Genomic DNA, 229,759 nt, shown 5'->3' with positions numbered 1-229,759 from the left:
CTTCCACATAATTGGAAACCGCTGCAAGATTAATCATCTCACTGCAACCAACAATATGCAGTTGCTTGTAGGTTTACGCATGTTCTACAACCAAAACAGTAAAGCTTTCGCCTGCTAAAGGTATATCCAAAGAACTTGGACCTGCAGGTTATACTCCTTTTAAGACAGTTGTGATCCCTGCTGATAGTGCCCAGTTGGATTATGCAAAAAAGTTGAACCTGGATAGTTTTATAGTGGTCAAGTTTGACTATAATCTAAAGAAGTATTTGGATAACTGGTTAAAAGCTGGAAGAATGACTCCAACAAACTATGCAATTGATATAAAAGCATATAAAGGGGATACCTCTCTTATATCAGCAAGTGATACTTTTAACACAGAACTCTTATTTTTATTTGGCAAGAGAGCAGATGGTCGTTATGTTATTGTAGCGGACCAGAACAATAATAAATCTTTCACAGACGATTCGCTATTTGTTATGGCAGGCCTTATTCCAAACTACGTTTCCAGTCGCAGTATGCTTGATACACTACCTCATGTAAAAATAAACAACATAAAAGCACATTATAATGGTGCCATTCAAACCCTTTCTCTAAACTTAATACTGAAGCCAGGCATTATAAATCCGGATGAACCATCAATTGATGTATCAGAGGTTAATGGCATGAGACTCATCCTTTATTCTTTTGAACATGTCACAGGGCTATTCAAATACAAAGGCAAAAAATATAAAGTGAGCGTAGGAAATCAAATGCAGCCATATAGAGATTATAATCAAAGATATATCGTAGTAAAGTTTAACCCTATGAGAAAAGGTGCTGTTCTTAAGGATCAGAACCCTAGACTACTTTATGATAAGGGCGATACGCTGTTTAGTTTAGGTAAGCAACAGTTTATTATAAAAAATATTTCTCCCACTTTAGATGAAATCACTATTCAACAGTTGAAAAAGAAAAAATCATAAGTCGGAATAGAAAATATGTCCATAATCACTAGTGTTGCGTTTTTAATCAAACATTTTCAATTGGTTATGATTTTGTTCTTTGAATATTGTATTTACGTTTGCTGAAAGAGTTGAACCATGGGCATTCTTACAAAAATGCATATGCTTAAAAACTGTAGAATTTCGTATAGGGAGTGTTTAAGCATAAACTTCTTCTTTGCAATGGCCACTAAGATGTAAACAGATACGGCAATCCATACCTTGTAAATTTATTTTAGGACGAGACAATTCAGGGAAGCCCCCGGGCGGACAGCAAATGGGCTTCCAGTTCCTCCAGGCTCAGGTTCTTTTCCTTCACCATAAAGGATACCGCATCACTGAACGACCCGTCGAAATAGCCCTCCACCAGGCTTTTCATTGAAGCTTTGGAATAGGCGTCTTTACTGATCAGGGGGTAATACTGGTGTTGGCGGCCATAGGTTTTAAAGGCGGCAAATTCCTTTTCGACCAGTATTTTCAGCATAGTGGCTACGGTATTCTGGTGTGGCTTAGGCTTCGGCAGGACATCCATCACATCCCGTATAAAGCCTTCACCTATCTTCCAGAGCACTTGCATGATCTGCTCTTCTGCTTTGGTCAATGTTTTCATTTGTATTGATTTCAGAATAAAGCTAAAACTAAATCATTAGTCATGCAACTGAGTCATTAGTTTTATAAGAAGAAATTTTAAAAGGCTGTATATCATTTGACAATTGCATCCAGGATTTTATGTATAAAAACCAGACAAAAGAGTTCTTACAGAAAAAAGGAATCAAATCGCTTTATGTTTCTATCGATAATAAAGCAAATAAGGACAGGTGGAAGGGCTTTGTTACAAATAAACAGTTATATGGTAATCACTATTTAGCGTCAGAAAAACTTTTAGAGCAAATTCAAAAAGCTCTATATAAAAGTAAAGTTGTAACAATTCCTCGATATCTGCTTTTTGACAAAAATGGCAATATTCTTAGCGATAATCTACCTAGGCCAAGTGGCACTGAAGCTTTAAAGAAAGAAATTAGTAATCTACTCCTAAAAGGCAATATCGATATGTAAGGAGCTCTTGTGATTTACTTGTGAGTATATTATAAAATATTTAAAAGACGTTTAATTCATTTAAGTATTGATTTAATAATTTATGTATTTTAATTTCATTCACTATAATATGGCTGAAAGGGTTTGACACGACCACTTGCCGATCGTTAAATTTAAACAAGTTGATTAAATATATGTGTGCTAAAAGCAAGTGGATAATTCTTTTTATTGGTTTCATCTTTTATACAGTATCCACGTATGGTCAAGAAAATCTTGAAAAGAGCAAAATACGGCTGCATTTTACAATTGATAAGAAGGCAGAGAAATTTCTACTACTCAAATACTCTGTTTTAGAATTTGAAACAAGTGAAGACACTCTATGGGAGCACAGTGAGGGAAATTATAGTCTCCTAACGAGCAGAATTAAATCTCCTTGCATAGCTACAATTATCTCGCGCACTGTACATATAAATAATTTGTGTATTGCACCGGGATATGATTTGAATATTTCAGTAGAGTCTGCTACAGGTAAAGCTAGTGTGGATGGATATGGTAGTAAGGCCTCTAAGTATCAATTAGAAGTCGACTCGCTATATAGAGCGCATAGCTTACAGAATAAGATCTTATACAATCTTGAAGAGAATATCAGTTTCATAAATGAATATATTCATGCCAGAGAAGCATACTTAAAATCAATGAAAGAAAATTGTTCTCTTGAGCCTTTCTTAGAGTATTTTATAAATAGAAGTCATTTCGATAATGTTTTTTTAAAACTTAGAATGCTATTGGATCTTATACGTTTATGGAAAGTTGACAATAAAAATGCAGATGTATTGATGAAGAATTTTGATGAGTTGGTGCTAAATAATATTAGTAATGATAGCTTTTTGGTATCATCTCAATTTAGGGATTTATTAAATAGAGAACTGCTTAGCTATTTGGTTAAGAAAAATGGCGGCAATTTTAATGATGGAAGAGTTTCGCAGATTAATAATGTATATAAAGGTAAAGTGCGGGATTTTGCTTTGACTAAAGAAGCAAGTGACATCCTAAACTATAGAACCTACAGCTTAAAAGAACTAGATTCTAATTGGAATGCACTAATGCCTTGTATCGAAACTATAAAGGATGATCAATATAGGCAAGTGCTACAACTAAAATATGAAACAAGAGTAAAGCAACTGTTGAATGCAGAAAAGGGAAAAGTGGCTCCAGATTTTAATTTAGTTTCCAGTAACGGGATGCATTATAAATTATCGGATTTCTTAGGAAAAGTAGTGTACTTAGATCTCTGGGCAAGTTGGTGTACGCCTTGTAGGGTCGAGAATCGTATTTTAAATCAATTATACAAAAAATTTAAAGACGACTCTCGTTTAGTGTTTATTAGTATTGCATTAAGGGATAAAGCTCAAGAATGGAAGAATGTTATAGAAAAAGATAAACCTGAATGGCTTCAGCTCTTTGATGATGGAACTGTAAATGAAAAATATATAGCATTTAGTTTACCACGTTTTATTATTATTGATAAGGAAGGTAGAATAGTGGATTTTAATGCTCCAAGTCCAAGTGAAGAAAAGGAACTCTTTAGAATTATTTCTGAAGAAATGAATAAAAATTGAACTTATATTAACGGGCCTTACGAAGCAGAATAGCGTCAAAAGGATATGGAAAGAGTAGCAATTTGCAGTGTGTATGTGGGTTAAAGATGGAAAAGCCAATTTCAATATACTCGAAAACACATTTTTATTGTGCAGCTTTTGAACTTCTGTGCTGGAATAAACAAAGTCTAAGTAGGATAAAACTAATTAGCACTCAAGAAAGAATTGAACGTACTAATGTAAAGTTCCCGCCGACTGGTTCATATCACAATCCTATAATAAGGCAGGTGCTAATTTTATTAGCAAAGCTAAAGCATTCTTAGAAGACAAATATAGATGTGCAAATTATGTTACCAGCAATATTAACTCCGGTTAATCTCATATTGCGTCGCACTATTCAACATTCAGTAATCCTAATCAACATCCACCCAACGCACAAAAAACTTTATCGCTGCAGCTTCAACTCAAAACCTAATCGGTAGCCATAAAGTTTTTCGCCAACCCTTCCCTGAACCACAAAACCCAAGCTTCTTTCCCAATCCACTCGCAGCCTTGCTCATTCGCTCGCTTCACTGCGCTCCGCAAGGGCTCCAGGCGTCGCCGACCGCTCCGCTCCGTTTCCTCTCTCATTCACAAAGCTGCTCTTCGCCAACCCCAATTTACCCTCCACACAAAAAACTCTTTCCCTGCAAGCTTCCCTCAAGATCATTTCATGCAGCCAAAGAGTTTTCCCCATCACACCCATTCGCACAAATCATGGCTTCTTTCCCTATCACAGCAGCCTTGTTCATTCCCTCATTCGCTCCGCTCTTTCATTCATTCACAAAGCTGCTTTCTGCCAACCCTTCTTTCCTTTACAAATTCCAACAAACTTTCCATGCAATCAATCGTACCCCCGCACAGCCCCGCCAAGCCAGGCAGCAGGTGCAGCAACGCTCAACAACCACAATGCGCAGCACCACTAGCCCGGCTGGCGGGGCTAGCCTACACACAATCTTGAACTTGCTTGAATCATACATTAAATTAGATCTGCGTGCCCTCAGCCTCCTGACGTCGGCTGTTCCAGGTAATAAGGTCTCTCTCAGGCAGGGTCGGCAAGCAGTCGTGCCAAACCCTTGCAGCAGCGCCAATAAAGTCTATATGTCTCTTGTATGGTATTGGCGCAGCTGCAAGGCCCTTCGGGTGCTCCGCTATCGCTACGCAGTTTGTCACGCTGCTTGCAGCTCCCCAGCCTTCGTTCGGGCAGCTCCTGTGTCCTTCACCCATCTTCGTTCATTCCCTCCTGCGTTCCGCTCCATTCCACCCGTTCGCCCCAAAACATTTGCTCCAAGGCATGGCAGGCCTTTCCCAACTCAATACCAATGCTCCAAACCTTAACGCACTAGCAATACCCAAGGCCTGCACATACCATTCCGCAAGCATGCCCCACAAAGGCTCACTGGGTTCCATTCCGCTCCACTCCGTCGGTCCTTCACTCAGTAGGGTTCAGTCCACCCGCTGCCCATATTTGTGCTCGCCTGCGCTGCTGCCGGCTGCGTTCCGGGGCTCCACTGGCACAATACCCTCGCATATGCACTTCACCCACGCTCACCCAACATCTTCCATACCTCTTGCTCAAACCCACCCCAATTTAAACCCATCCCATCCGCACACTGCAAGGCTCATGTGCATAGTCTTACGCACACCTCCTTGACGCAGTGCATGCCACGTTCCGCCCCGTTCACTGTGCGCCCATCGTTCCCTTACGGTCACTTTCCTGTGCGCCCCAGCCGGCAGCGCTCGCAGCCGCTTCCGTTCAGCCCTGCCATGCTACAAAACCCACCGCTCAACGGGCTTCACTCCAGCGGCTTTGACGGCTCGCCCCCTCAGTGCCGCAAGTATGCGGCACGCCCTACGCTACCCTGAAAAACAAAAGCACCACCTTCAAGTGATGCTTAAGAAAAGTATTTCGAATGTCTTATTGTAATAATCCTTATTGGGTAGATAACGATTGGGTATCGCCGTCAGGCAGGGGAATGGCATTCCCGAAGTTGAATAAAGATAATCAGTTTACAACCTATTCATTAGCCCAATAGCGTTCCGTCAATCCTGCTTGTTGCAATACCATGCTAGCCATCGCCCTACTTAACAAGTCTAAGCTGTGCTGATATCTTTTCAGTTATCAATTCTGAATATTCTGTTTCAAACTTTTCGTTTACAGACTTGTCCTTTATTGCAAGCTGGTTTGATAGATATCCAAGTTTTCTTTTGTTTTGTTCAATCAGCTCAGACCATTCCATCACATAAACTTCTATATTCTTTTCAGCTTTTTTGTCGTAAAGAAAAGGGTGGTCTGGGAAACTAGCCCTTCTAGATTTCACTTTTGATTTTGCAAACTTTGTTAGTTTGGAGGAAATAAGCAAAAGCTTGTATTTTACCTTAATACTTGGTAAGCCTGAATGCTCTTCTATGGTAAAAGCATATCTATCAATTTGATTTAATTCCTTTTCACTAATTGCACACTTAGGAGCTTTTAGTTCAACTACCATTATCTCACGTTCATCCGAGTCATTTACTTTTTCATTCATAAAAAATAAGTCAGTGATATCATCAGGAGTGCCTTCTATCTCAATTAGGTTCCCATCTTCTTCGGTCGGTGCGTAGTTGAAATGCTTATCCCTTAATTCCTTTAAAATATTTCCAATCTTCTTATCAGACCAAAGATGTGGCGTGCTGTTGTATTGTTCTCCAAATAGCCACAGTTCATTTTCAACAATCTTGTGTAGTTGGCTTCGCTCTTTTAAACAGTTTGATATTTCTCCATAGGTAAGCTCATGCAAGAATTGCAAGAACTCCAATTTATCGGCAACTAAATTAGCAAAGTGAACAACGTCCTCTATATCAGTTTTATCAAGTAGGTTCCTGAATTGCTGCACCCCGTCGTCCGACATCTTAATAATTTGACGAAAAATATATTCAATATCACCATTGGATATTGATCTATCCAAAAGAGAGTACAAGAAGTTCCTAATTTTTTCGTTTTTCTTAATCAACCCATGTTCCTCTTCAATCAGATAAGCGACTTTCTTAAATACTACTTCTTGAGCTTTAGAAGGCGGGAGATCATCCCTGTACGGATAATATTTATCGCTTTCTAATTCTTGTAAGAACTTTTCAAATTTCTGATTGCGCGATTTGAAAAAATCATTGATAGCAGCTTTAATGGTTTCTCGAAATCCCTTAACATCTTCCTCCCCAAGTGATTCTATGTCAAGGTTTCTAAATAAATCACTGTTAAAAGAATCAGATTCAAGATAGATAAACCAAGTGCCTAGGTCTGGAGTATACCAATCAGATGAATATGTGTACTCGTGAGCTACACTTTTTATCCCTGCATTTTCTATCTGAAAAAATACTTTTACCTTATTGATCTTTGATCTTATATTGTAGAAGAAAAGTTTAATCTCATGGCTAATACCCTTTTTGTCAATGTGAACTATTGTTTGTTTGATTGGTAAATCGATCAAAAAGTCATCCTTTTTTATCTCATCTCCATTAATAGAGAATTTAACTTTCTCGTGGAAAACTTCGTACGGGTAGTTTTCGAAAATGGATTGTTTAATATTATGTGGCAGGAAATTCTGAGTAATAAGATTTCTTCGAGCTGGCTTTGGATTGACGTTGTGATGTAGATTTTGAATTGTGACTTTATAATATGGTTGCGCTGGTTCATCCAAATACTCATAATCAACCTTAAATTCAGTCTGTTCTAATTGAGCATCTCTAAAATCGGTAGTATCTATACTGAATGTGGTTTTTGAAAAGGCCTTTTCTGTTTTTTCATATGCTACGGTTTCTATGTGCATCAATTCTCCCAACTGAAACGTGCTAAATCTCCCAATTCCCTGTCCGCTTTTTTTAGCAGTCGTTCCAATTTCTAAAATCTTTTTATCAAATTCCTTATAAGGAACACCGTGGCCATTATCAGTTACAGAAATTTCTTTAATTCCTGCTTTGTATAGCATATCATCTGTATACTCAATATTGATGTCAACTTTTTTGGCATCTGCTTGCAACGAATTATTGATTAGTTCTTTAAGTGCTACAAATGTGTCGGTATATTGTGTCAGCAGCTCTTTAATGACTCTTGAGTTTGTTGTAATTTTCTTTGTTACAGTGATCATTGTAAGTTAGTTTTAGATATGTCGCCTAACAGTAGATAAATATACGAACCAAGCTGATTCAGACAAATGATTTATGAAAAACTCTATATGCTATTATCTTTCATAGTTTCTAAAATTTTTCTGGTTCGCAATCTTTGCTGCTCCACGTGCATGAGCTCATCCAATGTGCACATCTGAAAACACAGAAAACGAACTGAAATTTTTACATTCTTCCCAAAAGCAAGGAAAAAAAGCAAAACAAGGTTGCAAGGGCAAGCCTTGCTACATCCGGCCTTCAGCTGCTACCAAATTTTTTAAGGCCATAAACACAGCCTCCCTCATTAAGCCTTCCCTGCATCCACGCTACGGTTGCCCCATTTATAGCCAAAAAATTTGGTCTGCAGCATTGCCCTTGCTCACTCAAAGGCTTTCTTTTTTTCCCTTTTTTCTTTTGGGAAAATGACTTTTTAATCACTTAAAAGCACAATCATCATGACGAATGCAAATCACTTCTTCGGCTCCAGCAATGGCTCAGAACGCTTCTTCTATCACAAACCTTCCAGGATCCTCATCACAAGCGGAGTAAAACAACTGGCAGATACCTGCTCTGCCTACTGGTTTATTGACATTATCACAAGTCACCAATGTAAAAGACAGTTACAAAAAGAACGCTTTCAGGTATGGGATCTCAAACGAATCAATGAAAACAGGTTTACGGTCGTTGCCACAGATGGTAATCACAAGCGCATTGCCTATCAGTACATTCTCTACAGCGATTTTATTTATGATCAAGCTACCCTCTGGCTGGTAGATGGCACCCTCATGCTCCCCAAAGAGTACTGAAATGAAGAAAGGGCCAAACGGCCCTTCTTCTTTTCTCTAATGCTCACCACAACATCTAGAGAACATTCATTTATGGAAATATCGCACCAGCGCTTTCAGTAATAAAGTTACCACGAAACTCACCGCAGCACCCACAGCCGCCAGGACTGCAGTTTTGAGCAGATCCTCGCTACTTATATTTACCAGGATGGTAAGCATTGTACCAGCCGCTGTGCCAGCCTTGGTGGTATTGTCAAATATATGCTCCATGACTTTATTCTCCTTCAACTGCAGCCTGGCTCACTGCCGAAGCCACGGATCCGGCAATGGCCAGGTAACCGGCTATTTTCACCACCACTAACGGAAGGGCCAATGGTGAAGTGGTAAGGGCAATACTTACTGCTGTAAGTGCCAGGCCAATGTTTCGAAGCTTTACAAAGAAGGGTGGAGTAGGAGCCTGGATCCTGCTCATGATTTGTTTCATAACTCTGAATTAAGAAGTAAGGAAAACGGATTTAGAAAAAGGAAACCAGAGCGCTTGCCATGCCATGCTTCTCTCCGGTTTCCATGGTGTTTCACAGGATAAAAGCTTATACACCCTCAACCTTGATCAATGCCAGGGCATTGAAGGCGCCATTCTTCAGTGGATAAAACTCTCCATTCACCGATTGCAGGAATTCAATACCCAGCACCTGGAACAGTGGGTGCGTACTTGCCGGAGTAAGCGTAGACTCCAGGCTAATTGCCGCTGTTGGCATGTTGTCCAATGGCAACATCGCTGTTTGTTGGGTTTGTACAACATACTTGCCTGCTTCAAAATCTACTTCAGCTGCTCCGGATGTAATCTTGAAGTGGGTGGCACCTACAGGCGCTGCAATCATATTAGCAGGTATGAAAGGTGGCACCGCTACGGTACACTGGCCTGTAGCCCTGGTGATGGTGGCATCATAAGGAGCATACAAGGCGGTGGTCAACTTCCCATTGATGTTGAATTCAAAGCCTTGCAACAGCTCCAGTTCACCATCCAACACGTTTCTCTGGCCACGATCACTGGTGGCATCAGCCTTCACCACTTTTACCATTTCAGTGGTTAAGCGACTGGCCAGCCTGCTGTCAGATACGTTTTGCAATAAGCCCTGGATAGCAACTCTCAGCAGCTTGGCTGCCTTACCGGCCCTGCCGAATTCCGCACCATTTTCCCGGGTTCTTTCAAAGGCAGCATCAGTTGCAATGCGGTCCCCATCCACGCCGCCTTTTTCGCGTGCCAGGTAACCATCCTGGGATTTGTAAAAGGTTATATCACCAATCGTCCCTTTGAGTTTGATGATACCCATTTGTTTAGCCATAGGATAAAGTTTTTAAAATTCTTGTGGGGCAGGGAGGAAGCAATTGCGAGCCCAACAAGAAATATTAAATAATGATTAATTTTAAGTTCCTCACCACAAGATTATTACACCATACCCAAAACCTAAAGTAGCGGTACCGCTATTGCAGCATTATGCAGGAAATTGTACCAACGCGCATAGTCATCTATGCCAAAGACATCAGCAATATAACAGGCAAGAAAGAGCGCACTGCTCGCAAGATCATCGCCCAGATCCGCCGCCGTTACAACAAAAAGCCCGGCGACCTTATCACCATCTACGAATTCTGCGAGCACACCGGCATCAGCGAAGAAAGAGTTCGTCAATTCCTAACCAGGTGAAAGCCTGTATCGAGTAGGGAAGAAGCATAGATGCAGTCAAGATAAAGTATAGATAAAGTATTTGATACTTCAAATCAATTCAAAACAAGTCAAAATATACGTGATATCCAAGGGCTGATAATTTGAGCCGTATTCAGACTTGCACCTACTGACTATCTGATCAACACTGTATTTCCCTTTAACACCTGTTCCGTTAGACTTCCGGATGAACGATATCGGATCACCCAGATATAAACTCCGGCAGGCTGCAGCTTACCGGAAATTGTGCCATCCCATCCTCTGCGAATTTCATTAGACTCAAATACTTTTGTACCCCACCTGTTGTAAACCTGGATGTTATAACTGGTAATATCTTCACCAAAGCCTGCTCGGAAAACGTCATTGTGGCCATCACCATTAGGGGTAAATGCATTGGGAATATAAAGCTGGCAAACGCCCTTGGAAATGATAACAGAATCTTTCTGACTGCCGCAATAGTTACTTACTTCAAGGTTATAGATGCCTGGCCCCGCAGCCTTAAACTCTTTACCTTCTGAACCATCCTGCCACCTGTATTGCATACCTATACTATCCTGTATTATAGCCCTAAGTAAGGCTGTCTGTCCGCTACAAAGCATAAGGTCAGAACCCAGGGTGAAAGTTGGCTTATGATCATAACTTACAAGGATTGTATCTGAGCTGGAACAACCATCCTTTGTAATCGTTACATTGTAGGCTCCTTTAGCTTTCACCAGGAAGGTTTGACCACTAGAACCATCCTGCCATTGGTAATTAGCTCCGGTATTTCCGCCATCCAGCAACAACGTTTTCTCGTCACACAAGATGGTATCTTTTCCTAAGCTAATTTGTGGATATGGTGCATACACTGCTTTTATACTATCTCTTTGGGTGCAGCCATTCACTGTTACACCCAGCCAATAATCACCGCCACTGGAGATGGTTTGTGATTGTGCAGTTGTTCCTGTGTTCCATAAATAGGTGGCTGCAGGCACATTCACAGTTAAGGTTTTAGTTTGCCCCTCACACAGGTGAAGATCACTGCCCAGCTCAAATTTTGGATAGGCGTTCATGACCAGGCGGATACTGTCTCTTTTTACACAACCATTGTCCTTGTTTTTTACTTCCACCCAATAAAGACCAGATTTTTTAGCCAGGAAAGTAGTACCGGTGGAACTATTCTGCCATAAATAAGTATTATCTCCTGATGTTTGAGGTGTCAGCAGGTAACCATCAGTACCGCAAAGTGTCGTGTCCTTTCCCAGTTGAACAGAAATGGTCCCTGCCTGGATCTGCTTGGTGATAGTATCACTGCCACAGGCATGAAAAAGGATGAGTCGGACATCATAGACCCCCTGTTTTGTAAAAAGGTGGCTTGTCCTGAATTGCGTTGATGTATTATTCCCTCCGGAAAGAGGATCACCAAAATCCCACTTTACAGAATTGATCTGAGTAGATGCCTTGTACTCAAACTGCAACTGTTGACCTGTACAGGTGCCTGTAAAATCAAAACTGTTTACGTTTAAGGAAATATCCGGGGTGATAGGAGGAAGTCCAAACCTGCACTGGCCGTAGCCAAGCGCCACAGCATCATATACAAAGCCACAGGCAGCACCAATGCGATTGGGATAGTTGATGGCTGCCAGTTGGTTCTGGGTTCTTTTAGCCATATAAATTTTTCCATCCGGAGCTAATTGCAATGCGCCATTAGAGAAATGATCCAGGTAATTGATACTAGAAATGATTTGTTTGGACTGGATGATTTGATCTGCTGTAGCCAGGCTCACATTGTATTGCAGTAGGTTATTGATATATCTACTATAATTCAAAGCTTGTGCGTCTGTGACATATAAAAGAGCAGAATTGGGTGAAAATTCAACTCCATAAGGTTCCAGGGAACTACATTTACAAATGCGACTCATAATATTTGGAATTTAAAAGCTAATGCAGAAGCAGATAAAAATATTTATGGTTCTTGGCAATCAAAATATCAAACAACCAATGCAATTGGAAATACAACTTTTAGTAGGTTAACTGACCAATACCGAAATACACGTTATCGCCCAGGAATCAAAGTCAAATGGAACGGAGAAAGAAAATAATACAATATGATTAAAATATGGATTTTATTATTGAGCATGTTAGGGATTTCAGGTTGCAAACAAGGAACAATACTAACAGTTCCTGCACAAGTAGACTCTTTAAGCTCAATGCAATTTCTTAGTGATAAAAATATATGTAGTCTCGCTTTAGCTAGGGATTTTAGAGAAATTAGCCCACCAATGGTTCCATGGGCAACAGATCCAAATGATCCGTACTCAGAGTCATACATGATTGATGGAAAAAAGTTAACAATTATTCAGCCCCTAAAGCGATTCGATTTGCCGGATTCAAACAGAAGATACTTTTATGAAGGAAAGGCCATCAAAATAACTAGGGTACTCTTTGATAGCTTGAAGTTTAATTTTAACGATATATCTTTTGATTATGGCTATTCGCCTCAAAATATTTTTCAGAAAGATAACTATATTCTTCTAAGAAACGAGCCTGTTAATTGGACCGGCTCTGCCAATACGTATCGTTTTATTCAATTGTTTGATTTAAAAAAATTTGTCTGCAATGAATTTTTTGTAAATTATTATGCCTGCTTAAATGAAAATCCTTCTCTTGAAAGGCTAAAATAATAAGATAATATTAAGAAAGAAGTCTTTTTTTTGTAAAAATAGCAGATAGCTGTCCAGCTGTGGTAGTTTTTTCCGAAAAGCACGGAGTTGTTGATATGCGGCCGGAAAGAGTATGGATAGAGTATTAATAATTATAAATCAGGTCAAAATAAACTAAATCTTAAGGTGCCCTATTCGGTGCCCTCTAATTCTCAGTTTTCTACAAGGCTTTACTAGTCTACATTCTGGAAAAAGGTTGCGGTCCCGTCCGGTCCGCAACTCAGATAGCAAATTTTACTAAAACCCTGCAAATCAAACGTTTGCAGGGTTTTTAATTTTCATCCCATCCTCAAAATATTCAAAAAATCGCATTCCACAGGTGCCGAGCAGCAAAAAGCAGGTGATGTCAAACAAGCCTACTTATGGGGCTACAACAAGAGCTATCCTATTGCCCAGGCGGTAAATGCGAAAGCCAACGATCTTTTCTTTGACTCCTATGAAGAAAGTGATACTTGGAATGGTGTAGTACTTGATAATACCAAGGCCCACGCAGGAAGATACTCAGCCAGGCTTGATAATAGTAGTGGCGGGGAAATCGTTCGCCATAGTACACAATGGCTGAACGTCACTCTATCAGCTCCCACCAAGTTCAAATATTCCGGCTGGGTGTACAGTAATGGACCCAGTGCAGATATTTACTTTTTCATGAAAAGAGCAAATGAAACGGGCTACTACAGCTATGTGGATGGGGTGCGCACTACTACCACCGGCAAGTGGGTGTTGGTAGAGGGGGAGTTTACTGTACCTGCAGATGTTACGCAGCTCAATATAAGAATCGACAATAATGAATATGGTACAGTATGGTTTGATGACATCCGTCTGCATCCATCCGCCTCCCAGATGACCACCTTTACTTATGATCCTTTGGTGGGCATGACCTCGCAAAGTGACATCAACAACCGCATTACCTACTTTGAGTATGATGGCTTTGGCAGACTTTCACTGGTCCGTGATGATAATAAGAACATACTTAAAAGATACTGCTATAACTATCTGGGACAACCTGGGGATTGCGGTGAGCAGCCAACCCAGTGGGGCAATGAACCAATAAACGATTACTATTATTCAAATTACTGTGGCAGTCAAACGCCTGAGCCTTACATGGTGAGTGTATCGTCAGGTATGTTTACCTCACTTATTTCACAGCAAGATGCCAATAACCAGGCGGTACAATACGCCCAGCAACAGGCCGATCTATTGGGCGGCTGCCAGTCTCTCCTTACCCTGACCTATTCTAATTATTATAATGCCTATGGTTATACCGTTGAACTCTATAATAACAGCACCGGAAACAGTTACTTCTTTGAAGTGGGTTATGGCAGTGGCACACTTGGTGATATCCCAGCCGGTAATTATAACATCTATTTCAATAGTCCTTATGATAGTAACTACCGTACTTTTTCTGCAGGCTGCTATTATTCAACTTCAGGCTACGGAGGTGCTAACCTCTATAGCGTTGATTTAAATGCCTCCTGCAACAATTTGGAAATTTATTAAATAAACTACTCTTTAACACTGTTAAATACTAATAACTGATTATGAAATACATACTTTCCCTACTGCTGCTTGCTTCCCTGTGTTCCTTTTCTTTCCTTGACGACCTTTACAGCCTATCTCTGAATACACTGGAAGGGAAGAAAGTAGAACTAGGTTCTTTCAGGGGTAAAAAGCTGCTCTTTGTTGTGTTGCCACTCTCTGCACAGGATACTTCCTTCAGGATGGGTGAATTGGAGGCCCTGCAACACAAATACGATACTTCGCTGATTGTGATTGGTGTACCAGCTGAAGAAACAGGCTTTGAAAAAACGAAGGAAACAGAGCTCAAGGCTCTCTATAAAAACATGCCTGCTACTTTTATTTTGGCTGAAGGTATGAAGGTGAAAAAAAGTGCAGGTGCAGAACAGTCTCCATTGTTCCAGTGGCTCACCAATAAGAGCAAGAACCACCATTTTGACCAGGACGTACTGGGGACCGGCCATAAGTTTTTTGTAGATGAGAGGGGAGAGCTTTATGCTGTGATGGGGCCTAAGATTGCCCTTGCCCATCCGGTGATGGAAAGGATACTCTCCAAGCCTTTGGGAAACGTGTATCCTGTAAAGCCTTATAGCAAGAAAACTGAAGAGAAAGCTTCAGCAAATTAATCCAATAGCACTTTACCCACCATCCAACTCTAAAGGAATGAAACGTATATGTTTCGCAGGCACAGTCGTCCTGCTTTTGGCTATGCTTTGTCCATTGCTGAGCCCTGCACAGGGTGCCAACATGAGTAATCCCATTGTGATGGGTAATTATTCTGGCGGCAGTCATCCTTACACAGATAACAGAAACAACAGCGGCTATGGCAATGATTATGGACAGGCCAGTGAAGATATTTTTTATCAGTTTACTGTTCAAAGGGCCACCCAAATTGACATTTCCACTTGCTCTTCGGGTTTTGACACCTATTTACACCTGTTAAACAGTACAGGGGGCTCTATTGCTACCAATGATGATAATGGGCCATTGTGTACAGGTTCAAGGGCCTCTATCAGAACTACGCTGGCTGCAGGTACCTACTATATAGTTACAGAGGGCTATGGTACAGGCAGTGGCACTATCAGCCTTTCTGTCAACCTAGTGGTACAGGCAACTGTAATGATAGATCCCCGCAATTTTGTAAAGACCTGGGAGGCCACCGCCCCAGTAACGGACGCCAGTGCATTAGTGGGTAAGGGACTTAGGGAAGTAAAGCATAGCGTTACTTACTTTGATGGACTGGGCAGGCCGGAGCAAACGGTGATCAAAAAAGGTTCCCTTTCCGATTCAGGCAATACGGATATCGTAACCCCTTTTGAGTATGATAACTTTGGAAGAGAAGTTAAAAAATATATGCCTTATGTGGCCAGTTCTTCAGATGGATTGTATAAGGCAACAGCATTAGCAGACCAGTTATCCTTTAATCAGGGCTGGTACAGCAGCCAAAATGAAACTAGTTTTTTTGGTCAGACAGTTTATGAATCCTCCCCGCTCAACCGGGTAGACAAGCAAATGGCGCCAGGCATTAACTGGGTTGGTAATAATAAGGGGATAGAAACGAAGTACTGGCTCAATACCTCTGCGGATGCCGTACGGGTGTGGAGCGTCTCTGATGTGTCCAATGATTTTGGCACCTACAGTACCACCGCTATTTATGGAGAGGGACAGCTGTATAAAAATGTCACCGTGGATGAAAAAGGTAGCCAGGTGGAAGAGTTCAAGGACAAGGAAGGACGGGTGATTCTAAAGAAAGTGCAGCTCACGGCTGCAGCTGATGGGAGCGGAGGCAGTGGACACGGGGGCTGGCTGTGTACTTACTATATCTATGATGATCTGGGGCTGCTCAGGGCCGTGTTGCAGCCCCGGGCGGTGGAGCTGCTGGAAGGCAATGGCTGGGGGCTGACCACCGACATGTTAAATGAGCTGTGTTTCCGTTATGAATACGACACCAGGGGGCGGATGATCCAAAAGAAGGTGCCCGGGGCAGGAGCGGTGCAGCTGGTCTATGACACCCGGGACCGGCTGGTGATGAGCCAGGATGCCAATATGAGGAGCAAACAACAGTGGCTGGTAACCGTGTATGACAATAACTTCAACCGGCCTGTAGCCACCTACCTGATTACGGATCCTACTTACTACAGCGATGCGGCATACCACAGGGGACAGGCATTGAGCAGCACGGCTTATCCTACGGTGAGTAATTACAGCAATGAACTGCTTACTGAAACCCACTATGATGGTGATTATTCGGGACTGCCTGCAGGCCTCAGTGGCTCTTTGCAAAACGTCTATGGCAGTTACCTGGATTACAACCTCACCGCCACAGACTATGCCGAGCCCCTGATGCAGGCCTCCAGGAGTGTGGGCCTGGTGAGCTGGACGAAAGTCAAAGTGCTGGGCGACACCAAATACCTTTACTCGGTCAACATCTATGATGAGAAGGGGCGTGTCATCCAGGTGCAGTCCACCAATGTCTCCGATGGTATAGACATTGTGACCACGCGCTATGACTTTGCCGGCAAGGTGCTCCGCAACCATGTGCGGCACCAAAAAGGAGGCACTACTTCTCAAAGCTATGAGGTGGCCACCCTGAACATTTATGATGATCTGGGAAGAGTGACCAGGATTGAAAAGAATGTGGGGGGTAGTGGCTGGAAAAAGATCTCCTCCATGGAGTATGATGCCCTGGGGCAGCTCAAAAGCAAAAAGCTGGCACCGGATTACAATGGAACAGGACTGGAGAGCTTGACTTATGAATACAACATCCGGGGCTGGCTGCTGGGTACCAATAGAGACTATGCAAAAAGTACTTCCAGCACGGCTAATTACTTTGGCTTTGACCTGGGCTATGACAAACAAAGCATTGCCTCTTTGGGTTCTTATTCAGCACCTCAATACAACGGCAACATCACCGGCACGGTATGGAAGAGCACCGGGGATGATGAGGTGCGCAAGTATGACTTTAGTTATGATGCAGCTAACAGGCTAACGGATGCAGACTTTAACCAGTACACCGGAGGTTTTAACCGCAGTGCGGGCCTGGATTTTTCTGTCTCCAACCTTAGCTATGATGCCAATGGCAATATCAAGACCATGAACCAGAAAGGCTGGAAGGTGACCGGCAGTACGGATATTGACATTCTGAGTTACTCTTATTTTAAAAATGGAGCAAGTAATAAACTTCAGGCCGTATCGGATGGCGTTACTACTGACAACAAAATGGGTGACTTTACCAATAAAAACACTTCAGATGATTACGGATATGACCCCAATGGGAATTTAATCACAGATCTGAACAAAAGGATCGGCACGACTACTGGGGTTGATCTGAGCAGTGGGGGCGCCATCAGTTACAACCACCTGAACCTGCCTACCCAGATCATTGTAAAGGATGATAATGGCAATCAAAAAGGCACCATTACTTATGTGTATGATGCTGCGGGCAACAAGCTCAAAAAAGTAGTGGCAGAAACAGGACAGCCTACCAAGACAACCCTGTACCTTTTTGGCACCTATGAAGATGACGTGCTGCAGTTTCTGCCCCAGGAGGAAGGAAGAATCCGCTATAAGGCAGCCGATGGTTCTTTTGTCTATGATTATTTCCTCAAAGATCATTTGGGCAATGTACGCATGGTGCTCACAGAAGAAGTAAAGACAGACCCTTATGAGACTCTTACTTTTGAAGACGCCAACAAGAGCCAACAAAACGCTCAGTGGGAGAATAGTAATGGGCAGTCCATCAATGTAGATGGGGCCAGGGGGGGCAGCCAGGTGAATTTTGGTGGTACCATGACCTATGCCATGCTGGTGCGCAAAAGTTCAGCCAATGGCTCCATAGGAGCGACCAAGTTCTTAAAGGTGATGGCTGGTGACCGTATCCACACCAAAGTGGATTATTTCTTTAATGGGCCCAGCAGTACCAATGGAGTGGCCAATCCAGTGGGTAGTTTTGTAAATAGTTTGATCAGTAGTTTTACCAATACAGCTACACCGGTTGGCTTGCTGAAGGGTGAGGCCACCACCATTACCAACCAATTGCAAAGCAATACGGCCTTTACTTCCTTTATCAACCCTACTCCAAGTAGTAGTGGGGGCGACGAAGCGCCCAAGGCTTATCTTTGTGTTTTGTTCTTTGATGAGCAATTCCATTTTGATCAGACAAGCAGTAGGGTGTATCCGGTGGACTATACACCAGGGGTAAGGAATACGATCGACAGGACCTTCTCCAATGCCATAACAGTAGGCAAGAACGGCTATGCGTATGTGTACTTTACCAATGAGAGCGATGAGCTGGTGTATTTTGATAACTTTAACCTGAGCCATGAAAGAGGCCCTATCCTGGAAGAAACTCACTACTATCCCTTCGGACTCACCATGCAGGGGATCAGTAGTAAGGCAATGGGGGGAATAGATAATAAGTTTGAGTACAATGGTATAGAGCATAATGAAAGTTTTGATTTAAACACCTATGACGCTTTTTATAGAACTTATGATCCGCAAATAGGTAGGTGGTGGCAAATTGATCCATTAGCAGAAAGATCTGAAAGCTGGAGTCCTTACGCGGCTAACTTCGACAATCCAATAAGTTTTAGTGATCCTTTAGGAGATTATCCTCCACAAGATGGAAATTCTAATGAGGTAAACAGAATAAAGAAAAATAAGGATGGCAGTTATACAATTACAGAAACTACAACAAGTAGAAAAACAACAGGTAATTCAAAAACACTTTTAAAGTCTGGAAGCTATCAACATCCTGGAGGAATAAAGGTAAATCAATATTCTAATTCGGTTACACAACAAGTTTCTGAAACTGTTTCTACTACAACAATTGACGCAAAAGGGAATGTTGTAAATAGTAGTTCTGCAACCACCTCGCATAATGAGTCCTATAATTATGAAACTATAGAAACTCAAGGAGGTGGACGAATTCTTGAGACGAGAGATTTGGGAGGTGTTTTACATGATGGTAAAGAAACTGTGACCAATGGATCAATCGTAGGGCCATTTGCAAACACCGCGAAGGTAGCCTTATCGGGTCCGCATAATGTCTTTCCTGTTTATGATGATGCTCAGGTTTATCTCAATATGGAATTTGGTGATAATGCTATATCGCCGCTTGTGAAAGCTGTCGAAGGTTTTAGGAAAGGTTCAGAACAGGAAGAACGAGTATATAAAGCTGGACGAGTGATTTATAATACAGCAAGGTATACCGGAAAGTATAATGAATCTTCGGGAAGTCACTTACAAGAGAATAGATTTAAATCAAACTACTATTCTACTTATCAGAGCTACATAGAAAAAGCTTCAGCCGAAAATAAGGGAGGTAAACCTAAAGTAAAATAGTATGAAAAAATTATTGTTTCTTTTTATAGTAACAAGCATAATACAGTCGTGCAAAGAATCTAAGAAGGATTTTACAAGTGTGAAATGGGTGCAATTCGATTTAGACAATAGAGGAGAGATCATAAGCAAGGGCGATACAATTGCTATTGAGTATTATAGCGAAGGAATCCTACTAAGAAAGGTTACTTATGATAGCGCAGACCATAAAAGAAGAATTAAAAAGGAAGCAGAATACAATAGTCATGGAAAGGAGACAGCTTATTCTTTCCAAATTGATAATACACTTGCAGATAGAACTGAAATATTACGAGATACAAATGGCAATATAGTGAAGCTAAAGATGTACGACTTGAGGCCTGGTAGTGATACTTCTACTTTAATCTATAAAAACAGTTATAAAGCTGATACGATTGTTTTAAAGTCAGAGGTATGGGATAAAGAATTTAATTCTTTAAAAATGATCTTGGAGTATGATTATGATTCCAATAATCGTTTAACAGCGATGCGAACTTTTATGATCGTTGATACTACTAAGACATTACAGTCACGTGAAAAGTATGAGTATGATTTGCATGGAAATAAAACACAAGAAATCGTCGAAAACCCAATTGCTTCAACAGTTGTCAAAAAAGTGTATAAATATGACTTAGGTAACAATCTCCTGAGTGAAAGTCTTTTTGATGGTGAGCGATTGGTTTACAATATAAAATATAGTTATGAAAACGGATTAAAGAAAGAAGCGATCCAAGTACGTGGTTTAGAAAAGAATAAAATAAAGTTTATATACGAATAGAAGTAACTTCTTCTACCAACAGAGTAGATAAATGTATAAGATTTAAAATCTGTTCTTCATTGTTCAATACATAATTTACATTAACTTCTAATACATCTTCATTATTAGGAGGTGCAAAGGAAGAGGCAAACTTATTGTTGTGAATTACTTCTAAGTATATATCATCAAAGTCAACTATGGGTTGTAATATCTCTTGATTAGAAAAGATGCTTGCAACTTTAAACCGAGGTTGACCGGACAGATTAAAACGCTTATTGAAAGTTGAATTAGGAGTTTTAATTTGGGGAGAAATAAGATTACAAATGCTACTTAGAAAGCTGTTCTTTGCTATTTTGAAATAAACTTTTTGTTGGTTATAAAAGCACACATATACTTTTGTAAAGTGAGTAAGAAAAGGGCCTCTTCCTCGTTCAGGAATTAGCTGTAGATAAGCTGTAACTATAACTTTATGTTTATCATAGTGACAAGTAAGTTCATAAGCTTCATGGTTATGGAAGTAGTCGGTATCCTTTTTCTGCTCAAAGGTTCCATGTAGCCGTTTAGCTACATTTTTCCATACCATAATCAGTCTGTCTTGCATAATGCTTTTCTCCTGAGGCTGGTCCAAGTCTGTAGTAAATAGTTAAATTATTGTTTGTTAGCCGCAGTTCCTTATCTGCGGCTTTTTCTTTTACAGTGCTGCTATATTTTTCTAGAAGAAGTCTTTTAACTTCTTTTTGGTGAGCATGGTGTCGATGATCTTGAACACGGTTTGTTTGTCCTCTTCATCCAGCTGGTTGAGCAGTTTGAGATGTTCAAATCCCGGTTTGTTTTCTATAGCCACTTCCCCCGGCACCTCTCCCTCATAGTTTAGGATCTGGTGCACGGTCATGTTAAAGAGTGTGGCCAGCTTTTGGAGTTCTTTTACGGAAGGCTCGCCGCCTTCGTTTTTCAGCTTGTTATTGGTGGTTTGGCTGATGCCCAGTTGGGCGGCCACCTGCTTTTGTAGCAGGCCTTTTGGCTCTCTGATCTTTTTGATGGTTTTGCCCAGATGCATACTTTGTAGAGGTTTATAGAGTTCTACAGAATTGAGTTCTACAAATGTAGCGATAGAGTAGATTTTGGGCAATAAGTTATCTGATAGGGTAAATTATAATTGCGATAAAGTGGATTATTGTTTAGGTTTGTTCTTTCATTTATCGCAATAAATAGTTAATGGAGCTCAAAGACATCAAAAGTGGGTTCTCTATTTGAGAGGTGCTCCGTCTTGCCTCTTAAAGACCGATAAAAACCACCGGCTGCTTTTTCCCTTCCATGCGGACAAAACCCCTTCGCTTCAGATCTGACGGCCAATTTCTGCACCTTTGCTGCCCCACACTAATCAGGACCATAGTTCTATTTTATTTGCTTTTTTAATTTATTTGATATTTTGGGAGGCGTATTTTCCAGTTTTGCTGAGTAAATCGATGAAATTGCAGGAATAAAGTATGAAGGACAACAGATCCGCCTAAATGAAATCAAACTAAAAGTGCCCTATTCGGTGCTCTCAAAAATCCTATCCTTTACAACCTATTACCAGCTCGTATTCCAGAGAAAGCGTGCGGTCCCGTCCAGTTCGCAACTCAAACATCAAATCTCATTAAAGCCCTGCAAATACTAGCTTTGTGGGGTTTTACTTTCTATCCCACCACCTAAATATTTAGAAAATCGCATCCTTTAGGTAGCTTGCTGCATTATACATGAAAATGTAACTATTCGCATAGTCATTTATGCCAATGACATTACTAATATAACAGGTAAGAAGGAATGAACCGTCTGTAAGATCATTGTTTATATTGGCTTCAAATACAATAAACTGCCAGGTGACCTAATCATTATTTATGAATTCTGTGAACTCATCGGATTAAAAGAAGAAAGTTCCCTGCAATTCCTAACTAATAAAGCTATCGCTGATTAAACGCGCACTTAACATTTTATTTCACAATATATTTCTGGTATTTTTTACTTTAGAATCATTAAAACTAATTTGATCACTTATGAGAGTACTTCTTGATACTAACATCGTTATACATAGGGAAACAGCCAAAATTGCTAATCTTTCAATAGGACAGTTATTCAAATGGCTCGACTACCTAAAATACTCCAAATGTGTACACCCTATTACAGAAGTAGAGATTAAAAAGCATGGTAATGAAGAAGTAGTCCGAACTATGAGTGTAAAATTAGAAGCATATCATGTACTAAAAACAATAGCCCCATTGAATTCAGCAGTTAAAACAATCAGTGATGAGATGGATAAAGACGAAAATGACCGCAATGATTCCTTGCTGCTTAATGAACTGGTTGAAGATCGTGTCGATATATTCATAACTGAAGACAGAAAGATTCACCGAAAAGCAGCCCGGTTGGGTATATCAGATAAAATATACACCATTTCCCGTTTTGTTGAAGTTTGTATAGCTGAACATCCGGAACTCGTAAATTATAAAGTACTTTCCATTCAGAAAAGCTATTTCGGTAGTATTGATGTTAATAATTCTTTTTTTGACTCCTTTCGTGAAGATTACCAAGGATTTGATAAATGGTTTAAAAGTAAGTCTGACGAAATAGCCTATGTATGTTATCGGAAAGAGCTAATTATTGGTTTTTTGTATGTGAAAATAGAAGGAGTTGGGGAAAACTATAGAGATATATATCCGTCGTTTCCTCCTAAAAAGAGACTAAAGATTGGTACTTTCAAAGTAATCCTGAATGGATATAGAATAGGGGAACGCTTTTTAAAAATAGTATTTGATAATGCACTAATAAATAAAGTTGACGAAATCTATGTAACCATCTTCGACAAATCACCCGATCAACTTCGACTCATTGAGTTATTGGAAGAGTGGGGATTTGTTGTGTTTGGCGAAAAAGAAACACCTACGGGTAGAGAAAAAGTATTTGTGCGCGATTTTTCAAATAAGGCAGACAGAGCCGTACCTAGAGTTACCTTTCCATATATTTCACAGCAAACTACTCCTTTCTTCGTACCTATTTGGCCTGATTACCATACAGAACTTTTACCCGATTCTATTTTAAATACAGAATCGCCGGCTAACTACCGCGAAATGGAACCGCATCGCAATGCACTAAGTAAAGTCTATATTTCACATTCTTACGAACGGAGGCTTAGTAGTGGAGATCCAATTTTATTTTATAGAACAGGAGGAAAGTATATCGGTGTAGCAACAACTATTGGAATTGTAGAAAGAGTGCATGATAATATTGATAGTCCAGAAGAACTCTTTTCAATTTGCAGAAAGAAAACTTTTTTCACCGAAAAGCAGCTGCTTGAATTTTGGAACAGATATAAACATATTAAACCATTCGTTGTGGAATTCTTATACACCTTTTCTTTGCGGAAAAGACCTAATTTGGCACGGCTGATTGAGTTGGGGATTATTAGTGATGTGAAGTCTGTACCCAGGGGATTTTCACCTATCAGTATTGAACAATTAAGGACCTTATTAAAGGAGTCTCAAAGCGATGAAAGTATTATTGTCGATTAAACCGGAATTTGCAAATAAGATATTCAGCGGAGAAAAAAAATATGAATTCAGACGGACTATTTTCAAAAACAAGGAAGTAAAAAAGGTGATCGTTTATGCATCCGCTCCCATTAAAAAGGTTATTGGTGAGTTTGAAATTGATCATATATTGAATGATGATATCGCAGTACTCTGGCAACAAACAAAAGTACATGCAGGCATCACTGAGGATTTCTTCTTTAAGTACTTCAGTAAAAAAAGTACAGGTTATGCTATTAAGGTAAAATATGCAAAAAGGTATAAAAAGCCACTTTGTATCAGAAAAGATTTCAACTCTTTTCCCCCACAATCATTTATCTACATTTAAATGGCTCTATAAGATAAGAGTATTGTACCAGCAAGGCACAGAACTTGATTGATACTTTGTTTCTACGCTTATTGAGCAGAGTAATCTTCCAATTGAGCATAGTTCACTGAGAATAAGATTCTGATTTCACTAGGCTTAAATCATAAGATTTGAATCAAATTGCTATCATTTGTGACTGTTATTTTGTAAATTTTAAGAGCAGATTAGCTCTTCGAAATCTCATCAAAATCCAACAATTTATTCGGTTACCTTTTCGGTTACCTTGATGAATAGATTTGCTGAAACTCAATACTGTCTCGGCTTTTGTGATCCTGTTCTGTTCCCTACAGGGTCACCATTGAATAGCCTTAAAGTATTGTTTATTAATGTTTTATGGCTTTTTTATTTTATTGAGTTGGCTCTTTAGTTGGCCGTTGGTTCAGAGATTATGCTTTTTACATAAAATAGTAACAGTAATAACAACGTAACAGATGTTACTACTGTTACCAATTGTTACTACCTGTTACTACTGTCCCGCAGAAAGTGTAGGATAAATCACCTCCACCTGAAAAGTTTTTTATATTCTGGTGCATCTGGAAACGAAATATTCTTTATCGAATAGAGCAAGTTTATATTTGCCCCCATCACCACTGTTTACAACCTTAGTGTATTGCTGGGTAATAATCATTTTCCAGAGCTGGAAACGTGGAATATTGTAAAAGTTATTATCACCAGGAAAACAATACACATAGTCATTTGCTACAGAGGCAGTTATACCAGATTCTACTTTTTCTCCGTTAACCATTTTACATACCTCAACCGCAACATTACCTGTTACACTACTCATTTCATCATATTTTACTTCATACGTAGTTGTACCTGTGGAGTGTATAGCCTTAACATCATAACCATTAAACCTACCCATATCCTGCGTAGTTGATACTGTAAAACCCTGGTTCTGAAGCTTTTGAGCAAAAGCGGTTTCCTTTGCCTGTGATAGTTCTAAATCGTAATAAAATGTTGACATATTTATCCATTTAGAATAAATAGTCTGTAAAAATTGAAAAGGCCTAAAAACACTATTTTTTTTATTTTTTTTTATTTTGGCAGTATGGACAACAAATTACTTGATGATATTCTAATAAAATTATCATCTATCAACGGTCAAATTGCCTTCAGCATATTTGTTGAAGAAAATCCTGAACTTTATAAACATCCTCGATTCAAAAAAGCATTTAGATACTTAGCTGAGGAAGGTTACATTACACATGACAACACCTTTCTTGGTTTATGCAGACTTACAGCTAAAGGGTACAGGTTTGTTGAAGAAGGTGGTTACAGTGCAGATGAAAATTATAAACTCCAAACATTAGAATTTGCGCGTAAATCAAAAAATTATGCTTTTTGGGCTTTATTAATTAGCCTATTAGGAGTTATTATATCAATTATATTGTTTCTAATAGAAAAGAAATAATAACATTTATAATATAAAAGGTTTAACAACATAGGGTTTTACATGGCCATTTTTAAATGGACTATATGAAATTATGTCTGGACGAAAAGGTGCAGGAATTTCAATTAATGGTATGTAATGCTTCTTTACATCAGAATCCACCAAACGAAACTTAAAATGTTGATTTATCAAACTATTGAATGTACCAGATTCTTCCTGCATGGGGAATGGACTATACCTTACTATATACATGATGATACTTGCAATTACAGCTTGAATCACATTGTACATATTAGCCTCTGAAAAATTTAATACCCGATTATGTTTAGTCTTATTATAGGCATCATACCACGATAAAGATTTAGTTGGTGAAGTATCATCCCAACCTTTAAATGGTTGAATTGCAGGAATACTTGTGTGGCCTTTAAATGTGCATTCATATTCTTCAAGAAAAAGAACATCCTTTAACCTAATGTAATCTTTTGTTGTAAAGGAGCTTCTATTAACTGGTGATACTCCCGCTTTATCAAGGAAATAAACCCATGAACTTTCTACCTCTGTACATGCTAATATTAGCAACTCACGTAACTTATGGCTATAGGTCTTGAATGATGTTGCATCTGGTTCAATGTAAAGAAATATATCATCTAATTTTTCGAGCAAAACCCTTAAAGCTTGCTCATTCAATCTTCTTTCTGATTCACAAGTGTTCAATGCTTGATAAATGTGTTCATAATAATACAAACCAGGTCTCCATACACCTTCTATTGTTTCCCCCACTTCATAATCTACAGTGTGAATGTTTGTCGCTTCAAAATGTTTCTTTACCCAATCTTCTAAAGTTCCGTTCTTAGGTTCTGTAACACAAAGGTTTATTTGTAAACTATTCCAACCATAATCATATGCATAGTAATGAACAAAGTGTGTTGTTGTTTCATATGCATATCCTCTTTTATATTTTTCATGAAACACAGGAGCAAGTCCAAGTACATCTGTACCAGTAACTTCATAAACAATTCCTTTCATAATTAAGAACGTAACTTTATATTTAATACATCAATATCCTCTTTCTTCACATATACCGTTGTAACATCATAACCTCCCAAATCTACGCGTTTATTTACCTGATTGATATTATTATCAACCAATAGTTGTTTAAACAGTTTAGCAGCTATTTTAAATCGTTTAACCACTTCTGTTTGTCTGTAGTAATCAGAACGTTTGAATGCACCCTCATTCATATTCTAAAGTTACATTATCATCAGCATTTACATCATCACCTTCAGCAATCACCCTCGTAAAGTGTGGGGAACGTGTGAATCTTAGGCATCGGCTTTTACTTGCAATAATTTTTAATCATGTCATAAGCAACAACGTAACCCAATTCCCCGCCTCTGAATCTGGTTGTTGCTACATAAATAATCGTTGAGCAGGGCAGGTTAATGTTTGTCCTTTTATGGCTTTTGCTTCCGGATGATACTCTTTATGGTGGTTCAGGTATTTTTTTATATCCGGTAATTATATAATATCACAATCCTGAAATGCGTCATCATGTTAATTATGATACCGTTGCAAACTTTATTATTTTTCTGTAACCTTTTGCGTGCTGACTTACTTTATACAGATATTTTGCATTCTACGTATTATCTGTCCGTCTTGTTTAAACTATTAAGCCTGGTACAATTCCACGTGTTATTTACCAGTTTTAACAATTTGTCCTGCATAGCGCGCGATCCTGTATTTTATTTCTGGTCATTGTTTAATTTATATTATTGTTGTACCTTACGAAATAGTATAATTAGGTACTATAAACTATCGCCCTTCTTTAAGCAATTCGTTGTTTTTAATTTAAAAATGCTACACCTGGAACATAAAACACCTAACTTCAGCTCTGTACAGTATATTATACTGAATACAAGGGATTGTTATACCTGTTCCTTTACTGAATTTCTACCTTTCTGCAACAAGTTGTATTATTTTTCCAGCTTTAAAGTCTTCAAGTCATTTGCCCTTATTACTGGGTTGCCGCATAACAACTAGGTATACCTACATGTTAACGAGATGTAACTATTGCCATTATGTTACATTGACCTTCCCTGTAGAAGGCAATAGGCTTTAGTGGCATTAATCAATTGGTTATCAAATAATTGGCAAATGAATAATATTAAGAATAATACCGCTGAATTAAGCGATCAGGAAGCGATTGCTAAGATTTTAGAGGGTAATAACGCTTTATTTGAAGTACTTGTCAGGCGTTATAATCCCCTGCTTTATAGAATTGCTCGAAGCTATGGCTTCAACCATCAGGATGCTGAAGACCTGATGCAGGACACACACGTAACAGCATATATGCATTTACAACAATTAGATTGTTCCCCACTTTACAAGTCATGGCTCACAAAAATCCTAACTCGTAAATGTCTATACAAGAAAAATCATGGATATTCTAAGATGGAAGAGCCTAACAGTCATTTAGTGCACAAAAGCCAAAAACCTCTGCACGCATCTTTGATTGCTGGTGATGCAGAGCATAAAATTATGAATAGGGAACTTTCCACTATAATAGAAAGTAACTTGAATAGTCTTCCTTCCAATTACAGGACTGTTCTGATTCTAAGGGAGGTAGAAGGCTTTTCTATCAATGAAACCGCGGAATTGATGAATATTACCGCTGCAAACGTAAAGGTTCGCTTAAACCGGGCTAAGGCTTTATTGCAGCAAAAACTAAAAGATTGCTATACATCTGAACTATTCCATTTTAATCCCGTTTATTGTAGTGCGATAGTGGAACGTGTATTTGTAAAAATAGAGGATGAAACGCCCATTATCGCAAAAGATATTTAATTGTTCAACAAATTAGGTGTACAGTTAGCAATTGTCTACGGAGCAGCTTTTTGCCGGGATTCATGTCCCCACCCATTGCTGAGCAATACCCCGCCAATGTCTAAAAAAATTACTTTGACCTTGGATGTTTCCATACGATTAGTTTAATATGCCACTTGTTTTTGCTTTTCAATAGCTGCTAAAAGTTTATCGTAAGCCATTTTGAATTTTTCGATGCCCTCGTGTTCCAGCGTTTGAGTAATGGTGTTGATATCAATTCCCTTTTCTTTCAACTGCGTTAGCAGACGCGTCGCTTTATCCAGATTATCCTCCAAATGACTTTCGGCCCTTCCATGATCATTGAAAGCTTTCAGTGTTTCAATTGGAATGGTATTGATCGTTTCAGCACCTATCAATGCCTCTACATACTTCACATCACTAAACGATGGGTCTTTACTACTTGTGCTGGCCCACAGCACACGTTGCCGTTTTGCACCCTTTGTCTCAAGAGTTTTAAAACGTTCACTATTGAACACCACTTTATACATTTCATAGGCTTTTTTAGCTGAAGCAATGGCCACTTCGCCTTTCAGGTTAGCCAGTCCCTTTTGTTCCAATAAAGGATCAATCAATACATCAATCCGACTAAGGAAAAAGCTAGCCACAGAAGCGATTTGATCAATTGGTTGATTGGCCTTAACGCGATCTTCCAGACCAGAAATATATGCATCGATAACTTGCTTGTAGCGTGGCAAACCAAATAGCAGCGTAATATTAATATTTATCCCTTCGCTAATGCACTTACGTATGGCAGGCAAGCCTTCTGCCGTACCTGGTATTTTGATCATTACATTTTTTCGGTTAATAGCATTCCATAATTCTCTTGCCTGTTTAATAGTTCCTTCCGTATTATGAGCAAGATGAGGCGAAACCTCAATGCTTACAAAGCCGTCATACCCATTGGTTTCCTCGAAGACCGATTTAAAAAAATCGGCAGCACGTTTAATATCTTTAACAGCAAGGCTAAGGAAGGTATCGTCGTTGCTGCCTTTTTGCTTTGCAAATGCTGCAAGGGAGCTTGCCGATACCATATCCCAGCTTTTCAAGCTCCGCAAGACTATAATAGGTGAATGTGCCATTTTTAGTGCTTAATAATTTTTTTATTTGATAAACATCTTTAGGCATGATTTAAATATTTCAGTAATTTTTATTATTGGTTTCCTTTAAGAGTTTTAGTTGGAATAATAAATAACGGTATCAAACTATGATGCAAAACATTTTCCGCTACGCTTCCTACTAATATTTTCTCTAATCCGCGTCTGCTGTGCGTACCCATCACAATTAAATCAGCATTTAATTTTGTTGCAGTTTCCAAAATCGTGTCCCCAAAATCACCTTTGCTTACAACGGTTTCAATCCTTTCATCACCAAGATATTCTTTTGATTTATCAAGAAAATTTTGAGCTGCTTTTTTTAATTTCTCAGCAGTATCTGATTGGATGGTATCTACACTATTGAAACTATCAAACCCCATTATGGGAGAATAGTTGAGAGAAGAATAGTAAGTTGGATCAGAAATTACGTGTAGCAAAACCGTCCGGGCATTCATTGCTTTTGCTAAACCATAGCCTGTTTCTGCAATTTTTTGTGCACTTGGATTATAGTCCAATGCAATTAATACTTTTTTCATTTTTGACGATTTACATTTTATCAAATTCCCGATTTCAATCATTCACGGTTAACAAATTCTTTAAGAATGAGCGCCTCATTGTGTTCCTTATCTTTGGCACCATAAACCAATGTAACCGTTCCTTTCTTCACCTCTTTTTCCAAAACTTCAATTTGGTTTGTGTTCTTTTTGAGTTCCTCATTATATCGTTTCCTGAATTCTTTCCACTTTTCGGGATCGTGATTAAACCATTTTCGAAGTTCTGTGCTGGGAGCAATATCCTTCAACCATAAATCAATATTGGCCTTTTGTTTTGTCAGGCCCCTTGGCCAAAGTCTATCCACCAGGATACGCATGCCATCATCTTGAGCAGGTTCTTCATAGACTCTTTTGATCTTGATTTTCATTTTATCCTCACTGTTTTAAACCGTTTTGAATTCTTTTCTTTCGGATAAATAAATACTGAGAACTTATAAATCATGGATTCGCTGCCGTTTTATCTTCCGCTAATACCGCATCATCAGATTTAGTTTGCAAATCTCTATCAAGCACGTATATGGCTTCTGCGCCAGCATTTGTTCCTCCTGCAATTTTAATTTTATCCAACAGATTTAAAGCCAATGTTTCTTCTTCAGTTTGTTCCTTTACAAACCATTTCATAAAATGCCAGGTGGCCCAATCTTCTTCAACAAAACTCATTTTTACCAGTTTATAAATCCCTTTGGTATTATCAACCTCATGCTCAAATATTTTCTCAAAGCAATTTTGAATACTTATTGGATCTTCAGGAGGAGAAGGTATAACTTCAACTTTTACTTTAGCACCTCTTTCCAATATGTATTCTAAAATATTCATCATATGAATACGTTCTCCGTTTGAATGTCTGAAAAGAAAATTTGCAATACCTCCATAGCCTTTGTTTGATGCCCATGCTGCGTATGAAAGATAAATTTGAGAAGCAGAGGCTTACTTTGTCATTTGAGTATTAAGTGCCTCCTGCAATGTTTTAAGGCCAAACGGTTTGGAAAGCATAGTAATGTACATCACCAGTCTTAGGAGCAGATTAAAGAGAGATTGGAAACTGATTAGAAGACTTGTTGGTGTCTTATTTACTCAGACAGTTTGCCTCAATTTAGGATGCAAAATAATTTTATAAGAATATCAAGAATTGTTGTGTTCAATTATTGTCAAGGAGTTGCACAACTACGTTTTTCAGACCTTCATTTACGTGAATTTGGCAGGATAATCTTATTTCTGGATCCACAATACCTATTTTCCTAAGTGTTTCGTGTTCATTTCTATAAAACATTTCAGAATCACTTGACCCTCTAGAAATTTTTACCAAACAGGTGCCACATCTTCCCATACCTCCGCACTGACCAAAATCTTCCGGGCATATCTTATCTTTTAGTAAACTCATCAAATTTCTATACTCGCTATTATTACTTTCTAAAAAGTAGATTCGTCCTTCATAATGTACTATAAATTTAATTGCACATTTCATTAAACACTTTTAAAAGTAATTGAATTAATGATCCTCTAATTTTATAATGTCGGAAGACCTTTCTTTAAATCTTCTGAATCTGCCGAATCATTTGATTGGTAAATCCCCATTCATTATCATACCATGCCATTATTTTTACTAAATCACCATCGACAACCCGGGTCATTTCCAAATCTACAATAGAAGCATAAGAGCTTTGAACAATATCAGAAGAAACCAACGGCTCATTTGAAACAGATAATACGAGTTTGTATCTTTCTGTTTTTGATTCTTTTAACAGGATATTATTGATTTCTTCAGCCGAAGTATTCCTGGCAGCCACTAAAGTAATATCTGAAATAGAACCTACAGGTACTGGCGTTCGTATAGAGATCCCATCAAATTTACCCTCTAATTGCGGCAGTGCCTTAGTGGCTGCAATGGCTGCTCCGGTAGAGGAAGGAACTAAATTTACCGCCGCGCCACGCCCCATTCTTGGTTCTCTTTTTGAAGGAGCATCTACAAGCGTTTGGGAAGCAGTATAGGCATGTACTGTATTTAGAATTGCCTTCTTTATTCCTATTCTTCTATCAATAATTTCCATGATAGGACCAATACTATTTGTAGTACAACTTGCACATGAAAATATGGTTGTTTTGCCATCTGCATTATTAACGCCATGTACCACTGTGGGCGTGTCCTTGCTTTTAGTTGGGCCTGATAGGACCACGGTTTTCGCTCCAGCGTGAATATGTTTTTCAGCATCCTCTTTTTTAGTGAACAATCCGGTGCTTTCTATCACGACATCTATGTTCAAGTTCTTCCATGGAAGCTTTGAGGGATCCTTTTCTGAAACAAATAAGATTTTCTTATCCATTATACGTAAATGGCCATCCTGAACGGTTACCTCTTTTCCATATTTACCATAAACACTGTCATACTTCAATAAATATGCAGCATTATCAATGCTCATTAAGTCATTGACAGCTATGAGCTCCAACTCGGGAGTTTCCATAATTATTTTCAGGGCTGCTCTTCCGATCCTGCCAAAGCCATTGATTGCTATTCTTTTCATCTTCTTTTTCATTTTATATAAAAAATATGAATTCTATTCACCTCTAAACAATCTTTAAGCTTATAATAGTTTCTAACTATTGTACTACCAACTTCCCCTTCATGACCACATGAATGCTACAGTAATAATTGGAGCTTTGTGTTGCCACCATGCTCCAGCTTTTGCCTAAAGGCAATATTGAGGAAGTCCATGCTTTATTAGATTCTTCGGTCACATCATGGGCAACAATATCCTTGTTGATCCAAACAACTGTATCTCCTTTTTGTACTGTCAGCTCAGCAGGTTGAAATTTCATTTGCTTAATTTCAACTGTATGTACTTTAGGAATAGTTTTTTCCTGAACCGGCGAACAACTACTCAAAAGAAAGACAAAGCAGAGGAAATAAATGCTATTTCTCAATATTTCCAATGTATAGTGCATTACTTATATTTTTTGTTTTGTAACATAGTGGCATGCTCAAGATGCGTCTTCAATGCCGGCACTACATTCTGCAGCAAGTCTTTTAATTCTTTGTTCTCAGCTTCAGGAATCAGTAGGCCTTCAACGGCTGCGATCACTGCCTTATGATAGGCAACTTCATTATCAATATATGCTTTATCAAATGCCTTTCCTGATTTTGAACGTAACATATTCTTTGTTTTTTCTGCATCTGACAACAATTTTTGACTGGTAGCATTGTCCTTGGGCGTAACCTTTAATTTGGTTACCAAAGCAACAGCCTGACCAATCACAGCTTTATGATCATTGATCATTGTTTGTGCGAAGTTCAAAACCTCTGCATCTTTTGATTTTTCCTTGGCAAGTTCAGCATAACTGATATCTATCTGATTAGCCACCACTGCAACCGAGGCTACTTCCGCATCTGAAAGTTTTGCACTTTCCTGGGCAAAGGACGAAACAGAAAGTAGAGTTGAACATACCATCGTGCAGGTTACCCGAGCGATAATAGTACTAGTTAATTTCATAGCTTTAATATTAGGTTATATAACTAAAGAGTAAGTAGGTAGGGGAAAGGTTACAGAAAACCTGAATATTCTGTCTTTTAATTTGAATTCTGCTAATAATACCCAATTTTAAAAATTTAACCCATAGTTTTCTGATACCAGTATATCTTTCCATTGCTGTATAAGTCTTTTATAGGCTTTACCAACAGGCATTATATTACGATTAAGGTCGAAAAGGCCTAGCTGATTGATATGTCCTGAGTCCTCGCGAAGGGCACTATCCCAATCTACCTGGTGCTGAAGGCTGTACCAGGTAAACCCGTCAACTGGCACACCATCCCGCTTTAATTGGTGCACATTGGCCCATTATTTATACAGCCAGTTAACACAATTAGGTGTGGTAATATTTGTCTCCGTATGCATAATAGGCAAGCGATAACAGCTGTAATACTGGTGGGTGATTACATAGTACCCGAAGATTTCTACCGAAGCCTCGGTGCTTCCATCTGGATGCACTAAATGTTCGTTGGTAATGTAATGGCCTTACAACAATGCTTTAAGGCCGTTACAAAGCTTTTCTCACCGGACAGTCTTTCGTTCCACCACCCATATAAGGCTGAGAATGTTGCTGTTATAAAAATTTCATTAATGGGCGTGAAATACAGAAGGTAAGGGAAACGCTCCGCAAAAGCCTTGGCATATGATGCAAAAAGCTCTGGGAAGTCTGGATTTTGAAAATTGCCTACCCAGTCAGGTACCCCAAAATGACATAAATCAACAATAGGGATAATGCCATGCTCACAAATTCTTTTAAAAGTAATGTCGGTAAATTCCCAATCATATTTATCTGGACCCAAATGAGTTTTGTAATAAGGTGGTCCGTAACGAAGGTGAGTGATGCCTAATAATTCCAATAGCTGATAATCGGTTTTCCAATGCTTGTAATGCTCCGTCTTCTCCATTTCATCTATCCTTTTCTACGTGCCATCAGGCAACTGAATAGTTGGATAACTATTTTCAATGCCGGTGGCAAACATAAAGTACTCTGATAATGTTTTGTTCATAGTATAGGAATTGAATAATCAGCTTTATCCATTTTGCCGTTAGTTCCTGTTTCTTAATTTTTTCATTTATTTTTCAAACACCACTGCTTCCGGTGAAGCACCCAGTTTTACTAAACAGTCCTTTACTGCCTCCACCATTTTGGGCGGTCCACATAAATAAAAGTGTTTACCGAAGTCATCAATATAGTCTCTCAAAAATTGCTCGTTTATAAAGCCATTCTGATGCTTTTTGCTATGTTCACGAGTTATGATATAAATGGCATTCTTACCAAGCATTGAAGACAATTCATTTTCAAGAATGATATCACGATCTGTTTTATTGGAGAAAAATAACTTGCTGTCATCCAGGTTATTTTCTTTCTTCAACTGCCTGAGTATAGCAATGAAGGGAGTAATACCAGCACCACCGGCAATAAAATATCCGGGACCTTTATATTCAATTGCCCCCCAAACATCCCTGACAATCAATTCATCACCCGGCACAAGCGTATTGAGTTCGTTAGTGACCCCAGCATGATCTTTATACATCTTGATCGTGAATTCCAGATAGGGTGATGTATTCAATGAAGTGAAAGTAAAAGGCCTTCTTTCCTCTTCCCATCCTTTTTTATTGATGGAAACCTCTGTAGCCTGACCAGGAACAAAATCATACCCTTCTGGCTTTTCACATTGAAATCGTTTTACATTGTGCGTAACCTGCTCAATAGCTTTTATCTTGATCTTGTGTTCCATTAATTTTTATTTGCTGCTAGACATAAAACTCATGAAGCATTATTTGATAAATGAAATGAATTCTCTTTTTGGTTCTTCTTTTCTAAACTTACCTGAATAGTGGCTTGTTATGGTTGTACTGTTTACATCGCTTACACCTCTTGATGCTACACACAAATGAGCCGCGTCAATTACAACAGCTACATCTTCAGTTTGCAAGGCTTCTTTTAAAGCCCCTGCTATTTGTTCTGTAAGCCTTTCCTGCACCTGTGGTCTTTTGCAATAGTATTGCACGATACGGTTGATTTTAGATAAACCTATCACTTTGCCACTAGAAAAGTAAGCTACATGAGCCTTACCGATGATGGGCACAAAATGGTGCTCACAACAGGAATAAACAGTAATATTTTTTTCAATCAACATCTCATTGTAGCGGTATTTGTTCTCAAAAAGAGTAACATCTGGTTTATTATCAGCATTTAACCCGCTGAATAGTTCTTTCACATACATTTTAGCTACCCTATCAGGTGTCGCTTTCAGACTATCATCATTCAGGTCAAGACCTAGTATCAGCATGATCTGTTTAAAATGGTTACTGATAAGTAACATTTTTGCCTCGTCGTCAAGCGTTGAATCATTTGTGCCCAAAAGTTCATTAAATAAAGGCGGAACGAATTTCCCGTTTGTTTCTTCCACATAATTGCCATTACTATTAATTGTGAACATTCTTTTAAATTTTACTCATTTGTACATTCAACAAGTAGTTTCCATGGTTTTCATTGAAGATCCAGAAAACTCTTACTTGTTGGAGTAAGTGAAGTATTAAAAGGTTACATTTATTGTGAAGGAAAATTTTTATAATAATTCAAATACCCGGAGTTAAATTACTGGTGATTTTTAATGAATACTAGAGCCTAATGTAACCTTTCCCAATTCACGGTTCTGCAACACTTCTTCTGTCTGGTTTTCGTTTCCTTTTAAATACATAGGTAAGGAATTTGATTCCGGGATTTGTTCTCGTGGAACTTAATTTTTATAATATCCATATTTAAAGATATTTATTGATCATTATTCTGGAGGCCCATGTTTTAAAAGAAGCCCGATGCTCAAATTTTGAAAGTTTTGTATAGGCCGCCACATGAGTATCCTGCATTAGGTCTTCTGAATCCTGATGGCTGAACCCATAACTTCTCGCAATCTTATATAAGACAGGATTGTATTTCCGGATCATAACTTCAAACAATGCTAAATTTCCATTCTGGATCTTTTCTATAACAGTATCATCATTCTCAATTTCTATATGATCAAGGAGGCTTTGCTCCACTACTGTTTTATAGGTTATAACATAAGCTATTGTCAATTGGTTGCTTATTGTATAGAGTAACTGGCAGATCGAAAGGTTACAGAAATTTAGAAATACTTACTTTTTAGCAGATGAAAAAAAATTTTAAAACTCTTGTAACCTTTAGCACATTCACTTACTCTATTTAAGTAAGGGGAGGAGTATGCTCTTCCTAGATCAATACATAAAGCCTATAATACTTCTCTATTGTGCCTGAACTAACGGCGACAAACTCTTTTATTTGGTAGGGTTTTTAGTAGTTTTAAATACACAATTGCTTTATCGATCATGATTATAGTTTTTTAAGGCAACAATATTGCATATCCGTCTGTATGGAAATCATTGCATAGGGAGGCTTCTTTTCCTTAATTGACAAAGGATATTTCTATGGATGTTGCTATCATAGGAGGTGGCATCACTGGCATACCAGCGGCTTGTATTTAATCCAAATTGATGATTTTATGGAAAGACATAAAAACAAAAAAACTCCTTACTTTAATATATTCAACTAAGTACGTCCATCTGAGGCAAGCCATAATATTGAAACAATTTTTAGAACATACTTGTTATGCATAATAGAAATAATATAATCGTAATTAGCCTGGATTATGAAGGAAATACATATCAGGTACAAACAAGGGAAGGGAAATACGAATCATTAATGTGCCTTATATCTGAGCATCTTCCTTTACGCAGTTTTGGTATTTGCTATGGAGGCGGATGCTGTGGCACTTGTGGTGTGATGATTAGTAATAATGACACAGGTTTGAAAAAGTTTATTTTATCCTGTGAAGTTCAGATTGATGACGAAATTGCAAACAGCGTCGTCACTATTTATAGGGTCTAGCAGGAGGTCATGATTTCTTAGAAGAAAATTATCCAACAGTAAGTAAAAGAGAAAGGGTGCAAGGCTTGGAAATGCAGTAGAATTAAAGGACCGTAACAGTAAAAGCAACACTGGCTCCAATGCTGGTATTACTTTTACTTATTGAATCGTATACTAATATTTTGCATTTAATTATCAATTATTCATTTTTGAGTATGCAATAGGAAAAATAATATCCTGGAATACAGTATGCACTGAATGTTTTACGTGTTTTGCATATCTTTCAAGGCTTTTCAATAATGCTTCACCATAAAAGGTTTCAAGTTTTGAGATAATACCATTGACACGAGCAATTTCTTTTTTAAGTTCATTCCTTTTTTCATCGTCAAAAGGAAAATACATTTTTTCAGCTTCCTCAAATTGCTCTTTAAAACTCTTTTCTAATTCTCTGTAATAAGGCTGCAATAAAGGAGCTGCCGTAAATTTCCTTAAATGAGCAAGCTTCATGGCATCCTTTTTCTGTGTGCTATTGACCTGGCCATATGAGCAGGAAGCCAACACAGAGATTAATACCGGAGTTTTATAAAGTAGCTTCCGTTCTTCATCTGATAAATTTTCAAATTGTGGAATCATAGTGTTACAATTTAGAATTTTACTAATACTTATTTATTTGGTAGGGTACTCTCTGGTTGACTGACCACAATAATTAGCTTGCTTCAATCCATGATTGTAAGCTCTAGGTTTTTGTTTGCGAATTGACTTTATAGGCAACTTCTTATTTCAACGAATTTTATACTTGAGCAGTTTAGTTCTGAGTACCTCTTTCTGGAGCGTAAGAAGTATAAAATTCCTGCGCAATAGCTCTGAACAACCTCCATGAATTTCTTACCTTTATTTCATTACCATCCACAAAAATATTTAATTTTTTGCAAACAACATCGAGCAACTTCCATAATTCATAGTCTCCGCAAATGGCGTCCTTTTCACAGGTTGTTTTTACCCGATTCACCAGCTTTTCAAGCTTGAAAATTTCATCCTCTGCACGCAAGGTCATTAGATCTATCTCCAGAAACTCCTGTAAATAAAGTTTAAGCTTTGTTACATTAGATTGTCCTTCTTGGGAAGTGAAGCTTGCTATAAATGTAGAGATGAAAAGCGCACCCACAACAATGAGTAATACAATATGTAAGGGGGTAGCAAAAATGTTTTGTCGTTGCCATTTGCTTAGTTTTTCATTTATATTTTGAATACGTTTTTTCATTTGTTTTTCATCTTTTACAATACTTATATTACATCACTAACAACAGAAGTAACTTGGATATCTTTTGTATTTTTTTATTGTTGAGGCCCTCCGAGTATATTTTATTGCCATTGCTTTTCTTTTTTTAAGTTGACGGATTAACTTCCTCTCAACCTTTTTAAGCAAAGATTTCCAACGATAACCTACATTTGAAGCAATGTGATCTTGGCCAGGTATAGCCAACCTAACGCTAATTTTACGCAGGTAAACAAAACCTTTATTCGTATTTTTTATAAAAATGTCTATCCAAATTACTTCTGGCCCTATTTGCTTAAGCTTCATAATTAAGCTTTGAAGACGTAGCTGAAGATATTCATTCATGTCAATGTCAATAGTTTGTATATCAGTTTTAATACCTTCGTAATTCTCTATGTATTTCATGACTTTAATTGTTTATCAATTAAGTACTCATCATAAGCTAATAATCAAAGTACATATTCTTGTTCAATGCTAACTGTTCCTGGAAGTCTATGAATATTTACACGATTTCTCCAATGCAAGGCTCTTCTTGATAAGGAGGGCAGCTCAGTTACGGAATCTTTACTATCATCATAAAAGCAAAACTTATGATGCATATGGTGTCTTCTTAACTTTATTTCTAAAAAGATTTTTTTGATGCATTTATCCTGTTCGTCTCTTTCTTCAATTATGCTGCTTGAGGCAACTTGCAATAATGATATGCACAGTTCTTGTTTGTTCTCCTCTGTATGGTCGATAAGCACAAGCTTTTTATTTTTTCTGTCTATTGCAATTACCTTATTTTCTAAAATATCGATATACTCTATCGAAAGCTTATTTTCTAATACAAGCATATCATAACTCATAGCAAGGCTTAACTGACTTCTTTTTTTACGTTTTTCTTTGATTATTTCCCTGATTCCATATAAAGCAGGTAATCCGATGATCAGTATGATTATTAGGTATAACGGCATAACTTGGGTTTATAAAGTTTAATACTATTTATGTATACTTATGTGCAACTTCTAAAATGGTAAAGGTCTTTTCACCAGAAGGCACTTTCCACCTAACTTTTTGTCCCTTTCTGTACCCAATGAGGGCAGTTCCTACCGGTGACATAATGGAAACCTTTCTCGTTTTGATGTCAGCCCTTTCTGGTGTGACCAGTGTAACCTCAAAGGTTTTTCAGTCTTTTTCATCCAATATTTTCACCTTGGAATTTAGCCTCACCACATCTGCAGGAAAATTATTCTTGTTTACCAGTTTGGCTTTTTTTAATTCAGCCTCCAGTTCTTCAGCATTGTGGCGGTCAAATGAGTTTCTGTTCAGGCCTCCCTTTAAATAGGCTACAATTAATTCATAATCGTCCTTTCTTATAATAAGTTGTTCTTTTACTGTTTCCATAAAGAATTAATTTAATAGTGAATGAAGATTATTGATAAAGGAGCTTTCCTTATGCTTGAAATAGATCTGCTCAAAACTTTTGGTCTCATGTTCATTGATTCTTCTAAATAGTTTTGATGGATGTATGCTTTCCAGGTTCTTAAATCCACATGCTTCCATGATCTCTTTTGTCGCTGCAATTGTATGGGCATGAAAGTTGGCCACACGAATCCTTTTATTAGAAGGATGCAGTCCTTTGTATAATGAGGGGTTTTGTGTAGTAACGCCTACAGGGCATTTGTCACTATCACATATTAATGCTTGTATACATCCAAGCGCCATCATCATTCCCCTGGCACTATAACAGGCTGATGCACCAAGAGACAACACTTTAATGATATCAAATCCAGTAATGATCTTACCAGCCACTATAATTTTTATGTGTTCAGACAAGCCGAATGCATCAAGTGTTTGTTTTACAAATGCCAGCGCATCATATAAAGGCATACCCAAATGATCCGTAAACTCCAGAGGCGCTGCACCGGTGCCGCCTTCTGCACCGTCTATGGAAATAAAGTCGGGGATAATACCAGTGGAGCTTATGGCTTGGCAGATATCAATAAACTCCTGTTTATCCCCGATACATATTTTAAAACCTACAGGTTTGCCTTCAGAAAGTTCCCTTAAAAGGTGAATAAAACGCATCATTCCTTCTGGAGTATCAAATTCCGCATGACGGCTTGGTGAAAGAATTGTGGTACCTGGCACTACTAACCTGATTGCTGCTATCTCAGGAGTGTTTTTCGCAGCGGGCAGTATACCCCCATGGCCAGGCTTAGCTCCTTGAGATAATTTCAATTCTATCATTTTCACTTGTGGGTGTAAAGCATTTTTTCGAAACGCTAAAGCATTGAACTTTCCATCTTCGCTTCTACACCCAAAATAACCTGTTCCAATCTGCCAGATCAGATCGCCCCCTTGTAAGTGGTAAGCACTGATGCCTCCTTCACCAGTATTATGAGCAAAACCTCCAATTTTGGCTCCTTCGTTTAAAGAGACAATGGCCGTTTTACTCAATGCTCCATAGCTCATAGCTCCAATGTTTAAAATGCTGGCTTGGTAGGGCTGTAGACACTGTTTATTACCAATCTTCACCCGTAAATCTTCATCCAGCATAGAAACCGGAAATACAGAGTGTGCAATCCACTCGTAGCCTAGGGCCATTGGATCTGATTGCATGCCGAAAGCAACGCTTTGTCTTTCATTTTTAGCCCGTTGATAAACAATTGACCTCTGCCTTCTATTGAAGGGCTTTCCATCCAGGTCTGACTCAAAAAAATATTGCCTCAGCTCTGGTCTTATGGCCTCAAGGAAATAGCGCAGGTGACCAATAAGAGGGTAGTTGCGTATAATTGCATGCTTCTTCTGTCGAATATCCCTAATAGCTATCAGCAACAAGGGCACAGATACCAAAAGCGCCCAATACCATTTTTCATCCACTTTATTCGCAGTTTTTAATATGATGGCATTCATGAAAATGAGCATAGATAATATAATGCCACTGATCGAAACCGCCTTTAGACTTCGTGTCATAAAAAAATTGTCGTTAATTAAAAAATGATGATCACCTTTCTGGCCATGTATTCTTCAGGGCATCAAATCAAGCTATCATCTGTAATTGATTCCTTATCATTTTAGAAAGCATAATTTGCCAGTTCTTTGCTTTCCTGTCCAACTCCAATACTTTACGACCTTTATGGACTGCATGCTCATAAAAGGATATTTCTATGGGTGTTCTATGATCCAGGAATTCCAACCGAAGGATAATAGATTCCAGGTAATTATCAATCCCCCTTTTCTTCAGTTCACCAGCTTTGATACCCCTGTAAGTTTTCTTGATAAAACAGCTCAGAACTTCATCAAGATTAATGATATGCCAGTCATATTCAAACTGGCCACATTGCTTTAAAACCACAAGTTTCCTGTGTTTTCCATCAAGACCAATAGCACAGTCATTTAATATTTCCTGACTTGAAAATGAAATATTATTCTCAATTCCAAGCTTGCTAAATCGCGCAAGAAAATCAGTTGTTCTATTACTCATATACTTATCATTTTTGAAGACCAACAATAGAAATATCAATAGAGACACTGCCATAAAAGCTGCAGTAACAATCATTATTGACATGTTTAATTAGTTTGTACAGTAAGTGCTTACAATTTTGTTTTACACATACATCCTTTTCTTCGATACGTAATCAAAGAGGCTAAGAACATAGGGATCGTTATCACTAATAGCCAATATCATTTCTCGTGGATGACAAATGCATTTTTTAATACGATCACATTTGTTAGCAGGAGTAAAAAGATGATGTTATCACTTACTGAAATCGCTTGATTTCGAGTCATAGCAAAATACTTTACTGATGAATGAATAAAAGGAATAATTACAACCAGGAAGAATCCAAAGCCCTGAAATTTCAGGCCTGGGCAGATGTATTAAAGTCCTTAAAATTGGAGAAGTAGTAAAGCTTGGAACAGAAAGGGAAAAACTCTGTGAAGGAGCAGGTAAAACAATCCCTTGTATCAAGTACTAAATACCTGTTACAAGTAGTATGTGTATTATGAATAATGATACCTGCCATGTATACAAATCTAACAAATATTGTTGTATAAAAGTCTTTAGGTATTAAAGGTTACGTTAAAGATATAAGTGTTCTAACTACAAACTTCGAGTGACAAATTGTTTTGGTTGATCGCTTGATGCTTGAATTATACTTCATAAGAATTACTAGTGAATCTTTCTGATGGATTTGAACGTAAAGGAGGGATTAATTTGAATCCTCCCTATTGTTAAGGTTTATTATCCTGATAGCTAACAATCCAACTTTTAATAAATATATGTACTGAAAAATGAGGGTGTCTCCTATGTTTGTAAAACGGGGGATACCCTTTTCTTTTTGAAGGAATATTAAGATACCAATAGATTTGATTTTAAAGGTGAAAAGCAGTGAGAGCGAAGGGTGTCTATACAGCTTTAAAGTATGTAGTTTTTGAGCTATAGCCTCACTGCTTTTATCTCTCCAAGAGTTTGAACAGAATGTAAGGAATAGCGCAGGGCGTTATATCCTGAATATCCCACCAGGAGACAAAACGAAGGGAGAGGGTTCGCTTTTACTTATTTAAATCAAATGGTATGGACAAAATTGTAAAACAGGTAGTTGGCATAGATGTAGCGCAAAAAGAGTTAGTAGTTTGTTTCGGTCGTCTGTCTGAGGACTTTACCGTTGAAATGCATGCTTACAAGGCATTCCGCAATACAAGCAAAGGGTTCGGGGAGTTGACCCGATGGGTTCATAAGCTTACCAATCCAGAGGTGAGCCTTCGTTTTGTCATGGAAGCTACAGGGGTCTATCATGAACCGCTTGCCTATTTTCTGGAGGCGGCAGGTTATGCCATCAGTATTGTGTTGCCCAATAAAATCAGTAATTATTTCAAAACCCTAGAAGTAAAGACGGTTACGGACAAAACAATGGCAGAAACCATTACTCACTTTGGATTAGAGAGAAAACTGGAGAGTTGGCAGCGCCCTAAAGCCATCTTCAAAAAACTGCGTCAATTAACCCGTGAGCGGGATCAACTGGTTCAGGAAAGGACCATGGTGAAAAACCAACTGCATGCCGAAGGGGCTGAAGCAGAGCCCAATGCTTCCTCTGTAGCCAGGATCAAAAAGAGGATCGCATTACTGGACAAGCAGGAAAAAGAAATCCTTGAGGAGATCAGCAAACTGGTTAAACAGGATGAGCAAATAAAGCAGACCGCTGAAATCATCTGCTCCTTACCTGGGGTAGGATTGTTAACAGCAGCCACGGTCTTAGCCGAAACCAATGGCTTTGAACTGATCCGTAATAAACGACAACTAAGCAGTTATGCCGGCCTGGATGTCAAGGAGAAACAATCGGGTACTTCCATCAAAGGCAAACCCCGGATCTCCAAAAAGGGAAATACTTATTTGCGAAAAGCCATGCATCTGCCCGCGCTCACGGCTATACGGCATGATGAAGGTTTTAAAGCCATATTTATTAGATTAGTGTCTAAGCATGGTATAAAAATGAAGGCCGTGGTAGCCATACAGAGAAGGTTACTGGAAATGATCTATATACTGTATAAAAACAAGGCTGTATACGATAAAGAATATTATAAAAAAGCAAACCTCTTACAGGAGATGATCGCATAAAATTAGAGAGCAGCCAAAGCTGCTCCCTAAACAGGCTGGCTTTCAGCCGCCTAAAAAACAAAATTAAATAAATCAAATTAACTTGGATCTTAACACAGAATCTCAAAAGTAAAATGAAGGCGCTAAGCATCGCGTAAATGGAAATCAATTCCATCCCCCCTACCGAATAAAAAGAGGGTGTCTCTTACTTTTGAGACACCCTCATTTGATTCTTGTATAGAAGTATTCGTTTTAAAATAATAAAATAAGTAGCTTTAAAACCCTTGCCAATATTGACTTTTATAGTTTAAATAGACGCTTCTATATTTTGGTTGATGCATGAGTATTTTAGTAACAACAATTTGCCAGTCTCTAGCTATTTGGACTAATTCTGGTAATTCAAATATGTTATGATCAATGTGGTCATAAAAAACTACTTCAACTGGTTGTTTACAATTTACAAACTCAAAGTATAACATAACTTTTTCTAAGTGTTCTTCAAGCATGCCTCTTTTTAAATCATTTGTATTGATATTTCTGTAGGTTTTCTTTATAAAGTGAGTTTGTATATTATCAATACTTATGATAAGCCAATCATATTTATCTTCAGAATTCTTTTGCACAATCAAAAGCTTTCTTTGCTCCTCATCCAACGCAAGTGCAAGTTTCTTCATAACATCCCGCCTGGAAAGTGATAAATTATTTTCTCCCCCTATCTTGTTAATAAAATAGTTTGACTCAACGTTTTTATTATACATATACTTGCTATTTATATAATTAAATAATAGAAAATGCAAATGGAATTGCAATGCTAATAAGCATCAATAAACCTAATAGGCTACTTAGCTAATAAAATACATTTATCTAAATGCGATAAGCATACTTTTATTATCCTAAGCCAAGTACAATGAATAGATACAGCAATAGTGAATTAACAAAAATCATTAACCTGGTACTAACATCCAACAATACTTATATTGTCATAATAAAACTAATAGCTATAAGTATTTAATCTATGAAAATACTGTCTAAATTCAGACTCTTATTTTGGAACAAAGCAAGGCTCATTCCATTACAGATTTAGAATAGGAATAATAAAAAGCAGGATTACCCAAGTAATGTAATTATTAGGCTTAGGATAGCGTATTGAAGTCTTTGAAGCTAGAAAAATAGTAAAGATCCTGGCAGAAGGGAAAAAATTCAGTAAAAGAACAGGTATAACAATTCCTTGTATCAAGTACTATGTACTTAATAGAAGTTTTTTGCTCAATATTGTTAACTGTACCTGTCATGAATACAAATCTACTAAAATTTCTTGTTTAAAGTTCTTTGATAATTAATGGTTCGTTAAAGATTAAAATATTTCCATTATGTATATATAGTAATTGACCTATGCCGGTGATTTCTATATCTGGATAGTCGATGTATATATTAAAGTTTACAACGCTTAATTCTCTGATCATATTATTAGCAACGGGACGAACTTGGAGCAAGGAACCGCACACAGGGGAATTCGTTTTTTATAACACTGGCACCCTATACAAAATTCTTTGCACCAAAAAAATCTGAATAATAAACAAGTATGGTATCTGATAATTCAGATACTTTTGAAGATGCCAACAAGAGCAAACAAAACGCCCAGTGGGAAAACAAAGATGGCCAATCCATCAATGTGGATGTAGCAAGAGGGGCTGGCCAAGTGAAATTTGGCGGTACCATGACCTATGCCATGCTGGTAAGGAAAAGTTCAACTAATGGCTCTATTGGGGCTACCAAGTTCATAAAGGTGATGTCCTTTTGCGCCATTGTCTGAACCCAAATCAATCTAAATCAACTCAAAATAGAAGTGCCCTATTAGGTGCCCTCTAATTCACAGTTTTCTTCAATACCTTACCAGACTGCATTACGCAAAAAGTATGCAGTCCCGTCCGGTCCGCAACGCGCAACTTGATAATGAAAAGCATTAAATATTCGCAATTCGCGAATCGCGAATCGAGAATTAAGGAGTATATTGCATAAAAAGACAAATGAAAGCACACCGGGGTATGCGCCCGCAAGATGTATTGATCCTGCTCAAAATCATGGCCAAAGGTTCTCAGCCTTGGTACTCTAAGGAACTGGCTATGGAGCTTTTCATGAGTGCTTCGGAAGTCACTGAATCCCTTAACCGGTCTATGATAGTAGGCCTCTTGGATCCCTCACGGAAAAAAGTAATGGTAAACGCCTTTGTGGACTTCCTGATTTTTGGGCTTCGCTATGTTTATCCCGCCCAGCCAGGTCCTGTGGTAAAGGGCGTTCCTACCTCTCATTCGGCACCAGTGTTGTCTGGATTTTTCAAAGCTGAGGATAAGTATGTGTGGCCTGATGCTGAAGGGATCGAGCGGGGACAAGCCATTGAACCATTATATCCCACGGTTACTAAGGCTGTTAAGGTAGATGCCATTTTATACGACCTGTTGGCTCTCACCGATGTGTTTCGGGTAGGTAAAACAAGAGAAATCAAAGTAGCCAGAGAGCTGTTACAAAAACTGGTATACGGTTACCAAAAAGAAATAAAAAGCCATGAAGGATAACATCAATATTGCACGCATTCGGGCGGTCGCCACTCCCTCAGCATGCCTTAGCAATACTTCTTAGCATCCTCCTTTGTTCCTTAATAATATAAAACAAAAGGCAGTGGAATTCACTGCCCTTCTGTTTCAACTTTTACTTTTGCCAGCTTACTTCTTTTTAATATCAAACCGGTCTAAATTCATCACTTTATCCCAAGCAGTTACAAAGTCTATTACAAATTTTTCCTTTGCATCGTCACTGGCATACACTTCGGCAACGGCTCTGAGTTCGGAGTTGGAACCAAATACCAAGTCGGCACGGGTGGCGGTCCATTTCGGCTGGCCTGATTTCCGGTCGGTACCGAGATACAATTCCTTGTCTTCGCCCATTGCTTTCCAGGCGGTGCTCATGTCCAGCAGGTTTATCAAATAGTCATTAGTCAATACACCTGGCCTATCGGTAAATATGCCATGCTTTGAGCCATCATAATTGGTATCCAGGGCACGCATACCCGCAATTAAGACCGTTAACTCTGGAACCGTAAGCATTAACAGTTGCGCCTTGTCAATCAACATGGCTTCGGTGGATGCAAAGGCATGAAATTTACGGTAGTTTCTAAAACCATCAGCCATTGGCTCCAGGGGCAAATAGTTGAAATCAGTTAAATTTATGATTCAATAGATTAAATCTATAACTCTTGTATTACTAAGGCTTCAGTATTATTTCCTTATTGCATAAATCAGTTCATCTATATATTCACCATTTTTGAATAAGGTTTTTTCAAAACGAGCTTCCAATAAGAATCCGGCTTTTTCAAGTGCTTTTTGGGATGCTATATTATGACCGAAAGGCCTAGCAAAAATCCGGTTAATATCCCAGTTTTTAAATCCATAATCTATCATTTGAATAATTGCCTTTGTAATAATTCCTTTTCCCCAGTAAGGCTCGGCGAGCCAGTAGCCTAATTCGGCATTCTTGCGTTGTATGTCGCTCTGAGGATGAATGCCTATTCCCCCAACAGCCTTTCCATCGATTTCAATTGCCAGGATATTAGGCGGATTTCCCTTTGAAGCGTATTGGATGAATTCCCTACCTTTTTCCTGGGTATAAGGGTGCGGGAACAAATCTGTCATAAACCTAGCAATATTTTGATTGTTTGCATATTGAACCAAACTGTCCAGGTCTTTCATATTCCAACGTCTTAATATAAACTCCATACCTATATTTAATTCTAATAATAGATAGCATTGCCTTTACAAATATTAAAGCGGGATTGTTTCTTCTGTGAACTCTATTCCGAGGTCTTTCAGCTCTTTTAACACAGGTTCATAAATCTCCTTTTTTACCGGTATCTGTAGTCCTTTTAAATTTATTTCACCTTTCAAAATCAGTTTTGCGGCTATTCCTAAGGGTAAGCCGACGGTTTTAGCCATGGCTGTATGATCTTTATTTTGACCATTAATGCTTAAAGAACTTCTTATTTTAAAAGGTGTATCTGCTATCAAATATTCTATTTCGTGCAGCATCACCACCCGATCTTTGTCCTGATCTTTTAACGCCAATTTATTTTCAAGAAGAAATTGCAAAAAGTTAGCTGCACTGCAATGGCCTTTATTTACCATGGTTTTGTTATCGTCCATACCTAAGTAAAACAATTGGCTCAGCGTCAATTTGGATTCGTGCAATTTAAATGCGATTGTTGCAGCGGCATCGTTTTTCAGATCTTCTAAATCAACATTTTGCAGGCTACCTTTTTCGGTTACCATCATAAAATTCTCTGCCGGCTCAATTCCTTGCTTAGATGATTGCTGTTCCATTTGGGTTAAATTGACCAGGTTTGAGAGTAGAGACTTTGTAATGTCAAACTGATCGTGGAGCTTTTGCTCCAGCCAGTTTTTGAAATTATTTTTATCTAGATGCTCTTGAAATACCTGATGGACGGTTTTATGGCCTGTTTCGAGATAGACAGTTTCATCTGTCAGTTTCAGATCGATCAAGTTTTGCCATCCATATATAAAATCAGGGTGGCGGAGCGTTGTCCGGATAAAAGTATGGCAGTTCTCCAAGCCATAAACCTGTGCATAGTTTAATGAATCCCGGTTGGGATACCAGCAAAAAAGCTCTTCTCCCAAGGCCAAATACCGCTTTTCACCGAATACTTCATGATAATTGAGCTTTACAATTTTACCATCCTGTTTAAATATGGCACCATCCTTCCCTGCGTTGACAACATTTTTAGGGTTCCAACTAATTTTGTAATGCCATGGATTATCGTCGCTCTCAGGCGCCACCAATCCTCCACAGTGAGACATAAACGAAGTGATCATTCCATCATTTGATCTAATGGTATCAATGATTTTTTTAGCACTCATGTGGTCGATACCAGGATCCAATCCCATTTCGCACAGAAACAAGATTCCTGCTGCTTTGATTTCCTGACTAAGACTTCTTAATTCATTATTTATATAGGAAGCGGTAAGTAAATTCTTCCTGAGTTGAAGGCAATCTTTAGCTATTTGAATATGCAGGTGAGGAGGTAAGAGAGAAATTACCAAGTCTGCTGTCCGGATGAGGGAACTTCTTTGGTGGCTATCATTTACATCAAAAGTAGCAGCCATTCCGAACGGCGAGTCCCCAATCTTGTTTTTGGCCAACTGGAAATCTGCATCAATAACGGTCAATTTCCATAATTCTTCCTCTGCATTTTTCAATATATAATCAATCAATGCTGACGAAGACTTTCCTGCACCAAACAACAATATTTGCTTCATCCTTTTTTAGGTGAAGTTAAAGTAGTTTGAAATGTGACGGGTCAATGTCAAGCCATGAATTCATGGGGGGCGCATTCAGAAGACTTGATGTTTGTAATGCGATAGATTATTTTAGATCCTTTTGTATTTGACGGGATATGAATGGTCTTGTAGCTTTTGGGTTTCACAAAAGCAGTTGTATAAGCTTTTGTTTGAACCAGTTTTCCATCTTCCTGGAAGTAGTCAATCTGAACGGTTAACGATTCAATAAAGTGATCTGAAGGATTATAAACAGTTATATCCAAATCATCAATGCCGCCAGTTGAATTTATATGATATTTATTATTCTTAACCTGCAGCAACTTTTTTAGTACTTCCAGGCTTAATATTTTTGTTTCACTTGTGCTGGTATTATGTGATTTAATTCCTGTGTCTGATGCTGCTATTATTTCTTTGACCAATGCATTCTGATAATTTTTGTCATCATTTCCGTCAGGGGGATCGTTTTGCAATGCATTTTTAATGGCTATAAAATCGCTTGGATAAGATTCAAATCCTTGCACAATAGCTTTTATAATAAAAAAATCGAACATTAAAACTGCAGTCACAACCAAAAACCAGCACGTTTGTGACATTGGGGCAAAAAACCATCCCTTATCCTCTTTGTTTCTCCTCAAAAAATACCTTTTCATAACTCCACATTTTACATCCTTAAAAATGTGCAGAAAATACTGTGCCCATTTCTGAGATGATTTTAAGGAATATCAATATAGAAGAGTTACTGGGTAAGCAATGGAATCAACTAATTTGAGAAGGCTATCCTAATCGTCCCTAATTTTTAAATTATCAGAAAAATGAGATTAAGGCTTCATATCTCAAATAAAACATATTTTATATATTTTAACTCTTATACTGTTGCTTTCCAATTTAGAAATAAACATTAACAACGTATTATATAAATCAATTGTTTATTCATATTAAAACATCTATATTTTTTAAGGTTTTTAGCTATAGAAGAGGTAAATTTGCTCGCTTCAAAAAAGCTATAAATTAAGCTGAAACGAATGGAAGATAATCTGCAACCGCAAGAGACAAATGATTTAAACCGTATAATTCCTGTTAACATTGAGGAGCAAATGAAAACCGCCTATATAGATTATTCTATGTCGGTGATTGTTGGACGCGCACTTCCTGATGTTAGAGATGGATTTAAGCCAGTTCACCGCCGTATTTTGTATGCGATGAATGAGCTGGGCATGAGTTATAACCGGCCTTACAAGAAATCTGCCCGTGTAGTTGGTGAAGTTTTGGGTAAATATCACCCCCATGGGGATTCTTCAGTATATGATGCCATGGTGCGTATGGCCCAAGGGTGGAGTATGCGCTACATGATGGTGGATGGTCAAGGTAACTTTGGTAGCCAGGATGGCGATGGCCCTGCGGCTATGCGTTACACGGAAGCCCGTCTTCATCGTATTTCTGAGAGCATGCTCCTGGACATTGACAAGGAAACCGTTGATTTTCAGTTAAATTTTGACGATTCCCTTGAAGAGCCCACAGTACTACCCAGTCGAATTCCCAACCTCCTGGTTAATGGATCGAGTGGTATTGCCGTAGGTATGGCTACGAACATGATGCCACACAATCTTGGTGAAGTTATCGATGGCTGTATTGCCTTTATTGATAACAGAGAAATTACCATTGATGAACTGATGCATTACGTAAAGGCTCCTGATTTTCCTACAGGTGGTATCATCTATGGTATGGAAGGGGTAAAGGCTGGCTTTAATTTTGGCCGTGGCCGTGTTGTATTGAGAGGCAAGCTTCATATCGATACGAAACCTAGCGGGCGAGAGCAAATCATTATTACGGAAGTACCTTACCAGGTGAACAGGGATGCGCTTTGCGATCGTATTGGTCAACTGGTTAAGGATGGTACCATTGATACCATCGCTCACGTCAACAATGAATCCAATAAAAAGGAAGGTACCCGGATTGTCGTTGATCTGAAGCGCGATGCGGTTGCCAACGTTGTTGTGAACCAATTATACAAATTCACGGAACTTCAAACCAGCTATGGCATTAATAATGTAGCACTGGTAAAAGGCCGTCCCCGCATATTAAATCTGAAAGATCTTATCGGGGAATTTGTTGACTTCCGCCATGAAGTTGTTGTGCGCCGGACGCAATTTGAATTGAAAGAAGCTGAGAAGAAAGCTCATATCCTTCAAGGTTATTTAATTGCGCTGGATCACCTGGATGAAGTGATTGCTTTAATTCGAGCTTCATCAACGCCGGAAATTGCCAAAGAAGCGTTAGTAAGTGCGGGTTGGGGGCTTGACGAAATACAAGCAAAAGCGATCCTTGAATTGCGTCTGCAACGTTTGACCGGCATGGAAAGGGAAAAAATCAAACAGGAATATGATGAATTGATGAAATTGATTTCCCATTTAAGAGAGTTACTGGCTAATGAAAGCATGCGTTTTGATCTAATCAAAAACGAATTGCTGGAAATCAAAGAGCGTTTTGGTGATGCCCGTAAATCGGAGATCACATACCTGGATAATGAAGTAAGTATCAAGGATTTAATCAAGGAAGAAGATGTTGTCATTACTATTTCTCATTTAGGATACATTAAACGCACTTCGGCCACAGAATTCAGGGCTCAGAAACGTGGAGGAAGAGGAGCGATGGGGGGCAGGACCAGGGAGGAAGACTTTATCGAGCACCTGTTTGTTGCCTCAACACACCACACGCTTTTGTTTTTCACAGAGAAGGGAAGGTGTTACTGGCTGAACGTTTATGAGATTCCAGAAGGGGAGAAGAACAGTAAAGGCCGCGCCATTCAAAACGTCCTGCAAATTGCACCGGATGATAAGATCCGCGCGATCATCGATATTGCAGATTTACAGGATGCAGACTTTGTGAATTCGCACCATATTGTATTATGTACCAAGAAAGGTATCATTAAGAAAACGGATCTTGCTGACTTTAGCCGCCCCCGTCAGACGGGTGTCAATGCAATAACCATTGTTGAAGGGGATCAATTATTAGAAGCCCGGTTGACAGATGGAAATTGCGAAATTATGTTGGCTGTTAAAAGTGGTAGAGCGATCCGATTCCCAGAGAGTAAAGTACGTTCAACCGGTAGAGGAGCGATCGGAGTAACTGGTATTGAAGTTGATAATGAAGAAGATGAGGTTGTTGGTATGATTTGTGTTAATCCATCCACACCTGACAGAACAGTACTGGTTGTAAGCGAAAAAGGGTATGGAAAACGTACAGCTGTTGATGAGTACCGCACGACCAACAGAGGTGGGAAAGGTGTGAAAACTATATCTGTTACTGCTAAAACAGGTAGCCTAGTTGGTATTCTTGATGTTGCAGAAAAAGAAGATCTTATTATTACGTGCAGGAGTGGAGTGACGATCAGGATGAATGTTGCCAATATTAGTGAATTGGGAAGAGCAACCCAGGGTGTTAAACTTATCAGAATTGATGAAGGTGATGAAATTGCCGCCATTACGCAGATACATGTAGATGAGGAGGAGAGTGCTGAATTAATAGAAAATGAAAAAACGACCAACGATGAAGCAACGAATCTAAGCGAAGACTCATCTCCACAAGAGGACGGTGTTCCATCATAACAAAAATTCAAAATTAAAAAAACAGCAATGCGGAAATTAATTCTCTCTGCAATACTGGTTGCCAGCAGTGCTACCATGTTTGCCCAAAAACTTGATGCCGTAAAAGAAAAGATCGACAGTAAGAAGTATGATGAAGCTAAAAAAGAAATCGACAAGATTTTGGCAGATCCTAAAGGCCAGAAAAATGCCAATGCCTGGTTTTATAAAGGAATAGTATATACTAATCTTGGCATGGATTCGACCAAAACGGACATGGACTACAAGGGTGAAGCTTTCAATGCTTTTAAGAAGTATTATGAATTGGATCCCAAGAATGTAATGGGGACATTAGATCAAAACGTCCGGATGTTCCAATTATATGAAGGATATTACACTCAAGCTGTTAAAGACTATAATGCTAACAATTTTGCGGGTTCATTTAACAACTTCAAGAATGTTTTGGCAGTAGAAGAGTATATTTCTCAAAAAGGATTTACTTATACCGGAATCAATATTCCTGCATTTGATACCGCCTTGCATTTAAATATTGCAGCAACTGCTTCTAAAGCAAAGATGGAAGATTCTGCTATGGTTTATTATCAACGTTTGGCTGATAAAAAGATAAAGGGAGAGAACTACATTGAAATCTACCAGCTTTTGGTTGATTATTATATAAAGAAAGGCGATGAAGCTAACAAGGCGAAATATCTAGCTCTTGGCCGTGAGCTTTACCCAGAAAGCGATTACTGGTTTGAAGCCGAATTATCACCAGTGCGTGAAGACAAAGCAAAGCTGTTTGCGAAATACCAGGAGCTGACAAAAGCTAATCCAACAAATTATTACCTAAACTATAACTATGCTGTTGAACTTTTCAACTACGTTTATGCGGGTGATAAAAAACCAGCTGATGCGGCAACGTATGATCCAATGGTAGAAGTAGCGATAGCAAATGCGGTTAAGGCAAATAGTACACCTGATGCCAATCTTTTAATGGTTCGTTATCTCTCTGAGCAGGTTTACAAACTTGAAGACCAGTCCAGAGCCATTAAAGGAGCAACACCAGATGCAGTTAAGAAAAGGAAAGACCTGGCAGCTTCAGTAAATAAAACCTGGGATAAATTAGTTCCTTACGCTGAAACATCCTTTACTGGTTACACAGGAAAAAAGGATCTAAAGGCTTACGAAAAAGGTAACCTTAAATTTGTGTCCAACGTTCTCATTGATTACTATAACATGAAGAAGCAGTTTGATAAGGCTAAATCTTACGAAGACAAAGTGAAAGAGTTTGGAATTTAATAATAGAAGAGCCGGATAAATTCCGGCTTTTTCTTTTAAACACTATTTAACATAATATAAATTATGCGACATTAATGTATTTTATTCCTGAGATGGATTATTCACATAATTATTCAGCTTATTGGTCTTGACTATAATTGGCTATTTAAAATGCACAAGGCCATATACTGATTAAAAAATAAGAGCCCCGCAATTAACGGAGCTCTTATTCTATTTTTCAAAAACTTTATTTTCAATAAAGCACTCTCACTTTAATCGTATTCGGAACTTGTTTTAAAAGTTCAGCAGCCTGGCTAGAAAGTTCCTTATCGACATCCAGAACTACATAACCAATACGGTCATTTGTTTTCAGGTATTGTCCCAAGATATTAATATTATTATTTGACAATTGGCCATTTATCTGAGACAAAACGCCAGGAACATTTTTATGAACGTGCAGAATTCGATGTGCACCTTCTTGTGGAGGCAAAGACAAGGCTGGAACGGTATGAGAGCCCCAGCTAATACCTTTTTCTAAAAAGTTCAACAGCTTATTGCTCACATCATCGCCTATATTATGTTGTGCTTCTTCCGTAGAGCCCCCGATGTGAGGTGTTAACAACACATTGGGCAAACCTTGTAATGGTGTAATAAAAGGATCCCCATTTTTTTCAGGTTCAACCGGGAACACGTCAACAGCAGCGCCACTTATTTGTCCGGCTTCAATAGCTTTTTTCAATGCATCGAGGTCCATCACCTCTCCCCTTGCATAGTTGATAATAATTGCGCCTTTTTTGAAATATTTTAGATTATTCTTATTGATAAGATTTTTTGTTTGCGCAGTTTCCGGAACGTGTAAGGTCACAACATCGGCCTGGCTTAATAAATCTTTCATGCTTTTGGTATCTCTAGCATTACCTAAAGGCAATTTAGTTTCAACATCGTAGAAAATGACCTTCATACCCATAGCTTCGGCCAGGATACTCACTTGAGCGCCAATATTGCCATAGCCAATTATACCAAGGGTCTTTCCACGTAATTCATGACTGCCTGAAGCATCTTTTGACCATCCACCTTTATGAGCGGCTAAATTTTTATCTAAAATTCTTCTAATCAAAAGAATGGAAGATGCAATAACAAGTTCTGCAACTGAACGTGTATTAGAATAAGGTGCATTAAAAACAGCAACACCATGATCGGTAGCAGACTGCAAGTCTACCTGATTAGTACCGATACAAAAGCAACCAATTGCCTGTAATTTTGAAGCTGCCTCCAAAACTGGTTTAGTGATATTTGTTTTAGAGCGGATACCTATAATATGAACGTCTTTAATTTTTTGAATCAGTTCATCTTCGGGCAATGCTTTTGTCAGCTTTTCAACGGAAGCATATCCACTATCAACAAACTTTTTAACTGCTGCATCACTAATGTTTTCCAGTAATAATATTTTGATTTTTTCTTTGGGGTAGCTTGTTTTGGGAGTTTCCATGGTGCAAATATCTATAAATCAGCCGAAAAATGACTAAAGTTAATTATTGACAATTGTCAGTTTATTGAAATAATATTTTGTGTTATTCGTTTTTGTTTAAAAATCTTTAAATAACACATGTATTTATGATGAATTATTTAACGGATAAATTATTTTGGGATTCTTTTTGTATTAGATAAGTAAGTCTTTTAATTTTCCGCCTCTACATTTGCAAAAAAATATTGTTTTGAGAGTCATTTTTTTTATTGTTGGATTATTTGTGTGCCTGTTGGGTTGTAAATCTCAAAAAGATAAACTTCATATAGCCCCTAAAGATTCCATGCACGTGGCTGCTATGGCTAGTTTGAGTAATTTAGAAAAGCAGAAATATCAACATGCTATAGAAAATTTTCTTAATCATTCTTTATTAAGATCTGACTTCAACGGGAGTATACTTGTGGCGAAAAACGGAACTATTGTTTATGAGAAATATGTTGGTTATAAAGATATTAAAACAAAAGAAGGTTTAACTGCAGAGACCCCTCTTCAAATTGCATCAACAAGTAAGACATTTACTGCTATAGCTATTTTAAAACTCATTCAGGAGGGGAAATTGCAGCTTAATGATTCGTTGGGAGTTTTTTTTCCAGGATTTCCTTACCCGGGTGTAACTGTAAAAATGTTGCTCAGCCACAGAAGTGGGTTGCCCAACTATATGTATTACCTTGAACCCAATCATTGGGACAGAAAGGCATTCTTAACGAATGGGGACGTTCTAAATACTTTAATGACCCTAAGGCCACCAAAGGCTTTTAATCCTAACACAAGGTTTCAATATTGCAATACAAATTATGTTCTATTGGCTTTAATTATTGAAAAACTAAGCGGGGTACCTTTCCCTGTTTATATGAAGACAAACATTTTTGAGCCGCTTGAAATGAATAATACGTTTGTGTGTACAATGAATGATTCCCTACGTATTACGCCTTCTTATAATGCAGGTAGCGGATTATGGCAACTTGATTATACTGATGGCCCCTACGGTGATAAAAATGTTTACTCTACTCCAAGGGATCTGCTCAAATGGGACCAGGCATTATATACCAATTTTCTTGTGAATAAAGCACTGTTGGATTCTGCATTTACACCTTATAGTAATGAAAGTCCATCTCAGCACAATTATGGTTTAGGTTGGCGCCTATTGATTCTTCCCAGTGGTAAAAAATTAGTATACCATCATGGGCGCTGGCATGGTTTTAATTCTGCCTTTGCCCGGCTCATAGATGAAAAAGCCACTATTATCATATTGGGGAATAAATATAAAAGCAGTATTTATACAACTGCTCGAAAAATGTATAACTTGTTTGGTGATTATGGAGAAAGTGGTGTACAGGTTTTAGAAGATAATGGAGGCAGTGAAGGGAAGGAATAAGCTTTTCAATCGCGATGAAACGTGAAAATCTATAATGCTTACCAGATTAAAGAATGGGATCAATATACAATAGCCCATGAGCCTATTTTATCTGTTGACCTGATGGAACGGGCTGCTCAGAAATGCGTTCTATGGATTCTTGCACAAAACTGGTCAAATAAGCAGTTTATTATTTTCTGTGGTAAAGGTAATAATGGCGGGGATGGTCTCGCCATTGCCCGTTTGTTGAAGGAAAAAGGGAAAAGGGTAGTTGTTTACATCCTAGAGTTTGGGCGATTAGGTTCTGATGATTTTCAAACTAATTTACGGCGCTTACACGAATTGCCTATTGATATTCATTTTATCCAGAGCCCTGACATGTTTCCTCATATCGGGACTGGTGATATTGTTATTGACGCATTATTTGGCTCAGGCCTGAATAAGCCATTAGAGGGTTTAAGTGCAGCGCTTGTATTCCATGTTAATCATTCCCCTGCGACAGTAATTTCCATTGATGTCCCTTCCGGATTGTATATTGATCAATCTTCGGTTGGAAATACAATCGTTAAAGCGGACATCACACTAACATTTCAAATTCATAAATTATCCTTCTTACTACCAGAAAGTCAAGATTATGTTGGGAACGTCCAGGTTTTAGATATTGGTTTACATCCTGGTTTTGAAGAACCGACTGATTTTCAGCTCCTCGATTTACTGCATATCAAAGGAATTTATAAACCACGCCAGGAGTTTGCGCACAAGGGAACTTTTGGTCATACGCTTTTAATTGGGGGAAGTTATGGTAAAATTGGTGCTGTAGTTTTGGCAGCCAAATCATCTTTAAGATCCGGGGCCGGGTTGGTCACCGTTTTCATTCCCCAGTGCGGATACCAGATTCTTCAAACTTCGGTACCAGAAGCTATGGCAATGACTGGCGAAGACATAGGGCTAATAGACAATTTACCTCCTGATCTTGAAAGGTTTTCAGCTATTGGTATTGGACCAGGTTTGGGTACAGATCCCAAGACTCAAAAAGCCGTAGTTAACCTGGTGAAGAGCATGAAAAAACCAATTATTGTTGATGCGGATGCGCTTAACTGTTTGTCTTTGCACAAAGAAATTCTATTTAAACTTCCTCCCTATTCCATACTGACTCCTCACCCTAAAGAATTTGAGCGTCTTTTTGGCGTTTCATCCAATGATTTTGATAGAATTCAACTTGCAAAAGAAAAGGCCAAGGAACTGAATATTATTATTATTTTGAAGGGGCATCACACTTTTATGGCTATGCCCACTGGCATCTCCTATTTTAATAATACGGGAAATGCCGGTATGGCAACAGGTGGTACCGGAGATGTACTTACAGGGATACTGACATCATTAGTCGGTCAAGGCTATGAACCTGTTGATGCAGCGTTATTAGGAGTTTATCTTCATGGTCTTGCGGGTGATATTGCTGCGGAAAACAATTCAATGGAAGCATTAATTGCCGGAGATTTGGCTGGATATTTAGGAAGTGCTTTCAAAAGGATACAATAGTTTCAAGTATTTGCTTATTTTCGATTAGTAGTTGAAATACATAAAAGTGTAATATTATATGCGTATTGGTGTACCTACAGAAATCAAAAAAGATGAAACTCGCGTGGCGATGACGCCAGCGGGAGCTTATTCCCTTGTACGTGCGGGGCATGAAGTTTTTATACAAAAAGGCGCGGGATTAGGATCAAGCTTTAGGGATGAAGAATACGTGCAGGCAGGAGCTAGTATAGTAGAGACTGCAGATGAAGCGTGGTCGATGGATATGGTCATGAAGGTAAAGGAACCTTTAAAAAGAGAACTTCCCTTTTTCCGTGAAGACCTTATTTTATTTACCTATCTACACTTAGCAGCTGAGCCTGAAATCACTCAAGAGCTGATCAATAAACGGGTGACTGCAATAGCTTATGAAACTGTTCAATTACCAAACGGCAGTTTACCGCTTCTGACTCCAATGAGTGAAGTAGCGGGTAGAATGTCCACCCAGGTAGGTGCACAATATCTACAAAAACCAGATGGAGGGAAAGGTATCCTCTTAGGTGGAGTCCCTGGTGTAAAACGTGGCAGAGTAACCATTATTGGTGGAGGTGTTGCCGGTACCAATGCAGCTAAAATTGCTGTTGGTTTAGGAGCTGATGTAACTATCATAGACTTAAATCCAGATCGCCTGCGTGAGTTGGATGATATTTTTGGCAACCAGGTATCTACACTAATATCAAATCCTTACAATATCGCTAGGGCAGTAAAGGAATCGGATCTTCTGATCAGTTCCGTATTAATTCCTGGCGCCAAAGCTCCAAAGCTCGTAACTGAAGAGATGATCAAATCGATGGAGCCAGGTTCTGTTGTAGTAGATATTGCCATTGACCAAGGAGGAAGTATCGAAACTGCAGATCACTTCACATTTCATAGTGATCCTATTTATGTCAAACATGATGTTGTGCATTATGCTGTGGCCAACATGCCAGGCGCTGTACCGCGCACCTCAACAATAGCTTTAACGAATGTCACGGTTCCTTATGCTTTACAAATTGCTAATAAGGGATTCAAGCAAGCAGTTACAGAAAATGAGGCCTTATTAAAAGGTGTTAATACACACGATGGTCATATTACATACAAAGCTGTTGCTGATGCTCAGAATTTAGAGCATGCAGATATTTCATCCTTGTTAGGTATATACAATTACATTATCTAAGCCTGTAACCAGGAGAATTTAAGACTTGTTTTGATAAAGAGCTGGCAAATGCCAGCTTTTTTATTAGCATTCGCTAAGTCCAAGAGGTATGTTAATAGCCAGGCCACCTTCAGAAGTTTCTTTATACTTGCTATTCATGTCCAAGGCTGTTTCCCACATGGTTTCAACCACTGCGTCCAAAGAAACCTTTGCATAATCCGGAGCACTTTGCAGCGCCAATTGCGAAGCTGTAATCGCTTTTATTGCTCCCATGGTATTTCTTTCAATGCAAGGTATTTGTACCAAACCGGCAATGGGATCACAAGTCATTCCCAAATGATGTTCCATGGCAATTTCTGCAGCCATTAAAGCCTGCCGCTGCGTTCCTCCTAAAACCTCTGTTAATGCCGCTGCGGCCATTGAAGACGAAACACCAATTTCTGCCTGGCATCCCCCCATAGCAGCGGAAATAGTAGCGCCTTTTTTAAAAATACTTCCGATTTCAGAGGCTGTGAGTAGAAACTGGATCACTTTATCATCAGTAACGTTTTCATGAAAGATCAAATAATAGAGCAAGACTGCCGGGATCACACCCGCGGCACCATTTGTTGGAGCCGTCACAACTCTTCCAAATGAAGCATTTTCTTCGTTTACAGCCAGTGCAAAACAGCTTACCCAATCCAAAATATATTGGAAAGAATTGCCTCCCTGCCCTATTGCAGTCAACCATTCTTCAATGTTGTTGTACTTTTTATTTTTCAGCAATTTTTTATTAAGTCCAGCTGCTCTCCTTTTAACGTTTAACCCGCCAGGTAAAACGCCTTCTGTATGACAGCCTCGGTAAGTACATTCCTTCAGTATCCTGGCGATATTCAGCAATCCATCTTTTGTTTCTTTTTCATTTCTCCAGGCTGTCTCATTTTCCATGACTACCTCACTAATTGAGAGACCTGTTTTAATACACCAATGCAATAAATCTGAAGCCGTGTTGATAGGAAAAGGAAGTGAAACTGAAGACTTCGTCCGCTCCTCTCCTTCTTTGATGACAAATCCACCACCTATAGAATAATAGGTTTCAGCAAGGGTTTCTTCATTCTTGAACTTTGCTAAAAAAGTCAATGCATTAGGATGGAAAGGAAGCGACTCTGTATATAAAAATTGAATATCGATAGCGGGATCAAAATCTATTTCCTGTCCATCCAGCAAGAGTTTTCTTTGGGATCTTATCTGGCTGATCTTTGGTGTAATCTGGTCTACATTGAATGTAACAGGATCATCTCCACTCAGACCTAATTGCACAGCAATATCCGTTCCGTGTCCTATACCAGTTTTGGCTAATGATCCATATAATAAAACCTGAACTTCTAAAATATTAGATAATGGCCCCCTTTTTTTCAGGGTGTCTAAAAAACGTAATGCTGCCCTCCAGGGACCCAGTGTATGAGAACTTGAAGGCCCTACACCAATTTTAAATATATCAAATACAGATATTGCTTCGTGTGCCAAAAGATTAAGTTTTTACAAAATTAAACTACTGTTTAAAAAGAAAGGCACAAGCGGATTATACTGCTTGTGCCCAACCATCGTAATGTAATATGAATTATTGAACAGCAACCAGTTCCACATCAAAAAATAGAATTGAATTAGCTGGAATAGTTCCTGCTTGCTGGTTACCATATCCTAATGATGGCGGAATATAGAGATGAATTTTTCCGCCTGTTTTAATTAAAGGAATTCCATTTATCCAACCTCTAATTAGACTGGACAAATAGTTCGTATAAGTTTTATCTGTTGCTGTCTGATCAAAAACAGTTCCATTTGGAAGAGTTCCTTTGTATTTTACAGTAACAATAGAACAAGCAGTCGGAGCAACACCTGTTCCTTGTTCTTCGATAGCGTAAAACAATCCACTGCAATGTTCAGTCGCGGTAATTCCATGATTGGCTAATGTATCTTTCAACGCCTGAATTTCACTAGAAGGCGCTTTAGCACCACACGGATCATAAGTACATTTTTGTTCTGAACCAGTGTTCTTCAAGCAACCAGTAAAGAGACTAATCAATCCAAAACAAAACAAAAGTTTTTTCATCATTTACACGTTTTTAGTCTATATATATTTAAATTTTAAGATAAATAAAAAGTTCGCATTCAAAAATCAGCATTATGCACGCTGTCATCCGTTGCGTGGTATATCATATTAGCCTTATACTGGTTAGCAAAATATAAAGCAGAATGAATTACCTAAATTGTTCCAGTAAGCAATAATATTAAAGCAATAATTGCCAAAACAAGAGCAGCAAGTGGATATGTAAATAAAAGTACCAGTGTAATGATACCAATAAGAATGTAGATGATTAATTGTCTGTCAGAAACATTTGAAAACAAAGAACTTAGTTTTTGCTTTATTAACAACCAAGTCATTTTACGTTTTAGTTTCCTTAACTGCTTGCGGCTTTTTTGCCCGGCATATAATGATAAAAGAACAGCACTCAAAACAGAAGCTACAGCTACATTATCGGTTAATCCAATTGCGGGTTTAGATACATTATTTGTTGGTTGCACAGTTGATGAAGCAAATGCCATGATCCAAGAAATTTATTTTTAATATTTAAGGAGGCTCAAAGGTAATTATATAAGTGTCTTGTTTTAAACCGTTTGTTTACTTTTTATTGTTAAAGAACTTCCGCTCATTGCAGCGAAACCTCCAACCAAAGCCCCGATAAAGGCAGTAGCAATTATTAATAAAAAAGGAGAACTCAGAGAAAAAAGTTGTGCGATTTTTTGAGATAAGATGCTATTATTTTTCACATCAATCCATAAAGCCAAAACCGTCCATAATATAAATATTCCAAGAAATCCTGATAAAAAACTATGCACAATGGGTTGCCTGATAAGGATTGCAACAAGAAATGCAACAACGGCTATACTCCACCAAGGGAAATAAATGCCGGCAATAAAACTTAGTAATGCAGTTAAAAGAATAGAAACTAATATTTTCATTTACATTTAATAGTTTGGTGTGTGTATTATTTAAATGAACGCCCTGATATTGTATTAAATGTTTGAAAATTTAATAATAAACTTAATGCGCTCATCAGATTTTTCACTTTCTTTCATTATCCAAAGCGGATAATATTTTCCTGCCGCCCAATTACTAACAAAATTATCATAATACTTACTTCCTGGGTTGCCACTTTGTCCGCCAGGATAAATGCCATAAGCTTCTGTAGGTGAAGTCAAGTGAACAATCATTCGCCAACTGGGGCCATGTGTACTGGTTACTGCATTCAGCGTATTGTTCCAGCCACCAACTTTGATACCTGTACGTGCAAAAGGCATCAATGAACTTTTCAGTAAGTGATAAATTGTTGGATTTTTATGTTTCCACCAAACGAGGTCTGTTGTGTTTTTCTCCATATTTAGTTCCTTCATCGCTAATTTAAAGGCTTTGGTAACTTGTAATTCCAAGGTTTCTTTGTATGGAGTACTCACATCGTCAATATACTTTGACGCAGAATCGCGCAATAATATTTCAATCATTGTATTTTCATCAGGAGTAACTACCGGCTCTTTAAATTGCTTCCATTCATCGTTCCAGATCACAGCTTTTAAACTGTCCATCCAAGTCTGATAAATTGTTGCAGCTTTTGAATCCGGCGCAGCAATGTAATTCCATTTAGCAATTTCATTCAAGTTAATCTTTTCGAATTGACTCAAGTTGGTACGATCCACGTTCTTCAGTAACATAGGTACTGCTTCTGAGGCCAGGCTGCTGTAACAGTCATTTTGGAGGATCATCATCATTCGAGGAGTCACCTGCTGCATTTGACTTAATTTATTAAATAAGGTTATTCCACGAGGGGTAAGATAATTTCCAGGAATAAAGTATGGGTAAAGGGAATCCACAGGCCGCTGATTGGCACTTTGGACAAAGCCTTCAACCGGATTCAGGACATGTGGGTTTTCTGATTGAGGGATATAGCCCTGCCACATATAGGAAGAATCCTCTCCAGGCATTATGTATAAACCCTGGCGTCCCCATCGTGCGGGGAATTTTCCTTGCTGCCATATGGAAATGTCGCCACTTTTGGAAGCAAAAGTTATATTCTGTCCTGGGCAATTAAAAGATTTTATGGCTGTTAAAAAGTCGGAATAGTTTTGTGCTCTATTTAGTTTAAACCACATGGCACCTTCATTGGAAGGGTCATGAGCACTCCAGCGTAGCGCTATGGAATTTTTTGCTGAAATATCTGTTCCAAAACTTTCATCAAACATAACGGGACCAAATACTGTATAAGCCACCGTGTCAAAATAGGAGGCCTCTCCCTTAATCTTTATCTCTTCAACCCTTAAATCAGCAGCCTTCCAACTGCTGTCGAACCAATATTCTTTTTTAGAATCATCTTTAAAGCGGACACGGTAATAGTCTTTTACATCCCGCTGGGCGTTTGTAAAGCCGAATGCAATGCTGTCGTTAAAGCCAATTATCACGCTTGGTGAACCTGGAAATGTAGCTCCATAAACATTCATGGTAGGGGTTGTCAACTGCATCTCATACCATATAGAAGGTAAAGTCAGATCAAGATGTGGGTCGTTACAAAAGATAGGCGCACCACTTTTTGTTTTTTGGCCACTCACTGCCCAACTGTTGCTTCCATTCTTTCTGTCAGGTTTGAAGATTTCTTTAGCCTTCACGGTAGTATCGTTATTCAGGTATAAAGAGTCTACAGAAGATGGTTTTACAGGAACAATGGAAGGTGGAGCAAAGGCAGTTCCTTTTGGGATTATTGGTTTTAAGGAATCATCAATTGAAGGAAAAAGAATACGCATTTCCTGCTCTGTAAATACAGTATGCAGGTTTGTAAATTCGAAATCCCGGTCAAAACCCGCTAATGTTTTGCTCATTTGTTTTAAGAAAAGTGCAATCTTTTTATTACTCCATAGTTCAGGCCTATAATCCAATAATTTATATTCAATTGGCAATTCTTTTTCTGAAAGTGAAGAGATATAGGCATTAACCCCAGAGGAATAGGCATCAAAAAATTGTTTGGAAGCTTTATCTTTTCCCATTTCTTTTAATGCATTTTCTGCGGCATAAGTCATTCCAAGCCTTCTTTGTTCCCGGTCGAAATGGATAAAGCGTTCGTCCTTACCTAAAATTTCGCTGATCCTGCCTGCTGCGGCCATCGTTTGAAACTCCATTTGCCATAAGCGAAACTTAGCATGTAAGTATCCCTGTATAAAATAGGCATCAACGTCTTGTTCTGCAAAAACATGCGGAACCAAGCGTTGGTCAAAATAAACGTTCGCTTTGCCTTTTAAGCCCCTTAAGGCAAGATTTTCGCTAAAATCGTAATCACAGGCTTCAGCGTTTTGCCAAAATCCATGTTGAGGGCTTAAAAACTTTCCTAATGGCGGAACTGAACCCCATTTATTATTCAAGAAAAAAATTAAAGCAATGGTAATGATGGTAGAAGTTACAAATGGTAGGATGCGCATAAGCAAAAAACTCTCATCTTCAAAACTGCATAGTCAATATTCCGTTTTGAAGATGAGATTTTAGTTTAGGATTGAAATAAAAGAACTTTTCTAAGATAAGAATAATGTTTGTTTGTACCCTCTTTTAAAATTAAAGAAGCTCATTAATCGTTCTTTCCTCCCAGCATGGGTACAAAGCTAAAGAGATCAAAATTTTCCTCTACAAAGCTGCCATCAGGTTGCTTTTTAATCCTTTTCATCACCTGGTAATCACCTGTTCCAACAGGAATGACCATCATACCGCCAGGTTTTAGTTGCTCCAACAATTTTTGAGGAATAAATGGAGCGGCAGCTGTAATTAATACTTTGTCAAATGGCGCGTATGTTGGCAAGCCTTCGTAACCGTCTCCATAAAAGAGTTTAATATTCGGATACTTTCTTAAGTAAGAGAATCTTTTATTCTGGTCAAAAAGTTTTTTCTGCCTTTCAATTGTAAATACCTGAACACCCATTTCGCCTAAAACGCACGCCTGGTAAGCACTGCCTGTACCAATTTCAAGTACTTTGTCAAAAGGTTTCAATTCCAGAAGCTGAGTTTGGTAAGCAACAGTATATGGTTGTGAAATTGTTTGGCCTACGCCAATTGGAAAGGCCCGATCTTCGTAAGCAACCTCATCAAAAGCAGAATCTAAAAAAAAGTGTCTTGGAACATTTTCGATTGCGGCTAATACTTTTTCGCTAGAAATACCTTTTTCCCTTATTATTTCTACCAGCTTCCTGCGCAGTCCTTTATGCCGGTATGTGTCATCATAATTTCTCATGGCGCAAATATAGTGTCACAACAAACTTGCCAATCAATGTTAGTTTTGGTAGCATATTTGAAATTAATAAATTAGCAATTCCAGAACATCAAACAATAAAACTGATTGTGGTAAAAGAGCACGCAATTCTGGCAATTTTATGGATGGGCTATTGTGCTATTCATAGCATACTTGCCAGTTCCAGGGCAAAAAAGATGGCTGGTTCCATATTAAAAGAGCATTTTAAATATTATAGACTCTATTATTCGCTTTTTGCTTTCATAGGCCTGGTATCCCTCTTATATTATTTAACCCGGATGCACTCTTATCTGCTTTTAACCAGGACCACTATTTATTATATAATAGGTAGCATAATGGGATTAGGTGGATTAACTGTTATGTTTATCTGCATAAAGAAGTATTTTGTTCAATTAAGTGGACTGAAAAGTCTTTACATAGAAGAAAAAGCTTCGAGTGAGTTGATGATCACCGGCATTCATACCTATCTAAGACATCCGCTTTACGCTGGAACATTTTTATTTATATGGGGGCTTTGGATATTATTCCCATACTTATCTCTTTTAATCTCCAATATTATTATTACTATTTATACTATTATTGGTATTGGTTGGGAAGAGCGGAAACTTGTCAAGGAATTTGGAGAAAGCTATGTACGGTATAAAATGAAGGTTCCCAAATTGATACCATCTTTAAGGAAGGGAGGTGGTGGAAAATTAAATAAATGAGGCTGACTCCTACTTTAGAGCCAGCCTCTTGAATAACAACTAGATTTCAATTGTTTACCAAAGTTTATTTTAATTCCATCTCCTTGATAATGACATCAATTTTATTCTTTAACTGAGCTTCTACATTTTCAAAATTCTCAGGAGCATTAAGCGGCGCATTTACACTGAAGTAGAATTTAATCTTTGGCTCAGTACCAGATGGACGAGCGCTGATTTTGCTTCCGTCTTCAGTAAGGAACTGCAGCACATTTGATTTTGGCAGCTCAATAGGCGATTGGGTATGCGTTAAAAGGTTTGTTTTTACTCTTTTTTCATAATCCAACAGCTCAACAACCTTGCTGCCTGCTAAAGTGGTTGGAGGATTATTTCTAAAGCGTTCCATCATATCAGCTATTTGCTGCTGACCATCACGTCCTTTTTTTGTAATTGAAATCAGGTTCTCTTTATAAAAGCCATAGTCAACATAAAGTTGAATCAGTTTTTCAAAGAGGCTTCTGCCCTTTGATTTTTCATAAGCAGCCATTTCGCATAAGATGGCAACTGCGGAAATGGCATCTTTGTCGCGCAGATGAGAGCCAATCAGCAAGCCATAACTTTCTTCGCCGCCAATTATATAGTTTTCTTTACCTTCCTTTTCCTTGATCAATTCGGCTATCCATTTGAAGCCGGTTAAAACATTGTAACAAGCCACTCCATTTTTAGCTGCAAATACATCAATCATATCGGTAGTTACAATGGTCTTTACTACCATATCATTGGGCTGTGCGATGCCCTTTTCTTTACGACTTTCAATTAAATAGTTGAATGCAAGTAAAGCTGTCTGGTTACCATTCAAAAGCACCCATTTGCCACGGTTATCCTTAACGCCTATACCTACACGGTCACTATCGGGATCAGTGCCCAAAAGAATATCGGCGTCTATTTCCTGTGCTTTTTTCAGGGCATAGCTCATGGCTTCACTTTCTTCCGGGTTTGGATAAACTACTGTTGGGAAGTTACCATCAGGCGTACTTTGCTCTTCTACAATTTGCAAATTCGTAAACCCAAATTCCTTCATTAACTGAGGGACCAGTTTGATTCCAGTTCCATGTATTGGGGTATAAACAATTTTTAGATCTTTTTCTTTTGCCACAACTTCAGGATAAACGCTCAGGCTTTTCACCATTTTAATATAAGCATCATCCATTTCCTTGCCGATCAAAGTAATGTTTTCGTCGTTGCCATTCCATTTCACTTCATCAACGCTTTCAATTTTTTCAACCTCAGCAATAACATTTTTATCATGCGGAGGCACTAATTGCCCTCCATCATTCCAGTAAGCTTTATAGCCATTGTATTCCTTAGGATTGTGTGAAGCAGTACATACCACGCCTCCCTGACAGCCTAATTGACGAATAGCAAAAGAAAGCTCAGGAGTTGGGCGCATATCTTCAAATAAAAAGACTTTTATACCATTTGCTGCGAAAACTTTTGCTGTGGTTTCTGCAAAAAAGCGGCTGTTATTGCGGCTATCATGGGCAATTGCCACTTTAATTTCTCCTCCAGGGAAGCTATTTTTCATATAATTAGCAAATCCCTGTGTAGCCATACCCACAGTATATTTATTCATCCGGTTGGTTCCAACACCCATTAATCCCCGAAGTCCACCAGTTCCGAATTCAAGGTTTCTATAAAAGGCATCTGCCAATTCTTCTGAATTGCTTTTTTGAAGCTCTAAAATTTGTTTCTTTACGTCCTCATCAAAATTACCGTTGAGCCAGGTGGTTACCTTTTGTTGAATAGCTGCATCCATATATGTTTACGGTTTTAGGTTTTAGTTTGATTTGAAGATAGGGAATTTGAAAAATCTGTTGCGAATATAAGTCTGTATATAATTTTGGCGCCATGAACCAATTTTTTTTAGTCATTTTATCTTTTTTAAGCATCCAGGCAGCTTCTCAAAATATAATAATAAAAAGTGATTCTTCTGACGAAAATTCAAGTTATCATCAAACTTTACCTGAAAATACTCTAAAAGCCAGGCAATGGTTCATTGGTGGAATTTCAATTGCTGGTTATGGTGGTTCCTTAATTTATTTAAATGAAGCCTGGTATAAGGGTTATGAGAAGACTGGATTTCACACCTTTAATGATTCGAAGGAATGGCTGCAAATGGATAAGGTTGGGCATGCATGGACCGCTTATAACACCAGCCGAGCAACCACGGCATTATGGAGATGGGCCGGACTTTCTCCAAAGAAATCTGTTTTATTGGGAAGCCTTAGCGGCTTTAGTTATTTAACTGTAATTGAATTATTAGATGGCTACTCAGCCAAATGGGGCTGGAGCTGGCCTGATATTGCAGCAAATTTCACAGGAAGCAGTCTATTTGCGGCACAAGAGCTTTTATGGGGAGAGCAAAGAATACAGTTTAAGTATTTGGCTCATCAGAAAGCTTATCCTTTAGATCTTAAAACCAGAGCTAATGAACTATTTGGGGAGCGTTTGCCTGAGCGCTTGCTCAAAGATTACAATGCCCAGACTTTATGGCTGAGTTTCAATTTAAAATCTTTTATAAAAACAAATGCCCTTCCCTCCTGGTTGAATTTAAGTATTGGTTACGGAGCTGAAGGCTTATATGGTGGCGTTGAAAACAGGGCTTTTGATAAGCAAGGGAATATGACTTTTAACCGGATGGATATACAGAGATACCGACAGTGGTATCTTTCTCCGGATGTTGATTTTACAAAAATAAAAACTAATCGGAAGGGGGTGAGAACAGTTTTAGCTGTTTTAAACATTATTAAAGTACCTGCGCCTGCACTAGTACTTTCCAATGGAAAAGTAAGAGGAAAGTTATTAAGCTATTAGATGCCCGCAATTCAGTACCTGGGTACTGAATTGCGGAGTTCACCAACATAAAGAATTAAGGATGTGCTTTAGTTAGTGGAGCCAGGCTCCAATTATTGTACTTCCTTCGGTTTCAACCGTTATATGATCCTGCAATGTAGTAGACAAAGACAGCCCTACAAAATCTGAGAATACAGGAAACATCTTATGACTTCGTTCTACGAGTACCAGTGTTTGAATTTTTTTCGGATTAAAGTTCAGGAAAGGCTTTAATGCATATAAGAGGGTACGACCACTATTAGCTACATCGTCAACAATGATCACTATTTTATCATTAAAATCATCGACACCTTCTACCCTAACATCCATTGGCTGCCTTTTATTTAAATGAATGGTGGCAAACTCAATGTCTACATTTATAATCTTTTTAAGTTCATCGACCAGGTTGCTAGCAACAATAACGCCATTGCTGGCAATTCCTACTATCACTATTGAAGTCTCACCTGTATTGCTTTCTGCTACTTCTATAGCCATTCTGCGCAACCTTCGTTTTATGGCTTCGGCATTTAAAATGCAATTTTTTGTTCCCAATTCTGTTTTCATCTACAAGTTTTACTATCTTAAATTAGCAAATCTAAGCACAGAAAATGCAGATCATCCAACAAATATTATTCATCTTCCTAGCGACCTTCGCAATTTTTTTATTTTCCAGGCAAGTTAAGTTGATCAGGCGCAACATCAAATTGGGCAGGGATGAGACAATCGAGCCTCATCCCAAGCGTTGGAAAAATGTGTTATTAATGGCCTTGGGACAAAAAAGAATGTTTGACAAACCATTGGTTGCCTTATTACATTTTGCTGTATATGCAGGATTCATCATTATAAACATTGAGATACTTGAAATTATTCTAGATGGCATTTTCGGTACTCATCGCCTTTTTGCACCTACACTTGGCCGTTTTTATTCTTTTGTAATTAACTTTTTTGAGGTACTGGCATTTTTAGTTTTACTATCATGTGTCATTTTCCTAATTCGCAGAAATATTCTGAAAGTTCGCCGGCTTAATTTGAGAGAACTCAATGGCTGGCCTCGCAGCGATGCCAATTACATATTGATATTTGAGATCGTGCTAATGGCATTGTTCCTTACGATGAATGCTTCAGACAAAGCGTTGCAACTGATGAATTATAGTCACTATGCTGATTTATCAACCAATTTTTTTGTATCAGGCTTTATCACACCAATTTTTACCAACTTCTCTCCTTCTGTTCTAGTTGGTATTGAAAGGACAGCATGGTGGCTGCATATTGCCGGTGTATTTTTTTTCCTTAATTATATTCCATTTTCAAAACATTTACATATTCTCTTAGCATTCCCAAATACTTATTATGCACGGCTAATACCTCAAGGAAAGATGCAAAATATGCCAGAAATTCAAAGGGAGGTATTATATGCCATGCAGCCAGAAACAGCACCAACCGAAGCCCCGGCAGAAGATCCCAAGAAGTTTGGTGCTAAAGACGTATTTGATTTAAGCTGGCGAAACCTCCTCGATGCTTATACATGTACAGAATGCGGGCGCTGCACGGCTTCTTGTCCAGCCAACCAAACGGGTAAATTGCTTTCACCAAGGAAAATCATGATGGACACCCGTGACCGGATGGAAGAAATCGGCCGCAATATTGATAAAAATGGTAGCTTCCAGGATGACGGTAAAACGCTATTACACCATTACATTTCTGCAGAGGAATTAAGAGCATGCACATCCTGCCAGGCTTGTGTACAAGTTTGCCCCGTTCTTATACATCCTTTGCACATTATTAACCAACTGAAGCGGTACCTGGTAATGGAAGAAAGCAATGCTCCCCAGGAGTGGAATTCAATGTTCAGCAACGTCGAGAACAATTTTGCGCCATGGAAATTTTCGCCAGATGAAAGAGACAAATGGGCCGCAGAGATGGATTAGAAAATACCGGATCTATCCATTAACTACCGGTATTTTCTCTCCCATAATTTATACCAACTTTTATTTGCAGGATAACTTCTATTCGAGCTAGCATTATTGAACACAACCGCAACTAATAATAAAATAAGTACTCCAGACAAAACCGGCATTAATACAAAAAAATATCCAAGTTGTTGAATCTTAATAGAACCAATGTTAGCAATTAAAGCGGTTGCTCCTCCTGGTGGATGTAGTGTTTTGGTAATCTGCATTAGAACAATGGAAAAAGATACAGAAAGTGCACAAGACAACCATACCTCCTGAGGGATAAAGCGATGTAAGGTAACCCCTACTAAAGCAGAAATCACATGTCCGCCTATGAGATTTCTTGGTTGGGCAAGAGGGCTGTTTATAATCCCGAATACCAAAACCGAAGAAGCTCCAAAAGAACCAATCAAGAATAAATTGTCGGATACTGTAAAGTGTTTACTATTTAATAATCCAATCAGGCCAATTCCAATAAAAGAGCTAATAAATGTCCAAAAATGCTCTTCATGATCAACCAAGGTTTCTCTATAAATTACATAACGGGCAATACGATAATTACGTTTTAGCTTTCGCTTCATGTCTCACTTAACTCGATGTTGTATTGAAAAAGCTGCAAAATTAATGAGTTGTTTGAGTTTTCCGTTAAAACATTTTACCATGTAATTGCGTTTAAAAATCTTGCATACGAGTCGAGAATATTAATTGTCTAACAAGGTTTATATCATGCTGTTTAATGCGTATTATATTGATTATTAATAATTAAGAATGCTTTTTTACATAATAAGATGTAAAGATTTCATTTTTTGCAAGAGACATGCAAACTAGTGCAAAATATTTTCTGAAAGCAAGCATAGATTAATATATTATATTTATTTTGTCTAATTCGGAAGCATAAGCAGATAGAACGGCAGCAATTAATAAATAAAATTTCAACAAGGAAGATCATGAATTACCGTCAGCTTGGGAAGTCAGCGCTTCAGATAAGTGAAATAGGCTTTGGATGTATGTCATTAAAGGGCAATGAGGAAGAAAGCAAAAACATTATTCATAAGGCGATAGAACTGGGTGTGAACTTTTTTGATACTGCCGATTTGTATGACAAAGGAGACAATGAGGAAAAGATTGGTAAAGCCCTTATTGGTAAACGTGATAAAGTGATCCTTGCTACAAAAGTCGGTAATCAATGGAAAGCAGATGGGAGTGATTGGGAATGGAATCCAAGAAAAGAATATATTTTAAAGTCTATTGATAACAGTCTGCGACGTTTAAAAACTGATTATATAGATCTGTATCAATTACATGGAGGAACCATAGAAGATCCGATAGATGAAACCATAGAAGCATTTGAGTTGCTTAAAAAGCAAGGCAAGATTCGCTTTTATGGAATTTCATCTATCAGGCCAAATGTTATCCGGGCGTATGTAAAGCGTTCGAATATCGTGAGTGTAATGATGCAATATAGCTTGTTGGATCGACGTCCTGAGGATGGTTGTTTATCACTGCTTCAACAAAACAATATAGGTGTGTTGGCTAGGGGCAGTGTTGCCCAGGGTTTGTTGGTAGATAAACCGGCAAAAGAATATCTTAGTTTTTCAATTGAAGAAGTAAAAAAAGCTGCAAGTACTATTCAACTTATTTCTGGCAATAACAGAAACAGTGCTCAAACAGCTATTCGATTTGTTTTGCATCACCCAGCTGTAACTTCTGCTGTTATTGGGATCAGGACAATGGAACAGATGATAGAGGCCGTGCAGACGATACATACCCCTTCCCTATCAAATCCTGAATTTAGGCTTTTACAGCAATCAGTTAAAGCCATAGCCTATGAACAGCATAAATAAAACATTTCCAATTCTGTAACCCTACCGTTCTTCAAAGGATACGCAGAAATGATAATTCAAGGCAAGTAAGGGCGATTATACAATTTCAATTAATTGTTGATCAATTTCATCTGCACAATTGTTTCTGATAAGCATTTTTTACAGGCATGATCTTTTTAACATTATTATTAAAATCCACTTCAACCCCTATCTTTGATGTCTTTGGAGAATAACTTATATGGATTCATACGTTTATCTTGTCCCTGCAATGGGAATTATTGGCTTGTTGTATACAGTATGGAAGTTTTTTTGGGTTAGCAAGCAAGATGCTGGCACCAGCAGAATGAAGGAAATCAGTAACTATATTGCTGATGGAGCAATGGCATTTTTACGTGCAGAATGGAAGATTTTAACCTATTTCGGAATTGTAGTTGCACTTCTTCTGGCTTTCATGGCTAGTCGTAACCCTCACTCCCACTGGTTTATTGCCATTTCATTTCTTATTGGCGCATTTTTCAGCGCTTTAGCAGGTTATATCGGCATGCGTATTGCCACCAAAGCCAATGTTCGAACAGCACATGCTGCACGAACTTCTCTTTCCAAGGCTCTCCAAGTATCATTTACGGGCGGTTCTGTAATGGGAATGGGTGTAGCGGGACTTGCCGTATTTGGACTCGGAGGATTGTTTATTATCTTATATCATATTTTTGCAGCTGGCTTACCGGTAAACTCTCCAGAAATGTTTAAGGCCATTGAAGTACTCACTGGCTTTTCATTGGGGGCAGAAAGCATTGCCCTTTTCGCCCGCGTTGGCGGCGGTATTTATACCAAAGCTGCTGATGTAGGCGCTGATCTTGTTGGGAAAGTGGAAGCCGGTATTCCTGAAGATGATCCTCGTAATCCGGCAACAATAGCTGATAATGTTGGGGATAATGTTGGGGACGTAGCAGGTATGGGAGCTGACCTCTTTGGCTCTTATGTAGCTACTGTTTTGGCTACTATCGTATTGGGGCAAGAAACCGTTGCGAATGATGCTTTTGGCGGCTTCTCTCCCATTTTATTACCGATGATGATTGCAGGTGCAGGAATCATTTTTTCTATTATAGGAACTTTTTTTGTCCGGATATCTGACGCATCAGGAGTGCATACCAATGTTGTACAAAGAGCATTGAATATGGGCAATTGGGGTTCTATTATTATGACGGCCATTGCTTCTTTTTTATTAGTGGAATGGTTGTTGCCTAGCACTCCAATGAATTTACGCGGTTTTGAATTTTCAAAATATGATGTATTCGGGTCTATCATTGTCGGATTGATTGTAGGCACCTTAATGAGTATTATCACAGAGTTTTATACTGCCATGGGAAGGCGACCAGTTTTGACCATTGTGCGTCAATCAGGTACAGGTCACGCTACCAATGTGATTGGAGGTTTGGCAGTAGGTATGGAATCTACCTTATTACCGATTTTGGTATTGGCCGGTGGTATTATTGGATCCTATTATTTTGCCGGTTTATATGGAGTAGCTATAGCTGCTGCAGGCATGATGGCTACAACCGCTATGCAACTGGCCATTGATGCATTTGGACCCATCGCAGATAATGCTGGTGGCATTGCAGAAATGAGTGAATTGCCCAAAGAAGTTCGCGAAAAAACCGATACCCTGGATGCTGTTGGAAATACCACTGCCGCTACTGGTAAAGGGTTTGCAATTGCCTCAGCAGCCTTAACTGCGCTTGCACTTTTTGCAGCATTTGTAGGTGTTGCCATGCCAGGTTATCAACATATCGATATATATAAGGCCGAAGTATTGGCATCTTTATTTGTTGGAGCGATGATTCCATTCATTTTTTCTTCATTAGCTATACGCGCTGTAGGTGAAGCCGCAATGAGTATGGTAGAGGAAGTACGCAGGCAATTCCGGGAAATTCCAGGTATTATGGAAGGTAAAGGAAAGCCTGAATATGATAAATGCGTGGCTATATCAACCGAAGCTTCCATCAAAAAAATGATGATTCCTGGAGCCATAGCAATCATTTCGCCCTTAATTGTTGGCTTTTTGCTGGGTCCTGAAGCATTGGGAGGGTTCTTAGCAGGAGCTACTGTTAGTGGTGTTTTAATGGGTATGTTTCAAAATAATGCAGGAGGTGCCTGGGACAATGCCAAAAAAAGCTTTGAAAAAGGAGCAGACATTAGTGGCGAGAAATTTTACAAAGGCTCTGATCCACACAAAGCTTCTGTTACAGGAGATACTGTCGGTGATCCTTTTAAAGATACTTCAGGTCCATCTATGAATATTCTCATAAAATTGATGTCCATCGTGTCACTTGTTATTGCACCAACTTTGGCAGATATATTTCATACAGGTATTCAAGCACCCGAAACAGGTTTACATCATTCCATTCATAAAAATGTAGTCAACGGGAGTGATATGCTTAGTTTACAATCTGAGAAGAGGAATTAATTAAGCAGGTAGTTTCAAAAAAACAAATTTTAAGAAAAAACATAAAACAAAGCAGCGAATCATAGGTATACATGGTCTATCAACCAATAGCCATAGAAAAATCAGTCAAATTCTTATAAATAATTCTGCTTTGTGAGATGAACAAAAGAAGTCCCTCCGTAAAATTCCGGAGGGCTTTTTATTTTAAACAACAGATTACCTAGTCTTGTAACTCAAGAAACCAGAAAGAAGAAATTGATAATATTATCATTACTACCGGGCCACCCGAATTAATTTATACAACCGATCTGCATCTTTTAGACGACATAATTCAGTGCCATGGTTCATTGTTGCGGCTGTTCCACAAGCTACTCCATACCGCAGAGCTTGTCCCACGTCCCAGCCTTTAGATAAGCTTAAAACAATTCCTGCAACCATACTATCCCCCGCACCAACAGTACTCCTTTTTTTTACCACAGGCGGAGTAGCGTGAATTTCTTTATCTTTTGTTATTAAAACAGCGCCTAAAGGTCCAAGTGAAGCGATAATGATTTCGCACAGGCCTTTATTAATTATTTCTCTCGCTACATCGTCCACTAATTCTGCATTAATTTCTTTTTTTCCAACCAATGAACTTAACTCAGCTAAATTAGGTTTTAAAAGGAATACACCCTCATTTGCAGCTTGCAACAAGGCTTCACCTGAAGTATCTACAATTAGTTTAGCGCCTTTTTTTTTGCAGGTTGCGGCTATTTGTGCGTAAATGTCAGTTGGGACACCAGGAGGTAAACTACCGCTTGCCACGACAAACTCTGCATCCTCCTCTTTTTCAATCAAATCCAAACATTGCTTCCACTCTTCCTCTAATATTACAGAACCAGGCATACCAAACCTGTACTGTTGATTATTGGAAGTATCTAAAACAATTAAGTTTTCCCGAGTAAAACTCTGTACTTTAATAGACTGAACCGGAACTCCTTCCTTTACTAATAATTCAGTTAAAAATATACCGGTATGGCCACCTGCAGGAAAAATAGCCTTTGCATCACCACCCAATTTTTTTATAGCCCTAGCCACATTGATTCCTCCACCGCCGGGCTCAAAATTTGGTGCGGAGCATCGCAATTTTTTTTCTGGAGCTAAAGATTCAATAGTTGTGCTTTTATCGATAGCCGGATTAAAAGTAACTGTTAGAATTTTGGACATATATCTCGATTTAAACTATTCAATAAAAAACACTATTGTTATCGCCCAGCATTCTTTTCCGTTTTACGATTTTCTCAATTTCGACTGCAAAAAAGATAACCAAAGAAAGAGCAATACTGATAATCAACTCAGTTGCTGTCAGTGGCGTTGTTTTGAAAACTGAATTAAAAAATGGAATATAAATAATACAAAGCTGTAAAACGAATGTAAGTAATACTGCTCCCATCAAAGGTTTATTGGAAAGAAAGCCCTGGCTAAAAAAAGATTCTGTTTCTGACCGGATGGCTATAACATGAGACATTTGACTAAAACATAAAACCGTAAATACAATAGTTTGCCAATTATTTGTATGAATAAACAGTGCTTGCGTTACTAAAGTTACAATTCCCATCAGCAGACCAACCCATAAGACATGTATCCCTAAGCCGTGAGCAAAAACACTTTCGTTGGGATGACGTGGTGGACGGAGCATTATTCTTTTGTCCGCAGGTTCTGCAGCCAATGCTAACCCAGGCAAACCGTCTGTCACCAGGTTTATCCATAAAATATGTATCGGTAAAAGAGGAACTGGTAAACCCAAAAATGGAGCGAGGAAAATGGTCCATATTTCACCTGAATTACTGGTCATGATATATTTAATAAACTTGCGTATGTTGTCATATATCCTTCGACCGCTTTTCACAGCTTTTACGATGGTGGCAAAGTTATCGTCCAGTAAAATCAGATCTGCCGCTTCTTTTGAAACATCGGTACCGGTAATTCCCATGGCGACACCTATATCGGCTCGCTTCAGCGAAGGCGCATCATTTACTCCATCGCCAGTCATCGCTACAAATTGCTGGTTATCCTGAAGTGCTTTTACAATGGTTAATTTTTGTTCTGGTGATACCCTGGCATAAACACGAACCTGTTGTACAATATCTTTATACCGGTTAAAATCGATATTTGCCAGATCTGCGCCTGTTGCAATGGCGTCATTATCATCATCAATAATTCCCAATCTTTTAGCAATGTTCTTTGCCGTTAAAGGATGATCCCCTGTAATCATTAATGGAATTATTCCTGCTGTTTTGCATTCACCTACAGCTTTTTTCGCTTCTTCACGTGGCGGGTCTATCATTCCAACAAATCCTATAAAACTCAAATCCGTTTCCACTTCTTCAGCTATCAAGTCAGAAGGAATATCATTTATTTCTTTATGTGCAAACCCTAAAACACGCAAGCCATCTGCGGCCATTTTTTCAGAAATATGCAAAAACTGCTGTTTCTCGATTTCTGAAGTATTCCCAAGCTTCTTAAGAAGGATATCTACTGCTCCTTTTGTTATTACCCATACTCGATTATCTTTTTTATGAAGCGTGGTCATACACTTCCGATCTGAATCGAAAGGAATTTCAGCGATCCTAGGCGTTTCATTTTCTGTACGATCAGCATCAAACCCGTTCAGTCTTGCTATTTCATATAAAGCCATTTCAGTTGGATCACCAATTAACTGGCCGCTTTTCGAAACCTTTACATCATTATTCAATGCAACTGATTTGAATAGTAAATTTTCCTGTTCAGTAAATTCCTGAGGATGCAATTCTTCTTTTTTCACTACAATTTTACCTGCATAAATCTCCTCCACAGTCATTTTGTTTTCAGTAAGGGTACCGGTTTTATCAGAACAGATATAAGTAACAGAGCCTAGTGTTTCAACTGCAGGAAGTTTTCTAACCAGCGCATTTTGCTGAACCATACGTTTTGCCCCAATGGCCAGGGCTATTGAAATCAGGGAAGGAAGGGCCTCAGGAATTGCAGCTACTGCAAGAGAAATAGAGGTCAACAACATCAATACAGGCTCTTCCCCTCTCAGCCAACCAAACAGAAAGACAACCAGGCAAATACATAAAACGATAGCTGCCAAACGTTTACCTAATTGAGTCAAACGTTTTTGCAAAGGAGTTTTAAGTCGATCTTCACCCAACATTTCAGCTATACGACCCAATTCTGTATTCATGCCAGTCGCCACAACAATACCTTTTGCCTTTCCATAAGTAACATTTGTTCCTTTGAAAGCAAGATTAATTCTATCTCCTAAGGGAATATTTTCTTGCTGTAATGCTGCTATGTTTTTTTCAGATGGCACAGATTCTCCAGTAAGAGATGCTTCTTCAATTTTTAATTGATTTGCTTCTATTAACCTCAAGTCGGCCGGGACTATATCACCCGTATCCAACAGTACAATATCGCCTGGAACCAATTCTACAGAAGCAATATTTTGTAGTTTACCATCGCGTAACACTTTTGCATTTGCAACAGCCATTTGCTTTAAAGCTTGCATTGCTTTTTCGGCCCGGTATTCCTGAACGAAGCCAATGATGGCATTTACGATTACAATTGTAATTATGGCAATAGCATCAATTATTTCACCCAGAAAACCAGAGATTATTGCTGCAATAAGCAGGATTATGATCATGAAATCTGAAAACTGCCTTAAAAGAATCTGAAAGGGAGTATCCTTTTTGCCTTCCCTGATTTCATTTGTACCGTATTGTTCCAATCGCGCTTGCGCCTGGTTAGCTGAGAGTCCTTTTTTGCTTGTATCCAGCCTAGTAATAATTTCTTCCACATCTGCCTGATACCATAACATTGTGCATAAAGTTTATATAAATAATAAAACTCCGTTTCATAAAGTTAAATTACCGTTCGTGCAATAAAACAGAACTTAAAAAATTATATACTTTAATTTTATTTCTGTGATATACCGTTAGTCTATAAGCATTTGTCCAGGTAAGTATGATTTTTCTGTATTTCCATTATAAAGTATAGCATACAGGATGTATTGTTAAAAAATATTAACAGAGCGTGCTGTTGGATGAAATACGAAATTGGTCGTATATTCGTGATGAAAACTTTTTTTATGGCCAATCCAAAATATATCAAACCTACAGAAAGTGAGCTTGAAATACTTCAAATCTTGTGGCATAAAGGTTTGGCTACGGTAAGAGAAGTACATGAAGAACTGTGCCATACAAAAGATATAGGCTATACTACAACACTAAAGCTCATGCAAATCATGCATGAAAAGGGATTAGTGAAACGTGATGAGTCTATGAGAACTCATATTTACCAGGCCTCAGTTAATAAAGAGCATACACAGAAGCATCTGTTAAGTAAAATGATTGAATCCCTATTTGGAGGCTCATCGACCCAATTAGTATTACAAGCGTTGGGGAATGATAACCACAAAGCAACTCCTGAGGAATTAGAACAAATACAGAAACTTTTAGATGACCTGAAAAAAAATTAATATGCCAGTAATCAGCTATTCTGCTTTTTTACAAGCTTTAGGTTGGGCTGCGCTTAATTCCATATGGCAAGCCGGGCTAATATGGTGCCTTTTATGGATCATTAATTATTTTATTGATCCAAGTCCACAGAAGAAATATATTCTTTCTATAACTTGTATCTTAGTCAGCTTTTTACTGTTTTTTGGCAATATTTTCTATTTCCTGAATTATAATCATCATTTATTTGTTAGCGCCATCGGCAGTTCCAATATTAAATTATCCTCTGAATGGTTGACTATAATATTAAATTCAGCCTCCATAGCATACTTGCTTCTTTTATTATTTCCAATTTACCGGTTGTATGAAAACTGGTATTCTTTAAAAGAGTTAAAGCTTGGAGGACTTCAGAAAGTAGATTTCGAAAAAAGGTTGTTTGTACAGAAGACGGCAAAGCTCTTAGGTATAAAGAAAGAAGTTACTTTATTTATATCTGAAATTATTCACTCTCCGGTAACCATTGGTTTTATAAAGCCTATCATTCTTTTACCAATAGCATCCTTTAACCACCTTTCATTACCACAGGCAGAAGCCGTCCTGCTTCATGAACTAGCTCATATCCGGCGATATGATTACCTAATGAACATTCTTATTTGTATTGCCTATACTATTTTGTATTTCAATCCTTTTGTAAAACTTTTTGTTCGAATGGCAGAAACAAGTCGCGAGGAAAGTTGTGATCAAATGGTTTTGCAGTTTGGGTATGATAAAGTGAGTTATGCATCCGCCCTATTACAATTGGAAAAAGCAAGTATTCAACACCGTGTTTTTACACTTGCAGCGACAGGAAAGAGCCCCTTATTTCAAAGAATTGAAAAAATAGCAGGCTTGCCATCCAAGAACTCATCAATAAGATTTTCTCATTTTGCAGGTCTTCTAGCAATCATTCTCATTGCTTTTTTCTTTCAAGCTCTTTTTACTGTTTCACATTTTAGTAACGAAGGAAAACCGTTTGTATTCAGCAACTTTGCCAATCCATATTATTTTATTTCCAACGAAGAAAAAGCAAATGAACTCAAAAATTGTAATATTCCGACTAAAAACATAGTCAATGCTACAAGGGGAATGTATAAAAATCATAATTATACTACACCTCATACCGTTGATCAAAATATTACTGAAGAAACTCCTTCCCTACCAAATAACATTATCCCTATTGCTTTAAATGAGGTAGATGCTCAATTGACAAATACTGAAAAGAAGCAGGTGAAGTCTGCCATTGGACTTGTTAAAGAAGTGCTGATCACTTACGAATGGAAGAATTTAAAGAATAATATTCCAGATGGTCTTACTGAAAAAGAGAAAAAAACAGCATACAGAGAATACCTGGCTGAAGTGAAAAAGATCAACTGGAAAAATCTTGAACAAAATTTAAAAGTCGACTACAACAATATTAACTGGAGAAAACTTGAAGCGACCCTTCAGAACAAATTGGAAATCAATCTACAGGATACTTCAGGTTGTGAAAACCCAGGAGAGGTTTCTGAAGATTATCAAGTAGATTCAGAAAATGATGTCAACAGTGAACTTACAACAACGGATGTTGAGCCAAAAACTTCTATAACAGCGCCCATAATGCCTGTGAATGTACCATGTAAACATGATACACTTCAAGTATCGAAGAAAAAAATAATAAAATTATAAGCATATAATCTCAACAAAACTCGTTTGGCTTTTTACAAAATTGGGATAGACAATTAGTGGGATAGCGGTTTACAAATTATGATTACCAAACATTTCTTGGACAAGTATCTCCATATTTATTGTTAATTAGAAAGCCAAGTATAATTTCATGGGTTCCATTACTGGCAGTATTCACAGGAGTTTTAGTAAAATCATAAGCGTATCCTAAATTGAAAGTATTACCTAAATTGAAGCCAAGCAATGCTGCATAACCGTCATTTAGCCGATAACTTCCCCCCGCCCAGAGAACATCTCTATACTGCCATTTTACATTTATATCAAACTGAGGATTTGTGGGTGTATATGAAACATACTTCAACATAAAAGAAGGAATCATGTTGATATCCTCATTCAATAAAAAACGGTAACCTGCTGATAAGAAATAGTGCGGAATCAGCTTTCCTCCATAAACTGCATTATCAACAAAAGAAATCTTTTGAGGGATCGCTTGCTGAACTGAAGCTCCAATGAAATAGTCACTATTGTACAACCATAATCCAGCATTTAAGTCAGGTTTCAGGCGGCGTATTCCGGACTCTTTTGCCTGTGCAGGATCATAAGGTTCACCACCACCGAAATCGGATTTGGACATATCGCGATAGATTTGAGAGAGTCCAGTAGAGAAACCAGCTGAAATATTTGTTTTTGGATTAAGGCCAATATGGTATGCGTAGGAAATATTTGCAGTAAAGCGACTAAAGTTGCCTGTTTTATCATTTATTATGCTCATTCCTAGTCCATGGTGGGGTTCTGAAGCGGTGTAAGTTTCCCAATAAGCACTTCCTCTTGGATTTTCACCAGGAATATTAAATGAAGTAGCTGAAGTTTTATAGTCTTTTTTGCCAATTGGACCATGTATTGTCAGGTAAGTAGTTCGAGGGGCACCATTCAATCCTACCCATTGATCCCGAGCACTTATTTTTACATCTGTATAATTCTCTATTCCACTTAGTGCGGGATTTAAAATATAATTATTCAGAATATACTGGGTATAATGCGGCCGCTGTTGAGCGCAAATAATATTTGCCAGCATTAAAGCAGTAATTATAAGTAAAACTCTTCTCATAAATTGGCTGTTCACATAAATAGCGGATTAGTAATTCTGTTACCTGATCACATCAACAAACCCGCTCATTTGCTGGCGTCCTCTTTTAGGATTTACAAGATAATAATATGTACCTACCGGAACCGGGTTTCCTTTAAATGTACCATCCCAAGGTTTGCTGGATCCAATTGATTTATAAACTAATTCTCCATACCTATTGTAAACTTCAACAGTAGCTTCAGGATAAGAATCCAGGTATTTAATTTCCCAACGATCATGCATACCATCTCCATTAGGTGAAAATGCATTTGGAATCAACGGTTTTTTTAGCACTTTTACAAATACGACATCGTCATCTTTACAACCGTCTCGTGATTTGACTGTGAGCGTATAATATTGATCATTGCCTGGGGTAGCAAATGGTTGGGCTGTATCAGATTTATTCAGATAGAAATCAGGAGTCCAAGCATAAGACAGCTCTCTCCCCATTCCTCTACCCTGCAAAAAAATGCCCTTTCCTTCAAGAAGGTCAAGATCCGGACCGGCATTTGCCATAGGTGCAGGGAAGACCTCAATCGTATTTTTAATAACATTTGAGCACCCATTATCTGCTGTGAATGTATAAGCGATCGAGTCGATGCCGCTCTTCACCTTATCAGGATAAAATTTCCCTGAAGTTGTAATTCCCAATCCGGAGTAGGCGCCATTTCCTGACAAAGAATTTGTATTTCTGGCCTGGGTAATCATCAATGGGCCCTCATTTGCACATACAGGAGACAAAGGATCGAAAACGAGCTTTGGGGTAGCTTTTAAAGATATAATTTGTGATGTGCTATCTAAACAGTTCTGGCCTGAATAAGCAAACACCATGATGTTTGTACTTTTTATTTCAGGAGAGAAAAACTCTTGATAGTTATATTGGTAAGTTTTACTTTGAAAAGGAAAGGAATCGATTGTTTTGATTTTTGGATCATAATTATAATCCCAGAACACTTCCAATCGTATTAATTTACCCACATCTACGCCAGACTCATTAGTAAAAGATACATTTTTATTACTACAGAATTCAAGACCATTTTTGAATGCAATTGATGCATTAGGCTTGGCTCCATTAATATAAAATTTTTGCTGAATTGTATCAGCACATCCTTTTGGCGTATTTACAACCAATGAAACAGAATATTCTCCTGTGGCTGTATATTTATGCAGTGGATTTTTTTGAGTTGAAAAGTTTGGATTTGCACTCCCAGCATTGGCATCCCCAAAATTCCAAGTGTAAGAAAAAGCTGACTCTGAATTATCCTCAATAGATGAAGAATCTATAAACTGGGAAAAAGGGTCTTTGATGCAATTTCCAGGCGTAATGAAGCCTGCATTGGGTACTGCTCCCACATTGATTTGCCTTGAAACTTCCTGACTTTTACAGCCTTTATCGCTTTCAACAATTAACGACACCCTATAATCACCAATTGTATTATATCTGTATTTGAAAGAAGCATTATCCTTTTTTACCAAGGAATCTGCATTTCCCATCTTCCACAGCCAACCAGTAATACTACCAGAAGAGACAGAAGAACTATCTGAAATGGTAATGTCCTGCAACTTGCAAAAAGGTGATAGCAAATCAAACATTGCTACCGGGGCAGGATTTACTTCTATAATTTTTGATGCTGTATCTGACAAGCAGCCAATATCAGTTATTAAATTATAATATGCCGTATATGTACCCGGGGCTTTGTATTTATAAACGGGACTTTTAACCTGGGAAATATTACCATCCCCAAAATTCCATAAGCGCTTGCTTACAGGTCTATCCAGAATTGAAACATCGGTAAAATAAGTACTGTCCGGGAAGCATCCGCTAAATTCTGTATTGATTTGAGCCTTTGGTTTTTCAAAAATTTCAAGAACGTAATCAATTTCCTGCACACCACTACAGCCTTCAGGTGTGGGATTCTGAGCTATTATTTTTATTGGATAACTTCCAATTTCATATATAGTATACGGTTTTTCAATTTTGAACCTGTACAATTGGCGTCCGTTGACCATCCATGTGGAATCATAACCCGGTGCGATTATTAGGGTGTCAGGAAAAAGGCCATTAAATTTCCATTCTAATTGTGTGGGCTTATATGGCAGCACCATAGAAAAATTAAAAGGAGAATTCCGGCAACCTGCAGGAAAATCAACAGTGGCATATTGATTTTTAATAGAAACGAACTGATATAAATCTTTCAAATTAGTACCACCTGAGTACCCATAGGATTCAGCCTCGCCAAAACCATAAGATATGATGTTAAACCCAGTATCGCATACAATATTATGCGTACCGGAGCTTACAGACATCCGTCCGTAAACGTAGTTACTATCATTAGGAACAGGATTAAAATTTGTAAAAGGACTCCCATCTACCTTAAAGGAATTGATTGCCTCTTTATTATTTTTTAAAACAAAATTCAAGTAGTGAACCTGAATATTGGTACCTGTCACCGGTTGCATAGAATTCAGTGTAACCCGGCTAATTGTTTGCTCTACCGGATTCAGGTAAATCATGTCCGGATCACCAGGCTTTGGATTGCCCTCACAATTTTGCGTTGTAAAATATTGAGCAACCAAAATGGGTTTGTCAGATTCAATTACGCTTACCTCTTTCGTTAAAAAGTCGTAATAGAAATTATTGATAAAGCTAGATGCTGTAAGTTGGTTCCCGTTTAGCCATACTGTTGCAGTAGGGTCAGACTTGCAGATCCGAAAGTAATTATTAGCGTTTCCCAACCCTGGAACCGCAATATACTTTTTACCCCAAGTAGCTTTGGGATACATTTGTTGGTAAAGGTTGTCAGAAGTCTGATCGCAGTTTGCACCGATTTTAATTTTTCCTGAACCGCAGAAAACTGCAATTTTTTTACAACCACTTGTGTTATTAGAAATGGAACGGATTTTTGACCCTGTTAGGTCCACGCCTGTTTGGCCAGTTGTTTTTCCCAAAACCTGATAAATCTGGCCTTGCTTTAAATCAACAGTAAAAGGGACTCCTGCAGGCTGGCCTATTTTAGTGTCTGCGGAAGGAGTTATTTCAACAGTTGTAGTTCCCTCATCAGCAGCAATTACAAAGAAATAGGAATGTGCATTTTGTTCATTGGCAGCCTGGGAATAATTAACTGAAAAGTATTCTTTTCCAAGCGTTTCTGTTGGAAGGCAAACTGTCGCTCCTGATATTGCATTTACATAAATAAAGCTATAGACTACGATCGGCTTTTGAGCTGTTACATGTATACCGTGATCATAAAGTCCCTGGTCCATTAAGGCGGCAGAACGAGGAATATCTATTGTAGTTATTTGATTTGCCGTAATTGTAAAATTCTGAGAAAACCCAACACTTGCAATTTCAACCTTTCCGACTGTATTAATATCGGAGGTTATATATAATTGCATTTTCTCATATTGATTAGGACCTGCCGCATTAAACATGCGTACGTGGTTACCATAACCTATCCAGAAATCCTTACCCTTATTAGAAAAATCTTGTGCAAAAAGGGTATGAATAGCATGTATAAGCAATAATAAAATTATCACCCGTATTCTCATTAGCCAAGCAGTCTTGTTATTAAGTTTTCAAATAGGAACGTGAAATATATAAAGCGGCAAAAGTTAAGACTTTAAAATAATAATGTAAATGATCTGGAACTCTTAAGAAAAAATTATGAGATCGAGCTAAAGTTGCTTTAGGAATAAATACTAATAATTAATTACTTGTATATATAGTCTAGTTTGCCTTTTTCCGTATTTAATGTTACAATCTATACTCTTCTATTGAAATTAAGCATATTATCTATATGTTTAAATGACTGCTTTCTTGAAACATTTACACATCGAGCAAGTGTAATTAAAAGATAAAATCCTACGCTTTAATCTGTGAAATGAGAACCATATCTATGACACCCAAGAATGCCAATTGCTAAAAATACCTTTCTAAATTTTGTAATGTTTTACTCTTCTAAAAACAAGAGTAATTGGTCTTTAAAGAAGGCTCTAATCAATGATCAAGTAATAAGTGTCTATTGGCTTTGTATTGCCAGTAAAAAGGTTCTCAATCAACATTGAATTAAAAAATAAGTCATTCTGTCAGTTAAAGCAAAATGCTTGAAAATACTTATCTCTTTAACCAGGATTAAAGATTCTGTCTGCAGCCCTTTGAATAATTCGGTTCTCTTGTACAAAAATTCAATTCTTCGATTATTCATTTAATGCCTCACCAATAGCTTCCAAAAACTTTTTTGACAAATACTTTGAAAAGGTAATTATTTAACGAAAATGGGGATTTATTGAATCCACATATTGAAATATTAATGCCTGTTAGAATTACTTAAAATGCAAAATTATTTATTCTTCATAAGTAATTGTATATCAAATATAAATATCCTCATAATTCACTTTTGTTTTGATTATGGAAAAGAATAGTTTAAGTACTAATATTAAGCTTATATTACACTATAATAATTCAATTATAAATGGTATAAGTATCTGTATAACAATGATTAAATATGTTTTTAAATTGCTAAATAAATTAGCTTTAAAAAGAGTTTGAAAAAACTCCTGTTATACTAATAATATTAGTATTAATGAACGCAGATTTTATTAAGTTTTATTTATGTTTATTAATTCGATTTTTGCAAAAAGATTGGAAATGAAAGATTGTAAGCTCCTATTATTGTTTTTTGTGCTTGGTTCATTAATTGCTTCATGTGGAAAAGTGGAATCACCCGAATTCAGAAAGCTGGACAGTTTCAAGGTGAAAAAACTCGATTTTCAAAAAGCAGACTTAGGATTTAATGTTACCTATTTCAACCCCAACAATTTTGGGGTTAGTGTCAAAGAGGCAGAGATTGATATTTTTGTAGACTCTGTTTATTTAGGAAAATTTGTACAGGAGCAGGAAATTGATGTCATCAAAAAGTCTGAGTTCTCACTGCCATTAAAAGGGTCTGTTTCAATTGCAAAGGCTTTACAATTGAACCTAAATGATATTACCAACAGGCAGGTATTAGTAAAAGCGAACGGAGCTGTAAAAGTGGGAAAAGCTGGTATATTTATTACAAAGCCAATAAATTACCAAGGGAAGCATAAGGTTGATTTAAACCTAATAAAAAACCCAGCCTTTTGAGCTGGGTTTTTATCTATTTAACATATAATATATTATTGCATTCCTCCTCCATCTTCCGGTTTTTTACAACATGACGGAAGTTTTTTATAAGAATCAGGATTAGCAGGAACGTCATTTGCATCATATCCTGCATTGGAAATTGCAGTTTTCACTTCTTCTTCATTAATGCGATCTGTAATGTATTTTACAGTAGTTTCTTTCTTTTTTACATTAACATTGATGGACATAATACCATCGTACCTCTTTAAATAAGTTTCAATTCTTTTTTTGCAGCTTTCGCATTGCACTGTTGGAGTGTTTAGTTTAACCGTTTGAACAGGTTTAGTTTGGGCGAAAGAAGCAATGGATAAAAGGCAAATTGAAAACAATGAAAAAAGAAATTTATTCATAATTAATTTATTTGACTACGAATTTATGAAACGCCTGTCCAGTTTGCCGGATCGTTTCTCCAATTTAACAAAACCTGCTGTTGTTCGGGCTGTACGATGCCTCTTTTTTCTGCCAATTGAAGCAAAGCGGGATAATCTGTTAATGATATAAGCTCCACTCCTGCCTTTTCAAATGCTTCTTTAGCGATATTGAAACGATAATTAAAGATTGAAATCATACCGATCACCTCAACACCAGCCGCTTTTAAAACATCCACTACCTGCAAACTACTTTTACCCGTAGAAACCAGATCTTCAATGATTACAGCTTTTTGTCCTGGTTGAAATTGACCTTCAATCTGGTTGCCCAGGCCATGTTCTTTAGGTTTAGGCCTAACATAAATAAATGGCAGTTTTAATTGGTCGGCCACCATAGCACCCCACGCAATTCCAGCAGTAGCTACGCCAGCAACAAGATCAGCCGAGCTAAACTTTTCAAAAGCGACATTACATAATTCGCTCTTTATATAATCACGGATAAAGGGAAGTGATAAAACCTTACGGTTATCACAATAAATAGGGCTTTTCCACCCGCTTGCCCAGGTAAATGGTTTTTCCGGGCTTAATCTTACTGCATCTGCCTGCAGCAATTTTTCGGCTGTAATTATAGCGTCAGTCATGGTGCGAAAGTACGAAGGTTGTTAACTTTGCGCATGCACAAGAAAGTTTATTTTGGATCAAAGCCTCTTTACCTAGCCTCGGAAATTACAGAAGAAATGGCTGCATTTGCTAATGATCCCGCAACTGTAATCATGCATGAGCCTAATCTTTCGGACGTTAGAAGCATGATTCATATGATGCAACAACCTGAAACTATTGCAGGCATCCTAATTTATAAAAAACCAGATGAACTACTCAGTGCACTTAAAAATGAATTAGTTCTTATAAAAGCAGGCGGGGGCTTCGTCTATTCAAAGGAGGAAGATGAAGTTTTATTAATTTTCAGAAGGGGAAAATGGGATTTACCTAAAGGTAAATTGGATCCAGATGAGAAGATTGAAAACTGTGCATTAAGAGAAGTGGAGGAAGAAACAGGCTTACGGCATATTACATTAGGCGAGTTATTGTCTACCACTTACCACACATACCACCAAGATGGAAATTTCATTTTGAAAGAGTCTTTTTGGTTTTTAATGACTTCTCCCAGGGAACAAGTTCTCACTCCGCAAACTGAAGAGGATATAGAAAAATGTGAATGGGTCAAATTGTCCAAACTTACTCCCTATTTAGACAACAGTTTTCCGGCTATTGTTGACGTAATAAAGGCTGCGAATTCAGTATTACATGGTAAAACCAAATAGCCCTTACACGTTCACAGTTTTTAATACTATCTCAGGAACAAATTGCGATACATCACCCCCGTAACGGAGAACATCCCTGACCAATGTTGAGGCAACCGAAGTGTATTTAGGTAAACAAGTCAAAAAAATGGTTTCTATATTTCCATCCAGACTACGATTCATATCGGCGATTGCCTTTTCGTATTCAAAATCATTTACATATCTAATGCCACGTACGATATAATTAGCTCCAATTCTTTTGCAGCAATCAACTGTAAGTCCTTCATAGATCACTGTTTCAATTTTTGGCTCCAGCTTAAATATTTCATTCAGCCACTCCAGCCTTTGCTCAGCAGAAAACATTGGGGCTTTACTTGAATTAATACCAATTCCAATAATTAGCTTATCAAAAAGAGGAAGGGCGCGTTCAATAATGTCCAGGTGGCCAAAAGTTAAAGGATCAAATGTTCCGGGAAATAAGCCAATACGCTTCATGAAATTGATTATTGACGGTTTGAAAGCAAATAAAGCACAGCCATTCTTACTGCAACACCATTTTCAACTTGTTGCAAAATGATTGATTGATCACTGTCAGCAACATCACTGTCTAATTCTACCCCTCTATTAATCGGCCCAGGATGCATGATCGTGATTTTCTTTGGCAGGCTCTCCAAAAGCCTCCTATTGATCCCGTATACCAGGTTATACTCCCGTAATGAGGAAAAAAGTACCTGATTTTGTCGTTCCAGTTGAATGCGCAGAACGTTTGCAACATCACACCATTCCAGAGCTTTTTGTAGATTATATTCAACTCTTACGTTGAAAGCCTCTTCCATATACTTTGGAATTAAGGTTGGTGGACCACAAACAATCACCTCTGCTCCCATTTTTTTCAAAAGGTAAATATTGCTTTGCGCCACCCTGCTATGCATAATGTCGCCTATGATAGCAACCCTTACCCCTTTCAGCGTCCCGAATTGTTCCATAATAGACAACGCATCAAGCAATGCCTGTGTAGGATGCTCATTAATCCCATCCCCGGCATTAATGATTGCAGCTGGTATATGTTTCGCCAAAAAATGTGGTGCACCGGATGCGCTGTGGCGCATTACCACCATGTCCACCTTCATGGATAAGATATTATTCACGGTATCTAAGAGCGTTTCCCCTTTAGATACAGATGATCCTGAGGCGGTAAAATTGATGGTATCTGCTGAAAGCCTTTTTTCAGCCAATTCAAAAGAAATCCGGGTCCGGGTAGAGTTTTCAAAAAACAAATTGACAATCGTGATATCCCTCAGAGAAGGAACCTTTTTGATCGGTCTTTGTAAAACCTCTTTAAATTGTTGAGCCGTTTGTAAAATCAGGGAAATATCCTCTGCAGTTAAGTCTTTAATGCCGAGAAGATGTCTAGTAGAAAGCGCCATTAAAAATCAAAGATAAAGGAAATGGAAATAAACTATAAAATACATCACCGGAATCGATGCTTAACTTTTAGTCAAGCACTACGGCGTCACCGCCTTCTTCACCCCATAACACTTTAACTTTTTGGGACACAATGGAGTCAATTGTTTTGCCCGTATAATCCGGTTGAATCGGTAATTGGCGGCTGTACCGGCGGTCTATTAAAACCAATAGTTCTACTTTTTCAGGTCTGCCGAAGTCCATTAAGGCATCCAATGCGGCCCTGATGGTACGTCCAGTGTACAACACATCATCTATAAGAACGACATTTTTACCTTCAATAGAGAAAGTGATATCCGTTTGATTTGGGAAATGAATTTCTTTTCGAATATCATCACGGTAAAAAGTAATATCCAATTTCCCATATTGAATTTCTTTATTATTAATCTCGTTTCCAACTTCGGCTACAATTCGGTCGGACAGTCGAATGCCTCGAGGCTGGATACCAATTATAACTGTATTATGCAATTGAACATGATTTTCCAACACCTGGTTGGCTAGCCGTTTGATCGTTAAGTTTATTTGTTGATGATTTAATAAAGTCTTCAAGCCAAGAAATTTGCATAAAAGTAGGTATTCAATCCTTTTTCGAGGTAGAATTGTATAGATATACTTTATAAAAAAGGTCAAATGCTTAATAATCAGGTTTGATATTAAGCATTTGACCATGCCAATGGGTTATTCTTGATTAGCTATTTGTATTGAATTATTGAAAAAGTATGTTTTTGGTCATTTTGCACCCTGGATACTGTACATAACCTCAGGCTATATAGGAAAATTAGAAGTTATAAAACCATGTTTGATGCTAATGCGAGGGTACCTAAAATTGTCTTTTTCATAAGTTAAGAATTTATATATGCTTCATAAACAAATAAAGGGCCATTACAAAATGGCCCTTTCAAAAGTTATGCAATTGCATTTTAATTCTTAACGTGACTTAGCCTTATGATGGCTATCGAACATATAGAATAGGCTTAATTGCAACACCCTGTTTTTTGTTTCATTTGTCCTTTCCTTATTAATGTCAGTCAAGCCCAAATTATAACGAACACCAAGGCCCAAGCCGCTATAGGTTAAATAATTTGCTCCAAAGCCAAGCCCAACATCTGTTGATTTTAAATCATTACTAATATCATCTTTATTTCCATTCTCATCTTCCAATTCTCCATTCACAAGAAAACCTAACTGAGGACCTGCTTCCAGCCTGAAGCCATTATCAAACATATACTGAACCATTACTGGAATGTTAATGTAATCAGCTTTCCATGTATATGAACCTTGTGAGCCCAGATCGGTTTTAGTACCTTGAGAAGAATATTGAACCTCAGGTTGTAAAGCCCATTGTGGTGACAAATGCATATGAGCAAGTGCCCCTATGTGGAAACCAGTTCTAAAATCTTTTTCAATATCATCATTTGCAAATGACCAATTGGCAAGATTTACACCTGCTTTCAAACCAAACTTCGGAACAATCTGAGCGAAAACACCCGTGCTCAGCATTAAAATGCTGAAAATTAGAGTAACCTTTTTCATTGTACGTATTTTTTCGCTCTACATACAAAAAAGAGGCCGTTTTTACTTGGAGCTCATCCTAAAATAATAGATTAAGGCCAACCTAGTAAAATAGATTAAAGATTTCCGCTAGGTTGGCCATTGGCAATAAATAATATTTTAATCTAAACGTTTTATGGTAAGAGCAAATGAATAATAAAAGGCCGCATTTATACGGCCTTTTATTATTCAACTAAAATATTAATGGAAAAGTGATTTTAATTATATCCCTTCACTCTCTCCTCTTAAAAAAGGATAACGGTAATCAGTAGCCGGAACAAATGTTTCTTTGATCGTCCTGGCGCTAAGCCAACGATATAGATTTAACATGGAGCCAGCTTTATCATTTGTTCCACTGGCCCGGGCACCGCCAAAAGGTTGTTGGCCTACTACAGCACCGGTCGGTTTATCATTGATGTAGAAGTTACCGGCAGCATTTCTCAGTTTTGTTGTAGCCAATTCAACTGCATGCCTATCCTGTGCAATGATAGAACCCGTTAATGCGTAAGGAGAAGTGGTGTCTACCAGATCCAAAGTTTCTTCAAACTTTGATTCGTCATATACATAGATCGTCAATACGGGACCAAATATTTCCTCACACATTGTAGCGTACCTGGGATTTTTAGCTTCAATTACAGTAGGCTGAATAAAGTAGCCCTTCGACTTATCATATTCTCCTCCAACCAAGATATTTGCATCATTACTGTTTTTTACTCCATCGATATATGAAGCAATTTTATCAAAGCTCCTTTCATCAATGACTGCATTGATAAAATTACCAAAGTCTTCTACCCCACCTATCTTGAAAGACTGAATGCCTTGCACCAGTAAGTCTTTTACTTCGTCTGCAAGGTTGGAGGGAATATAGGCTCTAGAGGCAGCAGAACATTTCTGTCCCTGGTATTCAAATGCGCCACGCAATAATGCAGTGGATAACACTTTGGCATTTGCTGATTTATGGGCAATGACGAAATCCTTGCCTCCTGTTTCTCCTACTATTCTTGGATAGGACTTGTAATTGGCAATATTTTCTCCAATAGCTTTCCACATACTATTAAATACCCCGGTTGACCCGGTGAAATGAACTCCAGCAAAATCCCTGTGGTTAAAACATACTTTACCCAATGTAGGGCCATCAACATAGATCAAGTTGATAACACCATCAGGCAGGCCAGCTTCTTTTAATATACGCATGAATAACTGAGCTGAAAAAATTTGGGAGTGCGCTACCTTCCAAACAACAACGTTGCCGCACATAGCTGCAGAAGTTGGTAAGTTACCTGCAATAGCGGTAAAATTGAAGGGGGTAATGGCTAGAACAAATCCTTCCAGCGGTCTCCACTCCATGCGATTGTGCATACCGCCTGAACTAATTGGCTGTTGTTTATAGATATCACTGAGAAAATGCACATTAAAACGCAAGAAATCTATGAGTTCACATGCACTGTCTATCTCTGCCTGAAAAACGTTCTTACTTTGCCCCAGCATGGTTGTACCATTCATGTGGTAACGGTATTTACCAGCAATCAGATCTGCAGCACGCAAGAAAATATTGGCCCGGCTTTCCCAGCTCATAGAAGCCCAAGATTCTTTAGCAGCTAAAGCAGCCTCAATAGCCATATGTATATGAGATTCGTCGCCTTCATGATAAAAGCCCAATAAATGCCCAGTTTCATGAGGTGGACGCAGGGGTTGTTTATTTCCTGTTCGCACTTCTTCGCTTCCTATATACATAGGAATGTCGACCTTTTCTTTCTTTAATTCAGCCAGAACCTTTTTCTGTTCAGTCCTTTCGACACTGCCAACTGCATAACTATGCACAGGCTCATTAGCCGGCAGGGGGTATGAAAAATATCCGAGATTCATCAATAATGGATTTTTACAAACGTACTTATTAATGCTGAATAGATATTCACATCAGTTCAATGGAAATGCCCAACTTCTTCGAATTTTAAGTTTATTTTGCTAAATGCATCTGTTTCAACTGGTTCGTGTATCAAGACAACTGCAAAAGGAAGTGCAATCCCAGCAACAATTCAACAAGCAATGGCTATTACCATTGTTGAAAAGCCTGGAAATAAAACATAATGGTAAATTTTCTTCAGCTACTTTAAAAAAGATATATAATTATTATGGCATTTATGTTCCAGCGGTAATTTGCAACTCCTATTGCAAATTGAATGGCAAGGAAATGACAGACCAGGAACAGCAATGTGCCACCATGTTCGGCATACTTTCACCATTATATGATGATTTTTTTGATGAGGGAACCTTGTCTAAGGATGAAATTGAGGCCATAACATTAGATCCATATTCCTATCATGCTGATACATTTGAAGAAAAGGTTTTTAAAGAAATCCATTTGTGGTTGCTGCAAAACGTGCCCTACCCTGAACGATATATTGAGACTTTTCAACAGGTATTTCTCAGCCAGTTTGAATCATTGAGGCAAATGGATCAACAATTATCTGAAGAAGAGTTGTTGAAGATTACTTATGATAAAGGATATTATGCCTTTCTTTTGTACCAGGATATATTAGATATCAAGCATACTGAAGCATATAAAAAAGTTTTGTATACATTTTCTGGACTATTGCAATTGGGAAATGATGTTTTTGACGTACATAAAGACCTGCATTCAGGAATTTACACACTTCCAAATCTCAGCCAAAATTTTCCTGCATTCAAGAAATATTATTTTGAAGAAGCTGAGCGTTTCAGGGAGCAACTGATGAATTTAGATTTCCCGACAGAGCGTAAAAAAGACTTTCTAATCATTATTAATTATGTGGTAGCGAGTGGATGGATCGCTATATTGAAGCTAGAAAAGATTTACCAAAAAATTCTTTCCCCTGAAGATTTAATGAAACTGGAAAGAAAGCAACTTATTTGCGATATGGAAAAGCCTATTAATGTGGTGAAGCGGTTTTATTATTGTTACCAGTTTTCCAGAGGAAATGTTTCAATAAAAAGCCTGTAAGAATATGCAAATCTTACAGGCCTTTTCCGATAAAGAATCCTTTTGAGGGTTAAAATATTAAGTAATTTAATACTTGCTGCTTTTTATGCTGCATTTTCTTCTTTCAATTGCATCAGATATGCTTTGATGAACCCATCCAATTCACCATCCATCACAGGTTGAATATTACCAACCTCATAATCAGTCCTGTGATCTTTGATCATTTTATAAGGGTGAAAAACATAACTGCGTATTTGAGAACCCCATTCAATCTTTTTCTTATTGGCATTAGCCGCATTCTTGGCTTCTTCTCTTTTGCGCAATTCTTCCTCATACAACCGGCTTTTCAGCATTTGCATGGCCTTTTCCCTGTTCCCTAACTGAGTTCTTTCGGTTTGGCAAATCACCACAATTCCTGTAGGTAAGTGGGTCAGCATTACCTTGGTTTCCACCTTGTTCACGTTTTGTCCGCCAGCACCACCACTTCGAGCCGTTTCCATTTTCACTTCGCTATCTTTCACTTCAATATTAATGGTATCATCAACCAGCGGATATACAAAAACAGAAGCAAAAGACGTATGCCTTCTTGCATTGGAGTCAAAAGGTGAAATGCGCACTAATCTGTGCACACCGCTTTCTGCCTTCAAAAAGCCATAAGCAAAAGGTCCATCAAACTGGAATGTACAGGTTTTGATACCGGCACCGTCGCCAGGTTGCCAGTCCAGTTCGGTTACTTTCCAACCCTGTTTTTCGCCGTACATGCGGTACATACGAGCCAACATTTCGGCCCAATCCTGGCTTTCAGTTCCACCAGCGCCTGAATTGATTTGCAGTACAGCAGGCAGTTCGTCTTCCGGTTCATTCAGCGTGCTTTTGAATTCAGCCTCTTCGATCATCTCAATTGCCTTGTCATAAGACAATTTCACTTCTTCTTCGCTTCCTTCACCTTCTTTCCAGAACTCGAACAGTACAGCAAAGTCTTCCACGGCATTGTTTACTCCCTCATAAAGGCTCACCCAATATTCATTAAGCTTTATGTCCTTTAGAATAGAAGTAGCGCGGTCATTATCATCCCAAAAGCCCGGGGAAAGAGACAATTGCTTGTCGTTGTCTATTTTTTGATTGCGGTTCTCGACGTCAAAGAAACCTCCTCAGGACAGCTACACGGTCCCTCATATCTTTTAAATTCTCTTGTGTCATAGCGGGCAAAAATAATGACTAATTTTGTAATGAAAATGAATCTTTATGGATAGCAGGAAGACCTTAGTCGTTACAGAAACTTTTAGACAAATACTTTTGGAACTTCACGAGGCAAAAGAAAAAGCTTCTTTGCTCTACGATGACGATGGGTTGACACGGGCAGATGACTTTATTCAAGAATACAAAGCAGATGGGGACAATAGCTATATCCTTTTGGAAAATGGGCAAAAGATTCTTATTAATAGGGTTATTGCGGTGAATGGAACTTTTTTATCCCAATATTCTGAATGCTGACTTAACGCCTCGCTTTCTTTTTATATTTTATCTTAACATTTCCCACACCAGCATTTACTATTTCTATTTTTTTGGCAGCAGCTTTCGATAGATCAATCATGCGGCCAGCAACATATGGTCCACGATCATTAATGCGTACTTTAACAGACTTGCCATTGTTTAAATTGGTGACCTTAACTCTTGTTCCAAAGGGCAAAGTCTTGTGAGCAGCGGTCAATTCTGAGTTGCTGAATATTTCCCCATTTGCGGTTTTCCTTCCATTGAACTTATCTGCATAAAAGGAAGCTTTTCCCGTTTGCGTAATCTTAGGCGCACAAGCAGTAAAACTGATGGCAATTGCTAACAAGGACAAGAAGCAGGAAACTTTCATCTCTGAAATTAAAATTTGAAATGCAAATGTGGTGATTATTACTTATCCCTGAAATACAGAATAGAAAAATTACAGACAGGTCTTAAATATTCTGTAAGTATGAAAATTGCTGTTTTCATACTTTATCCTGGGCTTTGGGTGGGCTTTGGTAGGGAGTATCCTGGGAGTATCTATACTCCAGGTATACTTAAGGTATACTTTAGGTATACTTATGGTATACTGATGGTATACTTGATATACGAAGGATGGATTGTAAGTAACGGGGATTGATTTGATACATGCGGTTTCTGCGTAGGGGAAGGAATAGATTGGGATGTTGATAAAGAAGTATGAAAATGACAGCTATCACATTTACAGTTGACCTGGCTCAGTGTGCTAAAGAATAGAAATAATTAATATTACTCATAATGCTTGTGTTATGAAAATTACTTTGGCTATTATTCTTACATTGGCCTTTCTGCCTTTGATCGTATTGGCTCACGAGGGCCACGGTTCTACTGAAGGCTATACACTAACCCATTATATTTTTGAACCTCTTCATGCTCTCATTACCATCTTAGTTTCAGTTTTAGCGATTTTTATTTTCATGCGGCGCACCAGAAGAGCCAGGGAATAAATTTATTATACATGCACGAGCTTTCCTTAATCCTGAATATCATTGACATTGCTCAAAAAGAGGCAATTAAAGCAAATGCAACAGCGATAGAAGAAATAGAGCTCGATATCGGTTGTCTCAGCACAGTTGAAATGGACGCATTTGAGTTTGCATGGAACATTGCAATTAAAGGAACCATGCTAGAAAGTACCATTAAAAAGTTCAACCGGATTAAGGGAAAAGCAAAGTGTCAACATTGCGGTGCTGAATTTTCAATTCAACATTTATATGATCCTTGCCCGGCATGTAAACATCATGTTCTAAACATTTTGCAAGGAAAGGAGCTATCTGTAAAAAGTTTAGTAGTGAGCTGAAGGAACTCTTCAAACCTTAAAACCAAAAAATATGTGTGCTACCTGTGGTTGCGATGTTTCACGTCATCATCACCATGAACCTCATGAACATTCGCATTCCAGAACAAAAGTAGACCTACAGCAAGATATCCTGTTGGAGAATAACTCACTGGCTGAACGGAACAGGGGGTACTTCCAAGCAAAAAACATTCTGGCGCTTAACCTGGTGAGTGCTCCCGGATCAGGAAAAACGTCATTACTGGAAAGAACCCTTAAGGATCTGAATAGAGAAATTGACTTTTCTGTTATTGAAGGCGACCAGCAAACCACGCATGATGCTGACAGGATCCATGCAACGGGGACAAAAGTAGTTCAAATCAATACCGGTAAGGGTTGCCACCTGGATGCACATATGATATTGCATGCCTTACAGGGATTAAAATCAACGGAAAACTCCATCTTATTTATTGAAAATGTTGGCAACCTTGTATGCCCGGCTATGTTTGACCTAGGTGAAAAAGAAAGAGTTGTCATTGTGAGTGTAACGGAAGGAGAAGACAAGCCGCTGAAATACCCGGATATGTTCCATACCTCAACTCTTTGTATCATCAATAAAATAGACCTCCTCCCCTATGTTCCATACAATCTTGAAAAAGCTAAAGAATACATACACCAGGTAAAACCGGAAATGCAAATACTGGAAGTAAGCTGCACCAACGGAGAGGGATTAGAAACCTGGTACCAGTGGCTAAGATCGAAAATGGTTCAATTAGAAATAGCATAACATGAAAACCTGGGCAATCCATATAGGAGGATTGGTACAGGGAGTTGGCTTCCGGCCCCTGGTGAGCCAGTTGGCTGAAAGCATGCACCTAACCGGATTTGTAAGTAACACCAATCATGGGGTTGACATCTATTTTAATGCAACAGAAGAAACTACCCTTGAATTTTATCATCAAATTCTCAAACATCCACCAGTCAATGCCATTATCATTTCACACGAACTGAAGGAGATGCCTGCCCAGGATTTTACAAGTTTTTCCATAAACGAAAGTAATTCCCAGGGAAAACCAGATCTTTTGCTGACGCCTGATATTGCCATATGTCCCAGGTGCACCATAGAATTGACAGATAACAACAACAAAAGGTATCGTTATCCATTTATTACATGCCTGAATTGCGGCCCTCGTTATTCTATTGCCAAAGACCTGCCTTACGATAGAAAAAATACTACCATGGATCAATGGGAGCTGTGTTCCAATTGCCAACAGGAGTATTTCGATATTTATAACACTAGGCATTATAGCCAGACCAATTCCTGCCACGAATGCAGCATCCCGATGCATTTGTATAATATTAACCAGGAAGAAATAAGAAGTGAAAGCGAAGATATTCTCGCGCTAGTAAATATAGCCTTATCCAATGGGAATATTGTTGCGGTGAAAGGCATAGGTGGATACCTTCTTTTATGTGATGCCACCAATGAAGAGGCAATTGTAAACTTAAGGGAACGCAAAAAACGTCCGACTAAACCATTTGCACTCCTTTATGCGGATTTAGAAATGGCTGAAAATGATGTATGTCTAACAGAAAATGAAAAGACAGAACTTCTTAGCAAGGCTGCTCCTATTGTCTTATGCACAGTGAAAGATGAGGAAGGCACAGGGATCTGTAAAGATTTGATTGCACCCGGTCTCAACCGGATTGGAATCATGCTGCCTTATACCGGGTTGTTGGCATTAATTACCTATGCATACAATAAGCCTTTGATTGCCACCAGCGGAAATATCAATGGATCGCCTATTTTGTACCAGGATGAAGATGCTTTGATCCGACTGGCAGATTTTGCCGATTTGATACTAACCTTTGACCGGGAAATTATCGTGCCCCAGGACGACAGTGTGCTTCAGTTTTCAGCGATTCATCAGAAAAAGATCATAATCCGCCGGTCAAGAGGATATGCTCCCAATTATTTCCCCAATCCATTTACTTCTTCAGAATGCTTACTGGCTTCGGGCGGGGAAATCAAAAGCGCTTTTGCTTTACTGGATCAAAAGAACTTATTTGTCAGTCAATTTTTAGGCGACCAGGGAAACTATGATGCACAGCTATCCTTTGAAAAAACGGTGCAACATTTCTTTAAGATCTTACAATGTAATCCTAAACATATTCTTGTAGATAAACATCCCAATTATTCTGTCAGTTCGTTTGGCAAAAACCTTGCAGACGCTTTCAATATTCCATTTACAAAAGTGCAGCATCACCGGGCGCATTTTGCAGCAGTTCTGGCAGAAAACAATTTAATGCAAACAAAAGAGCCTGTACTGGGCGTTGTATTGGATGGCACTGGTTATGGTGATGACGGGCAAATATGGGGAGGTGAATTTTTCCTGTTTGAAGACCACCAAATAGAACGAATTGCCCATTTAGATTATTTTCCTCAATTGCTTGGAGATAAAATGAGCCGAGAACCTCGTTTGTCCGCAATTTCCTTATGTCGTAATGATCTGGCTCAATTATCTAAAATTCGAAAAAATTATAAAGAAGAGGAATGGGAAATAATAAGCAAGGTGATCCAGCAACCACAACAGCTGTTAACCTCCAGCATGGGAAGAATGCTGGATGGATTGGCTTCTATATTAGGAGTTCAACAGTTTAATACCTATGAAGGCGAAGCCGCAATGAAACTGGAAGCAATGGCAGGTGCTACTTTGGACCGGTCCTTTGACTACTACCCTCTTCCATTGATAAAGAACCGGCTGAATTGGCGAATTATGCTTGAAGCCATATTTGAAGATGAAAATAAAGGCATTCCTGCTAACCGAATTGCATTTAAGGTCTTTTGCTCGCTTGCAAGGTGTATCAAATTAGTTGCTGATTATTATGATGTCAGCAAGGTAGCTTTTAGTGGTGGCGTTTTTCAGAATGCCTTGCTTATTGACCTGATCACCAGCAAGTTGCAAGAGGGATATCAACTTTATTTTCATCAACAGTTAAGTCCTAATGACGAATGTATTGGTTTTGGACAGATTGCGCACTATTGTATTGAGCAAACATCAATAACGGCAGCAATGAATCAATTCACTAATCACCCTACTTAAAATCTTACCAATGTGTTTAGCTATACCTGGAAAAATTCTTTCTATCGTCAGTCCTGTAGATGAAACATTCCGACAAGGAAAGGTTTCCTTTAGCGGGATCGTTAAAGAAGTTAATTTATGTATGGTACCTGAGGCGACTGTTGGTGATTACGTGTTGGTACATGTAGGTGTTGCCATCTGCAAGGTAGATGAAGAGGAAGCGCGGCAAACATTCGCCTATCTGCAGCAAATGGGTGAGTTGGAAGAAATTAAACCTAGTGATTGATGAAGTACTTATCTGAATACCGGAACCCGGGCCTGGTGCAACAATACCTGGAAGAAATTCAACGTATTACAACAAAGACCTGGACTTTAATGGAAATCTGCGGCGGTCAAACACATAGCCTGGTGAAGAATGGTATTCTTGAAATGCTTCCTTCCCAAATTACCATGGTGCATGGTCCTGGTTGCCCGGTTTGTGTCACCTCCACAGATGTTATTGATGAAGCCATTTACCTGGCCCAGCAACCTAATGTCATTCTTTGCTCTTTCGGAGATATGCTGCGGGTACCTGGATCAAAGAAAAGCCTGCTGGAAATAAAAGCGGAAGGTGGGGATGTGAGGCTATTGTACTCCCCGCTGGAAGCAGTATTGCTTGCCAAAGACCATCCTAATAAAGAAGTTGTATTCTTTGCTGTTGGCTTTGAAACTACAGCGCCAGCCAATGCTTTAAGCGTGGTGCAAGCTCATAAAATGGGTGTACAGAATTATTCCATTTTGGCATCGCATGTGTTGGTGCCCCCAGCTATGGAAGCCATACTGGAAGATGAAGAAAACAGAATAAATGCGTTTTTAGCAGCAGGACATGTATGCACCATCATGGGATTGGAAGCATATGAACCGATCGCAAGGAAGTTTAAGATCCCGATAGTTGTCACAGGGTTTGAACCTGTTGATCTTCTCCAGGGCATACTCATGGCGATCCTTCAACTGGAAACAGGTGTGCACAAAGTAGAGAATCAATATGCCCGCGCTGTTCAGAGAGCGGGAAACCTCGTGGCAAAACAAACCATCAATACTGTTTTTGAAATAAGCGACCGCAAGTGGAGAGGGATTGGAACAATTTCTCAAAGTGGGTATGAAGTAAAACAGCAATACCGGCAATTTAATGCACGTTTGAAGTTTAACCTTCACCTGCCTCAAACAGAGGAAATTGGAGACTGTATCAGTGGTGACATCATGAAAGGCCGGAAGAAGCCGTTTCAATGTCCCAACTTTGGAAGTAATTGCAAGCCTGACACTCCTATAGGAGCACCGATGGTAAGCAGCGAAGGGGCTTGCGCAGCTTATTACCATTATGCGACCACACTTAAACAAGTTTCAAAGACTAAGATTTAAAAGGGATAAAGAACATTGAGGAACAATCATCAATTTTTAAACTGTTTTCCATGATCATCCAGTCATGTCCAATTCCCAAATTTAACTTTGAAATGATCTCATTAGGTCATGGTAGTGGCGGACAACTTACCCAGCAACTCTTAAAAAGTGGCGTATTTGAGGTACTGAAAAACGACATTCTTGACCAACAACATGATGGCGCTTTTTTTCGACTGACGGGAGCGGTTGCTTTTAGCACAGATAGTTATGTGATCTCACCTATATTTTTTCCCGGAGGCAATATTGGTGATTTGGCAGTCAATGGAACGGTAAATGATCTGGCTATGTGTGGTTCTTGCCCCAAATACCTCTCATTGGCCTTTATTATTGAAGAGGGTTTACTCATGGAGAAATTCTGGCAGGTGCTGGTGCGTATCAAAGAAGCCGCAGAACGGGCTAATGTTCAAATTGTGACAGGTGATACCAAGGTAGTGGAAAAAGGAAAGGGAGATCAATTGTTTATCAATACATCAGGAATTGGATTGATACATCCTAAAGCCCAGATCCATCACAACCACATTGTACCTGGAGATCAAATCATTATCAGTGGGAACATTGCCACACATGGTATAGCTATTATGAGTGTCAGAAAAGGACTGGAATTCGAGACAACGATTCAAAGCGACACTATAAATCTCAATCATACAACAGCTAAACTCCTGGATGGTTTTGGAAATGCTATAAAATTCTTCCGTGATCCCACCCGAGGAGGCCTGGCATCCGTATTAAACGAGGTAGCGGCTGTTACCCATTGGGGTTATGACATTGACCAGCAGCTGATCCCAATTGAGGAACAGGTAGAAGGTGCTTGCGAGCTGCTAGGGCTGGACCCCTTATATGTGGCTAATGAAGGCATATTTGTTGCGATCGTACAGAAGGAAGCTGCAGGTGATTTCCTGGAGCTACTAAGGTTAGATGCAAACGGCAGAAACGCCGCTATTATTGGTGCTGTCACATGCGAGCACCCGGGTAAAGTTGTCATGAAAAGCCGAATTGGAGGAAGAAGAATTGTGACTCCGCTTACCGGTGAACAATTACCCAGGATCTGCTGATACATCCATATGGAAAAAACTAGAACAAACCATATAGCCATTGTTGGTGTTGGCAATATCATCCGTTCGGACGATGGTCTTGGTTCCTTTGTATGTTGCATGATAGAGGAATTGGATGTGCCTGGCGTTAAAACCCTTACGGTTCATCAATTGAATACAGATATCATAGAAGAACTGCTTGCTTACAAGCATGTTCTAATCGTTGACGCATCGCTTTACGGAGATGACGCAGCCTTACATCTGGTAGAAAAAGATGAAATGCAGGTTTTATCATCGTCTCATCATATGAATGCAGATATGTTAAAGGCACTTGCCGTTAAAATTTACGGGAGAAACTTATCTATATATTCCTGTGCTATCAAAGGAGTGAATTTCGAGACTGGCGATCTACTTTCTGAAACAGCAATCTCAAATGCTTACAAGGCCTTGCAATTGATCAAAAACTGGATTAGGGCTATGCAATAAAAGCATTTTTAAATTCTTTCCAATACTTTTATAATCATTCCATCTGCATTTTTCAATTCAATAGCCATAGGCATCGAGCCCATTGCATGTGTAGAACAAGACAAACAAGGATCATAACAACGGATCGCAGATTCTACCCTGTTCAGCATGCTTTCTTTCATATTATTGCCATCCACATATTGCCTGGCAACGTCGGTAATGGAACGGTTCATAGCAGGATTATTCTGTCCGGTTGCGATCAACAGGTTTACTTTAAGCAATTTGCCCGTTTCATCTGTGATATAATGATGAAACAATGTTCCCCTTGGGGCTTCAGAACAGCCAATACCCTCAGGAAAGTTCCACTGTCCATGCGTTTGAATATTCCCTGAAGTGATTTCCGGATTGTTCAACAACCATTCAGCTTCCTCCACACTGGACAAGGCTTCAATCAAACGGGCATAATGATAATAAAAAGTACCATGAACGGGTTTGCCATTTCCTAATGCTTTAAAGTCCTCAAATTCCCTTTGTGCGAGGGGCGTCTTCATTTTTGAAGCCACATTCAATCGAGCCAGCGGACCTACCCTATAAAATCCTTTTTCAAAGCCGTAAGGTTTGTAATAGGGGTATTTTAAGTAGGACCAGTCTACAGAACGTTCAGCGATCAAGTCAAGATATGTTTTAGGATCAGCCTGGTCATGGAGGATGGTTCCATCTGCGTCCATAAACCGCAACTTTCCATCATACAATTCCGCCTCTCCATCTGGTCCTACTGTACCCAAGTACAAGGTTGGTGATGCGGCAAAGGTTTGTACGAATTTGAAGTTTTCATCGTGAAACTTCTTTAAGATATTCAATCCAAGTTGGACCGTTTCTATCGCCTCTGGTATCCATTTTATCAGTGCTTTCCGGGCTTCTTCTGTTAATGGGAATGCCATACCACCCGGAGCAATCCCCCCACTATGGACCTTTTTTCCAGTGATTCGTTCACTTATTTCTTGTCCGAATTTGCGTAACCTGATTCCTCTAAGGGCTATTTCCGGATATTGCTCAGCCAATCCAAGAATGTTGCGTTTGGCAGGATCACAGTCATATCCAAGTAAGAAGTCTGGTGAGGATAAATGGAAAAAAGAGAGTGCGTGAGATGAAATATTCTGGCCTATATGAATCAATCTTCTGATTAAGTTTCCTGTATATGCAGGCTGAATGCCTTGTATCATTTCACAGGCTTTAACACTGGCAATGGAATGGCTTACCGGACAAATACCACAAATACGGGGTGTTATAATTGGCATTTCGGTGTACATCCTGCCTTCGCAAAACTTTTCAAAGCCCCGGAATTCATTCACATGGAATAAAGCATCACTAACCTGCCCGTTTTCATCTAATTGAATCGAGATCTTTGCATGCCCTTCAATCCGTGTGACAGGTGAAATTGATATTGTTCTTTTAACCAAGTTATCCATATCTCAACTTTTTGGTTTCGTTTAAATCAGGAATACGATCATTCAAGAATTCAGAAAGCACATAAAAAATGGCATCAGCACCAGGAGGACAGCCGGGTATCACGAAATCAACATCCACAACTTCCGGCAGTGGCACTACCTTATCGTTCAGGTGCAATAAGGCGGGATGACCTGGCACACTGCCTTCAGAATCATTACTTACCGCATCAACATAAGCAGCATCAAATACTTCTTTTAACGGAAAGTAATTGCGCATGCCGGTTACATTCGTCATCACAGCGCAATCGCCTAATGCAACCAAAACTTTCGCATGCTTGCGGATGTGTAATAATTCGTTCATATGCTCATCGCTGGTCACCGAACCTTCTATCAATGCGATATCCACATCGGGCAATTCTTTACAGTCAACAATAGGACTTTTTACAATATCTGCCAGCTTAGCCACCTCAAGAATCAGTTCATCTATGTCAAGCAGTGACATGTGGCAACCAGAACAACCACCCAACCAAACCGTAGCTATTTTTTTCCTGTTCATGTGATCATCATTTAATTTGTAATTAAAGCCATCACAAAATCATCTTTCTTCTTTCCATTAGTTCATCAATAATTTCCGGATTCTTTTTCATTTGTCCCTGTACGATAGCTTTGGGCCATAATGCACCTGTCGGGCAGGCTTGGAGGCATTTGCCGCAGGAAGTACAGGTTATAGATTCACCCCAGGGGGTATCGAAATCAGAAATGATCCTAACTTGGTACCCCCTATTCTTCACATCCCAGTTATGAGCACCCTCTACTTCATTGCAAACCCGTACGCAACGGGTACACATGATACAGCGATTTTGGTCCATTACATACCAGGGATGAGAGGTATCCACCTCACATTTGGGAAACAGGAAAGGATAACGGATATGATCCATACCTACTTTATAGCCCAAATCCTGCAATTCACAGGTACCATTAGCCACACATACGGCACAAACATGGTTACGCTCTGCAAAGAACAATTCGGTTGTAATGCGCTGGTATTTTTTTATCCGTTCTGTTTTTGTATGTATAACCATATTTGCTGTAATCTTTGTGGTACAGGCAGATAACAGCTTACTCATACCTTCTATTTCCACCAGGCACAGGCGGCAGGCCCCTACATCATTCACTCCCTTCAAATGGCACATGGTTAGGATCTCAATATCATGCTCCCTGCATACTTCCAAAATTGATTTGCCAGGTTCAGCCTGGAATTGTTTATCATCAATATAGATGGTTAACTTGTTCATACCTGTATATTTGATGGTACTTCAATTTGATCTTTTTGTTCATGCCTGATTAAACGGTTTTGATACTCATTCCTGAAATGCCGTAGTGTACTCAATAAAGGATTTGGTGCAGATCCACCCAGTCCGCACAAACTGGTCTCTTTCACATAAATAGCTAATTCTTCCAGGCGATCCAGGTCAATCTGTGTTGCTCTATTGTCGCAGATCTTTTGAAGCAGGTCGCACATCATTTTGGTCCCAACCCGGCAAGGAAGGCATTTACCACAACTTTCATCCATACAGAATTCCATGAAAAATCGAGCAACATCTACCATATCTGAAGTTTGGTCCATAATGATCAAACCGCCGGAGCCCATAATAGAGCCCAAATTTGTTAAGGCTTCATAATCCATTTTTACATCCAGGTGTCCTGCGGGAATACAACCTCCGGAAGGCCCCCCGGTTTGAGCGGCCTTAAATTCTCCTCCTCCTTGCATGCCTCCGCCAATATCAAAAACTATTTCACGAAGTGAGGTACCCATTGGCACTTCGATCAATCCTGAATAATTGATCTTGCCTGCCAGTGCAAAAACCTTTGTTCCTGCACTTTTAGGTGTACCGATTTCACTGTACCACTCTCCGCCATTTATAATGATAGGTGATATACTGGCAAAGGTTTCCACATTATTAATCAATGTAGGTTTTCCCCACAAACCAAATTCTGCCGGGAAAGGAGGACGGGGTCTTGGCGTGCCTCTTTTGCCTTCGATTGAAGCGATCAGGGCTGTTTCTTCACCGCATACAAATGCTCCGGCGCCTATGCGCACTTCCACGTCAAAAGAGAAATTACTTCCTAAAATGTCTGTACCTAATAAGCCCATTTTCCGGGCCTGTTTAATTGCTGTTTCAAAGCGCTTAATAGCCAGGGGATATTCACCTCTTATGTAGGCATATCCCTTTGTAGCGCCAATAGCATAACCAGCAATGGCCATCCCTTCCAAAACCCTGTGTGGATTTCCTTCCAGCACGCTACGGTCCATAAAAGCTCCAGGATCACCTTCATCGCCGTTACAAATCACGTATTTCTGGTCGTTCACATATTTATAAACTGTTTCCCATTTTAAGCCAGTTGGGTAACCGGCCCCACCCCTACCACGTAATCGACTGTGTTTGATCTCTGCGATGACATCTTCGGGGCTCATTTCACACAATGTTTTGTCTAAAGCCTGGTATCCGTCATGAACGAGGAAATCTTCAATTCTTTCAGGATTAAGTTGGCCACAGTTTCTCAACACAATTTTCAATTGGCTTTTAAAGAAGGGGTCTTCCCGGGCATCTCTAAACGGTTTTTCCCGGGTATCAGCAAAAAGCAGTAAATGTTCAATAGGCTTTTTATCTATAATTTGACTTTGAACAATCGCAGCAATATTGGAGCAGTCCACTTTCTGGTAAATAGTATGGTCCGGTAAGTATTTCATCAGAGGCCCCTGGTTGCAGGGTCCCATACAGCCTGTAGGAATGATCTCCACATCATGATCTAACCCCCTGGTTGTCACTTCTTCCTGCAGTTTTTTCAATACTTCTTCAGATCCGGAAGAGATACAGCCGGCACCACAGCAAACACCAATTTTATGTTTGTATTTGTTGTTTTCCACCTTTGCTTTTTCAGCATAGATGATTGTTTTCAGGTCTTGCCTGTTCATTTTGCAGCCATTTTATCGATGATCTTATTGATGATTTCTCCAAGTGTTACTTTTCCTTGCACTTCGTCATCCAGTACAACGGCAGGTGCAAGCCCGCATGCGCCAATACAGCGCGCTACCTGGATTCCTAGTTGGTTATCGGCGGATACTTGTCCAGGCCTTAACCCTATTTTACTTTCAATTTCATTCAAAATAACCTGGGCTCCTTTCACATAGCATGCAGTACCGGTACATACCAGGCAAGTATGCTCACCCTTTGATTTAAGAGAAAAGAAGTGATAAAAAGTAACGGTTGAATAAACCCTTGAAGGTGGAAGGCTAAGTGCTTTGGATATATATGCCAATACATTCAGTGGCAGGTGTCCATAAACATTTTGTGCTGTATGCAAAACTTCAATCAATGCATCAGGCTTAAAATTCTCCTTTTTGAGTTTTGCAGCGATCAATTTTACTCTTGGATCTGTTTTGTGGAGTTCAGCATCCAATAGGGATGATCCACTTTTCATGATGGCGAATGATTAAGTGATATGAATTTGCAAACGTCAGGAAGAAATGGGGTACCTAAATTGGAAAAGAATAATGCATTGGAGTAGGTATGTTCCTATAAATGTATATCATCCCATTCAACTGTTTTCATGACTTTTATCATGTTTTGAATATAGGTGGTTTTTCATTGTTATTCAATAACGATCAGGAATGATCTATTCAGGACAAATGATTTTTATAATGAAAATAGCCCTAAGAAAGGGCTATTTTTTCAATCTACTTTAGCTTTGAGTTGAGCCTCAGTAACATAATGTCTGTGTCCTTTTTTATCAACCCAGTAATACTTTGAGTGATTGTCTATGTATATGGTTTCGCCATTAGGACCAACTTTGTCCTTGTATACTTCGTCTGTGACTTTGGCTTTGCCCTTTGAGGCGACTTCTGCAGTTTTTTGCCCGGTTTTTTTTGCTCCTTTCTCTACTGCATGGGCGCCTTCTTTCACCTCTTTTTTCACTTTTGAATCATCGGCATCCTGAGCATTGGCTGCAGAAGAAAAGCCGAGGATCAACGCAAAACAAATGATACCTGTAAGTTTTTTCATAATCATAGGTTTAAATTAAAAATCAAGGTTTGTCTCTTTGTTTCTTCTAAAATAATGCCAGCAGGAATTGTAGAGCTTGTTATTCAGGAACTTAGTTGACCCAATCACCGGCCAGCATCACCTTTTCAATTAAATGATGACCAAAAGAATAGGGAATGTAATCAAGAGAAGGGATTTCTTGTGTCAAGATAAGGTTGGCCAGTTTGCCCTTTGTAATGCTGCCAGCAATATTTTGTACTTCCATTGCAAATGCGCCATTGATCGTTGCAGCATTGATGGCTTCTTCAGGCAGCATCCGCATCTGAATGCAACTTAAAGCCACAACAAAATTCATATTGCCAGATGGTGAGGAACCGGGGTTAAAATCAGAAGCTAAAGCTATGGCACAACCAGAATTAATCAGTTCCCTAGCAGGTTGGTAAGGCATTCGTAGAAAGAAAGCTGCTGTAGGCAACAATGTACCAATCGTAGATGCATTGGAAAGCGCTTTAGTGGCTTCTTCATCCATAACTTCCAAATGATCTACAGAAACTGCATTCATCTTCACTCCTACTTGAACGGCTCCTGAAGCACTGAGTTGGTTGGCATGTATTTTAGGCTTTAAACCATATTGTTCCCCTGCTTTGCAAAGCTTCTGGGTGTCTTCGGTAGAAAAAAAACCTTTTTCACAAAATACATCAATATAATCTGCTAACTTTTCCTGTCCAATCCTAGGTAACATTTCTTCGATTATTAATTGAATATATTCTTCCCGGTTTTCCAGGAATTCAGAGGGAATTGCGTGTGCTCCTAAAAAAGTAGACTTGATCGGTATCCTAGTAGTGCTTTTGAGCCGTTGAATTACCCTCAGCATTTTCAATTCACCTTCTACCGACAACCCATAACCACTTTTGATCTCTATGGCACCTGTACCCAGTTTTATTACTTCCTGCAATCTTTTATAGGATTGTATGAACAAATCTTCCTCCGAGGTGACATTTAACTTTTTAGCGGAATTGAGAATACCTCCGCCTTTTGCGGCTATTTCAGCATATGTAAGTCCCTTGATCTTGTCAATAAATTCTTTTTCCCGGCTACCAGCAAAAACCAGATGGGTATGGCTATCGCACCAAGAAGGAAGTATCATTTTACCAGTAACTTCAAATGTAGCAGGAATTTTCAGGTAGGATGGCGGTATCTGGTGCATGAAGCCAAAATCTGCGATGACATGATCCTCTATTAATAGAAAGGCATTTTCAATGCAAGGAAGATTTTGTAAGTCACTACCTCTCAACAACTTTGAATCGTTGCGAACATTCACCAGTAATTTAATATTTATGAATAGAGTAGTCATCTTTATAATATTCAGAACAGGACTCTTTCTGACATTAGGCCTCCACTACATCAGCAGTAACGCGAATATCTTCAGTTACCTCTTTTTTTTCTGGTCTTAACGAGAAATATGCTATCATAGTACTAGCTATCATCAAGATGGCTCCAAGCATAAACGGGGCCCCGGGAAAATGAACCGGAGCCGATGGTTTTGTAAAATAAGCAAAAAGGTTGGTCATTATGGGAGGGCCGATAATAGAAGTCGCACTCATCAAGCTTGTCAAAGCTCCTTGTAGAATGCCTTGTTCATTAACAGGAACATGTTTTGAAATAACAGCCTGCAAAGCAGGTCCAGCAATTCCGCCCATACAATAAGGGACCATAAAAGCAAATAGCATCCAGCTCTGCGTTGAAAATGCAAACAACAACAATCCTATTGAATAAAAACTTAAGCCAACATAGATGCTTTTTTTATTCCCAAGCCGAGGATTTATAAACCTAATAAGTCCTCCTTGCACAAGCGCCATCATAAAGCCAATCATTCCCAGAGAAGCTCCAATCAGCTTTTCATTCCATTTGAATTTTTCAATTGTAAAGAAGGTCCAATTGCTATGGATCGCATGAGATGCAATGTAAATCAGGATGAGCGATCCTGTGAGTCCGGCAATCCCTTCGTATTTTCTTATATGAAGTAAAGACCCAAGCGGATTTGCTCTTTTCCAGTCGAAGGCCCTTCGGTTTTGCTTTGGCAAAGACTCTGGTAAAATGAAATAACCATAAAGAGCATTCAATAAACTCAACCCTGCCGCTACTAAAAACGGTATTCTTGGTCCAAATGATCCCAGTAGCCCGCCTATAACAGGGCCAATGATAAAGCCCAGACCAAATGCGGCACCGATCATTCCAAAATTTTGCGTGCGGTTTTCGTTGGTGCTGATATCGGCAATATATGCTGCAGCAGTTGTAAAAGACGCTCCTGTAATACCTGCAATGATGCGACCCACGAACAGCCAACCGATGGTTGGTGCAAAAGCCAAGAAGAGGTAATCAATGCCAAAGCCCAATAAGGATAATAACAATACAGGACGTCTCCCAAAACGATCGCTCAAGTTGCCTATGATTGGTGCAAACACAAACTGCATAATCGCATAAGCAAAAGTTAACCATCCGCCCCATTTGGATGCCTCACTTATATTGCCATGGATCAGACCCTCGATCAATTTTGGCATTACTGGTATAATCAATCCAAGTCCAGTAACATCTATGAGAAGGGTAATAAAAATAAAACTTATAGCTGCTTTACGCGATGTAGCCATTTAAATTAAGTTTGAAGGTATAAACCCTTAATTTTTGAAATAAGCATATGATTTTAATAAAGACAAATGAGGATTTTGAAGTTATAGGAACTTGTTCTTCACTTCTCCAATCCCAATTCTACTCTTAATTTCTTTGTTAGTTTAGCTTTTACCAACTCATAGCTTTGCCTGATAAAAGCTTCCCATTCGTCTTTGTGTATAACTGATGGATTTGTTACTAAAACCCATTTAGCTCGTGCCATATAAGGTGCAGGTTCAAAATGCGGCCGGCACATAAGTTCATCAAACTCCTCATCTTTTACTTTAAAAGAACATTTGAATGGCAAATCCAAAGCGGCCACGCAAAACATTTTACCTCCAATAGAAAAAACAAGATCATTATCCCACTTCACATCTTCAGTACAAGCAGTTAAGCCCAAACAGAAACTTCTTAAAAAATCTAAATCCATAAATTGAAGGATGTTTTTGTGACAAAAATGCCGCAACTTTTGCAGGTTGCGGCATTTCCTTACATTATAATTCAGGTACTAAGATGTTTTTTTCTTAACCGCTTTTGGCGTAAAAATAGCCAGCATACGTTTTCCTTCCAGTTTCGGCATGCTTTCCAATTGGCCAAATTCTCCAAGTCGCTCTGCGAATTTCAATAAAAGCAGTTCACCCCTGTCTTTAAACTGAATAGCACGTCCTTTGAATTGTACATAAGCCTTTACTTTATTTCCTTCTTTAAGGAAGTTCTCGGCATGCTTCGATTTGAAATCAAAATCGTGGTCATCCGTATTAGGTGTAAAGCGAATTTCCTTCATCTCGGTAGTTTTCGCCTTTGCCTTCATTTCCTTTTCTTTCTTCTTCTTATCGTAAAGGAATTTATTATAGTCAACAACTTTACAAACTGGAGGATCTGCCTGCGGAGAAATTTCTACCAGGTCAAGAGCTTGTTCCTGTGCGATTTTCAATGCCTCTTGTGTAGGATAAACTCCAACAGTAACATTGTCGCCAACCAAACGTACTTGCGGAACACGAATGTGATGGTTAATACGGTGTTCAGCTTCTTTACGGGGAACAAACTTGCCCCTGTTTAAACCTCTATGTGGTAATGCCATAAATTAAGCTTCACATTCAGCAGCCGGCAATCCGCTTGCTTGTGAATCATATTGTTTTATTTTTAAGTTTATGCCGGGTTTTATTTTGCTAATATAATTTATTATTACTGTAAATATAAAGGCTGCAAGAACAATTCCCATTACTTTAAGCAATATAATTTATTTATTATATTTGCTGCACTTAAAAATGAGCAATCTATCCCTCTCTCCTTTCTTCAATTTCAGTTTTAACTTCCTGGATAAATTCATCAGCATCTTTTGTGCCTAAATCTCCTTTACCTTGCCTGCGGATGGCAACTTTTCCTTCATTCATTTCTTTTTCACCAATTACCAGCATATAAGGCACCTTCATGAGTTCTGTATCCCTGATTTTTTTACCAATCTTTTCGTTCCGGTCATCTACCTCAGAGCGGATTCCTGCCTTCTTCAATTTAGAAAGAACTGTCTTGGCATAATCCATAAACTTGTCACTGATTGGTAATATTTTCACCTGCAAAGGAGCCAACCATGCCGGGAATTTACCAGCATAATGTTCTAAAAGGAATCCGATAAATCGTTCATGGGTACCCAAAGGTGCACGGTGAATAATCAGCGGAGTATCAGCCTCATTATTATGATTGGTATATTCCAATTTAAAGCGACGGCCCTGAGCAAAATCCACCTGGTTGGTTGCCAAAGTAAATTCCCGTCCAATAGCGCTCCAAATCTGCACATCAATTTTTGGCCCGTAGAATGCTCCCTCGTCCGGAACTTCCACATAAGGTGTACCCGTTTCTTTTAACACCTGGCGCACCATTTCTTCCGTTTCAATCCAGAGTTCAGGTTCATTAATGTATTTCTGACCAAGTTTGGAAGGTTCATGGAGCGACAAACGCATGACATACTTATCAATACCAAAGATCTTAAAGTATTTAAGATACATATCGTTTACTGCCTTAAATTCCTGGAAGAACTGGTCTTTAGTACAGTAAATATGAGCATCGTTCATGTGCAAGCAACGAACCCTCATCAGGCCAAACAGCTCACCACTTTGCTCGTACCGGTAGCAAGTGCCATACTCTGCCAAGCGTAAAGGAAGGTCTTTATAGCTTTTGGGCTCAGCTGCAAAAATCTTGTGGTGGTGCGGGCAGTTCATAGCCTTCAGGTAGTATTTAATACCTTCCAATTCCATTGGTGGGTACATACTATCCTGGTAATAAGGCAGGTGGCCACTGGTCAGGTACATACTTTCCTTAGCGATATGTGGTGTCACCACGCGCTTATATCCAGCGTCCTCCTCTGTTTCTTTAGCCAGCTTTTCCAATTCTTCAATGATCACAGTTCCATTTGGCAACCATAAAGGCAAACCCGGGCCCACATCATCATCGAATGTAAAAATTGCCAATTCCTTACCTAATTTCCGGTGATCGCGTTTTTTCGCTTCCTCCAGCATTTGCAGGTATTCATCCAACTGTTTTTGAGAAGGAAATGTTACCCCATAAATACGGATCAATTGTTTATTTTTCTCATCCCCTTTCCAATATGCACCGGCAATATTGGTCAATTTGATGGCTTTAATTAAGCCTGTATGAGGTAAGTGCGGCCCGCGGCACAGATCTGTAAAGGCTCCCTGGGTATAAAAGGTAATTTCTCCATCATTTAACCCCTGGAGCAGGTCCAGCTTATATTCATCTCCTTTTTCCGTAAAATACCGGATTGCTTCGGCTTTGGGAATGGCTTTCCTTACATAAGCATTGTTTTGTTTTGCCAGTTCTGCCATTTTCACTTCCAACTTGCGCAGGTCATCTTCTGAAATGTGCCTGTCCCCAAGGTCAATGTCATAATAAAAGCCATTTTCCACTGCAGGACCCACCCAGAACTTTACGCCAGGAAACATTGATTCAATAGATTCCGCCATCAAATGGGCAGAAGAATGCCAGAAAGTGCTTTTTCCACCTTTATCGTCCCAGGTCAATAATTTTAAAGTAGCATCATTTTCTATAGGACGGGTGGCATCCCAAACCTCGCCATTCACTTCGGCGGCTATAATCTTCCGTGCTAAACCTTCCGAAATGGACTTGGCAATGTCCAGGGCAGTAACGCCTTTTTCGTACTGCCGCACTGCCCCATCCGGAAATGTAATATTCATCATAATTTTGTTGTGGCTTAAAAGAGCGGCAAAATTAACAAACTCTTGCCATAGTGCAGAAAATCGTTAAATGCAGGATTAATTAATTTCACTCTGTAATGAAGATCAGGAAGTTTTACACCCTTATACTTTGCTTAACCGTACTGGTTTTTTCCTCATTTACGTCTGCCGCCCAGGATATAACCGGCATTTGGCGAGGATACTTTTTTACAGATCTTAATGACCAATACAAGTTTGAGATTCAAATAAAACAAAATACACAAAAGAGTATTTCCGGAGTCTCCTATTCCTATCTTACGACGGTTTTTTATGGCAAAGCAACGCTTACCGGTTTTTTTAATAAGACTGGTCAGACTGCTTTAATACAGGAAATTAAAACTGTTGAATTAAGAATGACTGGCGGTTCAGTAGCTTGTATTATGAAGCTTTTTATGAATTACACCAAATCTGGTAAAGAGGAATTCCTGGAAGGCACCTATACAAGTAAATATGAAAAGTCGGATAAAAAATATGGCATTACGAAAGGGGAAAGTTGCGGTAGTGGAAAAGTATATTTAAGGAAAGTAGTAACATCCGATTTTTATGTAGAGCCCTTCCTTAGAAACAATCCGGCTATTGACAAGCCTAATGTTGCCACTACTAAGCCGCCTTCAGCAAGTTCCACAACAAAAAAACCTTCTACTCCTCCGGCTTCCAAACCAGTTACGAAAGCACCTGCAAAATCAACGCCTCAGAAAGGATCAACGAAACCTCCTGTCTCGAAAGATGTTGTCGTAAAGTCAAAACCAGATACAATTAAAAAAAATACGCCTCCAATAGCAAGACAGGAAGCGCCAAAAACGGAAGCGCCCAAACCGTCAATGAACATACCGACAGTTACAAGGTCTCGTCAAAATGAACTAGCACAAACAATAACTGTAAAGCAGAAAGATTTAGTCATAAGGATTTACGATAATGGCGAAATTGACGATGATACGATTTCCATTTACTTAGATAATAAAATGCTACTAGCCAATCAACGGCTTACCGCCTCTCCTATTACCATTAACCTAAAAATGGATGAAGATAATTCTGAACACACATTAGTGATGGTTGCCGAAAATATGGGCCGTTTTCCACCCAATACTTCTTTGATGATCGTTCAGGATGGAGATAAGAGGTACCAGGTAAGAATCACATCTACCGAACAGAAAAACGCAATGGTTCGATTTAAACTGGAAGATTAAGCAGAACACTTTTAATTGATTACTAATTCATTAAGTCTTAACAGTAATTAGAAATTCCAGCCTTTTATTCCTCTAACTTCGCGATCCAAATTCTTGATCTCATGCAGAGGATTATCCTTTTTCTTTTAATTTTTGCTAATTCATTCATATCCGGTGCCCAAACAATCATCCGTCCCAAACTGGTAGTTGGGATCGTGGTAGACCAGATGCGTTGGGATTATTTATACCGTTACGCTGACCGTTATTCCAGCAGCGGTGGCTTTAAAAGATTATTACAAAATGGATTTAGTTGCGAAAACACATTAATCCCTTATTCACCCACTGTTACAGGCTGCGGACACGCCAGTATTTATACAGGTTCTGTGCCTGCCATTAATGGTATTACCGGTAACTTTTGGTTTGATAAAAATTTAAACCGCACTGTTTACTGTGCTGAAGATAAATCTGTAAAGACTGTTGGGAGTAATACTGAAGCCGGTTTAATGAGCCCCGTAAATATGTTTACAACCTCAGTTTGTGATGAATTGCGACTCGCAACCAATTTCCGCAGTAAGGTAATTGGAATTGCTTTAAAAGACAGGGGAAGCATTTTGCCGGCAGGTCATAGTGCAAATGGCGCCTATTGGTATGATTCAAAAACGGGCGACTGGATTACTTCTACTTACTATATGCAGGAGTTACCTAAGTGGGTAACTGATTTTAATGCAAAAAAGTTGGTGGACAAATATTACCAGCAAGATTGGAACACAATGTACCCGGTGGGCACCTATTTGCAAAGCAGCAAGGATGAAAATACATTTGAAAACAATCTTTTTGGCAGCACAAGTTTCCCGCATACCCTCAAACAATATATAGGTAAAAATTATGGCATTCTTCCTGCAACCCCTTATGGCAATGCACTTACAATAGAATTTGCAAAAGCTGCACTTAATGCAGAAAAATTAGGAGCTGATGAAGTTACAGATTTCCTGGCTATCAGTTTTTCAAGTCCAGATTATGTTGGTCACAGCTTTGGACCCAATTCAATTGAACAAGAAGATGTATATCTGCGTTTAGATAAACAATTAGGAGATTTCCTGGACTTTCTTGATACCAAGGTTGGAAAGAATGAATACCTTGTATTCCTGTCTGCTGACCACGGAGTAGCACATGTGCCCCAGTTTTTAAAAGAAAACAAAATACCTTCCGGATTATTTTACTCAAAGGTTATTGATTCGCTGAATAATTCTTTAGAAAAACAATTTGGACAACCTAAGCTAATTTCAACAGTCCAAAACTTGCAGCTTTATCTCAACCAGGAGTTATTGGATTCGGCTGGTATCAACGCAAAAGAAGTTAAAAATTGGATTATAAGAAATATCACCAAGCATCCTGGCATTGCCAGAGCTTTTGATCTTAATGAACTTTCCCAGACAACGCTGAATTCCAAGATTAAAGATATGATCACAAATGGCTATTATCCAAACCGTTGTGGAGATATTCAGCTGATTTTACAAGCACAGTGGATCGAAGCTTACTCAACTACCGGAACCACACACGGATTATGGAATCCATACGATGCGCATATACCTCTATTATGGTATGGATGGGGCATCAAGCAAGGAAAGACGAACAGGGAAACTTACATGTCAGATATTGCCCCTACTATTTCTGCCTTATTAAAAATTCAGATGCCCAGTGGTACGGTTGGGAAAGTTATTGAAGAAGTCATGAAGTAAAATATAATGCTATTCCAAGCAATTTTAAAATGGGATAGTTGTAATATTATTTGTATCTTAATGAGTCCCTAAACCCCATCTGTACAATCAAACATTTATATTATGAAAAAGATCCAATGGGTTGTCCTGTTGGCTTTCTTTCTGAACACGCTTCAGACCACAGGTCAGACTGCATCTTTTGCCAGCCAAACTGCTTCATTAGATCGCTTGCAATTTTTTCTTGATGACAGGCCATTGGAAATGACAGTTGCCACTGATTTCAGGAAAATGCAGTCAGAGCGGAAAAAAGGTGTTTATCAAAATGGATCAGTGACCATGAATTTGCCGGGAATTGATCCTATTACTGAAGATATTCGGTTATATGCCCGTGGTGAATTCCGCCGGCAAAACTGCAGAATGCCAGGATTAATGGTCAATTTTAAAACGCCCAATTCTCCTGTATTGAGTCCTCTTAAGAAAATGAAACTCACCTGTGGCTGCGGCCCGTCTTCCAATGAAGAAAGGTTGCTTTTGACAGAATATCTTATTTACAAAATGTACACCCTTTTTACTGATATGAGTTTAAAGGTTAGACTGTCAAAAGTTACTTACAGAGATACCAGGGAGAAAATGAAGGAATACACCCAATATGGCTTTTTGATGGAAGATGTTGATGATATGGCTGCGCGTAACAGTTGTAAAGAAGTTGAAGGGAAAACCTTTGTAACCGAGCAGACTAATCGTAAGCAAATGACATTAGTGGCTATTTTTCAGTACATGGTAGGTAATACTGACTGGTCAGTTCCCAATTACCACAATATCAAGCTGATGCGCTCGAAGGAGGATTCACTGTCACTGCCTTATGTGGTTCCTTATGATTTTGACTTTGCTGGTATGGTCAATGCATATTATGCAACTCCAACCCAAGAACTCGGTATTGAGAAAGTAACAGAAAGATTATACAGGGGTTTCCCAAGAAGAATGGATGAATTACAGGAGACATTAGATATTTTCAGAAATAAAAAAGAAGAAGTTTTTGCATTGGTATCGGGGTTCGAATTGATTAAGAAAAATGAAAGAGACTTAATGTTAAGGTATCTTCAGGAATTTTATACAACCATTGAAAATCCAAGACAGGTACAAAAGATCTTCATAGATAATGCAAGGACACAGTAAATACTGTTATATTAAAAATTGATTAGAAAAAACATCTCCCATCTGTTCTATTGCTAATATATTCTGATAGAATGTAACTTGCTGTAAAATAGATATCGTGTCCGGCGAAGAAAGAAAAATACTCATTGTTGAAGATGAACATAAAATTGCTGATACGCTTAAGCTTGGATTGTTAGAAAATGGATATTTTGCAGAAGTTGCTTATGATGGTGCTATTGGTTACAAGCTTTTTACAACACATCAGTACAATTTAATTATATTAGACATTAACCTGCCAGGTATGAATGGTTATGAGTTGTGTAAAGCCATTCGTAGCCGAAATAGCAGTATTCCCATCATTATGCTTACTGCATTAAATGCGCTCAATGACAAAATTGAAGGCTATGATGCCGGCGCCGATGATTATCTAATCAAGCCTTTCGAATTTAAAGAGCTTCAACTAAAGATCAGGGTATTACTGAAACGGACTATGAATCAGAATATCCCAGTCGGGAATGTTTTAAAAGCTGCAGACCTTGAAATTAACTTAGACAGCAAAGAAGTGCGGAGGGGTGAAAAGGAGATCACTCTAACAGCCAAAGAATTTCAGTTATTAGAATACTTGTTGCGAAATAAAAATAAAGTAGTTTCAAGGGCAGATATTGCCATTAATGTTTGGGATATTGACTTTGATACAAATACCAATGTGATAGATGTTTACATCAATTATGTAAGGAACAAGGTTGATAAAAACTTTCCTCAGAAGTTAATTCAAACACAGGTTGGCATGGGATACATTTTAAAAGATAAAGAAAGCTAATGCCGGTCAGACTTCGCATTACCCTTTTATTTACAGCTATTGTCTTTACCATTCTTGGCTTATTATGCAGCGCTGTTTTTTACAATATATATACCAACAGACAACACAATGCGAAAGCCCGGCTTACGAACCGTGCCATTACCACTGGGCGCCTTTTAAGTCAATCAGCAATTTTTAATTCAGAACTGTTGCAAAAGATTGATTCATCAACAGCGTTGTCATTCAAACGCAAAACCGTTCAGGCTTATGATTATTTGAATAACAAGGTTTATTCCTTTAGCGACCATCCAGAAGATACCGTCTTTGTATCCCATCAGCAACTGGATGATGCAAGAGTGAAAAAAAGTGTTTATTTCAAAATCAATGATAAAGACGCCGTAGCCTATCATTATACGGATAAGAATAATCGGATTGTAATTGTAGCCTCAGGATATGATGATTTTGGAAATAGGCTTCTGCGCCAACTTGCTTATTTTTTAATATTGAGTTTTGTAGGAGGTAATATCATTGCATTTATCAGTGGTTTGGTTTTTTCTAAAAAGTTGCTTCAACCTGTACAAAAAATTGCAGATGAAGTCAATGAGATTTCAGCGCAAAATTTAACCAGGCGAATCGCTACAACCCAAAATCATGATGAATGGAACCATTTGTCTCAAACCTTAAATGAATTACTAAACCGTTTACAGGAAAGTTTTCAGATGCAACAAAGGTTTATTGCCAATGCATCACATGAAATATCTACTCCACTTACATCTATTTCCAGTCAGTTGGAAGTTTCTCTCCAAAGAGAGAGGACAGCAGAAGAGTATCGGAATGTAATGAACTCAATATACCAGGATGTAAGACATATGAGTAAATTGACCCAGACCCTCCTGGAATTCGCAAAAGCTTCAGGGAGTGCAGGCGGTATAGAAATCAATCCACTGCGATTAGATGAAATTGTACTTCGCTTACCGTCTGAAGTTGCCAAATTAAAAAACCAGTATAATGTTTTACTTTCTTTTGGCGATTTGCCTGAAGATGAAGAAAGTTTAATTATTTATGGCAATGAGGAACTTTTATTTACATCCATTAAAAATATTGTTATTAATGCCTGCAAATATTCTGAATCGCACGAGGCCAAAGTGCGACTTTCAGCAGACACTTCAAAAGTGTATATTAACATTGAAGATACCGGTAAGGGAATACCTGAATCTGAGTTAAACAGCATATTTGAACCTTTTTACAGAGTTGAAGATAGCCGTTCAACTGAAGGGTTTGGATTAGGGCTGTCGTTAGCCAACAGGATTATCAAGCTGCATAAAGGTGAAATTGCAGTTGAATCCAAACCAGGAACTGGTACCAAGTTCACAATCTCCTTTATTCCTGGCAAATACAATAATTTCTAATTCATTTCTAATCTAAAATTCATCAGTTTTTAAGACTAGCATAGGACTTTGCATATATTATTGTTGAAGTTCGAAAATTTGGCATGAAGAATACATTGAGCATACGTAAAGGTCTCATAATTTTTATATTAGGATTGATTTTTGCCAACGGATATCTCATCAATCAGAATGTTTTTTATAAACAAAAAAATCGTGAACTCTTGTTGCAGAACGATTCCTTACAATCAGTAAACCTAATGCTTCTGAATTCTATTGATTCTGTTTCAAGCAGAAATAAGTCCATTTCGGAAAGCAGGTTAACTGTAAGATAAATCAATTCCCGAACATAAGGGTATAGCCCTAAACCACCTTTATAACATTGGATGCGAATACCATAAGCCACATTCTACTGCCAATCGATTTTAGTGAGAGCTCTTTGAATGCTTTCGAAACAGGTGTTGCTATTGCGCAAAAAAACAATGCTTCCGTAACAATTATTCATGTCCAGGACAATACTTTCGAATATGACCATACAAATCTGCATGGAAATCATAAAATAGAAGACAATTTTGGCGATGTTTTAAATGCCTTGGCTGATGCAGCCCAGTTAAAATTGGGTAAAGTTCCCAGGTTGATCATGGGTGAAGGCCCTATCACTGCATCTATTGTAAATACAGCAAATAAATACTCCTGTGATCTGATCGTGATGGGAGCGCATGGAGCATCAGGTTATAGAGAACTATTCATAGGCACTAATACTTATAAAGTAATTAAATATGCCAGCTGCCCGGTGTTGATTATACCAACTAAAAAGAAATTCAAACAATTTAACAACGTTCTATTTCCCTTAAAACCGCTACCTGGTGTTCTTAAAAAATATGATTTAATTCGCTGCATGACGTCTAATAATCAAGAAACCAGCTTAGAGATCCTTTGTTTGTCATCTAAAATAAATGATGATGATGAGCAATTATTTGAATACCTGTTGGATGAATTTAAAGAAAGGACTGAAGGTGTGCCAACAAAGGTTTCCTCGCAATATAGCTTTGGAAATAACATTGCAGAAATAATTCTGAAAACGGCCGAAGAATTAAGGTCCGATCTCCTATTATTAACACCTTCCATTGATATAAGCAACAAACAGTTCTTTATTGGTCCGTACACACAGAGGATCTTACATCATTCAAAGACCCCAGTTCTGGTTATTAAAAGAAATAATTAATGATGAAAAGATCCTAGATTTTAAGATCAAAATTCAGGATTCACTATAATTATGTATATAAATTTTATTTTCACGTTTTTGTATTACCTGTAATCTCCAATAAATACTGCTTTTTCAGTTGATCATAAAAAGAATGTTTATCAATTAAAAGAGCAGCTAAATTTGAAAGCAAAGCTGCAATCATCAAGTGAAAAATTACGCTATGCCTATCCGTCATTTCTAGCACCAAAATAGCGGAAGTAAATGGCGTCCGGGTAACACCTGTAAGGAATCCAACCATTCCACTAAGAATAAGAATATTGGCATTTGAGCCAAAAAAGTCAAATAAACCTGATATAAATGCCCCAATACTTGCACCAGCTGCAAGAGATGGTGCAAATACACCACCAGCAGCACCAGTGCCAAAAGAAATAGCTGGTCCCACCATACGCAGCAAAACAGTTAGCCAATCTTCGTGTTTATCAGCAGTAAACAATACCGTAGTCATTAATTCTTTGCCGGAACCAAGCACCTTTTCATTAAGAAAAAAAGCTATCAAGGAAATGACGATACCTGATAATAGTATAAATCCGATAATTTTTGCAGGCATTAAGATAGCACTCCGCCATTTTAATATTTTCAATATTAGCTTTGCCATCAAACTGCCGCCAATGCCAGTCAGTATTGCAGTAATCCCAATGCCGAAAAATATTGTAAAGCGCAGGCTTCCAACATATGGGTAACCAAGATATAAATAAGGCCCAAGGATTCCTTGCGCTGTTAAACCAGCTATGATCACTGCTGAAAAGAGAGCGGTTCTGAAGAAACGCACATGAATACGCGCCAGCTCTTCCATAGCAAATACTACACCCCCTAAAGGCGTATTAAAAGCTGCAGCTAATCCTGCAGCAGCTCCGGTAAGAATATAACTCTGCCGGGAAAGCTTTGGCCAACTTTCTGGAATCCATTTATTAATAAGACGAAATACAGAACCTGCTATTTGAATGGTAGGCCCTTCTCTTCCAATCGCAGCTCCACCCAAAACCATGGTGATACTCGATAAAATCTTGATAATAATAATGCGAAAACTAAGCAGTTTATCAATTTTATCATTATACTTTGGATTTGACAACTCAATAGCAGCCATTACTTGGGGGATTCCACTCCCCTTTGCATTAGGTGCAAATTTTTGAACAATCCACCAGGCAACTATAAAGCACAATGGAGTTAATATGAATATTGACCACCTATGAGCATGAAATAAATATTTCAGCAATTGCTCTGCATAGCCAAAAAGACCAGCATATCCTACTGCAATCAGTCCTGTCAATAATGAAGCTACCCACAAAGGAAATGCCTGTAAAAAATTTTCTTTAAACTTTTCAGTAGCTAATACGCCGGTTATAAGCTTTATTTGTTTCTTCAAATTGCTCATCCACTCACTTATGACTGCAAAGTAAATACATAATCAATCACGTGAGCGTATATAAGGCATTCATCAATTTCGATTCCCATAAAATTTAATAGAGACGTTTCTCAAACGATAAAAGAAAACAAGGCTCCTGCTAATGCTAATATTACAGCCATAATAAAAGCTGTTGTAAAAGACTTCACTTCAAAACCACTGAAAAAAGCGTCCGCAATTTTGATCATAATAGCTGTAACAAACAGCCGGATTAAAAAACTTAATAAGAAAAGAGTGAACAGATTTAATGGAAAACGTAAAATAGCTCCTATGGTTGCATTTAATATGGCAATCACCAGTGCCACACCGACAGCTGTTCCATAATCCTTTACATGTACTGATGAGATTATGCGGGACAACATCAATAATACAAATGCATTGAATAACAATTCTAATATAAATCCCATATCATGCTGTTTTATATATTAATCAGCTTAAGAATAGTCAAAACAAACACCATTCCACCTATTATTTTCCAAGTTTGCAATCATCGATAAACTTTACGAATCTATTGCAAACCTGCATGTATATAAATAGATAGTTTCCTGCAATTACATAGTTTCTTCGAAAATATCCTCTGTCATGCGATTCTGCTTTAACAGCTTATAATGGTTTTTTAATGAAGTGAGCAATGGATATGTACGGTAAGGCAATTTAAATTCCTGAGCATATTGTTTCAATAACATTGTTAACTCCGGATAATAAGCATGGTTAATATTGGGGAATAAATGGTGAACTACATGATAATTAAAACAGCCCATAAAAAATCGAGTGAACCAATTATTATGGCTCACATCATTGGTTGTGATCAACATGTGCATCATCCAACTATGCGAAAGTTGGTTTTGGTCATCAGGCAATGGAAATTCATTTTCAGTATTTGCATGTGGGCTTAGTAATACAAACAAGGAAAAAACACTGGCTGTAAATAACATTATAGAAAATGCAATGAGTACTTGAATCCAGGAAATTGGTAGGATCCACTTAGGAAGAACAACCGTATAAAATAGAAAAATCCCTTTCAATAAAAACAACTTAACATATTCAATTTTAGGAATTTGAATCAACTTTTGAACGGTTCTTCCTTTAATAAAGAAATCTTTAAAATCACGCACCAGTAGCCAGTTGGCTAAGTACAAGGGGTACAACAGCGGCAGGTAGATGTGCTGATACTTATGAATTTTAGTATATGGACCATTGGGAAACACTCGTGCCAATTTACTTTGCTCAATATCCGTATCCCACCCTTCAACATTTGGATAATTATGATGAAACCTGATATGGCGGGTCTTCCACATAAAGCTATTAGCACCCATCAGGTCAAAAATGTATACATACAGGTTATTTGCTCTCTTACTTTGAAAAATGGTGCCGTGTACGGCCTCATGTATGGTATTGAGAAAAACAAATACCAGCATCAATCCCATTAAAAAATAACATAGATAGAATATAGAGATATTCCGACCCCAGTACAATACCGAAAGGTAGATTAGGAAGTAAAATGCAGGGAATAGTATAGCTTTCAGAACAATCTCACTTCTCCTTTTTGATTCCAGCAATTTTACAATTACATGGGCTTCCTTTCGAAGATTATTAAAAACTGACTTCTCGTTATCAGAAGAATAAATAGGCTTAACCATTTGTCATGATTTATGTCAAGGAATCAAGGGTACCCCTTTAAACCACGAATAAACATGTTCACTAAAAACCAAATACCTAATTACAATTTGAATATATAATAAAAACTTAAGTAATGAGTGATCATATTGCTCAAAAAATCTAGAATTATTCCAAATATTGGAAGATTACTTGCAAACAGGTCTTGGGGAAATAAATTTGATATGTTTTAAACTTTTTTGTTTTTCCACTGTCAATAATGATAGTTTTTCAAAGGATATTAGTTTAAAACGGGGCTGGATTTCTATCCAAGCCCTTTTTTTAACCCATTTCACATTGTTAATACCATATTTAATTACTTAAATATGCACTGTTTTCCATTTTTAATATTGCCTATACAATATTTTATATAAAACAGCTACTTTTGCATTATGCAAAAGGAAGACTGCCTGTTAGACCGCTGTTTTTTATGCAAGCATAGTCTGCCGGCTTGGAAAAGCTTGATAGAATTAAAAAAAACCACTTTTTCTTTTAAAAAAGGCAAAAAGATATTCCAGGAAGGCGAACCTGTAAAAGGCATTTTCTTTATTTATGAGGGTAGTGTAAAGGTTACAATGAATTGGGGAGAACAAAAAGAACTTATACTGCGCTTTGCCAAGGCAGGGGATGTATTAGGGCATAGAGGATTTGGAGGAGATCCGTTTTATCCAATCTCGGCCACAGCTTTGGAGGATTGTAAAGTATGTTTTATTGATAACAGCTTCCTGGAAGCCTCTTTAATTGCCAATCCCGCGCTATCTAATCAGCTCATGCAGGTTTTTGCACAAGAGCTTCAAAAGGCAGAAAAAAGGATGCGCGATCTTGTCCACATGGAGGTAAAAGGCCGGATTGTATTGGCTCTTTTTGAAATCATAGATGCATTCGGTACAGATGAAAACGGTTATATATCGCTTCAAATTAGTCGTCAGGATATTGCTTCCTATGCGGGAACGACTTATGAAACAGTTTTCAAATTCTTTACAGAGCTAACTGGCAAAGGAATTCTTTCCACTTCAGGTAAAAGCATAAAGATCAACGATCCTAAAGCATTGCAATCCTTCATCAAATATTAATCCCGCAGAAAGTGTGCATTACTCATTAAATACAAATTATTTATTAATGAATCAATTAGCAAAGGAACCTATTAACCGTATTCCAATTTCAGTTTCTCTCGATGACAATGTAACCCCACAGGATGTAAGTCCTACTGCAAGATCAGACAAAAAGCGGCTTTTATATTTGTCGCTCCTGACAATTCTGATCGCTGGTTTTGTAAGTATCCTGGCTAAGTTGCTGGTTTACCTCATTAACCTGATCACCAATATTTCATTTTACCAAAAACTTTCGACACATGCATCTTCACCAGTCTCAAATTCCCTTAGCGTTTTAGTCATTTTGATTCCTGCTATTGGGGGTATTATTGTAGGATTGATGGCCTTATACGGCTCCAAGGCAATCAGAGGGCATGGCATTCCGGAGGCCATGGAACAGATCCTGGTCAACAAAAGTAAAATCCGGCCTTCCATAACTTACTTAAAACCAGTATCAGCAGCCATTTCGATCGGAACAGGCGGACCATTTGGTGCCGAAGGGCCGATCATTGCCACTGGTGGTGCGCTTGGATCAACTATAGGCCAGTTGCTTAAAATTAGCTCCTATGAAAGAAAAATCCTTCTCGCCTCAGGAGCAACTGCTGGAATGTCTGCCATCTTTGGTAGTCCTATTGCGGCAATCTTCCTGGCTATTGAATTGTTATTGTTTGAATTCTCCCCTCGTTCTATTATTCCAGTTGCACTTGCGTGTATCACTGGTGCTGCCGGTCACCATTTATTATTTGAGCCAGGAGCTGTATTCCCTACCCCATTCATTGAAACTCCTACCAATAGTGCATTGGCCATATACAGTGGTATTGGACTGGTAATAGGAATTTTAGCCGCCGCCATAACCAAAGTGGTGTATTTTATTGAAGATGCGTTTGAAAAACTACCTATTCACTGGATGTGGTGGCCAATGTTAGGAGGCTTGGTTGTTGGATTTATTGGTTATTTCGCCCCACGTACTTTAGGTGTTGGCTATGAAAATATTACTGATCTACTTTCTGGAAAAACAGCAATAAGTATTGTTCTTTCGCTTTGCATTATGAAATTCATTTCGTGGGCAATTGCACTAGGAAGCGGAACTTCAGGCGGCACATTGGCTCCTTTACTGACAATTGGCGGCGCTACCGGCGCACTCTTAGGAACAGGAGCCCTTTATTTGTTTCCTGATAGCGGAATGACTATAACAGTAGCTGCCCTGGTAGGAATGTCAGCAATGTTTGCCGGAGCATCGAGGGCATTATTAACCTCGATTGTTTTTGCAATTGAAACAACACAACAGGCCAATGCATTGTTGCCATTATTGGCGGCCTGTGTTGGCTCCTATCTTATCTCCTATCTCCTGATGAAAAATACTATCATGACAGAAAAAATTGCTCGCAGAGGCGTAGCCACGCCACATATTTATGAGCCGGACATATTAAATAACCTAAAAGTAAAACAAGTTCAAACAGACGAAGCAATAGTACTTGACCACACAGCTACGGCTAATGAAGTACGAGCCTGGATAAAAGAAAAAAAACTACATCAACAAAACTATTACGTGGTTGCAGATCAAGAAGGGAACTTCAAAGGAGTTATCAGTTCATCTGATATTTTTAATCTACATTTTAACGATGATTCTAATATAGAAGTTCTGATACAGCGAAAACGATTTGTTGTGAGAACAGAAGACAATTTGAAAAAGGCTGTAGAAATCATGGCTCGTGAAAATTTGGATGTTGTACCTGTCATTAGTGAAGATGATAATAAAATTACAGGAGTGCTCTCTTACAGGAATATTATATCAGTGTATACACAGAATGCTGAAGAGCATAAGGAGAATGTTGCCATCTCCCTGAAAAGGAGAACATTGAAAATTCTTTTACATGGAAAGAAAAAAATTTCCATGATTAAAAATAGTTGACCTTAAAAATTGAATCATATGATACCTCAATTTGATAAATTATCGGGAGCAGATAGGGAACTCTTAATGAAAGCCCCAGTAATGATCTCAGTTCTGGCCTCCTGCTCATTTGGGCAGGTGAATGAAGCACAGAAAAACGATGCCATAAAACTTGCGCATTTAAGGCAATTTACAGCGCCACCTTTATTGCAGGAATATTACAAGGAAGTTGAAAAGGGGTTTAAAAAGCAATATGAAGAAGAAGTAAAATTGTATTTCCCATTCGATGAGGAAAAAAGGAATGGGCTGAAAAGAGAAATAAGTAAAGTCAATGAGGTAATTACGAAGCTTGATCCTTTTTTTGGTAAGCTTCTTTTGAAAAGCCTTGAAGGTTACGCAAAACATGTAAAGAATTCAGTACATACTGTATTCCAGGACTTTATTTTTCCAATCACATATTCAAAGTTGAACAATTATTTATAAAGCTTTTCTCAAGTCAGATCCAGATCATTTCATACAAAATATATCCGCTATGTATGAAAATATTTATTTACATGCATTGTGGCATGTAAGAGCAGGAAATGTTAATGAATTCCTCTTGTTTATTAAGTCTTTGTAGTTTGCATTTTGTTATGAATGGTTTTTAACAGCCAAAATGACAATAAAACCCAGGCAAATCCTAGTAAGAATCCGGCAAGCACATCACTGGCATAGTGATAGCGTAAAACAATCCTACTGATGCCTATTAAAATAGAAAGCAATAACAATAAGCCGGACAACAACAATTTCCATTTTTTACTCCAATTACCTTTCCAGGTAAGCCAAATGAGCACACTGCAAAAAATAAAGGAGGAAAGAGCATGTCCACTTGGAAAACTATAATTATGTAAAGTTTCAAAAAGTGGTAGATCAGGCCGTTTACGGCCAAAGAAAGTCTTTAAACTATACATCAATCCAGTGCTTGTAAGGCTTATAACAGTTGTATCTATTGCATCAGTCCAGCGTCTATTAATGAGGAGCACCATTACTATAATAAAATATGAAGGCAACAAAAACACTGGAGACCCCAATAAAGTCAATATTCTAAAAAAGTTGATAACAGCCGGTGTTGCATAGTTTTTCAAATAACTGAATACTAAAGTATCAAACCAATCCTCATTCTCTAAAACAACCTCATCTGCAATCATTGCAAAGGCAAAGAGAGAAATAAAAAAAAGGAGGATCGCAATTGCAGTTTTTAAAGAAATTTCCTGAAGATATTTTTTATAAATTTCTTTCATTCTAAAATTGAATTAAAAAGCGATGGTTCAGGTCTGAAATGCAATAAATTCAGTAAAAAGTAGTTCTGATCATAGATCTGCTTTGCAATTGCCAGGCCAAGGCCTGTACCTTTCGAAAATCGGATGCTGAGGAAAGCATTCATGTGTTGCTAATGGTAACAGTCCCTTGTACCTGTATTAGGTTATTGAAGTACATTAAATTTTCTGCCAGATCTTATTTTGTACCCTATGCATACTCATTAGATCTAAAATACTCAGAGAAATGTTCCAGTTGTTGCTTTATTAGAATTGATGATTGGCAGTCGTGTTGTATTGTTCCTAGGAAACAGACTTCTAATATTAAAAAGAATATTTTTTTCTTCAAAATAAATAAAAAATGAAGTTGGCAATAAGGAGTGTTTTTATTCTAAGTATTTTAATATCAACAATAGCATTAGCGCAGCAACCAGACTCATTGATCAAAAAATTGGACAGTGCACAATTAATGACAGATAGCGCAGGCGGGCAAACCAATGTGATCAACCGAAAAGCATATAACGAGAGGACGGAAATTCATTTTGACACTTATTTCATTCTATTAACCAGTAATTTTAAACAACAACTAACGGCGCCATTTCATTTAACCAAGAAAGATTGGATCAAGGTTGGAAAGTTTGGAGTGGTGTTAGTAGGCGTGGGTTTATTAGATGAATCCATTCAACGATTTGGCCAGAATTTACGAGACAATAATAAAGGAGTCAGAGTCATCAGCAACAGAGTTACCAATCTAGGAGCTCAATATGAGGGTATTACTTTGATTGCGTTAGGAACGTATGGATTTCTGTTTAAGAATGAAAAAATTCAAACTACAACTTTATTAGCAAGCCAAGCATATATAACCTCATCAGTAATGGAAAGCCTGCTCAAAGCAATAACCGGGAGGCAGCGCCCATCTTATTATGATCCCATAGCCAAAGAAGCAGAGCCTAGATTTCATGGGCCAATTCATAAGCCATTTAAAGATGTAAGCGGCAAAACCATCAGCAGTTCTTTTCCTTCCGGGCATGCTGCAGCCGCATTTGCAGCGGCAACTGTTTATGCTATGGAGTATAAGGACAGACCGCTCGTCCCTATCATTTCTTACACTACCGCTTCATTAATTGCTTTAAGTAGGATCACAGAAAACAGGCACTGGGCAACAGATATAGTAGCAGGTTCAACTATGGGATTTTTAATTGGACGGCAAGTGGTTAACAATTATCACCGGTACGCCAAGTTGCAGGAAGAGAAGAGAAAGAAAAACTCTGTTTCTTTTCAGCTTCAATACAATTTTGGACATTTAATGCCGGGAATAGTTTACACTTTTAAATAACACCAACAACAGTAAATTAAACATAAAGACAGAGTATTTTTGGGAATAAATGGTTTCAGCAATAAATTAATGTGGCTATTCCGTGCAGAAACAATGAATGAAGATTTATTTTTTTGAATTGGACCCTGAAAAGTCAGATTACAGGAAAGTAATCCTATCCCTCCTTCTAGCTGGTATTTTGTTTTATTCCCCTCTTTCATAGTAATATTTAAAATTGAGCTGAGCCTGCCACCATACTCGGCAGGAAAACCACCTTTGATCAATTGAACGTTATTGATTGCATTTACATTAAATGTGCTGAACAAGCCAAACAAGTGATAGGGATTATATACAGTAGCTTCATCTAATTGAACTAAGTTTTGATCCTGGTTGCCACCTCTAACATGAAAGCCGGCTGTCCCTTCATTTCCACCCTGCACGCCAGGTAACAGCTGAACAATTTTGAATATATCCCTTTCTCCAATAATGGCAGGCAAGTTCTTAATTGCTGTAATCGGCACGTCAATAACACCCATTTGTGCTCTTTGTATATTTTGGTCATTTTTTTCTGCAGTTACTACAACCTCTCCCAATGTTGTTGTGATGCTCTCTAATAAAACATCAATATGGGCATTTTCCTGCGATACTACTTTCTTTGCCTGGATATGATAACCTTGATAAGTGAAAAGCAATTCTATGGTATCTGACTTGGCAATTGTTAATGAATAAAAACCATAGAGATTGGTAAATATGCCTGTTTTTGTATGAGCATCGATGACAGAAGCTCCTATTAATGCTTCCTGCGAAGCTTTGTCCTTTACAAAACCGCTAATGGTAATTTTCTGTGCCACAATGTGTAGAAAAGACAAAGTGGTTGCTATTACAAACAGTATGGGTTTCATGAACAATAATTGTAGGGTTTACAACATTCCAGATGAATGCCTCGCGGCATACCTTGGGATTTATACTATTTGTAACTCCAATACATATTACCGGCATAAAAATTTCTAACTACTAAATGTTCACTCAATGGCTTTCAGAAATATTTCTTCTTTCTCTGTCTGGTTCATTTCTTTGATAACACCATAACCAGGAGCATAGTATTTATATTCTATAATATCTGGTTCCAGTCTAGTGAAGTTTTTGGTTTTGATGCAATCGTTGAAAGTACCAAGAGGGGTGGTAACAGTAATGCCTGTCTCCAGGACTTCCGCTTCATCTTCCGCATGATTCAAATAATATTCTTCCAGGTAAGAGATGCCTTTCTTTGGTTTGGCTAACATAATGATGCCTGGTTGTGCACCGTCCACACCAGCTTCCCAGGAACCTTCATGGTCTTTTAGTGTGCCATCCTCATTGTAATTGTTCACTTTTTCACCAAAATACCATAATGTGCCATCATTGTCCTGTGCATACCAGTCAGAGGCTTGTTCAGCAAGTTTGCCATCTACATATGCTTTGAAATCGACAATTACACAGGTAATATTGAGAATCTTTTTAGTAGTGTTTAGCCGTTGTTCTATTATTCTTTCCTGACCCTCCTCTGATTTTCCTTCAAATATGTACTTTTTCCCAGGCTCATATGGGGTCCAGGGATTGGTAATGTGGGTGCTGTTTGTAAATCTTTCCGGCCTTACATCCGGTTTATATTTGCCGTTTTGTGGTGGTTTAAAGTAGTCTTTTTTACATGAACCCAGCAGAAGCATTAAAATTGCTAAAATAAATGTTACTTGTTTCATGTTGCTAATATTTTAAGATGCAAAAACTAAAGAGCTATTCTGCAGAATTAGAAACATACCGAATGCTTAAAATCTATCAGATTTTAAGGAATAGATAAGAAGTAAATGAATTTTAGTTGGGTGAGTTGAAAAAAAGAGTTCTAAATATGGTAAGATTTCCTTTGTGGTTTAAAAATTTTGCTCTGGATAATTTTAGTACAATGAACATCAAAGCACACCTCTACAAAACAATTATCGAGTTTAAAAAGAACTATATAAAACTCATCAGTTTCATAGCTATCTAAGAATACACCATTTTTTAATAAATATCTATGTAGCTTATCTTTTTCCAGGGTATTAAACTCTTGCATCGTCATGGATAAATGGTTTTACAGATGCAAACAAAGCCAGTGCCAAAGCAGATCAATTAATATTAAGTTCTAGTAATATTATACAGATAGGATTGCTGTATTAAAAGCAAAATGAAAAGTAAAGTAAAGCAAAAAATAATCCCCCTTTATTCACATTTTAATAATTTTTCAATTCAAATGCTATTCAAAATTTAATATGAATAAATTTATTTATCATATCCATGCTTCCATAAGATATTATCTGAAACCCGTTAAAAATTTGTTCTAACTCACTTGATTATAATCTGTTAAATCAAGCATTCGGCAGGTATTTATACATCGGCCTTTTATTTAACGAAGGTTTTATTCATTGTCGACCCAATAATACTTTCAAAAAATCATTCATTCTGGCATGGTATTCCATATGTGAAAAAGGAATCCTGTTTTAATTAATTTGAAAATTGAACAGATGTAATAAATTCCTATGGATTACTGATGTACCCGCCGTTGCAACCCTATGTATCCCTATATAGTTCGACAACAGCGGTGTAGAGTTTTCATTCTCGCCGCTGTTTTTTTATATCAATTGACTAAATAGTAAGGTAACTATTTCACAATAAATTTATGCTGCAATTTACCCTTTGATGATTCCACCTGGATCAGATATACGCCTGGCCGCAGCGTCTTTTCTGTTGAAAGGAAAGTGCTTATACTACCTTGTGAATTGGTCATAAGGTGTTTCACTTCAACAAGCTGTCCACTAATATTTACCAGACTCATTTTTACATGTTCCTCCCTGCCAAGATTTAGAACCTCTATGCGAACTTCTTCACTCTTACCTGGGTTAGGGTACAACTTCAAATGACTAATTGTTTGACCTTCAGAAATTGTTGATGTAGTTGCAGCCTGATCCATCACAGTAAATCCTACTGTTAATGAAGTACCTGCAGTACCAGCGCCACCAGTAGATGTAAAAGGTGTAGCCTTTAGCGTATACGAGCCTGTGGCCGGAGTCCAGCCATAATAATCCCCGCTGTTGTTATCACCAAAGAGCGCATAAGGGGCTCGGCTTTCTGTAACATTTTTCGTCTGTGTGCCACTTAAGGCAAACACCACACTGCCTACGGTTGCTGGATTGGTATTAGCCCTAATATTCAGGTTTCGACTAGGCAGGGTCGCAAGGTTTAGCGTACTTCCATTGGTAAGTGTTTGAATAGGCTGCTCTGTATCGGCATTAATGAGAGTGAAAGTTGTTACCTGCTGGGTGGTTACCGCTCCTGGTGTTCCTTTATAGGTAGTTTTTGAATTCCATCCACCCGTGTAGTAAATGTTACCACCTAAATTACCAGCAACACCTCCAGCTATGGCTTTTGGAAAAGACGTAAGATTTTGCCAGGTATTCGTTGCAGGTGTATATGCAGATACCATATTAGAGAAAACAGTATGAGAAGTTTCACCTCCTATTACTAAAATTCTATTTCCTAATACAATCACTGCAGACGAAATATGGGCCCTGCCTGTAGTGCCACTAGGGACAGGCAAATCTGCTAACTTTGTCCAGGTGTTTGTTTCGGGATCATAGACATGTACATCTTTCTGTGGTACAGACGTATGATCGTTACCGTATTGCCCTCCTATAAAGTAAATTTTGCTCCCATAGACAGTTGAACCTGGATGGTTACGTGGGTTAGGAACTGGTGCTAATATCTTCCAGCCTGCGGCTATATTATCTAAATCAAGTACATAATGGTCACCAAGAGCAGTGGTTGTATTTGGGTTGCCTGGAAAACCGCCAACATGATGAAGTTTACCGTCCAGGTAATCCAACTGCCCAGATGCCAAAGCTTTTGGCAAATCAGGTAAGCGCACATAACGGTTTTCGGCAACTATATATTTCCAAACCTCTTTAGTTCCAAAAATTTGTCCTGTTCCCGCCAGATTGGATGTATAGCCACCAGAAAAGTATATATCATTTGCATCAGTTGTAAATCCTGCATGTGTAACACCTCCACGGTTAGTACCGTTCATTGGTGGCATTGAGGCAATACTCGCCCATGTATTTGTTACCGGATTATATACATAGGCACGATTCGTTGGAGTGTATTGTCCAAATTGCGTTATTTTATCATTGTCGAAGCCACTAAAAGTGTAAAGCTTACCGTTCACTACTTCTCCCTGAGACTCATAAACTGGAAATGGCTGGCTGGCAACAGTACCCCAGCCAATAGTAGTAAAGGTAGGCACAGTAGTTCCCATTGTGACATTTATTGCAACACTGGCCTGGTCTGAAAGACCGCCGTCATCAGTCGCCCGAACCGTTAAAGAATAGCTATCCTGAGCGTGGTAGCTTAAAAATTTCGAAACTGTTATCTCACCCGTTGCTGCATTGATGGAAAAAGCCCCATTGGTATTGCCCGACACTATGGAATAGCTGAGGGCATCCCCATTGGCATCACTGGCACTCACCGGCCCTACCACACTGCCCACAGCTGCATCATCCTGCAGTGAATAGCTGTAGCTGGTAGGGGAAAAGACCGGAGCCGTATTGCCGGCATTGGGCTGAGCGATATTAAAATCCTCAAAACTATAAGTTACGGCTGTGGTGGCATTGCGGTGGGTGGCAAAGATACCCGCATAGGCCGTACTGCTGGTCAGCCCCATCCCTGCAATCGATACAGTCTTGGTGCTGTAGGCCGCCCCCACATTCACATAACTGACCCCATCGGTGGAATAAAACCCTTCGGCCATATTGGCAGTGGGATCGACCACCAGGCGTAAGCGCACCGTCATGGTGTTCAGGTTGGTGATGGCCCCTGTAATCCTTTGGTCCGGGTTGGTGGTACCGCTCACCGTACTGGAGAGGTCATTGAGCTCGCGGCGCAACTCCACCTTGTTGGCAGAAACCGACAGCTTTACAAAGGTCTTGTCCCCCAGGCCAAACCACAGGCCGGCCTGCTGGCTTAAGGTGCCATTGAAGGGGTTGATGAGGGTGGTTTCCAGGCGCAATAGGCCCCGGCTGTCTACTTTGATCCCCAGGGCATTGATCTGGTTATTGTTGGTGAGGTAGGCAATGCCTTTGTTGGTAAGGACTTGCAGGCGGCCGCTGGCTAGGGTGAGCTGGGCGGCTTCATAGCCGGGCACACTGGCATTGGAGGGGCTACCATCCTGGGAGAGGCGGGTACCGCTGTAGGCATCTACCATGGTAAAGCCGGTGCCGGCTCCATTTTTATCGCTGATGGTTCCAGCCACAGAGCTGTTGAAGGACAGGCTCACTGGCAGGCTCACTTGCACACTGCCACAGGGCAAGGTGCTGATGGGCGGACAGTCCGTTTGTGCCTTAGCAGCCCCAAAGCTGTTCAACATAATCAGAACCACCAGTAACCAGGTTATTGGTAGGCGAAAAGATAGAGAAGGGTTAAAAAATGTAGAGCCCAATTTCATAGTCTTAGCATTTAAGAGTAAAAAAAACTTCTTCAGCAGTAAAAACTGAGTGTCAGTGATTAAAGCAAAAAGCAAGGGATAATGGAAGGTGTACATTCGAAGGATAAAGGAAAGCGTACTTCATGGATAGAGGATGGTATATTTTAAAGTTAAAGCTAAATATCAAAACAAATTATATATTATGAATATTTATTTTATCAAACTATGATTTATTATTTTTCCCATTAGCTCAACTTAGCACCAGTCTGCAACTGTAAACTATGTTCACCAACAGCTTAGAACTTTACCAAACTCCGACCTTGTTCCATGGGACCAGACCTGTATTCCCATTCACAAATACTTGCAAAGATTAATAACTTCTCCTCTATACACTATCAGCACTGACTCCTTTACGCTAGCCAAGTATGCTGCAAAAGTAATTTTCTAAATACCCAAAAAAAGATCAACTTATTAAATGGAAATAAAAACTGAATAACAATATTCTGCCCAATACTGCATATATCAAATGTTCACCATGACAGTCATAATGCGCCAATTGTAGCCAACGTAAATACCTTATTTAAATTCTCCAAAGTGCCAAAGGATTCCGGACGGGTCGTGAAGAAAACACTCCCTCCCCCAATCGTAAGTCCTAATAGGGGTTAGTATCACACTACTATATTTGGAAGTCAAGTCTAAAGCCAAAAGTTCTTTCCAAAAAAGACCGACATCTTCAACTTCCAAAAAAATCATTGAATTATCAATCCAATCCTGAACGTATGCATCTTGCAAATAAAACCCTAATCCATCCGTTTTAAAATATGACATGTTTTGGGTTAATATACTTTCCTGAAAACCTAAGTCCTGGTAAAAGCTCCGTGACAGTTCAAAATCCTTAGCCCCTATGAATGGCCGGATCGAAATTGCTTTATGCTTCATCGTTTTAGTTATTAAATTATTGAATGTTTTGAAGTATTGTTGGAGTGCATGTAAGAATGCAGCATCGGTAAGGTAAACAGGAAGGAAGTAGAATCTGAAATAAATAAAATTTTATAAATCTTCTTCTAAGCAAATCAGATCATCTTTGGTTTTCAAAATGCATTGAGAAAGATTCTTGTGCACCCCAATAATCTAATATTGTTTTGATCGTGTATTTGAGATCATGATAGTTATTAGGTTTTACAAAATAGCCTAGAATTGTTGTTTGGGAGTTTACTCTTTTAAAAACAGTTATATCGGTCGAAGTGGTTAAAAAGACAAAAGGTATCATTTTTTGCCGCAGGCTCTGGTCCTGATCAATGCAAATTTTAAACTCAAGACCATCCATCCTTGGCATTTTAAGGTCACTAATAATAATAAATGGCAGTTCCTTGGCCATTCTAAGGTATTCTACCCCTTCTTCACCATCTTTAAAAAAAATGATCTTATTCTTGAAACCAATTTCCCTTATTGCTTCTTCAATAAGCTCCTGATCATCTTCATCGTCTTCTAAAATAACTATAGGTCTGGAGTTCGCCATTGCTTTATTTAATAGATGATCTTTCAATTAAAACTTTACATTTTCCCATTATACTTTGGTACTGCAAGTTATTTATCTTTTTGATAATATTCTTTAAGGGTATGCGGGTAATGAATAATATGAATTTTAGAATGCTTATCAGTTGGAATTACCACCTGCCTGAATATTCACATAAAACTTCATTCTCATTGATAGTGAATATTTTAGGTAACTCACTAAGCAGTAATTAACCCTTTTTACTTATTTTTTGAAAAAACCGTCTTCAGGACATTTGCAATCCCGTAATCGTGTTAACATTTGCATCATTTTTACAGGCTTAACATATAGTCTTGTGATGATGAACCTTTTGTTTGAAAGCATTTATCCTCACAAACCAAAATGTACTGAATGGAGCAGTTTCCTTAGTAACTGATATAAAGCCTTGTTGCATAACCTATCAAAGAATGCCTTTCAGATCAAGTATTCAACCAGAAGAAATACTATGGAAACTATCACTATCATGATTGTTGATGACCATACTTTAATAAGAGAGGCATGGACCACCTATTTCAATACAAACCCTCTTTTTCATGTGATAGCAGAAGCAGGGAACGGAGAAGAAGCTATTGAACTTGTAAAGCAGCTTGATCCGGATGTCATCCTAATGGATATCAATCTCCCTGGCATGAATGGCATTGAGGCAACCGAACAGATCAGGAAAGCAGCTCCTTCAGCAAAAATCCTTGCCGTCTCTCTCCACACCCAACCTAGTTATGCCCGAAAAATAATGCAAAAAGGGGCTTTGGGATATGTAACCAAAAATTCATCTGTTAATGAAATGACCAGAGCAATTCTCACCATTCTTAATGGTCAGAAATACGTCTGTGGTGAAATTAAAAATAAGTTATCAGAACAGTTGATAACTGAAAAGGAAGGAAAAGCCGATTTTAATTCTTTATCGACCCGTGAGATGGAAATAATTAATTACCTTAAAAAAGGTTATTCTTCCAGGGAAATAGCATTCGCCTTAAACATTACAATTAAAACAGTGGAAGTACACCGTTACAACATTTTAAAAAAATTGAATCTTAAAAAGACTGCAGCCTTGGTCAATTATATAAATAATAAGATGGGAGTATGAATCAAATCTCATACACTCATGCAGTACTTTATTCTTTGTTGGTACATCAGAAATGAAAGAAATACTCCAGATAATAAGCCAAAAGCTTCCACTCTAAGACTTCTATAATCCATTCTAATTGAATTCTAATACCTTCCTAATGCGAACTTAACCATAGCGGTCTATTTTGCCATTTTTAAAATGTGATAATACTCATTTAATTATTTCAGGAAGCTGAAAACGTTAGATCCGGAAAATAAAGATGCAGACAAATACATTTCGATCCTGGAAAAAAGCGCTTCAACAAATAATGCAACCTCTGCAAAAAAAGGAACTTCCTCAGATGGCGGAAAGAATGATCTATAGTTCTATGAAAACATCAACCTTTGAAAAACCCAATTTCTTACTTTATGAAGATGACCTATGAAAAATAACCATTTAAATTAAAAGGATTTTCTTTTACAGTTAGTTTTGGTTGTTAAGCCCCTGTTTTTACAGGGGTTTATTATTCTTATCAATAATTTTAACTTAGATTCATAGATATTTTTAAGGAGTAAAAGGATCTAACAAGAATAAACTTGAACATATGAAGTCAGTGATCATTACGCTCTTCCTATTTAGTTTACTCACATGTAGTTGCGATATTCGAAAGAGAGAACAAATCCTTACCCAAAAAGAAAATGAGCTTAATCAAAAAGAACAGGAATTATTTTTAAAAGAAAATGCCCTGCAGTTAAAGGAAGAGGAATTACTCAGACGATCCCAAAGCCTGGATAGTTTACACATAAATGTACCTACCGACACCGTTTTTATTAATCCTGAATTTGTTGGTTTATGGACTGTACAAATGCATTGTATTGAAACATCCTGCCCAGGTTCCGCTGTGGGGGATGTTAAAACTGAACAGTGGGATATCTCTTACCAAAATAATGCAACAATTGCAAAAGTGATTGATGATGCGAAAGTTGTTCGCATTTACTCTGGCACTTCAACCAGTAACTCAATAGAAATGACCTTTCAGCAAAGCAACACGGAAACGAATAAGGTGACAAACATGATTGTAAGACTGGAACAAACAGCAAAAAAAAGGTTAGAAGGGCGCCGAGAAATAACGAGGGGACCAGAAAACTGCAAAATTATATATGCAGTGGAAATGGAGAAGCAATAAGTCTCTTTTAATTTCAATGGATTGTTATGTATTTACTATCAGATCTGGATTTTTCATTACCGTTTAAAAATCCAGTTATCATATTTTCTCTTGTATTATTTATCATACTGTTTGCACCTATTTTGCTCAACAAGATCAAGGTGCCACATATCATAGGCCTGATCGTAGCTGGAGTAATCGTTGGTCCTTATGGATTAAATCTTTTAAGTCGCGATAGCAGTATCGTTCTTTTTGGCACAGTAGGCCTCTTGTATATTATGTTCCTTGCCGGACTAGAGATCGACCTGACTGAGTTCAAAAAGAATCGGAACAAAATACTTTTTTTTGGCCTTGTCACCTTTCTCTTTCCATTGATTTTGGGTGCACTGGCCAGCTATTATTTATTAGGATATGGCATATTGTCTTCCATTCTCCTGGCCAGTATGTTTTCAACTCATACATTGGTATCCTATCCAATTGCCAGCAGGTATGGTGTTGCTCGCAACAGAGCAGTCACACTTACCATAGGCGGCACCATGATCACAGATATATTAGCTTTACTGATATTAGCGGCCATAGTAGGAATGACAAAAGAAGAAGTGACAAATACATTTTGGATAAAACTGGGCGTCTCCTCCGTAATATTTGTTGCCATCGTGTTTTTTGGTTTTCCCTTTATAATCCGTTGGTTTTTCAAGCAGTTTGAAGACAGTGTTTCTCAATACATTTTCGTACTTGCTATTGTCTTTATGTCATCATTTCTTGCTGAAGTAGCTGGTATAGAAGCGATCATAGGAGCTTTTTTCTCCGGGCTGGTTCTCAACAAGTTCATTCCTCACTCCTCTCCTTTGATGAACCGGATTGATTTTGTGGGCAATGCATTGTTTATTCCCTTCTTTCTGATCAGTGTTGGTATGCTGGTTGACGTTTCGGTACTGGTTAAGGGCTTTGGAGCTTTGAAGGTAGCAGGAGTAATTGTTGTTGTTGCTGTGGCTACAAAATACCTGGCAGCAGTACTTACTGCAAAGCTTTTTAATCTTAGTAAAGATGAAGGCAAAATGATCTTTGGATTAAGTACTTCACATGCGGCAGCTACCCTCGCTATCATATTAGTCGGTTACAATACTATCATTGGTGAAACAGGAAATGGTGAACCGATAAGACTGTTAAGCGAAGATGTACTGAACGGTACCATCCTCCTAATCTTAGTGAGTTGTGCCATCAGTTCATTTGTTGTAGAGAAAGCATCCCGTAACCTGGCCTTGCAGGAAGAAAGCGGTGAGCTGGAAGAGAAATCTACTGATCAAAAGATCATGATTTCCCTAGCTTATCCGGAAACTGTAACCGAATTGGTGGACCTGGGACTAATGTTGAAGCCTAAAAAGAGCGATATTTCCATTTATGCTTTACACATCATTAGCGATGAAACTGACCCTGATAAAGCAAATGCCACTGGTAGGAAAATGATGGAAAAAGCAGTAATGCATGCAGCAGCAACAGAGAGTACCATCATTCCGCTCACCAGATTTGATATGAACATCAGCAATGGGATCATTTACTCAATCAAGGAACAAAACATCACCGACGTTTTAATAGGCCTGCACCAGCATGCAGACCAAAAATACTTCCTGGGACCAACAACAGAGCGTATTCTGAAAGGAACCATGGAAACGCTTTATATCTATAAATCTGCTCAACCGTTCAATACCTTAAAGCGCATGATTGTCGTGGTTCCGCCAAGAGCAGAATTTGAGCCAGGCTTTGTTCACTGGAATAACAAATTGTTTGGCATTGCGAAAGAAGCAGGTTTGTCAATCGTATTTTATGCTCATCCGGCCACTCTGAAAGAATTGGATAGCCAATTCCACCGGAGCGGACGTCCAATCAAAGCCACTTTCATTCAGTTTAGCAATTGGGACGACTTCCTGATTTTAGGACGCGAAGTAAAACAAAATGACCTTTTCGTAATTATATCATCCCGAAAGGGACACGTCTCCTATATTTCCCAACTGGAAAAGCTTCCCTATTTTCTGACAAGTTACTTTGATACATCCAGTTTTATCATTCTATATCCAAAACAACTCGAAGTAGGTCTCAATTTGGAGGATATCGAACAGGCAGACAGTACTTTATTGGAAACGATTTCTGACAAAATAAGTGTAGTAAATAGAGCTGGTAGCTTACTGAAAAAACTCCTGAATAAAAAAGGAAGGTAAAAGTCAATAAAATCCTATCTTCTCGCCTGAATTTGAATGCCATTTGAAAAATTGGATTTTAATAATCCGTTTTCCGAACCTAAAATTGAACTATGAACGTGAAACATTTCAAACCCTATCAAAAACAGCATATTCTTAACCTGACCAAATTGAGGAAATTTGAAACAAAAATGGGCGAAACCGTGCAAACCTTGTCCAGTGGCCTTGCCTTACCTGAAGCACTGGAGCAAATTTCCGCCCGTTTTGTCATCATTGGCATACCTGAAGACATAGGTGTGCTCGCTAATGAGGGTTCTGCAGGCACCAGTAGCTGCTGGGAACATTTTTTGACCTATTTCTTAAACATTCAAAGCAATGACTTTTTAGAAGGTGACAATATAGCCATCCTGGGCAACTTCGACTTCTCTGACCTTAAAGAGCTCATTGATAAAAATGCACAAGACTCTTCTGAAAGAATTGAAGCTTACAGGCATGCAGTAAACACCATAGATGAAGAAGTGGAACTATTGGTTAAGGCCATTGTCGCGCATGATAAAATACCTGTTATCATCGGAGGCGGTCACAACAATGCCTATCCATTGATCAAAGGTGCTGCCAAAGGTTTGAACAAGCTGCAATACATACCGATTCCGCAAATCAATTGTATTAACCTGGATGCCCATAGTGACTACCGCCCTACGGAAGGCCGTCACAGCGGCAATGCTTTCCGCTACGCTGAAGAAGATGGCTTTCTGCAAAAGTACTGTGCGTTAGGCATACACGAAAACTATCTGCCTCAAAATGTATGGGTCGACCTGGTGAATAATCCATTTATGGATTGCATCACTTACGAAGACATCTTTATACATGAAAAAAGAACATTCCGGCAGGCTGTTTCCCATGCAATAGAATTTACAGGAGATAATTTTACAGGTATTGAATTGGATCTGGATTCCATAGAAAATGTATTAAGCAGCGCATATACCCCATGCGGTATCACTCCTTTACATGCAAGGCAATACATTAATCTTTGTGCTGTTAATGCAAAAGCATGTTACCTGCATATCTGTGAAGGTGCAACAAGGATCAATGGTAGAACAGATGAAGGAACAGGAAAGCTGGTGAGCTACCTTGTTAGTGATTTTATCAAAATGCTTGCGTAAACTGGGAAAGAAGAGTGATTCATTACTGATTATTGATAATTAGGTTATGATTGTATCTAACCTCATAACTTTTTAGTTTTCAATAATCAGTAATGGATACTAAATGATTAGTAATCAGTAAATAATACTTCACCATTCTGCATTCCTTTATGGGGCAGTTCCAGTCTTCCTTCCTTATAAGCGATCTCCAAATTTTCCACAATCTTTTTAGCTTCAGAATTCTTATTTTGTTTTTCTAATGACAGCCTAAGCCCATTCAGAGCCCACACATTCTGATCGTTAACATGTAAATCATTCCGGAATATTTCTTCAGCTTTTTCCCATTGCCCGGCAGCCAGGTATGCCATGCCTGCATATTGCTTTGGATTCAGGATCCAGTCCCTTGGTTCATTATAAACCATATTTTCTTCAGCCTTTACGGCCTTATCAAAGAAAGAGTTCGCTTCAGTATATTTCTTTTCTTTCAAAGCAATTGAGCCTTGCAATATATTCCCGGCTACCACAGCCCCATCGTAAGCAGAAGAAAACGCACCAAAGGGTATTTTCAGTGACGAATCCTTCATCAATTGTTGAAGCCGGCTGAACTCATGATGAGCATCCTGGAGTTTATTCTGCCCGGCAAATGCCATTCCCCTGGCAAATGAATGTAAGATCATGGCATAAAGATGGCTTTCCTTGGGTTGAGGTAATTGCAATATATTTTCCCACTTTCCAAAATGCACATCCAATAAAACAGGTGTCATATAAATATATTGGACAGCCGCACCCATAGGCGCATCCAGGGATAAATAAGAAGTATCAATTCCCTGTCGGAGTTCTTCTGCTGCTTTCTTCGCATATTCATACCTGCCAGCCAGTAATGCACAATTCACCTGCATGTGCCGGTTATGCAATAGATAAATAAAAATATTTTCCTGTACAGCAGGAAACAAGCTACTGTACTTTTGGAATTGTGCAATGGCCTCTTCATTGATTTGACTTCCTTTTTTAAAATTGCCTGTACGCAAGTAAATGTGTGAAGGCATGTGTACCATGTGCGCAAGGCCAGGAGTCAGGGAACCTAGACGATCTGCACTAGGTAATGCCTTGGCCGCTTCTGGAGAAGCTTCCATCACATGGATATAATAATGATTAGCCCCGGGATGCTCGGGATTTTTTCGCAAAACCCCTTCTAACACACTTCGGATCACAGGCGTCCATGTTTTTGGCTTTCCATTGTTAAACCACAGATCCCAAGGATGTTGCAGCATCATAGCATCAGCATACAAGGTAGCTACATCTATATTGTTTTGATATTGCCGAAATGCCTTTTGCATGCCATCGACATAAGCCTGGTTCAACTTTTCTCTTGATATCGTTGAATCTTCACTATAACGGGTTGTCATTGCTTCTATCAGGAGTTGCTCAAAAGGCTGGACATTTTGCATTAATTCTTTTGCCTTCAGGGCAGCGTTATATGCTTCTACGTTGGCTTTGTACCCAACATCATTAATATTAGGTCCATAAGCCAAAGCCTGTGCCCACCACAACATTGGATTTTGGGGATCGAACTTTGCAGCTTTTTGAAATGATGCCAGGGCTTCAATAATGTGAAAACCATAGTACATATTGATACCCTGGTTAAAATAAAACTGCGCACTATCATTAGTTGTCCTTAGTTTCCAATGATATTTGCCGGCACCCGGCATTGGTGGTATATCTGCATCCTCTAAAATCGTATTCACGTAATCCCAGTCAGGCGAACAGCGAACTATATTTCTGGCTTTAAAAGAATTGAGATCAGTATTTATAGCCTTTTGGTTGGAAATGAAAGAGATAGCAATCAAGGCAGCTAGTACAATTGCGCCAAATAGAAACAGTCGTTTCATGGTTGAGGGGTTTTTGTAATATAAGATACAAAATCCTTTTGCCATTTTTCGCTCCAATTTTGGTCTCCCTATATTTGCGCCACCAAAAAGCAAGCGTTATGCAGATTTTAATGAGATCCTTTATCCTATGTGGTTTATTATCAGGCATTTCTACTTATGCGCAAGAAGCTGAAGTAGAGCTGGACCCCGTAACGATAACTGCTTCTATCAATCCAATCAAAGTTTCCAAAACAGGCAGAAACATTGTAATCCTTAAAGGTGAGCAGTTTTCTAAACTCCCTGTTCATTCAATAGATGAATTGCTCCGATATATTCCTGGGGTTGAGATCCAGGCCCGTGGTCCTCAAGGCTCTCAAAGTGATATTGTATTACGCGGGGGCACTTTCCAACAGGTATTGGTAGTCATTGATGGTATTCGCCTGAACGATCCCAATACCGGCCACTTTACTTCTTATATTCCCATCGCTCCATCAGAAATTGAACGCATCGAAGTCCTGAAAGGCGCCTCATCAGCTATCTATGGTTCCGAAGCTGTGGGTGGTGTGATCCATATCATTACCAAATCATTTGCAGCAGCACAAAAGACTAAGAAAGAAGCGACAGCCCAGGTTACAGCAGGGGAATACAAATTATTAAATGCAAATGCAGGCGCATTTTACAGTAATGGCAAAACAGCCGTGAGCGGTGGCATTCTTTCCAATAATTCTGATGGTCAACCACAAAGAGGTACCAAGGGTTTCTTTCACAACAATACTGTTTCTGTATCTGCAAACCACCTGATCAATCAAAACTGGCAACTTGGCCTACGCAGTTCTTACGACAGCAGGGATTTTGCGGCACAAAATTTCTACACCCGTTTTGCATCAGATACGGCTTCAGAAAAAGTACAGACATTCTGGAATCAAATGCGCCTGGCTTATAGTAAAAATAGCGATAAACTTTCTTTAAGCCTTGGATATAAAGGTGTTGAGGATGAATACCTCTTCAGACCTGGTACAACGCCAAACAATAGTAAGTCGAAACTGTTACAGGCATTGCTGGTACATGAACATCAATTTGGCTCTCAAACTTCTTTAGTAAGTGGTGCCCAGTTTCAAAATAAGAATATTAAATCCAACGACAGGGGAAATCATACAGTGAAACAGGTTGCAGGCTTTGTGGCATTGAACCAATCTATAGGTCAAAACTTCACCATGAACCCGGCCTTGCGTTTAGATTGGGATGAACGTGGTGGAACAGAATGGGTACCACAAATGAACCTGTCCTACAGAATCCACAAATTACAATTAAGAGGAAGTGCTGGCAAAACCATACGTCAGGCAGATTTCACAGAAAGATATAATAATTACAACAAGCCAGTTGTAATAAGCGGAAGCATTGGTAACCCCGACCTTACAGCAGAAACTTCTTTTTCATATGAACTGGGTGCTGACCTGTTGGCAACTGACCATCTCAAATTTTCTGCATCCTGGTTTCAACGTAACCAGGATGATTTGATTGATTATGTAACAACTCCTTACAGTGAAATGCCTCGTAAAACTAACCTGGTTCCAAACGGAATCTATGCTTTGGCAAAGAATATTTCTGAAGTAACGACAAAAGGATTTGAAACAGACATTCAATTCAGTAAACCTTTATCAGCCAATGAATCAATTTATTCAACTGTTGGCTTAATTTGGCTGGATTCGAAAAGCAGTGAGGCTACCCCTTCTTTCTATATTTCCTCTCATGCATCTTTCTTAGCTAATTACAACTTCATTTATACAATTGACAGGTTTAGTTTTGGTATCAATGGAATTTATAAAAAGAGGCAACCGCAAACATTACCAGCCATTCATGCTAATGTGACAAGTGATTATTTTGTAGCAAACATCAAAGCTGATGCATCAATTCTGAAAAATAAATTGAGTGTCTTTGTTGAAGTAGATAATCTTTTCGATCGAAACTATAGTGACCTACTAGGATCTCAAATGCCCGGCCGCTGGTTCATGGGTGGGTTGAAAGTAGCGTTCTCTAAATAAAACCTTAGTTAGTTAAAAAGGGATACGGCTGCTGATTATAGCAGTTGTATCCCTTTTTCTTTTGCCTATATTTCAACGTTTCCTTTTTAGTCGTAAATTTCTTTTTGAACCCTAAACTATTTCTCATGCAAAATATTCTGCATCAATTAGGTATTCAAGCAATCAATTCGGGCACTTCCACTGGTACCTGGTGGGAAGAGGAAAAAGGAGAATTTATTGAATCCTTTTCTCCTGTAGATGGGAAAAAAATAGCTACTGTCTTCTGCACTAGTCATGCAGCTTACAACCTGATTATCAATAAGGCAGAGCAGGCATTTAAAGAATGGCGACTCTGGCCAGCGCCTAGGAGAGGCGAAGTAATACGCCAAGTGGGTGAGGCACTTCGCAAAAATAAAGATGAACTAGGCAGGCTGGTTTCTTATGAAATGGGCAAAAGTTTACAGGAAGGCTGGGGCGAAGTACAGGAAATGATCGATATCTGTGATTTTTCCGTTGGTCTGTCCAGGCAATTGCACGGCCTTACTATGCACAGCGAAAGACCTGGTCACAGGATGTATGAGCAATGGCATCCATTAGGCATCGTAGGTATTATTTCAGCTTTCAACTTCCCTGTTGCCGTATGGAGTTGGAATACAATGTTAGCCTGGGTATGTGGCAACGTTACTATTTGGAAGCCATCAGAAAAAACTCCTCTATGTGCAGTGGCATGCCAAAAGATTGTGGCTGATGTTTTTCAAAAGAATGGGTTACCAGAAGGTGTAAGCAATCTGATTACAGGAGATAAAGTTTTAGGAGAAAAGATCGCAAGTGATACGCATGTTCCACTGGTTTCCGCTACGGGCTCTACCCGGATGGGCAAATCTGTTGGTGCAGCCGTAGGTGGACGACTAGGGAGATCGTTGCTGGAATTGGGTGGAAACAATGCCATCATCATTACGCCAGACGCTGATTTAAATATTGCAATCAGGGCAGCTATTTTTGGTGCAGTAGGTACAGCAGGGCAAAGATGCACCTCTACCCGCCGGCTGATCATACATGAAGATATATTCGAAACAGTCAAGGACAGATTGGTCGCTGCTTATAGCCAGCTACAGATCGGCAATCCTTTGGATGAGGCCAATCATGTAGGTCCTTTAATAGACAAGTCCGCGGTGGAACAATATCAACATGCTCTTGAGCAGTGCCGGAAGGAAGGAGGAATATTCATTATAGAAGGCAAAGTATTGGAAGGCGACCGCTTTGAAAGTGGCTGCTACGTGAAACCTTGCATCGTTGCAGTGAAGCCAGACTCCCAAATTGTGCAGCAGGAAACATTTGCACCCATATTATACCTGATTACTTATAGGGATTTTGAAGAGGCTATTGCTATTCAAAACAGTGTGCCACAAGGCCTGTCTTCTGCTATCATGACCCTGAACCTGCGCGAGGCAGAGCAATTCTTATCCGTTACAGGAAGTGACTGTGGCATTGCTAATGTGAATATCGGGACATCAGGAGCAGAGATTGGTGGTGCGTTCGGTGGGGAAAAAGAAACTGGCGGCGGCAGGGAAAGTGGCAGCGATGCCTGGAAAAATTACATGCGCAGACAAACGAATACCATCAATTATTCATCTATTCTACCACTTGCTCAAGGTATTAAATTTGAAATTTAATTTATCAGTATCCCTTTACCACCTGATAATTGTCAGCTTTTAACCATATGAAATAAACGATTACAGAATTTATATGACATTTTATTGAATTATGTATACTTTGGCGATCTGTTTAGATTTGTAACAGGAATGATTTACTACTTATGAGGAAAATCCTATTCTTTTTTTGTACCCTATTATTCTTCATTCAGGCAGAGGCTCAGCAACGCATTAGCCTGGCTGGAGGTATTCACTCATCTTCTGTATCTCCTTATTGGAAATTACAACCTGGGGCATCCAGCCAGTTAATGCAGGCAAAAGGAGGTTTTCATTTAGGGCTTATTGCTGATTTACCCATTCCGAACCTGGGGGGATGGTACTTTCAACCTGGAGTCATTTATAATAATAAAGGCGCCAAACAGCAACAAGCTTTTGACCCTTATCTTTCAAAACTTTCTTACTATAGTTACACTCAAAACATTACCTATTTTGATGTGCCTTTAAACATGGTGCTCAAGTTTCAATCACAGACTAACACCAGGTTTATCATGGGTGGCGGACCTTATATATCTTTTCATTATGCTGGTAGTGAATCCTACAATGCGCTTGATACTTTAGGAGAATTGAAATATGATATGAATAAGGACTTAAAAGTTGGTAATGGAGATGGCGAATTCAGGGTTTTACATTGGGGACTTAACATTCTGGCAGGTTTAGAATTTAAAAATGGTTTTCTGACTGCTCAATACAGCAAAGCATTGACACCTTATTATAGCCAGGGTGAAAACAAGTATAAATATGGTACTATTGGCATAACTCTTGGCTTTTACTTAAGTGGACCAAAGGCAGAAAACAGGAATGCAAAGGATAATATTTATTATTGCCCCAAATGGTGGTAACAACAAACGCCTAATCTCTATCTTTACTAACTTGCGCCCCCATGTCTGATCGCTTCAATTTAATAAGTCAACAAATATTGCAAAAGGACTTGTCCAATTGCAGTTTAGAGGAGCTACAACAGCTTTCTGAACAGTACCCTTTTTTTGCTCCTGCCCAATTTTTATTGGCTAGAAAGTTAAAAGAAAATAATAGCCCGGCATACGCACAGCAATTTCAGAAAGCAGCTCTATACCATCACAATTCATTAGAACTTGACTTTTTAATAAATGATCAGGATTACGATTCGATTTTTCCTTCAGCATTGGTATCATCACCTGCTGAATCATCAATATTAACTCCTGCCGATACACCAGAAACAACTCTGCCGGAAATACCTGACTTATCTCATCTTGAAACACCAGTTTCTACACCAGATGAGACATCTGAATCCGAAGTTTCTTTCCCAGGCCCCCAACCAGTTGATCAACCTGTAGAATTACCTGAAGAACAAAATATTGCTCAACCTGTGGCTTCCAAAGAAACCTCAATCACGGTTTCAGACCAGCCTTCTGATAACTCTTTGTCCTTTGAACCTTATTATACGGTTGATTATTTTGCCTCCGTTGGCATTAAGTTATCACAGGAAGAAGTTTCCAAGGACAGCTTCGGACGCCAGCTCAAAAGCTTTACCGAATGGCTGAAAACCATGAAAAGGCTTCCTGCAGTAGAACAACTTAAGAAATTGGACCCTCATGCAGAGGAAAAAGTGGAAAATATAGCTGCCCATTCCCTGGATAATTCCGAAATCCTGACCGAAACCATGGCCGAAGTCTGGGTAAAACAGGGAAAATTAGAAAAAGCTATAGAAGTTTATAACAAATTATGTTTGCTCAATCCCTCTAAAAGGGCTTATTTTGCAACCAAATTGGAAAATTTAAAGAAAGCCTTATAACATGACCGTCTTATTCGTAATCCTTATTATCATCGCTTGCCTTATTTTAGGCTTAATCGTGCTCGTCCAAAATCCTAAAGGTGGCGGCTTGGCTGGAAACATAGCCGGTTTCAGCAACCAGTTTATGGGTGTTAAACAAACAACTGATGTCCTTGAAAAAGGAACTTGGATCTTTGCAGCTTTAATCGCTGTATTGTGTATCACTTCTACTTTCTTTATGCGTGGTGGCAGCCAGGTTCAGGATCGTTTGGAAAACATCGGCACAGGTCCTTTACCGATGCAACAGGCCCCTACTACTCCAAACACAACAACTCTTCCTGGTGCTCAGCAAAACCAGGCATTGCCTGCTGATACCAATAAATAAGTTTTTCAAAATACTTTTTGAAACCCTGTCTTCCCGGCAGGGTTTTTTATTTATTTTACCGCCTGAATGTTATGAAAAAAGTAGTATTATTTTTAGTAGTGCTGCTCCTTTTGGGTGCAGCCGTTATAGCTTGGGTATTTTTTGGACCGGCCACCGCTTTTGACAAGTCAAAGGAGACTTTATACATCAGTTCTGCAGCTCCCATTAAAAAGGCAGTGATGGACTCCTTAGCCAAAAATGAGATTATTAGATATGACTTTGCATTTGAATGGTTAGCAAACCGCATGGATTACTGGAAGAATATCAAACCGGGTAAATATGATATTAAAAAGGGAAGCAGTTTATTGAATATTCTACGCATGTTGCGTAATGGACGCCAAACGCCGGTAAACCTGGTCATAACAAAACTGCGGACAAAGGAGGACCTGGCCAGGCTGGTTGGCAAGAAGTTCGAAACAGACTCGGTACAAATGTTGAACTTCCTCAATAACAACGATTCTTTGAAGCATTATGACATCAATCCTGAACTCGCGATGACAATGGTACTACCCGACACTTACACCTATTTCTGGAACACTGGTCCCGGCAAAATCTATAAAAAGCTGGCCGAAGAATCTGAAAAGTTCTGGACATCCGAAAGAAAGGAAAAGGCAGCAGCCCTGGGACTCACTCCCGTTCAGGCTCATATCCTGGCTTCTGTTGTTGAAGAGGAAACAAACGCATCTACCGAGAAGGGTAATATTGCCAGTGTTTATATCAATCGAATCAATACAGGAATGCCTCTACAGGCAGATCCAACGATAAAATTTGCGTTAAAAGATTTCGGATTGAAAAGAATTTATGAAAAGCACTTGGCAGTAATATCACCTTACAATACTTACAGAAATACAGGTTTACCGCCAGGTCCCATATGTACGCCTACTAAAGCTACGATTGATGCGGTTCTGAATGCCCCTAAAACAAATTACCTTTATTTTGTTGCCAGCAGAGATTTTAACGGTACCCATGTATTTAGTGCTACTTATGAAGAGCATTTAAAAAAGGCCAAAGAATATCAAGAGGCTTTAAACCAATTAGAACAGGAAAGAAGGACCAAACTATAATCGTATCAATAGTAATAACTAATAATTTATCACCCTTGATCCACCGAAAGATAAAGGAAACCCTGGCCACGGCTTCCCCGGTAAAACATGTGATTCACACGAGTAAGTCCATTGTTTTACCAGGCTTTGCAGGCTATTCCCTGTTTGCTATCTGGCGACCGTTCCTAGAACAATTACGGAAAACCAGCCTGCCAGAGCGAGCAGCAGCCATTTCATTCAATGTGGTAATGGCTATACCACCTGTGCTTATATTCGTATTCACTCTTATTCCCTATTTACCCATATCCAATAAGGTTATATTGGAATTATACAGGCTGATCAGGGATATTGTGCCCGGAGAGAAAAATAATTCTATCATTATCAGCTTTCTCGAAGATTTTATTAAAAGACCGCGTAATGGCCTGTTATCCTTTGGTTTGTTGCTGGCGCTCTTTTTTTCCAGTAATGCCATGATGGGCGTTCTTCGTTCTTTTGACAAAAACTACCTGGGATTTTATAAACGGAAAGGCCTTAAAAAACGCCAAGTAGCATTACAGTTGACGCTTGTAACCTTTACATTGGTATTCTTATGTCTCCTGTTATTGATTGCTCAAGATGTTGTACTTGCCTGGTTGGGAGTAAAGAGTGAAATTCTACGATTGATCATCACCAATGCGAGATGGGTAATTCTTGCCCTGATCACCTTCTATGTAGTTTCCATCATCTACCGGCATGGCCCGGCTCATTTGCAAAAATGGCCATTTTTAACCCCAGGCGCTATTTTCGCAACTACGCTAATGTTCATCGCAACATTCCTGGTTTCGTTCTGGGTCAATCATTTTTCCAATTACAACAAGGTGTATGGCTCCATTAGTGCTATTTTCATTTTGATGTCACTGATTTATGTTAATTCGCTGGTTTTATTGCTGGGTTTTGAACTGAATGTCACCATCACATCTCTGAAAAAGCAAAACCTGGAAAAGGCGTCCATAGAGAATGGTGGCAAATAAGCATGTGGCTCTAAAACCATTCAAGAATTTTTTTACCGAGATTTGTTATTGTAAAAAATAATTTATGAGAAAGATTCTATTGTCAGCAATAGCAAGCATTGGTCTCTTATCATTTACGTTCAATGTACTTCCGATTGGTGCTCCTATGCCTAAAGGTGATGTAAAAATGAAAGATATCACCGGTAAAGAAGTAACATTGAATGATGCCAGGAACACTAATGGGATCCTTGTTATGTTTAGTTGTAATACCTGCCCGTTTGTCATCAAAAATCAGCAAAGGACCAAGGATATAGCATCTTACCTTTTAAGCAAAAATATTGGTGTAGCCCTTGTGAATTCAAATGAAGCCCAGAGGGATAATGAGGACTCTTTTGAAGCCATGAAACAGTATGCAAAACAACAAGGGTATCAATGGTATTACGCGGTTGATAAGAATTCAGAATTAGCAGATGCATTTGGTGCTACAAGGACCCCGGAATGCTTCCTGTTCAACAAAGAAGGAAAACTGGTTTACCATGGTGCTATAGATGATAATCCAGGTAATGAAGCTGAGGTTAATCGTAAGCACCTAAAAGAAGCGATCGATGAAATGTTGGCAGGTAAGGAGGTTTCAGTAACGACTTCGCGCTCTGTTGGATGTACCATCAAGCGGAAGGCTTAAATGAGCAGCCAATCTTAATATATCAAATTCACCTTTTGACCTCAATACTTGCCATATATGAAATTAAAAGTCAAAAAAGAAGTGAACATCCCTGTTGAGGATACAATGGTACAAGGAGAGTTATGTATTCCGGAGGACGCTCACTCAATAGTCATATTTGCACATGGAAGTGGCAGCAGTCGTTTTAGCCCGAGAAATCAATCAGTAGCTCAATTCTTATGGCAACACAACCTGGGAACTTTGTTATTTGATTTATTGACGAAAGCGGAAGATGTCATTTATGAAAACCGTTTTAATATCAAATTACTTGCGCAACGCCTGATTTTTGCTACAGAATGGCTGCAAGAACAACCTGAAACAAGAGACTTTCACTTTGGGTATTTTGGTGCCAGCACCGGCGCTGCCGCCGCTTTGATGGCGGCAGTTGCAGTTCCTGAAGTTGATGCAGTAGTTTCACGTGGAGGAAGGCCAGATCTGGCCACGGAAGCTTTGTACAGCGTTCATGCTCCTACTTTACTTATTGTTGGCGGACTCGACACAGATGTTTTAAGGCTGAATCAAAAAGCACTGGATTTGCTACACTGTGAAAAAAGACTAGAGGTTGTGCCTGGCGCTACTCACCTTTTTGAAGAAGCAGGAACTATGGAACAAGTTAGTTTCCTGGCAGCATCATGGTTCGAGAAATACCTGTTACCCAGGATGATCAAGAATACTAATCCCTAAACAATGTTTCAAAACAGAACGCAGGCAGGAAGGCTATTAGCTGAAAAGTTACTTAAGTACCAAAAGGCAAATGGGATTGTTTTAGCAATTCCAAGAGGAGGAGTTCCTGTAGGGTTAGAAATTGCCAGGGCATTAAACTGGCCTTTAGAGTTATTACTCATCAAGAAATTAGGCCATCCTCAAAATAAGGAATATGCAATTGGTGCTGTCGGAATGCAGGATCGCATTGTAGTGCCACATGAGGAAGTGCCAGAATCTTATATAGAAAGTGAAACAGAACGGGCAAGGGCACGACTTGTTGAAATGCAGCAAAAGTTTATGCCCAACAAGCAACCAGAGCCGATAAAAGACAGAGTTGTTATCGTTGTGGATGATGGAATTGCTACGGGAAATACAATGCTCACTTCAGTAAAGATTTTACGAAAACAGGAACCAGAAGCCATCATTATAGCGGCCCCGGTGGCCTCCTGGAGTGCAGTTGAAAAATTAAGTCAGGAAGTAGATAAATTAGTACTCTTAGACGTTCCTGAAGAATTTATTGGGGTCGGAAGGTTTTATAGCGACTTCGCACAGTTGACAGATTCTGATGTCATTAATTATATTAAAATGAGTAATGAGTGATGAGTGTTCGTGAGTCTACTCATCACTCATAGTATATTTCATTAGCCAGCTATTTGTAATTGGCTGGTCCGCTCACGTTGATATTGCCTGATCAGTTCTGATACTTTTTGAATATTCTCTGCCAAAGCAACAATTAAAGTTTGAGGTTTCGCATTGTCAATTGCAAACCTCACTGCCTCGCACTCATCCAGAGAATACACAACTTTTTTCCAGGGATCTATATGAAAAATGCCCTGACTGATCAAGGATTCTACCTCCTCAACCGTTCTTCCCCTCATATCAGCATCATGCCTGATAATGATCTCATCGAATATTCTTGCTGCTTCTTCTCCCAAGGCGATGAGGTCCTCATCCCTCCTATCTCCTACCCCGGTAATAATTCCAACTTTTAATGATGCCTCCATCGTTCGAATAAATTCTCCCAATGCCTTGACGCCATGTTGGTTATGAGCATAGTCAAGCATAAAAGTAAACTCGTTAAATTCAAAAATATTGACCCTGCCGGGTGTATTTTCAATCGATGGCATAAATGAACGTAAGGCCTGTCTAATGGTGCTTAATTTTATTTTACTGGTATAAGCCGCCAGGCAGGCCGCCAGTGCATTTGCAATATTAAACCCGGCTTTACCCGAAAAAGTAATGGGCACATTTTTCACATCATCTATAGGTATGATATTGTTGCCAATCCGAAGCAATAAGAACCCATTCTCAAATACTGCGGCTATTTCACCTCTACTACAATGCTCTTCAATCCTGATGCTATCACTGTACATAGAAAATAGAGCCACCTTACAGTTCAGTTGATCTTTCATGGCATATACCAGATCATCATCCGCATTCAATATAGCATAGCCAGTTTCACTTACCGCATGTGCCACTATAGCCTTCACTTTTGCCAGTTTTTCAATTGTATCGATGCCATTAAGTCCTAAATGATCTTCTGCCACATTTGTGATGATAGCAGCATCGCATTGATCAAATCCTAAACCAGACCGTAGCATCCCTCCTCTTGCTGTTTCCAACACCGCAAATTCAACATTTGGATCACAAAGGATAACCTGTGCAGAATTTGGCCCGGAGCAATCTCCTTTCATTAATAATTCCTGGTTGATATAAATACCATCTGTAGTTGTATATCCGGTTGTAAAACCTGCTTGTTGCGCCATATGTGCCACAAGCCTGGTTGTAGTGGTTTTGCCATTGGTTCCTGTAACAGCAACCAATGGAATACGACCATTGTTTTTAAAGAGCATATCTACGACAGGAGCTGCAACGTTTCTGCTCTTTCCAATTGAAGGTGATAAATGCATTCTGAAACCCGGAGCTGCGTTGACCTCTAATATTGCTCCGCCATCATCCTGAAGTGGCGTAGCTAAATCATTAGCCATTATATCAATGCCACAGATGTCCAGACCAATTAACCTCGAAATCCGTTCAAATAATGAAATATTTGAAGGATGTACATCATCTGTAACATCTGTTGCTGTACCACCAGTACTCAGATTGGCAGTTCGTTTTAAATAGACAACCTTCTTTAATGGAAGGATTGTATCTAGTGTATAATGATGCATTGCCAGCAGTTCCTGCAATTCATCATCAATGGTTATGCAGGTCAGTAAATTATCGTGCTGATTCCCTCTCTCCGGCTTTTTATTTTCCAGGTCAATTAATTCCTGTATGGTATGAATGGAATCTCCAACAATGCAAGCAGGTGTCCTTAGTGCTGCAGCCACAAACTTATTATTGATCATCAGTACCCTGAAATCTATACCTTCAATAAATTGTTCAACGATTATTCTCTTTGAGATTTCTTTTGCATGATTCAAAGCCTTCACTGCTGCTTCCCAATCATGTATGTTGATTGTAGCACCTTTTCCATGATTACCATCCAAAGGCTTAATCACAATGGGAAAACCTATAGCTTCAATGGCCTCCTTCAGTTTACACTCATCTTCAACAACAGATCCTTTGGGAACAGGAATGCCGGCCCTATTTAATATATTCTTCGTTTGTTCTTTATTACAAGCTATATCAACAGCAATGGAATTCGTTTGGCTGGTAATGGTTGCTTCAATTCTTTTTTGATTTGCACCATAACCTAATTGAACTAATGAACCCTTGTCTAAACGTATGAAGGGAATATTCCTTTTTTGTGCTTCTTCAACAATTGATCCTGTACTAGGTCCTAATTTTTCAGAAAACCATAATCTTTCAAGTTCAATAATATCACTGCAGATATTGTATTCCTCGCCCTTTATTAAAGCATTTGTAATGTTCAAAGCGGCATGAGCAGCATAGATTCCTGATGCTTCTTCATCGTAAGAAAAAACTATATAATGCAAGTCGTTTTGACCTGCAGGTGTAGCAATGATATCATTTACATCAATGCCAGCTAACTTCTGCAGCTCAATGGCAATGTATCCAATAAAATGATTAATAGAAGTTTCTCCAGATGATTGTAAGCATTGGCTTTTTATAACATCCAAACTACATTCTTTTTCATAGGATGGATGCAGCAATTGCAGGAAACGATCATATAAAAGAGGGATTTGATTGGTAAGGCTAAACTGAGTGTTTTTAAAATTCAATAATAGTTGTATTAACTTCTTTTTTTTAGTGGACCAGTAATTAGGGCCTTTGAGTACTCTCAGCTCTAATAATTCCATATAGTGGGTTTTGTTACAAATAAAACATGGAAATTTTGTACCAATAATTTGCACTTGTATTAAGCTCATGTAAAACAATTATGAACTTTTTATGTCTTGTAAGGTATTTAAGTTCACTGATTTAGCAGAATAATCAATTAAAATTTTAAGTATATGTTTTTTATTTTACAGAAATTGCCTACAGTAATAAAGCCAACAGCAATAAATTCTTCATATTTGAAATTCAATCAAGGTAACTTTTAAATTTTTCACCATATCCATATATAGCATATTTGTCTTATCTTAATAGTGGGCTGATTTCTTTAGTGGCATACTTTTTTGAAATATTGATACATGCAATTACCAAAAGGTTATTTAATCGCAATTGGAGGAGCTGAGGATAAAGGCGAAGAAGATAAATTGAGGGTAAAAAAATTAGACTTTTTTGAACAGGGGATATTAAGACAAATTGTAGAGTTGGTTGGGAAAAAAGGGATTCCCAAAATAGAATTAATCACCACGGCAACATCTTTTCCCGATGAAATAGCCCAGATCTATAAGAAAGCATTTAAAAAGTTAGGAATTGAACAAATTGGACATTTAAAACTTACCAGCCGGGAAGATGGTGATTATAAAAAGAACCTGGAAAGGCTTGAAAAATCCAATTGTATCCTTTTCTCAGGCGGAGATCAATTACGCCTCAGTTCTATATTGGGAGGGACCGCATTTATTGAAATGGTGAAGGAAAAGTACATGGATGATCATTTTGTAATTGCCGGAACCAGTGCCGGGGCAGCCGCTATGAGTAACACCATGATCTGTGGAGGAAACGCAGACCGGGCCTATATGAAGGGAGAGGTAGAATTAAATATTGGATTCGGGCTTATTCAATCTGTAATTATTGATACGCATTTTGATGCCAGAGGAAGGTTTGGGCGGCTTGTACAGGCCATTGCTGCTCAGCCTGCGGCCATAGGAATTGGTCTTGATGAAGACACAGCTGTCCTGATAGAAAAGGGCACCAAGTTAAAAGCTATAGGGTCCAGCAGCGTGGTCGTAGTAGATGGCAGCAATGTTAAACGCAACAACATTGCTGACGTTCATGGAGGCGAACCCATTTCAATTTCGAATCTACAAGTGCATGTAATGGCAAGAGGCGATATGTTTCATCTCCAGTCCAGGGAGTTTACGGCAGCTAACCACCATTTGCAGGAAAGCCGGACACCTACTTAATTACAAAATTATGGCATTACAAACTGCGATAAAATACCGAAACCAACCACTCACTTATGAGATTACGGTTGAAGAAGAAGACGTTTACATTTTCCGTCTGCATGAGCAAAGGGGAACCCGTTTGGAGTATATTCCAGAGAAGATCGTCATCAGGCGCAAAGGAAAGCTATGGGTGAGTGATGTAGAAGACCATGAGGAGCTGGTCAATGCACTTGTCAGTGAAATTGAAAACTTTAATAGCAGTAATCATCATGAGGCATAAAGGACTTTAACTTACAAACTCTTTCGCATATGTATCTACGTTGATCTTGTAGTTCTGTGAAGTCTTGTACATCAGTAACCTGACCAGGAAGCATGACTACGACAATATGATCCGCCGGTATGGATCCGATGGTCTTTTTTTGGCTTCAGTAGTCTTCGATATCTGTTGAATATTGCTTTTACCATTTTCATGCTTTATCCTAGGCTTTGGTAGGGAGTATCCTGGGAGCTGGGGAAAGGTGAAATGAGGTATTGGGGTATTGGAATGGCATGATATGGGAGATAAAAGTGGTTTTCTAGGCTTTTCCTAGGCTTAGCTATGGATTCAGTAGGGCTCAGGTAGGGCTGAGCAACGAAAGATGAACCGCGGATTTGCACGATTAGAAAGGGAGGAATAGGATTTTTTGATGGAGGAGTCCGGGTTTTATTGGAGATTGAGAAAGGGGAAGAAAAGATGCTTTTTAGAGGTTTAGGAACGAAGGTGGCATACTGTTGCCCTACTCTAGGTATACTGATGGTCTGCTTCAGGTATACTTGAGGTACGAAGGATCCCTACTTGAAAGCTGAAGGGGAAGCGGACAAAAGCGGCCATTTCCTGCCATTTCATGCCAAAGCGGCCAGAAGGTTTTTGCTTGTGGGTGGGGCGGAGTAGCTTTAGGGGGTAAATGAATCCAAAAGATGAAACAGGTCTATATCAACAGTAAACAAAGGGTGGTGATCAAGGAAGGCAAGCAGATACCTAGACTTTTGTTGGGCATGATCCGGGGCTCGATTGGGAAGTGTTTTGTGGTGAAGCATTATAGGGGGAACAAGAAAAAGAAGTGGAAGAAAAGGATCGTGATCACCAAGTACCCAGACATGAGCAGAATAGTAGCCTCTGAAAAGCAAAGGGTAAGGAGGGATCTGTTTAAGGAGGCAGTGGTGTATGCCCAGTGGATCCTCTCGGATCCGGAACAAAAGAAGGCCTTCCGAAAGACCCTGCCCCGAAAGAAGCGGAAGCATGTCTACCAGGCGGCCATCCGGTTGTATATGGGGATGCAGGGGGACAAGCAGTGGCTGAGGAAGCAGCTGGCGGTGAGGGGCATGATGAGCACGGGCAGAAGGGAAATAGCTGATGTGAGGGTGGTGAAGGGGGAATTGTTCATGGGGCATGCTGGTGGAGTGCATGGAGCGATGACAGGTGTGCATGCTGGTGGGTTGAATGCTTATGAGCAGAGGGGAGCCTGGCAGGTGTTTTGGCAGAAAGAAGAGGCAGTGGGTCTTGAAGCTGAAGAAGGTTGTATGATGAAGGATGATTGTTTAGCAGTATTGCGGATTTAGAGAGGTGTGTTGAGGCATAGAGAGTTGGATTTGTTTATTGTTTTCAGATGAGCACTAAGGTTCGGTAATTTACGTGTTGTAGGCAATGCTGCTTCAGCTGTATGTATAGTTCAATAAAATTACCATAATCAAATTGAGGGATTTGGTGATTTTTGTAGTTTATTAGACACCATTTAAAATGAAACCTGATAACCAAGAGGCTTCGCTTGAACCGCTGCTCGCCTATTTTGATTGCCTGATTTCTTTAAACAAAGAGGAAAAGGAATTAGTCAGGACAAAATTTCATCCACGTCTGTTTCGAAAGCGACAGTATGTTTTACAAGAAGGTAACATCTGTACCCAATTCTATTTCGTTGTTCGTGGTTGTCTCCGAATGTATAAAATTGATGAAAAGGGCAGCACACATATCCTGCAATTTGCAGCTGAAAACTATTGGATCAATGACTTGGGCAGTTTTCATGGGGTAAAACCTTCGGCCCTGAATATCGATGCGCTGGAAGACACTGTTGTACTACAGATTAGCCGTGACGATCTCATCTCCCTGTACATCCAGGCTCCAAAATTTGATCGTATATTCCGGGTACTCCTGGAAAACAGCTTTGTTCGCTTGCAAGAGCGGCTATTGCAAAATATCAGTTCCACCGCGGAAGAGCGTTATCAGACCTTTTTGGAAATCTACCCACACCTGGTTAACCGCCTATCGCAAGTTCAAATTGCTTCTTTTTTGGGCATTACTCCAGAGTTTTTAAGCCGTTTGCGGAACCGCCTGAGCAAGGCACCAAAGCCAAAATCTTAAACTACATCAAGCCTATTTCTTAAACCAGGTCATTGGACGACCTTGTATTGGTGACGGAGATTTGCACTGACAAATCAATCATTAACCATCAAAAAAGAAATAGTTATGTCACAAGCAAACAAATTGAAAGTAGCAGTTATTGGAATAGGTAATATCGGTAGTGCCGTTGCCACTAACCTTGTAAAAGGTAATCGTCCTGTAATTGTAGCTGATCGTAAACTGGCAAAAGCAGAAACACTTGCTCAGAAGTTAGGAAGCTTAGCACAGCCATCAGAAATTTCAGCAGCCATCAAAGAAGCCGACATTGTCGTGCTGGCCATCTATTTTGATCCAATTAAAGAGTTTTTAAAGCAATATGCTACTGAACTTGAGGGTAAGATCATTGTTGATCCATCTAACCCCATTGCTCCAGCTGAGAATGGTGGGTTCAAAAAGATCATCGATGAAAACGAATCAGCAGGACAGATTCTTTCCACCCAGCTTCCCAAGGGTGCAAAGCTGGCCAAAGCTTTAGGTTCATTAGGTGTTGCTTCTCTCGCCAGTGCTGCGTTCCAGCAACAAGAACAAGCGGTTTTGTTTTATGCTACAGATGATACCAGCATCAACGGAGAAATAGAGCAATTAATTCGTGACAGCGGTTTTGAGCCTGTGCGTGTGGGTGGTCTTGACCAATCCATACGTCTCGAAGTGTTTGGCGATCTACATGAGTTCGGTGCGCTCGGAAAAACTGTTACTGTAACTGAAGCAAACGAAAAACTGTAGCTAAACAGCAACCAATATTGAGTGACAGGGTAAAAGCGATCCTGTCACTCAGTTACCAACTACCATTTATAAATCCTTGTAACAACGAAGTCCAATGTCAATCAACACAAATTTTCACATAAAGACTATACTGTTTTCCCTAATTACGTTCCTGTTTTTACACACTTACAGTCAGGCACAAACACCCACGCACCTAAGACGGTTCATGCAAACCGCGCCTTCACGAGCTGGTGAAATCCCATACGGTAACAACCCCAAGGCTGAGCATTATGTAAGTGCTGGTGATGCCAGAATCTACTATGAAGTGTATGGGAAGGGACAGCCACTTGTGATCCTACATGGCGGTGTTTATGGCTCTACCTATGAAATGGCCGAGTTTATTGATAGCCTGAAGAAAGATTACCAGGTAATTGCTGTATCTACAAGAGGGCATGGTAAGTCTGAAATCGGCTCGGCACCGCTTACCTTTGAACAGAAAGCAAATGACGTTTATGCGGTTATTCAGGCCGTAACCAAGGACAGCGTTTTAGTGCTGGGCTTCAGCGACGGAGCGTACACAGGCTACAAGCTAGCAAGCATGTACCCAGAGCGGGTGAAGAAGCTGATTGCCATTGGTGCAGGGGAAATGTACCCTGGACCGAGATCATTTCATTTCTCCACAAAAGAAGCGTTTAGCCTGGATAGCCTGTATTGGAAACAACAACTGGCTTTGATGCCTGACCCTGGGAAGTTGCAAGAGTGGTTTACTAAACTCGCTGACTTTTACAGTCATCTTACGGTGGGCAAAGCATTGTTTGCAACGATTAAGTGTCCAGTACTCTTAATGGCTGGCGAACTTGATCAAAACGCATCCTTGCCAACGGTTGTGAACGCTTACCATATGATACTCAACAGCCAGTTAAGCATCATACCTAATGCTACCCACGGTGTTTTCTTAGAGAACTTTCCAGCTGTGTGGACAAGCATGGTTCCTTTTCTAAAGCAATAGCCATAGATTTTACAAACGGTAACATAGAAGTAAAGGTGCTTTTATCAATCAGGACAGGTTGGAAATGTCAGTCAGAACATTTATTTCATATTGGATTAATGATGTCTTAACAATGGGTTTATACCTTAGCTATTCATAGATAGAACTCTTAAATGAATTTGGCTCTCCGTTTCTACGGAGAGCTTTTTTTCAAGCTCCATTTAGCGTAATGATATATCCCTTATACTTACATACAATTACTATTTAATGGAATTAAACGCAACTCTAGAGTTTTCAGAATACAGATGAACTACTTCCCTATTTTGAACAAATTGATATTGCCCAGTCAATTATTAAATGAATAGAAAATATGTGAGAGGATAAGTTTGCATTGTAAGTTGACCCCATTTGCCGCATCAGAATAAACAACTTTATATTATCTTGTATTGTTGAAATCAAGGAATCCGAACCAGAAAATAACAGCGCCTTTCTGAACATAATATTGAAAAACAAATTTCTATTTCACCTTCTGGTTTTGCTTTATATGAACAAACATAATTTTATTCCACGGGATATTAGCTGGTTGAGTTTTAACGCCAGGGTGTTGCAGGAAGCCAATGATCCAGCTGTTCCATTAAAACAAAGAATCAGGTTCCTGGGCATTTTCTCGAACAATTTGGATGAGTTCTTCAGAGTCAGAGTGGCCACTTTAAAGCGCATGACCTTATTGGGTAAAAAGAATATGCACCTGGAAGAGAACCCTCAACAAATTTTGGATGACATCCAAATGATTGTGCTCAAACAGCAAAGTGAATTCAACAGAATTTGGGAGAATATTTTGCAAGAGTTAGAAATGGAACAAATCTTCTTCGTTGATGATACTCAATTAAACGAGTCGCAACAACAATATGTAAAAAAGTTTTTTGATGAAGAAGTGCGCAATAATATCATTCCGCTGCTAATTGAAAGCATTCCCCAATTCCCGTACCTAAGGGAAAAATCACTTTATTTAGGTGTAGTAATGAAAAAGCAGGATACTGCTTATGATCAAAAATTTGCTTTAATAGAAGTACCGGCCAGGGCCGTAGGCAGCAGATTTGTACTACTGCCTTCCGAAGGTGAGAAGCAATATATTATGTTATTAGAAGACGTGATACGATACAATCTGCCTTCCATCTTTTCTTATTTTGGCTACACGCAATTCTCTGCTCATATCATTAAAGTAACCAAAGATGCAGAAATTGATCTCGACGATGATCTTTCCACTTCCCTGATTCAAAAGATAGAGAAGGGTTTGAAGAATCGAAGGAAGGGCAAAACTGTTCGTTTGACATACGATAAAGAAATGGATGCCGGTTTACTGGAATACCTGATCCGTAAATTATGCTTATCCAGAAGGGATAATATTATTCCGGGAGGACGTATTCATAATTTCAGGCACTTTATGGATTTTCCCGATGTCTTCAATGCCAAAGAGAATCGCCGGGCTCCCATCCTACATCCATTACTACTTGAACAGGCACGAGTAACAGATGTAATTTTGCAAAAGGATATCATGCTTCATTTTCCTTACCATTCCTTCAATCCACTAATTGACCTGCTTCGTGAATCAGCCATGGATCCTGAGGTTGTGCTCATAAAAATCACTTTGTATCGCCTGGCTTTTGATTCTAAAGTAATCAATGCACTTGTCAATGCAGCCCGTAATGGAAAAGATGTGACTGTAGTGCTCGAACTGAAGGCTCGTTTTGACGAAGAAGCCAACCTGGAATGGAAAGAACGATTAGAGTTGGAAGGAGTAAAAGTGTTCATTGGATTTCATAATATGAAAGTGCATGCAAAAACCTGTATCATCAGAAAACGTGCGGGGAAGAAGATTTTACAATATGGCTTTATCAGCACAGGCAATATCAACGAACGGACAGCAAGGGTTTATGCAGACCATTGCCTCCTTACCAGTAACCGGAAAGTGATGGCAGACATCAACCGTATATTTGATTTTTTGGAAGGCGTGAAAACAGATTTTTCTCTTTTAGATAACTGTAAGACTTTAATGGTTTGCCCCAACAATATGAGGAGCCAGATAACACATTTGATAAACAAGGAAATTAAAAGCGCAAAGCAAAAAAAAACAGCATCTATCATTCTGAAAGTAAATTCTTTAAGTGACCACGCGTTGATTGGAAAGTTATATGAAGCAGCTTACGCCGGTGTAGCAATAAAGCTGATTGTCCGAGGCATTTTTTGTGCAGTAATTGATAGAGAAAAATTTTCAAACAGAATTACAGCCATCAGTATTGTGGATGAATACCTGGAACATGCCCGTGTAATGATATTTTATAATGATGGAAAACAAAAGGTATATATTTCTTCTGCAGACTGGATGGTTCGCAACCTTGACCACCGGGTGGAAGCAGCCGTACCAATGTTTGATAAGGATATCTGTAACGAAATTCAAGATATTATCAACATGCAGTTACAGGATAATGTAAAGGCCAGAATTCTCGATAAAGAATTATCCAATCACTATGTAATTTCTAATGAAAGTGAAAAAATAAGCTCTCAATTGGAAACTTATAAATATTTGAATACCAAAACAAACTTCAGCTCTGTCACTTCTGGTAAATAGTGTAAGAATTACCAGTCATATCTCCGGACATTTTGTTATACCTGCGGAGGATCAGGGCAATGATCTTGCGGGCGGTGCGTTCATTCTTGCTCGTTATAATTGCTTCCTTCCCATTTGACATTTTCCACACGAATTTTTCTGAAAAGACAGCAAATTCACATTGTTCAGAAAGGAAAGAACTGGTTATAATTTCACAAATAAATATTAATTTCAATATCTATACAATTTGGCTGATATTATTTAACGACAATGCGCATATCAAGCGTTACAGTTAAAGCTGCGTAATACTGGGAAAAACAAACTGACTATGATAAATCAATTGAAGCGGTTTAACATAGTGATTGCATTACTGATTGCTACGCAATTCGCCTTTGGACAGCTCAAACCTGATTCCACTAAAAAACCTGTGAAATTTGCAGCTATTCCCATTATTACCTATAACAGAACGCAGGGAATTTGTATTGGTGCTTCTACCTCAGCTTTTTATAAGGTAAACAAAGAAGATACAGTATCGCCGCCCTCCTATACAGGATTGATGGGTATTTACACAGCCGAGAAGAGTTGGGTAGCCGGCATTGGACAACAATTTTATTTAAAGGAAGATAAGTGGCGCGTTCGAGCATACCTCATCAAGGGGGACGTTAATTATCAATTTTTCAATGAAGATGCAAATGACAATGTAGGACAATTTGAAGATTACGCTAATGATGTTGTCATCGCGATGATGCAGATCCAGCGCAAAATCTGGAAGCGGTTATACGGAGGGCTGTTCGGAGAATACAATAACACTAAAACTTATTTTACTTCGAAAGGCGATTCATTGGATGAACGAAACATGAGTAATATCGGGTATGTCTTTAGCCAGGATAGCAGGGACAATGTTTACTTCCCCACCACAGGTATATTTATGAATTTCAGGAACCAGTTTCATCGAGACTGGACAGGAAGTGACAATAATTTTACACGCTTTCAAATCAATTATAACCATTTTTTTGACGTGCTTAAAGACCAAAGGCACATAATGATAGCACGCCTAAATTTTGACATTGCTACCGGCGATATTCCGTTCCAGGGACAGGGTATTGTAGGCAGGGATGATGTAAGAGGTTATTCGCAGGGCAAATACCGCGGTAACCAGGTATATGCTCTGCAATCGGAATACCGGTGGATGTTTAGTAATTCAAAATTTGGAATGGTGGGTTTTCTTGGAGTTGCTTCGGCAGTAGAATCATTTTCTGATATTTTTAATACATCATTATTACCAGGTGTCGGCGCCGGACTTCGTTATCGGATCATTCCATCAATGAAAGTAAATGTTGGAGTGGACGTAGGTTTTGGAAAGGATGATTACAGCTTAACCTTTAGAATTGGGGAGTCATTTGCAAGGTAGTAATATATAGACAAAGAATACCCTGCGAAGGTCTAGGGAGGAAATAATATGAAACCATTGAGTGTTTTGTTATTGATTGCCTGTTTGCTACAGGAAGTAAAGGCCCAAAAGGATACATTGCCTTCAAAGGAGGAACAAGAAAAGTTTGAAAAGGTAGATGCCAGAAGAAGAAGAGACCTGACTTTTGCTTACCAGACACAGAATTATTCGCAGCGGAGTTATGCATGCCCCCCGTTTTTTGACCTGGGCTCTCCTAAAAAATGGTACATACTTTCAGCGGATATTATCCCGGAATTTATTATTGGCAGCGAGCGGATCCCTCTAACGGTTCATTTGGTAACCAGGTATATGGTAAGGATCCTGCATGATAATGAAGCTGAAGGCGATTCGTCTTTTGCCGTGCGCACACCGAGCTTTATGCCTGGTGCAGTGGTCTATATTCCCCTGGATTATTCTGATGCGGAAAGTCCCAATATCAGTTACATGGGTATCTCCCTTTTTCATCATTCTAACGGCCAGGATGGACCTGAATTTAAAAGCGATGGAAGTTTTAATTTATATAATGGCAACTTTTCGACCAATTATATCGAACCGTCTTATCACTTCCGAAGAAGAAAGTATTTGATGGAACCGGTTTCTGCCAAACAGCAAAACCCTGATCGTAATTACAAAGAGTTTTATGGAAGAGCCGGATTGGCATTCCATTTTGGCACAGCCGATTCATTAAAATCAAGCTATGGAAAGAAAAGAATCAATTTGCAATTGGGATATATCAGTGTGATCAATTATTGGAATGAATACCTGGGACGCAGATTAAGCAATTATTATTACGGTGAACAATACCGAGTTGTTTTTAATGCCACCTATATTACTGGGTCTCGAGATAAAGGATTATCTGGTTTTGAAAAAAGGATCAATGCGGAGATCAGTTATTATTGGCGCATCAAAGGATCTCCCAATTCCTCTTTATTTGCAAGTACAGGGTATTATGGAAGTGATCCTTACAATATCTATTACGGAAATAGTTATTTCTATTTCAGGACAGGAATTGCGTTAGGCTTTTTTATTGCTCCCAATATTAAATGAAGCGTGGGAATGGTTGGCTATCTAAGCAGTATTAAAAAGCATGTGGTATGTATTGATTATTTACCCTTCCATCCTCATATAAATCCAGGATTGCATAACCGGGCGGAGTTTCCCGGTAATAGCATTTACCGGCGGATTCTTTATTACCGTCTTCCCACCAGAAACCACTCAATGCCCCGTTGCAGTAATAATGCACATTATTATAAACAGCCGCATCCTGTAAATGTATATGCCCGCTAATACAGGTTATTTTTTTATCAGCATGACGACTGAACAAGTCGGTGAGATAGCGGGCATCAGTATGGTTACCGCCTTCCATGATTGTACTAACGCCCAAAATGGGATAATGGCTCATACACAATACCGGAGTATTCTTTGGCAATTTTTCAAGATCGGCTTCTAGCCAGACACGCTGCTCATCATCAAGAGCACCCGCATTTTTGTTATTGCTATCAAGTACTACAAATATGTTAATTCTGTTGGGAAAAAGCTATCGCTATCTCATTTTCTTTGAAAGCACTATCCATAGCTAAGATAAAATCGCTTTTTACCGCGGTCCATTTTCTAATATCTTGTACCCAGAAGAATAATTGCAAGTTGATGATGTTGTTGTTCATTTCTTTAATGATCACATTAGGCTCAGGATTTGAAAGAATTCTTTCATCCTTAACTGGCAAGTCCTTAAGTATTTGGATTACTTTTTCCAGGTCAGTTCCATTCGCAACACCTACTATTATCTCTACTCTTCTTGCGGAGTTGCTGTGCGTCCAATTGATCAAGTGTCGATTGAGCAAATCTCCGTTTGGTATCACTACAACAGACCCATCTGAAGTAGAGATGATGCTACTGCGAAAACCAATTGATTTTACAGTTCCTAACTGTCCATTTATTTCAACTATGTCACCAACATTCACAGGTTTTTCAAATGAAATAATAAGACCACTTACCAGATTATTAATCAGTGTTTGAAGACCGAAGCCAATACCAACACCTAATGCGCTTAAAATGATTGTAGCCCTGTCCATAGGAATGCCTGTTGCGGCAAATGCAAGTAACAAGCCTATGCAGAAAATAGCAATGCGTATTAAAAGCAACTTACTGCCAATTCCACCTCTTTTTATAGTACCGTCTTGCCCGATATAAGTATCAGAAGCAAAAAATGAAACAATTCTTGAGGTGAGCCCTGCTATATAAAGAATCAGGAAAAACTCAAGCAAATTTTCAATTGTAAACGAAAAAGATCCAATAGTTTTCTTTTGATAGATAAAATTCTTAATCGGATCTATAATATACCTGTATGCATAAAAATTCCGGGCAAATAAAACGAACCATCCTATAATAAGAAACACATATAATATTGGCGGAGCCTTGCTACCCACACGTTTAAAATCGATATAGAACAATTTTTCCTCAGGATTATTATAAACCTCTTTTGATAGCGAAAGGGCTTCATTGATTAATCGTATTGTCCAGAGAAATAATATCGCTATAATGACATTTATAAAACCACTGGAAAGAAATGATTTAGATAAATTATAACGACCATATATATTGGCAACCAACGATGCAATTTGCATTATGACTACAAATCCTGTACTGTAAATGATGATTTTATCTATTCGCTTCATCAGGTAGCCCATCAGAATTATGATCGAACCCGAAAGTATGCCAGCAATTGACAAAGCAAACATGATCCATCGTTCTGTTCTTGAAACCTGGAGAATAAGATTATCTGCACAAGCAAACAGAAAAAGAAAAAACATGGTTTGCCAGGCGAACATCCAATGCCTAGCAATGGATTTTCTTAATATAATTGTTAAGGATATGGCTGAGGTGACCCAGATTAAGACATTAAAAATAAAAGGCGGGTCGATGAAGATAAACTGGGAAATGTTCAAAATGATTACAAGTGCAGATAATGCAGGGTATTTCAACACATATTGCCTATGTATACCATCATTCAGCAAGTTTTGTACTTGCAGGTTCCTTTTAATGCTTACCAGGAAAACAACAGATATTAATATAAGGATCAATAACAATATTGTTTTGCCATAGTTATTTCTTAAATAAAAAACAAAAGCCAGCCCTCCTTTGATCTTTGAAAAATTAATGATCTCAGTTAAGGAACGTTTGAATCGCACCGGGCCGCCTATATTAACTATTTCCCTTTTAAATGCCTTATTTGAAAGTTCTCTTTGAAAAAAATCAATCTGCTCTATACTAGCGTTTAATTTATTTACAAGCCTGTTTAAGGTCGGCTGTAACTCTGATACGCTCTCCAAGGTCTTTTTAAAAGCACTGTCAGCTGGTGCAATTTCCTGTGACACAACAATCAGTTTTTCAACATAACGCATCAATACTGTAGAATCGGAAGAAAGCTTATATAATACACTATCTCTACTAAGAGAATCAATTTTATTTCTGAAACCAACAAGATTTTTGTAATAAAAATCCAGTGATGATTTTCTAGCCAATGCTCTTGCCAATAATTCCTTTAATATCTTGGAGGAAGTTTCAAGATTCAGTCTTGTTTGTATTGTACCTGTGTTGGTAAAAACTCCCTCAGCTGAAACATCATACCAATTTTCAATTTTAATTATTTCTGTACTCAATCCATTTGTATCAAGACCGTTCTTTAAATAGTTTTTGGCCTCTAAAGTCAGCCTTTTTACTTCTTCTATTATTTCATCCTGTTTTGTTGCAATCGTGTCTTCAAAATACTCAATATTATTTTTTCTTTCCTCATCAACTGCAAATTGTTTAAAGGACCTAATTAGTTTAATAGTTGCCGAGTCACCATTACTTTTTAATGTGTCAAAAGCAAGAGTATTTTTTACTGAATCGAAATCGAGTTTATACTGAGCAGTATCGTGTTGTGCAAATGAGGTAATATGCATCAATGAAATGCAAATTGCCAATCCCAGATTTTTAATGAGTTTTAAAGAAAGCCGGACCTTGGTAACATAATTATTAAGCGTTTCAATAATATCCGACAATATGATTAAAGCAGGCAGCATTGTTATAATCATTAATTTTCTGATATTATTTGTCACTTAAATTTAATAACAATTCATGCAAAAAAATATTTTTATGTAGCTGACAGATTTGAATTCTATGGAAGTTGAACTTTGAACACTAACTCGATAATGATCATGCCTGTGATGGCACATTGAAAGAAATACAGCAAGATGGATGCAAAATTTTGAGTTGATGTGCGTGCCCTCTAAGAATTAAAATGCATGTGGGATGTATTGATTATCCAACCTTCCATCCCCATATAAATCCAGGATTGCATAACCGGGCGGAGTTTCCCGGTAATAGCATTTACCAGCAGATTCATAATTTTATATCCACAACTTTATTTTCCTTTCTGATTTGCACTACTGCAAAACCCATGAGATGGCTTTCGATAGAAGCATCAATTGTTGACATTAGTAAGGACGCAGCTTCTACTTTACAGTTATCGGTACAACTGTCGGCGCTTCCCTCCGGTGTATTTTGCCCTTTTAAACCAACTTGTGCTCTTCACCAATTCCTGGGCCGGTTAAAAGTTGCATTTTCGGCTAATTGTGATGTTCAATGGGACTGCGATGTCGAATGATACCTTCAATGAAAGTCAATATTGGAGTGGACGTAGGTTTTGGAAAGGATGATTACGGTTTAACCTTTAGAATATTGATAGCTGTAAAAGAAATTTACAAGATTGATTGGGTTACATTTTCAAATAAAAAGGAATCAATGTAGACAAACAGAATGTTATGAAACCTACCCTTTCACTGTTTACCCTTTTCTTTTTAGTACTAATCTTCGGCTGCCAAAATAGTTCAAAAGAAAATGATGTCCTTACCTCCTTAAGTGATACCACTTCCATAACAGGCCTAACGGGGGATTCCGTAAAACTGGTAAAGACTGCCAGCATCAACTTCAAGGTAAAAGATGTTGAGCAAGGCACAAGAGCCATATCAAGGCTTGTTCAAAAGCTGGGAGGTATGATTTTCAACCAGAGTTTTGAATCTGTAGAAGGTGAAAGAAAGGAACTAAAAATTTCAACCGATTCGCTGCTTGTCATCTCAACCGTTGCGCCTCAGGCAGATATTACCGCCCGTATTCCATCCGAAAATCTTGAAGCCTTTATGTACAGCGTTGCAGACCTTGGATATTTCACAGGTAGCAGCCAACTGAATATTGATGACAGAAGCCTTTCCTACCTTGAAAATGCTTTAAAGGAAAAGGCAAGAACAGCGGTGTTATCACAGACTGCCATTCAAAAGAACAAGCCTTCTGAAAATATCAAAACCATCGCCCTCAAGGATGAAGCCATTGAACAACAAATTCAGAATAGAGCAATTGATGCGGATGTTAAATATAGCCCTGTAAATCTGCACCTCTTTCAAAACTCCCTGGTTAGAAAAGAAGTTATTGCTAACTATATCATTGCAGATTATCAGCTTTCCTTCGGTAAACGATTCAGTAACGCTATCAGTGATGGTTGGCAGTATTTCCAGGCTTTTGTACTTATAATGGCAAACCTGTGGATGTTCATCTTGACAGCCATAGTTATTTATATTTCTTTCAGGTATTGGAAACATAAAGGAAAGCTATCAGATGTGACGGTGAAGCCATAATAACCAGAAAATGAACGAACTGGAAGTCTACCCCTACATTTGGGATGATAATGAAGATGAAAAAGATTACTTGGTGCACAACTTTAACGATCTGAAAGCCTTCTATGTCAAAGCTGCTGGGGAAGGCCAAGCCATAATCAATTACATCACATATGAAGAGTAATACAAAATGACTTTATGAAAAAGAAGATAAAGTCGCTTTGGATCGAAAGTAAGCAAAAGGTTGCAATTGTTGGAGGACAGCCTGTTTATGATGACAACAGTGTTGTCATTGTCACCTTTGAGGATGACAGCAACTATGTGGCCACCTTCTTTACTTATGTCAACCTGTAGACCTTGAGACAGAAGAACAGCCAAACTGGAGAATGCCTCAAAGGCAAGTACTTCTGGACCAGAAATATGGTGCTCGTAGATACTATCAGCCGAGAAAGCATTCACCAGGTCATCAACCACCTAATCGAAGCAGATGAGTTCTTTCAGATCTTTAAACTACAATAACCCATCATGGAACTACGAAAAGACAGAGTGATCATTGCAAGCGACGTAAACGAAAGGGACGGAATCGGCGTGGAAATCTACAGGGACAACCAACTGATTGTGGAGATATTTCGCGACGATACAAAAAGAACCAGGACAATTACTGTGTTTCAGAAGGAAGTTTCTTTGGAGTTGATGGAAGAATGCATAGGAATTTTCAAAAAAGAAATTCCTTGGGACTTTATTGATTATCGTAACAAATGAAAGGGAAACTCATAAAAGGTTACGTTTAACTCTTATGCAAAAGCAAACCGATAATACTATCAGGCAAAAGGTTAAAGTCATTGAAATTGATTACACTCATAAAAGGTATTAAAAACTCGTAAATATATTTGTTTCCAAAATTAGCAACCATTATGAAACAACTGCTTTATTTGATCATACCCTCATTCTTATTACTGTTGATTTCCTGCCAAAAATCCAGTGACACCCCCCAATTAAATACAAGTACAACATCCGTAACCCTAAGTGGTGATGTGGGAGGTGTTGATTCTTTCATGATTCAATCCTCTGTTAAATGGACCATTTCTGTTTCACCATCAACTGCAACTTGGATCAAAACCAGTATTACAAGTGGCAATGGCAACAACAAAGTATTGGTAACAGCACTGGAAAATAATTTAGGTGCAACCGTAAGGACTGCAACTATTACCATATCTCCATTAGGAAATTCGTCTCTCCAACCAGTAGTCATTACTGTTACACAGAAGTCTTCTATTCCCAATGTTTTATGGAGTAAACTTTTCGGTGGAACATCGTTTGAGGCGATTTCTGAGATGGTAAAAACTGCTGATGGTGGTTATATAATTGCAGGTAGTAGCGGTAGCAACAATGGCGATGTTAGTGGCAGTTATGGAGGGGGTGATGGCTGGGTTATGAAATTAGATGCTAATGGAAATAAACAATGGAGCAAACTTTTTGGAGGAACTATAAATGATGCTTTCTTTGCCATTTTTGCGACTTCTGAAGGTGGTTATTTAATGGCAGGATCAACTAATAGTCATGATGTTGATGTTAATGGTAATCATGGAAGTAGTGATGCATGGGTTTTAAAAATGGATGCAAATGGAAATAAACAATGGAGTAAACTATTTGGAGGGACTGCATCGGATGCCCTTACTTCTATTGCTGCAACAAATGATGGTGGTTATGTAATGTCAGGATACTCTTATAGTAACAATGACGACGTCAGCGGCAATAATGGAGGGAATGATGCCTGGGTTATAAAGCTCGATGCTAATGGCAATAAACAATGGAGTAAATTATATGGAGGAACACAAAATGAAGGTGCCTCAACCATTATTGTAACTACTGACGGTGGTTTTGTAATTGCCGGATCTACAAGTAGCAACAATGGCGATTTCAGTGGTAATCATGGTGAAAGTGATACTTGGGTAATGAAGCTGGATGCAAGTGGCAACAAAAAATGGATTAAACTATTTGGAGGAACATTATATGACTCAAATACATCCATTATTGCAGCTCCTGATGGTGGTTATTTAATGGCCGGATCTTCTAATAGCAATGATGGCGACGTCAATGGTAATCACGGAAGTTATTATGATGCCTGGCTTGTAAAGCTCGATGCAAATGGAAATAAACAATGGAGTAAACTATTTGGAGGAACTCAGCACGATGGAGCATCATTCATTACAGCAACTGCTGATGGTGGATATGTAATGACTGGATTTACTTACAGTAATGATGGTGATATAAGTGGCAATAAGGGGAATAGTGATGCTCTGATTATAAAGGTGGATGCAAACGGCAATAAACAATGGGGCAAGCTTTTTGGTGGAACTCAGGATGATGTTAGTTATCCTATCATCGCAGCTGCCGGTAGTTATGTTATAGCTGGAGAATCTAAAAGTAATGATGGCGATTTCAATGGTAACCATGGAGATTACGATGTTTGGTTAATGAAATTAAAACCTTAATCTCTATTTAGTTTCAATTACTGATTTCGAGGAAAGCCACTCTTATGGGTGGCTTTTTTTGCATTATACCATTTCTGACCCAATTATTAATAATTCATCGTCAGATTCAGATCACATTACTTAAAATAAAAAAGCCCTGATCATTGAAAACCAGAGCTTTATGCGTCGGGATGACTGGATTCGAACCAGCGGCCTCTTCGTCCCGAACGAAGCGCGCTACCGGGCTGCGCTACATCCCGAAACATTATGAACCTGGTTGCAAATGAACCAAAATCATTATTAGCCACCACTATATCAAACACTTTCATCTTTCCTTTTCTTTGTTCTGTTTATTGAGCTTATGCCTTAAGTGGCCCTATAACTAAAATTTGGGTTCAAAATGGGTTCCAATAAAAACCGAAAGGTAGAAATCAGTATCGAAAATAACAAAGGAATAATTCGATTAAGATGGAGATATGAAAGAGTAAGGTTCTTTCATTGAATATTCCTTACAGTTACAAACCTGAAAATCTGCATTATCTATCCAAGCTGCAGAGATAAAGTTGGATATTTTAAAAGTATGTTTGATGCCACGAGGAGGGGTTTTGAATTCCAGATTCTTTTTATCAGAAGATATCATATAGCTTTGCAAATAATATCTGCAAATGAAATGTGGGGATTGCTTTGAAGCATATTGCTTTAATGTGCGTCTAAGATCATTGAACGGATTTATACAACCTTCACACCCTTTACATGACGGGTGGCTGCTTTTGAAGCGGCGTATTGTCTTTCCTGTAATATTTATATGGACTGTGTTGCTCAGTTTTGAAAAAGCCCAGTCGCAGGTAACGATCTCTGCGGGGTCCTACATTATTAAGATGGACGCCAACCTTAACTCAGTTACCAGTGGGGGCCTAAGGCCTTATGGCATGGTGCATGAGTTGGTTAAGTATTATAAGGTTCCTGTGTTGTGGATTGTTCGGGATAATAAAGGAAAAGACGAAGTGGACTACACTATTAACGGGGTGGCTTACAGGGGCGGTTTGTTTGTCATCCCGTCCATATATGTTACCGGACCGGTACAAACAGCAATTACACAATGGACGGGTACTACATCTGTAACAAGCAGCAATGGTTATACCCGTGGTTTGGTTACTGCCAATGCAATTACATCACCATACACTTTTAGAGGCGCCAATGTTGACACACTCAATGTAGCGCCTGTGTGGACGCTTGACTTTCAAAATGGAAGTCTTGCACAACCTTTTTTTACTAATGCAGGTATACCGTCTTCTCAATACAACTCGGTTGCCCCGGCACAACTAGGGGCATGTAACGATATTTTTGTATTGCCGCATGCTGACCCCGTTTGGTCAACGCATGGCAATCTCTATAACTGGAACCTTACCTATAAAGGAGCAATCTGGACTGGTTGCCATGCCGGTAGCGCTTTGGCAAATATGTATAACCCTGCCAACATTAGCCAACAATCCAATTTCCTGGTTAACAAAGTTACTTCCGGTGGCAACTATATCGCCCCTGTGCCAGGTTCAACCAACTACGCACAGAATTCACTTGTGTTGTGGAAAAATCATGGAAATGGTACTAGTCCATACAACACCAATGTAAGTCCAGTGCCTTCGTCGCAAACGGGCAATGTAGCTCCGCCTGATGACTGGGTATCCCAGTTTATCGGTCTGCCGGATGCAGCCACACAAAATGGTGGCGAGCAGATATACATGCCGGTATTGGGTGGAAGTTGGTTATCTACTACCCAAATTATTACATACGACCCCACTCAGGCCGATGTACCCGGCAAATCGCCAGGTGCAGCGGTAGTCATTGCTTATGGCCGTAGTTTGAGCGACCCCAATCGCGGTCTTGTAATGTATGAAGCGGGGCACTCACTCAATAAAGGAACAGTTGGCGATGTGGCGGCTCAAAGGGCTTTCTTTAACTGGAGTTTTGTTGCCGTTAAAGAAAAAGCCGTACAGGTTAGCGATATACAAGGCATACCCGCAGATGGCAAAGTGTATACCAGCACCCAACTTTCGCTAAGTGCATCTTCACCGGTAGGAAGCAACCTGGTTACCTATGCATGGACTTGCGTGAAAGTCAGTGACGGCTCTGTCATTGGGTCTTTCTCGCCCAATAACAGCGGTAATGCGTCTAACACGGTGTTTACACCAGGGGCCGTTGCAGCACCTACGCCCGTTATTTTTAATGTGACCGTAACGGACGCTTGCGGCCGCAGCACAACCTCAGTTCACACCTCTACAATTATGCCTCCGCCCCATTCACCAACACCACAAGATGATATTGCAACTATACAGACTCAATGTATTAAACCAGGAATGATCACTACGATAAATGTTACTACAAACGATTCAGACCCGGAAGGTAATTTGAATACAAGTTCAGTATTGCTGCAAAACCCGGCGGTTCCAGGTCAATATGGAACATCCTTTACTGTAACGGATGTGGGGACCTGGACTACCGATGGCACCAAAGTAACCTTTATGCCGGCTCAAAATTTCTATGGTGCAGCAAGCATTACCTATCAAATCTGTGATCATACACCCAATACAGGTACAGCACCTTTCCTTGGGCCCCTCTGTGCTACAGCCAAAGTGACTGTAAGCGTGGGTTCTCCCGATGTACATGGCTGTTTCCCGGGCAGCGCCTGGGATATAACGGGTACAGCCAATGCTATAGCACAAACCAGTTCCGGTGTTACCAACCCGGCTAATGCACTTGGATCTCCGGATTATGACCCGGCAAGTAGCGCAACCTATGCAATAATATCTTCCAACACCGACGTCTTCACTCTCGATTTTGGTAGTACGTTTACACCAACCAATTACGATACGGCTGTCGTGTATTTTGCCAGCAGCACAGGCATTTCCGTTACTGCCGCCATTTCATATAGTGCCGATGGCGTCAACTTTACTCCGGCAGGAGCTTTCTCCACCAGCTCTAATGTCGGTACATCCGTACGTTTGGTATTGCCTTCCGGTGGCTTACGCTATATAAGAATTCAACGCTCTGCCGGTACTGCATCAATATGGGTAGATGCTGCCGAATTGGAAAACTGGGATTGTACACCGGCGAAGCTTACAGCAAATCAGGTTAATGCGTCTGTATTAGAAGATCTGCCGGCAACGATTGATGTTACTGCTAATGACAATAATCCCGGCAACTTACCGCTTACATTGACTATTATAAGCCAACCTGCCAATGGAATAGTGAGCATCAATACAGATAATACGATTACGTATTTAAATAATACTGACTATCCTTCCGGAGGCAACGCTACCGACCAGTTTACTTACCAGGTATGTAATACACAAGGCAGCTGCTCCTCTGCCACGGTAACCATCAACATTAAAGATGATGGTTGTGCTGGTAGTGGCCAGTATAGACCAATTGATATAAGCAGCCCGGTTACTAAGACTTTTACAGGAATAACGGAAACCATTGATGCCCAGATAAGGGAGGATGGCGGAAACGCCACTACTAACTATGGTAATGTTACTACTACCGAAATTGGTAAAAAAATAGGCAGCCGTCGCCGTTTCCTGTTAGCCATCCCCGATCTTCAATACCAGGCCAAGATACCAGCCGATGCCATCATACAAAGTGCTACTGTGCGTCTTACCGTAACCGGGGGTGATAATGCAAAATATAAAATGAGTGCCTACCGCATTATTGGCGACCCCATGTGGAATGAAGGGCAAGTAACCTGGCGTATTCGTGCTACGGGTTCCAACTGGACTACCCAGGGTAGCGACTTTGCTCCCGGCGCTTTGTCTTCCTTGTACATTGCCCGCGGTACAGCCCCCAATAACGGCGGCAATGGCAGCCAGCATACTTTTGATATAACAAGCGCCGTCGTCCAATGGCAAAATAATATTGCCTCCAACCGCGGTATCATGATTGGCCAGTCGGTGGATAGCACCCAAGTGGATAAGCGTCTTATTTTCGGTACTTCTGAAAATGGTACGGCAGCTAACAATCCTCTGTTTACCATTACCTATGTATTACCGCTTCCCTGCACTGCCATACCCAACCGGGCGCCCTTGGCCAACCCCAATACAGCTTCTACTGTTGTAGCACAGCCAGTAACTATTAGTGTATTAAACAATGACCATGATGCTGATGCTGGCGCTACACTTGCCATTCAATCGGCCAGTATGCTTAGGCCGTTGAATGGCACATTGGTTGTGAGTGGTACAACCCTTATTTATACTCCTAACAATAGTTCATTGATTCCACGGGTAGATACTATACAATATGTTGTGAGTGACGGAAGTCTCACGGATGTCGCTTATGTTTATGTGAACGTCGGCGCTGCCGCACCACAGGTTAATGCTGATTATAGCCAAGCCCTGAGCGGTACCCAACAGGTAATAGACCTGCAAAATAACACCAACCCTGCAGGTGCTGACAACGATCTAAATAACTACACACTGGCGGATGCCGTGGTTATGCAATCTCCTGCTAATGGCACCTATACTTTAAGCGGCAATACGCTTACTTATACACCCAATGCAGGCTGGTATGGTAAGGATACCATGATATACCAGCGCACCCAGGTACCTCCAGGCTGCGACCCCGGTCTTAGCGATACGGCCCTGGTTGTATTTACGGTGTTAAACCAGCCGCCGGTAGCCAGGGATACAACGCTTCAGGTTAATGAATGCAGGCCACTGAACTTTTCCGTTATTTCATACACCGACCCTGAAGGAGAGAAGTCTACAATTGTTTTTGACGGAACAGTTTCGCATGGCACGCTTAGTTCTAATCCTGACGGCACTTATACGTATACACCTGAAAATGGATTCACCGGCATTATTTCCGTTCAATACCATGTGACAGACCCTGGTGGTTTGTCAAGCGAGATTAAAACCATTACTTTCAACATAATTGTACCTGCTGCCAACCAGGCCCCCAGTGTTGTGGATGACCCGTACAATACAACTACAGGTGACGGTGTGGGCTATACCAACCAGGATTTGTATGTTGACGTATTGTTTAACGACAGCGATCCTGAAGGCGACCAGCTGGTAGTGAGCCTCAACAGCGGTTTGCTGGCGCCGGCGCATGGCACGGTTAGCGTACTTCCAAACGGAACCATTTTATATAAGCCTGATGGCACTTTCACGGGTACAGACCAGTTCCAGTACAGGGTTTGCGATTCACTGTCACCATCAGCATCAGTATGCCCTCAACATGCATCGCAATGTGGTGTAGCTACTGTCACGGTATTGATTCAAGCGGTCATTGAACCACCACCACTACCTGTAACGTTTGGCGAGTTCACTGCCACTCCTGTTGGGAACACAGTCAGGCTGTATTGGACAACTTATACTGAACAAAATAACACAGGCTTCGAAGTGCAGTATAGTGCCAATGGATCAGTCTGGGTAAAAATAGGCTTTGTTCAAACAAAAGCTGATCAGGGAAACAGCGTGGCATTATTGCAATACCAGTTTTTACACTTAACGCCTTCAGCCGGCACCAACTATTATCGCCTTCGCCAGGTTGATAAAGATGGCAGGTCTGAATACAGCCATGTAAAAATGGTGCGGTTGGACAAAGAGCAGCAGGTGAGCATATATCCTAACCCGGCAAAAGATTTTGTCAGGGTGCAGGGGCTTACCGGTAAAGAAACCATCTGGATCTATAATGCCGCAGGCAAATTGGTAAAAAAAATCCTGACAAAGAATGAAATTGAAACGATAGAACTAAATGCACTTGCCGCCGGTCTGTATCATCTTGTTATTTTCAACGACACAACTACTGTGGCTTCAATACAAATGATCAAGATGCGGTAATAAGAGGCAGTAGCTACGTCCCGAACGAAGCGCGCTACCGGGCTGCGCTACATCCCGAAATTTGATATTGCGAATGTAAAATGTAAGTGTAAAAAGGAAAAATCCAATTCAATTTACTTTTGCTGTGTATAATATACAAACATTCCACAAACCTGTCAAAAAACATCAATGGAGTGTACAATGCAATTTAATAAGCTTCTAACAGTTGGAATCATTGTTATTATACATTCCATCACTGCAAGTGCACAATATGACTCTATTGATCATCTTCAAAGCAAGGACAAGCAAAAAAGCCTTTTCTCTATTGGTGCAGGCGTGCAGCATGGATTTATCTTTGCCCATTCTCAAGCGGTTCAAAATACAAAAGGCGCTCATCCCACAGGAGTTGAGCTTTTTCTAAGCTGGCAAAGAAACGATGCCGCTACCTGGAATTTATGCCACTGCTATCCTCGCAATGGACTATTGCTTTCCTATTATGATTATGATACTAAGATTCTTGGTGCAGGTTCTTCTGCTGCCTATTTTTTAGAGCCCACTTATCGACTAAGCCACAATATTTTTTTCTCTCTCAAAGGTGTTGCTGGCCTTTCTTATCTTTCTAACCCTTTTGACAGCATTCATAATCCAACTAACCAGTCTTACAGTACCCAATTCAGTGGCTATTTACTTGTTGGAATGGGTCTATGGTTCAATTTAAACAAGCATTGGTGGATCAATACTTCCATTAACTACCAGCATGAATCGAATGGAGGGATCAAACAACCTAACAAGGGAATTAACTGGCCTACAGGGGGCATTGCTTTAAGTTATCAAAAGAATTCACGGCCTTTTTATACCGGTATCAAAATGAAGGATAAATTCTGGAAGCAGTATGCTCCCCGTTTTGATATTGGTGTATTTGGTCTTCCTAGAAGATCGTTGGATGAAAACGGTAATCGTGCAAGGTTGCTTCTCCTTGGTTTAACCTTCCAGGCAGGTAAACAAGTTGGCCGGATCAATAACTTAACATTGGGAGCAGAAGTATACCAGGATCAAGAACTAAAGGTGAAATTATTAAGAGACTCCCTAAATGCCAGTCCTGTTAAAGCCGGACTGCTTGTGGGACATGAGTTTATACTAGGTAAGTTCCTGTTCAGTCAACGCCTGGGTATTTATGTTTTTGACCAGACGCCTTACTATGACCAGTTGTACCATCGCTGGGGTCTACAATACCGCATTAATCAACATATAGGAGTTGGATTTAACCTACAGGCACATCGACAAGTAGCAGACTATGTTGATTTAAGAGTGGTTTATTCTTTTCAAAAGAAGCACCCATAAAAGATGAATTACTGAACATTATTTTTCAGTAGGTATTCTAAAGCGGTTTGCCTGGTGGCGGTATCTTGTTTGTTCACAGCCAAGGCCAGTGCTTTTCTTGTTCCTACAAATACTGCCAATTTCTTTGCCCTGGTAATACCCGTATACACAAGATTCCGGAATAACATGCCAAAATGCTGTGTGACCAGGGGGATAATGATGGTTTCAAACTCGCTGCCTTGCGACTTATGAATCGTAATGGCATAGGCCAGATCCAGTTCCAGCATATGCTCCCTTTTATACCTCACATCTTTTACCTCCTTTCCTACTTTGAAACTCACTGACAATTCCATTTCTTCATTATCTACAGCGGTGATCGAACCAATGTCGCCATTGAATACATTCAGGTCATAGTTGTTTCGCTTCTGGATCACCCTGTCGCCCTGGCGAAAGATCCTCCCTCCTACTATTACCTGGGCTTTTCCTGCCTTTGAGGGATTGATCTTTTCCTGTATTACTTTATTGAGATTGTTTGTTCCCAAGCTGCCCTTGGTCATAGGAGAAAGAATCTGTATTTCCGTTTCCCTGCCAAAATATTTCGGGATGATGGCCTCGTACAATTTTTCGATCATCGCCCCTGCAGAAAGTCCGTAATGCAAAGAGGACCATGGATGGACCCGCCTGATGACTTCTTTTAATTCCTCACTATAAGTGCGGGCTTTTAGCAATGCATCTATATCGACATGGCTGAATTTATCAGGAATCGATAAGCTGCTGCCCTGGTTATAGAGATCCGCAGCTGCCTCTTCGGATACGATGGATTCATTCGAGGCATTGCTTCCCGGATCAACAGTCATTCTCTTTACTTTGGAAATGAACTTTAACTGTTCGTTGGTTGCCTCTTCTGAATCAATAAACAAACAATCTTTTTGCTCCTGCCATACATGCGGCTTGTGAAAAGGGGATTCTATCTTCGGTACTGCGCCCCGGTTGATCTGATGGGCGAAAGAAATGACCAGGGATTCCGCGGCTTGCCGGAATACTTTGGTCAGCTTCATACAAGGCACTACGCCTGAAGCGATCATATCTTTTAACACATTGCCGGCTCCCACTGCCGGAAGCTGGTCCGCATCACCTATCAGCACCAATTGGCAATGAACAGGCACTGCTCTGAGCAGTGCTGCCGCCAAATGAACATCCAGCATGGAGCATTCATCAATAATGAGGATATCTGTTTGCAAAGGATCGGTATCATTGCGTTTGAACCCTCCTTTGGCAGGATCCCATTCCAATAACCGGTGAATTGTTTTGGCTTCCAGCCCAATGACCTCACTCATGCGCTGAGCCGCTCTTCCTGTGGGAGCAGCGAGCATTACTTTCCTACCCATGCTTTGCAGTAATCCAACCAGGGCACGGGTAGTCGTCGTTTTACCACAACCTGGTCCACCAGTAAGAATTGAAAGGCGCTCATTAGCTATATGCAATACACTTTGTAACTGCTCATCACTCAGGGTAATATGGTGTAATTTGCAGTATAACGAAAGGTTCTGCAGCAATTGTTCCCGGTTTACATTGATGCGTTGGGTGGCTAATTGTTTGACCTTTGTCGCTATGTATTGCTCATCATAGAATAAGGAGTGTGCATAAAAACATTTTTGTAACAACCCTTTCTCATCGGGGAGCAGCCTGGTTTTCAATTCTTCTTTTTGCTCCATCGTTTGGAGCATGGATTCAATGGCTGAGGGATCTTCCAAGGATATCAATTCGACTACCGCCTGGATGATTTGCTCCTGGCTTAGGTAACAATGTCCATCCTGCCGGGCATTTTGCAGCACATGCTCAATGGCTGCCTGGATCCGTTGAGGGGAATTCAGCGCAAGGCCCAGGCTTAAGGCTACTTTGTCTGCGGAGAAAAAGCCAATTCCATAGATGTCTGAGGCTAAGCGGTAAGGATTGTTTTGGACAATTTCAATAGCCTCATTGCCATAGGTTTTATAGATCTTGACTGCAAACAGCGTAGAAATATTATGGGATTGTAAAAACAGCATTACATTCCTTATTTCCTGGTGTTCTACCCAGGCTTCGCTGATCATTTCCAGCTTGCGTTTGGCGATGCCTTCTACTTCTATCAGTTTTTCAATGCTGGTCTCAAAAACATCCAGGGTTTTATTTCCAAAATGCTTGACAATTCTTTTGGCTATAACCGGGCCAACTCCTTTAATCAAGCCAGAACCTAAATATTTTTCCAGCGCATGGACAGTAGCCGGCTTTCTTTCGATGACTTTGGTGGCTTTAAATTGGAGACCGTAGCTGGGATGATTAGTCCAGGTGCCATAAAAATCAAGCGTAGCACCGGCAAATACTTTGGATTGATGAACGATGACTGCGATCTCTTCCTGAGGCTTTTGAAAGCTACTTACCTTGAGTACAGTATACCCGGTTTCCGCACTATGGAATGTAATGCGATTGACGATACCGGATAGTTTTTCTAATTCAGCTAAAGATTGATTGTCAAGGGCTGGCATTTTTCAGGATAGTTAACGCCAAAGATAAATTAGTAAGCGGAAATAGGTTGACACAAGGTGTTGTTACTATGGGCCTGGTGATCCGGAAGAAGCCGGTACCTGGTATTCGATCCGGAATTGCTCAGGAGTTAGCTGAACATGTTTTTTGAAGAATTTTGTAAAGTAGGAATTATCCTCAAAATACAGCCGGGAGGCAATTTCGGCAATCGTTAAATCGGCATTTACCAGTAGCCGCTTTGCCTCCAGGATTATGCGGTCCCGGATGACTTCGCCAGCCGATTTTCCCATCTGGGTATTGGTAAGGCTATTTAAATAATTGGGTGTTACATTCAATTGCCGCGCATAATCACGTGGAAGCATATGCAATGTAAACTGCTCATCCACCAATTTTTTAAAGTTACGCAGCATCTTCTGCCCTTGCCTGTTTTCCGGTAGTTTAATGGCTTGGGGTTTATTGCGGCTTACGGTGATAAAGAGTTGCATCAAAAGGGTGCGGATCATTTCAGAGGCGAAGCTGTCCGGCTGGCATTTCTCATCCAATATTTTTTCAAAAAGGCTTACCACTTCCTCCTTAACGGTTCCCTTTAAAAGTATCACCTGATCCTCGCAATAGCCACTAAAAAAAGGAAACTGTTCCAGGAAATTGATATCGGTACTATGTGTAAGAAAAAAGCTATCCGTGAAATTGATCACATAGCCTTTGACATCTCCATTATACTTCCAATTGTGTACCTGGCCGGGAATCATAAAATAAACCTGATGATTCCTGATCGGAAAGTTCACGAAGTCGATAAAGTGATCACCCTTTCCTTTTATAAAGTACACTATATGATAGAATGAATGCCGGTGCGGTGTCAATAAAAAGTGGCGTGTTGCAAGGTATTCTTCCAAACGCATGGCCACCAGGTTCTGAGGTCCCGGATTCAGTTCTCTGACATGATCAATGGAATAGTTGGGTATAACAGGTTTCGCCATGATTGAGCTGCAAAGATAGAAATGGACCGTATAGTGTTAAAAGCTGGTATCATAATCATCGACAAGCCCCAACCCTATCAGTTTAAATCTGACACCATTTGCACCGCGCTTTAATTTCTTCGCAATTTCTTCCAGTGACAATCCTTGCTGGTATAGATCGATTAAATCCTGTTCTTCCTGGTGCTTCCAACTCTTCCCATGATTTGAAGCTGTTCTGCTGTTTCCTTTTTCTGAAAAACCCAACCGGTTATTTCTCAACGTTTCAAATTCATCCACTTCCCGAGTGTATTTCCTTTTATACGTTGGCGTATCCTGAATTTGCACCTGTACACTTTGCATGGGATTTAACTCAGGAGGAATGATCAACCTGTTTTTGGCACGGGTTATGGCTACATATAAAATGTTTACTTCTTCGGTCAGACGTTCTTTATCTATATCTCTCATCTTTTTATCGCCTGAATCAGCAATATTCTTTAACAGCTTCTCTTCGGTAATAAAGTCGTTGAGCAGGGTAACTTCATCATATTCAAGCCCTTTGCAACGATGAATGGTACTGAATACCATATCAGCTTCCTCTTTTGAAGCAGCATGATTTTCTTTGAGATCTTTTATTAGCCAGGGAAGATCATTGCCATATTGCTTTACTACTTCTACAATGGAACGAAGGCTGTTATCTTCCGTCTTCTCGATATATTCTTCAAGCGCTTTGATGCTATTCACACTCTTGATCACCTTGTCCTTGATCTTATCCAACTTACCATTGTACAAATTCAATACATCATATAACGAAGCTCCTTCATCAGCAAAAACGTAACTGTTGATATTCCCTTCGAAAAACACTTTCTTGATTTTACCTGACTGCCATAGGTTGATTGCATTGACCATCAGGCTAACGTTGGTGCGGGCTAATGTCGCTTTACTAAAGATGACCGGGCTTCTCACTCCATCGCCAATAACCTGGACTGCTGGCTGTTGGTCCAAATGTCTTTTCCAACTCAAAACTTTATTGGCAACAAAAGCTATTTCGTCATCAAACCTGAAACTATGGCTTAAGGGGTAAAAAGAGAAGTCAACTTTTTGCAAACTATTGATCGCATAACGCCACCCATAGATCTGCTGATGCATATCACCCACTATTATCTTCACTGCAGGTTGTTCTAGAAATACCTGCAACATAGCGCCACTTGCATCCTGTCCTTCGTCGAACAGGATATAATCATAAGCCAGCTTCGGATTGCTTAACTGGAATTTCTTTAAGTAGAAATCATGTGTGATGCTGATTTCGGCTTTATCCATTTTGGCCAGTGCCAAGCGGGTAAACTTTTCAATAAGGTCATAGTAGTGGTGTACGAACTGGCGTGCCTGCTGGTCCTGAACTGTATCTGTGTAGTTCAGATCCTGGACTTTGGTGGCTGTGCTGTTGCAGAAGTAGCTGATAAACTTGCTTATATGATTGCTGATCATATAATCTGTGTGAAGGTCACCAGTATTGATGTTCAGTAAGTCTATCCACTCGTAGGATTTATATTCAACCACCACATTATACCTACTTCTTTTCACTATCCTGTCAAAAGCAAGGGAATGAGCAGTTTCGACCTTAACATTGTTAAGGCCTGCAGCATTGAACTTAAGTTCAGCCTCATTTTTTACAGTTTTATTAAAGGCAAGGTATAAGATCCGGGCAGTAGAAGGTTTTCTTTTGGCGTATTCAATAAGCGTGGTCGTCTTACCACTACCGGCCACAGCATTGATCACCATATCATGGTTTGTGGAAAGAATGGCCAGTTGCTCCGGAGTAAGATTCATCCTCTAAAATAAAAAGGAATTTCGTTCTTCAATAGGCAAAAAATTCCTTTTTCGTGTAAAACACAAACAATTATAAAATCATTTAACCGGCTTTGACGCATTGAAAGTAGAACACGCCTTAGAGCCGGTTAATCGATTATTAAGATCCGTAGATGGTTATCCTATTCAGACTTATAGTATGATTACGCTGTTGATACCACCTAATCCATTTGGATTTTGGCTGTCAGCTTCAGGCTCATTGATCCATAAACTTCCGTTGACCCTGTATTTAAATTCATGCTGCGTGTTTTTAGGCAACGAAAGCTCAGAAGTAAAAGTGCCGTCTTTTTTCTTGCTCATAATGACTGAATTTTCCCAATCACTATTCAAGCCTAAGATTTCAACGGTTTCAGCATTCTCGAGGCTAAATGTGAATTTTACTTTGCAGTAATCCTTGGTTTTAAAGTATGTTTTTTGTACCATTTGTGACTTTTTAATTAAGGAGTTTGTTAAGGTTTAATACCAAAATTAAAAAAAAGTAACCCATCAATTGGATTAAATATTTAAAAGTTGACTAAACCGTTCATTTTTAACCTCCTAAAAAGTGTTTAAATCGCTCATTTTGACCAAAATAGGACAGATTTGAGATATTTATTAGTTGTTGGTGTGTATTAATAATTTAATAATATTAATACTTGATTTTTCGAATCGCATAATAAAGCAATGAAAGCATCAATTTTCTTCACATAATTATTACTACTTTTCCTTTGTGCTCTCCTTTACCAAAAATACTGAATGCTTCAGGGAACTGGTTTATATCGTAAGGTCCATCGATCACAGGTTTGACTTTGCCAGCTTCGAAAAGCTCGTTCATATATAATAAATCCTTGTTTGGTTTCAATGCAACGATACGTATGTGCTTTTTAGCGATCATTGAAATCCACGGCCCTAGTAATAAAGCCTGGAAAAGTCGGCCCAGCGAACCACCAACTGTAACATAAGTTCCATTGGGACATAATGCGCGGGCATAATCGAACATCGAACGACTCGTCTTAACATCAAGAATCAGGTCATAACACTGGCCATTTTTAGTGAAGTCTTCCCGGGTATAATCAATGACATGATCAAAGCCCATTGAACGCAGCATGTCCAGTTTACCAGTACTGTCAACACCGGTTACTTCCACGCCGTATAGTTTGGCAATCTGGACGGCAAAAGTGCCAACACCGCCGCCTGCACCATTAATCAATAGCTTTTGTCCCGGTTGAATTTTTCCTTTATCAATAAGCCCCTGTACAGCCAGCATTGCCGCCTGTGGTATTGCCGCTGCTTCACTAAAGCTCATACTGGCCGGTTTCGGTGCTATCGCCTTTTCAGGCGCACAGCTATACTCAGCAAAACCTCCCCACTGCCCACTCAAATCACCATACACATCATCACCAATTTTAAACTGGGTTACATTTTTGCCAATTGCTTCAATTCTGCCTGCAATATCGGAACCGAGTATTTTTTTCTTCGGTCTTAGAAGACCGTTTAGCAAGCGATTGATGAAGTCGCCTTGTAGCAGGCCAAAATCCCAATCATTTATTGCTACTGCATAATTTTTTATCAAGATTTCATCGTCCTTAGGAGATGGTTTTTCTATTTCCTGTATCTGCAGAACTTCAGGCCCTCCGTATTTTGTATAGATGATAGCCTTCAATTTATTAAGATTGATTTTTCAAATTGATGTATAATGCTTCTTAGGTGTTTCTTTCACTGGCGATAGTCGGTGGTAATACTGCCTGTTTAAAGATATGGTGCTTTATAGTCATTCACAAGATTGTTACAGGAATAGGGCTGCCAGTGCTGAAACACAGCTGTTTGCGAGCACATTGAAGAGAATATTGATTATCATATTATTACGACTTTACAGACATACTATATTTTAAAATGGTAAATTTAGAAAGCAAAAATTCAGTGCTTGTATAATTATTTTGAAAGGGTAAAATCCCGCCCGGAAATTTATAACCAGCTTGCCTGCAAAGAGCTCCTGTTTGTTCATTATAAATGCCCGATGGAGGTGAACATCCAGGATAGCTGGTCGCAGCATAATTATATCCAGTATATATTAAGTGGTAAAAAAGCATATCACACTCCCGGCCGCTCCTGGCTGATGAAAGGCGGGGATGCTTTTTTTGTAAAGAAAGGCGCCTACATCGTCGAAAAGTTTTTTGAAGAACCTCTCTGCATCATGACCTTTTTTATTCCCGATTCCTACCTGCAGTCTTTTATGCGGGAAAATAATTCATCGAGACAGGCTGGCCAGGCAGAACCCCAGAAAAATGGATTGCTGATACCACTGCGTGTGAACAGCATCATGACCGCTTATTTCGATTCACTCATTCCTTATTTTTATTCGGACACAAAACCATCGGAAGATCTGCTGGAACTGAAATTCCGTGAACTGTTGCTGAACATTCTTGACAATCCTGAAAACGGTGAGCTGAAAAACTACATGCTGCATCTTCTTTCACCGCAGCACGAATCTTTTCAGCAGGTGATGGGGGCCAACTGTCTTTATAATCTTTCGCTTCAGGATTATGCCAAAATGCTCAACCTTAGTTTATCATCGTTTAAGCGGCATTTTATTTCTGTGTATAAAACCACACCTGGTCACTGGCTGCAGGAGCAAAAACTGAATCATGCCTACCACCTTCTTGTGAGCACCGCTAAACCGATAAATGATATTTCTTTTGAAAGCGGATTTGAAAACAGCACTCACTTCAGCCATCTTTTTAAAAAACAATTTGGCCTTTCCCCATTAAAATACCGTAAGGAAAACGAAGCCTCCCGGGTTTCCTGAAATTGAACTTTTCTGACAGCAAATTGAACTTTATAAACAGGCCTTAGGAAAAGGGCGGATTTAATTTTGTTACAGGCTTTCTACAGCCGGTCATAAAATGATTTCGTCATTAAAAAACCTGTATATGAAAAAGCAAAATCTATATTCGGTTTTATTATTCATTATCCTGGTTTTTATTTTTTCAGTACAGAAGCAAACCGGGAGCAAAGGAAAGAATAATAAAATGCATTCACCTGTATCCGTCATCAATGGAAGCCGCTCAGTTCAGACTAATACTTATTCATCCGAAGTTGCTTTTAAATGGATAGATATGCAACTGGAACTGATGCGTACCAGTTCGCCTTTTATCGGCGGATTACCGCCGTCACGGCCTTTTGCCTATACCAGCATAGCATTGTATGAAGCGGTGGTGCCCGGCATGCCTGCTTACCAAACATTGTCGGGACAATTAACCGATATGCCTGCCATGCCTGAAACTGATCCGGGTTTTGCCTACCACTGGCCTACCTGCGCCAATGCGGCATTAGCGGCGATGAACCGCAACTTTTTTCCTAATACCTCTAATGCCAATAAAGCGACAATAGATGCGCTGGAAAATGAGCTGAATGCAGTGTATAAGACTGAAGCAGGCGAGGAGGTATTTCAACGCTCCGTACAATTTGGTAAGGCGGTTGCCCTACTGATTTTCGACTGGTCGAAAACCGATGGAGCAGCCAATGCCAATGCACCATATACTCCGCCTGTGGGTCCCGGCCTCTGGGCGCCTACCCCTCCCGCTCTTGCACCGGCTTTCGGACCTTATTGGGGAAATAACCGGCTGATGGTGGCAGGTAGTTTGGATGGCAGTGAGCCGACTGCTCCGCCAACCTATTCCACAGATCCTGCTTCTGATTATTATCAGATGGTAAAAGAAGTTTATGATATTTCACAAACTTTAACGGCTGATCAAACCGCATTGGCTTTGTTCTATCGTGACAATCCCGGTTTTGGCGACGGGCATTACCTGTCGATATTAAAACAGATACTGGAACAGGAGAAACCAAAACTTGATATTACTGCAGTCGTTCTTGCAAAAGCAGGCATTGCCTGTGTGGATGCAGGCATTGGTTGCTGGAGAACAAAATTTCAACACAACCAGCAACGTCCCATAAAGTATATAAGAGAGGTATTGGGTCATCCTGAATGGAATACTTTGTTCGATACGCCGCCTTTCCCTGATTTTCCCTCTGGCCATTCCACTATTGCTGGATCGTTTGGAGAAATACTCAAAGGTTTTTTCGGAAACAATTATCATTTTACCGATCACACTTATGATTATCTCGGCATGGCACCACGTTCATACAATTCTTTTGATGAGTTGACAAAGGAGATCTGCGATTCCCGGGTGTATGCCGGCATTCATTACCGCTATTCCTGTGAAAAGGGATGTGAGCAGGGAAGGAAGATCGGACAGAACATTGCGCAAAAGCTACATTTCAAAAGATGAAAAGCACAGTCCAGCGGATCACACTAAGTCGTATTATAAAAAATAAAAAAGCTCTGGTCGTTGAAAACCAGAGCTTGACGGGTCGGGAAGACTGGATTCGAACCAGCGACCCCTTGCACCCCATACAAGTGCGCTACCGGGCTGCGCCACTTCCCGAACATGAGACCATTTCAAAATTATTACATAAGTAATACAATTCCGAAACGGGTTGCAAATGTAAAGCAAAAAATATAAAAACGCTAATTTAAACATGTAGCTTGCAAAGAAAAATGACTGAAGAAAGGAGAAATAAAATTGAATCGGTGTTGTCAAAGAGGCAAAATGATCTTGCTGTGGTTTTGGAAAATGTATTTGACCCGCATAACATATCCGCCATTATGCGCAGTTGTGATGCTGTAGGGATACAAGAGATCTATGTTTTGAACACGAGGATACCTTTTCACAAAAACTGGGGCTTTCACAGCAGTAGAAGTGCTTCAAAATGGATTACCGTGTTGCAATTTGATGATGTTCATCAATGTTTTGCAGCGGTAAGAGCAAAGTACCCCAGAATACTGGCTACACATTTATCTGAAAAAGCAGAAAACCTGTATGACCTGGATCTTACACAGAAAACGGCCCTGGTTTTTGGAAATGAACAATATGGAGTTAGTGATGAAGTCATCAGCATGGCGGATGGCAACTTTGTCATTCCCCAGGTGGGCATGATCCATTCCCTGAATATAAGTGTAGCTTGTGCAGTAACCCTTTATGAGGCATACCGTCAGAAAGAAAAGGCGGGACATTTTGGGAATCAGAAATTATCCGAATTTGAATTTGCAAGTATTGGTAAACAATGGGGACTAGAATATGAAAAAACTTTATAGCCTACTCATTTTATTAACCATTCATTTCTTTGCTGCTGCACAGGAAATACCCAAATGGAAGATTGAACAATTGGAAACCTATATCAAAAATGCAAATAAACCAATCATTGTCAACTTTTGGGCTACCTTTTGCAAGCCTTGTATAGAAGAGCTTCCCTATTTCCAGAAACTGGCTAATCAATATAAAAGCTCAGGCATCGAATTGTTACTGGTCAGCCTGGATTTGCCGGAAGCCTACCATAAAATAAGGCCGTTTGCTTCAAAAAGAAGTATTACAGCGCCAATTGTCTATTTAGACGAGACCAACGCTGATAAATTTTGCCCCAGGATTGATGAAAGCTGGAGCGGCTCTATTCCCGCAAGTTTATTTTTCAACCCGGCAACGGGTTACAGGGCATTCTTTGAAAATGAGTTGTCGAAAGAAAAAGTAGAAGCCCAAATTGAGGCAACTATTAAAAAATGATGATTATTCGTTTCTAAGTGCCAGGTCGTCGTTCATCGTTTTAATCCTACATCCTACAGACCTTGTTTCCTTAACAGTTATATCCTTACCTTCAAGCATTTCTTCCATAGCAATGATGAGATGTTCCCTGGTGACAGCAGTTGAATTACCTGGGTTGTCATTGATTGATCCGTGGTAAACAAGTTTACCATTTTTATCAAAAAGGAAGCATTCAGGCGTTTTTTCTGCGCCAAATGCATTGGCAATTACTGCATTTTCATCTAAAGCATAGTACCAATTCCAGGATTTTTCCCGGGCATGTTTTTGCATGAAAAAAAAGGATTCTTCACCTTTTCTTTCGCCTTCATTGGAGTTAATCATTACAAATCCTACCTGGTTTTTGAAAGAATAATTTGAAATAGCTTCGATTCTTTCTTCATTCCGCTTTACATATGGGCAGGTATTGCTGCTAAACATGATGAGCAGCCCATTGACCTTGATCATGTTATTCAAAGTGATCTCATTACCACTGATGTCTTTGATCGCAACATCACCCATTGGAATTTCTGAGCCTATCGGAATTGGTTTGGTAGAAGTAAATGCCCAAATAACCGGCATTAGCAGGAAGGTTAGCACTAGGGGTTTCATAAAAAATGGTTTGGGTTATATATTCTTCAATTTCAAAACCATGCCGGGTGAATACCTCCTTTAATCCTTACCTGTATTAAAAATGTAACTATTACAATATATACAAACAATAAATAATTATAAAAAACAACTTATAAAAACCGTTGTTTATACAAGTAAGATGGAAACCTAACAAATAAGGCGAATGACGATTACAATAAATGCGGAAAAATATCAACTAAAATCTTTCAAAGTATGGGCCGGGCAAATTCATAAATCAAAAATCCAGGCAAGAATCTTATTCAAATTTAATAAAACATGAATAGAAAAAAAAGAATATTTACATGATTGCATTTCAAATATGCTCAATATTCCAACTATTAATAATTGAAATATTGAGCTCATCCATAATAGTAGAAGTCAATTACATATTATTTTCGATCACCCCAATTGGTTTGAATTCAACTTCCTTTTGTAGCATAAATTCAGGAAGCGTTATGATAAACGTTGTGCCTTCACCAGGTTTGCTATCTGCTTCTATAAATCCATTATGCCGGTCAACGATCTTTTTGCAAATGGATAATCCAATACCAGTTCCTTCAAACTCATGATAACTGTGTAAACGCTTGAAGACTACAAAAATTTCCTTTGCATATTTCGGATCAAAGCCAATACCGTTATCTTTGAAATAGATCCTATGGTAATAAATATTTAATGGAGCTGTAACATCACGGATCAATTTAGAAGCAGGTATTTTTTCGCTATAAATCGTTATTTCAGGAGCACAGTCCGGTTTACTAAACTTAAGCGAGTTGCTAATAATGTTCTGGAACAATTGCCTGATCTGGGATGGGATCCCCCACACAGTTGGAAGTTCCTTTACTTCCAGTTTAGCTTGCTTGTGAATGATTTCATGTTCAATATCAGAAAGTACTTCCTGCAATAAAAGGTCAAGGCTGGTTTCTTCAAAACCTTCAATATCCTGTGTATGCCGCGAGAACTTAAGAAGGTCATTAACCAATTGCTGCATCCGGCTAGAAGCTTTTGCAATTTTTTGTAGTTGCGCCTCAATTTCCTTATCCACTTTATCCTTATACTGAACTGTCACCTTGTTACTGAATAACATGATCTTTCTCAGAGGCTCCTGCAGATCATGCGAAGCTACATATGCAAACCGGTCAAGTTCTTCAACAGTGTTTTTTAATTGTTCATTATTTTTCAATAATTGAAGATTGAGCTGTTTTACCTTTTCCTCACTTAGTTTTCTCTCTTCAATTTCCCGAGCGAGATTTGCATTCGCAGCTATTAATTTTTTCTCCTGTTGCAGTAATTGTGCATTTTTCTGAAAGATTTCAGCAAACACACTTACTTTAAACCGCATTAACTCGGGATTAATCGGCTTATATATAAAATCAACACCACCCATTTTATATCCTTCAAACATTTTCTCTTCTTCATAATTATGGGCAGTAATAAATATAATAGGAATATGTTTTAATTTATCCCGTTGATAAATAAGGGAAGCTGTCTCAAAGCCATTCATATCCGGCATTTGCACATCCATCAAAATCAAGGTAAAATCATGCTGATTCAAAAGAATCTTTAGGGCAGCACGACCGGAAAGAGCCTTGACAATGGTATAGCCATCTTTCTCAAGGATGGTTTCAATAGAGAAAAGATTATCCTCCCTATCGTCAACCACTAATATTTTCATCTCAGATCTAGCAAAATTTTTATCGATACTCGTCACGTCCATCATTTCTTAGTTTAATAATAATGTTGACATATTATCACATTACTTATAAAGCCAGACTCTCATCAGAGACATTAATTGGTCAATTTTTACTGGTTTAGTAATATAATCTGATGCGCCTGCTTCAATACATTTTTCCCTGTCTCCTTTCATAGCCTTTGCCGTAACGGCAATAATGGGCAAATTGTTGTTCTTATGCTCCCTTCTGATCTTCTGCATCGTTTCATACCCATCCATTTCAGGCATCATGATATCCATAAGTACCATATCAATTTTATTATTTTCATTTAAAATTGATATCGCTTCTTGTCCACTTTCTGCAGTTATAGCTTTAATGTGATATTTTTCAAAAGCTGCCGTGAGCGCAAAAAGGTTTCTCACGTCATCATCCACTACCAGTATTGTTTTACCGGCCAAAACATCTTCCTGCGACCGAAGGTTCTCAATGATCCTCCTTTTCTCAGGTAAAAGTTCCTTATGGTTAATATGCAGGTGCATTACGGCCTCTTCAAGTAACTGCTCCAACGAATTGACGCTTTTCAGTAAAATACGATTGGCATATTGCTTTAATTGCGTTTTCTCCCTTGAAGAAAAATCTTTAGCCGAGTAAATAATGACAGGTGCCATTTGCAACTTTTTCAATGAATTGATTTCTGCTACAAATTCCATTCCGGCAATATCAGGCAACATAAAGTCAACAATCACACAATCATAATAATAATTGGAGACTAGTTCTATCGCTTCCCTTCCAGTCGACGCGATCTCAATTTGAATAACATCTCCATTATCAAGCATTTTAGCAATTTGAGAAGATTCAATTTCATTGTCTTCTACAATCAATAACCGCTTTTGCTTCTGCTCGCCGAATAGAACGATGTCTCTAAATAATATGGTAAGTGCCTCCGTCTTCAATGGTTTTAAATTAAAGCTCCTGGCACAACGTTGCATAGCAAGTAAGCGGTTTTCTTCACCTGAAATCAGATGTACTGGTATATGCCTGAAATTGATATCGTTTTTAAACAGGTCGAGTATACGCCAACCACTTGCATCCGGAAGCTTCACATCGAGTGTTACCGCTATGGGATTATATTTATTAGCAAGATCAAGTACTTCGCCAAAACTTGTTGCAACAACCACCTTCAGCTCAACTTCATGGGCCTTTTCAATCATGATCTTTGCAAAACGCAAGTCATCCTCTACCACCAAAACCACCTTATCATTGACTGTTACTATATTTCGATCATCACCTGTTTCATTAATAATCTCCTTGATACTTTCAATTTCTCTTGATTCAGATCGCTTAACCGTCTGCGGTTGAGGCAAAAAGGCACTGGTAGCACTCTTTGACGCTACATTGAATTCGTTAAGGGTGGTCAGCGTACTTTGTTTTTCTTTCTTAACAATAACAGGATTGTATTCTATCGGTAAAAACAAAGTAAATGTGCTTCCAAACCCGGGCTCACTCTCTAGTTCAATAGAGCCGCCTAGCAATTCGGCTAGCCCGCGACTGATGGACAACCCAAGGCCAGTTCCTCCATACTTACGGCTGGTAGATCCTTCTGCCTGTTGGAATGCTTCAAAAATGATATTTTGCTTATCCCTGGATATGCCTATTCCAGTATCTATTATCTCAAATGCTACAACCTTGTCAGCATTATTCAACTCCGGATGATATTGCTTCCAGTTCTTTGTCGCTTCATAAATTCTAAACTTAACCTCTCCTTTTTCCGTGAACTTAAAGGCATTTGAGAGCAGGTTTTTCAATATCTGGTTTAAACGTTGCAAGTCAGTTTCTAAAGTATCGGGCAAACGTTCATCTACCTCAATGCTAAATCGAAGGTTTTTATTTTCAGATACGTGTTTGAAGGTAGATTCAACAAATGCTGCAATCTCACTGATCCTAACATTGATGAAGTCTGTTGATATATAACCAGATTCAATTTTAGATAAGTCAAGGATATCATTGATTAATTGAATCAGGTCATCACCGCAGGAATGTATGGTTTTTGCGTAACGAACCTGCTTCTCATTCAGGTTGCCATCATTATTTTCATAAAGCTGTTGCGCCAGGATGAGCAGCGAATTCAAAGGAGTACGCAACTCGTGCGACATATTGGCCAAAAACTCTGATTTGTATTTAGAAGTTAATTGCAGCTGCTCAGCCTTTTCTTCCAGCGACCTTCTCGCTTCCTCAACTTCCTTATTCTTAGCTTCAACTTCTTCTTTTTGTTTTACCAGCAAATGCGCCTTATCCTGCAATTCTTCGTTTGTCCTTCTTAGTTCCTCTGCCAATGACTGTGATTGTGCTAACAGGTCCTCAGTTCTAGAGTTAGCCTCAATCGTATTCAATACAATACCGATACTTTCTGTCAACTGACTTAAGAAGTCGAGGTGAATCTCACTGAAAGTCTCAAAGGAAGCCAACTCAATAACTGCTTTGATCTGGTTTTCAAACAATACCGGAAGTACAATGACACTTACAGGAGCAGCTTCACCTAAACCGGAAGCAATTTTAAAATAGCTCTGTGGCACATTGGTCAATAATATCCTTTCTTTCGATAAAGCAACCTGTCCAACCAGTCCCTCACCCAAAGCGATTTCGCGGCTCATCTCTAATTCTCTATTGTAAGCGTAAGCAGAAAAGAGTTTTAATCTCTTATTTTGTAAGTCATCATCCTGTTCAAAAATGTAGAACATGCCCTGTTGTGCATTTACGACCTGTGCTAATTCTGAAAGGATACGGCGAGTTACCGTATTCAGGTCTTTCTGGCCTTGCAGCATTTGTGTAAACTTAGCGAGGTTTGATTTCAGCCAGTCCTGTTCCTGGTTACGAAGTGTGGTTTCTTTCAGGTTAGCGATCATCTGGTTGATGGTGTCTTTCAATTCTTCCACCTCTCCCTTTGCTTCTACGCGGATCGTTCTTGTCAAATCTCCTTTTGTTACCGATGAAGCCACCTCAGAGATCGCACGCACCTGTATGGTAAGATTTTCCGCTAGCTGGTTAACGTTTTCTGTCAGGTTTTTCCAGATGCCCGATGCACCTGGTACGCTGGCCTGACCTCCCAGTCTACCATCCACACCTACTTCCCGGGCCACGTTGGTAACCTGGTCAGCAAATACGGCCAGGGTATCGATCATTTCATTGATCGTTTCAATTAACTGTGCCACCTCGCCACGGGAAACAATTGAAAGTTTTTGTTTCAAATTACCTGTCGCAACGGCAGTCACTACTTTCGCAATACCCCGCACCTGGTTTGTCAGGTTGGAGGCCATCATATTTACAGAGTCAGTCAAATCTTTCCAGGTACCAGCAACACCCTGTACTTCAGCCTGGCCTCCCAGTTTACCTTCCGTACCTACTTCACGGGCCACACGGGTTACCTCGAAGGCAAAGGAGTTCAGCTGGTCCACCATCGTATTGATAGTATTCTTAAGGTCAAAGATTTCACCTTTTACATCGATGGTTACTTTTTTGGTCAAGTCACCTGATGCAACCGCTTTGGTTACTTCTGCGATGTTACGTACCTGTGATGTCAGGTTACCTGTCATCTGGTTCACAGAATCGGTCAGATCCTTCCAAGTTCCTGCAACCCCTGGCACAAATGCCTGTCCACCCAGTTTACCTTCACTACCTACTTCACGAGCCACACGAGTCACTTCCGAAGCAAAGGCGCGCAACTGATCCACCATCGTATTCAGTGTTTCCTTTAATTGCAGGATCTCACCACGTACGTCCACCGTAATTTTCCGGGACATGTCACCGTTAGCCACTGCAATGGCTACTTCAGCAATGTTCCGTACCTGGGCTGTCAGGTTACCAGCCATCTGGTTTACAGAGTCAGTCAAATCTTTCCAGGTACCAGCAACACCAGGCACATTCGCCTGGCCACCCAGTTTACCTTCCGTACCCACCTCGCGGGCCACACGCGTTACCTCGGAAGCAAACCCACGCAACTGTTCCACCATCGTATTGATGGTATTTTTCAGCTCCAGGATCTCCCCTTTTACATCCACTTCAATTTTACGGGACAGGTCACCATTCGCAACAGCAGTTGTTACTTCGGCGATGTTCCGTACCTGGGAAGTAAGGTTAGAGGCCATTTTATTCACGGAGTCTGTAAGATCTTTCCAAAGCCCTTCCACGCCCGGTACATCTGCTTGTCCACCCAGCTTACCCTCACTACCTACTTCACGAGCCACACGCGTTACCTCTGATCCAAATGAGTTCAGCTGGTCCACCATCGTATTGATGGTATTTTTCAATTCAAGGATTTCACCGCGCACATCCACCGTAATCTTACGGGAAAGATCTCCTTTTGCCACCGCTGTTGTTACTTCCGCAATGTTCCGAACTTGCCCGGTTAGGTTGGAAGCCATACCATTTACTGAATCGGTCAGATCCTTCCAGGTACCACCAACCCCTTGTACCTTGGCCTGGCCACCCAGTTTACCTTCCGTACCCACCTCAAGGGCCACACGCGTTACCTCGGAAGCAAATGAGTTCAGCTGGTCCACCATCGTATTGATGGTTTTCTTCAGCTCTAATATTTCGCCTTCAACATTTACTGTGATTTTTTTAGACAGGTCACCATTTGCAACGGCTGTGGTCACTTCGGCAATGTTCCGCACCTGCGCTGTCAGGTTAGAGGCCATTTGGTTTACGGAGTCAGTCAGATCCTTCCAGGTACCACCAACCCCTTGTACCTTGGCCTGGCCACCCAGTTTACCTTCCGTACCCACCTCAAGGGCCACACGCGTTACCTCGGAAGCAAATGAGTTCAGCTGGTCCACCATCGTATTGATGGTATTTTTCAATTCCAGGATCTCCCCTTTTACATCCACTGTGATCTTACGTGACAGGTCACCATTTGCAACGGCTGTAGTCACATCCGCAATGTTCCGTACCTGGGCTGTCAGGTTACCAGCCATCTGGTTTACCGAATCGGTCAGATCTTTCCATACACCACCTACTCCTTTTACGGTTGCCTGGCCACCCAGCTTACCTTCTGAACCTACTTCACGGGCCACACGGGTTACCTCCGATGAAAATGAATTGAGCTGGTCCACCATCGTATTGATGGTGTTTTTCAATTCCAGGATCTCTCCCTTTACATCCACCGTGATCTTGCGGGAAAGGTCACCACGGGCCACCGCCGTAGTTACTTCCGCGATATTACGTACCTGACCGGTAAGGTTGGAAGCCATACCATTTACAGAATCTGTCAAATCCTTCCAGGTTCCACCTACACCTTGCACTTCGGCCTGGCCACCCAGCTTACCTTCCGTACCTACTTCACGGGCCACACGGGTTACCTCCGATGAAAATGAATTGAGCTGGTCCACCATCGTATTGATGGTGTTTTTCAATTCCAGGATCTCTCCTTGTACATCCACCGTAATTTTCTTTGACAAGTCACCTTTCGCAACAGCCGTTGTTACTTCGGCGATATTCCGTACCTGGGCCGTCAGGTTTCCGGCCATTTGGTTTACGGAGTCTGTTAAGTCTTTCCAAACACCTGCTACACCTTTAACGCGAGCCTGTCCCCCTAGTTTACCTTCAGAACCTACTTCACGTGCAACACGGGTTACTTCCATGGAAAACAAATTCAGCTGCTTTACCATGTCATTCACCTCTCTTGCAATACGTGCAAATTCACCCTGTAATAAATGGTCACCTATCTGCAAAGGCATTTCCTGTGATAAATTTCCCTTCGCAACAGAAGAAATCACATGCGCTATCTCTGTAGTCGGATGTACAAGGTCAGAAATAAGACCATTTATGGCATCCACTCCTGCACTCCATGCACCTGAAGCAAACCTGGGAATCTCTACCCGGTGCACTAGTTTTCCCTTCTTGCCAATTTCAATGCCGGCCTTGGTAAGCTCCTGCATCAAAATCTCATTTAATGAAATAATTTCATTAAGTGTATCACAAATTTTTCCATCAATACCAGTTTTATCTACCGGCATTCGTACACTAAAATTCCCACTGCGCACCTCGCAGAGAATGCGTAATAATTCCCTACTATCCAAAGCATCGTTATAAGCTAAAGTATTTGCTGCATTTATTTTTTCAGATTGCTTTTTCCGGCTTGTCTGTTTGCTTGAAACCGGCCCTGGGGACTTGTTACCAGTAATGGCGCTAGAGGTCAGCTCATGTTCTGAGCCGTTGGCTTCGTTACGTTTATTCATAAATGAAATCTTGGATTTTCAAACCTACATAAAATGATGCGTTTTTAAAATCTTGGCAATTATTTTTTTTTGATTTTTAAGCAAATGCTTATCAAATATTAACATATAATTTTATATACATATTTATACAATGTAAGCAGCAGGTGGAATTACTTAAATTTTCAGAATGTTAAATATGTACATTTTGATTTGATTAGCCTTTTAAAACAATTTTTATTGATATTATTTTTAATTTTTTCTTTGTAAAAAGTAAACCACATAATTTTACCAGTTTCACTTGAGTATGATCTTAACGAATAACAAGAGTAATTTTATTTTTTTAGCCGAAGATGACATTGATGATCAGGAATTGTTAATTGAAGCCCTAACCAGTCTTGATGATACGATTGAAGTACACGTGGTGAATAATGGTAAAAAAGCAGTGAGCTACCTTGAGGAACTTCCCGATAATAAGAAACCTTGCCTTATCGTATTGGATTACAATTTACCAGAGATGAATGGTGCGGATATTCTTAACCGCATCAATACTATTGAAAAACTCCACCCGGTAACCAAAGTTATCTGGAGTACTTCGAACTCTCCCGTTTATGAAAAAATCTGTACCGAACTTGGTGCAAAAGCCTACTTTGTAAAACCTACCGATTTTTATGGCATTGAAAAAATTGCAAGAATCATGCTACAGCTTTGCGGTCTGAAAAAGGAATAAGCAATCCATAAATCCGCCTTTAGAAACTCCAAACTTTCCTCTACTTTTGCGCCTTGATGAAAATACTTATCAGGCAGGCAAGAATCATTGATTCATCATCGCCTTTCCACCAGCAGAAGGCTGATATTTTTATTCACAATGGAATTATTAGCTCTATAGGCAACGATCTACAAGAAGATGTTGATAAGATCATAGATATTCCTGGTTTGCATGTATCTCCGGGCTGGATTGATGTTTTCGCTAATTTTTGTGATCCGGGTTTCGAATACAAAGAAACGTTAGAAACAGGCTCCTTGGCTGCCGCAGCCGGAGGTTTTACAGACGTCTTTGTCATTCCGGCAACCTCACCAGTGATCCATAATAAGGCAGCTGTTGAATACATAGTCCAGAAAAGCAAGATATTACCAGCAACCATTCACCCTATAGGCGCCGTATCTAAAAACCTGGAAGGCAAAGAACTAGCCGAAATGTACGACATGTACAGGAGTGGCGCAGTAGCCTTTGGTGATGGCATTACTCCCATTCAATCGGCTGGTATTCTCCTGAAGGCCCTGCAATACCTGAAAGCTATTGACGGTGTTTTGATCCAATTGCCGGATGACAAATCGATCAGCAACCATGGATTGATGCATGAAGGTATTGTTTCAACACAGTTGGGCTTACCTGGCAAACCGGCTATAGCCGAAGAGTTGCTCATTTCAAGAGACATCGAGCTGGTAAAATATACCGGTTCAAAAATTCATTTTACAGGTGTTTCAACGGCAAAGTCAATTGCGTTGATCCAACAGGCAAAAGCTGAAGGTATCAATGTTACCTGTTCAGTGACTCCTCATCACCTGTGTTTTTGTGATGAAGACCTGGTCAACTATGACACAAACCTGAAAGTAAATCCTCCTCTTCGTACAAAAGAAGATAGAGAGGCTTTGCGCGAAGCGGTTTTATCAGGTGTCATTGATTGCATTGCAACGCATCATCTGCCCCATGAAAAAGACAGTAAAATAGTTGAGTTTGAATATGCAAAAAATGGAATCATAGGGCTGGAATCTGCTTTTGGTGTTGTTAAAAACTGCCTGCCTTCCATCTCGACAGAAAGACTGGTTGAATTATTCAGTACACAACCCAGGAAAATCTTCAATCTTCCCGTTCCAAGGATCAATGAAAAAGAAGAAGCTTGTTTGTCACTCTTCCTTGAAGACCAAAAATGGGTCTTGAACAATAAGGATATACGTTCAAGGTCAGAAAACTCACCTTTCATTGGTAAGGAACTAACTGGTAAGCCTTTAGGTATCATAACTAAAGACAGACTATTTTTGAATTCGTAATCATTCACTATGAAACAAAAGAAACCGTTAACACATATAAATGCAGGATTGTTGATTGCAGCCTTCCTGGTTTTATATTCCATAATTGTCAATTTCATGGGGGTTACATCTAACCCTGGGATCAGCCTTTTACAATATGCAATTATCATTGGAGGATTGATCTTTGTTGTTAATCAGCACGGCAAGGACAACAATTACCAGCTTAGCTTTGGAAACCTTTTTACATTTGGCTTTAAAACAACAACTGTTTTTACCCTGATTTTTGTGGCATTCACAGTTATTTTCTTTTTGCTCTTTCCTGATTTAAAAGAAAAAACATTTGAATTAGCCAGGGCTGAAATGGAAAAGAATGACAAAATAACTGAAGAGCAGATAGACCAGGCAATCGAAATGTCCCGCCGTTTCTTTTGGGTAGGCGTTGTTGGCGGCTCTATGTTTTTTATGGTCCTGATAGGTGCTATCGGCTCCTTACTAGGTGCAGCATTTACGAAAAAACGTCCGCAAAACCCTTTTGAACAACAATCAGCATAATGGATTTATCAATAGTAGTTCCACTTTTTAACGAAGAAGAATCTTTGCCAGAATTATGTGACTGGATACATCGTGTATGTACCAAGCATTTCTTCTCTTATGAAGTAATATTGGTGGACGATGGCAGTAATGATAATTCATGGCAGGTCGTGCAACAGCTAAGACAGGAAAATCAAAGGATCAAGGGAATAAAGTTCCAGCGCAACTATGGCAAATCTGCTGCTTTGAACGAAGGATTTAAAGCAGCACAGGGCGATGTTGTGATTACGATGGATGCAGACCTACAGGATAGTCCCGATGAAATTCCTGAACTGAGAAGCATGATTATTGAACAGGGTTATGACCTGGTGAGTGGTTGGAAAAAAGTTCGTTTTGATAACACTTTAACGAAAAATATACCTTCCAAATTTTTTAATGCCGTAACCAGAAAAGTTTCAGGTATCCACCTTCACGATTTCAACTGCGGGTTAAAAGTATATCGCAAGAAAGTGGTTAAGAGTATTGAAGTATACGGTGAAATGCACCGTTATATCCCGGTACTGGCAAAGTGGGCAGGATTTAAAAAGATTGGCGAGAAAATAGTGGAACACCGCGCTCGTAAGTATGGTGTTACCAAATTTGGCTGGGAGAGGTTTGTAAATGGATTTCTCGATATTCTATCCATCACGTTTGTAGGTAAATTTTCTAAGCGCCCTATGCACTTTTTTGGATTATGGGGAACGCTTTTTTTCATCATTGGTTTCATCATAGCTCTTTTTTTGATTGTTTCGAAATTTATAGATGCTGACACTTTCATCACCAACCGGCCTTCTTTTTATTTATCATTAACCGCCATCATTATTGGCATGCAGCTATTTTTAGCTGGATTTATTTCAGAACTGATTGCCCGGAATGCTCCTGGCAGGAATAATTACCTTATAGAGGAAAAGACAGGCTTTCAAGAAAAATGAAGCGGATTATTATCATAGGGCCTGCCCACCCTTTACGTGGAGGTATTGCGACGTTTAATCAGCGACTGGCACAGCAATTTATTCAGGAAGGCTATGAATGTGAAATCATTTCCTTTTCACTTCAATACCCTTCTCTCCTGTTTCCCGGTAAAACACAATTCTCAAGCGATCCTCCTCCTAAAGGAGTATCGATTCATTCCTGGATCAACTCTATTAATCCAATCAACTGGCTTTCTACAGGTAGAAAAATCAGGAATAAAAAGCCTGATATCGTACTGGTAAGATTTTGGCTTCCCTTTATGGGCCCTGCCTTAGGCACTATTTTACGCCAGGTCAAAAAGAATAGGCATACCAAAGTCATTTGCCTTGCTGATAATGTTGTACCACATGAAAAGAGAGCTGGTGATAAACAGTTCACAGAATATTTTATGAAAGCTTGTGATGCTTTTGTTGTCATGAGTGAAAAGGTTTTGAATGACCTTCGTTCATTCGTAAAAACTAAGCCGGCACAGTTAATTCCGCATCCTCTTTATGATAATTTCGGCGAACAAATTTCCAAAGAAACAGCCCGTAAACATTTAGGATTACAGGAAGAAGAAAAGATCATCGTGTTTTTTGGTTTTATCCGTAAATACAAAGGCCTTGATTTATTGCTAAAGGCAATGTCGGACAGCCGCATCAAAGAAGCAAAGATCAAGCTACTGGTTGCTGGTGAGTTTTATGAAGATGAAAAGCCTTATAGACAATTGATTGAAGACAATAACCTTTCGAATTCTGTATTGCTTCATAATGATTTTATTCCTGATAGCGAAGTAAAATATTATATATGTGCGGCAGATTGTATCGTGCAGCCTTACCGGAATGCAACCCAGAGCGGAGTAACTCCTGTAGCTTACCATTTTGAAAAACCAATGATTGTGACCAATGTTGGTGGTCTACCCGACCTGGTGCCTCATCAAAAAGTGGGATTGGTTTGCGAACCAGAGCCAAAAGCTATTGCTGATGCCATTATAAATTATTATCAATTAGGGGAAGCATATTTTATCCCTCAACTTCAAATCGAAAAGAAAAAATACGAGTGGAGCCGGATGACAGAAGCCATTCTTCAAATGGCATAAAAGAGGAGTCATCATTAAACAAAAGCTCCTATTTTAAAAACAATCTTTGTAATTATATTTCATGGAAAGCATTAAATCGATCATACAGGCATCTATTGATGTAAAGCAACAATTGTTAGAAAATGAAGAATTACTCAGCAAAATTGATGCTGTTGTGAAAGTAATCGTAGAAGCGTTGAAAAAAGGTGGCAGGATCTACTTTTGCGGGAATGGTGGCAGTGCAGCCGATGCCCAGCATCTCGCTGCAGAACTTTCCGGAAGATTTTATTTAGAAAGAAAAGCTTTACCAGCAGAGGCTTTCCATACGAACACTTCTTACCTGACCGCTGTTGCCAATGATTATGGTTACGACGCTATTTATGCAAGGTTGGTTGAGGGCATTTTAAATCCCGGCGATATTTTAGTTGGCCTTTCCACCTCGGGCAACTCAGCTAATATTGTGAAAGCCTTTGAATCAGCAAAAGCCAATGGGATCATTACAGTAGGATTTACAGGCTGGAGCGGAGGAGTTATGAAGGAACTAAGTGACTATTTGTTCAATGTACCTTCTACTGATACGCCTCGTATCCAGGAAAGTCATATCCTGATCGGGCATATCATTTGTCAGTTGGTGGAGGAACAATGTATTTAATCTTAGGATAATTTTTGTACTTTTTTGGGCAATTTAGCGTTTGGCTTAAAAACGTTCTTGTGAAAAAAACCGTTCTCTTTATATTAGTAATTTTTGTTTTTAATAGTATTGTTACAGCACAAAAAATTACGCCTTCTGATCTAAAGCTTTTAACAAAAAAGGAAGATTCATTGAAAGCTTTAGCCAAAAACCTGATCGTAGATAGTTTGACTGCAGGCCGGATGCGTAACGATAGCTTCTTTGTCCGCACATTGATCAGGGGCCTGCAAGTGAAGAACTCTTTTTATTATCCTTTTGATTCCGTACAGGGCATTTCTAATGTATATGCTCCTGATAGCACATTCCGGATCTTTAGCTGGTCTCTTTCATTTGATGATTACTATTCAAGACAAAGAGGTGCTATTCAGTTCCGGACCCCGGATGGATCTTTAAGATTAGTGCCTTTAAGAGACTTTTCAGAATTCACATCCGACCCTACTGATTCAGTGAGAACAAAAGATACCTGGATTGGTGCTGTTTATTATAAAATTATTAAGACCCAGTTCAATCAGAAAAACTACTATACGCTGTTTGGTTTTGATAATAACAGTGTACGCAGTAATAAGAAATGGATTGAGGTGATGACCATCAATGAAAAGAACCAACCTGTTTTTGGAGGACCCTATTTTACATTTGAAAAAGATAGCGTAAAACGGCCAGTCCAATACCGCTATAGTATTGAATATAAAAAAGAAGCCAGCACTTTTGTTAATTACGATGAGGATTTAAAACTCATTTTAGTGGACCACTTGATTTCTGAAACTGATGAACCTGATAAACCTTATACCTTTATTCCGGATGGTGATTATGAAGGCTTCGAATGGAAAGGAGGTAAATGGACCCACATTGATAAGGTATTTCACCAAAAATTGGAAGATGGCCAAGCCCCGGTTCCAAAACCTATTCTTGAGAAAGAACCATTACAGCCACAGCAAAAACCTTAAACTACGATCTCCTTTCTTATCTTTGCACGCTAATTTCTGAGGTATATACATGAAAAATATTCGTAATTTCTGCATCATTGCCCATATTGACCATGGCAAAAGCACTTTAGCTGATCGTCTTTTACAGGCAACCAATACGATTAGTGACCGTGACATGATGGACCAGGTGCTTGATGATATGGACCTTGAACGCGAAAAAGGAATTACCATCAAAAGCCACGCGATCCAGATCAATCACGCTCACAAAGGCGAAAACTATACGTTGAATCTTATTGACACCCCTGGTCACGTGGATTTCAGCTATGAAGTGAGCCGTGCCTTAGCTGCTTGTGAGGGCGCCCTATTATTAGTTGATGCAACACAGGGTATCCAGGCTCAAACCATTTCAAACCTTTACTTAGCGATTGATAACGACCTGGAGATCATTCCTGTTATTAATAAAATCGATATGGATGGGGCCATGATCGAAGAAGTGAAAGACCAGATCATTGAACTCATAGGCTGCAAACCGGAAGAAATCCTGCTGGCCAGTGGCCGTACTGGGTTGGGTGTGGAGGCTATTTTAGAAGCTATCGTGGAAAGGATTCCCGCTCCAAAAGGAAATCCGGATGCCCCCCTTCAGGCCCTGATATTCGATAGTGTGTTCAATAGCTTCCGCGGTATCATTGTTTATTTCCGTATATTAAATGGAACACTGCGCAAAGGAGATAAGGTAAAATTCGTTTCTACCGGCCAGGAATACGAGGCAGATGAAGTGGGTATTTTAAAATTAAAACCTGAGCCAAAGCAGGAAGTGACCACAGGCGATGTGGGCTACCTGATTACGGGTATTAAAAATGCCAAAGAAGTAAAAGTAGGTGATACCATCACCATAGCTTCAAATCCTAACCCGGAAATGATCAAAGGTTTTGAAGAAGTAAAAGCGATGGTGTTTGCTGGTATTTTCCCTGTAAATACTGATGAATTTGAGGAACTCCGGGAATGCATGGACAAATTGCAGTTAAATGATGCTTCACTTTCTTATGAATTGGAAACCTCGCAAGCCCTGGGCTTTGGATTCCGTTGCGGTTTCCTTGGACTACTGCACATGGAGATCATCCAGGAGCGCCTGGAAAGGGAGTTCAATCAAACTGTAATTACTACTGTACCCAACGTTAGCTTTATTGCATATACCACCAGGGGGGAAAAGATTATAGTTAACAATCCTACAGAAATGCCGGATGCAGTTAAAACAGATCGTATTGAAGAACCTTTTATTAAAGCTCAGATCATTACAAAACCAGAATATATCGGTAATATCATGACTTTATGTTTGGGTAAACGAGGAATCTTGTTGAACCAAAGTTACCTGACCCAAACTCGTGTAGAATTGATCTTTGAAATGCCATTGACCGAAATTGTATTCGACTTTTACGATAAATTAAAAAGCCAGACACGTGGTTATGCATCATTCGACTACCATCCTATTGGCTACAGGGAAGCAGATATTGTAAAAATGGATATTCTGCTGAATAGTGATAAGGTGGATGCTTTGAGTGCATTGATTCACCGTGGTCGTGCACAGGATTTTGGGCGTAAGCTTTGTGAAAAGTTAAAGGAATTATTACCACGCCAGCAATTCCAGATTGCTATTCAGGCGGCTATTGGTGCAAAAGTCATTGCCCGTGAAAACATTTCAGCTATGCGTAAAGACGTAACGGCTAAATGTTATGGTGGTGATATCAGCCGTAAACGGAAGCTTCTTGAGAAACAGAAAGAAGGTAAAAAGCGTATGCGCCAGATTGGTAATGTAGAAGTTCCACAGGAAGCATTCCTGGCAGTGTTGAAGCTGGAAGATTAGAATAGAATTTTAATAATAGAATATTAATGGCTTCTCAATTAGGTTGAAAACCAAAAATTGAGAAGCCATTATCTTTTTACCTGTGTTTCCCCACTCCAACCTGTTGACAGTATTCCAATACAGGGCAGGTGGAACAATTTGGCAATCGACCTGTACAGATATGCTTACCAAATGGCACCAATAAACGGTTGATATCTATCCATTTATCATGCGGCACTTTCTCTTCCAATTCAACCATTGTTTGTTCCGGGGATGCAGTTTGTATCCAACCCCACCTGTTGGTAATACGATGCACATGAACATCCACACTTATGCCAGCATCCTTGCCGGTAACTCCTAATGCAAGATTCGCGCATTTCGGCCCCACTCCTTTTAACTCGGTCAGTAAATTGAAATCTGCAGGCAGTTCTCCATTCCATTTTTCATGCGCAGCTTTTGCAATACCAAGAATAGTATACGCCTTCTGCCCGGGAAATGTGCAGCCATACAAAAGTTCCTCTAACTTTTGTGGTGAAAGTTGTAAGATTTCCCCGGGGGTACGTCCTTTTTCAAATAACCGCAATGAAACTGGTATCGTCGTTTCATCAAGTGTCCGGATTGAAATAATACAGGAAATCAATTGTTCAAACAAAGTGGTATATCCCCTTTCATATAACTCAAACATGGCTGCTTTCGGAAAAGGCGCAATTACCTTTTCTATCCGTTTTAGTACAACAGATAAATTAAATGGCAGTTTCATAATCGCCGTTATACGATTGGTAAGCAGTTTGTTACAGACCTTGGAAATTGCTACAAATCCTTCTGCTCCATTGGCAGGTCATCTTCAGATTCGATATCTTCATCTACTTTCTTCCCTTTGAACAATTCCTGCTGCTCTAAGCTGATACTTTGAGATGATTCCACATCATCTTCTTCACTTTGTGGAATTCGCTCACTGCCTGGTACTTTATTGGCATTGGAGCCTTCAGAAGCCGCTCCCCTTTCGTAAGAACGACCAGGACTGTTTTGACCTTGTTGGTTGTGAGTATCTTTCATAATGGATGTTTTTAATGATTAGACGAAAACAGGTATAATAAATTCATGCCAGAGAATATTTCCTTTCAAGGTTAGCGTTCTTGTCAATTACTGCTTATATTCGGATTCATGGTCAGATTTGTTGCTTTTCCAAATGAAAAGATAAGCCCAATACTTAAACCCCTACAAGATGAAGACAAAAGACGAGATTGTTCACAATTGGCTGCCACGGTATACAGGTGAGCAACTTGAAAATTTTGGTAAGTACATTCTTTTAACCAACTTTAGTAACTATGTAAACTTCTTCGCTTCCTGGAATAATGTTGAGGTTGTAGGTTTAAACAGGCCAATGCAATGCGCAACAAGTAACGGTATTACAATTATCAACTTTGGAATGGGCAGTCCAACCGCCGCAACCATCATGGATCTATTGACTGCTATTCATCCGCAAGCCGTTTTATTCTTGGGTAAATGTGGAGGCTTAAAAAAGCGGAACAAGCTCGGTGATTTGATTTTACCCATAGCAGCTATCAGAGGCGAGGGTACTTCAGATGATTACTTCCCTGCAGAAGTTCCGGCATTACCCGCATTCGCATTACAAAAAGCAATTTCTACAACGATTAGAGATTACGAGGTTGATTATTGGACAGGAACAGTTTATACTACCAACCGGCGTGTATGGGAACATGATGAAGAATTTAAGGAATACCTGCAAAAGGTCAGAGCTTATGCCATTGATATGGAAACCGCGACCATTTTTATGGTTGGGTTTGCCAACCGGATCCCAACTGGCGCCTTGCTATTGGTAAGTGATCAGCCAATGGTACCGGAAGGCGTTAAAACTGAGGAAAGTGATAAAAAAGTCACCGAAATTTATGTTGAGCGACACCTTAAAATCGGTATTGACTCTCTGAAACAATTGATCAATAATGGACAAACAGTAAGACATTTGAGGTTTTAAAAATTGTTGTTATGAAACTTGTAGTCATGATGTTTTTTGTTGCATTAGTAGCAGGTAAACCTGCTTGTAACAAAAACACTAAGACAGGCTGCTATAAAGGAAGGCTCGAGATCAAAGGCATTTGTTCCAATTATACAATCAAGTTATTAGAGGGCAGCCTGGACACCGCACAAATAGCTGCTAATTGGACGGATGAAAATACGGGCAAGTCTTATACGAATGTTTTTGGATTAGGTAGTCCATGCACTTTCCCTCCAAGTATTAATGAAGGAGATGAATTTTATTTTATGATGGATACATCCAAACAGCTTTGTAATGTTTGTCTGGCCTATTATCCAACGCCTGGTAAAAAGCTGGCCATTAAGGTTGTACCAAAATGTAAATAGGATCAATAAAATAGCTGCCACCTGCAACCGTTACTAGACATACAAAACCTTTCAATAGATTTTACTACAGAAAATGAAAAGATATCTGCAGTAGAGAATTTGTCACTGCAGATCAAACGCGGAGAAATTGTGGCACTGGTGGGTGAATCTGGTTCAGGAAAGTCAGTCACCGCTCTTTCCTTGTTGCAATTACTCCCTACTCCTCCTGCAATATATGCTGGAGGCAAAATACTTTTCTCGGATTCAGGTGTATCTCACTTAGATCTCATTTCACTAGTTAATAAAAAAAGAACTTCAACTTCCAATTCAAAAATTGCATCAATCAACAATCCTGAGATAAAGGAAATCAGTGATTTACGAGGCTCTCAAATTGCAATGATTTTCCAGGAGCCAATGACTTCTTTAAATCCCGTTATGAAATGCGGTAAACAAATCGCTGAAGCACTGGTCAGGCATAAAAGGATTTCCAGGGCAGAAGCGAAGAAAGAAACATTGAAATGGTTCGAAAAAGTTGATATCCCGGATCCTGAAAAAACGTTTCATAAATATCCCCACCAGATCAGCGGGGGACAAAAGCAAAGGGTGATGATTGCCATGGCAATGTGTTGCCAGCCGGCATTATTGATTTGTGATGAACCTACAACAGCACTGGATGTTACAGTCCAGAAAAAAATATTGCTATTAATAAAGCAATTGCAGCAGGAACAAAACATGGGCGTTTTGTTGATTACGCATGACCTGGGAATAGTAGCAGAAATTGCGGATCGCGTAGCCATTATGTTTAAAGGTGTCATTTTGGAACAAAACAGTACAATTGAAATTTTCCGCCACCCGCAACATCCTTATACAAAAGCATTGATCGCCTGCCGCCCTGCCTTGCATGCAAAGGGAGAAAGGCTGCCTGTGGTAGATGATTTTCTTCAACCAGGGCAAAATCCGGCAGTAGCAGCAACTTCTTCACCACCAATGATCCCGCATCTTAATGAAGTCCTGGTCAAAGTAGAAAATTTAAGTGTCCGGTTTCCTGTCAAACGAAACTTATTGGGAAAGGCTACGCATTACTTTACAGCAGTCGATAATACAAGCTTTGAAATTTATAGAGGCGAAACCCTGGGCCTGGTAGGTGAATCAGGTTGCGGTAAAACAACCCTGGGAAGAGCATTACTAAGGCTTATTGAACCATCAGGGGGTGATATCTTATTTCAGGGTAGTTCAATTACACAAACTCCGGAAAGCAATTTGCAGCACTTCCGTAAGGAAGTACAATTGGTTTTCCAGGATCCTTTTTCTTCTTTAAATCCCCGTTTAACCATAGGTGAAGCACTCGCAGAACCAATGCGCCTGTTTTCAGATGAAACAAAAACTCAGCGAAGAAGTAGTATATCTAAACTCCTGGAACAAGTGCAATTGTCACCAAAGTTCGCCAGCCGTTATCCACATGAATTTTCAGGCGGCCAAAGACAACGCATCGTCATAGCCCGTGCACTTGCCTTAAATCCAACATTTCTTGTGTGTGATGAATCAGTATCAGCTTTGGATGTGAGTGTCCAGGCACAAATATTGAATTTACTGAACAATTTGAAAAGTGAACTGGGCTTAACGATGTTATTCATCTCTCATGATTTATCTGTAATACGCTACATGAGCGACCGATTAATGGTAATGAAGGCAGGAAAAATTGTAGAGCGTGGTGATTCTGAAGAAATATACAGAAACCCAAAGCATGATTATACAAAACAGTTGCTCTCAGCAATTCCTAAAATAAAATTGTAACCGATTGACTGCTAAATTTTTCTAAATTATAGGATCCTAAATTAGCTTTTTCACTACCTTTGCCGACCTTATAAGCTTAATGACCAAACCCGGTGCCGTAAGACCGTGGCTTTTGGCAACTTGCTGAGGGTCGAAGAGTGAACATTTTTCCTCTTTTTACCCTTGGCTCTTACTTCACAGGATTTGTGTCATGAGGCCTCAAAATAAATAACTAAACAGCCCATGAAGCTTTCACAGTTTAAATTTGACCTCCCCTTAAATCTTATTGCTCAAAATCCGGCCAAAAAACGCGAAGATGCCCGTATGATGGTGATTCACCGCAAAACCGGACAAATTGAAAACAAACACTTCCGCGACATCCTTGATTACTTTGATGACAAAGACGTTTTTGCTGTAAACAATACCAAAGTTTTCCCTGCCCGCATGTATGGACGCAAGGAAAAAACAGGTGCTAAGATTGAAGTTTTTCTACTTCGTGAATTAAACAAGGAACACCGCCTTTGGGATGTGATCGTTGATCCCGCAAGAAAAATACGTGTGGGCAACAAATTGTACTTCGGAGATAGTGAGGACCTGGTAGCAGAGGTAATCGATAACACTACCTCACGTGGACGTACCATCAAATTCTTATTCGAAGGATCTGAAGATGAGTTCCGCGAAATACTTGAAAAACACGGAGAAACGCCTCTTCCCAAATACATTAAACGCAAACCGGATGAAGAAGACCGTGAGCGTTACCAGACTGTATATGCAAAGCACGAAGGCGCTGTAGCAGCTCCAACTGCAGGTCTGCACTTCAGCCGCGAATTGATCAAACGCTGCGAGATCAAAGGTATCCGTTTTGCCGAAGTAACCCTTCATACTGGTTTAGGCACCTTCCGTCCTATTGAAGTGGAAGACCTGAGCAAGCACAAAATGGATGCAGAATATTACCGCATTGATGAAACCTGCTGCAAAATTGTAAACAAGGCCAAAGAAACAAATCACCGTATTTGCTCTATTGGTACCACTTCAATGCGTGCTTTAGAGTCTTCTTTTACGGCTCAACGCTTGTTGAAGCCATCAGAAGGCTGGACGAATATGTTTATTCATCCTCCTTACGATTTTAGCATCGCGGATTCTTTAGTGACAAACTTCCACCTGCCGAAAACAAGCTTACTGATTATGACTTGCGCTTTTGCTGGTTATGATTTAATCATGGAAGCTTATAAAAAAGCGATCAAGGATAAATATCGCTTCTTCAGCTATGGCGATGCAATGCTGATCGTATAGTATGAAGCATTAGAAATAAGACAAATAGTAAATAGTTAAAAAGGTTATCCGCCACGGCAGATAACCTTTTTAATTTTCAATTGACCATTCACTCCCCTCAGTCCTTAAACTTCTTCTTCAGTTCCATCAGCTTGCTTTGGAAATCATTTTGCGGCTCTTGCTTCTTTTGAAATGATTTTTGTGCAGGGGCGCCTTGACCTTTTGGTCTACTCATTTGTTCCCTTTCTCTTGGAGCCTGGTCTTTCATGCTCAAAGCAATGCGCTTCCTGGCCACATCAACCTCGGTAACGGTAACCATAACTTTTTGATTCAGCTTAACCACTTCGTTTGGATCCGTAACATAACGGTTGCTGAGTTGTGAAAGGTGTACCAGCCCATCCTGTTTAACGCCAATGTCTACAAAAGCACCAAAGGCTGTAATATTGGTAACAATACCCGGAACAGTCATACCAGGCTTTACATCTTCAATAGTCTTGATAGTTTCATCAAACTGGAATTCTTCAATCGGAGAACGAGGGTCACGACCAGGCTTTTCCAGTTCCTTCAAAATATCATCAATCGTAAACTCACCTACTGTCTCCGTTATATATTTTTTCTTGACTACCTTTTTGCGTAACTCCGATTGCTTGATCAGTTCTTCCAAAGAAGCCTGAACGTCTTTAGCCATTTGCTCCACCACTCCATAACTTTCAGGATGCACAGAAGAATTATCCAGGGGATTTTCTGCTCCCGGAATTCTCAAAAAGCCAGCGCATTGCTCAAAGGTCTTTGGTCCCATCAAAGACACCTTTTTCAGATCATTCCGGCTCTTGAAAGCTCCGTTTTGTGCACGGTACTGAACAATGTTGTTGGCCAGTGTTGCATTGATACCAGAAACATATTGTAATAAATGTTTGCTGGCCGTGTTTACATCAACACCTACAAAGTTCACAGCACTCTCCACTACCCTATCCAAAGCGTCCTTCAACTTCAATTGATTCACATCGTGTTGATATTGTCCAACGCCAATTGACTTAGGATCGATCTTCACCAATTCACTCAATGGATCAAGCAATCTTCTGCCAATGCTGATAGCACCACGTACAGTCACATCATGATCCGGAAATTCTTCCCTGGCTACTTCTGATGCCGAATAAATGGAGGCACCACTTTCGTTTACCTGGAATATACTAACATGCTTACCGAAATCTATACTCCTGACCAGTTGCTCTGATTCCCTGCCTGCAGTTCCATTACCGACACCAATCGCCTCAATATCAAACTTTTCTACCATTTGTTTTAAAGCAGCAATACTTTCCTGCCATTGGTTTTGCGGTGGATGCGGGTAAATAGCTGTATTATACACAAGATTACCCTGTGCATCCAGGCATACCACCTTACACCCGGTACGGTATCCCGGATCAAGAGCCAGGATCTTCTTGGAACCTAGTGGCGAAGCGAGTAAAAGCTGGCGCAAGTTCTCTGTAAATACATGGATCGCCTCTTCATCAGCCTTGCCTTTACTTAATAAACGGTACTCATTTTCGATAGATGATTTCAAAAGGCGGCCAAAGCTGTCTTCAATTGCTTTTTTGACTTCTGTTGCAGATGGATTCGAAGCTTTGATAAAGATGCGTTCTAAATCTTCAACTGCTGTCTGTTTGTCTACATTCAGATCCATTGCGAGGAACCCTTCTTTTTCACCCCGGCGAATAGCCAGTATCCTGTGTGAAGGACATTGAGATAAAGGCTCATCGAATTCGAAATAGTCACGATATTTCTGGGCCTCAGGATCATCTTTTTTCGACGGCAATATTTTGGATGATAAAGCTGCCGTTTCTGTAAACAATTGGCGCACTTTATTCCGGGCCTGCTCATGTTCACTGATCCATTCAGCAATAATATCCCTGGCTCCCTGCAGGGCATCCTTGCTATCTTTTACCTGTTCATTAATATATTTAGCTGTTTCTTCGTCTAAATTCATCTCCGCCTGTTCAAAAAGCAACTTTGCCAATGGTTCCAGCCCTTTTTCAATGGCCTGGGTAGCTCTTGTTTTACGCTTTGGTTTGTAAGGGAGGTAAATGTCTTCCAACTCTGTTGCACTGTAACATTCTTCGATCCTTTTCTTCAGATCATCCGTCATCTTGCCTGCATCTTCAATGGTTTTGATCACGGTCTCTTTACGCTTGTCCAGTTCTGTAAAGTACTTGATCTCCTCTACAATATTTCCAATGGCAACTTCATCCAGGTTATTTGTAGCCTCTTTACGATAGCGGGCCATAAAGGGAATAGTTGCCCCTTCACTATGAAGGCTGTCAACATTGGTGACTTGTTTTAACGTTAGTCCTAGTTTCTCTGAGATTTTTTGGATATACTTCTGATCCATATATTCTGTTTATAGATATAGTTGAACCGATCTTATCGGGGCGGCAAAAATAAACCCTGAAACATTAATAATTAGTTATCAATCACCAATCTGTTTTAAAATAAAAAGGCTCACCGGGCGGTATTCCCAGGAGCCTTTCCCTATTAAGATGAGTAATGAAGCTAATTACGTTTATAAATTCTTCAATACTTCTTCACCGATGGCATCTGTACCGAGGATTTTATCAGCTGGTGTTTGGGCATCAGCAATATCTCTTGTGCGGAAGCCAGCTTTCAATACTTTATCAACAGCATTGATAACTGCTTCAGATTCAGCCTTCATGCCAAAAGAAATATCAAGCAACAGTGCTGCAGACAGAATGGATGCCAGTGGGTTTGCCACACCTTTACCAGTAATATCATGGGCAGAACCGTGGATAGGCTCATAAACTCCCGTACCATCACCGATAGAAGCAGATGCCAACATGCCCATAGATCCTGCAATCTGGGAAGCTTCATCAGTCAGGATATCTCCAAAAAGATTGGCAGTTACCACCACATCAAAACGACGCGGATCTTTGATCAGCAACATGGCAGTGGCATCCACAAACTGGTGTTCCACTTCAACATCAGGATATTCGGTAGCTACCTTTTGCACCACTTCACGCCACAAACGGCTGGTTTCTATTACGTTGGCTTTATCTACTGAACAAAGTTTCTTGCGACGGGTACGGGCAGCTTCGAAGGCTTTGCGGGCAATCCGCTCAACCTCAAAACGGCTGTATTCTGCAATATCATAAGCCGTATCACCATTATTCTTGCGCCCTTTCTCACCAAAATAAATATCACCGGTTAATTCACGGAAAAACAGGATATCAGCTCCCTTCAGGATTTCAGGTTTAATGCTGGAAGCACCCAATAATTCATCAAACAGTTTAATTGGACGCAGGTTGGCATACAATCCCAACTCTTTACGCATTTTCAATAATCCCTGCTCAGGACGTACTTTAGCACTTGGGTCATTATCATATTTCGGATGACCTACTGCGCCAAATAAAACAGCATCAGAAGCCTTCATTTTTTCCAATGATTCATCTGGCAATGGATTACCTGTTGCTTCGATGGCCACATGCCCAATCAAAGCCTCATCATAAGTAAACTCATGTCCAAATTTGGTAGCGATCTTGTCCAGAACTTTTTTTCCTACTGCAGTTACCTCTTGTCCTATTCCATCCCCAGGAACGATCAGAATGTGTTTTTTAGCCATTAATATTTATTTGTTGATTTGGTTTTATGATTAAACAATGTTGCTTATATCAGATTCAGCATCTTCTGTGTCGCTTGAATCGCAGAAACTGTCTGGTCGCTATCGAGTCCTCTTGTTTTGAATTCTCTACCACTGAAACTCCAGGTTATAATGGTTTCACAAAGTGCGTCAGATTTACCACCAGGAGGTATGCGCACTTCGTAATCCGTAAGTGTGGGCAATTCCAGGCCTTTTTGTGTATACACCTTTTTCAGGGCATTCATAAAGGCATCATATTGACCGTCACCTTGTGCATGCTCTTCAAATGACTCGCCTTCAATGCTGATTTTCAGCGTAACAGAAGGTCTTAGATTTTTAGAGTGTGTCAGCACATAATTTTCTACATGCACTTTCTCTCTAATGGTATCGCTATCTAGAACATCTGAGATAATGTAAGGAAGATCTGCCTGGGTAACTGCTTCTTTCCTGTCACCCAGTTCAATAATACGCTGAGTAACCTTTTTAAGATCTTCTCCAGAAAGTTGAATGCCGAGCTGTTGCAAATTATTTTCAATATTTGCTTTACCACTCGTTTTGCCCAGTGCATATTTCCGTTCCCTTCCAAAACGTTCGGGCATCAGGTCATTAAAGTATAATTTGTTCTTTTTATCGCCATCTGCATGAATTCCAGCTGTTTGTGTAAAAACATTTTCGCCTACAATTGGCTTATTGGCAGAAATCCGGAATCCGGAAAAGGTTTCTACCAGTTTGCTGACCGAATACAACGACTTTTCAACAACCGACGTTTTTACCTCTTTTACATAATCATTCAACACTGCAATCGCACTCGCCAAAGGTGCATTTCCGGCTCTTTCCCCCATACCATTAATGGTCAGGTGCAAACCGTGCGCTCCAGCCTTTACAGCTTCAAGAACATTGGCCGTACCAAGGTCATAATCATTATGAGCATGAAAATCAAAATGAAGATTCGGGTAAGCAGAAGTTAATTCCAGGATATATTGATATACTTCGGAAGGTATCAATACACCCAGTGTATCGGGGAGCAAGACCCGCTTGATTGGTTGTGTTTGCAAAAAGTCGATAAACTGAAGCACATATTCCTTCGAATTGCGCATTCCATTGCTCCAGTCTTCGAGGTAAACATTACACTGCAATCCTTTGGATGTGGCAAGCGCAATTACCTTAGCAATGTCTTCAAAATGTTGTTCAGGAGTTTTCTTTAGTTGGTGGGTCAGGTGATTCAGCGAACCTTTGGTAAGCAGGTTCATTACTTTTGCTCCAGCCTGCAACATCCAGTTTACAGAGGTATCACCATCCACAAATGTGAGTACTTCTATGCGGTCAAGGTGCCCATTTGCTGAAGCCCATTCCGTAATTTTCTTAACAGCTTTGAATTCTCCCTCCGACACCCGGGCAGAGGCTATTTCGATGCGGTCAACCTTTACTTCCGTTAACAACAGTTGTGCAATGGTGAGCTTTTCGGAGGCAGAAAAAGACACACCACTGGTTTGCTCGCCATCACGCAGGGTGGTATCCATAATTTCAATATGGCGTGGCGACTTTGTGTTAGAATTACGCTGAACAGGTTGTTGTTTGCTATCCAGTTGAATAACTGCTTGCATAGAACCTAAAATATTTTACGAAATGATGAGGGTGTTAAAAAAAGCCACGGATACAATGATTTCTATTCCCAAAGTGGAAAAGAAGTCTATGTAACCGTGGCAGAATTTGAATTCTTAATATAATCGGCCTGCTGCGAATGTTTCGATTTCAGCCTTCATTGATTGCAAATAATCAATGTCATCAAAACCATTCATCAGGTTATGCTTTTTATAACCATTGATATCAAAAGACTCTTTTTCACCAGTAGCTACAATGGTAATGGTTTGTTCTGGCAGGTTTACTTCCAGTTCAGTTTTAGGATCTGCTTCAATGGCAGTAAAGATCTTGTCCAAAAACTCCGGACTAACCTGTACTGGTAAAATGCCAATATTTAATGAGTTGTTCTTGAAGATATCAGCAAAAAAGCTGGATACTACGCAACGAAAACCATAGTCATAAATAGCCCAGGCGGCATGTTCGCGGCTGCTACCACTACCAAAGTTCTTACCACCAACTAAAATTTCACCCGAATAGATAGGATTGTTCAACACAAAATCCTGTTTGGGTGTATTGTCCACATTATAACGCCAGTCTCTGAAAAGGTTATCACCAAACCCTTCACGCTTAGTCGCTTTTAAAAAGCGAGCTGGAATGATCTGGTCAGTGTCAACATTTTCAATCGGCATCGGCACTGCCGTACTTTTAAGAACTGTGAATTTATCGTAAGCCATTATTTATTTTGTTAGAGTGAGAAGGATAATTGTTTGAAATTTAGATGAATTCTCTTGGATCAGTTACAACGCCTGTTACAGCAGCTGCAGCAGCAACTAATGGGCTTGCCAGCAATGTGCGGGCTCCGGGACCCTGGCGGCCTTCGAAGTTGCGGTTGCTGGTACTTACTGCATATTTGCCGGCTGGAATTTTATCATCATTCATAGCCAGGCAAGCTGAGCAACCAGGCTGACGTAATTGGAATCCAGCTTCAGTGAGAACATCCAAAATGCCTTCTTCTCTAATTTGACGTTCAACAATATGAGAACCAGGAACGATCCATGCTGTTACATTATCAGCCTTCTTACGGCCTTTAATAATTGAAGCAAAAGCCCTGAAGTCTTCTATACGGCCATTGGTGCAACTTCCAATGAACACATAGTCAACTTTTTTACCAAGCATCTGCTCTCCTTCATGGAAGCCCATGTAATTCAATGATTTCTCATAAGTGGATTTACCACCTTCTACTTCTGTAGACAGGGGAATATTCTTGGTGATGCCGATACCCATACCTGGATTGGTACCATAAGTGATCATGGGTTCGATATCAGCTGCATTATAATTATATTCAACATCAAAAGAAGCACCTTCATCCGTTTTCAAGGTTTTCCAGTATGCCAACGCCTTATCCCAGGCTTCACCTTGAGGAGCTTTCTCACGACCCTTAATGTAAGCGTATGTTGTTTCGTCCGGAGCAATCATACCACCGCGTGCACCCATTTCGATACTCATGTTACATACAGTCATACGACCTTCCATGCTCATGTTCTCGAAAACATCACCTGCATATTCAACAAAATATCCGGTAGCACCTGCCGTAGTCAATTTTGAAATAATGTAAAGAATAACATCTTTAGGAGTAACACCCTTGTTTAAAGCACCATTCACATTAATACGCATTTTCTTGGGCTTAGGCTGCATGATACACTGGGAAGAAAGTACCATCTCTACCTCAGAAGTACCAATACCAAAAGCAATAGCGCCAAAAGCGCCGTGCGTAGATGTATGAGAATCACCACAAACAATGGTCATACCAGGGAGCGTAATACCATTTTCAGGTCCTACAACGTGCACAATACCGTTTTTAGGATTACCAAGACCCCAATGCGAAATACCATATTTTGCAGAATTCTGCTCCAGGGCTTTCAACTGGTTGGCAGAAAGCGGATCCTCTACCGGAAGGTGCTGGTTAATAGTTGGTGTGTTGTGATCGGCGGTAGCAAATGTGCGTTCAGAAAACATTACATTGATACCCCTGTTTTGCAGACCAAGAAAAGCCACTGGGCTGGTAACTTCATGGATAAAATGCCTGTCAATGAAAAATACATCTGGCCCATCTTCTATTTTTCGAACCACGTGTGCATCCCACACTTTATCAAACAAGGTGCTTGGCGTGTTGCTCATACTTAAATACTTTAAGGGGTTTCTTTACTGAATTTTTAAAATTTTACGCGAAATTCCTAAAATCTAAGCGAAAATTCCGCATTTTATTGAATTTTATAACCTCGTTACCAATCTTTTTAAGATATTCTGACAATCCAGCCCGGCTTTTAACCTCCCAAATCCACGTTTTTAAAGGAAATGCCTGCTTTTGGCTGCTGTATAAAAACAATGATTGTTTTTATACAGATAGATCGATTTTTTCTATCTGATCTCTTTTTCAACCGAATAGAGCGTCATATTAAAAAGCCCCTTAATAAACGGATCATCAAGAGGCTTCTTCAAATAACAAAGTAAACATTATTGCTCTTCCAGCTCCATCATCTTTTCAAAAGTCTGCTCATAGGTTTGATTGAGCTGAACAAGACGACTGGTGATTTCTTTATATTTTTCTTCGGTTTGAATGAACTTTTGTCTGTCAGCATAAATTTCCGGTGCACCTAGTTGCAATTCCAATTCTGCTTTAGTTTTATTGGCCTGCGCAATGTCCTCCTCCAGCTTTTGAAATTGACGTTGCAATTTTTGCAACTCCTTCTTGACTACGGACTGAACCGATTTATTGACAGGCTTTCCGGCTTCAACAATATTTTGATTTACTTCCGCTTCCGGGGCTTTGTTCTTATTGCCAGCTTCCGGATTTCTATTTCCTGCATCCTTATTGACTGTCCCTTTCTCAGGTTTTGGATTTTGCACTTTCGCCTCAGAACTCATTCGCTCCTTCCACTCTACCCATTCCTGGTAACTGCCTTTGAACTCCTTGATCTCATGGTCTACAATTTCCCAGATCTTATTGGCAGTTTTGGAAATAAAGTATCGATCGTGACTCACCAGCAAATAACTTCCGGAATATCGGTTCAAGGCATCTGCGAGCAATTCTGTGGAATGGAGATCAAGGTGGTTGGTAGGCTCATCGAGCAATAAAAAGTTTGCCTTGCTGATGATGGTCTTTGCCAGGGCCACCCTCGCCTTCTCGCCCCCACTCAATACTTTAATTTTTTTATCTACATCATCACCGCTGAACAAAAAGCATCCTAAAATGGTCCGGAGTTCCAATTCTGTCTTTTGAGAACCCGCTTCCTTCAATTCATCCAGGATGGTATTATTGACATTAAGGGCTTCCAATTGGTGCTGGGCATAAAAAGCTTCATCCACATTGTGCCCCCATTTGCGCTCACCCTCAATTGGTTCTGTTCCGGCTACAACCCGCAAAAGAGTGGATTTCCCTTTACCATTCGCCCCAATAAGAGCAATCTTATCTCCCCGGTCAATTTCGGCAGACGCATTTCTTAAAATTTCAATATCCTTGAAGTGCTTGGAAACATGTTTTAACTCTGCCAACACTCTACCCGGCGTCTTATCAATCGTAAAATTGATGCGGATATCAGGTCTTTCAATTTCAACATCTTCTATTCTATCCAGCTTTTCCAGCCTTTTAATAGCGCTCTGGGCCTGTGCCGCTTTGGTGGCTTTTGCCCGGAAACGTTCGATAAAGCGCTCCTGCTGCCGGATATATTCCTGTTGGTTTTCAAAAGCACGCTGCTGCAATTCTACACGCTGCTCCTTCTCCGTTTCATAGAAATCATAGTTGCCATTATAAATGTGCAATTCTTTTTGATATACTTCCACGATCTTCTTCACCATGCGATTCAGGAAAAACTTATCGTGGCTCACAATCACTACAGAACCTTTATAATGCTGCAGATATTTTTCCAGCCATTCGATGGAAGGAAGGTCAAGGTGGTTGGTAGGCTCATCGAGCAACAGCAGGTCAGGCTGCTGCAGGATCATCTTGGCCAGCAATACCCTCATACGCCAGCCCCCGCTGAATTCCTTATAAGGACGCTTCAAATCATCATTACTGAATCCAAGCCCTTGTAGTACTTCTTCAGTCCTGTGTTCAACGGTATAGCCGCCGGCCTCCTCAAACTGGTGCAGTTTATCACTGTACTCCAACAGCATGTCATCTGTTGCATTGTGTTCCAGTTCTTTGGTCAGCCTTTCAATTTCCTTTTCCAGGGCTTTCACTTTATCAAAAGCATGCAGTGCTACCTGCAGAATGGATTCACTGGTGCTAAAGCTCAACAGGTCCTGGTGAAGGTAGCCAATACTGGTGCTGCGGCTTCTTTCCACTGTCCCTGCCGAAGGCAGGTACTCCCCCGCCAATAATTTTAAAATAGTAGATTTCCCGGTCCCGTTGTACCCAACCAATCCTATACGCTCCTGTGGATGAATATGCCATGTCGCTTCTTTAATAATGGCCCTGGCTCCAAACTCAAACGTAACATTTTGTAATCCTGCAAGCACAGCTTCTTAGATTTAATGAATAAAATAAAGCTGCAAAAGTAAATGACTGGCAGATGAGATAAAAATGAGATCAGGAATTGGTTGTTAGGGGATTATTAAATTAGCTTCCTTCCCCAGCCTGAATTTTAGCAAAAAAGATTAAAATACATAGCAGTAATCCCTACCATGTCAAGGTAATGCTCTAAACCAACTGAGCTAACAGCCCTGAAAGTTGCGAAGGTAAAATTTAAAATGCAAATTGAACAGCTTGGTGTCCGACCGGGCTCTTCCCAGCTGGATATTGGGTGTAAACTCAGGTTTCCTTTCAATTTACCATTCATACAAATAATTGTATGGGGGTAAAAATGAAATGTTTAACAGGATAATCCATTCATCCTATTGTAAGCTCTACAAAAAATCAACTGGCACCATTTTTTCATTTTCTGCCATAGTGAATACTACAACTTTATTAATCCAAGTGCCCATTTTTATCATTTAAATTTTTTGACATGAAAAAACTATTGTTATCATTTATCATTATGGGTATGGTAGCAACCGCAGCAATAGCGCAGGAACAGAAAGATGTAAAAGATATAAATAAAGAACGCACTGAATGGAATAAAAAGGTTAAGGATGAATTGAATTTAACTACTGAGCAAACCGAAAAGTATGATGCTCTTTGCAAAGAGTATGATGCCAAGATTGATAAAGTGATGCAGGATGCTACTTTAAGTAAGGATGCTCAAAAAGAAAAAAAGATGGCTTTGAAAAAAGAAAAGCAAAGCAAGCTGTTTGAATTCCTTACACCTGAGCAACAAACAACCTACAAGGGGTTGATCGAAGAGAAGATGAAAGAAAAACAAATGGCTCCCAAAGGTTACTAAATGAAAAGAATATTATGGGCCGGCAAACGCTGGCCCTTATTTTTTGTGAGCCTCTTAGCTTCTATCTATAATGGAAATCACCTATCCAAAATGGTATATCCATCACCTAACCGAATAAAGAGAGGCCATTTCCTGGTTTTTCAAACATTGGTTTATCAATAGATTTGCATTTAATCTTATCCGTTATTATCTTAATTCTATGGATAATAACTACTCTAAAAATGCGACCTATAAGAGAAGAGTGCGTATAATTTACGGAGTATTGCTTTTTCTATTAGCCCTGGCAATTGGTCGGGCTATTGCAGCCCTTTTGGGATAGAATAAAAAAGACCGCCTCATACTACTGAGGCGGCCCCTTATTCAACTAAACAATAAACAACGATTAGATATACCTGTTAATAAGGTTTTCCAGGTACTCCTGTTTGCCACTGATAACCGCAGGTTCTCCTTGCTCTACAGCATAAGACCTCAGGTCTTCCAGTGTCAGCTTGCCTTCCCTGAATTCCTTGCCCTTACCACTATTGTAAGATGCATAACGATCCTCACGGAATTTCTTGTATTCTGACTTTTGCAAAATGGCATCAGCTGTCACCAATGCTCTTGCAAACGTATCCATACCACCAATGTGCGCATAGAACAGATCTGCATTATCCGTAGAATTCCTGCGGATCTTGGCATCAAAGTTCACACCGCCGCCTTGCAATCCACCTGCTTGCAGGAAGATCAACATGGCTTCTGTAATTTCATTGAGGTCGTTCGGGAATTGGTCAGTATCCCAGCCATTCTGGTAATCACCACGGTTGGCATCAATAGAACCCAGCATACCATGATCCGCAGCCACCTGCAATTCATGTGTAAACGTATGGCCGGCCAAAGTAGCATGGTTTACTTCAATGTTGATCTTGAAGTCATTCTGCAAACCAAATTGGTTCAAAAAGCCAATCACAGTAGCACAGTCATAGTCATACTGGTGCTTGGAAGGTTCTGCTGGTTTAGGCTCAATAAAAAATGTGCCTTTAAATCCTTGCTTGCGTGCATAATCTTTTGCGGCATGCAGGAAGCGGGCAAGGTTTTCCTGCTCCATTTTCATATTGGTATTCAGGAGGCTCATGTAGCCTTCTCTACCACCCCAGAATACATAGTTTTCACCACCCAGTGCAATGGTAGCATCCAAAGCAGCTTTCACTTGTGCTGCACCATGGCTGAGTACTTGAAAATCAGGGTTGGTGGCAGCTCCATTCATGTATCTTGGATGGGAGAACAGGTTAGCAGTACCCCACAGAAGTTTCACACCGCTCTGCCTTTGTTTTTCCTTGGCATATTC

General features: G+C 39.4%; 201 protein-coding genes, 2 tRNA genes and 1 pseudogene (1 of these 204 running past the window's edge). 99 read left to right on the top strand and 105 right to left on the bottom strand.

Annotated elements, in window-relative coordinates; translation table 11 throughout:
* Positions 1-170: 170 nt before the first annotated feature.
* Positions 171-962: a hypothetical protein gene (locus tag OCK74_RS08915; RefSeq protein WP_279296676.1), complete on the top strand. Its 792-nt coding sequence runs from the start codon at positions 171-173 to the stop codon at positions 960-962.
* A 268-nt stretch (positions 963-1,230) separates the two neighbouring features.
* Here the strand turns inward: OCK74_RS08915 and OCK74_RS08910 are convergent, their stop codons facing one another.
* Positions 1,231-1,590 carry a BlaI/MecI/CopY family transcriptional regulator gene (locus tag OCK74_RS08910; protein WP_279296675.1) on the bottom strand — a complete coding sequence of 120 codons (360 nt, stop codon included), beginning with the start codon at positions 1,588-1,590 and terminating at the stop codon, positions 1,231-1,233.
* 119 nt (positions 1,591-1,709) lie between these two features.
* Here OCK74_RS08910 and OCK74_RS08905 point away from each other — a divergent pair, with 119 nt between their 5' ends.
* Together OCK74_RS08905 and OCK74_RS08900 are read left to right on the top strand one after the other, a co-directional pair.
* Positions 1,710-2,036, top strand: coding sequence for a TlpA family protein disulfide reductase (locus tag OCK74_RS08905; protein WP_279296674.1), 327 nt, complete (start codon positions 1,710-1,712; stop codon positions 2,034-2,036).
* Between the two features lie 173 nt (positions 2,037-2,209).
* On the top strand, positions 2,210-3,634 hold the full coding sequence (locus OCK74_RS08900; protein ID WP_279296673.1) for a TlpA family protein disulfide reductase: 1,425 nt from the start codon (positions 2,210-2,212) through the stop codon (positions 3,632-3,634).
* A gap of 450 nt (positions 3,635-4,084) precedes the next feature.
* Here OCK74_RS08900 and OCK74_RS08895 read toward each other — a convergent pair whose 3' ends face one another.
* Positions 4,085-4,243, bottom strand: a complete 159-nt coding sequence (locus OCK74_RS08895; RefSeq protein WP_279296672.1) for a hypothetical protein — start codon at positions 4,241-4,243, stop codon at positions 4,085-4,087.
* Positions 4,244-5,733: 1,490 nt separating this feature from the next.
* Entirely contained in the window at positions 5,734-7,776 is a 2,043-nt protein-coding gene (locus tag OCK74_RS08890) for an ATP-binding protein (protein ID WP_279296671.1), read from the bottom strand.
* A gap of 471 nt (positions 7,777-8,247) precedes the next feature.
* Here OCK74_RS08890 and OCK74_RS08885 point away from each other — a divergent pair, with 471 nt between their 5' ends.
* Positions 8,248-8,598, top strand: coding sequence for a DUF6876 family protein (locus OCK74_RS08885; protein WP_279296670.1), 351 nt, complete (start codon positions 8,248-8,250; stop codon positions 8,596-8,598).
* A gap of 66 nt (positions 8,599-8,664) precedes the next feature.
* Here OCK74_RS08885 and OCK74_RS08880 read toward each other — a convergent pair whose 3' ends face one another.
* The 3 genes from OCK74_RS08880 to OCK74_RS08870 form a co-directional block, all read right to left on the bottom strand.
* Positions 8,665-8,847, bottom strand: coding sequence for a hypothetical protein (locus OCK74_RS08880; protein WP_279296669.1), 183 nt, complete (start codon positions 8,845-8,847; stop codon positions 8,665-8,667).
* A 4-nt stretch (positions 8,848-8,851) separates the two neighbouring features.
* The gene (locus OCK74_RS08875) at positions 8,852-9,061 is read right to left on the bottom strand and encodes a hypothetical protein (RefSeq protein WP_279296668.1); all 210 of its coding nucleotides are present in this window, start codon (positions 9,059-9,061) and stop codon (positions 8,852-8,854) included.
* 106 nt (positions 9,062-9,167) lie between these two features.
* Positions 9,168-9,923: a hypothetical protein gene (locus OCK74_RS08870; RefSeq protein WP_279296667.1), complete on the bottom strand. Its 756-nt coding sequence runs from the start codon at positions 9,921-9,923 to the stop codon at positions 9,168-9,170.
* 152 nt (positions 9,924-10,075) lie between these two features.
* Here OCK74_RS08870 and OCK74_RS08865 point away from each other — a divergent pair, with 152 nt between their 5' ends.
* A complete protein-coding gene (locus OCK74_RS08865; protein ID WP_279296666.1) occupies positions 10,076-10,282 on the top strand; it encodes a hypothetical protein in 207 nt (68 codons plus the stop codon).
* A 152-nt stretch (positions 10,283-10,434) separates the two neighbouring features.
* Here OCK74_RS08865 and OCK74_RS08860 read toward each other — a convergent pair whose 3' ends face one another.
* Positions 10,435-12,201, bottom strand: a complete 1,767-nt coding sequence (locus OCK74_RS08860; RefSeq protein ID WP_279296665.1) for a T9SS type B sorting domain-containing protein — start codon at positions 12,199-12,201, stop codon at positions 10,435-10,437.
* A 186-nt stretch (positions 12,202-12,387) separates the two neighbouring features.
* On the opposite strand from OCK74_RS08860, the gene OCK74_RS08855 reads away from it, so the two are divergent.
* The 5 genes from OCK74_RS08855 to OCK74_RS08835 all read left to right on the top strand — a co-directional run bounded on the left by OCK74_RS08855 (position 12,388) and on the right by OCK74_RS08835 (position 20,653).
* Positions 12,388-12,963 (top strand): hypothetical protein, encoded by a 576-nt coding sequence (locus tag OCK74_RS08855; RefSeq protein ID WP_279296664.1) that lies wholly within the window; start codon positions 12,388-12,390, stop codon positions 12,961-12,963.
* A 270-nt stretch (positions 12,964-13,233) separates the two neighbouring features.
* Positions 13,234-14,499, top strand: a complete 1,266-nt coding sequence (locus OCK74_RS08850; RefSeq protein WP_341483182.1) for a carbohydrate binding domain-containing protein — start codon at positions 13,234-13,236, stop codon at positions 14,497-14,499.
* Positions 14,500-14,540: 41 nt separating this feature from the next.
* Positions 14,541-15,143 carry a hypothetical protein gene (locus OCK74_RS08845; RefSeq protein ID WP_279296663.1) on the top strand — a complete coding sequence of 201 codons (603 nt, stop codon included), beginning with the start codon at positions 14,541-14,543 and terminating at the stop codon, positions 15,141-15,143.
* 37 nt (positions 15,144-15,180) lie between these two features.
* Complete coding sequence (locus tag OCK74_RS08840) at positions 15,181-19,860, top strand: DUF6443 domain-containing protein (RefSeq protein WP_279296662.1); 4,680 nt, start codon at positions 15,181-15,183, stop codon at positions 19,858-19,860.
* A gap of 1 nt (position 19,861) precedes the next feature.
* On the top strand, positions 19,862-20,653 hold the full coding sequence (locus tag OCK74_RS08835; RefSeq protein WP_279296661.1) for a hypothetical protein: 792 nt from the start codon (positions 19,862-19,864) through the stop codon (positions 20,651-20,653).
* On the opposite strand, the gene OCK74_RS08830 is transcribed toward OCK74_RS08835, so the two are convergent.
* Together OCK74_RS08830 and OCK74_RS08825 are read right to left on the bottom strand one after the other, a co-directional pair.
* Positions 20,640-21,233, bottom strand: a complete 594-nt coding sequence (locus OCK74_RS08830; RefSeq protein WP_279296660.1) for a hypothetical protein — start codon at positions 21,231-21,233, stop codon at positions 20,640-20,642. The genes OCK74_RS08835 and OCK74_RS08830 overlap by 14 nt on opposite strands.
* A 111-nt stretch (positions 21,234-21,344) precedes the next feature.
* Positions 21,345-21,689, bottom strand: a complete 345-nt coding sequence (locus OCK74_RS08825) for a helix-turn-helix domain-containing protein (RefSeq protein WP_279296659.1) — start codon at positions 21,687-21,689, stop codon at positions 21,345-21,347.
* 979 nt (positions 21,690-22,668) lie between these two features.
* Here OCK74_RS08825 and OCK74_RS08820 point away from each other — a divergent pair.
* Both OCK74_RS08820 and OCK74_RS08815 read left to right on the top strand, forming a co-directional pair.
* Positions 22,669-24,180 carry a PIN domain-containing protein gene (locus OCK74_RS08820; RefSeq protein ID WP_279296658.1) on the top strand — a complete coding sequence of 504 codons (1,512 nt, stop codon included), beginning with the start codon at positions 22,669-22,671 and terminating at the stop codon, positions 24,178-24,180.
* The gene (locus OCK74_RS08815; protein ID WP_279296657.1) at positions 24,158-24,526 is read left to right on the top strand and encodes an ASCH domain-containing protein; all 369 of its coding nucleotides are present in this window, start codon (positions 24,158-24,160) and stop codon (positions 24,524-24,526) included. Before OCK74_RS08820 ends, OCK74_RS08815 begins: the two co-directional genes overlap by 23 nt.
* Positions 24,527-25,082: 556 nt before the next feature.
* Here OCK74_RS08815 and OCK74_RS08810 read toward each other — a convergent pair.
* On the bottom strand, positions 25,083-25,532 hold the full coding sequence (locus tag OCK74_RS08810) for a hypothetical protein (protein WP_279296656.1): 450 nt from the start codon (positions 25,530-25,532) through the stop codon (positions 25,083-25,085).
* Positions 25,533-25,616: 84 nt separating this feature from the next.
* Here OCK74_RS08810 and OCK74_RS08805 point away from each other — a divergent pair, with 84 nt between their 5' ends.
* Entirely contained in the window at positions 25,617-25,979 is a 363-nt protein-coding gene (locus OCK74_RS08805) for a hypothetical protein (RefSeq protein ID WP_279296655.1), read from the top strand.
* A 6-nt stretch (positions 25,980-25,985) separates the two neighbouring features.
* Here OCK74_RS08805 and OCK74_RS08800 read toward each other — a convergent pair whose 3' ends face one another.
* Together OCK74_RS08800 and OCK74_RS08795 are read right to left on the bottom strand one after the other, a co-directional pair.
* Complete coding sequence (locus OCK74_RS08800; RefSeq protein WP_279296654.1) at positions 25,986-26,984, bottom strand: hypothetical protein; 999 nt, start codon at positions 26,982-26,984, stop codon at positions 25,986-25,988.
* Positions 26,985-26,986: 2 nt separating this feature from the next.
* Positions 26,987-27,199 carry a hypothetical protein gene (locus tag OCK74_RS08795; protein ID WP_279296653.1) on the bottom strand — a complete coding sequence of 71 codons (213 nt, stop codon included), beginning with the start codon at positions 27,197-27,199 and terminating at the stop codon, positions 26,987-26,989.
* Positions 27,200-28,112: 913 nt separating this feature from the next.
* Here OCK74_RS08795 and OCK74_RS08790 point away from each other — a divergent pair.
* Entirely contained in the window at positions 28,113-28,802 is a 690-nt protein-coding gene (locus OCK74_RS08790) for a sigma-70 family RNA polymerase sigma factor (RefSeq protein WP_279296652.1), read from the top strand.
* 143 nt (positions 28,803-28,945) lie between these two features.
* Here OCK74_RS08790 and tal read toward each other — a convergent pair whose 3' ends face one another.
* The 21 genes and pseudogenes from tal to OCK74_RS08690 all read right to left on the bottom strand — a co-directional run bounded on the left by tal (position 28,946) and on the right by OCK74_RS08690 (position 42,725).
* Positions 28,946-29,920: a transaldolase gene (gene tal / locus OCK74_RS08785; protein ID WP_279296651.1), complete on the bottom strand. Its 975-nt coding sequence runs from the start codon at positions 29,918-29,920 to the stop codon at positions 28,946-28,948.
* A 71-nt stretch (positions 29,921-29,991) separates the two neighbouring features.
* Positions 29,992-30,471, bottom strand: coding sequence for a universal stress protein (locus tag OCK74_RS08780; protein ID WP_279296650.1), 480 nt, complete (start codon positions 30,469-30,471; stop codon positions 29,992-29,994).
* A 38-nt stretch (positions 30,472-30,509) separates the two neighbouring features.
* Entirely contained in the window at positions 30,510-30,857 is a 348-nt protein-coding gene (locus OCK74_RS08775; protein WP_279296649.1) for a DUF488 domain-containing protein, read from the bottom strand.
* Between the two features lie 70 nt (positions 30,858-30,927).
* Complete coding sequence (locus OCK74_RS08770) at positions 30,928-31,401, bottom strand: ferritin (protein WP_279296680.1); 474 nt, start codon at positions 31,399-31,401, stop codon at positions 30,928-30,930.
* A gap of 226 nt (positions 31,402-31,627) precedes the next feature.
* Entirely contained in the window at positions 31,628-31,954 is a 327-nt protein-coding gene (locus tag OCK74_RS08765) for a 2Fe-2S iron-sulfur cluster-binding protein (RefSeq protein ID WP_279296648.1), read from the bottom strand.
* 64 nt (positions 31,955-32,018) lie between these two features.
* Complete coding sequence (gap, locus tag OCK74_RS08760; protein WP_279296647.1) at positions 32,019-33,008, bottom strand: type I glyceraldehyde-3-phosphate dehydrogenase; 990 nt, start codon at positions 33,006-33,008, stop codon at positions 32,019-32,021.
* 76 nt (positions 33,009-33,084) lie between these two features.
* The gene (locus OCK74_RS08755; RefSeq protein WP_279296646.1) at positions 33,085-33,429 is read right to left on the bottom strand and encodes a cupredoxin domain-containing protein; all 345 of its coding nucleotides are present in this window, start codon (positions 33,427-33,429) and stop codon (positions 33,085-33,087) included.
* On the bottom strand, positions 33,429-33,974 hold the full coding sequence (locus OCK74_RS08750) for a DUF4142 domain-containing protein (protein ID WP_279296645.1): 546 nt from the start codon (positions 33,972-33,974) through the stop codon (positions 33,429-33,431). Before OCK74_RS08750 ends, OCK74_RS08755 begins: the two co-directional genes overlap by 1 nt.
* 108 nt (positions 33,975-34,082) lie before the next feature.
* The gene (locus OCK74_RS08745; RefSeq protein WP_279296644.1) at positions 34,083-34,310 is read right to left on the bottom strand and encodes a hypothetical protein; all 228 of its coding nucleotides are present in this window, start codon (positions 34,308-34,310) and stop codon (positions 34,083-34,085) included.
* Positions 34,311-34,468: 158 nt separating this feature from the next.
* Positions 34,469-34,867 (bottom strand): family 1 glycosylhydrolase, encoded by a 399-nt coding sequence (locus OCK74_RS08740; RefSeq protein WP_279296643.1) that lies wholly within the window; start codon positions 34,865-34,867, stop codon positions 34,469-34,471.
* A gap of 216 nt (positions 34,868-35,083) precedes the next feature.
* Entirely contained in the window at positions 35,084-35,749 is a 666-nt protein-coding gene (locus OCK74_RS08735; protein WP_279296642.1) for an FAD-binding oxidoreductase, read from the bottom strand.
* A 39-nt stretch (positions 35,750-35,788) separates the two neighbouring features.
* On the bottom strand, positions 35,789-36,454 hold the full coding sequence (gene folE / locus OCK74_RS08730) for a GTP cyclohydrolase I FolE (protein WP_279296641.1): 666 nt from the start codon (positions 36,452-36,454) through the stop codon (positions 35,789-35,791).
* Between the two features lie 322 nt (positions 36,455-36,776).
* Positions 36,777-37,088: a sigma factor gene (locus OCK74_RS08725; protein ID WP_279296640.1), complete on the bottom strand. Its 312-nt coding sequence runs from the start codon at positions 37,086-37,088 to the stop codon at positions 36,777-36,779.
* 1,003 nt (positions 37,089-38,091) lie between these two features.
* Positions 38,092-38,529, bottom strand: a complete 438-nt coding sequence (locus OCK74_RS08720; protein ID WP_279296639.1) for a hypothetical protein — start codon at positions 38,527-38,529, stop codon at positions 38,092-38,094.
* 172 nt (positions 38,530-38,701) lie between these two features.
* Complete coding sequence (locus OCK74_RS08715) at positions 38,702-39,157, bottom strand: hypothetical protein (protein WP_279296638.1); 456 nt, start codon at positions 39,155-39,157, stop codon at positions 38,702-38,704.
* Positions 39,158-39,193: 36 nt separating this feature from the next.
* Positions 39,194-39,577 carry a hypothetical protein gene (locus OCK74_RS08710; protein ID WP_279296637.1) on the bottom strand — a complete coding sequence of 128 codons (384 nt, stop codon included), beginning with the start codon at positions 39,575-39,577 and terminating at the stop codon, positions 39,194-39,196.
* 44 nt (positions 39,578-39,621) lie between these two features.
* A complete protein-coding gene (locus OCK74_RS08705) occupies positions 39,622-40,128 on the bottom strand; it encodes a hypothetical protein (protein WP_279296636.1) in 507 nt (168 codons plus the stop codon).
* 28 nt (positions 40,129-40,156) lie between these two features.
* Positions 40,157-40,324 (bottom strand): annotated as a pseudogene (locus tag OCK74_RS27935) (GreA/GreB family elongation factor); the annotation flags it as partial.
* A 15-nt stretch (positions 40,325-40,339) separates the two neighbouring features.
* Positions 40,340-40,558, bottom strand: coding sequence for a GreA/GreB family elongation factor (locus OCK74_RS08700; RefSeq protein WP_279296635.1), 219 nt, complete (start codon positions 40,556-40,558; stop codon positions 40,340-40,342).
* A gap of 6 nt (positions 40,559-40,564) precedes the next feature.
* Positions 40,565-42,130 (bottom strand): FMN-binding glutamate synthase family protein, encoded by a 1,566-nt coding sequence (locus OCK74_RS08695; protein ID WP_279296634.1) that lies wholly within the window; start codon positions 42,128-42,130, stop codon positions 40,565-40,567.
* A 67-nt stretch (positions 42,131-42,197) separates the two neighbouring features.
* Positions 42,198-42,725, bottom strand: coding sequence for a hypothetical protein (locus tag OCK74_RS08690; protein WP_279296633.1), 528 nt, complete (start codon positions 42,723-42,725; stop codon positions 42,198-42,200).
* Positions 42,726-43,733: 1,008 nt separating this feature from the next.
* On the opposite strand from OCK74_RS08690, the gene OCK74_RS08685 reads away from it, so the two are divergent.
* On the top strand, positions 43,734-44,774 hold the full coding sequence (locus tag OCK74_RS08685; RefSeq protein ID WP_279296632.1) for an IS110 family RNA-guided transposase: 1,041 nt from the start codon (positions 43,734-43,736) through the stop codon (positions 44,772-44,774).
* A 254-nt stretch (positions 44,775-45,028) separates the two neighbouring features.
* Here OCK74_RS08685 and OCK74_RS08680 read toward each other — a convergent pair whose 3' ends face one another.
* Positions 45,029-45,511 carry a hypothetical protein gene (locus tag OCK74_RS08680; protein ID WP_279296631.1) on the bottom strand — a complete coding sequence of 161 codons (483 nt, stop codon included), beginning with the start codon at positions 45,509-45,511 and terminating at the stop codon, positions 45,029-45,031.
* A gap of 824 nt (positions 45,512-46,335) precedes the next feature.
* Here OCK74_RS08680 and OCK74_RS08675 point away from each other — a divergent pair.
* Together OCK74_RS08675 and OCK74_RS08670 are read left to right on the top strand one after the other, a co-directional pair.
* Entirely contained in the window at positions 46,336-46,566 is a 231-nt protein-coding gene (locus tag OCK74_RS08675; RefSeq protein ID WP_279296630.1) for a hypothetical protein, read from the top strand.
* A gap of 214 nt (positions 46,567-46,780) precedes the next feature.
* Positions 46,781-47,326: a hypothetical protein gene (locus OCK74_RS08670; protein ID WP_279296629.1), complete on the top strand. Its 546-nt coding sequence runs from the start codon at positions 46,781-46,783 to the stop codon at positions 47,324-47,326.
* Positions 47,327-47,473: 147 nt separating this feature from the next.
* Here the strand turns inward: OCK74_RS08670 and OCK74_RS08665 are convergent, their stop codons facing one another.
* From OCK74_RS08665 to OCK74_RS08650, 4 genes are all read right to left on the bottom strand, one after another.
* Positions 47,474-47,953 carry a peroxidase family protein gene (locus OCK74_RS08665; RefSeq protein ID WP_279296628.1) on the bottom strand — a complete coding sequence of 160 codons (480 nt, stop codon included), beginning with the start codon at positions 47,951-47,953 and terminating at the stop codon, positions 47,474-47,476.
* Positions 47,954-48,025: 72 nt separating this feature from the next.
* Positions 48,026-48,523 carry a GNAT family N-acetyltransferase gene (locus OCK74_RS08660; RefSeq protein ID WP_279296627.1) on the bottom strand — a complete coding sequence of 166 codons (498 nt, stop codon included), beginning with the start codon at positions 48,521-48,523 and terminating at the stop codon, positions 48,026-48,028.
* Between the two features lie 45 nt (positions 48,524-48,568).
* Positions 48,569-50,077 carry a saccharopine dehydrogenase C-terminal domain-containing protein gene (locus OCK74_RS08655; protein WP_279296626.1) on the bottom strand — a complete coding sequence of 503 codons (1,509 nt, stop codon included), beginning with the start codon at positions 50,075-50,077 and terminating at the stop codon, positions 48,569-48,571.
* Between the two features lie 47 nt (positions 50,078-50,124).
* A complete protein-coding gene (locus tag OCK74_RS08650) occupies positions 50,125-50,748 on the bottom strand; it encodes a hypothetical protein (protein WP_279296625.1) in 624 nt (207 codons plus the stop codon).
* A gap of 372 nt (positions 50,749-51,120) precedes the next feature.
* On the opposite strand from OCK74_RS08650, the gene gyrA reads away from it, so the two are divergent.
* On the top strand, positions 51,121-53,703 hold the full coding sequence (gene gyrA / locus OCK74_RS08645; protein ID WP_279296624.1) for a DNA gyrase subunit A: 2,583 nt from the start codon (positions 51,121-51,123) through the stop codon (positions 53,701-53,703).
* Positions 53,704-53,730: 27 nt separating this feature from the next.
* A complete protein-coding gene (locus tag OCK74_RS08640) occupies positions 53,731-54,978 on the top strand; it encodes a tetratricopeptide repeat protein (RefSeq protein ID WP_279296623.1) in 1,248 nt (415 codons plus the stop codon).
* A 232-nt stretch (positions 54,979-55,210) separates the two neighbouring features.
* Here the strand turns inward: OCK74_RS08640 and serA are convergent, their stop codons facing one another.
* Positions 55,211-56,446 carry a phosphoglycerate dehydrogenase gene (serA, locus tag OCK74_RS08635; protein ID WP_279296622.1) on the bottom strand — a complete coding sequence of 412 codons (1,236 nt, stop codon included), beginning with the start codon at positions 56,444-56,446 and terminating at the stop codon, positions 55,211-55,213.
* 226 nt (positions 56,447-56,672) lie between these two features.
* Here serA and OCK74_RS08630 point away from each other — a divergent pair, with 226 nt between their 5' ends.
* Genes OCK74_RS08630 through ald form a run of 3 tightly spaced genes read left to right on the top strand, consistent with a single transcriptional unit; the run spans position 56,673 to position 60,567 of the window.
* Positions 56,673-57,857 (top strand): serine hydrolase domain-containing protein, encoded by a 1,185-nt coding sequence (locus OCK74_RS08630; RefSeq protein ID WP_279296621.1) that lies wholly within the window; start codon positions 56,673-56,675, stop codon positions 57,855-57,857.
* Positions 57,858-57,878: 21 nt separating this feature from the next.
* Complete coding sequence (locus OCK74_RS08625; protein ID WP_279296620.1) at positions 57,879-59,375, top strand: NAD(P)H-hydrate dehydratase; 1,497 nt, start codon at positions 57,879-57,881, stop codon at positions 59,373-59,375.
* A 58-nt stretch (positions 59,376-59,433) separates the two neighbouring features.
* A complete protein-coding gene (ald, locus tag OCK74_RS08620) occupies positions 59,434-60,567 on the top strand; it encodes an alanine dehydrogenase (RefSeq protein WP_279296619.1) in 1,134 nt (377 codons plus the stop codon).
* A gap of 63 nt (positions 60,568-60,630) precedes the next feature.
* On the opposite strand, the gene OCK74_RS08615 is transcribed toward ald, so the two are convergent.
* From OCK74_RS08615 to OCK74_RS08590, 6 genes are all read right to left on the bottom strand, one after another.
* Positions 60,631-62,052, bottom strand: coding sequence for an L-serine ammonia-lyase (locus OCK74_RS08615; protein WP_279296618.1), 1,422 nt, complete (start codon positions 62,050-62,052; stop codon positions 60,631-60,633).
* A 94-nt stretch (positions 62,053-62,146) separates the two neighbouring features.
* Entirely contained in the window at positions 62,147-62,638 is a 492-nt protein-coding gene (locus OCK74_RS08610) for an FKBP-type peptidyl-prolyl cis-trans isomerase (RefSeq protein ID WP_279296617.1), read from the bottom strand.
* 149 nt (positions 62,639-62,787) lie between these two features.
* Positions 62,788-63,129, bottom strand: a complete 342-nt coding sequence (locus OCK74_RS08605) for a hypothetical protein (protein ID WP_279296616.1) — start codon at positions 63,127-63,129, stop codon at positions 62,788-62,790.
* Between the two features lie 63 nt (positions 63,130-63,192).
* Positions 63,193-63,546, bottom strand: a complete 354-nt coding sequence (locus tag OCK74_RS08600; protein ID WP_279296615.1) for a hypothetical protein — start codon at positions 63,544-63,546, stop codon at positions 63,193-63,195.
* A 54-nt stretch (positions 63,547-63,600) separates the two neighbouring features.
* Positions 63,601-65,988 carry a penicillin acylase family protein gene (locus OCK74_RS08595; protein WP_279296614.1) on the bottom strand — a complete coding sequence of 796 codons (2,388 nt, stop codon included), beginning with the start codon at positions 65,986-65,988 and terminating at the stop codon, positions 63,601-63,603.
* A 200-nt stretch (positions 65,989-66,188) separates the two neighbouring features.
* Positions 66,189-66,845, bottom strand: a complete 657-nt coding sequence (locus tag OCK74_RS08590) for a protein-L-isoaspartate(D-aspartate) O-methyltransferase (protein WP_279296613.1) — start codon at positions 66,843-66,845, stop codon at positions 66,189-66,191.
* Between the two features lie 107 nt (positions 66,846-66,952).
* Here OCK74_RS08590 and OCK74_RS08585 point away from each other — a divergent pair, with 107 nt between their 5' ends.
* Positions 66,953-67,570, top strand: coding sequence for a methyltransferase family protein (locus OCK74_RS08585; RefSeq protein ID WP_279296612.1), 618 nt, complete (start codon positions 66,953-66,955; stop codon positions 67,568-67,570).
* A gap of 64 nt (positions 67,571-67,634) precedes the next feature.
* On the opposite strand, the gene OCK74_RS08580 is transcribed toward OCK74_RS08585, so the two are convergent.
* The gene (locus OCK74_RS08580) at positions 67,635-69,362 is read right to left on the bottom strand and encodes a phospho-sugar mutase (protein WP_279296611.1); all 1,728 of its coding nucleotides are present in this window, start codon (positions 69,360-69,362) and stop codon (positions 67,635-67,637) included.
* A 92-nt stretch (positions 69,363-69,454) separates the two neighbouring features.
* Here OCK74_RS08580 and OCK74_RS08575 point away from each other — a divergent pair, with 92 nt between their 5' ends.
* Complete coding sequence (locus OCK74_RS08575) at positions 69,455-70,420, top strand: DUF2279 domain-containing protein (protein ID WP_279296610.1); 966 nt, start codon at positions 69,455-69,457, stop codon at positions 70,418-70,420.
* 72 nt (positions 70,421-70,492) lie between these two features.
* Here OCK74_RS08575 and OCK74_RS08570 read toward each other — a convergent pair whose 3' ends face one another.
* Entirely contained in the window at positions 70,493-71,002 is a 510-nt protein-coding gene (locus OCK74_RS08570; RefSeq protein ID WP_279296609.1) for a phosphoribosyltransferase family protein, read from the bottom strand.
* 44 nt (positions 71,003-71,046) lie between these two features.
* Between OCK74_RS08570 and OCK74_RS08565 the strand changes: the two genes are divergently transcribed.
* Entirely contained in the window at positions 71,047-72,366 is a 1,320-nt protein-coding gene (locus tag OCK74_RS08565; RefSeq protein ID WP_279296608.1) for a 4Fe-4S dicluster domain-containing protein, read from the top strand.
* A 23-nt stretch (positions 72,367-72,389) separates the two neighbouring features.
* On the opposite strand, the gene OCK74_RS08560 is transcribed toward OCK74_RS08565, so the two are convergent.
* Positions 72,390-72,971 carry an HPP family protein gene (locus OCK74_RS08560; protein WP_279296607.1) on the bottom strand — a complete coding sequence of 194 codons (582 nt, stop codon included), beginning with the start codon at positions 72,969-72,971 and terminating at the stop codon, positions 72,390-72,392.
* A gap of 366 nt (positions 72,972-73,337) precedes the next feature.
* On the opposite strand from OCK74_RS08560, the gene OCK74_RS08555 reads away from it, so the two are divergent.
* Complete coding sequence (locus tag OCK74_RS08555) at positions 73,338-74,234, top strand: aldo/keto reductase (protein WP_279296606.1); 897 nt, start codon at positions 73,338-73,340, stop codon at positions 74,232-74,234.
* Positions 74,235-74,451: 217 nt separating this feature from the next.
* Positions 74,452-76,677 (top strand): sodium-translocating pyrophosphatase, encoded by a 2,226-nt coding sequence (locus OCK74_RS08550; RefSeq protein WP_279296605.1) that lies wholly within the window; start codon positions 74,452-74,454, stop codon positions 76,675-76,677.
* A 252-nt stretch (positions 76,678-76,929) separates the two neighbouring features.
* Here OCK74_RS08550 and OCK74_RS08545 read toward each other — a convergent pair whose 3' ends face one another.
* Both OCK74_RS08545 and OCK74_RS08540 read right to left on the bottom strand, forming a co-directional pair.
* On the bottom strand, positions 76,930-77,862 hold the full coding sequence (locus tag OCK74_RS08545) for a 1-phosphofructokinase family hexose kinase (RefSeq protein WP_279296604.1): 933 nt from the start codon (positions 77,860-77,862) through the stop codon (positions 76,930-76,932).
* A gap of 19 nt (positions 77,863-77,881) precedes the next feature.
* Entirely contained in the window at positions 77,882-80,494 is a 2,613-nt protein-coding gene (locus OCK74_RS08540; RefSeq protein WP_279296603.1) for a calcium-translocating P-type ATPase, PMCA-type, read from the bottom strand.
* Positions 80,495-80,764: 270 nt separating this feature from the next.
* Between OCK74_RS08540 and OCK74_RS08535 the strand changes: the two genes are divergently transcribed.
* Entirely contained in the window at positions 80,765-81,154 is a 390-nt protein-coding gene (locus OCK74_RS08535; protein WP_279296602.1) for a BlaI/MecI/CopY family transcriptional regulator, read from the top strand.
* 1 nt (position 81,155) lies between these two features.
* Positions 81,156-82,835, top strand: a complete 1,680-nt coding sequence (locus tag OCK74_RS08530; RefSeq protein WP_279296601.1) for a M56 family metallopeptidase — start codon at positions 81,156-81,158, stop codon at positions 82,833-82,835.
* Positions 82,836-82,917: 82 nt separating this feature from the next.
* On the opposite strand, the gene OCK74_RS08525 is transcribed toward OCK74_RS08530, so the two are convergent.
* A complete protein-coding gene (locus OCK74_RS08525; protein ID WP_279296600.1) occupies positions 82,918-83,940 on the bottom strand; it encodes a PorP/SprF family type IX secretion system membrane protein in 1,023 nt (340 codons plus the stop codon).
* A 39-nt stretch (positions 83,941-83,979) separates the two neighbouring features.
* The gene (locus tag OCK74_RS08520; RefSeq protein WP_279296599.1) at positions 83,980-87,495 is read right to left on the bottom strand and encodes a PKD domain-containing protein; all 3,516 of its coding nucleotides are present in this window, start codon (positions 87,493-87,495) and stop codon (positions 83,980-83,982) included.
* A 1,111-nt stretch (positions 87,496-88,606) separates the two neighbouring features.
* Here OCK74_RS08520 and OCK74_RS08515 point away from each other — a divergent pair.
* Positions 88,607-89,083 (top strand): LEA type 2 family protein, encoded by a 477-nt coding sequence (locus OCK74_RS08515; protein ID WP_279296598.1) that lies wholly within the window; start codon positions 88,607-88,609, stop codon positions 89,081-89,083.
* Positions 89,084-89,115: 32 nt separating this feature from the next.
* Here the strand turns inward: OCK74_RS08515 and OCK74_RS08510 are convergent, their stop codons facing one another.
* Both OCK74_RS08510 and pyrE read right to left on the bottom strand, forming a co-directional pair.
* Complete coding sequence (locus OCK74_RS08510) at positions 89,116-89,472, bottom strand: heavy-metal-associated domain-containing protein (protein WP_279296597.1); 357 nt, start codon at positions 89,470-89,472, stop codon at positions 89,116-89,118.
* A 23-nt stretch (positions 89,473-89,495) separates the two neighbouring features.
* Positions 89,496-90,131, bottom strand: coding sequence for an orotate phosphoribosyltransferase (pyrE, locus tag OCK74_RS08505; RefSeq protein WP_279296596.1), 636 nt, complete (start codon positions 90,129-90,131; stop codon positions 89,496-89,498).
* A gap of 33 nt (positions 90,132-90,164) precedes the next feature.
* Here pyrE and OCK74_RS08500 point away from each other — a divergent pair, with 33 nt between their 5' ends.
* Entirely contained in the window at positions 90,165-90,812 is a 648-nt protein-coding gene (locus tag OCK74_RS08500; protein ID WP_279296595.1) for an NUDIX hydrolase, read from the top strand.
* Positions 90,813-90,815: 3 nt separating this feature from the next.
* Here OCK74_RS08500 and coaD read toward each other — a convergent pair whose 3' ends face one another.
* From coaD to pruA, 5 genes are all read right to left on the bottom strand, one after another.
* Positions 90,816-91,286 carry a pantetheine-phosphate adenylyltransferase gene (gene coaD / locus OCK74_RS08495; protein WP_279296594.1) on the bottom strand — a complete coding sequence of 157 codons (471 nt, stop codon included), beginning with the start codon at positions 91,284-91,286 and terminating at the stop codon, positions 90,816-90,818.
* 8 nt (positions 91,287-91,294) lie between these two features.
* The gene (locus tag OCK74_RS08490; protein WP_279296593.1) at positions 91,295-92,218 is read right to left on the bottom strand and encodes an aspartate carbamoyltransferase catalytic subunit; all 924 of its coding nucleotides are present in this window, start codon (positions 92,216-92,218) and stop codon (positions 91,295-91,297) included.
* Between the two features lie 67 nt (positions 92,219-92,285).
* Positions 92,286-92,804, bottom strand: a complete 519-nt coding sequence (pyrR, locus tag OCK74_RS08485; RefSeq protein ID WP_279296592.1) for a bifunctional pyr operon transcriptional regulator/uracil phosphoribosyltransferase PyrR — start codon at positions 92,802-92,804, stop codon at positions 92,286-92,288.
* Positions 92,805-93,182: 378 nt separating this feature from the next.
* Positions 93,183-93,788: a porin family protein gene (locus OCK74_RS08480; protein WP_279296591.1), complete on the bottom strand. Its 606-nt coding sequence runs from the start codon at positions 93,786-93,788 to the stop codon at positions 93,183-93,185.
* A 240-nt stretch (positions 93,789-94,028) separates the two neighbouring features.
* Entirely contained in the window at positions 94,029-95,672 is a 1,644-nt protein-coding gene (gene pruA / locus OCK74_RS08475) for an L-glutamate gamma-semialdehyde dehydrogenase (RefSeq protein ID WP_279296590.1), read from the bottom strand.
* Between the two features lie 103 nt (positions 95,673-95,775).
* On the opposite strand from pruA, the gene OCK74_RS08470 reads away from it, so the two are divergent.
* Positions 95,776-96,786, top strand: coding sequence for a class 1 isoprenoid biosynthesis enzyme (locus tag OCK74_RS08470; protein WP_279296589.1), 1,011 nt, complete (start codon positions 95,776-95,778; stop codon positions 96,784-96,786).
* A gap of 83 nt (positions 96,787-96,869) precedes the next feature.
* Here the strand turns inward: OCK74_RS08470 and prfB are convergent.
* Positions 96,870-97,965 (bottom strand): peptide chain release factor 2 gene (gene prfB, locus OCK74_RS08465; protein WP_423803145.1). Its coding sequence is split into 2 segments (ribosomal slippage): positions 96,870-97,916 and positions 97,918-97,965, totalling 1,095 coding nucleotides; the frame shifts between segments, so codons are not numbered across the junction.
* A 45-nt stretch (positions 97,966-98,010) separates the two neighbouring features.
* Between prfB and OCK74_RS08460 the strand changes: the two genes are divergently transcribed.
* Positions 98,011-98,259, top strand: coding sequence for a hypothetical protein (locus OCK74_RS08460; protein ID WP_279296587.1), 249 nt, complete (start codon positions 98,011-98,013; stop codon positions 98,257-98,259).
* A 1-nt stretch (position 98,260) separates the two neighbouring features.
* Here OCK74_RS08460 and OCK74_RS08455 read toward each other — a convergent pair whose 3' ends face one another.
* On the bottom strand, positions 98,261-98,629 hold the full coding sequence (locus OCK74_RS08455) for a septal ring lytic transglycosylase RlpA family protein (RefSeq protein WP_279296586.1): 369 nt from the start codon (positions 98,627-98,629) through the stop codon (positions 98,261-98,263).
* 418 nt (positions 98,630-99,047) lie between these two features.
* Here OCK74_RS08455 and OCK74_RS08450 point away from each other — a divergent pair, with 418 nt between their 5' ends.
* Genes OCK74_RS08450 through OCK74_RS08415 form a run of 8 tightly spaced genes read left to right on the top strand, consistent with a single transcriptional unit; the run spans position 99,048 to position 105,611 of the window.
* Positions 99,048-99,245 (top strand): hypothetical protein, encoded by a 198-nt coding sequence (locus OCK74_RS08450; RefSeq protein ID WP_279296585.1) that lies wholly within the window; start codon positions 99,048-99,050, stop codon positions 99,243-99,245.
* Between the two features lie 11 nt (positions 99,246-99,256).
* On the top strand, positions 99,257-99,598 hold the full coding sequence (gene hypA, locus OCK74_RS08445) for a hydrogenase maturation nickel metallochaperone HypA (protein WP_279296584.1): 342 nt from the start codon (positions 99,257-99,259) through the stop codon (positions 99,596-99,598).
* A 31-nt stretch (positions 99,599-99,629) separates the two neighbouring features.
* The gene (hypB, locus tag OCK74_RS08440; protein ID WP_279296583.1) at positions 99,630-100,361 is read left to right on the top strand and encodes a hydrogenase nickel incorporation protein HypB; all 732 of its coding nucleotides are present in this window, start codon (positions 99,630-99,632) and stop codon (positions 100,359-100,361) included.
* 1 nt (position 100,362) lies between these two features.
* Positions 100,363-102,678, top strand: a complete 2,316-nt coding sequence (hypF, locus tag OCK74_RS08435; RefSeq protein WP_279296582.1) for a carbamoyltransferase HypF — start codon at positions 100,363-100,365, stop codon at positions 102,676-102,678.
* Positions 102,679-102,688: 10 nt separating this feature from the next.
* Positions 102,689-102,943: a HypC/HybG/HupF family hydrogenase formation chaperone gene (locus OCK74_RS08430; RefSeq protein ID WP_279296581.1), complete on the top strand. Its 255-nt coding sequence runs from the start codon at positions 102,689-102,691 to the stop codon at positions 102,941-102,943.
* The gene (gene hypD / locus OCK74_RS08425; RefSeq protein ID WP_279296580.1) at positions 102,943-104,055 is read left to right on the top strand and encodes a hydrogenase formation protein HypD; all 1,113 of its coding nucleotides are present in this window, start codon (positions 102,943-102,945) and stop codon (positions 104,053-104,055) included. Before OCK74_RS08430 ends, hypD begins: the two co-directional genes overlap by 1 nt.
* Before the next feature lie 50 nt (positions 104,056-104,105).
* Complete coding sequence (gene hypE, locus OCK74_RS08420) at positions 104,106-105,146, top strand: hydrogenase expression/formation protein HypE (RefSeq protein ID WP_279296579.1); 1,041 nt, start codon at positions 104,106-104,108, stop codon at positions 105,144-105,146.
* A 9-nt stretch (positions 105,147-105,155) separates the two neighbouring features.
* Entirely contained in the window at positions 105,156-105,611 is a 456-nt protein-coding gene (locus OCK74_RS08415) for a hydrogenase maturation protease (RefSeq protein WP_279296578.1), read from the top strand.
* 8 nt (positions 105,612-105,619) lie between these two features.
* Here OCK74_RS08415 and OCK74_RS08410 read toward each other — a convergent pair whose 3' ends face one another.
* The 11 genes from OCK74_RS08410 to thrS all read right to left on the bottom strand — a co-directional run bounded on the left by OCK74_RS08410 (position 105,620) and on the right by thrS (position 116,960).
* On the bottom strand, positions 105,620-107,059 hold the full coding sequence (locus OCK74_RS08410) for a Ni/Fe hydrogenase subunit alpha (RefSeq protein ID WP_279296577.1): 1,440 nt from the start codon (positions 107,057-107,059) through the stop codon (positions 105,620-105,622).
* On the bottom strand, positions 107,052-107,594 hold the full coding sequence (locus OCK74_RS08405; protein WP_279296576.1) for an NADH-quinone oxidoreductase subunit B family protein: 543 nt from the start codon (positions 107,592-107,594) through the stop codon (positions 107,052-107,054). The genes OCK74_RS08410 and OCK74_RS08405 overlap by 8 nt, the downstream gene beginning before the upstream one ends.
* Positions 107,595-107,625: 31 nt before the next feature.
* A complete protein-coding gene (hoxU, locus tag OCK74_RS08400; protein WP_279296575.1) occupies positions 107,626-108,333 on the bottom strand; it encodes a bidirectional hydrogenase complex protein HoxU in 708 nt (235 codons plus the stop codon).
* Positions 108,330-110,015, bottom strand: a complete 1,686-nt coding sequence (nuoF, locus tag OCK74_RS08395) for an NADH-quinone oxidoreductase subunit NuoF (protein WP_279296574.1) — start codon at positions 110,013-110,015, stop codon at positions 108,330-108,332. The genes hoxU and nuoF overlap by 4 nt, the downstream gene beginning before the upstream one ends.
* On the bottom strand, positions 110,012-110,521 hold the full coding sequence (locus OCK74_RS08390) for an NAD(P)H-dependent oxidoreductase subunit E (protein ID WP_279296573.1): 510 nt from the start codon (positions 110,519-110,521) through the stop codon (positions 110,012-110,014). The genes nuoF and OCK74_RS08390 overlap by 4 nt, the downstream gene beginning before the upstream one ends.
* 251 nt (positions 110,522-110,772) lie before the next feature.
* Positions 110,773-111,102 (bottom strand): hypothetical protein, encoded by a 330-nt coding sequence (locus OCK74_RS08385; RefSeq protein WP_279296572.1) that lies wholly within the window; start codon positions 111,100-111,102, stop codon positions 110,773-110,775.
* A 91-nt stretch (positions 111,103-111,193) separates the two neighbouring features.
* Positions 111,194-112,435, bottom strand: a complete 1,242-nt coding sequence (gene hutI, locus OCK74_RS08380) for an imidazolonepropionase (RefSeq protein ID WP_279296571.1) — start codon at positions 112,433-112,435, stop codon at positions 111,194-111,196.
* Positions 112,436-112,469: 34 nt separating this feature from the next.
* Positions 112,470-113,729, bottom strand: a complete 1,260-nt coding sequence (locus tag OCK74_RS08375) for a TCR/Tet family MFS transporter (RefSeq protein WP_279296570.1) — start codon at positions 113,727-113,729, stop codon at positions 112,470-112,472.
* Positions 113,730-113,827: 98 nt separating this feature from the next.
* Positions 113,828-114,178, bottom strand: a complete 351-nt coding sequence (locus OCK74_RS08370) for an MmcQ/YjbR family DNA-binding protein (protein ID WP_279296569.1) — start codon at positions 114,176-114,178, stop codon at positions 113,828-113,830.
* Positions 114,179-114,256: 78 nt separating this feature from the next.
* Positions 114,257-114,829 carry a translation initiation factor IF-3 gene (gene infC, locus OCK74_RS08365; protein ID WP_279296568.1) on the bottom strand — a complete coding sequence of 191 codons (573 nt, stop codon included), beginning with the start codon at positions 114,827-114,829 and terminating at the stop codon, positions 114,257-114,259.
* 196 nt (positions 114,830-115,025) lie between these two features.
* Entirely contained in the window at positions 115,026-116,960 is a 1,935-nt protein-coding gene (gene thrS / locus OCK74_RS08360; protein WP_279296567.1) for a threonine--tRNA ligase, read from the bottom strand.
* Positions 116,961-117,055: 95 nt separating this feature from the next.
* On the opposite strand from thrS, the gene OCK74_RS08355 reads away from it, so the two are divergent.
* The 6 genes from OCK74_RS08355 to OCK74_RS08330 all read left to right on the top strand — a co-directional run bounded on the left by OCK74_RS08355 (position 117,056) and on the right by OCK74_RS08330 (position 124,444).
* Complete coding sequence (locus OCK74_RS08355; RefSeq protein WP_279296566.1) at positions 117,056-118,183, top strand: hypothetical protein; 1,128 nt, start codon at positions 117,056-117,058, stop codon at positions 118,181-118,183.
* Between the two features lie 101 nt (positions 118,184-118,284).
* Positions 118,285-119,901, top strand: coding sequence for an alkaline phosphatase PafA (gene pafA / locus OCK74_RS08350; protein ID WP_279296565.1), 1,617 nt, complete (start codon positions 118,285-118,287; stop codon positions 119,899-119,901).
* A 102-nt stretch (positions 119,902-120,003) separates the two neighbouring features.
* On the top strand, positions 120,004-121,056 hold the full coding sequence (locus OCK74_RS08345) for a hypothetical protein (RefSeq protein ID WP_279296564.1): 1,053 nt from the start codon (positions 120,004-120,006) through the stop codon (positions 121,054-121,056).
* 97 nt (positions 121,057-121,153) lie between these two features.
* Positions 121,154-121,855 carry a response regulator transcription factor gene (locus OCK74_RS08340; protein ID WP_279296563.1) on the top strand — a complete coding sequence of 234 codons (702 nt, stop codon included), beginning with the start codon at positions 121,154-121,156 and terminating at the stop codon, positions 121,853-121,855.
* Entirely contained in the window at positions 121,855-123,243 is a 1,389-nt protein-coding gene (locus OCK74_RS08335) for a sensor histidine kinase (protein WP_279296562.1), read from the top strand. Before OCK74_RS08340 ends, OCK74_RS08335 begins: the two co-directional genes overlap by 1 nt.
* 358 nt (positions 123,244-123,601) lie before the next feature.
* Positions 123,602-124,444 carry a universal stress protein gene (locus OCK74_RS08330; protein ID WP_279296561.1) on the top strand — a complete coding sequence of 281 codons (843 nt, stop codon included), beginning with the start codon at positions 123,602-123,604 and terminating at the stop codon, positions 124,442-124,444.
* 70 nt (positions 124,445-124,514) lie between these two features.
* On the opposite strand, the gene OCK74_RS08325 is transcribed toward OCK74_RS08330, so the two are convergent.
* The 3 genes from OCK74_RS08325 to OCK74_RS08315 all read right to left on the bottom strand — a co-directional run bounded on the left by OCK74_RS08325 (position 124,515) and on the right by OCK74_RS08315 (position 127,528).
* Positions 124,515-125,858: a chloride channel protein gene (locus OCK74_RS08325; protein WP_279296560.1), complete on the bottom strand. Its 1,344-nt coding sequence runs from the start codon at positions 125,856-125,858 to the stop codon at positions 124,515-124,517.
* Positions 125,859-125,959: 101 nt separating this feature from the next.
* Positions 125,960-126,295, bottom strand: a complete 336-nt coding sequence (locus OCK74_RS08320; protein ID WP_279296559.1) for a phage holin family protein — start codon at positions 126,293-126,295, stop codon at positions 125,960-125,962.
* A 144-nt stretch (positions 126,296-126,439) separates the two neighbouring features.
* Positions 126,440-127,528 carry a fatty acid desaturase family protein gene (locus tag OCK74_RS08315; protein ID WP_279296558.1) on the bottom strand — a complete coding sequence of 363 codons (1,089 nt, stop codon included), beginning with the start codon at positions 127,526-127,528 and terminating at the stop codon, positions 126,440-126,442.
* Between the two features lie 408 nt (positions 127,529-127,936).
* Between OCK74_RS08315 and OCK74_RS08310 the strand changes: the two genes are divergently transcribed.
* Genes OCK74_RS08310 through OCK74_RS08300 form a run of 3 tightly spaced genes read left to right on the top strand, consistent with a single transcriptional unit; the run spans position 127,937 to position 131,009 of the window.
* Positions 127,937-128,617 (top strand): Crp/Fnr family transcriptional regulator, encoded by a 681-nt coding sequence (locus OCK74_RS08310; protein ID WP_279296557.1) that lies wholly within the window; start codon positions 127,937-127,939, stop codon positions 128,615-128,617.
* Positions 128,618-128,663: 46 nt separating this feature from the next.
* Complete coding sequence (locus tag OCK74_RS08305) at positions 128,664-130,547, top strand: chloride channel protein (RefSeq protein WP_279296556.1); 1,884 nt, start codon at positions 128,664-128,666, stop codon at positions 130,545-130,547.
* Positions 130,548-130,565: 18 nt separating this feature from the next.
* On the top strand, positions 130,566-131,009 hold the full coding sequence (locus OCK74_RS08300; protein WP_279296555.1) for a hypothetical protein: 444 nt from the start codon (positions 130,566-130,568) through the stop codon (positions 131,007-131,009).
* A 122-nt stretch (positions 131,010-131,131) separates the two neighbouring features.
* On the opposite strand, the gene OCK74_RS08295 is transcribed toward OCK74_RS08300, so the two are convergent.
* Positions 131,132-131,806, bottom strand: a complete 675-nt coding sequence (locus tag OCK74_RS08295; protein ID WP_279296554.1) for a phosphatase PAP2 family protein — start codon at positions 131,804-131,806, stop codon at positions 131,132-131,134.
* Between the two features lie 376 nt (positions 131,807-132,182).
* On the opposite strand from OCK74_RS08295, the gene OCK74_RS08290 reads away from it, so the two are divergent.
* Entirely contained in the window at positions 132,183-133,157 is a 975-nt protein-coding gene (locus OCK74_RS08290) for a phosphatase PAP2 family protein (protein WP_279296553.1), read from the top strand.
* Here the strand turns inward: OCK74_RS08290 and OCK74_RS08285 are convergent.
* The 5 genes from OCK74_RS08285 to OCK74_RS08265 all read right to left on the bottom strand — a co-directional run bounded on the left by OCK74_RS08285 (position 133,142) and on the right by OCK74_RS08265 (position 140,170).
* Entirely contained in the window at positions 133,142-134,038 is an 897-nt protein-coding gene (locus OCK74_RS08285; RefSeq protein ID WP_279296552.1) for a TonB-dependent receptor, read from the bottom strand. The genes OCK74_RS08290 and OCK74_RS08285 overlap by 16 nt on opposite strands.
* Before the next feature lie 120 nt (positions 134,039-134,158).
* Entirely contained in the window at positions 134,159-134,875 is a 717-nt protein-coding gene (locus tag OCK74_RS08280; protein WP_279296551.1) for a hypothetical protein, read from the bottom strand.
* 935 nt (positions 134,876-135,810) lie between these two features.
* On the bottom strand, positions 135,811-138,579 hold the full coding sequence (locus OCK74_RS08275) for a Kelch repeat-containing protein (RefSeq protein WP_279296550.1): 2,769 nt from the start codon (positions 138,577-138,579) through the stop codon (positions 135,811-135,813).
* Between the two features lie 621 nt (positions 138,580-139,200).
* Complete coding sequence (locus OCK74_RS08270; RefSeq protein ID WP_279296549.1) at positions 139,201-139,563, bottom strand: VOC family protein; 363 nt, start codon at positions 139,561-139,563, stop codon at positions 139,201-139,203.
* A 139-nt stretch (positions 139,564-139,702) separates the two neighbouring features.
* Positions 139,703-140,170 carry a response regulator gene (locus OCK74_RS08265; protein WP_279296548.1) on the bottom strand — a complete coding sequence of 156 codons (468 nt, stop codon included), beginning with the start codon at positions 140,168-140,170 and terminating at the stop codon, positions 139,703-139,705.
* A gap of 454 nt (positions 140,171-140,624) precedes the next feature.
* Here OCK74_RS08265 and OCK74_RS08260 point away from each other — a divergent pair, with 454 nt between their 5' ends.
* The 4 genes from OCK74_RS08260 to OCK74_RS08245 all read left to right on the top strand — a co-directional run bounded on the left by OCK74_RS08260 (position 140,625) and on the right by OCK74_RS08245 (position 145,747).
* Complete coding sequence (locus OCK74_RS08260; protein ID WP_279296547.1) at positions 140,625-141,263, top strand: response regulator transcription factor; 639 nt, start codon at positions 140,625-140,627, stop codon at positions 141,261-141,263.
* Between the two features lie 565 nt (positions 141,264-141,828).
* Positions 141,829-142,410, top strand: coding sequence for a hypothetical protein (locus tag OCK74_RS08255; protein ID WP_279296546.1), 582 nt, complete (start codon positions 141,829-141,831; stop codon positions 142,408-142,410).
* Positions 142,411-142,436: 26 nt separating this feature from the next.
* Positions 142,437-144,605, top strand: a complete 2,169-nt coding sequence (locus OCK74_RS08250; RefSeq protein ID WP_279296545.1) for a cation:proton antiporter — start codon at positions 142,437-142,439, stop codon at positions 144,603-144,605.
* 92 nt (positions 144,606-144,697) lie between these two features.
* Complete coding sequence (locus tag OCK74_RS08245) at positions 144,698-145,747, top strand: formimidoylglutamase (RefSeq protein WP_279296544.1); 1,050 nt, start codon at positions 144,698-144,700, stop codon at positions 145,745-145,747.
* Between the two features lie 107 nt (positions 145,748-145,854).
* Here OCK74_RS08245 and OCK74_RS08240 read toward each other — a convergent pair whose 3' ends face one another.
* Entirely contained in the window at positions 145,855-147,615 is a 1,761-nt protein-coding gene (locus OCK74_RS08240; RefSeq protein WP_279296543.1) for a tetratricopeptide repeat protein, read from the bottom strand.
* 98 nt (positions 147,616-147,713) lie between these two features.
* Between OCK74_RS08240 and OCK74_RS08235 the strand changes: the two genes are divergently transcribed.
* The 10 genes from OCK74_RS08235 (at position 147,714) to OCK74_RS08190 (ending at position 157,559) form a co-directional block, all read left to right on the top strand.
* Entirely contained in the window at positions 147,714-149,636 is a 1,923-nt protein-coding gene (locus OCK74_RS08235; RefSeq protein ID WP_279296542.1) for a TonB-dependent receptor plug domain-containing protein, read from the top strand.
* A 125-nt stretch (positions 149,637-149,761) separates the two neighbouring features.
* Positions 149,762-151,288 carry an L-piperidine-6-carboxylate dehydrogenase gene (amaB, locus tag OCK74_RS08230; RefSeq protein WP_279296541.1) on the top strand — a complete coding sequence of 509 codons (1,527 nt, stop codon included), beginning with the start codon at positions 149,762-149,764 and terminating at the stop codon, positions 151,286-151,288.
* 143 nt (positions 151,289-151,431) lie between these two features.
* Positions 151,432-152,166, top strand: coding sequence for a porin family protein (locus tag OCK74_RS08225; protein ID WP_279296540.1), 735 nt, complete (start codon positions 151,432-151,434; stop codon positions 152,164-152,166).
* Between the two features lie 41 nt (positions 152,167-152,207).
* Entirely contained in the window at positions 152,208-153,098 is an 891-nt protein-coding gene (locus OCK74_RS08220) for a hypothetical protein (protein WP_279296539.1), read from the top strand.
* Position 153,099: 1 nt separating this feature from the next.
* Positions 153,100-153,462, top strand: coding sequence for a preprotein translocase subunit SecG (gene secG / locus OCK74_RS08215; protein WP_279296538.1), 363 nt, complete (start codon positions 153,100-153,102; stop codon positions 153,460-153,462).
* Between the two features lie 71 nt (positions 153,463-153,533).
* Positions 153,534-154,565, top strand: a complete 1,032-nt coding sequence (gene mltG, locus OCK74_RS08210; protein WP_279296537.1) for an endolytic transglycosylase MltG — start codon at positions 153,534-153,536, stop codon at positions 154,563-154,565.
* A gap of 35 nt (positions 154,566-154,600) precedes the next feature.
* Entirely contained in the window at positions 154,601-155,554 is a 954-nt protein-coding gene (locus OCK74_RS08205; RefSeq protein ID WP_279296536.1) for a YihY/virulence factor BrkB family protein, read from the top strand.
* 64 nt (positions 155,555-155,618) lie between these two features.
* Positions 155,619-156,215: a thioredoxin family protein gene (locus OCK74_RS08200; RefSeq protein ID WP_279296535.1), complete on the top strand. Its 597-nt coding sequence runs from the start codon at positions 155,619-155,621 to the stop codon at positions 156,213-156,215.
* A gap of 57 nt (positions 156,216-156,272) precedes the next feature.
* Positions 156,273-156,938 carry a dienelactone hydrolase family protein gene (locus tag OCK74_RS08195; RefSeq protein WP_279296534.1) on the top strand — a complete coding sequence of 222 codons (666 nt, stop codon included), beginning with the start codon at positions 156,273-156,275 and terminating at the stop codon, positions 156,936-156,938.
* A gap of 3 nt (positions 156,939-156,941) precedes the next feature.
* Positions 156,942-157,559 (top strand): phosphoribosyltransferase, encoded by a 618-nt coding sequence (locus tag OCK74_RS08190; RefSeq protein WP_279296533.1) that lies wholly within the window; start codon positions 156,942-156,944, stop codon positions 157,557-157,559.
* Positions 157,560-157,600: 41 nt separating this feature from the next.
* Here the strand turns inward: OCK74_RS08190 and cphA are convergent, their stop codons facing one another.
* Positions 157,601-160,225, bottom strand: a complete 2,625-nt coding sequence (gene cphA, locus OCK74_RS08185; RefSeq protein WP_279296532.1) for a cyanophycin synthetase — start codon at positions 160,223-160,225, stop codon at positions 157,601-157,603.
* Between the two features lie 333 nt (positions 160,226-160,558).
* Between cphA and OCK74_RS08180 the strand changes: the two genes are divergently transcribed.
* From OCK74_RS08180 to ppk1, 7 genes are all read left to right on the top strand, one after another.
* Entirely contained in the window at positions 160,559-161,437 is an 879-nt protein-coding gene (locus OCK74_RS08180; protein ID WP_279296531.1) for a cyanophycinase, read from the top strand.
* A 10-nt stretch (positions 161,438-161,447) separates the two neighbouring features.
* Complete coding sequence (locus OCK74_RS08175) at positions 161,448-161,699, top strand: hypothetical protein (protein ID WP_279296530.1); 252 nt, start codon at positions 161,448-161,450, stop codon at positions 161,697-161,699.
* A gap of 677 nt (positions 161,700-162,376) precedes the next feature.
* On the top strand, positions 162,377-163,018 hold the full coding sequence (locus tag OCK74_RS08170; protein ID WP_279296529.1) for a hypothetical protein: 642 nt from the start codon (positions 162,377-162,379) through the stop codon (positions 163,016-163,018).
* Between the two features lie 178 nt (positions 163,019-163,196).
* Positions 163,197-163,814, top strand: a complete 618-nt coding sequence (locus OCK74_RS08165; protein ID WP_279296528.1) for a Crp/Fnr family transcriptional regulator — start codon at positions 163,197-163,199, stop codon at positions 163,812-163,814.
* Between the two features lie 66 nt (positions 163,815-163,880).
* Positions 163,881-164,576, top strand: a complete 696-nt coding sequence (locus tag OCK74_RS08160; protein ID WP_341483181.1) for an NADPH-dependent F420 reductase — start codon at positions 163,881-163,883, stop codon at positions 164,574-164,576.
* 205 nt (positions 164,577-164,781) lie between these two features.
* Positions 164,782-165,564, top strand: coding sequence for an alpha/beta fold hydrolase (locus tag OCK74_RS08155; protein WP_279296527.1), 783 nt, complete (start codon positions 164,782-164,784; stop codon positions 165,562-165,564).
* A 523-nt stretch (positions 165,565-166,087) separates the two neighbouring features.
* Positions 166,088-168,172, top strand: coding sequence for a polyphosphate kinase 1 (gene ppk1 / locus OCK74_RS08150; RefSeq protein WP_279296526.1), 2,085 nt, complete (start codon positions 166,088-166,090; stop codon positions 168,170-168,172).
* On the opposite strand, the gene OCK74_RS08145 is transcribed toward ppk1, so the two are convergent.
* Positions 168,156-168,293, bottom strand: coding sequence for a hypothetical protein (locus tag OCK74_RS08145; protein ID WP_279296525.1), 138 nt, complete (start codon positions 168,291-168,293; stop codon positions 168,156-168,158). The two genes, ppk1 and OCK74_RS08145, sit on opposite strands and share 17 nt — an antisense overlap.
* A 186-nt stretch (positions 168,294-168,479) precedes the next feature.
* Between OCK74_RS08145 and OCK74_RS08140 the strand changes: the two genes are divergently transcribed.
* Together OCK74_RS08140 and OCK74_RS08135 are read left to right on the top strand one after the other, a co-directional pair.
* On the top strand, positions 168,480-169,562 hold the full coding sequence (locus OCK74_RS08140) for a BamA/TamA family outer membrane protein (RefSeq protein WP_279296524.1): 1,083 nt from the start codon (positions 168,480-168,482) through the stop codon (positions 169,560-169,562).
* A gap of 48 nt (positions 169,563-169,610) precedes the next feature.
* Positions 169,611-170,648 (top strand): phospholipase A, encoded by a 1,038-nt coding sequence (locus OCK74_RS08135; RefSeq protein ID WP_279296523.1) that lies wholly within the window; start codon positions 169,611-169,613, stop codon positions 170,646-170,648.
* A gap of 31 nt (positions 170,649-170,679) precedes the next feature.
* Here OCK74_RS08135 and OCK74_RS08130 read toward each other — a convergent pair whose 3' ends face one another.
* Together OCK74_RS08130 and OCK74_RS08125 are read right to left on the bottom strand one after the other, a co-directional pair.
* The gene (locus OCK74_RS08130) at positions 170,680-171,003 is read right to left on the bottom strand and encodes a metallophosphoesterase family protein (protein ID WP_279296522.1); all 324 of its coding nucleotides are present in this window, start codon (positions 171,001-171,003) and stop codon (positions 170,680-170,682) included.
* Positions 171,004-171,118: 115 nt separating this feature from the next.
* Positions 171,119-173,665, bottom strand: coding sequence for a mechanosensitive ion channel family protein (locus OCK74_RS08125; RefSeq protein WP_279296521.1), 2,547 nt, complete (start codon positions 173,663-173,665; stop codon positions 171,119-171,121).
* A gap of 741 nt (positions 173,666-174,406) precedes the next feature.
* On the opposite strand from OCK74_RS08125, the gene OCK74_RS08120 reads away from it, so the two are divergent.
* The 6 genes from OCK74_RS08120 to OCK74_RS08095 all read left to right on the top strand — a co-directional run bounded on the left by OCK74_RS08120 (position 174,407) and on the right by OCK74_RS08095 (position 177,747).
* Positions 174,407-175,273 (top strand): DUF4349 domain-containing protein, encoded by an 867-nt coding sequence (locus OCK74_RS08120; protein ID WP_279296520.1) that lies wholly within the window; start codon positions 174,407-174,409, stop codon positions 175,271-175,273.
* A 10-nt stretch (positions 175,274-175,283) separates the two neighbouring features.
* Positions 175,284-175,436: a DUF1877 family protein gene (locus OCK74_RS08115; protein ID WP_279296519.1), complete on the top strand. Its 153-nt coding sequence runs from the start codon at positions 175,284-175,286 to the stop codon at positions 175,434-175,436.
* A gap of 14 nt (positions 175,437-175,450) precedes the next feature.
* The gene (locus OCK74_RS08110; RefSeq protein WP_279296518.1) at positions 175,451-175,606 is read left to right on the top strand and encodes a hypothetical protein; all 156 of its coding nucleotides are present in this window, start codon (positions 175,451-175,453) and stop codon (positions 175,604-175,606) included.
* Between the two features lie 3 nt (positions 175,607-175,609).
* Positions 175,610-175,771 (top strand): hypothetical protein, encoded by a 162-nt coding sequence (locus OCK74_RS08105; RefSeq protein ID WP_279296517.1) that lies wholly within the window; start codon positions 175,610-175,612, stop codon positions 175,769-175,771.
* A gap of 6 nt (positions 175,772-175,777) precedes the next feature.
* Positions 175,778-176,014, top strand: coding sequence for a hypothetical protein (locus OCK74_RS08100; protein ID WP_279296516.1), 237 nt, complete (start codon positions 175,778-175,780; stop codon positions 176,012-176,014).
* Positions 176,015-176,166: 152 nt separating this feature from the next.
* The gene (locus OCK74_RS08095) at positions 176,167-177,747 is read left to right on the top strand and encodes a BACON domain-containing protein (RefSeq protein ID WP_279296515.1); all 1,581 of its coding nucleotides are present in this window, start codon (positions 176,167-176,169) and stop codon (positions 177,745-177,747) included.
* A gap of 165 nt (positions 177,748-177,912) precedes the next feature.
* On the opposite strand, the gene OCK74_RS08090 is transcribed toward OCK74_RS08095, so the two are convergent.
* Positions 177,913-177,986: transfer RNA gene (locus OCK74_RS08090), tRNA-Pro, on the bottom strand.
* A 405-nt stretch (positions 177,987-178,391) separates the two neighbouring features.
* Here OCK74_RS08090 and OCK74_RS08085 point away from each other — a divergent pair.
* Both OCK74_RS08085 and OCK74_RS08080 read left to right on the top strand, forming a co-directional pair.
* Positions 178,392-183,563: an Ig-like domain-containing protein gene (locus OCK74_RS08085; RefSeq protein WP_279296514.1), complete on the top strand. Its 5,172-nt coding sequence runs from the start codon at positions 178,392-178,394 to the stop codon at positions 183,561-183,563.
* A gap of 180 nt (positions 183,564-183,743) precedes the next feature.
* Positions 183,744-184,883, top strand: coding sequence for an acyloxyacyl hydrolase (locus OCK74_RS08080; RefSeq protein WP_279296513.1), 1,140 nt, complete (start codon positions 183,744-183,746; stop codon positions 184,881-184,883).
* Between the two features lie 8 nt (positions 184,884-184,891).
* Here the strand turns inward: OCK74_RS08080 and recD2 are convergent, their stop codons facing one another.
* The 5 genes from recD2 to OCK74_RS08055 form a co-directional block, all read right to left on the bottom strand.
* Positions 184,892-187,387 (bottom strand): SF1B family DNA helicase RecD2, encoded by a 2,496-nt coding sequence (recD2, locus tag OCK74_RS08075; RefSeq protein ID WP_279296512.1) that lies wholly within the window; start codon positions 187,385-187,387, stop codon positions 184,892-184,894.
* A gap of 66 nt (positions 187,388-187,453) precedes the next feature.
* Positions 187,454-188,362 carry a helix-turn-helix domain-containing protein gene (locus tag OCK74_RS08070; RefSeq protein WP_279296511.1) on the bottom strand — a complete coding sequence of 303 codons (909 nt, stop codon included), beginning with the start codon at positions 188,360-188,362 and terminating at the stop codon, positions 187,454-187,456.
* 36 nt (positions 188,363-188,398) lie between these two features.
* The gene (locus OCK74_RS08065; RefSeq protein ID WP_279296510.1) at positions 188,399-190,168 is read right to left on the bottom strand and encodes a UvrD-helicase domain-containing protein; all 1,770 of its coding nucleotides are present in this window, start codon (positions 190,166-190,168) and stop codon (positions 188,399-188,401) included.
* Positions 190,169-190,339: 171 nt separating this feature from the next.
* Complete coding sequence (locus tag OCK74_RS08060; protein WP_279296509.1) at positions 190,340-190,630, bottom strand: isoamylase early set domain-containing protein; 291 nt, start codon at positions 190,628-190,630, stop codon at positions 190,340-190,342.
* A 259-nt stretch (positions 190,631-190,889) separates the two neighbouring features.
* Positions 190,890-191,849 carry an NAD(P)-dependent alcohol dehydrogenase gene (locus OCK74_RS08055; RefSeq protein WP_279296508.1) on the bottom strand — a complete coding sequence of 320 codons (960 nt, stop codon included), beginning with the start codon at positions 191,847-191,849 and terminating at the stop codon, positions 190,890-190,892.
* Between the two features lie 261 nt (positions 191,850-192,110).
* On the opposite strand from OCK74_RS08055, the gene OCK74_RS08050 reads away from it, so the two are divergent.
* Together OCK74_RS08050 and OCK74_RS08045 are read left to right on the top strand one after the other, a co-directional pair.
* On the top strand, positions 192,111-192,992 hold the full coding sequence (locus tag OCK74_RS08050; RefSeq protein ID WP_279296507.1) for a helix-turn-helix domain-containing protein: 882 nt from the start codon (positions 192,111-192,113) through the stop codon (positions 192,990-192,992).
* 124 nt (positions 192,993-193,116) lie between these two features.
* Entirely contained in the window at positions 193,117-194,478 is a 1,362-nt protein-coding gene (locus tag OCK74_RS08045; RefSeq protein WP_279296506.1) for a vanadium-dependent haloperoxidase, read from the top strand.
* Between the two features lie 82 nt (positions 194,479-194,560).
* Here the strand turns inward: OCK74_RS08045 and OCK74_RS08040 are convergent.
* Positions 194,561-194,634, bottom strand: a tRNA-Pro gene (locus OCK74_RS08040).
* Positions 194,635-194,735: 101 nt separating this feature from the next.
* Here OCK74_RS08040 and OCK74_RS08035 point away from each other — a divergent pair.
* Positions 194,736-195,344: a TrmH family RNA methyltransferase gene (locus OCK74_RS08035; RefSeq protein WP_279296505.1), complete on the top strand. Its 609-nt coding sequence runs from the start codon at positions 194,736-194,738 to the stop codon at positions 195,342-195,344.
* A complete protein-coding gene (locus tag OCK74_RS08030) occupies positions 195,328-195,807 on the top strand; it encodes a TlpA family protein disulfide reductase (RefSeq protein ID WP_279296504.1) in 480 nt (159 codons plus the stop codon). Before OCK74_RS08035 ends, OCK74_RS08030 begins: the two co-directional genes overlap by 17 nt.
* Before the next feature lie 3 nt (positions 195,808-195,810).
* Here OCK74_RS08030 and OCK74_RS08025 read toward each other — a convergent pair whose 3' ends face one another.
* The 3 genes from OCK74_RS08025 to OCK74_RS08015 form a co-directional block, all read right to left on the bottom strand.
* Positions 195,811-196,434 carry a thioredoxin family protein gene (locus tag OCK74_RS08025; RefSeq protein ID WP_279296503.1) on the bottom strand — a complete coding sequence of 208 codons (624 nt, stop codon included), beginning with the start codon at positions 196,432-196,434 and terminating at the stop codon, positions 195,811-195,813.
* Between the two features lie 403 nt (positions 196,435-196,837).
* Positions 196,838-198,127 carry a sensor histidine kinase gene (locus OCK74_RS08020; protein ID WP_279296502.1) on the bottom strand — a complete coding sequence of 430 codons (1,290 nt, stop codon included), beginning with the start codon at positions 198,125-198,127 and terminating at the stop codon, positions 196,838-196,840.
* Between the two features lie 81 nt (positions 198,128-198,208).
* A complete protein-coding gene (locus OCK74_RS08015; RefSeq protein ID WP_279296501.1) occupies positions 198,209-204,358 on the bottom strand; it encodes a hybrid sensor histidine kinase/response regulator in 6,150 nt (2,049 codons plus the stop codon).
* Positions 204,359-204,641: 283 nt separating this feature from the next.
* Here OCK74_RS08015 and OCK74_RS08010 point away from each other — a divergent pair, with 283 nt between their 5' ends.
* The 8 genes from OCK74_RS08010 to lepA all read left to right on the top strand — a co-directional run bounded on the left by OCK74_RS08010 (position 204,642) and on the right by lepA (position 212,439).
* Positions 204,642-205,064 (top strand): response regulator, encoded by a 423-nt coding sequence (locus OCK74_RS08010; RefSeq protein WP_279296500.1) that lies wholly within the window; start codon positions 204,642-204,644, stop codon positions 205,062-205,064.
* Positions 205,065-205,120: 56 nt separating this feature from the next.
* Complete coding sequence (locus OCK74_RS08005; protein WP_279296499.1) at positions 205,121-206,386, top strand: dihydroorotase; 1,266 nt, start codon at positions 205,121-205,123, stop codon at positions 206,384-206,386.
* Positions 206,387-206,395: 9 nt separating this feature from the next.
* Positions 206,396-206,917, top strand: a complete 522-nt coding sequence (locus OCK74_RS08000; protein WP_279296498.1) for a DUF4199 domain-containing protein — start codon at positions 206,396-206,398, stop codon at positions 206,915-206,917.
* A complete protein-coding gene (locus OCK74_RS07995) occupies positions 206,917-207,867 on the top strand; it encodes a glycosyltransferase family 2 protein (protein WP_279296497.1) in 951 nt (316 codons plus the stop codon). The genes OCK74_RS08000 and OCK74_RS07995 overlap by 1 nt, the downstream gene beginning before the upstream one ends.
* The gene (locus tag OCK74_RS07990) at positions 207,864-208,985 is read left to right on the top strand and encodes a glycosyltransferase (RefSeq protein WP_279296496.1); all 1,122 of its coding nucleotides are present in this window, start codon (positions 207,864-207,866) and stop codon (positions 208,983-208,985) included. The genes OCK74_RS07995 and OCK74_RS07990 overlap by 4 nt, the downstream gene beginning before the upstream one ends.
* A gap of 61 nt (positions 208,986-209,046) precedes the next feature.
* Positions 209,047-209,616, top strand: a complete 570-nt coding sequence (locus tag OCK74_RS07985) for a D-sedoheptulose-7-phosphate isomerase (protein ID WP_279296495.1) — start codon at positions 209,047-209,049, stop codon at positions 209,614-209,616.
* Between the two features lie 59 nt (positions 209,617-209,675).
* Positions 209,676-210,599 (top strand): hypothetical protein, encoded by a 924-nt coding sequence (locus OCK74_RS07980; protein ID WP_279296494.1) that lies wholly within the window; start codon positions 209,676-209,678, stop codon positions 210,597-210,599.
* Between the two features lie 49 nt (positions 210,600-210,648).
* Positions 210,649-212,439, top strand: coding sequence for a translation elongation factor 4 (gene lepA, locus OCK74_RS07975; protein ID WP_279296493.1), 1,791 nt, complete (start codon positions 210,649-210,651; stop codon positions 212,437-212,439).
* Positions 212,440-212,515: 76 nt separating this feature from the next.
* Here lepA and OCK74_RS07970 read toward each other — a convergent pair whose 3' ends face one another.
* Both OCK74_RS07970 and OCK74_RS07965 read right to left on the bottom strand, forming a co-directional pair.
* On the bottom strand, positions 212,516-213,178 hold the full coding sequence (locus OCK74_RS07970; RefSeq protein ID WP_279296492.1) for an endonuclease III domain-containing protein: 663 nt from the start codon (positions 213,176-213,178) through the stop codon (positions 212,516-212,518).
* A gap of 50 nt (positions 213,179-213,228) precedes the next feature.
* Positions 213,229-213,474, bottom strand: coding sequence for a hypothetical protein (locus tag OCK74_RS07965; RefSeq protein ID WP_279296491.1), 246 nt, complete (start codon positions 213,472-213,474; stop codon positions 213,229-213,231).
* 169 nt (positions 213,475-213,643) lie between these two features.
* On the opposite strand from OCK74_RS07965, the gene OCK74_RS07960 reads away from it, so the two are divergent.
* From OCK74_RS07960 to queA, 4 genes are all read left to right on the top strand, one after another.
* Complete coding sequence (locus OCK74_RS07960; protein ID WP_279296490.1) at positions 213,644-214,414, top strand: AMP nucleosidase; 771 nt, start codon at positions 213,644-213,646, stop codon at positions 214,412-214,414.
* 11 nt (positions 214,415-214,425) lie between these two features.
* Positions 214,426-214,800 (top strand): hypothetical protein, encoded by a 375-nt coding sequence (locus OCK74_RS07955; RefSeq protein WP_279296489.1) that lies wholly within the window; start codon positions 214,426-214,428, stop codon positions 214,798-214,800.
* A 21-nt stretch (positions 214,801-214,821) separates the two neighbouring features.
* Positions 214,822-216,573 carry an ABC transporter ATP-binding protein gene (locus OCK74_RS07950; RefSeq protein WP_279296678.1) on the top strand — a complete coding sequence of 584 codons (1,752 nt, stop codon included), beginning with the start codon at positions 214,822-214,824 and terminating at the stop codon, positions 216,571-216,573.
* A 222-nt stretch (positions 216,574-216,795) separates the two neighbouring features.
* Positions 216,796-217,845, top strand: coding sequence for a tRNA preQ1(34) S-adenosylmethionine ribosyltransferase-isomerase QueA (queA, locus tag OCK74_RS07945; protein WP_279296488.1), 1,050 nt, complete (start codon positions 216,796-216,798; stop codon positions 217,843-217,845).
* A gap of 97 nt (positions 217,846-217,942) precedes the next feature.
* On the opposite strand, the gene OCK74_RS07940 is transcribed toward queA, so the two are convergent.
* The 6 genes from OCK74_RS07940 to OCK74_RS07915 all read right to left on the bottom strand — a co-directional run bounded on the left by OCK74_RS07940 (position 217,943) and on the right by OCK74_RS07915 (position 227,572).
* Positions 217,943-220,210 carry a Tex family protein gene (locus OCK74_RS07940; protein ID WP_279296487.1) on the bottom strand — a complete coding sequence of 756 codons (2,268 nt, stop codon included), beginning with the start codon at positions 220,208-220,210 and terminating at the stop codon, positions 217,943-217,945.
* Positions 220,211-220,381: 171 nt separating this feature from the next.
* Complete coding sequence (gene leuB / locus OCK74_RS07935; protein WP_279296486.1) at positions 220,382-221,455, bottom strand: 3-isopropylmalate dehydrogenase; 1,074 nt, start codon at positions 221,453-221,455, stop codon at positions 220,382-220,384.
* Between the two features lie 44 nt (positions 221,456-221,499).
* Complete coding sequence (locus OCK74_RS07930; protein WP_279296485.1) at positions 221,500-223,077, bottom strand: alpha-isopropylmalate synthase regulatory domain-containing protein; 1,578 nt, start codon at positions 223,075-223,077, stop codon at positions 221,500-221,502.
* A 114-nt stretch (positions 223,078-223,191) separates the two neighbouring features.
* Entirely contained in the window at positions 223,192-223,788 is a 597-nt protein-coding gene (leuD, locus tag OCK74_RS07925; RefSeq protein ID WP_279296484.1) for a 3-isopropylmalate dehydratase small subunit, read from the bottom strand.
* Between the two features lie 40 nt (positions 223,789-223,828).
* On the bottom strand, positions 223,829-225,232 hold the full coding sequence (gene leuC / locus OCK74_RS07920) for a 3-isopropylmalate dehydratase large subunit (RefSeq protein WP_279296483.1): 1,404 nt from the start codon (positions 225,230-225,232) through the stop codon (positions 223,829-223,831).
* Positions 225,233-225,568: 336 nt separating this feature from the next.
* Entirely contained in the window at positions 225,569-227,572 is a 2,004-nt protein-coding gene (locus OCK74_RS07915; RefSeq protein WP_279296482.1) for an ABC-F family ATP-binding cassette domain-containing protein, read from the bottom strand.
* A 488-nt stretch (positions 227,573-228,060) separates the two neighbouring features.
* On the opposite strand from OCK74_RS07915, the gene OCK74_RS07910 reads away from it, so the two are divergent.
* The gene (locus OCK74_RS07910) at positions 228,061-228,435 is read left to right on the top strand and encodes a hypothetical protein (protein WP_279296481.1); all 375 of its coding nucleotides are present in this window, start codon (positions 228,061-228,063) and stop codon (positions 228,433-228,435) included.
* A 382-nt stretch (positions 228,436-228,817) separates the two neighbouring features.
* Here OCK74_RS07910 and xylA read toward each other — a convergent pair whose 3' ends face one another.
* On the bottom strand, positions 228,818-229,759 hold the 3' portion of the coding sequence (gene xylA, locus OCK74_RS07905) for a xylose isomerase (protein WP_279296480.1). Its footprint extends 387 nt past the window's final position; the window shows 942 of its 1,329 coding nt (coding positions 388-1,329); its start codon lies beyond the right edge, outside the window — the gene reads right to left on this strand; its stop codon occupies positions 228,818-228,820.

This window comes from Paraflavisolibacter caeni, assembly GCF_025628885.1.
GTDB classification, from domain to species: Bacteria; Bacteroidota; Bacteroidia; order Chitinophagales; family Chitinophagaceae; genus Flavisolibacter; species Flavisolibacter caeni.
This window is presented reverse-complemented; position numbering and strand designations above follow the sequence as displayed.

Coding starts and splice junctions, on each gene's coding strand:
- OCK74_RS08910 (WP_279296675.1), bottom strand. CDS start 1,590: ATGAAAACATTGACCAAAGCAGAAGAGCAGATCATGCAAGTGCTCTGG.
- OCK74_RS08905 (WP_279296674.1), top strand. CDS start 1,710: ATGTATAAAAACCAGACAAAAGAGTTCTTACAGAAAAAAGGAATCAAA.
- OCK74_RS08900 (WP_279296673.1), top strand. CDS start 2,210: ATGTGTGCTAAAAGCAAGTGGATAATTCTTTTTATTGGTTTCATCTTT.
- OCK74_RS08895 (WP_279296672.1), bottom strand. CDS start 4,243: ATGAGAGAGGAAACGGAGCGGAGCGGTCGGCGACGCCTGGAGCCCTTG.
- OCK74_RS08890 (WP_279296671.1), bottom strand. CDS start 7,776: ATGATCACTGTAACAAAGAAAATTACAACAAACTCAAGAGTCATTAAA.
- OCK74_RS08885 (WP_279296670.1), top strand. CDS start 8,248: ATGACGAATGCAAATCACTTCTTCGGCTCCAGCAATGGCTCAGAACGC.
- OCK74_RS08880 (WP_279296669.1), bottom strand. CDS start 8,847: ATGGAGCATATATTTGACAATACCACCAAGGCTGGCACAGCGGCTGGT.
- OCK74_RS08875 (WP_279296668.1), bottom strand. CDS start 9,061: ATGAAACAAATCATGAGCAGGATCCAGGCTCCTACTCCACCCTTCTTT.
- OCK74_RS08870 (WP_279296667.1), bottom strand. CDS start 9,923: ATGGCTAAACAAATGGGTATCATCAAACTCAAAGGGACGATTGGTGAT.
- OCK74_RS08865 (WP_279296666.1), top strand. CDS start 10,076: ATGCAGGAAATTGTACCAACGCGCATAGTCATCTATGCCAAAGACATC.
- OCK74_RS08860 (WP_279296665.1), bottom strand. CDS start 12,201: ATGAGTCGCATTTGTAAATGTAGTTCCCTGGAACCTTATGGAGTTGAA.
- OCK74_RS08855 (WP_279296664.1), top strand. CDS start 12,388: ATGATTAAAATATGGATTTTATTATTGAGCATGTTAGGGATTTCAGGT.
- OCK74_RS08845 (WP_279296663.1), top strand. CDS start 14,541: ATGAAATACATACTTTCCCTACTGCTGCTTGCTTCCCTGTGTTCCTTT.
- OCK74_RS08840 (WP_279296662.1), top strand. CDS start 15,181: ATGAAACGTATATGTTTCGCAGGCACAGTCGTCCTGCTTTTGGCTATG.
- OCK74_RS08835 (WP_279296661.1), top strand. CDS start 19,862: ATGAAAAAATTATTGTTTCTTTTTATAGTAACAAGCATAATACAGTCG.
- OCK74_RS08830 (WP_279296660.1), bottom strand. CDS start 21,233: ATGCAAGACAGACTGATTATGGTATGGAAAAATGTAGCTAAACGGCTA.
- OCK74_RS08825 (WP_279296659.1), bottom strand. CDS start 21,689: ATGCATCTGGGCAAAACCATCAAAAAGATCAGAGAGCCAAAAGGCCTG.
- OCK74_RS08820 (WP_279296658.1), top strand. CDS start 22,669: ATGAGAGTACTTCTTGATACTAACATCGTTATACATAGGGAAACAGCC.
- OCK74_RS08815 (WP_279296657.1), top strand. CDS start 24,158: ATGAAAGTATTATTGTCGATTAAACCGGAATTTGCAAATAAGATATTC.
- OCK74_RS08810 (WP_279296656.1), bottom strand. CDS start 25,532: ATGTCAACATTTTATTACGATTTAGAACTATCACAGGCAAAGGAAACC.
- OCK74_RS08805 (WP_279296655.1), top strand. CDS start 25,617: ATGGACAACAAATTACTTGATGATATTCTAATAAAATTATCATCTATC.
- OCK74_RS08800 (WP_279296654.1), bottom strand. CDS start 26,984: ATGAAAGGAATTGTTTATGAAGTTACTGGTACAGATGTACTTGGACTT.
- OCK74_RS08795 (WP_279296653.1), bottom strand. CDS start 27,199: ATGAATGAGGGTGCATTCAAACGTTCTGATTACTACAGACAAACAGAA.
- OCK74_RS08790 (WP_279296652.1), top strand. CDS start 28,113: ATGAATAATATTAAGAATAATACCGCTGAATTAAGCGATCAGGAAGCG.
- tal (WP_279296651.1), bottom strand. CDS start 29,920: ATGGCACATTCACCTATTATAGTCTTGCGGAGCTTGAAAAGCTGGGAT.
- OCK74_RS08780 (WP_279296650.1), bottom strand. CDS start 30,471: ATGAAAAAAGTATTAATTGCATTGGACTATAATCCAAGTGCACAAAAA.
- OCK74_RS08775 (WP_279296649.1), bottom strand. CDS start 30,857: ATGAAAATCAAGATCAAAAGAGTCTATGAAGAACCTGCTCAAGATGAT.
- OCK74_RS08765 (WP_279296648.1), bottom strand. CDS start 31,954: ATGAAATGTGCAATTAAATTTATAGTACATTATGAAGGACGAATCTAC.
- gap (WP_279296647.1), bottom strand. CDS start 33,008: ATGAAAAGAATAGCAATCAATGGCTTTGGCAGGATCGGAAGAGCAGCC.
- OCK74_RS08755 (WP_279296646.1), bottom strand. CDS start 33,429: ATGCACTATACATTGGAAATATTGAGAAATAGCATTTATTTCCTCTGC.
- OCK74_RS08750 (WP_279296645.1), bottom strand. CDS start 33,974: ATGAAATTAACTAGTACTATTATCGCTCGGGTAACCTGCACGATGGTA.
- OCK74_RS08735 (WP_279296642.1), bottom strand. CDS start 35,749: ATGGAACACAAGATCAAGATAAAAGCTATTGAGCAGGTTACGCACAAT.
- folE (WP_279296641.1), bottom strand. CDS start 36,454: ATGTTCACAATTAATAGTAATGGCAATTATGTGGAAGAAACAAACGGG.
- OCK74_RS08720 (WP_279296639.1), bottom strand. CDS start 38,529: ATGATTCCACAATTTGAAAATTTATCAGATGAAGAACGGAAGCTACTT.
- OCK74_RS08715 (WP_279296638.1), bottom strand. CDS start 39,157: ATGAAAAAACGTATTCAAAATATAAATGAAAAACTAAGCAAATGGCAA.
- OCK74_RS08710 (WP_279296637.1), bottom strand. CDS start 39,577: ATGAAATACATAGAGAATTACGAAGGTATTAAAACTGATATACAAACT.
- OCK74_RS08705 (WP_279296636.1), bottom strand. CDS start 40,128: ATGCCGTTATACCTAATAATCATACTGATCATCGGATTACCTGCTTTA.
- OCK74_RS08700 (WP_279296635.1), bottom strand. CDS start 40,558: ATGGAAACAGTAAAAGAACAACTTATTATAAGAAAGGACGATTATGAA.
- OCK74_RS08695 (WP_279296634.1), bottom strand. CDS start 42,130: ATGACACGAAGTCTAAAGGCGGTTTCGATCAGTGGCATTATATTATCT.
- OCK74_RS08690 (WP_279296633.1), bottom strand. CDS start 42,725: ATGTCAATAATGATTGTTACTGCAGCTTTTATGGCAGTGTCTCTATTG.
- OCK74_RS08685 (WP_279296632.1), top strand. CDS start 43,734: ATGGACAAAATTGTAAAACAGGTAGTTGGCATAGATGTAGCGCAAAAA.
- OCK74_RS08680 (WP_279296631.1), bottom strand. CDS start 45,511: ATGTATAATAAAAACGTTGAGTCAAACTATTTTATTAACAAGATAGGG.
- OCK74_RS08675 (WP_279296630.1), top strand. CDS start 46,336: ATGGTATCTGATAATTCAGATACTTTTGAAGATGCCAACAAGAGCAAA.
- OCK74_RS08670 (WP_279296629.1), top strand. CDS start 46,781: ATGAAAGCACACCGGGGTATGCGCCCGCAAGATGTATTGATCCTGCTC.
- OCK74_RS08660 (WP_279296627.1), bottom strand. CDS start 48,523: ATGGAGTTTATATTAAGACGTTGGAATATGAAAGACCTGGACAGTTTG.
- OCK74_RS08655 (WP_279296626.1), bottom strand. CDS start 50,077: ATGAAGCAAATATTGTTGTTTGGTGCAGGAAAGTCTTCGTCAGCATTG.
- OCK74_RS08650 (WP_279296625.1), bottom strand. CDS start 50,748: ATGAAAAGGTATTTTTTGAGGAGAAACAAAGAGGATAAGGGATGGTTT.
- gyrA (WP_279296624.1), top strand. CDS start 51,121: ATGGAAGATAATCTGCAACCGCAAGAGACAAATGATTTAAACCGTATA.
- OCK74_RS08640 (WP_279296623.1), top strand. CDS start 53,731: ATGCGGAAATTAATTCTCTCTGCAATACTGGTTGCCAGCAGTGCTACC.
- serA (WP_279296622.1), bottom strand. CDS start 56,446: ATGGAAACTCCCAAAACAAGCTACCCCAAAGAAAAAATCAAAATATTA.
- ald (WP_279296619.1), top strand. CDS start 59,434: ATGCGTATTGGTGTACCTACAGAAATCAAAAAAGATGAAACTCGCGTG.
- OCK74_RS08610 (WP_279296617.1), bottom strand. CDS start 62,638: ATGATGAAAAAACTTTTGTTTTGTTTTGGATTGATTAGTCTCTTTACT.
- OCK74_RS08605 (WP_279296616.1), bottom strand. CDS start 63,129: ATGGCATTTGCTTCATCAACTGTGCAACCAACAAATAATGTATCTAAA.
- OCK74_RS08600 (WP_279296615.1), bottom strand. CDS start 63,546: ATGAAAATATTAGTTTCTATTCTTTTAACTGCATTACTAAGTTTTATT.
- OCK74_RS08590 (WP_279296613.1), bottom strand. CDS start 66,845: ATGAGAAATTATGATGACACATACCGGCATAAAGGACTGCGCAGGAAG.
- OCK74_RS08580 (WP_279296611.1), bottom strand. CDS start 69,362: ATGGATGCAGCTATTCAACAAAAGGTAACCACCTGGCTCAACGGTAAT.
- OCK74_RS08575 (WP_279296610.1), top strand. CDS start 69,455: ATGAACCAATTTTTTTTAGTCATTTTATCTTTTTTAAGCATCCAGGCA.
- OCK74_RS08570 (WP_279296609.1), bottom strand. CDS start 71,002: ATGAAAACAGAATTGGGAACAAAAAATTGCATTTTAAATGCCGAAGCC.
- OCK74_RS08565 (WP_279296608.1), top strand. CDS start 71,047: ATGCAGATCATCCAACAAATATTATTCATCTTCCTAGCGACCTTCGCA.
- OCK74_RS08560 (WP_279296607.1), bottom strand. CDS start 72,971: ATGAAGCGAAAGCTAAAACGTAATTATCGTATTGCCCGTTATGTAATT.
- OCK74_RS08555 (WP_279296606.1), top strand. CDS start 73,338: ATGAATTACCGTCAGCTTGGGAAGTCAGCGCTTCAGATAAGTGAAATA.
- OCK74_RS08550 (WP_279296605.1), top strand. CDS start 74,452: ATGGATTCATACGTTTATCTTGTCCCTGCAATGGGAATTATTGGCTTG.
- OCK74_RS08545 (WP_279296604.1), bottom strand. CDS start 77,862: ATGTCCAAAATTCTAACAGTTACTTTTAATCCGGCTATCGATAAAAGC.
- OCK74_RS08540 (WP_279296603.1), bottom strand. CDS start 80,494: ATGTTATGGTATCAGGCAGATGTGGAAGAAATTATTACTAGGCTGGAT.
- OCK74_RS08535 (WP_279296602.1), top strand. CDS start 80,765: ATGGCCAATCCAAAATATATCAAACCTACAGAAAGTGAGCTTGAAATA.
- OCK74_RS08530 (WP_279296601.1), top strand. CDS start 81,156: ATGCCAGTAATCAGCTATTCTGCTTTTTTACAAGCTTTAGGTTGGGCT.
- OCK74_RS08525 (WP_279296600.1), bottom strand. CDS start 83,940: ATGAGAAGAGTTTTACTTATAATTACTGCTTTAATGCTGGCAAATATT.
- OCK74_RS08515 (WP_279296598.1), top strand. CDS start 88,607: ATGAAAGATTGTAAGCTCCTATTATTGTTTTTTGTGCTTGGTTCATTA.
- OCK74_RS08510 (WP_279296597.1), bottom strand. CDS start 89,472: ATGAATAAATTTCTTTTTTCATTGTTTTCAATTTGCCTTTTATCCATT.
- pyrE (WP_279296596.1), bottom strand. CDS start 90,131: ATGACTGACGCTATAATTACAGCCGAAAAATTGCTGCAGGCAGATGCA.
- OCK74_RS08500 (WP_279296595.1), top strand. CDS start 90,165: ATGCACAAGAAAGTTTATTTTGGATCAAAGCCTCTTTACCTAGCCTCG.
- coaD (WP_279296594.1), bottom strand. CDS start 91,286: ATGAAGCGTATTGGCTTATTTCCCGGAACATTTGATCCTTTAACTTTT.
- OCK74_RS08490 (WP_279296593.1), bottom strand. CDS start 92,218: ATGGCGCTTTCTACTAGACATCTTCTCGGCATTAAAGACTTAACTGCA.
- OCK74_RS08480 (WP_279296591.1), bottom strand. CDS start 93,788: ATGAAAAAGGTTACTCTAATTTTCAGCATTTTAATGCTGAGCACGGGT.
- pruA (WP_279296590.1), bottom strand. CDS start 95,672: ATGAATCTCGGATATTTTTCATACCCCCTGCCGGCTAATGAGCCTGTG.
- OCK74_RS08470 (WP_279296589.1), top strand. CDS start 95,776: ATGCATCTGTTTCAACTGGTTCGTGTATCAAGACAACTGCAAAAGGAA.
- OCK74_RS08460 (WP_279296587.1), top strand. CDS start 98,011: ATGGATAGCAGGAAGACCTTAGTCGTTACAGAAACTTTTAGACAAATA.
- OCK74_RS08455 (WP_279296586.1), bottom strand. CDS start 98,629: ATGAAAGTTTCCTGCTTCTTGTCCTTGTTAGCAATTGCCATCAGTTTT.
- OCK74_RS08450 (WP_279296585.1), top strand. CDS start 99,048: ATGAAAATTACTTTGGCTATTATTCTTACATTGGCCTTTCTGCCTTTG.
- hypA (WP_279296584.1), top strand. CDS start 99,257: ATGCACGAGCTTTCCTTAATCCTGAATATCATTGACATTGCTCAAAAA.
- hypB (WP_279296583.1), top strand. CDS start 99,630: ATGTGTGCTACCTGTGGTTGCGATGTTTCACGTCATCATCACCATGAA.
- hypF (WP_279296582.1), top strand. CDS start 100,363: ATGAAAACCTGGGCAATCCATATAGGAGGATTGGTACAGGGAGTTGGC.
- OCK74_RS08430 (WP_279296581.1), top strand. CDS start 102,689: ATGTGTTTAGCTATACCTGGAAAAATTCTTTCTATCGTCAGTCCTGTA.
- hypD (WP_279296580.1), top strand. CDS start 102,943: ATGAAGTACTTATCTGAATACCGGAACCCGGGCCTGGTGCAACAATAC.
- hypE (WP_279296579.1), top strand. CDS start 104,106: ATGATCATCCAGTCATGTCCAATTCCCAAATTTAACTTTGAAATGATC.
- OCK74_RS08415 (WP_279296578.1), top strand. CDS start 105,156: ATGGAAAAAACTAGAACAAACCATATAGCCATTGTTGGTGTTGGCAAT.
- OCK74_RS08410 (WP_279296577.1), bottom strand. CDS start 107,059: ATGGATAACTTGGTTAAAAGAACAATATCAATTTCACCTGTCACACGG.
- OCK74_RS08405 (WP_279296576.1), bottom strand. CDS start 107,594: ATGAACAGGAAAAAAATAGCTACGGTTTGGTTGGGTGGTTGTTCTGGT.
- hoxU (WP_279296575.1), bottom strand. CDS start 108,333: ATGAACAAGTTAACCATCTATATTGATGATAAACAATTCCAGGCTGAA.
- nuoF (WP_279296574.1), bottom strand. CDS start 110,015: ATGAACAGGCAAGACCTGAAAACAATCATCTATGCTGAAAAAGCAAAG.
- OCK74_RS08390 (WP_279296573.1), bottom strand. CDS start 110,521: ATGAAAAGTGGATCATCCCTATTGGATGCTGAACTCCACAAAACAGAT.
- OCK74_RS08385 (WP_279296572.1), bottom strand. CDS start 111,102: ATGAAAAAACTTACAGGTATCATTTGTTTTGCGTTGATCCTCGGCTTT.
- hutI (WP_279296571.1), bottom strand. CDS start 112,435: ATGACTACTCTATTCATAAATATTAAATTACTGGTGAATGTTCGCAAC.
- OCK74_RS08375 (WP_279296570.1), bottom strand. CDS start 113,729: ATGGCTACATCGCGTAAAGCAGCTATAAGTTTTATTTTTATTACCCTT.
- OCK74_RS08370 (WP_279296569.1), bottom strand. CDS start 114,178: ATGGATTTAGATTTTTTAAGAAGTTTCTGTTTGGGCTTAACTGCTTGT.
- infC (WP_279296568.1), bottom strand. CDS start 114,829: ATGGCATTACCACATAGAGGTTTAAACAGGGGCAAGTTTGTTCCCCGT.
- thrS (WP_279296567.1), bottom strand. CDS start 116,960: ATGATGAATATTACATTTCCGGATGGGGCAGTGCGGCAGTACGAAAAA.
- OCK74_RS08355 (WP_279296566.1), top strand. CDS start 117,056: ATGAAGATCAGGAAGTTTTACACCCTTATACTTTGCTTAACCGTACTG.
- pafA (WP_279296565.1), top strand. CDS start 118,285: ATGCAGAGGATTATCCTTTTTCTTTTAATTTTTGCTAATTCATTCATA.
- OCK74_RS08345 (WP_279296564.1), top strand. CDS start 120,004: ATGAAAAAGATCCAATGGGTTGTCCTGTTGGCTTTCTTTCTGAACACG.
- OCK74_RS08335 (WP_279296562.1), top strand. CDS start 121,855: ATGCCGGTCAGACTTCGCATTACCCTTTTATTTACAGCTATTGTCTTT.
- OCK74_RS08325 (WP_279296560.1), bottom strand. CDS start 125,858: ATGAGCAATTTGAAGAAACAAATAAAGCTTATAACCGGCGTATTAGCT.
- OCK74_RS08320 (WP_279296559.1), bottom strand. CDS start 126,295: ATGGGATTTATATTAGAATTGTTATTCAATGCATTTGTATTATTGATG.
- OCK74_RS08315 (WP_279296558.1), bottom strand. CDS start 127,528: ATGGTTAAGCCTATTTATTCTTCTGATAACGAGAAGTCAGTTTTTAAT.
- OCK74_RS08310 (WP_279296557.1), top strand. CDS start 127,937: ATGCAAAAGGAAGACTGCCTGTTAGACCGCTGTTTTTTATGCAAGCAT.
- OCK74_RS08305 (WP_279296556.1), top strand. CDS start 128,664: ATGAATCAATTAGCAAAGGAACCTATTAACCGTATTCCAATTTCAGTT.
- OCK74_RS08300 (WP_279296555.1), top strand. CDS start 130,566: ATGATACCTCAATTTGATAAATTATCGGGAGCAGATAGGGAACTCTTA.
- OCK74_RS08295 (WP_279296554.1), bottom strand. CDS start 131,806: ATGAAAGAAATTTATAAAAAATATCTTCAGGAAATTTCTTTAAAAACT.
- OCK74_RS08290 (WP_279296553.1), top strand. CDS start 132,183: ATGAAGTTGGCAATAAGGAGTGTTTTTATTCTAAGTATTTTAATATCA.
- OCK74_RS08285 (WP_279296552.1), bottom strand. CDS start 134,038: ATGAAACCCATACTGTTTGTAATAGCAACCACTTTGTCTTTTCTACAC.
- OCK74_RS08280 (WP_279296551.1), bottom strand. CDS start 134,875: ATGAAACAAGTAACATTTATTTTAGCAATTTTAATGCTTCTGCTGGGT.
- OCK74_RS08270 (WP_279296549.1), bottom strand. CDS start 139,563: ATGAAGCATAAAGCAATTTCGATCCGGCCATTCATAGGGGCTAAGGAT.
- OCK74_RS08260 (WP_279296547.1), top strand. CDS start 140,625: ATGGAAACTATCACTATCATGATTGTTGATGACCATACTTTAATAAGA.
- OCK74_RS08255 (WP_279296546.1), top strand. CDS start 141,829: ATGAAGTCAGTGATCATTACGCTCTTCCTATTTAGTTTACTCACATGT.
- OCK74_RS08250 (WP_279296545.1), top strand. CDS start 142,437: ATGTATTTACTATCAGATCTGGATTTTTCATTACCGTTTAAAAATCCA.
- OCK74_RS08245 (WP_279296544.1), top strand. CDS start 144,698: ATGAACGTGAAACATTTCAAACCCTATCAAAAACAGCATATTCTTAAC.
- OCK74_RS08240 (WP_279296543.1), bottom strand. CDS start 147,615: ATGAAACGACTGTTTCTATTTGGCGCAATTGTACTAGCTGCCTTGATT.
- OCK74_RS08235 (WP_279296542.1), top strand. CDS start 147,714: ATGCAGATTTTAATGAGATCCTTTATCCTATGTGGTTTATTATCAGGC.
- amaB (WP_279296541.1), top strand. CDS start 149,762: ATGCAAAATATTCTGCATCAATTAGGTATTCAAGCAATCAATTCGGGC.
- OCK74_RS08225 (WP_279296540.1), top strand. CDS start 151,432: ATGAGGAAAATCCTATTCTTTTTTTGTACCCTATTATTCTTCATTCAG.
- OCK74_RS08220 (WP_279296539.1), top strand. CDS start 152,208: ATGTCTGATCGCTTCAATTTAATAAGTCAACAAATATTGCAAAAGGAC.
- secG (WP_279296538.1), top strand. CDS start 153,100: ATGACCGTCTTATTCGTAATCCTTATTATCATCGCTTGCCTTATTTTA.
- mltG (WP_279296537.1), top strand. CDS start 153,534: ATGAAAAAAGTAGTATTATTTTTAGTAGTGCTGCTCCTTTTGGGTGCA.
- OCK74_RS08200 (WP_279296535.1), top strand. CDS start 155,619: ATGAGAAAGATTCTATTGTCAGCAATAGCAAGCATTGGTCTCTTATCA.
- OCK74_RS08195 (WP_279296534.1), top strand. CDS start 156,273: ATGAAATTAAAAGTCAAAAAAGAAGTGAACATCCCTGTTGAGGATACA.
- OCK74_RS08190 (WP_279296533.1), top strand. CDS start 156,942: ATGTTTCAAAACAGAACGCAGGCAGGAAGGCTATTAGCTGAAAAGTTA.
- cphA (WP_279296532.1), bottom strand. CDS start 160,225: ATGGAATTATTAGAGCTGAGAGTACTCAAAGGCCCTAATTACTGGTCC.
- OCK74_RS08180 (WP_279296531.1), top strand. CDS start 160,559: ATGCAATTACCAAAAGGTTATTTAATCGCAATTGGAGGAGCTGAGGAT.
- OCK74_RS08175 (WP_279296530.1), top strand. CDS start 161,448: ATGGCATTACAAACTGCGATAAAATACCGAAACCAACCACTCACTTAT.
- OCK74_RS08170 (WP_279296529.1), top strand. CDS start 162,377: ATGAAACAGGTCTATATCAACAGTAAACAAAGGGTGGTGATCAAGGAA.
- OCK74_RS08165 (WP_279296528.1), top strand. CDS start 163,197: ATGAAACCTGATAACCAAGAGGCTTCGCTTGAACCGCTGCTCGCCTAT.
- OCK74_RS08155 (WP_279296527.1), top strand. CDS start 164,782: ATGCAAACCGCGCCTTCACGAGCTGGTGAAATCCCATACGGTAACAAC.
- ppk1 (WP_279296526.1), top strand. CDS start 166,088: ATGAACAAACATAATTTTATTCCACGGGATATTAGCTGGTTGAGTTTT.
- OCK74_RS08145 (WP_279296525.1), bottom strand. CDS start 168,293: ATGTCAAATGGGAAGGAAGCAATTATAACGAGCAAGAATGAACGCACC.
- OCK74_RS08140 (WP_279296524.1), top strand. CDS start 168,480: ATGATAAATCAATTGAAGCGGTTTAACATAGTGATTGCATTACTGATT.
- OCK74_RS08135 (WP_279296523.1), top strand. CDS start 169,611: ATGAAACCATTGAGTGTTTTGTTATTGATTGCCTGTTTGCTACAGGAA.
- OCK74_RS08130 (WP_279296522.1), bottom strand. CDS start 171,003: ATGAGCCATTATCCCATTTTGGGCGTTAGTACAATCATGGAAGGCGGT.
- OCK74_RS08125 (WP_279296521.1), bottom strand. CDS start 173,665: ATGCTGCCTGCTTTAATCATATTGTCGGATATTATTGAAACGCTTAAT.
- OCK74_RS08120 (WP_279296520.1), top strand. CDS start 174,407: ATGAAACCTACCCTTTCACTGTTTACCCTTTTCTTTTTAGTACTAATC.
- OCK74_RS08115 (WP_279296519.1), top strand. CDS start 175,284: ATGAACGAACTGGAAGTCTACCCCTACATTTGGGATGATAATGAAGAT.
- OCK74_RS08110 (WP_279296518.1), top strand. CDS start 175,451: ATGAAAAAGAAGATAAAGTCGCTTTGGATCGAAAGTAAGCAAAAGGTT.
- OCK74_RS08100 (WP_279296516.1), top strand. CDS start 175,778: ATGGAACTACGAAAAGACAGAGTGATCATTGCAAGCGACGTAAACGAA.
- OCK74_RS08095 (WP_279296515.1), top strand. CDS start 176,167: ATGAAACAACTGCTTTATTTGATCATACCCTCATTCTTATTACTGTTG.
- OCK74_RS08085 (WP_279296514.1), top strand. CDS start 178,392: ATGAAATGTGGGGATTGCTTTGAAGCATATTGCTTTAATGTGCGTCTA.
- OCK74_RS08080 (WP_279296513.1), top strand. CDS start 183,744: ATGCAATTTAATAAGCTTCTAACAGTTGGAATCATTGTTATTATACAT.
- recD2 (WP_279296512.1), bottom strand. CDS start 187,387: ATGCCAGCCCTTGACAATCAATCTTTAGCTGAATTAGAAAAACTATCC.
- OCK74_RS08070 (WP_279296511.1), bottom strand. CDS start 188,362: ATGGCGAAACCTGTTATACCCAACTATTCCATTGATCATGTCAGAGAA.
- OCK74_RS08065 (WP_279296510.1), bottom strand. CDS start 190,168: ATGAATCTTACTCCGGAGCAACTGGCCATTCTTTCCACAAACCATGAT.
- OCK74_RS08060 (WP_279296509.1), bottom strand. CDS start 190,630: ATGGTACAAAAAACATACTTTAAAACCAAGGATTACTGCAAAGTAAAA.
- OCK74_RS08045 (WP_279296506.1), top strand. CDS start 193,117: ATGAAAAAGCAAAATCTATATTCGGTTTTATTATTCATTATCCTGGTT.
- OCK74_RS08030 (WP_279296504.1), top strand. CDS start 195,328: ATGAAAAAACTTTATAGCCTACTCATTTTATTAACCATTCATTTCTTT.
- OCK74_RS08025 (WP_279296503.1), bottom strand. CDS start 196,434: ATGAAACCCCTAGTGCTAACCTTCCTGCTAATGCCGGTTATTTGGGCA.
- OCK74_RS08020 (WP_279296502.1), bottom strand. CDS start 198,127: ATGAAAATATTAGTGGTTGACGATAGGGAGGATAATCTTTTCTCTATT.
- OCK74_RS08015 (WP_279296501.1), bottom strand. CDS start 204,358: ATGAATAAACGTAACGAAGCCAACGGCTCAGAACATGAGCTGACCTCT.
- OCK74_RS08010 (WP_279296500.1), top strand. CDS start 204,642: ATGATCTTAACGAATAACAAGAGTAATTTTATTTTTTTAGCCGAAGAT.
- OCK74_RS08005 (WP_279296499.1), top strand. CDS start 205,121: ATGAAAATACTTATCAGGCAGGCAAGAATCATTGATTCATCATCGCCT.
- OCK74_RS08000 (WP_279296498.1), top strand. CDS start 206,396: ATGAAACAAAAGAAACCGTTAACACATATAAATGCAGGATTGTTGATT.
- OCK74_RS07995 (WP_279296497.1), top strand. CDS start 206,917: ATGGATTTATCAATAGTAGTTCCACTTTTTAACGAAGAAGAATCTTTG.
- OCK74_RS07990 (WP_279296496.1), top strand. CDS start 207,864: ATGAAGCGGATTATTATCATAGGGCCTGCCCACCCTTTACGTGGAGGT.
- OCK74_RS07985 (WP_279296495.1), top strand. CDS start 209,047: ATGGAAAGCATTAAATCGATCATACAGGCATCTATTGATGTAAAGCAA.
- lepA (WP_279296493.1), top strand. CDS start 210,649: ATGAAAAATATTCGTAATTTCTGCATCATTGCCCATATTGACCATGGC.
- OCK74_RS07970 (WP_279296492.1), bottom strand. CDS start 213,178: ATGAAACTGCCATTTAATTTATCTGTTGTACTAAAACGGATAGAAAAG.
- OCK74_RS07965 (WP_279296491.1), bottom strand. CDS start 213,474: ATGAAAGATACTCACAACCAACAAGGTCAAAACAGTCCTGGTCGTTCT.
- OCK74_RS07960 (WP_279296490.1), top strand. CDS start 213,644: ATGAAGACAAAAGACGAGATTGTTCACAATTGGCTGCCACGGTATACA.
- OCK74_RS07955 (WP_279296489.1), top strand. CDS start 214,426: ATGAAACTTGTAGTCATGATGTTTTTTGTTGCATTAGTAGCAGGTAAA.
- queA (WP_279296488.1), top strand. CDS start 216,796: ATGAAGCTTTCACAGTTTAAATTTGACCTCCCCTTAAATCTTATTGCT.
- OCK74_RS07940 (WP_279296487.1), bottom strand. CDS start 220,210: ATGGATCAGAAGTATATCCAAAAAATCTCAGAGAAACTAGGACTAACG.
- leuB (WP_279296486.1), bottom strand. CDS start 221,455: ATGGCTAAAAAACACATTCTGATCGTTCCTGGGGATGGAATAGGACAA.
- OCK74_RS07930 (WP_279296485.1), bottom strand. CDS start 223,077: ATGCAAGCAGTTATTCAACTGGATAGCAAACAACAACCTGTTCAGCGT.
- leuD (WP_279296484.1), bottom strand. CDS start 223,788: ATGGCTTACGATAAATTCACAGTTCTTAAAAGTACGGCAGTGCCGATG.
- leuC (WP_279296483.1), bottom strand. CDS start 225,232: ATGAGCAACACGCCAAGCACCTTGTTTGATAAAGTGTGGGATGCACAC.
- OCK74_RS07910 (WP_279296481.1), top strand. CDS start 228,061: ATGAAAAAACTATTGTTATCATTTATCATTATGGGTATGGTAGCAACC.